General features: G+C 68.4%; 212 protein-coding genes, 4 tRNA genes and 1 pseudogene (2 of these 217 only partly in view). 142 read left to right on the top strand and 75 right to left on the bottom strand.

The features are described 5' to 3' along the window. From ACY466_RS12190 to ACY466_RS12175, 4 genes are all read left to right on the top strand, one after another. Window positions 1–664, top strand: partial view of a phosphoenolpyruvate--protein phosphotransferase gene (locus tag ACY466_RS12190; RefSeq protein ID WP_463245643.1) — the end only. The gene continues 1,028 nt to the left of window position 1, outside the view; 664 of the gene's 1,692 nt are visible here — the last part of the coding sequence; its start codon lies beyond the left edge, outside the window; its stop codon occupies window positions 662–664. 84 nt (window positions 665–748) lie between these two features. Further along, complete coding sequence (locus ACY466_RS12185) at window positions 749–2,062, top strand: uracil-xanthine permease family protein (RefSeq protein ID WP_463245642.1); 1,314 nt, start codon at window positions 749–751, stop codon at window positions 2,060–2,062. 25 nt (window positions 2,063–2,087) lie between these two features. Beyond that, complete coding sequence (locus tag ACY466_RS12180) at window positions 2,088–2,717, top strand: IMPACT family protein (RefSeq protein WP_463245641.1); 630 nt, start codon at window positions 2,088–2,090, stop codon at window positions 2,715–2,717. Between the two features lie 99 nt (window positions 2,718–2,816). Next, window positions 2,817–3,959, top strand: coding sequence for an acyl-CoA dehydrogenase family protein (locus ACY466_RS12175; protein ID WP_463245640.1), 1,143 nt, complete (start codon window positions 2,817–2,819; stop codon window positions 3,957–3,959). Between the two features lie 72 nt (window positions 3,960–4,031). On the opposite strand, the gene lexA is transcribed toward ACY466_RS12175, so the two are convergent. After that, window positions 4,032–4,835, bottom strand: coding sequence for a transcriptional repressor LexA (gene lexA, locus ACY466_RS12170; RefSeq protein WP_463245639.1), 804 nt, complete (start codon window positions 4,833–4,835; stop codon window positions 4,032–4,034). A gap of 312 nt (window positions 4,836–5,147) precedes the next feature. Between lexA and ACY466_RS12165 the strand changes: the two genes are divergently transcribed. After that, window positions 5,148–5,582 (top strand): hypothetical protein, encoded by a 435-nt coding sequence (locus ACY466_RS12165; RefSeq protein WP_463245638.1) that lies wholly within the window; start codon window positions 5,148–5,150, stop codon window positions 5,580–5,582. Between the two features lie 116 nt (window positions 5,583–5,698). Beyond that, the gene (gene nrdR, locus ACY466_RS12160; RefSeq protein WP_463245637.1) at window positions 5,699–6,166 is read left to right on the top strand and encodes a transcriptional regulator NrdR; all 468 of its coding nucleotides are present in this window, start codon (window positions 5,699–5,701) and stop codon (window positions 6,164–6,166) included. On the opposite strand, the gene hrpA is transcribed toward nrdR, so the two are convergent. Both hrpA and ACY466_RS12150 read right to left on the bottom strand, forming a co-directional pair. After that, window positions 6,140–10,078, bottom strand: a complete 3,939-nt coding sequence (gene hrpA / locus ACY466_RS12155; RefSeq protein ID WP_463245636.1) for an ATP-dependent RNA helicase HrpA — start codon at window positions 10,076–10,078, stop codon at window positions 6,140–6,142. The two genes, nrdR and hrpA, sit on opposite strands and share 27 nt — an antisense overlap. A 107-nt stretch (window positions 10,079–10,185) precedes the next feature. Then, window positions 10,186–11,115 carry an alpha/beta fold hydrolase gene (locus ACY466_RS12150; protein WP_463245635.1) on the bottom strand — a complete coding sequence of 310 codons (930 nt, stop codon included), beginning with the start codon at window positions 11,113–11,115 and terminating at the stop codon, window positions 10,186–10,188. 69 nt (window positions 11,116–11,184) lie between these two features. Between ACY466_RS12150 and ACY466_RS12145 the strand changes: the two genes are divergently transcribed. After that, window positions 11,185–11,769 (top strand): TetR/AcrR family transcriptional regulator, encoded by a 585-nt coding sequence (locus ACY466_RS12145; protein WP_463245634.1) that lies wholly within the window; start codon window positions 11,185–11,187, stop codon window positions 11,767–11,769. 165 nt (window positions 11,770–11,934) lie between these two features. Then, on the top strand, window positions 11,935–13,140 hold the full coding sequence (locus ACY466_RS12140) for an aminotransferase family protein (RefSeq protein WP_463252260.1): 1,206 nt from the start codon (window positions 11,935–11,937) through the stop codon (window positions 13,138–13,140). Between the two features lie 46 nt (window positions 13,141–13,186). Here the strand turns inward: ACY466_RS12140 and ACY466_RS12135 are convergent, their stop codons facing one another. Next, complete coding sequence (locus tag ACY466_RS12135; protein WP_463245633.1) at window positions 13,187–13,651, bottom strand: MarR family winged helix-turn-helix transcriptional regulator; 465 nt, start codon at window positions 13,649–13,651, stop codon at window positions 13,187–13,189. A 59-nt stretch (window positions 13,652–13,710) separates the two neighbouring features. On the opposite strand from ACY466_RS12135, the gene ACY466_RS12130 reads away from it, so the two are divergent. From ACY466_RS12130 to ACY466_RS12115, 4 genes are all read left to right on the top strand, one after another. Further along, the gene (locus ACY466_RS12130) at window positions 13,711–14,595 is read left to right on the top strand and encodes an alpha/beta fold hydrolase (protein WP_463245632.1); all 885 of its coding nucleotides are present in this window, start codon (window positions 13,711–13,713) and stop codon (window positions 14,593–14,595) included. Window positions 14,596–14,771: 176 nt separating this feature from the next. Further along, the gene (locus tag ACY466_RS12125) at window positions 14,772–15,320 is read left to right on the top strand and encodes a DNA-binding protein (protein ID WP_463252259.1); all 549 of its coding nucleotides are present in this window, start codon (window positions 14,772–14,774) and stop codon (window positions 15,318–15,320) included. Further along, a complete protein-coding gene (locus ACY466_RS12120; protein WP_463252258.1) occupies window positions 15,305–15,970 on the top strand; it encodes an RES family NAD+ phosphorylase in 666 nt (221 codons plus the stop codon). Before ACY466_RS12125 ends, ACY466_RS12120 begins: the two co-directional genes overlap by 16 nt. Before the next feature lie 127 nt (window positions 15,971–16,097). Then, a complete protein-coding gene (locus ACY466_RS12115; RefSeq protein WP_463245631.1) occupies window positions 16,098–16,670 on the top strand; it encodes a hypothetical protein in 573 nt (190 codons plus the stop codon). 35 nt (window positions 16,671–16,705) lie between these two features. On the opposite strand, the gene ACY466_RS12110 is transcribed toward ACY466_RS12115, so the two are convergent. Beyond that, window positions 16,706–16,918, bottom strand: coding sequence for a hypothetical protein (locus ACY466_RS12110; RefSeq protein ID WP_463245630.1), 213 nt, complete (start codon window positions 16,916–16,918; stop codon window positions 16,706–16,708). Continuing rightward, entirely contained in the window at window positions 16,915–17,118 is a 204-nt protein-coding gene (locus ACY466_RS12105) for a hypothetical protein (protein WP_463245629.1), read from the bottom strand. Before ACY466_RS12105 ends, ACY466_RS12110 begins: the two co-directional genes overlap by 4 nt. A gap of 31 nt (window positions 17,119–17,149) precedes the next feature. On the opposite strand from ACY466_RS12105, the gene ACY466_RS12100 reads away from it, so the two are divergent. Next, window positions 17,150–17,854 (top strand): hypothetical protein, encoded by a 705-nt coding sequence (locus ACY466_RS12100; RefSeq protein ID WP_463245628.1) that lies wholly within the window; start codon window positions 17,150–17,152, stop codon window positions 17,852–17,854. Window positions 17,855–17,870: 16 nt separating this feature from the next. On the opposite strand, the gene ACY466_RS12095 is transcribed toward ACY466_RS12100, so the two are convergent. From ACY466_RS12095 to ACY466_RS12080, 4 genes are all read right to left on the bottom strand, one after another. Beyond that, on the bottom strand, window positions 17,871–18,557 hold the full coding sequence (locus ACY466_RS12095) for a PhzF family phenazine biosynthesis protein (protein ID WP_463245627.1): 687 nt from the start codon (window positions 18,555–18,557) through the stop codon (window positions 17,871–17,873). Window positions 18,558–18,572: 15 nt separating this feature from the next. After that, a complete protein-coding gene (locus ACY466_RS12090; protein WP_463245626.1) occupies window positions 18,573–21,086 on the bottom strand; it encodes a DEAD/DEAH box helicase in 2,514 nt (837 codons plus the stop codon). A gap of 9 nt (window positions 21,087–21,095) precedes the next feature. Continuing rightward, entirely contained in the window at window positions 21,096–22,133 is a 1,038-nt protein-coding gene (locus tag ACY466_RS12085; RefSeq protein WP_463245625.1) for an alpha/beta fold hydrolase, read from the bottom strand. Window positions 22,134–22,279: 146 nt separating this feature from the next. Further along, window positions 22,280–23,245, bottom strand: a complete 966-nt coding sequence (locus ACY466_RS12080) for a proteasome assembly chaperone family protein (RefSeq protein WP_463245624.1) — start codon at window positions 23,243–23,245, stop codon at window positions 22,280–22,282. Window positions 23,246–23,568: 323 nt separating this feature from the next. Between ACY466_RS12080 and ACY466_RS12075 the strand changes: the two genes are divergently transcribed. From ACY466_RS12075 to ACY466_RS12060, 4 genes are all read left to right on the top strand, one after another. Next, window positions 23,569–24,654: an S-(hydroxymethyl)mycothiol dehydrogenase gene (locus tag ACY466_RS12075; RefSeq protein WP_463245623.1), complete on the top strand. Its 1,086-nt coding sequence runs from the start codon at window positions 23,569–23,571 to the stop codon at window positions 24,652–24,654. Further along, the gene (locus ACY466_RS12070) at window positions 24,651–25,283 is read left to right on the top strand and encodes an MBL fold metallo-hydrolase (protein WP_463245622.1); all 633 of its coding nucleotides are present in this window, start codon (window positions 24,651–24,653) and stop codon (window positions 25,281–25,283) included. Before ACY466_RS12075 ends, ACY466_RS12070 begins: the two co-directional genes overlap by 4 nt. A gap of 171 nt (window positions 25,284–25,454) precedes the next feature. Further along, the gene (locus ACY466_RS12065; protein ID WP_463245621.1) at window positions 25,455–26,213 is read left to right on the top strand and encodes a sensor domain-containing protein; all 759 of its coding nucleotides are present in this window, start codon (window positions 25,455–25,457) and stop codon (window positions 26,211–26,213) included. A 221-nt stretch (window positions 26,214–26,434) separates the two neighbouring features. Further along, on the top strand, window positions 26,435–27,139 hold the full coding sequence (locus ACY466_RS12060; RefSeq protein WP_463245620.1) for a trimeric intracellular cation channel family protein: 705 nt from the start codon (window positions 26,435–26,437) through the stop codon (window positions 27,137–27,139). 10 nt (window positions 27,140–27,149) lie between these two features. Here the strand turns inward: ACY466_RS12060 and dtd are convergent, their stop codons facing one another. The 3 genes from dtd to ACY466_RS12045 are packed head-to-tail and all read right to left on the bottom strand — an operon-like array spanning window position 27,150 to window position 30,175. Then, entirely contained in the window at window positions 27,150–27,581 is a 432-nt protein-coding gene (dtd, locus tag ACY466_RS12055; RefSeq protein ID WP_463245619.1) for a D-aminoacyl-tRNA deacylase, read from the bottom strand. A 39-nt stretch (window positions 27,582–27,620) separates the two neighbouring features. After that, the gene (locus tag ACY466_RS12050) at window positions 27,621–28,970 is read right to left on the bottom strand and encodes a hypothetical protein (protein WP_463245618.1); all 1,350 of its coding nucleotides are present in this window, start codon (window positions 28,968–28,970) and stop codon (window positions 27,621–27,623) included. An 8-nt stretch (window positions 28,971–28,978) separates the two neighbouring features. Then, the gene (locus ACY466_RS12045; RefSeq protein WP_463245617.1) at window positions 28,979–30,175 is read right to left on the bottom strand and encodes a glycosyl hydrolase family 28-related protein; all 1,197 of its coding nucleotides are present in this window, start codon (window positions 30,173–30,175) and stop codon (window positions 28,979–28,981) included. A gap of 310 nt (window positions 30,176–30,485) precedes the next feature. Between ACY466_RS12045 and ACY466_RS12040 the strand changes: the two genes are divergently transcribed. Then, complete coding sequence (locus tag ACY466_RS12040; protein WP_463245616.1) at window positions 30,486–31,562, top strand: DUF4192 domain-containing protein; 1,077 nt, start codon at window positions 30,486–30,488, stop codon at window positions 31,560–31,562. Window positions 31,563–31,577: 15 nt separating this feature from the next. On the opposite strand, the gene galE is transcribed toward ACY466_RS12040, so the two are convergent. After that, the gene (gene galE, locus ACY466_RS12035) at window positions 31,578–32,564 is read right to left on the bottom strand and encodes a UDP-glucose 4-epimerase GalE (protein ID WP_463245615.1); all 987 of its coding nucleotides are present in this window, start codon (window positions 32,562–32,564) and stop codon (window positions 31,578–31,580) included. A gap of 69 nt (window positions 32,565–32,633) precedes the next feature. Beyond that, window positions 32,634–33,320, bottom strand: coding sequence for a metal-dependent transcriptional regulator (locus ACY466_RS12030; RefSeq protein WP_463245614.1), 687 nt, complete (start codon window positions 33,318–33,320; stop codon window positions 32,634–32,636). 164 nt (window positions 33,321–33,484) lie between these two features. Here ACY466_RS12030 and ACY466_RS12025 point away from each other — a divergent pair, with 164 nt between their 5' ends. Together ACY466_RS12025 and ACY466_RS12020 are read left to right on the top strand one after the other, a co-directional pair. After that, window positions 33,485–34,732, top strand: coding sequence for an acetoin utilization protein AcuC (locus tag ACY466_RS12025; protein ID WP_463245613.1), 1,248 nt, complete (start codon window positions 33,485–33,487; stop codon window positions 34,730–34,732). Beyond that, window positions 34,725–37,490 (top strand): bifunctional acetate--CoA ligase family protein/GNAT family N-acetyltransferase, encoded by a 2,766-nt coding sequence (locus ACY466_RS12020; protein ID WP_463245612.1) that lies wholly within the window; start codon window positions 34,725–34,727, stop codon window positions 37,488–37,490. Before ACY466_RS12025 ends, ACY466_RS12020 begins: the two co-directional genes overlap by 8 nt. A gap of 70 nt (window positions 37,491–37,560) precedes the next feature. On the opposite strand, the gene ACY466_RS12015 is transcribed toward ACY466_RS12020, so the two are convergent. From ACY466_RS12015 to ACY466_RS12005, 3 genes are all read right to left on the bottom strand, one after another. Continuing rightward, entirely contained in the window at window positions 37,561–38,529 is a 969-nt protein-coding gene (locus tag ACY466_RS12015) for a sigma-70 family RNA polymerase sigma factor (protein WP_463245611.1), read from the bottom strand. Between the two features lie 136 nt (window positions 38,530–38,665). Next, a complete protein-coding gene (locus tag ACY466_RS12010; RefSeq protein ID WP_463245610.1) occupies window positions 38,666–40,234 on the bottom strand; it encodes a DUF7782 domain-containing protein in 1,569 nt (522 codons plus the stop codon). A 51-nt stretch (window positions 40,235–40,285) separates the two neighbouring features. Then, complete coding sequence (locus tag ACY466_RS12005; protein WP_463245609.1) at window positions 40,286–40,735, bottom strand: DUF3099 domain-containing protein; 450 nt, start codon at window positions 40,733–40,735, stop codon at window positions 40,286–40,288. 127 nt (window positions 40,736–40,862) lie between these two features. Between ACY466_RS12005 and ACY466_RS12000 the strand changes: the two genes are divergently transcribed. Next, on the top strand, window positions 40,863–41,099 hold the full coding sequence (locus ACY466_RS12000) for a DUF3039 domain-containing protein (protein ID WP_463245608.1): 237 nt from the start codon (window positions 40,863–40,865) through the stop codon (window positions 41,097–41,099). On the opposite strand, the gene ACY466_RS11995 is transcribed toward ACY466_RS12000, so the two are convergent. Further along, window positions 41,072–42,220, bottom strand: coding sequence for a YihY/virulence factor BrkB family protein (locus ACY466_RS11995; protein ID WP_463245607.1), 1,149 nt, complete (start codon window positions 42,218–42,220; stop codon window positions 41,072–41,074). The genes ACY466_RS12000 and ACY466_RS11995 overlap by 28 nt on opposite strands. 178 nt (window positions 42,221–42,398) lie before the next feature. On the opposite strand from ACY466_RS11995, the gene ACY466_RS11990 reads away from it, so the two are divergent. Beyond that, window positions 42,399–44,180 (top strand): DEAD/DEAH box helicase, encoded by a 1,782-nt coding sequence (locus tag ACY466_RS11990; RefSeq protein ID WP_463245606.1) that lies wholly within the window; start codon window positions 42,399–42,401, stop codon window positions 44,178–44,180. A gap of 121 nt (window positions 44,181–44,301) precedes the next feature. Here the strand turns inward: ACY466_RS11990 and ACY466_RS11985 are convergent, their stop codons facing one another. Then, window positions 44,302–44,502, bottom strand: coding sequence for a DUF7455 domain-containing protein (locus ACY466_RS11985; RefSeq protein ID WP_463245605.1), 201 nt, complete (start codon window positions 44,500–44,502; stop codon window positions 44,302–44,304). Window positions 44,503–44,758: 256 nt separating this feature from the next. Here ACY466_RS11985 and ACY466_RS11980 point away from each other — a divergent pair, with 256 nt between their 5' ends. Beyond that, window positions 44,759–45,748 (top strand): EamA family transporter, encoded by a 990-nt coding sequence (locus tag ACY466_RS11980; RefSeq protein ID WP_463245604.1) that lies wholly within the window; start codon window positions 44,759–44,761, stop codon window positions 45,746–45,748. 13 nt (window positions 45,749–45,761) lie between these two features. Further along, a complete protein-coding gene (locus tag ACY466_RS11975) occupies window positions 45,762–46,100 on the top strand; it encodes a DUF952 domain-containing protein (RefSeq protein WP_463252257.1) in 339 nt (112 codons plus the stop codon). A gap of 34 nt (window positions 46,101–46,134) precedes the next feature. Here the strand turns inward: ACY466_RS11975 and ACY466_RS11970 are convergent, their stop codons facing one another. Together ACY466_RS11970 and ppgK are read right to left on the bottom strand one after the other, a co-directional pair. Beyond that, complete coding sequence (locus ACY466_RS11970; RefSeq protein ID WP_463245603.1) at window positions 46,135–47,523, bottom strand: RNA polymerase sigma factor; 1,389 nt, start codon at window positions 47,521–47,523, stop codon at window positions 46,135–46,137. 183 nt (window positions 47,524–47,706) lie between these two features. Beyond that, on the bottom strand, window positions 47,707–48,519 hold the full coding sequence (gene ppgK, locus ACY466_RS11965) for a polyphosphate--glucose phosphotransferase (protein ID WP_463245602.1): 813 nt from the start codon (window positions 48,517–48,519) through the stop codon (window positions 47,707–47,709). Window positions 48,520–48,658: 139 nt separating this feature from the next. On the opposite strand from ppgK, the gene ACY466_RS11960 reads away from it, so the two are divergent. Further along, the gene (locus ACY466_RS11960; RefSeq protein WP_463245601.1) at window positions 48,659–49,570 is read left to right on the top strand and encodes an inositol monophosphatase family protein; all 912 of its coding nucleotides are present in this window, start codon (window positions 48,659–48,661) and stop codon (window positions 49,568–49,570) included. A 17-nt stretch (window positions 49,571–49,587) separates the two neighbouring features. On the opposite strand, the gene cei is transcribed toward ACY466_RS11960, so the two are convergent. After that, entirely contained in the window at window positions 49,588–50,265 is a 678-nt protein-coding gene (gene cei / locus ACY466_RS11955) for an envelope integrity protein Cei (RefSeq protein ID WP_463245600.1), read from the bottom strand. Between the two features lie 732 nt (window positions 50,266–50,997). Here cei and ACY466_RS11950 point away from each other — a divergent pair. Beyond that, window positions 50,998–51,300, top strand: coding sequence for a DUF4193 domain-containing protein (locus ACY466_RS11950; RefSeq protein WP_463245599.1), 303 nt, complete (start codon window positions 50,998–51,000; stop codon window positions 51,298–51,300). Between the two features lie 37 nt (window positions 51,301–51,337). Here ACY466_RS11950 and ACY466_RS11945 read toward each other — a convergent pair whose 3' ends face one another. Further along, window positions 51,338–51,847, bottom strand: coding sequence for a DUF3093 domain-containing protein (locus tag ACY466_RS11945; protein WP_463252256.1), 510 nt, complete (start codon window positions 51,845–51,847; stop codon window positions 51,338–51,340). 197 nt (window positions 51,848–52,044) lie between these two features. Between ACY466_RS11945 and dut the strand changes: the two genes are divergently transcribed. Both dut and ACY466_RS11935 read left to right on the top strand, forming a co-directional pair. Then, window positions 52,045–52,515, top strand: a complete 471-nt coding sequence (gene dut / locus ACY466_RS11940) for a dUTP diphosphatase (RefSeq protein ID WP_463252255.1) — start codon at window positions 52,045–52,047, stop codon at window positions 52,513–52,515. Window position 52,516: 1 nt separating this feature from the next. Continuing rightward, a complete protein-coding gene (locus ACY466_RS11935) occupies window positions 52,517–53,449 on the top strand; it encodes a DUF3710 domain-containing protein (RefSeq protein ID WP_463245598.1) in 933 nt (310 codons plus the stop codon). Between the two features lie 5 nt (window positions 53,450–53,454). On the opposite strand, the gene ACY466_RS11930 is transcribed toward ACY466_RS11935, so the two are convergent. Then, the gene (locus ACY466_RS11930) at window positions 53,455–54,222 is read right to left on the bottom strand and encodes an alpha/beta fold hydrolase (protein WP_463245597.1); all 768 of its coding nucleotides are present in this window, start codon (window positions 54,220–54,222) and stop codon (window positions 53,455–53,457) included. A 142-nt stretch (window positions 54,223–54,364) separates the two neighbouring features. On the opposite strand from ACY466_RS11930, the gene ACY466_RS11925 reads away from it, so the two are divergent. Together ACY466_RS11925 and ACY466_RS11920 are read left to right on the top strand one after the other, a co-directional pair. Beyond that, window positions 54,365–54,751, top strand: coding sequence for an OB-fold nucleic acid binding domain-containing protein (locus ACY466_RS11925; protein ID WP_463245596.1), 387 nt, complete (start codon window positions 54,365–54,367; stop codon window positions 54,749–54,751). A 154-nt stretch (window positions 54,752–54,905) separates the two neighbouring features. Beyond that, window positions 54,906–55,565: a DUF3159 domain-containing protein gene (locus tag ACY466_RS11920; RefSeq protein ID WP_463252254.1), complete on the top strand. Its 660-nt coding sequence runs from the start codon at window positions 54,906–54,908 to the stop codon at window positions 55,563–55,565. On the opposite strand, the gene ACY466_RS11915 is transcribed toward ACY466_RS11920, so the two are convergent. After that, window positions 55,507–56,172 carry a potassium channel family protein gene (locus tag ACY466_RS11915; protein ID WP_463245595.1) on the bottom strand — a complete coding sequence of 222 codons (666 nt, stop codon included), beginning with the start codon at window positions 56,170–56,172 and terminating at the stop codon, window positions 55,507–55,509. The genes ACY466_RS11920 and ACY466_RS11915 overlap by 59 nt on opposite strands. Before the next feature lie 31 nt (window positions 56,173–56,203). Beyond that, a complete protein-coding gene (locus ACY466_RS11910; protein ID WP_463252253.1) occupies window positions 56,204–56,866 on the bottom strand; it encodes a potassium channel family protein in 663 nt (220 codons plus the stop codon). A 105-nt stretch (window positions 56,867–56,971) separates the two neighbouring features. Between ACY466_RS11910 and ACY466_RS11905 the strand changes: the two genes are divergently transcribed. The 4 genes from ACY466_RS11905 (at window position 56,972) to ACY466_RS11890 (ending at window position 61,924) form a co-directional block, all read left to right on the top strand. Next, the gene (locus ACY466_RS11905; protein WP_463245594.1) at window positions 56,972–58,969 is read left to right on the top strand and encodes an APC family permease; all 1,998 of its coding nucleotides are present in this window, start codon (window positions 56,972–56,974) and stop codon (window positions 58,967–58,969) included. Further along, window positions 58,966–60,219, top strand: a complete 1,254-nt coding sequence (locus tag ACY466_RS11900) for a class I SAM-dependent RNA methyltransferase (RefSeq protein WP_463245593.1) — start codon at window positions 58,966–58,968, stop codon at window positions 60,217–60,219. Before ACY466_RS11905 ends, ACY466_RS11900 begins: the two co-directional genes overlap by 4 nt. 213 nt (window positions 60,220–60,432) lie before the next feature. Next, window positions 60,433–61,104 carry an ECF RNA polymerase sigma factor SigK gene (sigK, locus tag ACY466_RS11895; RefSeq protein WP_463245592.1) on the top strand — a complete coding sequence of 224 codons (672 nt, stop codon included), beginning with the start codon at window positions 60,433–60,435 and terminating at the stop codon, window positions 61,102–61,104. Then, on the top strand, window positions 61,097–61,924 hold the full coding sequence (locus ACY466_RS11890) for an anti-sigma factor (protein ID WP_463245591.1): 828 nt from the start codon (window positions 61,097–61,099) through the stop codon (window positions 61,922–61,924). Before sigK ends, ACY466_RS11890 begins: the two co-directional genes overlap by 8 nt. 24 nt (window positions 61,925–61,948) lie before the next feature. Here ACY466_RS11890 and glsA read toward each other — a convergent pair whose 3' ends face one another. Further along, window positions 61,949–63,802: a glutaminase A gene (gene glsA / locus ACY466_RS11885; RefSeq protein ID WP_463252252.1), complete on the bottom strand. Its 1,854-nt coding sequence runs from the start codon at window positions 63,800–63,802 to the stop codon at window positions 61,949–61,951. A 181-nt stretch (window positions 63,803–63,983) separates the two neighbouring features. Between glsA and dxs the strand changes: the two genes are divergently transcribed. Continuing rightward, window positions 63,984–65,876 (top strand): 1-deoxy-D-xylulose-5-phosphate synthase, encoded by a 1,893-nt coding sequence (gene dxs / locus ACY466_RS11880; RefSeq protein ID WP_463245590.1) that lies wholly within the window; start codon window positions 63,984–63,986, stop codon window positions 65,874–65,876. A gap of 66 nt (window positions 65,877–65,942) precedes the next feature. Here the strand turns inward: dxs and ACY466_RS11875 are convergent, their stop codons facing one another. The 5 genes from ACY466_RS11875 to ACY466_RS11855 form a co-directional block, all read right to left on the bottom strand. Then, window positions 65,943–66,953, bottom strand: a complete 1,011-nt coding sequence (locus tag ACY466_RS11875) for an iron-siderophore ABC transporter substrate-binding protein (protein ID WP_463245589.1) — start codon at window positions 66,951–66,953, stop codon at window positions 65,943–65,945. 78 nt (window positions 66,954–67,031) lie between these two features. Next, window positions 67,032–69,131 (bottom strand): 3-hydroxyacyl-CoA dehydrogenase NAD-binding domain-containing protein, encoded by a 2,100-nt coding sequence (locus ACY466_RS11870; protein ID WP_463245588.1) that lies wholly within the window; start codon window positions 69,129–69,131, stop codon window positions 67,032–67,034. 5 nt (window positions 69,132–69,136) lie between these two features. Next, window positions 69,137–70,360 (bottom strand): thiolase family protein, encoded by a 1,224-nt coding sequence (locus ACY466_RS11865; RefSeq protein ID WP_463245587.1) that lies wholly within the window; start codon window positions 70,358–70,360, stop codon window positions 69,137–69,139. Window positions 70,361–70,417: 57 nt separating this feature from the next. Further along, window positions 70,418–71,743, bottom strand: coding sequence for an HRDC domain-containing protein (locus ACY466_RS11860; protein ID WP_463245586.1), 1,326 nt, complete (start codon window positions 71,741–71,743; stop codon window positions 70,418–70,420). 10 nt (window positions 71,744–71,753) lie between these two features. Then, window positions 71,754–72,305 carry a DUF3000 domain-containing protein gene (locus ACY466_RS11855; protein WP_463252251.1) on the bottom strand — a complete coding sequence of 184 codons (552 nt, stop codon included), beginning with the start codon at window positions 72,303–72,305 and terminating at the stop codon, window positions 71,754–71,756. Window positions 72,306–72,505: 200 nt separating this feature from the next. Here ACY466_RS11855 and ACY466_RS11850 point away from each other — a divergent pair, with 200 nt between their 5' ends. The 6 genes from ACY466_RS11850 to ACY466_RS11825 are packed head-to-tail and all read left to right on the top strand — an operon-like array spanning window position 72,506 to window position 79,013. Next, window positions 72,506–72,715, top strand: a complete 210-nt coding sequence (locus ACY466_RS11850; RefSeq protein ID WP_463245585.1) for a hypothetical protein — start codon at window positions 72,506–72,508, stop codon at window positions 72,713–72,715. A gap of 57 nt (window positions 72,716–72,772) precedes the next feature. After that, window positions 72,773–73,843 (top strand): uroporphyrinogen decarboxylase, encoded by a 1,071-nt coding sequence (hemE, locus tag ACY466_RS11845; RefSeq protein WP_463245584.1) that lies wholly within the window; start codon window positions 72,773–72,775, stop codon window positions 73,841–73,843. Window positions 73,844–73,856: 13 nt separating this feature from the next. Then, on the top strand, window positions 73,857–75,227 hold the full coding sequence (locus tag ACY466_RS11840; protein ID WP_463245583.1) for a protoporphyrinogen oxidase: 1,371 nt from the start codon (window positions 73,857–73,859) through the stop codon (window positions 75,225–75,227). A 51-nt stretch (window positions 75,228–75,278) separates the two neighbouring features. Continuing rightward, a complete protein-coding gene (hemQ, locus tag ACY466_RS11835) occupies window positions 75,279–75,974 on the top strand; it encodes a hydrogen peroxide-dependent heme synthase (RefSeq protein WP_463245582.1) in 696 nt (231 codons plus the stop codon). Beyond that, window positions 75,971–76,669 carry an HAD family hydrolase gene (locus ACY466_RS11830; RefSeq protein WP_463245581.1) on the top strand — a complete coding sequence of 233 codons (699 nt, stop codon included), beginning with the start codon at window positions 75,971–75,973 and terminating at the stop codon, window positions 76,667–76,669. Before hemQ ends, ACY466_RS11830 begins: the two co-directional genes overlap by 4 nt. 25 nt (window positions 76,670–76,694) lie before the next feature. Next, complete coding sequence (locus tag ACY466_RS11825) at window positions 76,695–79,013, top strand: molybdopterin-dependent oxidoreductase (protein ID WP_463252250.1); 2,319 nt, start codon at window positions 76,695–76,697, stop codon at window positions 79,011–79,013. On the opposite strand, the gene ACY466_RS11820 is transcribed toward ACY466_RS11825, so the two are convergent. Beyond that, a complete protein-coding gene (locus tag ACY466_RS11820; RefSeq protein WP_463245580.1) occupies window positions 78,994–79,452 on the bottom strand; it encodes a MaoC family dehydratase in 459 nt (152 codons plus the stop codon). The two genes, ACY466_RS11825 and ACY466_RS11820, sit on opposite strands and share 20 nt — an antisense overlap. A gap of 31 nt (window positions 79,453–79,483) precedes the next feature. Beyond that, complete coding sequence (gene map, locus ACY466_RS11815; protein ID WP_463245579.1) at window positions 79,484–80,254, bottom strand: type I methionyl aminopeptidase; 771 nt, start codon at window positions 80,252–80,254, stop codon at window positions 79,484–79,486. An 87-nt stretch (window positions 80,255–80,341) separates the two neighbouring features. On the opposite strand from map, the gene ACY466_RS11810 reads away from it, so the two are divergent. Further along, window positions 80,342–80,608 carry a helix-turn-helix domain-containing protein gene (locus ACY466_RS11810; protein WP_463245578.1) on the top strand — a complete coding sequence of 89 codons (267 nt, stop codon included), beginning with the start codon at window positions 80,342–80,344 and terminating at the stop codon, window positions 80,606–80,608. A 103-nt stretch (window positions 80,609–80,711) separates the two neighbouring features. Beyond that, the gene (locus tag ACY466_RS11805; RefSeq protein ID WP_463245577.1) at window positions 80,712–81,989 is read left to right on the top strand and encodes an HNH endonuclease; all 1,278 of its coding nucleotides are present in this window, start codon (window positions 80,712–80,714) and stop codon (window positions 81,987–81,989) included. Between the two features lie 7 nt (window positions 81,990–81,996). On the opposite strand, the gene msrB is transcribed toward ACY466_RS11805, so the two are convergent. The 4 genes from msrB to ACY466_RS11785 are packed head-to-tail and all read right to left on the bottom strand — an operon-like array spanning window position 81,997 to window position 86,093. Beyond that, window positions 81,997–82,419, bottom strand: a complete 423-nt coding sequence (gene msrB, locus ACY466_RS11800; RefSeq protein ID WP_463245576.1) for a peptide-methionine (R)-S-oxide reductase MsrB — start codon at window positions 82,417–82,419, stop codon at window positions 81,997–81,999. 9 nt (window positions 82,420–82,428) lie between these two features. Continuing rightward, the gene (locus ACY466_RS11795; protein ID WP_463245575.1) at window positions 82,429–83,700 is read right to left on the bottom strand and encodes a glycosyltransferase family 87 protein; all 1,272 of its coding nucleotides are present in this window, start codon (window positions 83,698–83,700) and stop codon (window positions 82,429–82,431) included. Window positions 83,701–83,721: 21 nt separating this feature from the next. After that, window positions 83,722–85,320, bottom strand: coding sequence for an alpha/beta hydrolase (locus tag ACY466_RS11790; RefSeq protein WP_463245574.1), 1,599 nt, complete (start codon window positions 85,318–85,320; stop codon window positions 83,722–83,724). A gap of 53 nt (window positions 85,321–85,373) precedes the next feature. Continuing rightward, window positions 85,374–86,093, bottom strand: coding sequence for a pyrimidine reductase family protein (locus ACY466_RS11785; protein WP_463245573.1), 720 nt, complete (start codon window positions 86,091–86,093; stop codon window positions 85,374–85,376). 68 nt (window positions 86,094–86,161) lie between these two features. On the opposite strand from ACY466_RS11785, the gene zapE reads away from it, so the two are divergent. Continuing rightward, complete coding sequence (gene zapE / locus ACY466_RS11780) at window positions 86,162–87,172, top strand: cell division protein ZapE (RefSeq protein WP_463245572.1); 1,011 nt, start codon at window positions 86,162–86,164, stop codon at window positions 87,170–87,172. A 20-nt stretch (window positions 87,173–87,192) separates the two neighbouring features. Here zapE and ACY466_RS11775 read toward each other — a convergent pair whose 3' ends face one another. Then, entirely contained in the window at window positions 87,193–87,723 is a 531-nt protein-coding gene (locus ACY466_RS11775) for an N-acetyltransferase family protein (protein ID WP_463245571.1), read from the bottom strand. Between the two features lies 1 nt (window position 87,724). Next, window positions 87,725–88,054: a hypothetical protein gene (locus ACY466_RS11770; protein ID WP_463245570.1), complete on the bottom strand. Its 330-nt coding sequence runs from the start codon at window positions 88,052–88,054 to the stop codon at window positions 87,725–87,727. Window positions 88,055–88,222: 168 nt separating this feature from the next. Between ACY466_RS11770 and ACY466_RS11765 the strand changes: the two genes are divergently transcribed. Continuing rightward, window positions 88,223–88,468 (top strand): hypothetical protein, encoded by a 246-nt coding sequence (locus tag ACY466_RS11765; protein WP_463245569.1) that lies wholly within the window; start codon window positions 88,223–88,225, stop codon window positions 88,466–88,468. Between the two features lie 88 nt (window positions 88,469–88,556). Here ACY466_RS11765 and ACY466_RS11760 read toward each other — a convergent pair. The 3 genes from ACY466_RS11760 to ACY466_RS11750 all read right to left on the bottom strand — a co-directional run bounded on the left by ACY466_RS11760 (window position 88,557) and on the right by ACY466_RS11750 (window position 88,852). After that, window positions 88,557–88,631 (bottom strand) — tRNA-Val (locus tag ACY466_RS11760). Between the two features lie 29 nt (window positions 88,632–88,660). Further along, a tRNA-Cys gene (locus ACY466_RS11755) sits at window positions 88,661–88,731 on the bottom strand. Window positions 88,732–88,779: 48 nt separating this feature from the next. Next, a tRNA-Gly gene (locus ACY466_RS11750) sits at window positions 88,780–88,852 on the bottom strand. Window positions 88,853–89,099: 247 nt separating this feature from the next. Between ACY466_RS11750 and ACY466_RS11745 the strand changes: the two genes are divergently transcribed. The 10 genes from ACY466_RS11745 to pdxS all read left to right on the top strand — a co-directional run bounded on the left by ACY466_RS11745 (window position 89,100) and on the right by pdxS (window position 98,138). After that, window positions 89,100–89,171 (top strand) — tRNA-Val (locus tag ACY466_RS11745). Between the two features lie 47 nt (window positions 89,172–89,218). Continuing rightward, window positions 89,219–89,701 carry a TIGR02611 family protein gene (locus ACY466_RS11740; protein WP_463245568.1) on the top strand — a complete coding sequence of 161 codons (483 nt, stop codon included), beginning with the start codon at window positions 89,219–89,221 and terminating at the stop codon, window positions 89,699–89,701. Beyond that, window positions 89,674–90,432, top strand: a complete 759-nt coding sequence (locus tag ACY466_RS11735) for a hypothetical protein (RefSeq protein ID WP_463245567.1) — start codon at window positions 89,674–89,676, stop codon at window positions 90,430–90,432. Before ACY466_RS11740 ends, ACY466_RS11735 begins: the two co-directional genes overlap by 28 nt. 208 nt (window positions 90,433–90,640) lie before the next feature. Next, the gene (gene thrS, locus ACY466_RS11730; RefSeq protein WP_463252249.1) at window positions 90,641–92,701 is read left to right on the top strand and encodes a threonine--tRNA ligase; all 2,061 of its coding nucleotides are present in this window, start codon (window positions 90,641–90,643) and stop codon (window positions 92,699–92,701) included. Continuing rightward, on the top strand, window positions 92,698–93,264 hold the full coding sequence (locus tag ACY466_RS11725) for an ATP adenylyltransferase (protein ID WP_463245566.1): 567 nt from the start codon (window positions 92,698–92,700) through the stop codon (window positions 93,262–93,264). The genes thrS and ACY466_RS11725 overlap by 4 nt, the downstream gene beginning before the upstream one ends. Window position 93,265: 1 nt before the next feature. Next, a complete protein-coding gene (gene pgsA / locus ACY466_RS11720; protein ID WP_463245565.1) occupies window positions 93,266–93,964 on the top strand; it encodes a phosphatidylinositol phosphate synthase in 699 nt (232 codons plus the stop codon). Then, window positions 93,961–94,896, top strand: coding sequence for a phosphatidylinositol mannoside acyltransferase (locus ACY466_RS11715; protein ID WP_463245564.1), 936 nt, complete (start codon window positions 93,961–93,963; stop codon window positions 94,894–94,896). The genes pgsA and ACY466_RS11715 overlap by 4 nt, the downstream gene beginning before the upstream one ends. After that, on the top strand, window positions 94,893–96,020 hold the full coding sequence (locus ACY466_RS11710) for a glycosyltransferase family 4 protein (protein ID WP_463245563.1): 1,128 nt from the start codon (window positions 94,893–94,895) through the stop codon (window positions 96,018–96,020). The genes ACY466_RS11715 and ACY466_RS11710 overlap by 4 nt, the downstream gene beginning before the upstream one ends. After that, a complete protein-coding gene (locus ACY466_RS11705; protein ID WP_463245562.1) occupies window positions 96,017–97,042 on the top strand; it encodes an NUDIX hydrolase in 1,026 nt (341 codons plus the stop codon). Before ACY466_RS11710 ends, ACY466_RS11705 begins: the two co-directional genes overlap by 4 nt. A gap of 163 nt (window positions 97,043–97,205) precedes the next feature. Continuing rightward, entirely contained in the window at window positions 97,206–98,138 is a 933-nt protein-coding gene (gene pdxS / locus ACY466_RS11700) for a pyridoxal 5'-phosphate synthase lyase subunit PdxS (protein WP_463245561.1), read from the top strand. 10 nt (window positions 98,139–98,148) lie between these two features. Here the strand turns inward: pdxS and ACY466_RS11695 are convergent, their stop codons facing one another. After that, a complete protein-coding gene (locus tag ACY466_RS11695) occupies window positions 98,149–98,760 on the bottom strand; it encodes a nucleoside/nucleotide kinase family protein (RefSeq protein WP_463245560.1) in 612 nt (203 codons plus the stop codon). Window positions 98,761–98,841: 81 nt separating this feature from the next. Between ACY466_RS11695 and ACY466_RS11690 the strand changes: the two genes are divergently transcribed. The 12 genes from ACY466_RS11690 to ACY466_RS11635 all read left to right on the top strand — a co-directional run bounded on the left by ACY466_RS11690 (window position 98,842) and on the right by ACY466_RS11635 (window position 112,088). Beyond that, window positions 98,842–99,696 carry an acyl-CoA thioesterase gene (locus ACY466_RS11690; RefSeq protein ID WP_463245559.1) on the top strand — a complete coding sequence of 285 codons (855 nt, stop codon included), beginning with the start codon at window positions 98,842–98,844 and terminating at the stop codon, window positions 99,694–99,696. Continuing rightward, a complete protein-coding gene (gene pdxT / locus ACY466_RS11685) occupies window positions 99,693–100,316 on the top strand; it encodes a pyridoxal 5'-phosphate synthase glutaminase subunit PdxT (RefSeq protein ID WP_463245558.1) in 624 nt (207 codons plus the stop codon). The genes ACY466_RS11690 and pdxT overlap by 4 nt, the downstream gene beginning before the upstream one ends. A 41-nt stretch (window positions 100,317–100,357) precedes the next feature. Further along, window positions 100,358–101,113, top strand: coding sequence for a YebC/PmpR family DNA-binding transcriptional regulator (locus tag ACY466_RS11680; protein ID WP_463245557.1), 756 nt, complete (start codon window positions 100,358–100,360; stop codon window positions 101,111–101,113). A 98-nt stretch (window positions 101,114–101,211) separates the two neighbouring features. Next, window positions 101,212–101,850, top strand: a complete 639-nt coding sequence (ruvC, locus tag ACY466_RS11675; RefSeq protein WP_463245556.1) for a crossover junction endodeoxyribonuclease RuvC — start codon at window positions 101,212–101,214, stop codon at window positions 101,848–101,850. Further along, on the top strand, window positions 101,847–102,449 hold the full coding sequence (gene ruvA, locus ACY466_RS11670; protein WP_463245555.1) for a Holliday junction branch migration protein RuvA: 603 nt from the start codon (window positions 101,847–101,849) through the stop codon (window positions 102,447–102,449). The genes ruvC and ruvA overlap by 4 nt, the downstream gene beginning before the upstream one ends. Then, window positions 102,446–103,537, top strand: a complete 1,092-nt coding sequence (ruvB, locus tag ACY466_RS11665; RefSeq protein WP_463245554.1) for a Holliday junction branch migration DNA helicase RuvB — start codon at window positions 102,446–102,448, stop codon at window positions 103,535–103,537. The genes ruvA and ruvB overlap by 4 nt, the downstream gene beginning before the upstream one ends. A gap of 151 nt (window positions 103,538–103,688) precedes the next feature. Next, window positions 103,689–104,078, top strand: coding sequence for a preprotein translocase subunit YajC (yajC, locus tag ACY466_RS11660; protein WP_463245553.1), 390 nt, complete (start codon window positions 103,689–103,691; stop codon window positions 104,076–104,078). Between the two features lie 157 nt (window positions 104,079–104,235). Next, window positions 104,236–106,074, top strand: coding sequence for a protein translocase subunit SecD (gene secD, locus ACY466_RS11655; RefSeq protein WP_463245552.1), 1,839 nt, complete (start codon window positions 104,236–104,238; stop codon window positions 106,072–106,074). Window positions 106,075–106,078: 4 nt separating this feature from the next. Next, on the top strand, window positions 106,079–107,338 hold the full coding sequence (secF, locus tag ACY466_RS11650) for a protein translocase subunit SecF (protein ID WP_463245551.1): 1,260 nt from the start codon (window positions 106,079–106,081) through the stop codon (window positions 107,336–107,338). Between the two features lie 52 nt (window positions 107,339–107,390). Further along, complete coding sequence (locus tag ACY466_RS11645; protein ID WP_463252248.1) at window positions 107,391–109,043, top strand: ABC transporter substrate-binding protein; 1,653 nt, start codon at window positions 107,391–107,393, stop codon at window positions 109,041–109,043. Beyond that, the gene (locus ACY466_RS11640) at window positions 109,025–109,576 is read left to right on the top strand and encodes an adenine phosphoribosyltransferase (protein ID WP_463245550.1); all 552 of its coding nucleotides are present in this window, start codon (window positions 109,025–109,027) and stop codon (window positions 109,574–109,576) included. The genes ACY466_RS11645 and ACY466_RS11640 overlap by 19 nt, the downstream gene beginning before the upstream one ends. Before the next feature lie 127 nt (window positions 109,577–109,703). Then, the gene (locus ACY466_RS11635; RefSeq protein WP_463252247.1) at window positions 109,704–112,088 is read left to right on the top strand and encodes a RelA/SpoT family protein; all 2,385 of its coding nucleotides are present in this window, start codon (window positions 109,704–109,706) and stop codon (window positions 112,086–112,088) included. Between the two features lie 89 nt (window positions 112,089–112,177). On the opposite strand, the gene ACY466_RS11630 is transcribed toward ACY466_RS11635, so the two are convergent. Next, window positions 112,178–113,047: a peptidylprolyl isomerase gene (locus ACY466_RS11630; RefSeq protein WP_463245549.1), complete on the bottom strand. Its 870-nt coding sequence runs from the start codon at window positions 113,045–113,047 to the stop codon at window positions 112,178–112,180. A 154-nt stretch (window positions 113,048–113,201) separates the two neighbouring features. Between ACY466_RS11630 and ACY466_RS11625 the strand changes: the two genes are divergently transcribed. Genes ACY466_RS11625 through ACY466_RS11615 form a run of 3 tightly spaced genes read left to right on the top strand, consistent with a single transcriptional unit; the run spans window position 113,202 to window position 115,794 of the window. Further along, complete coding sequence (locus ACY466_RS11625) at window positions 113,202–113,882, top strand: MBL fold metallo-hydrolase (RefSeq protein ID WP_463252246.1); 681 nt, start codon at window positions 113,202–113,204, stop codon at window positions 113,880–113,882. A gap of 15 nt (window positions 113,883–113,897) precedes the next feature. After that, the gene (gene hisS / locus ACY466_RS11620; protein ID WP_463245548.1) at window positions 113,898–115,175 is read left to right on the top strand and encodes a histidine--tRNA ligase; all 1,278 of its coding nucleotides are present in this window, start codon (window positions 113,898–113,900) and stop codon (window positions 115,173–115,175) included. Next, a complete protein-coding gene (locus ACY466_RS11615; protein ID WP_463245547.1) occupies window positions 115,168–115,794 on the top strand; it encodes a hypothetical protein in 627 nt (208 codons plus the stop codon). The genes hisS and ACY466_RS11615 overlap by 8 nt, the downstream gene beginning before the upstream one ends. Before the next feature lie 6 nt (window positions 115,795–115,800). Here the strand turns inward: ACY466_RS11615 and ACY466_RS11610 are convergent, their stop codons facing one another. Both ACY466_RS11610 and ACY466_RS11605 read right to left on the bottom strand, forming a co-directional pair. Beyond that, complete coding sequence (locus ACY466_RS11610; RefSeq protein WP_463245546.1) at window positions 115,801–116,313, bottom strand: DUF3237 family protein; 513 nt, start codon at window positions 116,311–116,313, stop codon at window positions 115,801–115,803. A gap of 51 nt (window positions 116,314–116,364) precedes the next feature. After that, window positions 116,365–117,600 carry an FAD-binding domain-containing protein gene (locus tag ACY466_RS11605; RefSeq protein WP_463245545.1) on the bottom strand — a complete coding sequence of 412 codons (1,236 nt, stop codon included), beginning with the start codon at window positions 117,598–117,600 and terminating at the stop codon, window positions 116,365–116,367. Window positions 117,601–117,719: 119 nt separating this feature from the next. On the opposite strand from ACY466_RS11605, the gene ACY466_RS11600 reads away from it, so the two are divergent. Continuing rightward, the gene (locus ACY466_RS11600) at window positions 117,720–118,754 is read left to right on the top strand and encodes an Rv2578c family radical SAM protein (protein WP_463245544.1); all 1,035 of its coding nucleotides are present in this window, start codon (window positions 117,720–117,722) and stop codon (window positions 118,752–118,754) included. A 43-nt stretch (window positions 118,755–118,797) separates the two neighbouring features. On the opposite strand, the gene ACY466_RS11595 is transcribed toward ACY466_RS11600, so the two are convergent. Then, window positions 118,798–119,607 (bottom strand): MBL fold metallo-hydrolase, encoded by an 810-nt coding sequence (locus ACY466_RS11595; RefSeq protein WP_463245543.1) that lies wholly within the window; start codon window positions 119,605–119,607, stop codon window positions 118,798–118,800. Window positions 119,608–119,618: 11 nt separating this feature from the next. Next, window positions 119,619–120,530, bottom strand: a complete 912-nt coding sequence (ypfJ, locus tag ACY466_RS11590; RefSeq protein WP_463245542.1) for a KPN_02809 family neutral zinc metallopeptidase — start codon at window positions 120,528–120,530, stop codon at window positions 119,619–119,621. A 134-nt stretch (window positions 120,531–120,664) separates the two neighbouring features. Between ypfJ and aspS the strand changes: the two genes are divergently transcribed. From aspS to aroB, 13 genes and pseudogenes are all read left to right on the top strand, one after another. Beyond that, complete coding sequence (gene aspS / locus ACY466_RS11585) at window positions 120,665–122,476, top strand: aspartate--tRNA ligase (RefSeq protein ID WP_463245541.1); 1,812 nt, start codon at window positions 120,665–120,667, stop codon at window positions 122,474–122,476. 34 nt (window positions 122,477–122,510) lie between these two features. Then, window positions 122,511–125,006: a circularly permuted type 2 ATP-grasp protein gene (locus tag ACY466_RS11580; RefSeq protein WP_463245540.1), complete on the top strand. Its 2,496-nt coding sequence runs from the start codon at window positions 122,511–122,513 to the stop codon at window positions 125,004–125,006. Further along, window positions 125,003–125,935, top strand: a complete 933-nt coding sequence (locus tag ACY466_RS11575) for a transglutaminase family protein (RefSeq protein WP_463245539.1) — start codon at window positions 125,003–125,005, stop codon at window positions 125,933–125,935. Before ACY466_RS11580 ends, ACY466_RS11575 begins: the two co-directional genes overlap by 4 nt. A gap of 189 nt (window positions 125,936–126,124) precedes the next feature. Further along, a complete protein-coding gene (locus tag ACY466_RS11570) occupies window positions 126,125–127,315 on the top strand; it encodes a kinase (protein WP_463245538.1) in 1,191 nt (396 codons plus the stop codon). Between the two features lie 22 nt (window positions 127,316–127,337). Then, window positions 127,338–128,756, top strand: coding sequence for a replication-associated recombination protein A (locus ACY466_RS11565; protein WP_463245537.1), 1,419 nt, complete (start codon window positions 127,338–127,340; stop codon window positions 128,754–128,756). A 9-nt stretch (window positions 128,757–128,765) separates the two neighbouring features. Further along, window positions 128,766–131,438: an alanine--tRNA ligase gene (gene alaS / locus ACY466_RS11560; protein ID WP_463245536.1), complete on the top strand. Its 2,673-nt coding sequence runs from the start codon at window positions 128,766–128,768 to the stop codon at window positions 131,436–131,438. 2 nt (window positions 131,439–131,440) lie between these two features. After that, a complete protein-coding gene (gene ruvX / locus ACY466_RS11555; protein WP_463245535.1) occupies window positions 131,441–132,040 on the top strand; it encodes a Holliday junction resolvase RuvX in 600 nt (199 codons plus the stop codon). Next, window positions 132,037–133,488 (top strand): endolytic transglycosylase MltG, encoded by a 1,452-nt coding sequence (locus tag ACY466_RS11550; RefSeq protein WP_463245534.1) that lies wholly within the window; start codon window positions 132,037–132,039, stop codon window positions 133,486–133,488. The genes ruvX and ACY466_RS11550 overlap by 4 nt, the downstream gene beginning before the upstream one ends. Then, window positions 133,485–134,318, top strand: coding sequence for a shikimate dehydrogenase (locus ACY466_RS11545; protein ID WP_463245533.1), 834 nt, complete (start codon window positions 133,485–133,487; stop codon window positions 134,316–134,318). Before ACY466_RS11550 ends, ACY466_RS11545 begins: the two co-directional genes overlap by 4 nt. A gap of 106 nt (window positions 134,319–134,424) precedes the next feature. After that, window positions 134,425–135,042, top strand: coding sequence for a prepilin peptidase (locus ACY466_RS11540; RefSeq protein WP_463245532.1), 618 nt, complete (start codon window positions 134,425–134,427; stop codon window positions 135,040–135,042). A 13-nt stretch (window positions 135,043–135,055) separates the two neighbouring features. Further along, a complete protein-coding gene (gene aroC, locus ACY466_RS11535; protein ID WP_463245531.1) occupies window positions 135,056–136,243 on the top strand; it encodes a chorismate synthase in 1,188 nt (395 codons plus the stop codon). Beyond that, window positions 136,240–136,815, top strand: a pseudogene (locus ACY466_RS11530) (shikimate kinase); the annotation flags it as partial. The gene aroC and the pseudogene ACY466_RS11530, both read left to right, overlap by 4 nt. Window positions 136,816–137,132: 317 nt before the next feature. Then, complete coding sequence (gene aroB / locus ACY466_RS11525) at window positions 137,133–138,242, top strand: 3-dehydroquinate synthase (RefSeq protein WP_463245530.1); 1,110 nt, start codon at window positions 137,133–137,135, stop codon at window positions 138,240–138,242. Between the two features lie 15 nt (window positions 138,243–138,257). On the opposite strand, the gene ACY466_RS11520 is transcribed toward aroB, so the two are convergent. Beyond that, complete coding sequence (locus tag ACY466_RS11520; RefSeq protein WP_463252245.1) at window positions 138,258–138,938, bottom strand: B-4DMT family transporter; 681 nt, start codon at window positions 138,936–138,938, stop codon at window positions 138,258–138,260. An 87-nt stretch (window positions 138,939–139,025) separates the two neighbouring features. On the opposite strand from ACY466_RS11520, the gene ACY466_RS11515 reads away from it, so the two are divergent. The 25 genes from ACY466_RS11515 (at window position 139,026) to ACY466_RS11395 (ending at window position 164,593) form a co-directional block, all read left to right on the top strand. Next, on the top strand, window positions 139,026–140,177 hold the full coding sequence (locus tag ACY466_RS11515) for a M24 family metallopeptidase (RefSeq protein WP_463245529.1): 1,152 nt from the start codon (window positions 139,026–139,028) through the stop codon (window positions 140,175–140,177). Between the two features lie 102 nt (window positions 140,178–140,279). Beyond that, entirely contained in the window at window positions 140,280–140,843 is a 564-nt protein-coding gene (gene efp / locus ACY466_RS11510; RefSeq protein ID WP_463245528.1) for an elongation factor P, read from the top strand. A gap of 1 nt (window position 140,844) precedes the next feature. Further along, window positions 140,845–141,414 carry a transcription antitermination factor NusB gene (nusB, locus tag ACY466_RS11505; protein ID WP_463245527.1) on the top strand — a complete coding sequence of 190 codons (570 nt, stop codon included), beginning with the start codon at window positions 140,845–140,847 and terminating at the stop codon, window positions 141,412–141,414. A 102-nt stretch (window positions 141,415–141,516) separates the two neighbouring features. Beyond that, the gene (gene pyrR / locus ACY466_RS11500) at window positions 141,517–142,089 is read left to right on the top strand and encodes a bifunctional pyr operon transcriptional regulator/uracil phosphoribosyltransferase PyrR (RefSeq protein ID WP_463252244.1); all 573 of its coding nucleotides are present in this window, start codon (window positions 141,517–141,519) and stop codon (window positions 142,087–142,089) included. Then, window positions 142,086–143,039, top strand: coding sequence for an aspartate carbamoyltransferase catalytic subunit (locus ACY466_RS11495; protein WP_463245526.1), 954 nt, complete (start codon window positions 142,086–142,088; stop codon window positions 143,037–143,039). The genes pyrR and ACY466_RS11495 overlap by 4 nt, the downstream gene beginning before the upstream one ends. Then, window positions 143,036–144,388 carry a dihydroorotase gene (locus ACY466_RS11490; RefSeq protein WP_463245525.1) on the top strand — a complete coding sequence of 451 codons (1,353 nt, stop codon included), beginning with the start codon at window positions 143,036–143,038 and terminating at the stop codon, window positions 144,386–144,388. The genes ACY466_RS11495 and ACY466_RS11490 overlap by 4 nt, the downstream gene beginning before the upstream one ends. Before the next feature lie 5 nt (window positions 144,389–144,393). Next, window positions 144,394–144,939, top strand: coding sequence for a PH-like domain-containing protein (locus ACY466_RS11485; RefSeq protein WP_463245524.1), 546 nt, complete (start codon window positions 144,394–144,396; stop codon window positions 144,937–144,939). Then, window positions 144,936–146,108, top strand: coding sequence for a glutamine-hydrolyzing carbamoyl-phosphate synthase small subunit (gene carA, locus ACY466_RS11480; protein ID WP_463245523.1), 1,173 nt, complete (start codon window positions 144,936–144,938; stop codon window positions 146,106–146,108). The genes ACY466_RS11485 and carA overlap by 4 nt, the downstream gene beginning before the upstream one ends. Next, entirely contained in the window at window positions 146,108–149,491 is a 3,384-nt protein-coding gene (gene carB, locus ACY466_RS11475; protein WP_463245522.1) for a carbamoyl-phosphate synthase large subunit, read from the top strand. The genes carA and carB overlap by 1 nt, the downstream gene beginning before the upstream one ends. Further along, window positions 149,488–150,339 carry an orotidine-5'-phosphate decarboxylase gene (pyrF, locus tag ACY466_RS11470; RefSeq protein WP_463245521.1) on the top strand — a complete coding sequence of 284 codons (852 nt, stop codon included), beginning with the start codon at window positions 149,488–149,490 and terminating at the stop codon, window positions 150,337–150,339. Before carB ends, pyrF begins: the two co-directional genes overlap by 4 nt. A gap of 193 nt (window positions 150,340–150,532) precedes the next feature. Further along, window positions 150,533–150,856: an integration host factor, actinobacterial type gene (mihF, locus tag ACY466_RS11465; protein ID WP_463245520.1), complete on the top strand. Its 324-nt coding sequence runs from the start codon at window positions 150,533–150,535 to the stop codon at window positions 150,854–150,856. An 84-nt stretch (window positions 150,857–150,940) separates the two neighbouring features. Next, window positions 150,941–151,519 carry a guanylate kinase gene (gene gmk / locus ACY466_RS11460; protein WP_463252243.1) on the top strand — a complete coding sequence of 193 codons (579 nt, stop codon included), beginning with the start codon at window positions 150,941–150,943 and terminating at the stop codon, window positions 151,517–151,519. A 70-nt stretch (window positions 151,520–151,589) separates the two neighbouring features. Further along, on the top strand, window positions 151,590–151,874 hold the full coding sequence (gene rpoZ / locus ACY466_RS11455) for a DNA-directed RNA polymerase subunit omega (protein ID WP_463245519.1): 285 nt from the start codon (window positions 151,590–151,592) through the stop codon (window positions 151,872–151,874). Then, the gene (gene coaBC, locus ACY466_RS11450) at window positions 151,871–153,157 is read left to right on the top strand and encodes a bifunctional phosphopantothenoylcysteine decarboxylase/phosphopantothenate--cysteine ligase CoaBC (protein ID WP_463245518.1); all 1,287 of its coding nucleotides are present in this window, start codon (window positions 151,871–151,873) and stop codon (window positions 153,155–153,157) included. The genes rpoZ and coaBC overlap by 4 nt, the downstream gene beginning before the upstream one ends. Window positions 153,158–153,259: 102 nt before the next feature. Then, window positions 153,260–154,474, top strand: a complete 1,215-nt coding sequence (metK, locus tag ACY466_RS11445; RefSeq protein ID WP_463245517.1) for a methionine adenosyltransferase — start codon at window positions 153,260–153,262, stop codon at window positions 154,472–154,474. An 83-nt stretch (window positions 154,475–154,557) separates the two neighbouring features. Next, window positions 154,558–156,537: a primosomal protein N' gene (locus ACY466_RS11440; RefSeq protein WP_463252242.1), complete on the top strand. Its 1,980-nt coding sequence runs from the start codon at window positions 154,558–154,560 to the stop codon at window positions 156,535–156,537. Window positions 156,538–156,583: 46 nt separating this feature from the next. Next, window positions 156,584–157,507 carry a methionyl-tRNA formyltransferase gene (gene fmt / locus ACY466_RS11435; RefSeq protein ID WP_463245516.1) on the top strand — a complete coding sequence of 308 codons (924 nt, stop codon included), beginning with the start codon at window positions 156,584–156,586 and terminating at the stop codon, window positions 157,505–157,507. Continuing rightward, entirely contained in the window at window positions 157,504–159,039 is a 1,536-nt protein-coding gene (locus tag ACY466_RS11430; protein WP_463245515.1) for an RsmB/NOP family class I SAM-dependent RNA methyltransferase, read from the top strand. The genes fmt and ACY466_RS11430 overlap by 4 nt, the downstream gene beginning before the upstream one ends. A gap of 57 nt (window positions 159,040–159,096) precedes the next feature. Further along, entirely contained in the window at window positions 159,097–159,774 is a 678-nt protein-coding gene (locus ACY466_RS11425; protein WP_463245514.1) for an SGNH/GDSL hydrolase family protein, read from the top strand. 63 nt (window positions 159,775–159,837) lie between these two features. Next, window positions 159,838–160,506 carry a ribulose-phosphate 3-epimerase gene (gene rpe / locus ACY466_RS11420; protein ID WP_463252241.1) on the top strand — a complete coding sequence of 223 codons (669 nt, stop codon included), beginning with the start codon at window positions 159,838–159,840 and terminating at the stop codon, window positions 160,504–160,506. A 55-nt stretch (window positions 160,507–160,561) separates the two neighbouring features. Further along, window positions 160,562–161,554, top strand: coding sequence for a bifunctional diaminohydroxyphosphoribosylaminopyrimidine deaminase/5-amino-6-(5-phosphoribosylamino)uracil reductase RibD (gene ribD / locus ACY466_RS11415; RefSeq protein ID WP_463252240.1), 993 nt, complete (start codon window positions 160,562–160,564; stop codon window positions 161,552–161,554). An 80-nt stretch (window positions 161,555–161,634) separates the two neighbouring features. Then, window positions 161,635–162,240, top strand: a complete 606-nt coding sequence (locus tag ACY466_RS11410; RefSeq protein WP_463245513.1) for a riboflavin synthase — start codon at window positions 161,635–161,637, stop codon at window positions 162,238–162,240. A 120-nt stretch (window positions 162,241–162,360) separates the two neighbouring features. Beyond that, window positions 162,361–163,629 (top strand): bifunctional 3,4-dihydroxy-2-butanone-4-phosphate synthase/GTP cyclohydrolase II, encoded by a 1,269-nt coding sequence (locus ACY466_RS11405; protein WP_463245512.1) that lies wholly within the window; start codon window positions 162,361–162,363, stop codon window positions 163,627–163,629. Next, entirely contained in the window at window positions 163,629–164,114 is a 486-nt protein-coding gene (gene ribH, locus ACY466_RS11400) for a 6,7-dimethyl-8-ribityllumazine synthase (protein ID WP_463245511.1), read from the top strand. Before ACY466_RS11405 ends, ribH begins: the two co-directional genes overlap by 1 nt. Further along, the gene (locus ACY466_RS11395) at window positions 164,111–164,593 is read left to right on the top strand and encodes a PH domain-containing protein (RefSeq protein WP_463245510.1); all 483 of its coding nucleotides are present in this window, start codon (window positions 164,111–164,113) and stop codon (window positions 164,591–164,593) included. Before ribH ends, ACY466_RS11395 begins: the two co-directional genes overlap by 4 nt. 4 nt (window positions 164,594–164,597) lie before the next feature. Here ACY466_RS11395 and ACY466_RS11390 read toward each other — a convergent pair whose 3' ends face one another. Then, complete coding sequence (locus ACY466_RS11390) at window positions 164,598–166,559, bottom strand: gamma-glutamyltransferase family protein (RefSeq protein WP_463245509.1); 1,962 nt, start codon at window positions 166,557–166,559, stop codon at window positions 164,598–164,600. A 181-nt stretch (window positions 166,560–166,740) separates the two neighbouring features. Here ACY466_RS11390 and uvrC point away from each other — a divergent pair, with 181 nt between their 5' ends. The 9 genes from uvrC (at window position 166,741) to ppc (ending at window position 178,268) form a co-directional block, all read left to right on the top strand. Then, window positions 166,741–168,873 (top strand): excinuclease ABC subunit UvrC, encoded by a 2,133-nt coding sequence (gene uvrC / locus ACY466_RS11385; RefSeq protein ID WP_463245508.1) that lies wholly within the window; start codon window positions 166,741–166,743, stop codon window positions 168,871–168,873. Between the two features lie 92 nt (window positions 168,874–168,965). Then, complete coding sequence (gene rapZ, locus ACY466_RS11380) at window positions 168,966–169,832, top strand: RNase adapter RapZ (protein ID WP_463252239.1); 867 nt, start codon at window positions 168,966–168,968, stop codon at window positions 169,830–169,832. Beyond that, entirely contained in the window at window positions 169,829–170,824 is a 996-nt protein-coding gene (locus ACY466_RS11375; RefSeq protein ID WP_463245507.1) for a gluconeogenesis factor YvcK family protein, read from the top strand. The genes rapZ and ACY466_RS11375 overlap by 4 nt, the downstream gene beginning before the upstream one ends. Window positions 170,825–170,902: 78 nt before the next feature. Beyond that, complete coding sequence (whiA, locus tag ACY466_RS11370) at window positions 170,903–171,886, top strand: DNA-binding protein WhiA (RefSeq protein ID WP_463245506.1); 984 nt, start codon at window positions 170,903–170,905, stop codon at window positions 171,884–171,886. A 158-nt stretch (window positions 171,887–172,044) separates the two neighbouring features. Then, window positions 172,045–173,064: a type I glyceraldehyde-3-phosphate dehydrogenase gene (gap, locus tag ACY466_RS11365; RefSeq protein WP_463245505.1), complete on the top strand. Its 1,020-nt coding sequence runs from the start codon at window positions 172,045–172,047 to the stop codon at window positions 173,062–173,064. Window positions 173,065–173,069: 5 nt separating this feature from the next. Continuing rightward, window positions 173,070–174,281 carry a phosphoglycerate kinase gene (locus ACY466_RS11360; RefSeq protein ID WP_463245504.1) on the top strand — a complete coding sequence of 404 codons (1,212 nt, stop codon included), beginning with the start codon at window positions 173,070–173,072 and terminating at the stop codon, window positions 174,279–174,281. A gap of 5 nt (window positions 174,282–174,286) precedes the next feature. After that, the gene (gene tpiA / locus ACY466_RS11355) at window positions 174,287–175,072 is read left to right on the top strand and encodes a triose-phosphate isomerase (protein ID WP_463245503.1); all 786 of its coding nucleotides are present in this window, start codon (window positions 174,287–174,289) and stop codon (window positions 175,070–175,072) included. Between the two features lie 109 nt (window positions 175,073–175,181). Beyond that, window positions 175,182–175,415 carry a preprotein translocase subunit SecG gene (gene secG / locus ACY466_RS11350; protein ID WP_463245502.1) on the top strand — a complete coding sequence of 78 codons (234 nt, stop codon included), beginning with the start codon at window positions 175,182–175,184 and terminating at the stop codon, window positions 175,413–175,415. Window positions 175,416–175,505: 90 nt separating this feature from the next. Continuing rightward, window positions 175,506–178,268 carry a phosphoenolpyruvate carboxylase gene (gene ppc / locus ACY466_RS11345; protein WP_463245501.1) on the top strand — a complete coding sequence of 921 codons (2,763 nt, stop codon included), beginning with the start codon at window positions 175,506–175,508 and terminating at the stop codon, window positions 178,266–178,268. Between the two features lie 369 nt (window positions 178,269–178,637). Here the strand turns inward: ppc and pgl are convergent, their stop codons facing one another. Genes pgl through tkt form a run of 5 tightly spaced genes read right to left on the bottom strand, consistent with a single transcriptional unit; the run spans window position 178,638 to window position 185,043 of the window. Beyond that, window positions 178,638–179,375, bottom strand: coding sequence for a 6-phosphogluconolactonase (pgl, locus tag ACY466_RS11340; RefSeq protein ID WP_463245500.1), 738 nt, complete (start codon window positions 179,373–179,375; stop codon window positions 178,638–178,640). Further along, a complete protein-coding gene (gene opcA, locus ACY466_RS11335) occupies window positions 179,368–180,273 on the bottom strand; it encodes a glucose-6-phosphate dehydrogenase assembly protein OpcA (RefSeq protein WP_463252238.1) in 906 nt (301 codons plus the stop codon). Before opcA ends, pgl begins: the two co-directional genes overlap by 8 nt. Continuing rightward, the gene (gene zwf / locus ACY466_RS11330) at window positions 180,270–181,811 is read right to left on the bottom strand and encodes a glucose-6-phosphate dehydrogenase (RefSeq protein ID WP_463245499.1); all 1,542 of its coding nucleotides are present in this window, start codon (window positions 181,809–181,811) and stop codon (window positions 180,270–180,272) included. The genes opcA and zwf overlap by 4 nt, the downstream gene beginning before the upstream one ends. Window positions 181,812–181,814: 3 nt before the next feature. Then, window positions 181,815–182,939, bottom strand: a complete 1,125-nt coding sequence (gene tal, locus ACY466_RS11325; protein WP_463245498.1) for a transaldolase — start codon at window positions 182,937–182,939, stop codon at window positions 181,815–181,817. Window positions 182,940–182,943: 4 nt separating this feature from the next. Next, on the bottom strand, window positions 182,944–185,043 hold the full coding sequence (gene tkt / locus ACY466_RS11320) for a transketolase (RefSeq protein WP_463245497.1): 2,100 nt from the start codon (window positions 185,041–185,043) through the stop codon (window positions 182,944–182,946). Window positions 185,044–185,314: 271 nt separating this feature from the next. Between tkt and ACY466_RS11315 the strand changes: the two genes are divergently transcribed. Then, entirely contained in the window at window positions 185,315–186,298 is a 984-nt protein-coding gene (locus ACY466_RS11315) for a heme o synthase (RefSeq protein WP_463245496.1), read from the top strand. 15 nt (window positions 186,299–186,313) lie between these two features. On the opposite strand, the gene ACY466_RS11310 is transcribed toward ACY466_RS11315, so the two are convergent. Further along, window positions 186,314–187,279 carry a quinone oxidoreductase family protein gene (locus ACY466_RS11310; RefSeq protein ID WP_463245495.1) on the bottom strand — a complete coding sequence of 322 codons (966 nt, stop codon included), beginning with the start codon at window positions 187,277–187,279 and terminating at the stop codon, window positions 186,314–186,316. 104 nt (window positions 187,280–187,383) lie between these two features. Between ACY466_RS11310 and ACY466_RS11305 the strand changes: the two genes are divergently transcribed. Then, a complete protein-coding gene (locus tag ACY466_RS11305) occupies window positions 187,384–187,764 on the top strand; it encodes a hypothetical protein (RefSeq protein ID WP_463245494.1) in 381 nt (126 codons plus the stop codon). Here ACY466_RS11305 and ACY466_RS11300 read toward each other — a convergent pair. From ACY466_RS11300 to mptB, 4 genes are all read right to left on the bottom strand, one after another. Next, complete coding sequence (locus ACY466_RS11300) at window positions 187,761–188,735, bottom strand: COX15/CtaA family protein (RefSeq protein WP_463252237.1); 975 nt, start codon at window positions 188,733–188,735, stop codon at window positions 187,761–187,763. The two genes, ACY466_RS11305 and ACY466_RS11300, sit on opposite strands and share 4 nt — an antisense overlap. 75 nt (window positions 188,736–188,810) lie before the next feature. Beyond that, on the bottom strand, window positions 188,811–189,602 hold the full coding sequence (locus ACY466_RS11295; RefSeq protein WP_463245493.1) for an ABC transporter permease: 792 nt from the start codon (window positions 189,600–189,602) through the stop codon (window positions 188,811–188,813). 2 nt (window positions 189,603–189,604) lie between these two features. Next, window positions 189,605–190,567, bottom strand: a complete 963-nt coding sequence (locus ACY466_RS11290; protein WP_463252236.1) for an ABC transporter ATP-binding protein — start codon at window positions 190,565–190,567, stop codon at window positions 189,605–189,607. Continuing rightward, window positions 190,561–192,216, bottom strand: coding sequence for a polyprenol phosphomannose-dependent alpha 1,6 mannosyltransferase MptB (mptB, locus tag ACY466_RS11285; RefSeq protein WP_463252235.1), 1,656 nt, complete (start codon window positions 192,214–192,216; stop codon window positions 190,561–190,563). The genes ACY466_RS11290 and mptB overlap by 7 nt, the downstream gene beginning before the upstream one ends. A 231-nt stretch (window positions 192,217–192,447) precedes the next feature. Between mptB and ACY466_RS11280 the strand changes: the two genes are divergently transcribed. The 7 genes from ACY466_RS11280 (at window position 192,448) to ACY466_RS11250 (ending at window position 198,883) form a co-directional block, all read left to right on the top strand. Beyond that, window positions 192,448–193,278 (top strand): helix-turn-helix transcriptional regulator, encoded by an 831-nt coding sequence (locus tag ACY466_RS11280; protein ID WP_463252234.1) that lies wholly within the window; start codon window positions 192,448–192,450, stop codon window positions 193,276–193,278. Further along, window positions 193,275–194,726: a Fe-S cluster assembly protein SufB gene (gene sufB / locus ACY466_RS11275; RefSeq protein ID WP_463245492.1), complete on the top strand. Its 1,452-nt coding sequence runs from the start codon at window positions 193,275–193,277 to the stop codon at window positions 194,724–194,726. Before ACY466_RS11280 ends, sufB begins: the two co-directional genes overlap by 4 nt. Then, on the top strand, window positions 194,723–195,934 hold the full coding sequence (sufD, locus tag ACY466_RS11270; protein WP_463245491.1) for a Fe-S cluster assembly protein SufD: 1,212 nt from the start codon (window positions 194,723–194,725) through the stop codon (window positions 195,932–195,934). The genes sufB and sufD overlap by 4 nt, the downstream gene beginning before the upstream one ends. Before the next feature lie 63 nt (window positions 195,935–195,997). After that, entirely contained in the window at window positions 195,998–196,792 is a 795-nt protein-coding gene (sufC, locus tag ACY466_RS11265; RefSeq protein ID WP_463245490.1) for a Fe-S cluster assembly ATPase SufC, read from the top strand. Continuing rightward, the gene (locus ACY466_RS11260; protein WP_463245489.1) at window positions 196,789–198,051 is read left to right on the top strand and encodes a cysteine desulfurase; all 1,263 of its coding nucleotides are present in this window, start codon (window positions 196,789–196,791) and stop codon (window positions 198,049–198,051) included. The genes sufC and ACY466_RS11260 overlap by 4 nt, the downstream gene beginning before the upstream one ends. Continuing rightward, window positions 198,048–198,512, top strand: a complete 465-nt coding sequence (gene sufU / locus ACY466_RS11255) for a Fe-S cluster assembly sulfur transfer protein SufU (RefSeq protein WP_463245488.1) — start codon at window positions 198,048–198,050, stop codon at window positions 198,510–198,512. Before ACY466_RS11260 ends, sufU begins: the two co-directional genes overlap by 4 nt. 23 nt (window positions 198,513–198,535) lie before the next feature. Then, window positions 198,536–198,883, top strand: a complete 348-nt coding sequence (locus ACY466_RS11250) for a metal-sulfur cluster assembly factor (protein WP_463252233.1) — start codon at window positions 198,536–198,538, stop codon at window positions 198,881–198,883. 16 nt (window positions 198,884–198,899) lie between these two features. On the opposite strand, the gene ACY466_RS11245 is transcribed toward ACY466_RS11250, so the two are convergent. The 7 genes from ACY466_RS11245 to ACY466_RS11215 all read right to left on the bottom strand — a co-directional run bounded on the left by ACY466_RS11245 (window position 198,900) and on the right by ACY466_RS11215 (window position 205,553). After that, on the bottom strand, window positions 198,900–200,108 hold the full coding sequence (locus tag ACY466_RS11245) for an N-acetyltransferase family protein (RefSeq protein ID WP_463245487.1): 1,209 nt from the start codon (window positions 200,106–200,108) through the stop codon (window positions 198,900–198,902). Then, window positions 200,105–200,809: a phosphatidylserine decarboxylase gene (locus ACY466_RS11240; RefSeq protein WP_463245486.1), complete on the bottom strand. Its 705-nt coding sequence runs from the start codon at window positions 200,807–200,809 to the stop codon at window positions 200,105–200,107. Before ACY466_RS11240 ends, ACY466_RS11245 begins: the two co-directional genes overlap by 4 nt. Beyond that, window positions 200,806–201,069, bottom strand: a complete 264-nt coding sequence (locus ACY466_RS11235) for a hypothetical protein (protein ID WP_463245485.1) — start codon at window positions 201,067–201,069, stop codon at window positions 200,806–200,808. The genes ACY466_RS11240 and ACY466_RS11235 overlap by 4 nt, the downstream gene beginning before the upstream one ends. Next, window positions 201,066–202,253: an SDR family oxidoreductase gene (locus ACY466_RS11230; RefSeq protein ID WP_463245484.1), complete on the bottom strand. Its 1,188-nt coding sequence runs from the start codon at window positions 202,251–202,253 to the stop codon at window positions 201,066–201,068. The genes ACY466_RS11235 and ACY466_RS11230 overlap by 4 nt, the downstream gene beginning before the upstream one ends. A 289-nt stretch (window positions 202,254–202,542) precedes the next feature. Next, window positions 202,543–203,565, bottom strand: a complete 1,023-nt coding sequence (gene ku, locus ACY466_RS11225; protein ID WP_463245483.1) for a non-homologous end joining protein Ku — start codon at window positions 203,563–203,565, stop codon at window positions 202,543–202,545. Window positions 203,566–203,610: 45 nt separating this feature from the next. Then, window positions 203,611–204,765, bottom strand: coding sequence for a lycopene cyclase family protein (locus ACY466_RS11220; RefSeq protein WP_463245482.1), 1,155 nt, complete (start codon window positions 204,763–204,765; stop codon window positions 203,611–203,613). Between the two features lie 17 nt (window positions 204,766–204,782). Continuing rightward, window positions 204,783–205,553, bottom strand: a complete 771-nt coding sequence (locus ACY466_RS11215; RefSeq protein ID WP_463245481.1) for an SDR family oxidoreductase — start codon at window positions 205,551–205,553, stop codon at window positions 204,783–204,785. Between the two features lie 139 nt (window positions 205,554–205,692). On the opposite strand from ACY466_RS11215, the gene ACY466_RS11210 reads away from it, so the two are divergent. Further along, a complete protein-coding gene (locus ACY466_RS11210; RefSeq protein ID WP_463245480.1) occupies window positions 205,693–207,324 on the top strand; it encodes an ABC-F family ATP-binding cassette domain-containing protein in 1,632 nt (543 codons plus the stop codon). On the opposite strand, the gene ACY466_RS11205 is transcribed toward ACY466_RS11210, so the two are convergent. Both ACY466_RS11205 and ACY466_RS11200 read right to left on the bottom strand, forming a co-directional pair. After that, window positions 207,308–207,901: a TetR/AcrR family transcriptional regulator gene (locus ACY466_RS11205; RefSeq protein WP_463245479.1), complete on the bottom strand. Its 594-nt coding sequence runs from the start codon at window positions 207,899–207,901 to the stop codon at window positions 207,308–207,310. The genes ACY466_RS11210 and ACY466_RS11205 overlap by 17 nt on opposite strands. 100 nt (window positions 207,902–208,001) lie before the next feature. Then, window positions 208,002–210,806 (bottom strand): aconitate hydratase, encoded by a 2,805-nt coding sequence (locus ACY466_RS11200; protein ID WP_463245478.1) that lies wholly within the window; start codon window positions 210,804–210,806, stop codon window positions 208,002–208,004. A gap of 419 nt (window positions 210,807–211,225) precedes the next feature. Here ACY466_RS11200 and ACY466_RS11195 point away from each other — a divergent pair, with 419 nt between their 5' ends. From ACY466_RS11195 to ACY466_RS11160, 8 genes are all read left to right on the top strand, one after another. Further along, the gene (locus ACY466_RS11195; protein WP_463245477.1) at window positions 211,226–211,825 is read left to right on the top strand and encodes an Rv1476 family membrane protein; all 600 of its coding nucleotides are present in this window, start codon (window positions 211,226–211,228) and stop codon (window positions 211,823–211,825) included. 426 nt (window positions 211,826–212,251) lie between these two features. Continuing rightward, entirely contained in the window at window positions 212,252–213,844 is a 1,593-nt protein-coding gene (locus tag ACY466_RS11190; protein WP_463252232.1) for an NlpC/P60 family protein, read from the top strand. A gap of 135 nt (window positions 213,845–213,979) precedes the next feature. Beyond that, window positions 213,980–215,338 carry an AAA family ATPase gene (locus ACY466_RS11185; protein ID WP_463245476.1) on the top strand — a complete coding sequence of 453 codons (1,359 nt, stop codon included), beginning with the start codon at window positions 213,980–213,982 and terminating at the stop codon, window positions 215,336–215,338. 44 nt (window positions 215,339–215,382) lie between these two features. After that, window positions 215,383–216,300, top strand: a complete 918-nt coding sequence (locus ACY466_RS11180; protein WP_463245475.1) for a DUF58 domain-containing protein — start codon at window positions 215,383–215,385, stop codon at window positions 216,298–216,300. Then, window positions 216,297–217,292: a VWA domain-containing protein gene (locus ACY466_RS11175; RefSeq protein ID WP_463245474.1), complete on the top strand. Its 996-nt coding sequence runs from the start codon at window positions 216,297–216,299 to the stop codon at window positions 217,290–217,292. The genes ACY466_RS11180 and ACY466_RS11175 overlap by 4 nt, the downstream gene beginning before the upstream one ends. An 85-nt stretch (window positions 217,293–217,377) precedes the next feature. Beyond that, window positions 217,378–218,130 carry a 3-oxoacyl-ACP reductase FabG1 gene (gene fabG1 / locus ACY466_RS11170; RefSeq protein WP_463245473.1) on the top strand — a complete coding sequence of 251 codons (753 nt, stop codon included), beginning with the start codon at window positions 217,378–217,380 and terminating at the stop codon, window positions 218,128–218,130. 62 nt (window positions 218,131–218,192) lie between these two features. Continuing rightward, window positions 218,193–219,017, top strand: coding sequence for an NADH-dependent enoyl-ACP reductase InhA (inhA, locus tag ACY466_RS11165; RefSeq protein WP_463245472.1), 825 nt, complete (start codon window positions 218,193–218,195; stop codon window positions 219,015–219,017). A 52-nt stretch (window positions 219,018–219,069) separates the two neighbouring features. Continuing rightward, a complete protein-coding gene (locus ACY466_RS11160; RefSeq protein ID WP_463245471.1) occupies window positions 219,070–220,128 on the top strand; it encodes a ferrochelatase in 1,059 nt (352 codons plus the stop codon). Window positions 220,129–220,165: 37 nt separating this feature from the next. Here the strand turns inward: ACY466_RS11160 and ACY466_RS11155 are convergent, their stop codons facing one another. Next, the gene (locus ACY466_RS11155) at window positions 220,166–220,984 is read right to left on the bottom strand and encodes a hypothetical protein (protein WP_463245469.1); all 819 of its coding nucleotides are present in this window, start codon (window positions 220,982–220,984) and stop codon (window positions 220,166–220,168) included. Window positions 220,985–221,109: 125 nt separating this feature from the next. Between ACY466_RS11155 and ACY466_RS11150 the strand changes: the two genes are divergently transcribed. From ACY466_RS11150 to ACY466_RS11140, 3 genes are all read left to right on the top strand, one after another. Beyond that, entirely contained in the window at window positions 221,110–221,946 is an 837-nt protein-coding gene (locus ACY466_RS11150) for a DUF3097 domain-containing protein (protein WP_463245468.1), read from the top strand. Between the two features lie 63 nt (window positions 221,947–222,009). Beyond that, window positions 222,010–222,441, top strand: a complete 432-nt coding sequence (locus ACY466_RS11145) for an NfeD family protein (RefSeq protein WP_463245467.1) — start codon at window positions 222,010–222,012, stop codon at window positions 222,439–222,441. Between the two features lie 8 nt (window positions 222,442–222,449). Next, window positions 222,450–223,658: an SPFH domain-containing protein gene (locus ACY466_RS11140; protein ID WP_463252231.1), complete on the top strand. Its 1,209-nt coding sequence runs from the start codon at window positions 222,450–222,452 to the stop codon at window positions 223,656–223,658. On the opposite strand, the gene ACY466_RS11135 is transcribed toward ACY466_RS11140, so the two are convergent. From ACY466_RS11135 to ACY466_RS11125, 3 genes are read right to left on the bottom strand one after another with little or no spacing between them, the layout of a single operon-like run. Beyond that, window positions 223,659–224,249, bottom strand: coding sequence for a hypothetical protein (locus tag ACY466_RS11135; RefSeq protein ID WP_463245466.1), 591 nt, complete (start codon window positions 224,247–224,249; stop codon window positions 223,659–223,661). Next, window positions 224,246–224,845 (bottom strand): hypothetical protein, encoded by a 600-nt coding sequence (locus ACY466_RS11130; RefSeq protein ID WP_463245465.1) that lies wholly within the window; start codon window positions 224,843–224,845, stop codon window positions 224,246–224,248. Before ACY466_RS11130 ends, ACY466_RS11135 begins: the two co-directional genes overlap by 4 nt. Before the next feature lie 60 nt (window positions 224,846–224,905). Then, window positions 224,906–225,637, bottom strand: a complete 732-nt coding sequence (locus ACY466_RS11125; RefSeq protein WP_463245464.1) for a TVP38/TMEM64 family protein — start codon at window positions 225,635–225,637, stop codon at window positions 224,906–224,908. A gap of 173 nt (window positions 225,638–225,810) precedes the next feature. On the opposite strand from ACY466_RS11125, the gene ACY466_RS11120 reads away from it, so the two are divergent. The 3 genes in view from ACY466_RS11120 to meaB are tightly spaced (at most 2 nt apart) and all read left to right on the top strand, a layout consistent with a single transcriptional unit that may run on beyond the window. Next, entirely contained in the window at window positions 225,811–227,718 is a 1,908-nt protein-coding gene (locus ACY466_RS11120; RefSeq protein WP_463245463.1) for a methylmalonyl-CoA mutase family protein, read from the top strand. Continuing rightward, on the top strand, window positions 227,715–229,958 hold the full coding sequence (scpA, locus tag ACY466_RS11115; protein ID WP_463245462.1) for a methylmalonyl-CoA mutase: 2,244 nt from the start codon (window positions 227,715–227,717) through the stop codon (window positions 229,956–229,958). Before ACY466_RS11120 ends, scpA begins: the two co-directional genes overlap by 4 nt. Before the next feature lie 2 nt (window positions 229,959–229,960). Further along, window positions 229,961–230,686, top strand: partial view of a methylmalonyl Co-A mutase-associated GTPase MeaB gene (meaB, locus tag ACY466_RS11110; RefSeq protein WP_463245461.1) — the 5' portion only. 264 nt of this gene lie beyond the right edge of the window; 726 of the gene's 990 nt are visible here — the first part of the coding sequence; the start codon lies at window positions 229,961–229,963; the stop codon falls past the right edge of the window.

Below are 230,686 nucleotides of genomic sequence, written 5' to 3'. Positions count from 1 at the left end.
CAAGCCGCTCCGGTTCGCCAATCACGCCGACGAGGCCAACCCGGCCCTGGGCGTGCGCGGCATCCGTATCGCGGAGGGCAATCGCGGCATCCTTCACCGTCAGCTCGACGCCGTCGCGGCCGCCGCGAAGAACACCGGTTCGGCGCCCTGGGTGATGGCGCCCATGATCGCCACCAGCGCCGAGGCGAAGGCGTTCGCCGACGACGTGCGCGAACGGGGACTGACTCCCGGAGTCATGATCGAGGTTCCGGCCGCGGCTCTGCTCGCCGACCGCATCCTCGACCACGTTGACTTCCTGTCCATCGGAACCAACGACCTCGCGCAGTACACGATGGCCGCGGACCGCATGTCCGCCGATCTCGCCGCCCTCACCGATCCCTGGCAGCCGGCGGTGCTGGCACTCGTCGCGCACACGGCGAACGCCGGTGCGGCCGTGGACAAGCCGGTCGGTGTGTGTGGTGAGGCCGCGGCCGATCCGCTGCTCGCCTGTGTGCTCGTCGGCTTCGGTGTGACGTCGCTGTCCGCCGCGTCCGCCGCGGTCGCCGGAGTCGGCGCGAAGCTGCAGACGGTCACCGTGGATCAGTGCCGCCACGCCGCAGACGCGGTGCTGCGGACCTCGTCTCCGGCCGAGGCGCGGGCCGCCGCCACCGCCGTTCTGGGGTGACCGAACGGGCGGCGGGCGTGATGCGCGTCGCCCGACCGACGCGAGCGGCAGCCGAGGCCGCGTCGTCGTGAGAACATCTCACCCGTGACTTCTCGATCTCGACCGTCGTTCCTGCCCCGGTGGACCGTGCACGGTGACGGCAAGACCGTCGGCGACGATGCCGTGGTCGCCCCGGACGAGAGGTTGTCGTGGCCCCGCACGGCCGGCATCGGCATGCAGCACGTGGTGGCCATGTTCGGCGCCACCCTCCTCGTTCCCACCATCACCGGTTTCCCGGTCACCACCACCCTGTTCTTCTCGGGTGTCGGGACCATCCTGTTCCTGCTCATCACGCGGGGACGGGTGCCGAGCTACCTGGGATCGTCGTTCGCGTTCATCGCGCCTCTCGCCGCGACCAGTGGGGACGGCCCCGCCGCTCAGCTCGGTGCCGTGTTGGTGGTGGGTGTCGCCCTCGCACTGGTGGGTGTGGTGGTCAAGCTGGCGGGTGCCGCGGCACTCGACGCGGTGATGCCGCCGTTGGTGACCGGCGCGATCGTGGCGCTCATCGGTCTCAATCTCGCGCCCACGGCGGTGGATTCGTACGAGATGCAGCCGCTCGTGGCGACGGTGACCTTGGTGGCGGTGCTCCTGGTGACCGTGGCCGGGCCCGGTCTGATCGGGCGGCTCGGCATCCTCTTCGGTCTGGTGATCGGGTGGGTCTTCGCGGCGATCATCGGCGAGGTCGACGCGGCGCGTGTCGACGCGCTCCGCGACGCTCCGTGGATCGGCATCCCGGAATTCACGGGCCCGACGTTCCAGTTGTCCGCCATCCTGGTGGCGCTCCCCGTCGTGGTGGTGCTGGTGGCGGAGAACGTCGGCCACGTGAAGGCCGTCGCGGCGATGACGGGTCGGTCGCTCGACGACGTCGCGGGCGATGCGCTGATCGCCGACGGTGTCGCGACCGCGTTGGCCGGCGCCGGCGGTGGGTCGGGAACCACCACCTATGCGGAGAACATCGGCGTGATGGCGGCGACGCGCGTCTACTCGACGGCGGCGTACTGGGTGGCCGCGGCCACGGCTCTGGTGCTGGCGTTCTCGCCCAAGTTCGGTGCGCTCATCTTCACGGTCCCCAGCGGGGTCATCGGGGGCGCGACCCTGGTGCTCTACGGGTTGATCGGACTGCTCGGCGTGCGGATCTGGCAGAACGCCGGCGTCGACTTCACCGACCCCGTGAATCTCATGGTCGCGGCGGCCGCGGTGGTGGCCGGCGTCGGCGATCTGACGTTGACCCTCGGATCGGTCGAGCTCGGCGGCATCGTGTGGGGATCCGTCGGCATCCTCCTGGTGTACCCCCTGCTGCGGTGGATGTCCGGATCACGCGGTCGCTCGCGGGAGGGCTCGGTGCAGAAGTCGGTGTGACCGACGACTGCGTCGAGGAATCTCCGTGCCCGTCACCCTCGTCTCGTCGCGCGCCGTCGTGGCGGAAACCGTCATCGATCGCAGCCGGTTCCTCGCGCGCCTCGTGCGCGTTCGCAGCGAATCGGAAGCGGCGACGGTGATCGCTGCGGTGAGAACCGAGTTCCCGGACGCCGGGCACCACTGCTGGGCGTTCGTCGTCGGCCCCGATTCCGAGAGTCGGCGGCAACGATCCTCCGACGACGGCGAGCCCGGCGGCACGGCGGGGATCCCGATGCTGGGTGTACTCGCCGGACACGATCTCGTCGACGTGGTCGCCGTGGTGAGCCGGTGGTTCGGCGGAGTGAAGTTGGGTGCGGGTGGGTTGGTGCGTGCCTACTCGGGAGCGGTGAGCGCGGCACTCGACCGTGCCGCGGTGGGGGAGTTGGTCCGCCGGGACGTCCTCGAGGTCGCACTGCCCCACGCCGACGCCGGACGCGTCGAGTCCCTGGTCCGCTCGGAGGGCTTCGTCGTCGACGATACGGCGTACGCGGAGGACGTTCGGTTCCGCCTCGTCGGTGACGAGGCTCGACTACGGGCGACGCTGGCCGCGGCGACCGGAGGGCGTGCGCGGGCGGACCTCGTCGGTCATCGCTGGGTTCTCGCGACACCAGCGTGACCCACCTGGTCACCTAATGCGCTCGCGCTGGTCATCGACGCTGATGGTGATGGGTCCTAGTCTCGAACGAGATACGCCGTACGCCCGATGAGGAGAGTCATGAAGCGCACGATTTTCGAGCCCGAGCACGATCTGTTCCGCAGCTCGTACAAGAAGTTCCTCGAGCAGCACGTCGCTCCGCACCACGCCCAGTGGGAAGAGCAGAACATCGTCGACCGCGGCGTGTGGATCGAAGCCGGCAAGCAGGGCTTCCTCGGTATGGCAGCTCCGGAGGAGTTCGGTGGCGGCGGAGTCGAGGATTTTCGGTACAACGCCATCGTGACCGAGGAGACCACCGCCGGTGGGTACAGCGGAATCGGCTTCACCTTGCACAACGATGTCACCGCCCCGTACTTCATCAACCTCACGAACGACGAGCAGAAGGGCCGCTGGCTTCCCGGTTTCTGCTCCGGCGAACTGATCTCGGCGATCGCCATGACCGAGCCCGGAACCGGTAGCGACCTGCAGGGCATCAAGACTCGTGCGGTCAAGGACGGCGACGACTGGGTCCTCAACGGCTCCAAGACGTTCATCACCAACGGCATCAACGCCGACCTGATCGTCGTCGTCGCGTGCACGGACCCGGACAAGGGTGCCCAGGGCTTCAGCCTGTTCGTCGTCGAGCGCGACATGCCCGGATTCGAGCGTGGGCGCAACCTCGACAAGATCGGCATGAAGGCCCAGGACACCGCGGAGCTCAGCTTCACCGATGTGCGGGTCCCCGCAGCCAACCTGCTCGGTGAAGAGGGCATGGGGTTCATCTACCTCATGCAGAACCTGCCGCAGGAGCGTCTGTCCATCGCCGTGGTCGCCGCGGCCGCGATGGAATCGGCGCTGAACATGACCATTCAGTACTGCAAGGATCGCAAGGCGTTCGGCAAGCCGATCGGCAAGTTCCAGAACACTCGTTTCGTGTTGGCCGAGCTGGCCACCGAGACCACTGCCGTGCGGATCATGGTGGACAAGTACATCGAGCAGCTCAACGCCGGCGACCTGAGTGTGCAGGAAGCCGCCATGGCCAAGTGGTGGACCACCGAGAACCAGGTCAAGCTCATCGACCGGTGCCTGCAGCTGCACGGTGGCTACGGCTACATGAAGGAGTACCCGATCGCCAAGGCGTACATGGACTCCCGCGTGCAGACCATCTACGGCGGCACGACCGAGATCATGAAGGAGATCATCGGTCGCGGTCTCGATCTGTAGGTCCGCACCCGAAACCACGAAACGCCGGCTCCCCGTTCGTGGGGAGCCGGCGTTTCGTCGTCGCAGAGAGTCTCAGAGCTTGCGCATGACCGTGACGACCTTGCCGAGGACCACGGCGTCGTTGCCGTCGATCGGTTCGAACAGCGGATTGTGGGGGAGCAGCCACACCTGACCGCCGGTCCGCTTGAACGTCTTGACCGTGGCCTCGCCGTCGATCATCGCGGCGACGATGTCGCCGTTGTCCGCCACGTTCTGTTGGCGAACGACCACCCAGTCACCGTCGCAGATCGCCGCGTCGATCATCGACTCGCCCACGACGCGGAGCAGGAACAGCGAACCCGAGCCGACGAGTTCACGCGGCAACGGGAAGACGTCCTCGACGGCCTGCTCGGCGAGGATGGGACCACCGGCGGCGATCCGGCCGAGGACCGGGACGAACGTGGGGGCGGGGAGCCGGTCGTCGGTCGACTCCTCCGGGGCATCGTCGACGACGGTGCCCGCAGCGGGCACGGGATCGCCGGTGGTGCTGGCGACCGTCTCGGCCGGACGCCCGTTCTCTCCCGGCATGCGCACATCGACGGCGCGGGGGCGGTTGGGATCCCGACGAAGAAAGCCCTTGCGTTCGAGCGTGCGCAACTGGTGAGCGACGGACGACGTGGAGTTCAGCCCCACCGCGTCACCGATCTCGCGGATGCTCGGCGGATATCCACGCTCGTCGACCGATGCGCGGATGACCTCCAGAACGCGACGCTGGCGTTCGGTGAGGGCACCGTCGATGTCGGTGACACCGTTCGCATCCGTCGGCTTGGTGGAACCGGGAGGCCGTCCGGCCTTGGCCCGTCCTCCCGACGAAGCGGGAGAGCTGTCGTCTTTCATCTGCGGCTACCTCCAAGGGTTCGAACGCTCTGCGGTGAAAACGCGGTGTGGGTGAAACGCGGGATGGTGAGTCGGGTGGTGTTGGTGCGACTGGTGTTGCACCCGTCTGCTCTGATGTCGAACCTAAACCGAAACGTGCTCGTGATCAAACACCTGTTCGATTCGTGTCGCGCGTTTCGTGGACCTTGTCGGACCCTCCTGGTATAAATCGAACATGCGTTCATTCGAACGCGTGAGCGAGGCGATGTTCGAACACCGACGGTGTTCGCCCAGCGTGCAGCTCACCGGCTTTCGAACAAGGAGTGGCTCGCGATGACTCGATCTGACCTGCTGACTGCCCGTACTGCCCGCACCGCAGGTGCCGAGACCGTCGCGGTGCGCCCTCTCACCTGGGCGAACGGGTCGAACATGCGAACGAGTTCCGGGCCGGCGTCGTCGGTTGCGGTACTCGATGCCCCGGCGCGGGAGTTGCGTCGTCGCAACGGTCGTCGCGAACCCGTGCGTCCCGACGCCGGTGCGGTCGAGTACGTGCGTCGCTCGCCGGGCGTGTCCCAGGCTCCGCACGAGGAGCGGGAAGGCTTCGGAATCGCCAAGGGCGTGGGTGTGGCGCTGATCACAGCAGTATCCGCGCTCGGCCTCGTCGGCCTCGCCAACGTCAGTGCCGGTGAGGTGCCCGCCCCGGCAGCGGTGTCGGTGCAGATGGACAACGTGCAGGCCGAGTACCCCGGTTTCGGCACCGGTCGCTGATCCCGCGGGAGGCGTCACCGGTACGGGCGTGCCCCACCGCGCGTGTCCCGGGTAGTGTTCTGCGCGAGCGGCAGTCCTCGACTGCCCCGCACGTCGCACTATCGAGGGGTGTCCCGATGCATTGCCCGTTCTGCCGACACCCGGATTCTCGCGTGGTCGATTCCCGCGAGGCCGACGAGGGTCAGGCGATTCGCCGTCGCCGATCGTGCCCCGAGTGCGGTCGACGGTTCACCACCGTGGAGACCGCGGTGCTCTCGGTGGTCAAGCGCAGCGGGGTCAGTGAGCCCTTCAGCCGCGAGAAGGTCATCCGCGGAGTTCGCCGCGCATGTCAGGGCCGTGACGTCGACAACGACGCCCTGGGTCTCCTCGCCCAGCAGGTCGAGGACACGGTGCGTGCGTCCGGTTCCGCCGAGATCCCCAGCAACGAGGTCGGCCTTGCCATCCTCGGGCCACTACGCGACCTCGACGAGGTCGCGTACCTCCGGTTCGCTTCCGTCTACCGCTCCTTCAGCAGTGCCGCCGACTTCGAGCGGGAGATCGACGACATGCGCGCACGGTCAGCGGGAAGTGCCGACGCGCCGTAGATCGTCGATAGCTTTGCGCACGCGCTTCTCCGAGATCGGATACGGCGTACCGAGAGCCTGAGCGAACAGATTGACGCGAAGTTCCTCGATCATCCAGGCGACGTCCCGCACTGCAGCCGTGTTCCGCTTCGGTTCGGGAATCGACGTCAACAGCCGTTGATAATCGTCGTACACCCGATCCAACACGTCCATGCCGGCCTGATCCCGGTTCGCACTCGACGGGAACGCCTCCAATCGGCGCGTCGCTGCCGTGAGGTACCGCGGCAGGTGGGGCAGTTGTGTCTCGCCCGTCTCGAACACGAACCCGGGGAACACGAGGTTGTCGAGTTGGTCCTGCACGTCGTCCGCCGCATCGCCGCGGGCACCGTCCAATACCAGGCGCAGGCGCGTCGTGGCCGCGAGGACGGGTTCCACCAGGCGCAGAATGGACGCCGTGCGGTTCGCCAACTGCGCTCGGACGGCCTTCTCCAGTTCTGCGAAGGCGTCGGGCGACGTCACGGGCCCACCGTTCACCATCATCAACTCGTCCGCGGCGAGGGTGCGGCAATCGTCGATCAGCGCTTCGAGGGTGCCGTGGGGAGTCTGCCCCAGGGCGAGCCGCTGAGCGGGTGTGCGGCCCGCGAGGAGCGGTCTCGGCGCCACCGGGATCGCGTCGAGAAGCAGCCGGCGAGTGCCTTCGCGCATCGACGCTCGTTGCGCAGCAGCCGATCCCAGCACGCGGACGGCGACGCCGTTCTTCTCCGGGACCAGCGCGGGATAACCGGTGACCGTCTGCTGATTCACCGTGCGGGTGACCGTGGCGGGCAACGTCCCGATCGTCTCGGATGTCCACCGCGTGGCGGGTCCCTTCTCGCTGTCGGCCGCGGCGGCCGACACGGCTTTCGCGGCCGCCGCACCGAGTGATCGGCGCAACGCCGACAGGGAGGTATCGCGCCCCAGCGGCTTTCCCGACGCGTCGACGGCGAGGAACGTCATCTTCAGGTGCCGCGGCAGGGACTGGGGAGCGAAGTCCGTCGGTGCGATGGGCACCGCCCCCATGCGGGTCAGCTCCCGAGAGAGTGCGAACACCAGGGGTTCGGTGCGCGGTTTCATCGCCGCGACCGCCGCTGCCGCGTGGTCCGGCGCGGGAACGACGTTGCGGCGCAGTTCCTTCGGGAGCGTCTTGATCAACGCGGTCACCAGCTCCTGGCGCATTCCGGGCACCAGCCAGTCGAACCCGACGTCGGAGACCTGCGACAGCAGCGCGATGGGGACGACGATGGTGACACCGTCGTCCTCGGTGCCCGGTTCGAATTGATAGCGGAGCGAGAACTGCAGTTCTCCCTGCCGCCACGCATCGGGATAGGCACCGCCGAGTACGTCGGCGGCGTCCGGATTGACCACGGTGGTGCGGTCGAAGTCGAGCTGGTGGGGCGCGGTGCGCGAGGCTTTCTTCCACCAGCGGTCGAAGTGGCGCGCCGAGACGACCGTGTCCGGTACTCGCTCGTCGTAGAAGTCGAAGAGGGTGTCGTCGTCGACCACGATGTCGCGGCGTCGGGCCCGATTCTCCAATTCCTCGGCGTCGCTGCGCAATTCCTGGTTGCGGTGGAAGAACGCATGGTGTGTCTTCCATTCCCCCTGTACCAGGGCATGGCGAAGGAACAGATCCCGCGATACCTCCGCGTCGATGGTGCTGTAGGTGACGGGGCGTTTCGCGACGAGGGGAAGTCCGTACAGCGTGACCCGCTCGTACGCCATGGCCACCTCACGCTTGGTGGACCAGTGCGGCTCGGAGTGGATCCGCTTGATGAGGTGAGGTGCCAGCTTCTCGGCCCACTCGGGCTCGATCCGGGCGCCCATGCGAGCCCAGAGCCGACTGGTCTCCACGAGCTCGGCCGCCATGATCCATTGCGGCGGTTTGCGAAACAGTGACGAACCGGGGAACACCGCGAACTTGCTGCTCCGGGCACCGGTGAATTCCTTCTTGTCGCCGTCTCGCAGTCCGATGTGCGAGAGGAGGCCGGACAGCAGGGCCTGGTGGATGGTGTTCCGATCGGCCGCGGTGTCGGTGGCGTCGGGAACGGTCCACCTCAGTCCGCGGGTGATCTGGCGCAGCTGGCCGTGGAGGTCCTGCCATTCCCGGATGCGGAGGTAGTGCAGGAACTCCGACTTGCACAGACGACGGAACTGGTTGGAGGACAGCTCCGATCGCTTGTCACCGAGGTACGACCAGAGTTCGAGGTAGGCCAGGAAGTCCGACCCCTCGACGGTGAAGCGCTTGTGCATCTCGTCGGAGGCCTGCTGGTGCTCGGACGGGCGTTCGCGCACGTCCTGAATGGACAGCGCGGCCACGATCACCAGAACCTCGCGCAGGCACCCGGTGCGGTTGGCCTCGACCAACATTCGGGCCATGCGGGGGTCGACGGGCAGGCCGGCGAGTTCACGTCCGAGCGCGGTCAGGACCGGACCGTCGTCGGACGCCTTCTCGGTACCCGGGCGGGCGATGGCGCCGAGTTCGTCGAGCAGGCCGAGCCCGTCGCGGATGCTGCGTGGATCGGGTGCCTCGACGAACGGGAAGTCGTCGATCCGTCCCAATCCGAGCGAAGTCATCTGCAGGATGACCGAGGCGAGGTTCGTGCGCAGGATCTCCGGATCGGTGTATTCCGGTCGGGCGTCGAAGTCCTCCTCCGAATACAGGCGAATGCATATGCCGTCGGCGACGCGGCCACACCGACCGGCGCGCTGACGGGCCGAGGCCTGCGAGATCGGTTCGATGGGGAGGCGCTGAACCTTCGTGCGCACGGAGTAGCGGGAGATGCGTGCGGTGCCGGGATCGACGACGTAGCGGATTCCCGGCACGGTCAGCGACGTCTCGGCGACGTTGGTGGACAACACGACTCGCCGGCCGGTGTGACCGGTGAACACGCGGTGCTGATCTGCGGCGGACAGCCGTGCGTACAGCGGGAGGACCTCGACGTTTCGCAGACGGCGATCCTTCAATGCATCGGCGGTGTCGCGGATCTCGCGCTCTCCCGAGAGGAAGACGAGGACATCGCCCTCGGGTTCACGGAGCAACTCCTCGACGGCGACGCACGTGGCGTCCACCGGATCTCGGTCGATCGTTTCCTCGCCGTCCTCGGCGTCGACCGTGAGGGGTCGGTACCGCATCTCGACGGGGAACGTGCGGCCCGAGACCTCCACGATGGGAGCGTCCACCCCGTCGACGGCGAAGTGTTTCGCGAATCTCTGCGGATCGATCGTGGCGGACGTGACGATGACCTTGAGGTCGGGGCGCCGAGGAAGGAGCTGCGCGAGGTAACCGAGGATGAAGTCGATGTTGAGGCTTCGTTCGTGGGCCTCGTCGATGATGATCGTGTCGTAGCTGCGCAGCATCCGGTCGCGCTGGATCTCCGCGAGCAGAATGCCGTCGGTCATGAGCTTGACCAGCGTGTCGTCCGAGGACCGGTCGGTGAACCGCACCTTGTAGCCGACAGCGTTGCCGATCTCCTGCCCGAGCTCCTCCGCGATGCGCTCGGCCACCGTGCGGGCCGCCAGCCGGCGGGGCTGGGTGTGGCCGATCACGCCCTTCACCCCGCGTCCGAGTTCGAGACAGATCTTGGGGATCTGTGTCGTCTTGCCGGACCCGGTCTCCCCGGCGACCACCACCACCTGATGTGCCTCGATGGCCGCCGCGATGTCGTCCTTGCGCGCGGAGACCGGCAGCGTCGGCGGATACGACACGGGTGGAACCGTGGTGCGCCGGGCGGTCACCGTGGCCTCGGCGCGATCGATGTCGGCTCCGACCTTCACGAGGGATTGCTCGTCGCGCGCACGGTCGAGGTTGCGTCGAATGCGGTGGGCGTCGCGGATCGTGAGGTCGGAGAGGCGAGACGTGAGGTCGCGGCGGCGGAGTGGGGGAGCAGGTGTCGGCATGGCTCGTTCCAGCTTATCCGCACCGGGAAGCACGCGTTCTCGGGCGCGGTAGGGACGGGAAGGGTTTCGGTCGCAGGTAGCGCGGGCGCATCGGGATCATGTCCGGTCTAGGTCGCGAGAAAACTCTCGACGCGCCGGGCGATGCGCTCGGGGAACTCGCCGTTGATGGCGTGCGTGGCGTCGGGCCAGATCTCCACCTGGCCTCGGGGGAGGAGGCGACGCGCGCGCTCGGCAGCGATGGACGCGTCGTACACGATGCTGCGTCCCGCGATCAGCGCGAGAACCGGGCACTCGATCGCCGCGAGTTCGGCGTCGGTGGGGCGGACGGGCGCGGGAAATCGAGAGACGAAATCCCGCATTCCCGACGCCACCAGTTCGCCTTCCGCTTCGGCCGAGGCGTCGGCCCCGCCGGAGATCCAGCTCAGCAAACGAAAGCGGAGTCGCTGCGGCATCAACGGAACAACGCTCCCGAGGGAGACCGCGACCATCTTCCAGTTCAACGGCGCGAAGGTGTTCGCCGGATCCAGGGCGATCACGGACGCGATGCGATGCGGGCGGTGCAGCGCGGTCCGTACGGCCAGCCACCCACCGATGGATACGCCGAGCAGATGGGCACGGTCGATGCTCAACCCCGCAAGGGTCTCGTCGACGTACTGCGCCTGATCCGCTGCGGTCACGAATGCGCGAGTCTGTCTGCTCAGTCCCGGCTCTCCGAGTCCGTCGAGGGATACGACGGTCCGATTGCGCGCGAGGAGCTCGACGTTCGCCCGCCACAGAGGTGTGCTCGACCCGCGCCCCGGCATCAAGACGAGCGGCGTCGGATCGTTGCCGTCGGACGAGAATCGGAAGGCCCGCACCCGACCGAACGATGTGTCGACGGAGACCACGTCGTCGGGAGGAGGAAGAAGCGCCGCCGCGGCTGCGTACGTCTGCGCGAAGCGACGAACTCGGTGGTCGCTGGGGAAGTACCCGACCGCTCGACGTCGCCACCGGCTGCCGACGTTGATGTCGTCGAACTCGTAGAAGCCTTCGCTCACGATACGATCGTATCGTGAAGGCCGGACTATTTCTCATGAGCGCCCATCCGGATGCCGGGCAGGGTGTGTATGCCTGAGCCGACGGCGAATCACGAACGACGACGCGATGCGATCGCCGACGCGGTCCTGGCGCTCGCGGCGCGAGAGGGCATGGGAGCGACCACGGTCGGTCGGGTGGCCGCCGAGGCGAGCGTGTCCAAAGGTCTCGTTCAGCACTACTTTCCGGCCAAGGACGACCTACTCGACAGTGCGTTGGTGCGGTTGCGCGCACGCATCGATGCACGTGTGGCGATCGGCTACGAGGCCGGCGGCGATCCTGTCTCCCGAGTCAGGGGTGTGCTGTCCGCGCTGCTACCGCTGACGGAGCCGGCGCGGGAGGATTCTGCGGCGACCCGAGCACTGATGCCCCGCATCATCGCCTCCGGTCGAACGCGCCGTCGGTACCGAGGGGGAATGGCCGACATTCGAGACTTTCTCGGCTCCCTGCTGGCCGACGTTCCCGAAAGCGATGCACGCGACGTCGAGCACACGGTATGGATGCTGCTCGGTTCGGTGCAGGCTCTCGGTGATGCGATTCTGACCGGTGACGTCTCGACGGACGCCGCGCGTTCGATGCTGGACCGCATCGTCGACACGTTGCTCGTGAGTCGGTAGTCCGAACGACGGTGTGGAACGAACCCGTCGTAGGCCGAACAGCGACGTGGCGGTGCCCTAGGCTGATCCCCCGTGACCACAGTCGAGCACGGTTCCGCCTCCGGCGCCCAGTCCGCCCACGCCTCCGAAGCGCACACCTCTGCCTTCTGGCACGGTTTCGCCGACATGCACACCGTCGAATCGGGCGGCCGATTCGTCGTCGCTCGCGGTGACGGTGCTTCGATCTGGGATGCCGACGGCAACCGATACCTCGACGGAACCGCCGGCCTGTGGTTCACGAACGTGGGACACGGCCGGACCGCGATCGCCGACGCCGTCGCTCGTCAGTTGTCCACCCTCGCGCACTACTCGACCTTCGGCGACGTGGTTCCCGACGTGACACTCGAACTCGCCGATCGGTTGGGTGCGATCGCGCCGGTGCCCGGTAGCAAGATCTTCTTCACCTCGGGCGGCTCCGATTCGATCGACACCGCAGCCAAACTCGCTCGTCGGTACTGGCATCAGGTGGGTAAACCGGGCAAGACGATCGTGATCGGTCGGCAGAAGGCGTATCACGGGATGCACGTCGCCGGTACGGCGTTGTCGGGGCTCCCGCTCAATCGCGAGAACTACGGCGAACTGATGTCCGACGCTCGCACGGTGGCGTGGGACGACGCCAAGGAACTGCTGAAGCTGATCGAGAAGGAAGGTGCGGACACCATCGCGGCCTTCTTCGCGGAGCCGATCATCGGCGCCGGTGGTGTCTACCTTCCTCCGGCGGGCTACCTGCACGAGGTGCGCCAGATCTGCCGCGATCACGACATCCTGTTCGTCGCCGACGAGGTGGTCACCGGGTTCGGACGCATCGGAGGCGCGTGGTTCGCGTCGAGCAAGTTCGACCTGCAACCCGACATGATGTGCACGGCAAAGGGATTGACGTCGGGATACGTCCCGATGGGTGCGGTGTTCATCGCCCCACACATCGCCGAGCCGTTCTACGAGGGCGGCGCCTGGTGGCGGCACGGTTACACCTACGGCGGGCACCCCGGTGCCGCGGCGGCGGCGATGGCCAATCTCGACATCATCGAGAACGAGGATCTCCTGACGCATGCCTCGCGACTGGAGAAGTCGCTGCACGCTCATCTGTCGCCGATCGCGAAGCACGATCTCGTCAGCGAGGTTCGCAGCGGAATGGGCGTCGTCGCCGCGGTGCAGTTCGCCGACCCGTCCTACGCGATGCCGTTCGTGAAGACTCTGCGACGTGAGGGCGTCTCGGCGCGCGCGGCCGGTAACGGGGCAATCCAGTTCTCGCCGGCGTTCGTCATGACCGACGACGAGGTCGAGCAGATGGCGGCAGCCACCCAGCGGGCGTTGGACGCGACAGCGAGCTGACCGCGACATCTCGGCGCCACCGACGGCGAAACGGCCGTGGGCCGGACTACGGCGTCTCGATCGCGGAGGTGATCGCGTCGAGGAACTCCTGAACGGACCGGCGGGAGGCGGGAGACATCGCGTCGATCGACGCGACCGCCCGGCCGATGGCAGGTCCGAAGAACGTGTTTCCCAGTTCGCGCGCGTGGTCCGACACCTCGAGGATGACCCGTCGGCGATCGCGGGTGTCGCGGCGTCTGGTGACGAGCCCACGTGCCTCCATCCGGTCGACCAGCGCGGTGGTCGACGCAGAATTCAGGGCCAGGGCAGCGCCGAGCGAACCGGGTGTGGATTGCTCGTCGGCGCGCTCTGCGTCGAGGAGTGCGATGAGTGCCCGGACGTCGGTGGGGTGCAGATCGTGTGTTCGCGCGAAGCCGGCCCCGAGCAGATCGAGTCGGACGACGACCTCCCGGAGATGGTGAATCAGACGAAGTGGTTCCGGGGCGGCGTCGGTTCGCTGAGAGTCCTCCACTCGACAAATATATCTCGTGTACCTAGTCTCTCGACTATCGAGATAATGAGGCGGTGGGTATGCGCACAGCAGCGATCCGGGATTTCGCGGAGACAGACGCCGGACTCGAGTTCCGGCGACTGTACGACGCGGTACTGACGCGATGGCCCGACGTGGTGTCTCGGGATGTGGCCACCCGTTTCGGTACCACCCGTGTCAACGCGTCCGGCGCGGCCGACGGGCGCCCGGTGGTCCTGCTCCCGGGCGCCGGTGCCACCTCGACCGTATTCGCCTCCATCGCGGCGGAACTCGGTCGGCGCCATCGGGTACACGCCATCGATCTGATGGGAGACGTCGGGTGCAGCGTTCCGGATGTTCGCCGCCTGGCGTCGGTCGACGATCTCGACGACTGGTTGGACGACGTGCTGGCGGCGCTGGGGTTGGACTCGGTGGACGTCGTCGCGCACTCCTACGGAGCGATGATCGCGACGGGTTACGCACTCCGTCGGAAGGGTCGTGTCGTGCGTCTGCTGTTGCTCGATCCCAACGCGCTGTTCTCCCGCATGAGCGCTCGGTACCTTCTGCGAGCGCTACCGACCCTCGTGCGTCCCACGGACGAGCGGCAGCGCTCGTTCCTGCACTGGGAGACCGAGGGTATGGCTCTCGATACATCGTGGGTGGATCTGAATGCTCTCGGCGCGCAAAGCTTTCCCACGCACAGACCCGTGGTTCCGAGGCGACCGTCGGCCGCGCGACTTCGAACGCTGTCCGCCGACGTGACCGTGATTCTCGCTGGCAGGAGCAAGGTCCACGACACCGAGGCCGTAGCGCGTGCCGTGCCCTCCTATCTGCCCGAGGCGCGCGTTGTGGTCCTCGATCGGGCTACCCACCACAGCCTGCCGCTGTTTCCGGCCGATGAGCTCGCACACGTTCTGAGTCACGCGCTGGCCCGGAATCCCCACTAGCGCTGGTCACTCGACCTCGACTCGTCCGATTCGCCCGAGCCGACCGATGAAGGTGATCGGTGGGCGACTGGGAGAGCTAACGGGTATACACTTGCGTTAATCAACGTTAGTCGATGGGGAGGTGTGAAGTGACTGCGGTTGACGACCTCGACCAGCTTCTCCGGGACCGGTTCGACATGGATCGGGCAGCGCTCGTCTCGGCGCTGCGTTCGCTGCCCTCTCAGCGGGCGGGGGCCACGAGGCTCACTGTCGAGGAGGCGAGCCTGCTCGATGCCGCGGGCTTGACCGAGGATCGAGCTTCTTTCGAGGAGAACGTCGCCGATGTCAGTGCACGGATGGGACGTCTCTTCAGCACGGCCTATTCCGCCGCGAACGCCGCCACCGGGTTGGGAGTCACCGATTCGCGGTTGCGGCAACGTCGCTCGAAGCGCACCGTCTGGGCACTCGACGACGGTGGTTCATGGGTGTATCCCGCGATCCAGTTCGAGGCGGTGCACGACGTGGACGGCGCGCGACTGCAGCACGTTCGCGGACTCGACCGAGTGCTGCCCCACGTGCTGAGTCGAGAGGTACACCCTGTCGCTGTGGAGGGTTTTCTCGTCGCCCCGCAAACGGAACTGTCTGTCGACGGGCGACCGCTGTCCGTCCGGCAATGGCTTCTGTCCGGCGGGTCGGCCGATCGGGTTCTCCAACTAGTCGACATCAGCGACTGGGCAGGTTCGTGACGGCAGATTCGACTCTGCCCGATCCGCCCCCTCCCGACGAATTGCGGGGTCTCGGCATTCGTGAACGGGAGTTGCGCGTGATCTCCGGTGACGCTCTCTGGTGGCGGGTCCACAGGACGGCCGGCGAACACGTGCTGCCGTGGAATGCTCTGCGCACTTTCGGGCCACTTCTTCGATTCGATCCGCACACGCCGCCTCTCGGCCATGATGCGGACGGAAGAGGCGTCTGGTACGGCGCGTCGTCTCCGGATGTTGCACTGGCGGAGGCATTTCAGGTCGAGCGGACCATCGATCGCACAACGAATCGTCCTTATCTGACCGGCATGTCCTTCGTCCGAGATCTGACGGTGCTCGACGTTGCTACCGACAGCGACGGCGCCTGGGCGACCCGAGCCGGTGGCAACTTCGCCCTGTCCACCGGCAGTCACGACGTCACTCGACGCTGGGCCCGCCACATCGTCTCCGCGTTCCCGAATCTCGACGGGCTGCGGTACAACAGTCGTTTTGCCGGAGGACCCTGTCTCGCGCTCTTCGGACCTGCGGTGACCGCGATACCCGCTCGGCCGAGGCTCTCCCTGTCGCTCGACCATCCTGACCTCGCGACTCGTCTGGCCGGTGCCGCGCAACGCCTCGGCTACGTCGTCGTCTGACGTCAGGTCAGGCTCACCACCGCGACCGTCGCCGAACCTGGTGCGAGCAGACCCCACGCACAAGGCCCGGTATCGGATTCGATATGGATTTCTGGCCGAATCTTCTCGCACGCAACGGGAGTCGAACGTGGAACAATCCGGTGACGGCACGAGCACCGTGTCGGTGGACACCCTTCTTTTCGGGGCGGTCGACCTGACGTATCGCGACGGCGTCGTGACTGGGCGGTACGTCGACGCACCGAACACTGTCGTGACGATTCGTCGATCCGGTGGTCGAACCCACACCACCGCACCGATCGGATCTCGAACACCCGCCGACATCACGGCAACCATCGATGGCCGAAGTGTGACGCTCGAGCCGGGACGAGCGAAGTTCGTCAAGAAGTCTTTCCGGGTGCGGATCGAGTTCGACGAACGGGTCCTGACACTCGCCGCGAAGAATCTCGAGGACAGCCGGCTGTCGGTCGGAGATCAGGACAGAGGGGACAACGAACTGGGTGCCCTGACTCGGGTGTTCGGCGGGGGAGTCGAGGTCCTCTGGTCCACGCCGTTCACCGCCATGGGACGACAGATCGATCCGCCCGTACCGTCACGGAACGACGCTCTCGTGGGGATCGTGGTCGCGGCAGCATTCGGAACGGGGGGTCTGTCCGCATCATCGATCGTGATGGGCGCCGTCCAGTCGATTTTCCCATCCTGACGCGGCCGGCACCGGGCCCCGAAATGTCTCCCGGCTCAGCGCGACCACTCGCGGCGACCCCGCCAGATCATCGTCGAGAAGGCGACGACGAGCGCCACGACCACCACGACCATGACGACGTTTCCGGCCGAGGTGTCGCGATACGCGTCGGAGAGGACGAGCGGCCCGACCACGAACACCAGGCAGGCCAGGCACACCGCCCGAACGACCAGAAGAGTTCTCGTGCTTCGTCTGCCGTCCACCATCATCGACCTGCCCGCTCGTCGGAGCGCTTCGCCGTGGCCACCGCAAGACGACGGTGCAACCGTTCCCGAATCTCGTCCGGTTCGTACTGTCGTCGTCGACGTTCGGAACGAGCGACCACGACCCCGGTGGCCGCCACGCCGACCGCGCCGGCGAGCCCGGCGATCTTCAGCCATGTACCGCGGGACCGCGCGCGTCCTGTCATGCCCGCGACAATAGCCACTATGCTGCCGTCGATGAACGTCGACGGTGTGTCCTCGCTGCAGCTGAGCGCTGCGGTCGACACGACGCGCACCGGGGATCTGTGGATCTTCCGGGGACGCTCGGTCGCGGACCGAGCCATTCAGACCCTCACCAACAGCCCGGTCAATCACGTCGGGATGGCGGTGGTGCTGGACGATCTGCCACCGCTGATGTGGCACGCGGAACTCGGACAGTCGTTGCCGGACATGTGGACCGGGCGTCATCAGCGCGGTGTGCAGTTGCACGACCTGTCGGACGCTGTCACGCACTGGGGCATCAGGTACGACCAACGATGCTGGTTCAGGCAACTGCGGGCCGACATCACCGCCGCCCGGGAAGACGAGTTGATGCGCACCATCGCTCGACTCGACGGCACCGCCTTTCCCACCACGGCGCGGCTCGCGGGTCGATGGTTCGCGGGTCGGCTGCCGTCGGCGCCGTGGCGGCGCGGCGACGACGCGGTGCGGCTGGACACCGCGTACTGCGCCGAGGTCGTCGCGCTCACGTACGAGGCCATGGGGCTGCTGCACCCGCGCGAATCCGCCACGCCGCTGAAGCCGTTCGACCGGTTGGGGCTCAAACCTCCGCGGCGCCGGGCCAACTGGTACGACCCCGGTCGATTCTGGAGCGGTGATCACCTGCCGTTGTCCGACGGCGTCGAACTCGGTCGCGAGATCGCAGTGCTTCTGCCGGAGTGACTGTGCGGGCGATCCGCTACTCGGTGACGGTGCGAGGTGAATCCGCCACGACGCGACCGCCGAGTTCGATCCACCCGTCACGCAGGGCGGTGGTGGTCAGCCGCGAACCACGCCCCTGCTCGATCGACAGATCACGACCGAGTATCTCGGTGATGCGAACAGCGGCAGCCCCGGTCGCCTCGTCCTCGGGCACGCCGAGGCCGGGAGCGAACATGCGCGACCGAATGTGCCCGCGCTCGCGGTCGGTCCACGCCCAGAAGTACAGGTGCCCCTCGGAGTGGTCCGCAGCGTTCTGCGCGAGTACGTCCGCTGCGGAGGGCAACTCACGGAAGTCGAATCGAGGTGCCCACTCCGCGCGCGCCCGGATCCACGCGACGCCGTCCTCGACTCGGACCAGGACCTCACCCGCAGGAACCTGCAGAGATCGGACCGGGGTTCCGCGGGCGGCGAGCCAGACGGCGGTACCCACCGAGGGGTGGCCGGCGAACGGCAGTTCCGTAGCCGGCGTGAAAATCTGCACGTCGACCGTGTCCCGCGGCCCGTCGGGAGGGTCGAGGAACACCGTCTCGCTGAAGTTCAGTGCTGTCGCGACGGCTTGACGGCGATTCTCCGGCACGCGTCGTGCATCGACGATGCCCAGCGGATTGCCCCACTGGCCGACCTCGTCGGTGAACACGCGGACGACCTGCACGTCGAGAGTCATGAGACGCAGTCTAGGTCAGCCCGCCGTGACGGTGATGTCCTCGAACACGATCTCGGCGAGCGCATCGGACTCCTCGACGTCGACGGTCGCATCGAACGACCATCCGTGGTCACCGTCGGGGTCGTCGAGAACCTGACGTGCCGTGGTCTCGTCCTTCCCGGCGACGAACGAGAACAGCTGTGGACCACGGGCCGCCGGTGTCATGCCGATCTCGCCGTACTCGTCGAAGTACGGTGCCAACTCCTCTTCCCAATCGACCTCGTCACCGAGTTCCTCCAGGGCGTCCCAGCGACGCAGCGACGCGAGTTCGACGCGTCGGAACAGGGCGTTGCGCACCATGATTCGAAATGCTCGGGCGTTGGCGGAGATGGGCTTCGGGGTGTCGGCCCCGTACGCGACCACGGGGGTGCCGTCCGGCTGGAACGTCGGATCGGTGAGGTTCTCCCACTCGTCCAGCAGGCTGGAGTCGACCTGGCGTACGGTCTCGCCGAGCCACTCGGTGATGTCCTTGACGTCCTCGGTGCGCGCTTCGGGCGGAACCGTCTGCCGGAGCGCGCGATACGCATCGGCGAGATACCGCAGTACCGAGCCTTCCGACCGGGAGAGCCCGTACTGGCTGATCAGTTCGGTGAACGTCATCGAGCGTTCGATCATGTCGCGCACCACGGACTTCGGAGACAACCCGAACTCGGAGATCCAGGGATGACCGCCGCGGTAGATCTCGAACGCCGGCCGCAGCAGCTCGTCGAGCGGCTTGGGCCAGGTGACCTCCTCGAGCAGCTCCATTCGCTCCTCGTACTCGAGCCCGTCCGCCTTCATCTGCGCGACCGCCTCTCCGCGCGCGGCATGCTGTTGCGCCATTAGGATCTGTCGAGGATCGTCGAGCGTGGCCTCGATCACGGAGACCACATCCAATGCGTACGAGGGTGATTCGACGTCGAGGAGCTCGAACGAGGCGAGCGCGAAAGTGGAGAGCGGCTGGTTCAGAGCGAAATCGCGCTGCAGATCGACGGTGAGGCGCGCCGTGCGGCCCAGCTCGTCGGGTTCGGGCAACTGTTCGACGATCCCGGCGTCCCGAAGTCCGCGATAGAGCCTCACCGCCTGCAGGATGTGGCGTCGTTGCTGCGCCCGCGTCTCGTGGTTGTCCTCGAGCAGATGGCGCATGGCGGTGAAGCAGTTCCCGGGGCGCGCGACGACGTTGAGCAGCATCGAGTTGTTCACCGTGAAGCGCGATGTCAGCGGTTCCGGACTCGCCGCGACCAGCCGCTCGAAGCTCGGCTTGCCCCACGAGACGAATCCCTCGGGTGCCTTCTTGCGCTGAATCTTCTTGAGCTTCTTCGGATCGTCGCCGGCCTTGGCCACCAGCCGAGCGTTCTCCACCTCGTGTTCGGGGGCCTGCACCATCACGGTGCCGAGGGTGTCGTAGCCCGCACGCCCGGCGCGACCCGCGATCTGATGGAACTCGCGCGCCCGAAGTTGCCGCGTGCGCACACCGTCGTACTTCGTGAGGCCGGTCAGCAGCACGGTGCGAATGGGGACGTTGATGCCGACGCCGAGAGTATCGGTGCCGCAGATGACGGCGAGCAGTCCTTCCTGGGCGAGCTTCTCCACCAACCGTCGGTACCGGGGGAGCATCCCGGCGTGGTGCACACCGATTCCGTGACGAACCAAGCGCGAGAGGGTCTTTCCGAAGCCGGTGGTGAAGCGGAAGCCGCCGATGGCGTCGGCGATGGCGGCCTTGGTCTCCTTGGACGCGACCGTGATGCTGGTCAGCGCCTGGGCGCGTTCGAGCGCCGACGCCTGGGTGAAGTGCACGACGTAGACCGGAGCGAGATGTGTCTGAACCAGCTCCTCGATGGTCTCGACCACCGGGGTCAACCGGTAGGAGAACATCAGCGGCACCGGACGTTCGAAGCCTTCGACGACGGTGGTGGTGCGCCCGGTACGTCGCGCGAGATCGTCCCGGAAGAACGTGACGTCACCGAGGGTGGCCGACATCAGAAGGAACTGCGCGTTCGGAAGTTCGAGAAGCGGGACCTGCCAGGCCCATCCGCGATCAGGCTCGGAGTAGTAGTGGAACTCGTCCATGATCACCTGGCCGATGAGCGAATCCGGACCCTCGCGCAGCGCCATGTTGGCAACGATCTCGGCGGTCGCGCAGATGATCGGTGCCGTCGCGTTGACGGACGCGTCGCCGGTCACCATGCCCACGTTGTCGGCGCCGAAGATGTCGCACAGCGCGAAGAACTTCTCGCTGACCAGTGCCTTGATCGGCGCGGTGTAGTACGAGCGAATTCCGGCCGCGTACGCCGCGAAGTGGGCGGCGACGGCGACCATCGACTTTCCCGAACCGGTGGGCGTGGCCAGGATGACGTTGTTGCCCGAGACGAGTTCGATCACCGCCTCGTCCTGCAGTGGGTACAGCGCGAGTCCGCGATCGTCGACCCAGGTGGTGAAGGCGTCGTACAGATCGTCGGGGGAAGGAGCGGTGCCGCCGGGTTCCGACGGCACCATCTCGGAGAGGAGCATCCCTACAGGTTACGTAGCCGACCGCTCGTCGGAACCCATGGCGCCCAGCACGGCCTGTCGAGTCGAGGGACTGCCGGTGATGGTGTCCTCACCGACTCCGGAGATCAGCATCTGCCGCCACCGCGATTCGTCGTACCGCAGTGGGGGAGTGTCCGAGAGGAACGTCTCGAGGACCTGGAGGAACCGCATCGGATCGTCTCGGAACGGAAAGTGCCCGGCGCCGCGGAAGATCTCGAGCCGAGACCCCGGCATGGCCGCATGGGCCAACGCCGCGTGGGTGACCGGGATGACGGCGTCGTCGTCGCCCCAGACGAGTTGTACGGGCAGGTTCTCGGTGAGGTAGCAGCGGTCGAGCATCGTGACCACCTGCCCCCGCCAGTCGACGACGGCACGCAACGTCCGCAGGTACGCGTCGTACGCGGTGGAGTCGAGCATGTTGCCCAGAACTCGCACCAGATCCGGCGTGTCGTGCAGGACGGCGCCGGGATGGAACGGGGTGCCGTCCAGGTGCGAGATCGCGGATCCGACGATGCGCACCAGTGGCATCGCTCCGGGCATGCGCAGGAACTTGAACGCTTCGTTGAGAACGGGCACCGACATCAACCGCAGGGCCGGGTGCACGTCCTTGGTGACGCCACCGGCCGAGACGAGCGCGAGACGTTCGACCATCTGCGGGAACTGGTACGCGAACTGCATCGCCACACCACCGCCGAGGGAATGGCCGACCACGGTCACGGACTCGATGTCGAGGCAGGACAACAGATCTCGCATACCGTTCGCGTACGCGGCCACCGAGTAATCCGCGCGAGGTTTGTCGCTGAGGCCGTGGCCGAGAAGGTCCGGCGCGATAGCCGTGTGATGGCGGGCGAGGTGCGGCAGAATTTCGTGCCATGTCTCGGAGTTGTCGCCGATGCCGTGGATCAACAGCACCACCGGGCCCTCGCCGGCCATGCGGAAAGCACGCCGGTAGCCGTGGATGGTGCGGAAGTGCAACCGCGGTTCGGCATCCGGCACCGGCCGCAGCGCTCTGATTCGCTTGTCCGACACCGGCTGTACTCCCGCTCTCTCCGAAGTGGGCCGCGCGGCGGTCGCGTACGCAGCGGTCCCACCGTAGACCGGGGAGGAGTCGGCGCACACCGACGCCGGGTTACGACTGCGTTAGCAGTTGCTCACCGGCGTCGGCGAAACAGCGATCACGGACGGTCGGTGCCATCCGAATCGGTGTCGGTGGCCGGATCGTCGGGCGTACCGGTCTGCTCGGCGAGGAACTTCTCGAACTCCGCGCCGATCTCGTCGCCGCTGGGAAGCTCCTCGTCCGTCGCCAGCAGGGTGGACTGCTGCTCCTGAGCCGTGACGAAGGTGTCGTATTGCCGCTCGAGGGCGTGGACCACGGACTGCACCTCGGCGTTGCCCTCGACATGCTGATCGACCTGCTCACGGACCCGCGCCGCCGCCTCGGCCAACGCCGACAGAGGCAAATTCAGATCGGCCGATTCCGCGACCAATTCCAGCAGCGTCTCCGCGGCGCCGGGGTAGGCGGTCTGCGCGAGGTAATGGGGAACGTGCACCGAGAAGCCCATCGACTCGTGGCCGTGCTGCGCCATCCGGTACTCGAAAAGCGACGACGCGCTGCCGGGAACCTGCAGTTCTCCGGCCCACCGCTGGTTGTCGCGAACCAGGTCGCGATCCGACGAGTGCGCCGTGACGCCCAGCGGACGCGTGTGGGGAACGGCCATCGGGATGGAATTGAGCCCGATGGTGCGGCGCACGCCGAGCTGCTCCGCGAGGAGGCGGACAGCGGTGGTGAAGCGCTCCCACTTCAGATCCGGCTCCAGCCCGGCCAAAAGCAGGAAGGGCGTTCCCGACGCGTCCTGCACGGCGTACAGGTTCAGGGAGGGCTCGTCGTAGTCCGCGAAATGGTCCGACTTGAACGTCATCATCGGTCGCCGCGACCGGTAGTCCAGCAACGCGTCGACGTCGAACGATGCGACCAGTTCGGTCTCCAGGCTCTCCCGTAGGTGCGTCGTGGCCAGCTTGACGGCGTGACCCGCATCGGAGAAACCTTCCAGACCGTGCACCAGCACGGGACCGAGGCCGTCCTCGGAGGAGACCTTGGGCGCCGGGAACTCCAGCTCGTACATTCTCGACTTCTCGTCCATGCCGATACTTCCTTTCTCGTCGCCGTCGTCGGTTGCGCACGTTCGACGAACGTGTACCCATTCTCCCACGATGGCTCGCATCGCGGCCCGACGTGGCGAACACCTGCTCGGAAGAACAGTCGATGCCGCACGGACATTCCCGAGGCCGCCCTCCTCGGGATCTGCCGGACGACGGACTGCCGCAGATGCGTTCAGCGAACCTACCGGCCGGTAGGGGTCGGTCATGCGCATCCGTGCATTCCGGGTCGATAAGGTTGTTCGAGCGCGGCGCGAACCCGACCGGGCCGTTGCCGGCAACGCGACGAACGTCAACGGAGGTATGCATGCCACAGCAGGTCCGCGCAGTGATCGCCCGAAGCAAGGGCGAGGCGGTAGCCATCGAGACCATCACGATTCCCGATCCCGCGGCCACGGACGTGGTGGTGAGGATCCAGGCGTGCGGGGTGTGCCACACCGACCTGCACTACCGCGAGGGCGGCATCAACGACGAGTTCCCGTTCCTGCTCGGCCACGAAGCCGCGGGCATCGTCGAATCGATCGGTGACGCCGTCACCCACGTCGAGGTCGGCGATTTCGTCGTCCTCAACTGGCGTGCGATCTGCGGCCAGTGCCGCGCATGCAAGCGCGGTGAGCCGTGGTACTGCTTCGACACCCACAACGCCGCGTCCAAGATGACGCTCGAGGACGGCACGGAGCTGACCCCGGCCCTGGGCATCGGCGCATTCGCCGAGAAGACCCTGGTCCACGAGGGCCAGTGCACGAAGGTCGATCCCGACGCCGATCCGGCCGTCGTGGGACTGCTGGGCTGCGGTGTGATGGCCGGCATCGGTGCGGCCATCAACACGGGCAACGTCGGTCGCGGCGACACCGTCGCCGTCATCGGGTGCGGCGGTGTCGGTGACGCAGCGATCGCGGGCGCGCGCCTGGCGGGAGCGAGCACGATCATCGCGGTGGACCGCGACGCGAAGAAGCTGCAGTGGGCCGTCGAGCTCGGCGCGACCCACACCGTCGACGGATCCAGCGTCGACGCGGTCGAGGCCATCCAGGAACTGACCGGCGGCTTCGGGGCCGACGTCGTGATCGACGCCGTCGGTCGACCGGAGACCTGGAAGCAAGCGTTCTACGCACGCGATCTCGCGGGCACCGTCGTGCTGGTCGGCGTGCCGACGCCGGACATGACGATCGAGATGCCGATGATCGACTTCTTCAGCCGCGGTGGGTCGCTCAAGTCCTCCTGGTACGGAGACTGCCTACCCGAGAGAGACTTCCCGATGCTCGTGGACCTCTTCCAGCAGGGACGGCTTCCGCTGGACAAGTTCGTCACCGAGCGCATCGGTCTCGACGACGTCGAGAAGGCCTTCGAGTCCATGCACAACGGTGAGGTCCTGCGTTCGGTCGTGATCCTGTGAGCGGGTCGTTGCGCATCGACAAGGTCGTCACCTCGGGGAAGTTCGAACTCGACGGCGGTTCGTGGGACGTCGACAACAACATCTGGATCGTCGGCAACGACTCCGAGGTGGTCATCATCGACGCCGCGCACTCCGCGGACCCGATCGTCGACGCCGTGGCGGGCCGCACCGTCGTGGCCGTGGTCTGCACCCACGGGCACAACGATCACGTCACCGTGGCGCCGGAACTCTCCGAGCGTCTCGACGCCCCGATTCTGTTGCACCCGGCGGACGACGTGCTGTGGGAGCAGACGCACTCCGGCGTGAGTCACCGCCCCCTGTCCGACGGCGATACGATCAGCGTCGCGGGCACGGGCATCCAGGTGCTGCACACGCCGGGCCACTCACCGGGTTCCACCTGCCTGTACGTGCCCGAGGCCGGCCAGCTGTTCAGCGGTGACACCCTGTTCTCGGGCGGGCCGGGGGCAACCGGCCGCTCGTACTCCGACTTCCCGACCATCATCGGCAGCATTCGGGAGCGACTGTTCGCTCTCCCCGCCGAGACCGTCGTCAACACCGGTCACGGAGACGGCACGTCGATCGAGGACGAGTCGCCCCACCTGGAGGAATGGATCAAGCGCGGATCGTGAGGAGTCGTACATAACGAGTCGGACACCGCGCGGAGTGGCCACCGTGCATCCGTCCCTCGGTGTGCGACTGTCGGACCACAGGCCGTCCGGGGCGTCCGGCGGCCGTGGTTCAACGGGAGCGTTATGTTGCGGCAGAAGACGAGTACCGGTGCGGTCACGGCGATCGGCAGGGTGAGTTCGCTCCGGACGGCCGGGCTCGTCGTGCTCACTGCGGCCGCGCTGACGGGCTGTGGCGGCACCACCGTCACCGGAACGCCGGAGGCCGGCGGATCGCCTCCCACCCCCTCGAACTCGGAGTCGCAGCCGGACACCTCGTCTCCCGACAGTGCGGTGCCCGAAACCACGCCGAACACGCCGGAAGGCGACGATCTGTCGGCGTTGCTGATCGATCCGTCCATGTTCCCGCCGGCGTATCAGGCCGTGGTGCTTCCGCCGCAGGCCGTGGCGCAGGCGGCACAGGACCTGGAGGGGATCGCCGTCGGCGCAACGGTCGAGCCGCCCGTGTGTGTACCGGAGCCTCGGTCGGCCGATCCGAGCGCAACCGCCCTGATGGTGGCCACGCAGCCCGAGGACCGGGCGACCATCTCCATCGAACTCTCTCGCGTCGACACCACGCTCGCCGAGCGCGAGGATCTGTGGCAGGAGTGCGCCGAGGTTGAGGCGACGTCGGCGGGAGTGACGTCGACGGTGCGCACCGAGGTGGTACCGCCGCCGCCGCTCGGTGTCGACGAGACCCTTGCCCTCCGCCGCGAGGTCAGCTCGGGCGGCCAGGCGGGTGAGATCACGCAGTCGATGCTGTCCTTGCTCGCGCAGGTCGACGACGTGCGCATCACCGCGACGTACATGTCGTTCGGCGCACTGCAGCCCGACACCGCCACGTTGGACCGGGTGTTCACCGACGCGGTGCAGAAGGTGAAGGCGGAGGCGTAGTCGCGATCGGCGGGCCGGTCTGCATCAGCTGCACACAACCGGGGCCGGGCGGTCACATCCGGCCATCCGGAGCGTGGTTGTGTGCAATCCGTGCAGCACCGCGGTATCGACGCGCACCGTGACCGAACCGGTAGCGACATGAGGTCGGTCGACGAGCATCGCACCTCGGCTATGGTTCGACCGATTCCTCCCATCTCACCGTTTTCGAAGGGGCGTGCGACGTGGTGTCCGCGGCTGTTCCGGATCTGTTCCAGGTCCTCGACCTCACCGGCGTGTTCGCCAACGCATTGCTCGGTGGCGCGGTGGCGCGGGCGTACCGGTTCGACCTCGTGGGGTTCTCGGTCCTGGCCGTCGTGTCCGGGTTGGGCGGAGGCATCATTCGCGACACCCTCCTGCAGGCCGGACCTCCGGTGGCGCTGACCGACTATCGCTACCTCACGGTCGCGCTCGTCGGGGCGCTGGTGGCGTTCGCGGTCAAGTTCGAGGGCCCCGGATGGGATCGGGTGTTCCCCTACGTCGACGCTCTGGCTCTGGGATGTTGGGCGGCGGCGGGTGCCCAGAAGACGCTGGGCGTCGGGCTCGGGTGGTTGCCCGCGATCGGTCTCGGCGCGGTGACCGCGGTGGGGGGCGGTGCGGTGAGAGACGTTGCGGTGGGACGTATTCCGGCTATCTTCGGCGGAAACACCCTGTACGCGACGTGCGCACTGTTCGCCAGCGGAACGCTGGTCGCGGTGCAGTACGCGGGCTTCCCCAACGCGGCACTGGTGGCCGCGACCGTGGTCGGCGCCGTCTCCTGCCTCCTCGCTCGCCACCGAGGTTGGATGTTGCCCGAGGAGGTGGCGTGGCGACGACCCACCCTGCCCAAACGGCCTACCCTGCCCAGACGCCCGTCCTTCCCCAAACGGCAGCGGAAGCCGCGGCCCTGACGACCGTGGATCAGGGAGAATCGACGATGACGGTGACCGGCCCGTCGTTCACCGACTCGACCTGCATGTGTGCGCCGAAGACGCCCGTGGCCACTGTGATGCCGCGAGCGCGCAGAGCCGCCACGACGTCGTTCAGCAGTGGTTCCGCGACGTCGCCCCGCGCCGCACCGTTCCACGACGGCCGACGGCCCTTGCGCGTGTCTCCGTACAGCGTGAACTGAGAGACCACGAGCACCTGAGCGGAGGAGGGGTCGTCGGACACGGATCGTTCGCCGTCGAGGATGCGAAGCTCTGCGATCTTGCGAGCCGCGACCTCGACCTCGGCCGGCCCGTCCATCGGCGCCACACCGAGGAGAACGAGGAGTCCGGGCCCGATCTCGCCGACCACGGCTCCGTTCACGCGGACGCGCGCATCCGTCACCCGTTGGATCACCGCCCGCATGCGTCGATTCTCGATGCCTCCGACGCACGACGCAATCCGTCAGCCCGGGGAACGACCGGGCGAGACGCTCGGCGCGATCGCCTGCGATCCGGTGACTGCTGTCGGGAGGTACCGACCGCTCGACGGTTGGCCGACCGTCGTCCGGCGGCCATGCGGGTCGCGCCGCGGTTGCGCGTGACGCGGCGTGTACTCGGTCGTTGCCACCCGCCCGGCGAGAATTCCCGCGGCGATGCACACGAGCGAGGTGAGCCAGGAGACGCCCTCCCAGTACTCCAGGATCTGCAGGGGATTCTCGGCGGCCACGATGCTCGACACCAGACTCAGCGCGGACAGCGGGACGAGGAATGCCGCGCAGTACGCGAGCACACCCAGCGCGAGGGGCAACCGCACGGCGATCGAGACGAGCACGACCGAGACGAGAACCAGCAGGGCGCCGTACAGCAATCCGGAGTCTCCCAGCCCGAGCATGCCGGAGAACTTGTGGAAGATGTGGAACGGGCCGTCCATCACCATGCGCGTCGGGTCGTAGAGGTAGAAGCCGAGGAAGATCGCCACGCTCGCGCCCCCGGCCAGTGCGCCGTACCCCACGGTCCGCCGCGTCGTGGCCGGTGTGGACCGATCGATGGCGAGAACGGCGGGAAGTACGACGAACGGCACCCGGAACTGGGAGACCAGGATCGAGAGCGTCACCGCGAGTCCGCGCACCCAGCGTCGAGGTGAGTGCGTCATCGTCACGAGCGCGACGACGAGGATGCCGAAGGTCGCGAAGTCGTTGCCGTTGGCGTAGGCCAGCCAGAAGCCGGGGGACAACCCCACGAGCGTCAGGAACACCGTTGCCCGACGGCGGCCCTCGATCAGACCGACCACGACGGCACTCAGCGTCAGCAGGAGGGCCATCGTCGCCGGGTACCCGATGACGACCGCGGGGAGATGTGCGACGAGCCATCCCGGGCCGCAGCTCATGGGGTTGTCGCTCCACATGAAAGACGAGTCGTAGGGCCACTCGCCGGACACCACGCGATCGAGTCCGATGCTCACGCAATCGCCCTGGTCGGTCCCGCGCCCACGGGCGTGCAGTTCTCGCAGAAGCACCGGTTGAACGACCACGGCCGTGATCCACACCCCGGCCAGCACCAGTGGACCCAGCACGTCTGCGTGGCGCACGAATCGTCGATAGAACAGCGGCAGAGCCGTGATCAGGAGAAGGACGAGCACCACCGCCGCGTGGGGCACCGGGACCACGCTGGACACGATGCCGGACTTGGCGAGAACGGCCAGTCCGGTCAGAATTGCCGTGACCACGTACAACCGTTCGACGACGGTCCGCGATGGCTCGACCGCCCGTCGTGCCCGCCATCGGCCCAGAACTTTGTCCGCACTCAGCGCCATGTCGTCGTTCACTCTCCTTCGAGGGCGGTCGTGGTGAGCGCACCGGTGTCGCCGACCTCGATGCGCCATCGCCGGCCGTTGGGAGAGGTGACGACGGGTCCGTCGGCCAACGTCGCGCGGCCGCGGCCGAGGACGTGCCACCCCGGTGGAAACACCGACAGCGGGAAATCCGGCTCGAGGCCGTTGATCAGATTGATGGCGGTGCCTTCCGGGGCGGTGGCGGGGGCGATGCGAAGCGGGATGGGGGTGAATCCGGGGTCCGCGTCCGTGATGACGTTGGCGAGGTACGCCTGGCGGCAGTGCTGGATGTCGATGACGACCTGCGTTGCGGAGATCTTGCAGTTCGTCATGCCGAACTGGGACGGACCACCGACTCCGGCTTCGCCGACCAGAACACCGGTCTGCGCGCCCTCGAACCACACGTTGGTGAGCCACCAGTCGTTCGAGGCACCGTCGATGCGAATGTGCTGCGCGGCGAAGACCGGGTCGGACACGAACTCCGAGTTGGTGATGGCGAGCCCCGCCGCGAAGTTGTTGCCCGTGCCGAGGACGCCGATGTTGTTCGTCGCGAATTTGCTCTGGGTGATGTAGTTCTGGATCGCGGAGGTGACGAGGCCGCGACCGAGATTGTTGAAGTCGCAATTGACGAACGACGTGCCGCCGGAATTGTCGGACAGAACGACGCCCGTCTGTTCGAGGTGCGTCGTGCTGGTCGTCGTGCCGAACTCGCCTCGGAACACGACCGTGTCGAACGAACACCGGAAGCAGTTCGACAGCTCGATGATCGTCCCAGACGGCCCGGTGACCCAGAAACCCAGTTTCTCGAACGAGACCCGCTGTGCGTCGAGAGTCAGAAGTGTGTCGTCGCCCTCGTAGAGCAGGGTCGTCAGGTCCGCGCCGGCACCGGCGATGGTGGTGTAGTCCGCGAACGACGGCAGCGACGACACCCGGTACGTGCCGGGTGGGAAGAACAGGGGCTGCCGCGACGATTCCGCCGCGCGGTACGCAGCGGCGATCGCGTCGGTGTCGTCGGCGACTCCGTCCGCGGCGGCCTCGAACGGGGCTGCGGTGACGTCGATGTGATGTGCGAGCGCCGACCCGACCAGCATAGGCGCCGGATCGGATGGATCGTCGCGGTTCCGCGACCCGACGACGCCGCCGATGGCGGCCACGGACCCGACTCCGAGAGCTGCTCCGCCGGTCAACAGGCTCCTGCGTGCGAACCGACCGGGGTTCGACACCTCTCGACTCACTGTTCGCCTCGTTGCTTCTGGATCGGACTCGGATACCGATCGTTCCGAAACATGAGTGAATCACGATCGAAGGCTGTTTTTCACATCGAAGGTCGGGTTCGGGGGCCAAAACATACCGATTGAATGACACCGGCGAGGCACGGGGCCGGGGTGACACGCATTCATCCCCGGGCGCCGCGGGAATCGCCCGTTATCCCCGGGGCAGTGTTCGTCCCAGGTCGGATCCACGGTCCGATCGGAGCCGGGCGGCACCGTTGCCGCCATGACAACTCATCGATCTCCGCATCAGCCGCCCGCCGAACACCCGCACCATCTGTCGGTCGACGGCCCGGGTGACCTCATCGCCGCCATACCCGCGCTTCTCGGTTTCGTCCCCGAGAACTCGTTGGTCCTCGTGTGCCTCGTCGACGGAACGGTGGAGGCCGTGATGCGTCACGATCTCCTCGACCACGCCGACGGACATCGCGTCCATCCGGACATGTTCGGCATTCTCGAACGCTTCGCCGACGTGTGCGAGCGCGAGGGTGTCGGCGACACCGTGGCGGTGGTGATCGGCGCCGACACCGAGCCCGGAGACCACTGGTCTCTGGTCGACACACTGGACGACGAATTGGCCGTTCGCAACGTTCGCCTGGCCGACGCGCACTTCGTCGAGCGCATCGAACCGGGGGAGCGGTGGACGTCCCTGAGGCCGTTCGTTGCGGGAGGCCCACTCGAGAAAGGAATTCTTCCGGATCCCTACTCCTCGTCCGTCACGGCTGCACACGTGCTGCGAGGGCGGCAGATCCACCGATCCCGAGACGAGTTGGCGAGGTTGCTGGCTCCGGCCGGTCCGGAGGCGCAGGCTGCGCTCGCTCAGGCTCGCGAGCGCGCCGCGTACGCCGACAACCGGTCCGACGCCGACGCGTTGTCGGACGTCCTGACCTACCTCGCGGAAGCGTCCGGTTCGGGTGACGTTCCCGTGGTGGCCGCAGCCGACGTGTCCGTATGCCTCGAGCGCATCGATGTCCGCGACGTCGCTCTGGCGTTTTCGCTGACCGAGTTGGCGCCGGGCGCGGAGCTGATGTGGGAGTACCTCACCCGCACGCTGACCGGGGCGGCGGTCGCCGATCCGGCCACCCTGCTCGCCTATGGTGCCTACCTGCACGGAGAGGGACCCCTCGCCGGTGTAGCGCTGGACATCGCTCGGTCGGCGGACCCGAGCCACCGCCTCTCCGCGCTGCTCGACACGTCGCTGCAGAGCGGAATGCGTCCGTCGACGGTGCGCGAACTGACGGACGCGTCCGTGGACATCGCGCGTCGCTTGAAGGTTCCGCTGCCGCCCCGTGACCGCGGCTGAGCCGTGACGACCGAATCAGGCCCGATGCGCCGAGTGCGCGCGGTCGCCCAGGGACTGCAGGAATTCCCAGGCATCGGCGACGATGACGTCGAGATCGGTGAACTTCGGCGACCAACCGAGTTCGGCCATCGCCTTCTCGCTGGATGCCACGAGCACGGCGGGATCACCGGCCCGGCGCGGGGCATCCTTCGCGTCGATGGTGCGGCCGGTGACGCGGCGGCAGGACTCGATCACCTCGCGGACCGAGAAACCCGTACCGCTACCGAGATTGAAGATCCGGTGGCTGCCCGGGACGCTCGACGACAGTGCTCGCAGGTGGGCGTCCGCCAGGTCTCGGACGTGGATGTAGTCGCGAACGGCCGTGCCGTCCGGTGTGGGCCAATCGGTACCGAACACAGAGATGGCCTCGCGCTGACCGGCAGCGACCTGCAACACCAACGGAATGAGGTGGGTCTCGACCACGCGGTTCTCGCCGAGACCGGCGTGTGCACCCGCCACGTTGAAGTACCGCAAGCTGGTCGCCCCGAACCCGTGGGCGGCGCTGTACCCGGTGATCGCACCGTCGATGGCCAGCTTGCTCGCGCCGTACGGGTTGGTGGGCGCAGTGGGAAAGTCTTCGGTGATGGGCGAGCTCGCGGGCTCGCCGTACGTGGCGGCGGTCGACGAGAACACAAGGCGCGGAACGCCGTTGGCGACGATCGCGTCGAGCAGTTCGAGTGCGGCCCCCAAATTTCCACGCCAGTACTTCTCCGGCTTCTCGACGGATTCGCCGACCAGCGACTGTGCGGCGAAATGGAGTACGCCGTCGAACTTCTCGGTCGACAGCACCGAGAAGACGATGTCCGCGACGCCACCTTCCACGAACGTCGCCCCGGGGGGCACGCCGTCCCGGTTTCCGGTGCTCAGATCGTCGACGACGGTCACCTCGTGCCCGTCCTCGATCAGAACGGCAGCACAGATACTGCCGACGTATCCGGCACCGCCGGTGACGACGTACTTCACATCTCTCCTCGAGGTGTCACGACACGAGCTGTCTGTGGAAGGGGTCTCACGCACGCGTGAGGCGTCGACTCAGATCGTCTTGACCTGAACCGCGTGCGCCATTTCCTCGGGCAGATCGAAATCGTCGTGACCGGGCACGGTGATGGTGACCGCTCCGGGCTTGATCTCGACCGTCACACGCGCATCCGGCACCACTCCCGCTTCGCGCAGTCGGCCGATGGTGTCCGGGTCGGACTGCACGTACTCGGCCAGCCGACGCACCACGACCGCGGTGGGCGCACCCGCCGGAATGTCGGTGAGTCGCACCAGATCCTCGGCCGTGTCGGGGATTCGCATCGATCCCAACTGGGCGAGCCCGGGAATAGGGTTTCCGTAGGGCGAGGTGGTGGGGTTGTCGAGCACCTCGACCAGACGGCGCTCCACCTCCTCGCTCATCACGTGCTCCCAGCGGCAGGCCTCGGCGTGCACGTCCTCCCAGCGGAGTCCGATGATGTCCACGAGCAACCGCTCGGCGAGGCGGTGCTTGCGCATCACCGAGACCGCGAGCTCGCGGCCCTTGTCCGTCAACTGGAGGTGGCGGTCTCCCGCCACCAGCAACAGGCCGTCACGTTCCATCCGCGCGACGGTCTGGCTCACCGTCGGTCCGCTCTGCTCGAGTCGCTCGGCGATGCGGGCGCGGAGAGGAACCACGCCTTCCTCTTCCAAGTCGTAGATGGTCCGGAGATACATCTCCGTCGTATCGACCAAGTCCTTCACAATCACACCCTTCGTCTCAGCGGGATCTTACCGTCACGGCCACCCGTCCCGGGTGCTGCGCCACCACCGCGTTCACGGACCCGACGCCCTCGTGCCGGTGCTGTCGGCGACGGAGGTGGACGGAACTCGGCGCGAACCGGATTCGGACACGTAGTTTGTGACACATGAGCACCGAATCGTATTCCCGGTCTCCGACCCTCGTGTGGAGCGAGGAGTATCTCTCGTACCGGTGGAGTGAGGACCACCCGATGAATCCGACGCGACTCGCGTTGACCATGGACCTCGCACGCGGCATCGGTCTTCTCGACGGAGCCGAGCTCGTTCCGCCGGTCAGCGCGACGGACGACGAGCTTCTGCGCATCCACACCCCGGCCTACGTGCAGGCGGTCAAACGGGCGCCACTCGATCTGCCCCTGGGATGGCGGGCGGACGAGCCGGTCCACGGGCTCGGCTCCGAGGACAACCCCGTGTTCGCGGACATGCACGCCGCGAGTGCAGTGGTGGCGGGCGGAACCCTGACCGCGGCACGGGCGATCGCGTCGGGTCGCTCACGGCGAGCGGTGAGCATCGGCGGCGGCATGCATCACGCGATGCCGGACTGGGCGTCCGGATTCTGCGTCTACAACGACGCGGCGGTCGCCATCTCCTGGTTGCTCGACAACGGGTACGACCGCATCGCCTACATCGACGTGGACGCCCACCACGGTGACGGCGTCCAGGCCGCGTTTCTCGGTGACCCGCGGGTCATGACCGTGTCGGTGCACCAGCACCCGGCCACGCTGTGGCCCAACACGGGCTGGTCCACCGAGGTGGGAGCCGAGGCGGCCGAGGGCACGGCGGTGAACGTCCCGATCATGCCCGGAACCGCGGATCGACTGTGGCTGAGAGCCTTTCACGCCGTGGTGCCCGGAGCCGTGGCGGCGTTCCGGCCACAGATCATCATCAGTCAGTGCGGCGTCGACAGTCATCGCGAGGATCCGTTGGCCGATCTGGGGCTCACCGTCGACGGCCAGCGGGCGGCGTTCATCGCGATGCGCGAACTCGCCGACCAGGTCTGCGAAGGGCGCTGGCTCGCCGTCGGCGGCGGTGGGTACGGGCTCGTCCGGGTGGTTCCCCGAGCGTGGACCCACCTTCTCGCGGCCGTTCTGGACAAGGACCTGGACCCGCTCACCCACATTCCGGACGCCTGGCACGAGAAGGTGCGCACGGCCGCTCCCAGTGTCGATCTGCCGTCCACGATGAGCGACGACGGCGACGTCGACTACCCGCCCTGGGACGGACCGGGCGGATCACCCGAATCGGGAATCGCGCACGCCGACCGGGCCATCCAGCGCATCGACACCGCGATCATCGCGACCCGGCGCGCGGTGTTCCCCCTGCTCGGACTCGACCCGGAGGATCCGCGTGACTGATTCCGATCCCACCGACAGCAGCACCCCCGACACCGAGACTCCCGACTCGGCCGAGACCACGGACAGCGCCACCACCCCCGACACCCCGGCCGACCCCAAGGAAGCCGAGCGCAGCCGCGCCGAGAACTACCCCCGGCACTGGGCCGCGGACGTTCTGGCCTCCGACGGCCGCGTGGTTCACCTTCGCCCGATCGTGCCCAGCGACGGTGAGGCGCTGGTGCTGTTCCACTCGAAGCTGTCCGAGCGCACGCGGTATCTCCGGTACTTCGGTCCCTATCCGTCGATGCCGCAGCGAGACGTGTTGAACTTCACCACCGTCGACCATTCCTCACGCGTGGCACTCGTCGCGACGCTCGGGGACGAGATCATCGCCGTGGGTCGGTACGAGCGGCTGCCGCAGGGGGACGGCAACTCCGCCGAGGTGGCCTTCGTGGTGGCCGATGCGCACCAGGGGCGGGGGCTCGGACCGATCCTCCTCGAGCACCTCGCCGGCGCGGCCGCGGAGAACGGTGTCCGCCGTTTCGTCGCGGAGGTTCTGTCCGAGAACCGCAACATGGTGACCGTGTTCCGTCAGGCCGGTTACCAGGTGAGCCGGACGTTCGACGGGGGAGTGCTCAGCCTGGACTTCGACATCGACCCCAGCGACGCGCTGGTGCAGGTCCGCAACTCTCGCGAGCGCGCCGCCGAGGCCCGCAGCGTGCGCAACGTGCTCGGACCCCGGTCCGTCGCCGTCATCGGCGCGTCGACCGACCCGGAGAAGGTGGGCAACGCCGTTCTGACGAATCTGCTGCGCGCGTCGTTCACCGGCCCGGTGTACCCGGTCAACGCCGAGCACACGTCGGTGCGCGGCGTTCGGGCGTACCCGACGGTGCGCGACATCCCCGACGAGGTGGATCTGGCGATCGCGGCGGTTCCGTCCGACCAGATCGACGCCGTTCTCGACGACTGCCTCGCCAAGGGCGTCAAGGCGCTCGTGGTCGTGTCTTCGGGCTTCGGTGAGACCGGTGAGGAGGGCCGAGCGAACGAACGGCGGTTGGTGCTCGGCGCTCGCGCCCACGGCATGCGCCTCGTCGGCCCCAACGCCCTCGGCGTCGCCAACCTCGATCCGGCGGTGTCGCTCAACGCCACGCTGGCGACCGATCTCCCCGGCCGCGGCCGCGTCGGATTCTTCTGCCAGTCCGGTGCCCTGGGAATCGCGATTCTGGCTCAGGCGTCCAAGCGACTGCTGGGTCTGTCGACGTTCGTCTCCGCGGGCAACCGCGCCGACCTCTCGGGCAACGACCTTCTCCAGTACTGGGATCAGGACGAGAACACCGAGGTGGTGTTGCTCTACCTGGAGAGCTTCGGCAACGCCCGCAAGTTCTGGCGCATCGCACGGCGTGTGGCGCGCAGCAAGCCCATCGTGGCGGTCAAGAGCGGCCGCGGCGCGGTCCCGCCCGCACTGGCGACGGGTGCCGAGATCGACGATCCGATCGTGCGCGCTCTGTTCGAGCAGGCCGGGGTCATCCAGGTCGATTCCATCGCCGAGCTGTTCGACTGCGCGATCCTGCTGGGGTATCAACCGCTACCGGCGGGCCCACGGATCGCCGTGGTCGGCAACTCCACGGCGCTGGGCGTCCTCGCCGTCGACGCCGCTCGGGATCGAGGTCTGCAGTCCGGTCCGCCGGTGGACGTGGGCGCGCAGGCCACGCCGGATCAGTTCGCCGACGCGGTCACCGCCGCGCTGGAAAACGATGACGTCGACGCCGTGATCGCCGTGTTCGTCCCGCCCGTGGCCGTGCGCGTGACCTCGTTCGCGGAGGCTCTCGGCGCCGCCGTCCGCGGGGCGAGCAAACCGGTTCTGACCACGTTCCTCGCCGCCGAGGGCATCCCCGACGTCCTCGCCGTGCGCGACGAGAGCGGCAGTCCGATCCGAGGGTCCGTCCCGTCCTATCCGGATCCGGAACGAGCGGTGTTCGCGCTCCACAAGGCGTGGCGCTACGCATCGTGGGTGAACCGACCGGAGGACAAGGTGACCCGCCCGTCGAACGTCGACGTGGACGCGGCCCGCACCCTGCTGGACGGTTGGACGGCCGCGTCGCCCGACGGAAGGTGGCTCTCCGACGTCGAGTCGGCCGAGTTGCTGGGGTGCTACGGACTCGCCCTTCCGCAGTTCCGGACCGTGACCGACGAGGCCGACGCGGTGGCGGCGGCGGAGGAGCTCGGCGGACCGGTGGCGGTCAAGGCCACGAACGATCAGTGGCGGCACCGACCGGACCTCGGCGGGGTACGGCTGGACGTGGTGGGTGCCGACGCGGTCGCGCGGGCCTACCGTGACCTCTTCGCCGCGTCGGGAACGCCGGTGATGCAGATCCAGCAGATGGCGACGAAGGGCATCGGATGCCTGATCCGTGTTCAGGACGATCCGTCGTTCGGATCGCTGATCTCGTTCGGCCTGTCCGGCGTCATGTCCGATCTGCTCGGGGACCGTGCGTACCGGGTGTTGCCGCTGACCGAGCAGGAGGCTGCGCAGTTGATCGACGCTCCACGTTCGGCGCCGATGCTGTCCGGCTACCGCAACGCCGAGCCGGTGAACAAGAGTGCGCTGGTCGACGTCATCTCGCGGGTATCGACGCTCGCGGACGATCTGAGCGAGGTGCGTGAGATCGCGTGCGATCCGGTGCTGGCGTCGCCGAGCGGGGCCGAGATCACCGACGCCCGGATCCGGATCGGACCGGAGCCGAGTCGCATCGACATGGGACCTCGTCGACTCCGCTGACCGGCGACCGGTGAACGCGAAGAAGGGCCCGACACGAGTGTCGGGCCCTTCTTCGGCTGTGGCGGGTGGATCAGCTGGCGTAGGAACGCAGCCGCTCGGCGCGGTCGCCCTGACGCAACTTGCCCATGACCTCACGCTCTATCTGGCGCACCCGCTCGCGCGAGAGGCCGAACAGTTTGCCGATCTGGTCGAGAGTGCGCGGCTGGCCGTCGTCGAGGCCGTAGCGCAACCGGATGACCTGCTGCTCCCGCTCGTCGAGGGTGGCGAGCACGCTGCGCACGTCCGAGTGCAGCAGTCCGGCGATGACGGCGTTCTCGGCCGATGTGGCCTCGGAGTCCTCGATGAAGTCGCCCAGCGGCGCTTCCTCGTCACTTCCGACCGGCATGTCCAGGCTCACCGGGTCCCGGCTGTGATCGAGGAGATCTGCGATCTTCTCCACCGGGATGCCCGACTCCTCGGCCAGCTCGTCGTCCGTGGCCTCGCGGCCGAGTTGCTGGTGCAGCTCTCGCTTGATGCGGGCCAGCTTGTTGACCTGCTCGACGAGGTGGACCGGAAGCCGGATGGTGCGGCTCTGGTCGGCCATGCCGCGTGTGATCGCCTGACGGATCCACCAGGTGGCGTAGGTGGAGAACTTGAATCCCTTGGCGTAGTCGAACTTCTCCATGGCCCGGATCAGTCCGAGGTTGCCCTCCTGGATCAGGTCGAGGAGGGGCATACCGCGGCCCGTGTAGCGCTTGGCCAGGGAGACCACGAGGCGCAGATTCGCTTCGAGCAGGTGCGCCCGAGCCGACTGTCCCTCTCGGACGATGAGCGCGAGGTCGCGCTTCTTCGCCGGCGTCAGTCGCTTGGTGGTCGCCAGAACATGGGTCGCGAACAGCCCGACTTCGATCTTCTTGGCAAGATCGACCTCTTCCGCGGCCGTCAGCAGAGCGGTGCGGCCGATGCCGTTGAGGTAGACGCGCACGAGGTCGGCGGCCGGGCTCTGCGCATCGAGATCGGCATCGCTCGGTCGCGGACGAACGGTGGTGGGGCTGGTCATGACGTGCCTCCTGCATCGGTGGTGTCTCACTGAGTACAACGCGAGCACACCGAATAAAAGTTCCCGGTGACACCGGCCGCCAAACCTTCTGAGCAGGGCTTTCAGGGCTCGAGCCCTGAGAAGTTGCTGAGAGAAATCAGCTCTCGGTGCGGATGTGGGAATCCGAGGTCGGTACGACGGGTAACACCAACCCGTGCACCACGAGCCCCGCGATCAGCTGCACGGCCGACGAAGCGACGTCGTCCGGAACGAGCCCACGCGACGCCGCCAGCAGCTCGACGACCTCGCCGAGCGGCAATCCGTCCGCGCGCAGTCCGGCGAGCAACGCGACGCCCTCCTCGTCGATCTCGTGTTGCCACACGGGGCCGTCGCCGCGGTGCACCCGCCGCACGACGGTGTCCCAACCGAAAGCGTCCGCATCGCGTGACGCCGCGGGCAGCGAGACCTCCTCGAGAGCCGTGGCGGCGGCGACGACGAAGCGTTCGATGAGCGGATCGTGGGTCCGCAGCCACTCCAGCCGGTCGAGGACCTCGGGCGCCTCGTTGCCGAGGGGGTCGTCGAACCCGTGTCGCAGGTCCTCCGCCAGCACGCTGGTGGGCCGATCGGTGCGCCGCAGGTAGACGAAGCCGAAGCCGATGCCCGTGACGTTCGCGCGATCGAGGTGATCCAGCCACGCCGACGCGGTGGTGTCGGTCGCCGGGTCGCGAAGGTCCATCCCACCGTCCCGCAACCACGTGCCCACGTACAGCGCCGGGTCCGCCACGTCGCGCTGGACCACCCAGGCGTCGATTCCGTGGGCAGGCAACCACGAGGACACCCGGGAACGCCAGTCCTCTCCCTCCACGTGCACCCAGGACGCCAACAAGGATGCGGTGCCGCCGGGAGCGAGGTACTCGGGCGCGGAGCCGACCACGAGGCGGCTGGCGCCGTCCAGGTCGAGACCGGAGTCGCGGTAGGTGTGGGCGACCGCGCCGGAACCGACGACGAAGGGCGGGTTCGCCACGATCCGGTCGAACGTGCGGCCGGCCACGGGCTCGAACCACGATCCCGCGAGAACCTCGACCGGAAGATCGTTGAGAGCCGCCGTGGTTCGGGTGAGCGCGACGGCTCGCTCGCTGACGTCGGTGGCGGTGATGTGGTGCGAGTAGGCGGCGGCGTGCACTGCCTGGATGCCGCAGCCGGTGCCGAGGTCGAGAACCGTCGTCTCGTCGCTCGCGGTGACGGTGGGGGTTCCTCGGACCAGGGAGAGCGATGCGTGGCCCACACCGAGGACGTGATCGTGGCCGATGTCGACGCGGCGGGTGCTGCCGTCGATGTCCGAGACGATCCACCGGTTGCCGATTCCCAGATCGATCGGCCGCACGTCGAGCAGGGCGCGCACGGTATCGGTATCCCGCGCCAGCAGTCCGGCGGCGACTGCCGCCTCGATGTCCACGCCGACCAGAGCGTCCGCAGCCGAGCGGTGAGGAACGTCGTCGGCCAACAGGAAGAGACGGATCAACACGCCGAGTGCGCCGAGATCGGCGCAGCGACGGCGGACCGGGGTGGGCTCGGCGCGCCCGAGGGCGGCGTGGACGTCGGTGCCGAGCGCCGCGAGCGTGCCGTCGGCCGTGAAGTCGGCGTGACGAAACGCTTCCCGCAGGCCTGGAGCCAGAGCCACGAGTCGATCGGCGTGGACGGGGGTGGAGAGCGGTGTGGTCACCACGCCAGTCTCCGTCGCCGATCCTGGCAGCTCACGCCGGGGTCGGCCAGAGCGTCAGGTACTGCGCTGCGGAAGCGGATGACCCGTCGTGGGGTCGTACGCGAACTTGTCCTGACGGCCGGGTTCGGACCCCTCGCCGCTGTCGTCGTCGAGGTCGACGACGGGGTGCGAACGCGTTTCGAGCGCCGACGAGTCGACGGCCGACCAGCCGTAGCGCGACGGCTCGTCCGCCGTGCGCGGCGGACGGTCGTTGGCGATCAGGACGGCCATCCACGGCAGCGGGATGGAGATCGCGATGATGCCCATCGAGATCCACGGGTTCTCCCACACCGTGTACGCCAGAGCGGCGAGGATCAGTGCCGGGAGTCGGACGGACATGATGAGCAGGTATTTGCGCACGCGCGCACGGTGCTGTTCTTCGACCGACGTGCGTGCCTCGGTGATGAGAACCGCTTCTACAGCGGCCTCGCTGTCGGACCTACGTCCGGTGCCGTTGCGTGCCATGACTCCACAATGTCACTCGATGCGTCGGACCGCATCGATCCTGGTCAGTGACGTGCGTGACTCTCCTGTGATCTCGATCCGGAATCTCGGTGTGGGCAAGGTCGGCCGGGGGCTCCATAATCGACTCATGAGCACCCAGACCAAGGACCGTCCCGACGTCAGCACCGAGGAGACGACGGACGACGACACCCCGAAGTTCTTCCATTACGTCAAGAAGAACAAGATCGCCGAGAGCGCCGTCATGGGCACCCACGTGGTCGCGCTGTGCGGCGAGGTCTTCCCCGTGACGAAGTCGGCCAAGCCCGGCTCGCCCGTGTGCCCGGACTGCAAGAAGGTCTACGAGGGTCTGCGCAAGGGCGAGTGAGGCGGTGACTCGGTGCCGGTCGACTCCGTGCCGGTCGAGTCCGTGCCGTCCGGATTGGGAGTCGAACCCTCTCGCTTGATCGGCCCGATGCTGATCGGCCCGGTGGCCAGTCGGCTGATCGTTCCGATCGCGGTGGACGCCTCGGGATCGGCTGCCTTGTCGATCATCCAGCCCTTGACCTGCGAGAGCCGCGTCGCGCGGGCGGGCCAGAACTCTTCGATGGTGGCGTTGAACTCGGCGCCCAGGACCACCGCGAAGCCCAGGAAGAACGCGAAGAGCAGGAATGCGATGGGTGCGGCGAGTGCGCCGTAGGTGTATCCGGTGCCGGTGACCCACGACAGGTAGGTGCGCAGTCCCGCGCTGGTGATCACGAAGAACACGCCCGCGAGCAAAGCGCCGAAGAGCAGTCGGTGCCACGGTAGGGACTTGTGCAACGCCACCTTGTAGAGCGCGGTGAGTCCCAGGATCATGAGCAGCCCCACGCCGGGGTAGTAGAAGACGTCGATGATCTGCGACCCCACCCCGGACCACGCCTCGGGCAGGGCGCCGCCGACGATCGCCGGTCCGAGCGCCACCAGGGGCAGCACGAACACCGCGACCACCAGGAACACCACGTACAGGAGCAGGGCGAAGACCCGCTGCCAGATCGGGTTCCGCGCATCCTGTTGCCCGTGTGCTTCGACGATGGAATCGACGAAGGTCGCGATGGCGGACGATCCCGCCCACAACGACAGAACGAAACCGAGCGAGATGACGGGAGCGTGTCCACTCGCCAGCACTTCGTCGAGCGTCGGGGAGATGATCGTGTCGACGACGTTGTCGCTGAAAGTGGTTTCGGCGAAGCTGACGATCCGGGCCTCGATGATGTCGAGAGTGTCGGGTCCGAACCATCCGGCGATGTAGTTCAAGCTGCCGAGCAGGGCCAGTACGAGCGGCGGCAGGGAGAGCGTCTGCCAGAAGGCGGCGGTGGCCGACTTGGCGAAGATGGTGTCGGCCCACGCCTTGCTCGCCGTTCGTGTGGCAACGCGCCAGGCGTTGCGAAACGGGCGGCCGGGAACGGCTCTCGGGGCGTCCTCGGTCCGCGCCGAAGTCGGCTCCGGGGTCTCGCCGATGTCGCTCATGGTTGCACCAGCATGACCCGGGGGCCGGGGTGTCGCCGGGTTGGAGGGGGCGTGTCGTGGACGATTCGGTGCGCCGTCCCGCCGCGCGCTACGCTTTCGGACGGATGTGCACTGAACGAGAGAGCCGACGGGTCGATGTCGCAGCAGGGGTGGATCTCGATCCGGAGGAGGTGTGTCCATGAGCGCTGACATCGGCGAGAAATACAGTGGGTCAAGCGCTTCCGGGGTGGAAGCGAACTCCGGTCCGCCGGCGCCGCAGCTACGCGCCTGGCAGCGACGGGCCCTCACGAAGTACCTGACCACCGGCCCGCGGGACTTCCTGGCGGTCGCGACCCCGGGCGCCGGCAAGACCACCTTCGCACTGCGTGTGGCGGCCGAACTCCTGAGCGATCGCACCGTCGACCAGGTCACCGTCGTCGCCCCCACCGAACATCTGAAGCACCAGTGGGCCGAAGCCGCCGCGCGGGTGGGGCTGGCGTTCGATTCCCGGTTCTCGAACAGCACGGGTCAGACCTCCAGTGACTTCCACGGCATCGTCGTCACCTACGCCCAGGTGGCCTCGCACCCCGCTCGTCACCGCGTGCGCACCGACGCACGTCGGACGCTCGTCATCCTCGACGAGATCCACCACGGCGGGGACGCGAAGAGTTGGGGCGAGGGCATTCGGGAGGCGTACGGCGACGCGACCCGGCGCCTCGCGCTCACCGGAACCCCGTTCCGAAGTGACGACAGCCCCATCCCGTTCGTCAACTACGAGCCCGACGAGGAGGGGCTTCCGCGTTCGCGTCCGGACCACAGCTACGGGTACGCCGACGCCCTCGCCGACGGCGTGGTGCGTCCGGTGGTCTTCCTGGCCTACTCCGGGGAGGCGAGATGGCGGAACAGCGCCGGTGAGGAGTTCGCGGCGAGACTGGGGGAGCCGCTGAGCGCCGAACAGACCGCTCGGGCCTGGCGCACCGCCCTGGATCCCGCCGGCGAATGGGTGCCCTCGGTTCTCACCGCCGCCAACACTCGGTTGCACCAGTTGCGCGCCGCCGGCATTCCCGACGCCGGTGGATTGGTGATCGCGTCGGACCAGACCACCGCCCGCGCATACGCGAAGATTCTGGAGACGTTGACGGGGGACACCCCGACGTTGGTGTTGTCGGACGACCCCACGTCGTCGTCGCGCATCGCCGAGTTCGGTGGGGGCACATCGAAGTGGATGGTCGCCGTACGCATGGTGTCCGAGGGTGTGGACGTTCCGCGTCTGGCCGTCGGCGTCTACGCCACGAGCGCGTCGACGCCGCTGTACTTCGCGCAGGCGGTCGGCCGATTCGTGCGGTCGCGGCGCAAGGGCGAGACCGCGAGCGTGTTCCTGCCGTCCGTCCCGGTGCTGCTGGATCTCGCGAGTCAACTCGAGGCGCAACGCGACCACGTCATCGGGAAGCCGCACCGCGAGAAGGACGGCCTCGACGACGATCTGCTGATCGACGCCAACAAGCAGAAGGACGAGGCGGGCGAGGAGGAGAAGGCGTTCACCTCGCTCGGAGCGGACGCCGAACTGGACCAGGTCATCTACGACGGCTCGTCCTTCGGCACGGCCACGTTCTCCGGCAGCGACGCCGAGGCGGACTACCTCGGACTTCCGGGCCTGCTCGACGGTGACCAGATGCGAGCTCTGTTGCGCAAGCGGCAGGAGACTCAGCTCGACACCCCGACTCCGACGGCATCACCGACGCCGACGGCGGCGCCGGGCACGCCCGTGGTGCTGCCCCCGTCCGGACGATCGGCCGACGCGGCGAAGTTGGCCGATCTTCGCAAGCAGCTCAACGGACTCGTCGCGATGCACCATCACCGGACCGGCAAGGCGCACGGAATCATCCACGGCGAACTACGGCGCTCCTGCGGTGGCCCACCGACGGCCATCGCGACGGCGGAGCAGCTGACCGAGCGAATCGCAGCCCTGCGCGCCATGTGATCGGCGCACGAGAAAGGGACGACCACCGATGGTGGTCGTCCCTTCTCGTCGATCGTCGTTCATGGACCGGAGTGACCGGTGATCCTCGCACGACCCCCCTCGTGCGCACCGGAGGGTGGTATCACGCCATGGCGTTGCGATCCGCATCGGCGACGATGGTCGCGTTCACCTCACGCAGGCGCTCCTGGTGCGCTTTCGCGTGATGGCCGCAGAACAACAGTTCGCCGCCACTGGCGAGTACGGCACGTACCCGTGCAGCAGCTCCGCAACGATCGCACCTGTCTGCAGCAGTCAGGGTGGTGTCGGTCAGCAAATCGGGCATGACTCCTCCGTACTGATCGTGTCTCTCACACGATCCTGGGGCCGGTCCGCCACGTCGGTCCGACGCGGTTCCTTCACTCTTACAGACGTATGGGAGTCATGCGTTGTTCCCGCGCCGGTAACCGTGTGTCGTCACCGACACGAAACATGCTGCTCACCTGGTCGCAGCCACGCGTCCGTTCGCTCTGGGCGTAACGCCGGTGAGCGGTTGCACACCGGCGTTCGAGCGGGCGTGTACCCGTCGTTACGGTGCTGAGGTGACAGGTGGAAGCAGCGGCGTGAGCGAGGTGGTGTCCCGATCGGAGCGACGCCTGCCGTCGTGGTCGGTACCGATGGTGTTCGTGGTCGGCGGCATCTGCCAGTACCTCGGTGCCGCGATCGGGGTGTTCCTCTTCGACACCGTCTCGCCGGCCGCCGTGGCCTGGCTGCGCGCCGCCGGCGCAGCCGTGGTCCTGCTGGCCTGGCGTCGTCCCTGGCGCACGAAGTTCACCCGACGGTCCATCCTCGCGGCCGGGGGCTTCGGAATCGTCACGGTCGCGATGAACCTGTCGTTCTACGAAGCGATCGCCCGCATTCCTCTGGGCACCGCGGTGGCGATCGAGTTCCTGGGGCCGGTGGCCGTCGCGGCGTTCGGATCGCGGCGTGGACGAGACGTCGCGTCGCTGATGCTGGTGATCGCCGGGGTCGCGCTGGTCGCGGGTGCCCGACTCGACGTCGGTCTCGTGGGCGTGGGATTCGCGCTGTTGTCCGCCGCGTTGTGGGCCGGGTACGTGCTGCTGGGCAAATGGGTGGCGGACACCGGTGACGGTCTCGACTCCCTGGCCGTCGGCATGGCGGTGGCCTCGGTGGTTCTCGCACCGGTGGCGTTGACGGGACAGATCGTCGACGACCCGAGCGTCTTCGCGCTGCCGTCCACGTGGGTGCTGGGCGTCGGGGTGGGCGTGATGGCGAGCGTGGTGCCCTACGCCTTGGACCAGGTGGTGCTGCGCAGCGTCGGACGGGCCCGCTTCGCGCTCCTGCTGGCCCTGCTGCCCACCACGGCCACCGTGGTGGGGGTGGTGGTGTTGGCCCAGTTGCCGTCGCCTGCCGAACTCGTGGGAATCGCCTGCGTGGTGATTGCGGTCGCGCTGGGTGGCACCAGCAGCCGGGACCGCATACTGGCCCGATCCATACCGGGCACCGCCGACGAATCTCCACACGACCCGCCGACCGACGCGCGAGCCGACGACAGGAGAACCGGTGCCTGAGATCCTGCTGCACATGTGTCCACGAAGGGAGTGGGAGCGCAGTGTCGCGGCCGGGGTGCACGCGCCCGCGTCTCTCGCGGAACAGGGTTTCGTGCACCTGTCCTCCCCGGACCAGGTCCACCTGCCGGCCAATCGGCTCTACGCCGGACGAGACGACATCCTGCTGCTCGAGATCGACGCGGCGCGCGTGGGCGCGACCGTCCGGTGGGAGCCCGGCGTACCCGGCGATCCCGAGTCGATGAGGTTCCCGCACCTGTACGGGCCCCTCCCGATCGACGCGGTGGTGCGGACACGAAAATACCTGCCCGGCGAAGACGGGGTCTTCGCACGGGCAGGCAGTGTCGGCGACTGACGCCGTCGAGGGCGGCGCGAGGCGGGGCCTCGGGTCAGTCGAGGTAGTCGCGCAGGACCTGGGACCGGCTCGGGTGCCGCAGCTTCGACATCGTCTTGGATTCGATCTGACGAATCCGCTCGCGGGTCACGCCGTAGACCTGGCCGATCTCGTCGAGCGTGCGGGGCTGTCCGTCGGTGAGACCGAAGCGGAGGCGCACGACACCCGCCTCGCGCTCGGACAGCGTCTCGAGGACCGACTGCAACTGATCCTGCAGCAGGGTGAACGACACGGCATCCACGGCCACGACGGCCTCGGAGTCCTCGATGAAGTCACCGAGCTGACTGTCGCCCTCGTCGCCGATGGTCTGGTCGAGCGAGATGGGCTCACGCGCGTACTGCTGGATCTCCAGCACCTTCTCCGGCGTGATGTCCATTTCCTTCGCGAGCTCCTCCGGGGTGGGCTCGCGGCCCAGATCCTGCAGCAGTTCACGCTGAATGCGACCGAGCTTGTTGATGACCTCGACCATGTGCACCGGGATGCGGATGGTGCGGGCCTGGTCCGCCATGGCGCGTGTGATGGCCTGACGAATCCACCACGTGGCGTAGGTGGAGAACTTGTAGCCCTTGGTGTAGTCGAACTTCTCGACCGCGCGGATCAGACCCAGGTTGCCTTCCTGGATGAGGTCCAGGAAGGCCATGCCGCGGCCGGTGTAGCGCTTGGCCAGCGAGACGACCAGTCGGAGGTTGGCTTCGAGAAGGTGGTTCTTCGCGCGATTGCCGTCGCGGCAGATCCAGTTCATGTCGCGACGCTGAGCGACCGGGAGCTTCTCGCCCTTCTCGGCGGACTCGGCCATCAGCTGGGTGGCGTAGAGACCGGCCTCGATGCGCTTGGCCAGCTCGACCTCCTCCTCGGCGTTGAGGAGAGCGACCTTGCCGATCTGCTTCAGGTAGGCGCGGACGGAGTCCGCGGAGGCGGTGAGTTCCGCGTCCTTGCGGGCCTGGCGAAGAGCCTCGGACTCCTCCTCGTCCCACACGAAATCCCCGGAGGCCTTGTCTTCCGGAGTGGGATCGGTCGTCGCGTCCTCTTCGACCTCGGCGCCGACGGTGACGACCTCGACCACGTCGGACTCGGCGGAGAGCTCGCCCTCGGGAACATCGAGGTCGGCGATGTCCGTGGACTCCTCGACCTCGTCGGTGGGGGCGTCACCCGCAGCGGCCTTCTTGGCCGGAGCCTTCTTCGCGGCGGCCTTGCGGGGTGCGGTCTTCTTGGCCGCGGCCTTGCGCGGTGCTGCCTTCTTGGCCACCTTGGCCGGTGCGGCGGCGGGGGCGTCGTCGGAAGCGACGGCGTCGGTGGAGACTGCGGTGCCGTCGGTCGACGCGGGTACCGGCGCGGAGTCGGTGGTCGCGGACTCGACGGTCTGACGAATATCGGTGGCTGCCACGTACGCCCTTTCGTGACGATGTCGTGCGGCGTCACGCCAGAGTGTTGTTCCGGCGGAGAGGTCTGTCGGTTTTCCCGCTCTTCGGGTCGGGACCTGAACCATTGTAACGACCGTCGAGACAGTACAAGACCAACGCGCGGGACTGCTACCGGAGCACTCCCGCGCGTCGGCGGAGCCGATCCGTCAGGGCGCCACGTGGGATTGAGAGGCCAGCGCGGCGCCCACGATGCCGGCGGTGTTCCGCAACGTGGCCGCCTGGACCGGGGTGTCGTTGGTCAGCAACGGAACCCACTTCTCGGCTTTGCGGCTGATGCCGCCACCGGCGATGAAGAGATCGGGCCAGAACAGCGCCTCGATGGTGCTCAGCACCCGGGAGACCTCTTTCGCCCACTGCTTGTAGGAGAGGTCCTCGCGTTCCTTGACCGACGAGGCCGCGCGGTGCTCGGCTTCCATGCCGTCGACCTCGAGGTGCCCGAGCTCCGTGTTGGGGAGCAGCACGCCGTTCTGCATCACGGCGGATCCGATTCCGGTGCCGAAGGTCAGGAGGATGACGACTCCCTCGGCGTCCTTGCCGCCGCCGAACTTGTCCTCCGCGAGCCCGGCCGCGTCCGCATCGTTCAGAACGGTGATCTCGCGGTCGCCGAGATGGGTGCGGAACAGCGCGCGAGCGTCCGTTCCGATCCACGCCTTGTCCACGTTCGCCGCCGTACGAGCCACCCCGTCGGTGACCACGCAGGGAAGGGTGATGCCGATCTCCCCGTCCCACTCGAAGTGTTCGACGATCTTGGCGACCGTTTCGGCCACGGCTTCGGGGGTGGACGGCTGCGGCGTGTCCAGCTTGAAGCGCTCGCCGATCAGCTCACCCGTCGTGAGGTCCACGAGGCCGCCCTTGACTCCGCTGCCGCCGACGTCGACGCCGAATCCGCGGTTGCCCGGGGCCGCGCCGGTTCGTCCGGAGATCTCGACGGGACCTGGGTCGCGGGGTTCGTTCGTCATGTTCGTGACCTCCTGTAACGGGCGTCGGAACCGGGTTCGGGTGCCGCCGCCGCGATCGCGCCGTTCGTCGCTCGACCGTCACAGTAGTGCCAGACACCGTGGGTGGGCGCGCCGTGTGGCGGTGTGTTCGGATGGACCGGTGACGCGACCGCCCGAACCGCAGGCCCAGCCCGATTCCACCGCCACGTCGACCGATCCCGCTGTCCTGCAGCGGGTCGCGGTGCACGTGGCCCGCGCGGCGGGACGGCACGTGGCCCGACGTCGTCCCGAGGTGTTCGGGCACGGCGGCGCCGTGGGAATCGACGCCGCCGATGCCGTGCGATCCAAGTCCACGCCCACCGATCCGGTGACCGTCGTCGATACCGAGACCGAGACCGTGCTGCGTGATCTGCTGGCGCGGTTGCGTCCGGACGACGACGTGTTGGGCGAGGAGGGCGGAGGCGACGCAGTGGCGCCCGACGGTGTCCGATGGGTGCTCGACCCGATCGACGGCACCGTCAACTTCCTGTACGGCGTCCCGGCCTACTCCGTGTCGGTCGCGGCACAGATCGGCGGGCGATCGGTGGCCGGTGCCGTGCAGGACGTGGTCGGTGACCGCACCTACGCGGCCGCCTCGGGGCTGGGCGCACGGGTCAGCGACGCGGAGGGGGAGTGGACGCAGTTACGGGCGAACGTCGTCGACGATCTCTCGATGTCGTTGGTGGCCACCGGGTTCGGCTACGGAACGGACCGGCGACGGCGGCAGGCCGCAATCCTGGCGGACGTGCTGCCCGCGGTGCGGGACATCCGGCGCATCGGGTCGGCCGCGCTCGATCTGTGCATGGTCGCAGCGGGTCGCGTGGACGCACATTTCGAGCACGGCCTGAGTCCGTGGGACTGGGCGGCGGGTGCTCTGATCGCTGCCGAGGCCGGAGCCGTCGTTCGAACACCCTCACCGCACTCCCGGAGCGCCGACGGTGAGATCACCACCGCGGCCGCTCCCGGAGTGGCGGGGCAGTTCGACGAGCTCCTGAGCGCGTGCGGTGCGCTGGAGCCGGTTCCGGAGGCCTGACCCGCCGGTCGCCCCGATCAGCAGTTGCTGACGCGCGCGGCCTCGAGCAGGCCCAGGTCGAGTGCCGGTGCCGCAGTTCCGGGTGCGACGTCGGAGAGAGATCGAAGCACCTCTTCGGCGTCGGGGTTGGGCTGCAGGTTGCGGAAGAGCGTGCCGAGCGCGAGATCCACCGTGTCGTCCGCCCGCTCGTCTCGCACGAACTCCGCGCACGGGGCGACCAGAGCGACCGTTCCCGCTGCGGCGACTCCACCGGGGCCGAAACGGATCTGGGCCTGGCACTGCATGTTCTGATCGACGTAGACGGGATCGTTGCCCACCTGAACGTCGGGCGCGCTCGCGAATCCGTATTCGCTGAGGTCGGCGGCGATCTCGGCGGCCTGCCCGCCTTGACCGTTCGCGTTGAAGACGCGAACACGGGTGTCGCCCAACGGCGCGGGCTGGGTGTCCTCGACCACGGAGGGCTCGACGACGGTGCCCGGGGCGGCCGCCGGAGCCGCCGCGTCCGTCTCCGACTGCGGGGCGTTGCACGCGACCGCATCGGTTCCGGTGTCCGTTTCGGTCAGCAGACGCACCCACACCGCAGCGCCGGCGAGGGCGAGCACGATCAGGACGATCAGGATCGGGGCCATCCGTCGACGGTGGAACGGTCGGCCCTTGTCGTCGACGGAACTGCCTTCGGTGATGAGTGAAACCACGGTGACGCGGACCCTTCCGATCGCGGAGCATGCGGACGACTCGGCGGTGAGCACCCGCACGTTCGTCGTTCGTCGGTAACTGTAAACGGCCCACGGACGAGGCGACCGCAGAGCGCCGCGGAGCGTGGGAACGTTTCGCACTCGGTCGGCGTTGGGGCGAATGAACGAGCGATTCACCTCGATCGTTCACGACTCGGCGGACTTCACCCCGGCCGGTTTCCGGAACGGTCGTGGCGTGGGCTATGGTCTGCCCCGCTCGACCCGGTCGGACCCACGGCCGGGCGGAAAGTCGGCGGCCGGCGATCGCCCATTCGAGCCATTCGGCAACGAATGTCATCGGAGCACGATCTCGGAAACGACGGCGCGAGCGAACACGCTCTCATCCGAGAACGGGTCGGCTGCGAATAGGGGTAACGACGGGAGTCGAGGAGACGGTTCCACAGCCTCGACGGCGCGGACACATCGCGTCGGCTTCCGACGGCCCTGCGTTCGTTGTCACCCGAGGCGACCTCGTGGTCGCGTGCGAGATGTACGACACAGCAAAAACGTATCGCCGAGCGCCATCGGCGATGCGACACCATCGATCCACAGCGGGACCCCCGGCTCCAGCCGGAGGGCGAAACGAACTCGTCGAACAAAAAGCGGTCGACGTCGAACGGATCCCCGACAAGACGATCGAACGAGGTCGACACAGGTCGACCCTCACCAGCACAAGGTAAGGGGAAGAGAGCAATGGCAACCGATTACGATGCGCCACGCCGTACCGAGTCCGACGACGTGTCCGAGGACTCGCTCGAGGAGCTGAAGGCGCGCCGGAACGAGGCCCAGTCCGCGGTCGTCGACATCGACGAGACCGACACGGCCGAGTCCTTCGAGCTGCCGGGTGCGGACCTGTCGGGAGAAGAACTCTCCGTACGGGTCGTGCCCAAGCAGGCCGACGAGTTCACGTGCTCGAGCTGCTTCCTGGTTCACCACCGGTCGCGGTTGGCCACCGACAGCGGCGGCGTGTTCGTCTGCCGCGATTGCGCCGCCTAGCAGCACCTGCTCGCGTTGTGAGCGAACGCCCGATCGGTCAGGACCGGTCGGGCGTTTCCGACGGCGTCAGCTCGGCCACCAACGCCTCCGGCTTCCGGGTGCTCACCAGCCAGTACGGGGTGGGGTCGTTCTCGTCGTCGAGGACGACCAGCACCATGGGGCCCACCCAGGAGCGATGTCGAACGAACGCCGCCGGATCGAGCTGTCGACCCAATGCGGCACTCTTGGCCGACGCGGGCACGATGGCGACCCGAGAGATGACCGACACCGGCAGATGCGCGTCGCCGGCGTGGAAGACGCGACCATCGGGCGTGTCCTCCACTCGTACCCGCATGCGTCCGAGGTACAGCACGACCCAGACGGCCACCGGGATCAGGATCACGTAGGGCAGCCACGCCTGAACTCCGGGTGATCCCATGTGGACTTCGGCGGAGAGAATCGACGCCACGCCGATTCCCGCGGCCCAGTACCAGACGGGAACGGTCAGACGCTCGGAGAAGACCTCGATCGGCTCGGGCGGAAGCGCGGACGAACGGCCGGAGGACACGGAGGAAGAACTGTCGGACACCCTCTCGACAGTAGAGCACGCGGGGCCGCCCGGCCGAGACCGTCGTCGCCCGCCCCCAGCGTCAGGAGTCGGCCGGAGGGCGGGGAGTAATCTCGTCTAACGTGACCGACCCAGCAACCGACGCCGTGTCCACCGGTTCTCCGACGGCCGCCCACCGGATCGCGCCGACCTGCGTGATGGTGCCGCTGCGCCGCCTCGACGACGGAATCGAGGTTCCGCGGCGCGCGCACCCCGGTGATGCCGGGGTCGACCTCTGCACGACCGTGGATGTCACGCTCGAACCGGGTGAGCGTGCGTTGGTCGGAACCGGGATCTCCGTCGCCATTCCCATGGGAATGGTCGGCCTGATCCACCCCCGGTCCGGCCTCGCCGCGAAGGTCGGTCTCTCCGTGGTGAACACACCCGGGACCGTGGATGCGGGATACCGGGGCGAGCTCAAGGTCTGCCTCATCAACCACGACCCGCGCGAGAGCATCGTGCTGCGGCGCGGAGATCGAGTCGCTCAGCTGGTGGTGCAGCGCGTCGAACTGGTCGATTTCGTGGAAGTCGACCGCCTGGACGACACCGCCCGTGGTATCGGTGGGTACGGATCGAGCGGCGGACATGCCGCTCTCGGTGCGGATCTCCGCACGAACAAGGAGTACTGAGATGTTCGGACGCAAGAAGAAGACGCACGACGAACCGGCCGAAGCAGTCGACGACGTGGTCGCCGACGACCCGAGCCTCGACGCGGACGACGCCGCAGAACCGGACGGCACCGCCGATCCCGAGAGCGGTCCGTGGTCCCTCGACGACCTCGACGGCGAACGGGACGCCCACCTCAAGGGCCGCTTGGATCTGGGATCGATTCTGCTCGCGCTTCCGCCGGGCGGTCAGCTGCAGGTGGAGATGAACCCGGCCGGTGCGGCCCAGGCCGTGCACATCGTGACCCCGCACGGTCGCATCACGGTCGCCGCGTTCGCCGCGCCGAAGTCCCCTGGTCAATGGCGAGAGGTCGCCGGCGAACTGTCGGACACCCTGCGGCGGGACAACGCGTCGGTGTCCGTCGAATCCGGTCCGTGGGGCCGCGAGGTGGTGGGGTCCACTGCGAACGCCGACCTGCGATTCATCGGTGTCGACGGGTACCGGTGGATGATCCGCGGCGTCGCGACCGGTCCGGCCGGTGCCGTGGCGCAGGGTTCGGCGCTGGTGCAGCAGGCCCGTGCGGTGGTGGCCGGGACGATCGTCGACCGCGGCACCGATCCACACCCGGTGCGCACGCCGCTGCCGATCACGCTGCCGAAGCAGCTCGTTCTCCAGCTCGAAGCGGCGCAGAAGCAACAGGCGGCTCAGCAGGTCGCGCAACAAGCGGCCGGTCAGCAGGGGGCGACCCAGCAGGGGGTGGCTCAGCAGGGCTCGGGCGTTTCGGCCGGCCCGCCCGCCACCGGCGCCGGTGCGCCCACCGCCGACACACCGGCGACCTCGGCGCCGACGAGTGGTGGGCCCGACGGAACGGCACCCGACGGTGCGGGCTCCGCATCCGACGGCGAGCAGCCCCGGCGTCGGGGCCCGTCGGGATCGGCGATGCAGCAGCTTCGCTGAGCGATCTAGGCGGGCGGAGTGGGCCGTTCGTTCGTCGCCGCGACGAGGGCTTCCATCGACCGGTCACCCAGTTCGGAGAGGTCACGGGCCATCGCATCCAGCGGGAAGGTCCGTAGCTCGGACCGGGGCGCCGCCGCGTGCCATTCCTCGGCGACCGCCAGGGGATGGACGGGGTCGTCCAGTGCCGCCGCGATCGCGAACGGGACCGTCGACGCCCGCAGGTCGGCGAGGTCGGGTCCACGGTGAGTCGCTGCGGTCTCCATCGCCCCGGCGAGATCGGGCCACTGTCCGCGCCAGGAGCGGGTGAGTGTCGTCGCCAACCACGGCGGGCTCGACGCCTGCATCGCCGAGACGGTGGCGTCCAGCCCCACTCGTCGTAATTGCGCAGCTGCGAACCGGGCGCTCACCGCCGCAGCCGATCCACGTGGACTCCCGGTCCACGCCGGCATCGCCGCCAGTACGGCCACCAGCCGCGACGACGCTTCACGGAGAGGCCGGTCCGCCCGCCCCGGCGCTGCGTGGTGCGACGCCCACTGGGTCGCGACGGCGGCTCCGATCGAGATGCCCCCCACCACCAGCGCGTCTTCCGTCTGCAGGGCCCGATCGAGAGCGCCGCGATATCCGCCGATCAGATCTCGCGGATTCGGCTCCACCGCGATCAGACGAGCGCCGACTCGAGACACCGCGGCCCCGAACGCGTCGACGACGAACTCGGCGTCCGATCCGGTGCCCGGGAGCAGGACGACCGCGACCCCGGACAGTGATCTGTTCATGCCCGCAGATCTTTCCGTCGTATTCGCTCGATCGTCACACCCGGGGTGTGGGTGAGGCAGTGCGAAGAGGTCTACAGTGGCGCAGACACACCGATCCACACCCGTCGCGGAAGGCCCGCGCGAACCCGCTCCAGGAGCAGACATGGCACCCGCTGCCGCAGGATATTTCCGCCGGATGGCGCGCAAGTTGACCGAGGACATCGAACAGCTCGACGCCGAGGAGATGGAGTCGACGTCGCAGGCGTCGGGCGCTCAGCGGGCCTGCGACTGCAGTCGCGGCGAAGAGGTCACCTTCGTCGGCCGGCTCCGCAGTGTCGAGGCGTGCAGCAAGGCCGCCACCGCGAACATCGAGGCCGAGTTCTTCGACGGAACCGACACCGTCTCCTTGGTGTGGATAGGCCGCCGCCGGATCCCCGGGATCGAACCGGGCAAGCAGCTACTGGTCCGTGGACGCGTCGGGGAGCGCGCGGGTAAGAAGATCATCTACAACCCGTACTACGAACTGCGCGACGACAGCGAACCCGCCTGATCGCCCCCGCGGGTCCGGACTCGGCCGTCTTTCTGGCACCCTTGGTCGCATGAGCGATCGCAGCGACCGCACCGAGTCGGAATCAGCGCCGGAACCGTCCCCCGAGACCGTGAAGCAGGCTGCTCCCGAGACCGTTCTGACGCAGCTCGGCGGTATGACCGGGCTCGTCTACTCCACCCTCCCGGTGCTGATCTTCGTGCCGGTGAACGGCGTCGCCGGACTCACGGTCGCCATCTGGTCGGCCCTCGGTCTGGCCACGGCCATCCTGGGGTGGCGCCTCGTTCGGCGCGAGCCCATCCAGCCGGCGATCTCCGGCTTCTTCGGCGTCGGGATCTGCGCGTTCATCGCCTACCGAACCGGAGACGCCAAGGGATACTTCCTCTTCGGTATCTACACCTCGCTCGCCTACGGCGCGGTATTCCTGGCGTCGATCCTGGTGCGGCGCCCGCTCGTCGGCATCGTGTGGGGGTTCCTGAACGGCGGCTCGGGCGCCTGGCGTTCTCATCGAGCCGCGATCAGGGCGTACGACCTCGCCACCTTCGCCTGGGTCCTGGTGTTCGCGGCCCGGTACCTGGTGCAATCCGAGCTCTACGACACCGATCAGACCGGCTGGCTCGCGGTCGCCCGCATCGGGATGGGGTGGCCGTTGGCCGCCCTCGCGTTCGGCATCACGGTGTGGGCCGTGCGTCGCGCCGACGGCGTGGTGAGGGCAGCGGAAGATACGTCGACGGCGGCCGCCGCCACCCCGGATTCGATCAGTGCCGGTCCAGACCCAGAGCCGAACGAAGCTCGTCCTCCACGTCGACCGTCGTGACGAACAGCAGTTCGTCTCCACCCTCGAGCGGGTCGTCCTTCTCCGGGACGATCACTCGTCCTCCGCGAAGAATGGTCACCAGAGCGGCGTCACGAGGAAAGGTGATCTTGCGGATCGGTTTTCCCGCCAGCGGCGTGTTGCTCGGCAGCGTGATCTCCACGAGGTTCGCCTGACCCTGGCGCAGGGTCATGAGGCGGACCAGGTCACCGACGGACACCGCTTCCTCGACCAGCGATGCGAGTATCCGTGGCGTCGACACCGCGACGTCCACTCCCCACGAGGCGTCGAACAGCCACTCGTTGCGTGGGTCGTTGACGCGGGCGACCACACGGTCCACCCCGAATTCGGTCTTGGCGAGCAGGCTCAGGACCAGGTTGGTCTTGTCGTCACCCGTCGCGGCGATCACCACGTCGTAGGTCTCGATGCGGGCGTCCTCGAGTGTCTGCAGCTCGCATGCGTCCGCGTGGACCCATTCGGCCGCCTCGACGGCGGACGGGTCGATGTGACCGACCTTGCGCTCCATCAACAGAACGTGGTGTTCGGACCGGATCAGCTCGCGAGCGATGGACCGGCCGACCGCACCGGCGCCGGCGATAGCGACTCTCATCTTGTGTGCCTCTCTGGACTGCGGCGGACGCTCACTCGGCGGGCGGGGGGTTACCGGCGAGCGCCACGGCCTCGGCAACCGTGCCTGCCACCGCAGCGACCCACACCTCGTCGCCCGCCTGCAGGACGGTCTTGCGGTCGGGAAGCAGGCCGGCACCGAACCGGATGACGAACGCGACGCGAGATTTGGTCGCCGATTCGAGTGCGGCCACGTTCTTGCCCACCCAGTCCTCGTGGATGTCGATACGCGCGACGGCGACGCTGCCGGACGGATCGCGCCACTTCGTCGGTTCGGTGTCGTGAATGAGAGTGTGGAGGAACCGATCCGTCGTCCAGGGGACGGTGGCAACGGTCGGAATGCCCAGCCGCTCGTACACGGCGGCACGTTTCGCGTCGTAGATCCGGGCGACGACCCGCTCGACGCCGAACGTCTCGCGGGCCACCCGAGCCGAGATGATGTTGGAGTTGTCTCCGGACGAGACCGCGGCGAACGCGTCGGCCTGTTCGATACCGGCATCGACGAGCACGGACCGGTCGAATCCCATTCCGAGAACCTGCCGGCCGGTGAAGGAAGCACCGAGCCGGTGGAAGGCGGTGGGGTCGCGGTCGATGACCGCGACCTCGTGTCCGATGCGCGACAGCGATCCGGCGAGGGCGGAACCGACCCGGCCACAGCCCATGACGACGACGTACAACTCGGCTCCCATCGGGCGGACGAACACGGACGGGACGACCCGCTCTCGCCACGCTATCGTCACCCTGCCCCTCGGTCGAGGCCGGTACGGCCTACGCTCTCCGATGTGTCCAAGCTTTCGACGGCCACCAAGAGGCTGCTTCTGGGTAAGCCGTTCCGAAGCGATCGGCTCGGACACACGCTTCTTCCCAAACGCATCGCGCTCCCGGTGTTCGCTTCCGACGCCATGTCGTCCGTGGCCTACGCGCCCGAGGAGATCTTCCTCGTGCTCGCCGTGGCGGGGATCTCGGCGTACTCCTTCAGCATCTGGGTGGGGCTCGCCGTCGCCGTCGTCATGACCGTCGTCGTGGCGAGCTACCGGCAGAACGTGCACGCCTACCCGTCCGGCGGAGGTGACTACGAGGTCGCCACCAAGAACCTCGGGCCCACCGCGGGGCTCACCGTCGGCAGTGCCCTGATGGTCGACTACACGCTCACCGTGGCGGTCTCGATCTCGGCGGCGGCGTCCAACATCGGTTCCGCGGTCCCGTTCATCGCCGAGCACAAGGTGTTGTTCGCGGTCGCGGCGATCGTGCTGATCACCTCGATGAACCTGCGCGGCGTGCGCGAGTCGGGCACCGCGTTCGCCCTGCCCACCTACGCCTTCATGGTGGGCATGCTCGTGATGCTCGGGTGGGGGCTGATCCAGGTGTACGTGCTGGACTCGGACATCGCCGCCGAATCGTCCGCCTTCGAGCTCCGGGCCGACGACAGTCAGCTGTACGGGATCGCGTTCGCCTTCCTTCTCGCCCGCGCGTTCTCCTCGGGATGTGCCGCCCTGACGGGCGTCGAAGCCATCTCCAACGGGGTGCCGGCCTTCCGAAAGCCCAAGTCGCGCAACGCGGCCACCACGCTGCTTCTGCTCGGCACGATCGGTATCACCCTTCTGATGGGCATCATCGTCCTCGCCGAACAGATCGGGGTGAAGTACGCGGCGGACCCGGCGAGGCAACTGATCGGCGCACCGGAGGGCTATCAGCAGAAGACCCTGATCGCCCAGCTCGCCGAGGCGGTGTTCTCGGACTTCCCGCCCGGCTTCTACTTCATCACGGTCGCGACCGCGCTCATCCTCGTCCTGGCCGCGAACACCGCCTTCAACGGATTCCCGGTGCTCGGGTCCATCCTCGCGCAGGACCGCTTCCTGCCCCGTCAGTTCCACACGCGCGGTGACCGTCTCGCGTTCAGCAACGGCATCGTCTTCCTCTCCGGCGCGGCGATCGCCTTCGTGGTCCTGTTCGGTGCCGAGGTGACAGCCCTCATCCAGCTCTACATCGTCGGTGTGTTCGTCTCGTTCACGCTCAGTCAGACCGGGATGGTGTTGCACTGGACGCGACTGCTGCGCACCGAAACGGACACGAGCGTCCGCCGATCGATGATGCGCTCACGAATCATCAACGGGATCGGTCTCGCCATGACCGGCGTGGTTCTGGTCATCGTGCTGGTGACCAAGTTCCTGGCCGGGGCATGGATCGCGATCATCGCGATGGCGTCGATCTTCGGCATGATGAAGTTGATCCGCAAGCACTACGACTCGGTGGCGACCGAACTCGCCGACGTGGAATGGGACGGCGTGCTGCCGAGTCGCACGCACTCGATCGTTCTGGTGTCCAAGCTGCACAACCCCACGTTGCGGGCTCTCGCGTACGCCCGGGTCGGTCGACCGGACACGCTCGAGGCGATCACGGTCAACGTCGACGACGCCGATACCCGCACCCTGGTGCGCGAGTGGGAGAAGAGTGACGTGAGCGTTCCGCTGAAGGTGGTCGAATCGCCGTACCGCGAGATCACCAAGCCCGTCCTCGACTACGTCAAGCGCGTACGACGCGACTCGCCGCGAGACGTGGTCACCGTGTTCATTCCCGAGTACGTCGTGGGGCACTGGTGGGAGCAGGTGCTGCACAACCAGAGCGCTCTGCGTCTGAAGAGTCGCCTGCTGTTCCAGCCGGGGGTGATGGTCACCAGCGTCCCATGGCAGCTGAGCTCGTCCGAACGAGCCAAACGGGAAAGCCTGCAGAACGCGCCGGGATCGTCACGGCGCGGATACGAAGAGGGGCCGCGGCGGTGAGCATCTCCTGGCTGGGACGGACCGTCGAGGTCGAGGTCGGCAAGCCCGGGCACGGTGGATTCTGTGTGGCGAGGCACGAGGGCCGGGTCGTCTTCGTCCGGCACAGCCTGCCCGGTGAGCGCGTGCGCGCGCTGATCACCGAGGACGGCGGGAAGTCCTTCTGCCGCGCCGATGCCGTCGAGATCCTCGAGGCGTCGGCGGACCGCATCGAACCGCTGTGCCCGATCTCGGGTCCCGGCGGGTCCGGATGTTGCGACCACTCCCACGTCTCCGCCGGGGGGAGCCGGACCATCAAGGCGGCGGTGGTGTCCGAACAACTCGAGCGCGTCGCGTCGATCGAGCACTCGGTGACGGTGGAGGCCCTCGGCGAGCAGACGGGGTGGCGTACCCGCATCAGGCTCGGAGTCGACGACGACGGTCGGCCGGGGTTCCGGCGCCTGCGCAGCTCCGAGATCGTCACCGATCTCGCCTGCCCTCAGGCCGTGCCGGGCATGTACGACGGGTTGGCGGACCGAGCGTGGAAGCCCGGATCGGATCTGGTGGTGGCCCTCGACGCCGACGGTGCCCGACACGTCGTGGAGATCGGTCCACCCGCGAACGCGCCGGCCCGGCACTCGGGTGGTCGACGAGGAGCGTCGTCTCGGCGAGCTGCCTCGGGTCATCGACCCCACCGCGTGGTCGAGGGATCGGGGCGCGCGGCCGAGCAGGTGGGTTCGCGGCGGTGGACGGTGGACGCCGCGGGGTTCTGGCAGGCGCATCGCCACGCGGCCGGCACCTACGCCGAGGTGGTGCGGGAGTGGTCCGGGTTGTCGACCGGGGAGACGGCATGGGACCTCTACGCCGGGGTGGGGGTGTTCGCGGCCGCCATGGCGGCCGACGTCGGTTCCACCGGGTCCGTGGCCGGCGTCGAGTACTCGCACCGCGCCGTTCTCGACGGTCGGGCCGCGCTCGACGATCTGCCGCAGGTGCGGTTGCAGGCATCGAGCGTCGAGAAGGCGGTCGCGTCTCTTCCCGCGTCTCCGGCGACGGTCGTTCTGGATCCTCCGCGATCGGGTGCGGGCAAGGTCGTGGTGGCTGCTGTTACGGCTGCAGACCCCCGCCGGATCGTCCACGTCGGCTGCGATCCCGCATCGTTCGCTCGGGACGCCGGCCTTTATCTCGCTCACGGGTATCGCCTCGAGGAGGTGCGAGCGTTCGACGCGTTCCCGATGACCAGTCACGTCGAGTGCATCGGGCTTTTCGTGCGCTGAGCGCCCGCCGTTTCGGTGAGCCGGTCGATCCCGACCGATCCGGTTCGGCCACTGCGCCGAAGCACCCATGACAGGTCCGATGAGAAGGCCCCCGGGGAGGTCGACGCGGGAGACGGCGTAACGGCGCGGCGAGGTGGTGACGTGGTGACGATGGGCACTAGTCTCATGGTCGATGAACGCGATCATGAGCAATTCACCGCGGTGGTACGCCGGATGAGTGCCGAGGAATCCCGCCCGAGCGGCGCCCGGCACCTGCGCAGCACCGACGCTCCGCCCGCCGATCCGGCGTGCCCGGTCCCGGCGACAGACGTGCGATCGCGCCGATTCGCGGAGGCGGACGAGCTGCGGACACTGCTGTACGCCGTCGCCGACCGCGACCAGGCCGCGTTCGCTCGCCTGTACGACCTGACGTCCGCGCGGGTCTACGGCATGGTGCTGCGGGTCCTGCGCGACGCCGGTTTCAGCGAGGAGACCACGCAGGAAGTGTTTCTGCAGGTCTGGAAGACCGCCGACCGATACGACGCGAATCAGGGGTCGCCCCTGGCGTGGATGATGACGCTGGCTCATCGTCGCGCGGTGGATCGCGTGCGCAGCGAACAGTCCGGCACCGATCGCGAAGCTCTGTACGGATCCTCGACGCACAGCCCCGCGCACGACGAAGTGCTCGAATCCGTGACACAGACCCTCGAGTCCGAGTCGGTCGTCCGTTGCCTGGAGACCCTGACCGCGACGCAACGCGAGTCCGTGCGCATGGCCTACTACAACGGCTGGACGTATCGCGAGGTCGCCGAGCGGCTCGACGTCGCCGTTCCCACCGTGAAATCGCGGATCCGCGACGGGCTGATCAAGCTCAAGACCTGTCTGGGGGTCGACCGCGGTGAGTGAGTACGACAGCGGTCGACATCGTCGCGACGACGCGGTCGATCCGCAGGTTCGCGACGATGCGTACGCCTACGCCCTCGACGCCGTGGACCCGCAGGAACGGTTCACCATCGAGCAGCGGGTGTCGGCGTCCGACGCCGTGACCCGCGAGTACTTCGAGGACGTCGTGGCCTCCGTGCGAGAGGCCGTCGCCCTGACCGCCTCTCTCGACGCGACACCGCCTCCGGAGTGGCTGCGAGCGGCGGTTCTCGACGAGGTCGGCGCGGCGGCCGCCGACGAGTCGGGCCCCGGAGCGTCGCCGTCCGACGGCACCGCCTCCCTGTCCGAGACGGCCGCTCCGGCTCCCGTCGCGTCCCTGGACGATCGCCGGAAGCGGCGGTGGCGAATGGCATCGGTTGCGGCGGCCGCCGTGCTGGTGGTGGGTATCGGCGGCGTCGTGGTCTCCCAGCAGCTCGGTGACGGACCCATCGGGACGACGACGTCCGCGGTGCTCGCCGCCGACGACGTTCGCACCAGCTCCGTCGACGTCACCGGCGGCGGGACGGCCACCGTGCGCTGGTCCCGATCGCAGGACGCGGCGGTGGTCACCCTGAGCGGTCTCGCCGTGCCCGCTCCGGACCGGGTGTTCGAGATGTGGTTGATCGGAGAGGATCCCGCGCCGAGGCCGGTGGGGCTGGTCGATCCCGACGAGGCCGCGGCCGGATCCGAGTTCGTCCTGACCGAGCTGAGCGACGCCACGACCTTCGCGGTGTCGATCGAGCCGGAAACCGGTTCCCCGGCGCCCACCACCGATCCGATCGCAGCCGTCACTCTCGACGCGTGATTCCCCGGGGGTCGCCCCACCGGGTCACTGCATCACCGACCGCCTCAGTGCCCCGATGATCGTCTCGGCCTGCTGGTAGGCGCCGTCGAGCAGCGCCTCGAGCAGGTCGAGTTTGGCGTCGGGATGCGTCGTCCCGAGATCGCGGAATCGGTCCGGGGGCAGCACCGCGACGGTGGTGGGTTCCACCGCCCGGATCGCCACGGCGAACTCGGAACGGCGAATCAACGGCATCTCCCCGAAGGTCATGCCGGCCGACAACGTGGCCAACGCCCGTTCGCGTCCATCGGGTGCGCTGTAATCCATCGCGACGCGTCCGGACAACACCAGCGCGAGGCCCAACGGAGGGTCGCCGAAGGTGGCGACCACGTCACCGGGCTCGAACGTGCGACGCTCCGTCGCGTCCGCGACGATGCGACGATGGTCGGGTGCCAGCGCTGCGATCACCGGGTGTTCGTCGAGACCGACCGTGGTCGGCTGCCGCGCGCCGCTGCACCACCGTTCGAGGACGGTGCCTTCCGCCCACTGCAGAGCCGAGTCGAGATCGGTGAACACCCGGCCGGTGCCGCCGCGGTCCGTGAGCGAGGAGACCGTGTGGGCCATCACGGAGTTCGGATCGACGAACGCGGCGGCGCAGCCGTCCGCCCGCAGGCCCTCGGCGAGGCGGTCGAGCATGGACCGGGCCACGTCCCCGACGTCGTCGACCCGCCGCATGTCCAGGACCACGGCGTCGAGGCGGTGTCCGGTGTCCGGTGTCGCGGCGACACGGGCGGTCGCGTTTCCGACGGCGCGCACGACGCTCTCGGCTGCGGAGAAGAGAAGGTCGCCGTGCAGTTCGAACACCCGAACGCGGTTGCCCTCGGCGGCGAGGGTCTCCTGTTCGTCCCCGGTGCGCCGACGTCGGGAGGGGGAGTCGGCGATCGAGTACTGCGCGCGGACGGCACTGCGGGCTGCGCGCCCGACGTGGAGGAAGTGCAGTTCGAGCCGGCGGGAGAGCTCCCGGCACGCCGCGACCCCGCGAACACTGTTGCCGTGCTCGTCCAGCCGGGGGGAGAAGACCGAGATGCCGAGTTGCCCCGGAAGAACGGCGAGCACGGCACCCCCGACGCCGCTCTTGGCGGGAAGGCCGACCCGGTTGACCCAATCGCCCGCACCGTTGTACATCCCGCACGTCGTCATCACCGACAGCACCCGCTCGACGAGGATCGGGTCCAGTGCGCGCTCCTGCGTGCACGGGTTGACGCCGTTGTCGGCCAGAGTCGCGGCCATCGCCGCGATGTCCTTGCCGGTGACCTCGATCGAGCACTGCCGGAAGTACAGATCGACCACGGCGTCGGGATCGGAGTCGATGATGTCGAACGAGCGCAACATGTGCCCGATGGCGCGATTACGGTGCCCGGTACGCGATTCCGACGCGTGTACGGCCGTGTTCATGGACAGTTCGCGACCTGCGTAGACGGAGTACGCGGCGCGGATGCGTTCGAAACGATGTGCGTGGTCGTCGCCGTCGATCAGCGATGCGGACGTGATGGCTCCGGCGTTGATCATGGGATTACGGGGGCGCTCGGTGATCGGATCCAGGCTGATCTCGTTGAACGGCTCGCCCGAGGGTTCGACGTCGATCTTCTTGCCCACCGTCGCCTCGCCGTGGTCGGTGAGCGCGAGGGCGTAGGTGAACGGTTTCGACACCGACTGGATGGTGAAGGGCACCCTCGTGTCGCCGACCTCGTAGACGTGGCCGTCCGCGGTGGTGAGACAGATTCCGAACGATTCCGGATCGACGGCGGCCAATTCCGGGATGTAGTCCGCCACGGCTCCCGAACGATCGGGCAGGCACAGTCGGTAGACGTCCTCCAAGATCTCCTGCACGACGTCCGTCATGTCACCTCTCCCGGCCGGTTCGACGTGAGCGGAAGCGCTCACGCGGCGAATGTTCGCGCAATCACGCGCTCGTACGGTAACCCGTCATCTGACCGCCAAGTAGACTCGGGAGAACTCGCTCGACGCCGACGTCCTTCGTGACCGTCGGCCGGGCTCGGCGTTTTCGAAGGGAGAGATCTCGTTGGGTGTTCTATCGCGTGTGCACGAGCCCAGCGATCTCCGTGGTCTGACCCCGGCCGAGCTCGCGGAGCTCTCGGAGGAAATTCGCGCGTTCCTCGTGGAGAAGGTCTCGGCGACCGGCGGCCACCTCGGTCCCAACCTCGGTGTCGTGGAACTGACGCTGGCCATCCATCGGGTCTTCGATTCGCCCTCCGATCCGGTGATCTTCGACACGGGTCACCAGGCGTACGTGCACAAGATGGTGACCGGTCGCACGGAGCAGTTCGATTCCCTCCGCAAGGAAGGCGGCCTGTCGGGCTACCCGGCGCGCGGTGAGAGCGAACACGATTGGGTCGAGTCCTCGCACGCGTCCGCGTCCCTCTCGTACGCCGACGGTCTGGCCAAGGCGTTCGCCCTCACCGGACAGCTCGATCGGCACGTCGTCGCGGTGGTCGGCGACGGCGCCCTCACCGGCGGCATGTGTTGGGAGGCGTTGAACAACATCGCGGCGGGCGTCGATCGCTCCGTCGTCATCGTCGTCAACGACAACGGACGCTCGTACTCGCCCACCATCGGCGGGCTCGCGGACCACCTCGCCACGCTCCGGCTGCAGCCCGGCTACGAACGAGCGCTCGACACGGGCCGTCGCGTGGTGCGCAAGGTGCCCGTGGTGGGAAAACCGGCCTACAAGATGCTGCACGGGATGAAGGCGGGCCTCAAGGACGCGGTGAGCCCTCAGGTGATGTTCACCGACCTCGGGATCAAGTACCTGGGCCCCGTGGACGGACACGATCAGGCGGCGTTGGAGTCGGCACTGCGTCGGGCCAAGGCTTTCGGCGGGCCCGTCATCGTGCACGCCGTTACCCGTAAGGGAATGGGCTACGCCCACGCGGAGAACCACGTCGCGGACCAGATGCACTCGACCGGCGTGATCGATCCGCTCACCGGCCTGGCCAAGTCCATCGCGGCACCGGACTGGACCTCGGAGTTCTCGCGCGAGCTCATCGCGCGGGCCGAGCACCGTGACGACATCGTCGCGATCACCGCCGCGATGGCCGGCCCCACCGGACTCGCTGCGTTCGGTCTCCGGTTCCCGGACCGCATGTTCGACGTCGGCATCGCCGAGCAGCACGCGATGACGTCGGCGGCCGGTCTGGCTCTGGGCGGTCTGCACCCCGTGGTCGCCATCTACTCGACGTTCCTCAACCGGGCGTTCGACCAGTTGCTGATGGACGTCGCGTTGTTGAAACTGCCGGTGACGATCGTCCTGGATCGCGCGGGGGTCACGGGCTCCGACGGTGCGAGCCACAACGGCATGTGGGACATGTCCGTTCTGGGCATCGTCCCCGGGATGCGCGTGGCCGCCCCTCGCGACGGAGCGACGTTGCGCGAAGAACTCGGCGAAGCGCTCGCGGTGTCCGACGGTCCTACCGCCGTGCGGTTCCCGAAGGGCGCGATTCCCGCCGATCTCGACGCCGTGCGCCGCCTGGACGACGCGGTGGACGTGCTGTTCGAACCCGAGGGTCAGGCGGACGTGTTGCTGGTCGCGGTCGGGCCGTTCGCGTCGCTCGCGCTCGACACGGCCGCCGAACTGGCCGACGCCGGTGTGAGCGCCACCGTCGTCGACCCTCGCTGGGTGCTGCCGGTTCCGGACTCGCTGCCGAAACTGGCGGCGGACTTCCGGCTCGTGGTCACCATCGAGGACTCGGGCCTGCACGGCGGTATCGGCGCGTCCGTCTCGGCCGCCCTCCGAGCGTCGGGTGTGGATGTTCCGTGTCGCGATCTCGGTGTCCCGCAACGGTTCCTGGACCACGCGTCGCGAGAGAGCATTCACATCGACCTCGGTCTCACCGCGACCGACATCGCGGGGCGTGTGTGCGGGTGGCTCGGCCACCATCCGGGGGACACTCGCTGAATCGGGCCCCGCACCCGGTGCACCTCGACCGCCGTCCGTGGACGCGGTCGAGGTGCACCGCGAGGGTCACGCCGCCGCTGCGGCGACTTTCAGATCCGGCAGGATACGGTCGAGCACCCACGGGGTGCTGACCGGGTTGACGTTACTCAGTCCCGCGACCACCTGCTCGTCCGTCAGGGCGACGGCCGAACCCGTGGACACCGCGCGGAGAGACGCGAGTGCCGGGACCGCAGCGAAGTCGAAGCCTTCCGGAGTGAAGGCGATGACGACGTCGGCGTCGAAGCTCTGCACGTTCTCGAACGAGACGGTCGAGTAGAAGGAGTCGGCGGTGTCGGCCTCGTCCAGTGCGACGACACCCGGTGCGTTCACGAAGCCCATCTCCGTCAACACCTGAACCCGTGGGTCGGCCGGCAGGTAGACGTCGGCCTGGCCGGCATCGGTGTCGAGGTTCACCACGGCGACGGTCTTCCCCGCGAACTCCGGGTTGGCCTCGGCCTCGGCGGCCAGTCGCTGGCCCATTCCGTCGATGAGATCCTGCGCCTCGTCGGGCTTGCCGACGGCCTCGCCGATGATCGTGGTCTGGTCCTGCCAGGTGGTCTGCCATGCACCGCCGGGATACGCGACGACGGGTGCCACACCGGAGAGAGTGTCGTAGTAGGACTCCGAGAAGCCTTCGTAGGGTGCGAGCACCAGATCGGGGCCGAGGGCGGCGATCGCCTCGACGCTCGGTTCACCGGCCGCGGGATCGTCGTAGAGGGTGGTGGCGTCGGCGTCGTAGAACTCCTGCGCCCACGGCATCACGCCGTTCTCGTCCGCGCCGTAGGTGTAGCGCGGTTGACCGATCGGGGTGATGTCGAGCGCGCCGAGGATGTCCTGCGCGTTCCACCCCATCGTGACGATGCGTTCCGGCGCGGATTCCACCGTGGTGGATCCGAAGGCGTTGGCGAGGGTGACCGGGTATGCGCCGTCGGTCGCACCGGAGTCGGTGGCGGCGGTATCGGAATCGGACGAGCATCCGGCCACGAGGGCCAGGACGGCCGTGGCGGCGACCACGGGAGCGAGGCGAAGGCGTTTCATGTGGGTAGCCTAACCTACATCGCCGGGGACGGGGCGACGCCCCTCGGACGCATCCGTGGATGCGCCCGAGGACGACGGTCAGTGGTGGAAGCGCCGACCCGTGACGGCCTCCGACGTACCCGTGCGATCCAGGTACGGGGTGATGCCGCCGTTCCAGAAGCCGAACCCCCCGCCGAGGATGAGGCAGAGGTCGATGTCCTCCGCCGCCGCGACGACGCCCTCGTCGAGCATGATCGCGATCTCCTCGGCGAACGCACGGCGAGTGCGATCGAGGACCTGCTCACTCGTCGAGGGTGCATCGCCTCGGGGCCAGAGGTCGGCCACCTCCGGGTCGACCGTCATCGCACCGTCGGCCCCGTAGGTCCACACCGCGGACTTCTTCGCCTCGACCATGGCCTGCAGGCCGGGGGAATCGTGGAACCGGTCGGGGTAGGCCGCGTGCAACGTCTCACCCGTGTGCAGCGCGACCGCGGGACCGACCAGCGACAGCAGCGTCAGCGGACTCATCGGCATCCCCAGCTCGCCGATCGCGTTGTCCGCGACGTCGAAGGGCGTGCCCTCGTCGATCGAGTTCATGACCTCACCCAGAGCGCGTGTGAGCAGCCGGTTGAATACGAATCCGGCCTTGTCCGCGATGAGCACGGCCGACTTCTTCAGCGACTTGGCGGTCGCGAACGCCGTGGCGAGCGACGCATCGTCGGTCTTCTCGCCTCGGATGATCTCCAGCAGCGGCAGCACGGCGACCGGGTTGAAGAAATGGAAACCCACCACTCGCTCCGGGTGTCGAAGGTCCGACGCCATCTCGGTGATCGACAGGGACGACGTGTTGGTGGCGAGAATCGTCTCGGGGCCGACGAACTGCTCGAGTTCGGCGAACACCTTCTTCTTCACGTCCATGTTCTCGAACACGGCCTCGATGACCCAGTCCGTGTTCGCGAACGCACTCTTGTCCAGCGACCCGGACACCAACGCCTTGAGGCGATTCGCCGCGTCGGGGGAGAGGCGCTTCTTTCCCTGCAGCTTGTCGATCTCGGCGTGCACGTAGCCGACACCCTTGTCGATGCGCTCCTGATCGATGTCCGTGAGGATCACGGGCACCTTCAGTTGTCGCACGAAGAGCAGCGCGAGCTGACTGGCCATCAAACCGGCGCCGACGATGCCGACTCCGGTGACCTTGCGGGCGAGCGACCGGTCCGGGGCGCCGGCCGGCCGCTTGGCCCGCTTCTGCACCAGGTCGAACGCGTAGAGACCTGCTCGCAACTCGTCGGCCATGAGGAGGTCGGCCAGGGCGTCGTCCTCCGCGGCGAACGCCGCATCGAGCGACGTCGAGTCGGTGATGTCGGTGGATTTCGCGAGCTTCAGCAACTCGACGGCGCGCACCGGACCGGGCGCGTGCCCACGAGTCTTGCCCTCCACGATGGCCTCGGCACGGCTCATCGCGTCGTCCCAGGCCTGGCCGCGGTCGATCTCGGGTCGAGCGGGCACGACGTCACCGGCGACGACCTTCGCCGCCCACGCGAGCGACTGCTCGATGAAGTCGGCGCTACCGAGAACCTCGTCGACGATGCCGAGCTTCGCCGCGTCCGTCGGCTTCAGCATGCGGTTCTGGTTGAGTGCGTTCTCGAGCACCACGGTCACCGCGCCGTCCGCGCCGATGATGTTGGGCAGCAACTGAGTTCCGCCCCAGCCGGGGACGAGTCCCAGGAAGGTCTCCGGAAGCCCCAGTGCGGCAGCGTTCCCCGCGACGGTGCGGTAGTGACAGTGCAGGGCGATCTCGAGGCCGCCACCCAGTGCGGCGCCGTTCACGAAGGCGAAGGTGGGGACCGACGATTCGCGTAGTCGCCGAAAGACGTTGTGCCCCAACGTACCGATCTCGTGGGCGACGGCCCGATCGGTGATGTTCGGAACGCCGTTGAGGTCCGCCCCCACGGCGAAGATGAACGGCTTTCCCGTCACCGCGACAGCGGCGGGTTCGGCCGCGAAGGCCTCGTCCAGCGCGGTGTTCAGCGACTCGAGCCCGGCGGGCCCGAACGTGGAGGGCTTCGTGTAGTCGTGTCCGTTGTCGAGGGTGATCAGGGCCACGGGCCCGTCGATTCCGGGAACGCGGACGATCCTGGTGTGCGCGTGGGTCACCACCTCGTCCGAGAACGCGGACGTACCGGTCGATGCAGAAGTCATGGCAATCACTTGCTTCCGTCGTAGGTGGGATTTTCCCAGATGACGCTGCCGCCCATGCCGAGGCCGATGCACATGGTGGTGAGGCCGTAGCGCACGTCGGGGCGAGTGGCGAACTGGCGGCTGAGTTGTGTCATCAGTCGGACGCCGGACGAGGCGAGCGGGTGCCCGCAGGCGATCGCGCCGCCCCACTGGTTGACGCGCGCATCGTCGTCGGCGATACCGAAGTGCTCCAGGAAGGCGAGCACCTGAACGGCGAACGCCTCGTTGATCTCGAACAGTCCGATGTCGTCGATGGACAGTCCGGTGCGGCCGAGCAGTTTCTCCGTGGCGGGGACGGGTCCGATCCCCATGACGGCGGGATCGACACCGGCGAAGGAGAAGCCGACCATCCGCATGCCGACCTTCAGCCCGAGTTCGGCGGCGGTGTCCTCACCGGCGAGCAGAGCCGCGGTGGCGCCGTCGTTCAGGCCGGCGGCGTTGCCCGCGGTGACCCGCCCGGCGGGCCGGAACGGCGTCTTGAGCTTCGCCAGGTCCTCGACCGTCGTACCGGGGCGAGGGGGCTCGTCCTCGGTGGCCAGACCCCATCCGGCGGAGGACTTCGTGGCGACGGGAACCAGCGTCTCGCCGATCAGGCCCGACTTCTTCGCGGCGTCGTACTTGTCCTGGCTGGCGACGGCATACGCGTCGGTGCGGTCCTTGGTGATGGACGGGTACCGATCGTGCAGGTTCTCCGCGGTGTTGCCCATGACCAGCGCGCTGGGGTCGACGAGCTTGTCGGCGAGGAAGCGCGGGTTCGGGTCGACGCCCTCGCCCATCGGGTGCCGTCCCATGTGCTCGACGCCGCCGGCGAGGACCACGTCGTACTGGCCGAACCCGATGCCGGACGCGGTGGTGGTGACCGAGGTCATCGCACCGGCGCACATGCGGTCGACGGCGAAACCCGGCACGCTGCGGGGCAGTCCCGCGAGCATCGCGGCGGTGCGGCCGATCGTCAGCCCCTGATCACCGGTCTGCGTGGTCGCGGCGACGGCGACCTCGTCGATGCGGTCGGCGGGCAGTTCGGGGTTGCGCCGAAGCAGTTCGCGCATCGCCTTGACCACGAGGTCGTCGGCGCGCGTGTCGGCGTACATCCCCTTGGGCCCGGCCTTGCCGAACGGGGTGCGAACACCGTCGACGAAGACGACTTTTCGTGGCGACGTGGGGGTGGGGGAATCGGAGGTCGGAGACATGGTTCCTTCCGGGAGGCAGGCGGACGGTCGGTCCGGCGGCCTCATCCTAACCCTGTGCTACTCGCCGGTAACTTCGGGTTCGGCCGACTCCGGGGCCGCTATCAGGGCAGCGGTGAGAACGGCTCCGGTGAGCGCACGTTGCCACGGCCGTGCTCCGTTGACCAGCAAGAACTGTTCGACGACGGTGCTCGGATCGGTCGCGGCTCCGGTGTCGTCGGTCAGGTCGGGGAAGTCCCAGCACAAGCGGCGCACGGTGTCGGGCGTCAGCAGGTTCTCCACCGGCACCGCCACCTCTGCGCTCAGAGCGGCCATCGCCTCGCGCACCGAGGCCAGCCGCGCGGCCGCCTCGGGACTGCGTCGCGACCACCGGCTCACCGGCGGTGGTCCGACGAACGGTGCGGTCACGGGGGGAAGGTCCGCGTCGGTGAGACGCCGGGCCCGCTCGACGGCGCCGAGCCACGTCGCCGCCTGCCGCCGCTGACGGTGTCCCCCGAAGACGGGCAGAGCGGTCAGTTCGGCCGTGGTCGTCGGATTCGCCTGCGCCGCGGCGACGATGGCGGAGTCCGGAAGGATCCGACTCGGCGCGATGTCCCGGCGCCGCGCCGTCTCGTCCCGGGTGGTCCACAGTTCGCGGATCGTCGCCAGTGTGCGGGCGTTCTTCACCGAGTGGATACCCGAGGTGCGACGCCACCGGTCGGGCTTGGGCGGAGCGGGAGGCGCGGTGCGAATGTGCTCGAATTCCTGTGCGGCCCAGTCGGTCTTGCCCTGGGACTCGAGCTCTGCGGCCATCGCGTCGCGCAGTTCGACGAGCACCTCGACGTCGAGGGCCGCGTAGTTCAGCCAGGTGTCGGGCAACGGCCGGGTGGACCAGTCCGCCGCACCGTGGCCCTTCTGCAGCGCCAATCCCAGCGTGCGCTCGACGATGGCCGCGAGCCCCACCCGCTCGAAGCCGGCGAGGCGGCCGGCCAGTTCGGTGTCGTACAGCGCCGCGGGCGTCATCCCTAGCTCCACCAGTCCCGGTAGATCCTGATCCGCCGAATGCAGGACCCACTCGAGGTCGTTGATCACCGCGGCGAACGGGGCGAGAGCCTCGAGGCCCCCGTCCCGCACCACCGGGATGGGATCGAGGAGAACCGTGCCGGACCCGCGGCGACGGAACTGGAGCAGGTACGCGCGTGCGGAGTAGCGGAACCCGGAGGCCCGTTCGGCGTCCACGGCGAGCGGCCCGGAACCCGCGGCGATCCGATCCGCGGCCTCGCGCACCGCATGCGCAGTGTCGGTGAGCGGCGGGACGCCGTCGGCCGGAGCGAGGAGGGGAGTGGCGACGGGACCGGGATCGGTCTCCTCGATCGCCGAGGCGTCGTCGGTGGGCGTGTCGGACATTGCTCCGAGTCTAGGCGTCCGAGGTTCCCGAGTCGGACCGCGCTCCGAGCGCGGTGACCCCGGCCGGCGGCAATCCGGCGGCGTAGGCGAGAACCTCGCCGAAGGCCTCGACGTGAACGGACAGGTCCTCCGTGAGGGCGGTCCAGGACGCGCGCAATTCGAGCTGGTGCGCCCGCGGCGGACCGGCGATGTCGCCGTACCGCACGGAACTGGTCGACGTCACGGTGCCGCCGAGAGCGGTCAGCGGCTCGGACCGCGTCGAGAACGCCTCGACCAGCCAACTCCAGGCGACTTCCGGCAACAGGGGGTCCGAGGCGAGGGACGCGTCGACGTCGGCCTGGATGTACGCGACCAGCCGCATCGTGCCGTTCCAGGCTTCGTCGCCGTCCGGGTCGTGGAGCAGGATCAGGCGCCCGAACGCGTCGCCGTCGCTCTGTTCCGCGACGTCGTCGCTGTCGTTGTGCTTGACCTCGGCGCCCAGCGCGTAACTGAACGGAGCGAGGCGCTGCGGCGGACGAATCGGTCCGACCTCGATGCTGGGGTGCACGACGGCCCGGTGCATCGCGTCGATGGCGGCGCGGAAGGGCGCAGGCTGCGAGGCGGTCTCGGACGTGGTCACGACTGCGGACGTTATCCCCGTCACGCGTCGCGGCGAGGGAGGCGCGCCGTGATCGGACGCGGAGGAGTGCGCCGGTGCACGCCCGGGCGGCGGGGATCGATCGGGTGTGGACACCCGCGGACGTCGCCCCTACCGTCGAGGGCATGCTTCGATCTCTCGACCGACTGGCGCGCGAGTACTTCGGTGGCCCCGGAATCGGCACGATGATCGTGCTCGGCCTCGCCCTGGCGGCGGTGCAGATCGCGGGGCGGGCGGCGGGGCTCGACGTTCTCGGGGTCGCGCTCGTGATGGCCGCGGTCGGAGTGGTGATCGTGGTCGTCGGACGAATGCGTCGGCGAACGTCCTCTCGGTAGACCGGCCACAGCCCTGCGGCGACGGGGAGCACCGTCTCTCTGGCAGCATGGACGCCGATGAACACCACCACTGACCCCACCTCGCCGCGACGCTCACTGCCCGACGCGCCCTTCCTGGCCGCGGCGACGGGACGCCGACCGTCGCGAAGGCCGGTGTGGTTCATGCGGCAGGCGGGTCGGTCGCTCCCCGAGTACCGCAAGCTTCGCGAGGGCACGACCATGCTGGGGTCGTGTTTCGACCCGGAGATGGTCTGCGAGATCACGATGCAGCCCGTTCGCCGACACGGCGTCGACGCGGCCATCCTGTTCTCCGACATCGTCGTTCCGCTCAAGGCCGCGGGCGTGGACCTCGAGATCGTCGCCGGGACCGGACCCGTCGTGGCGAATCCCATTCGCAGCGTCGCCGACGTCGCCGCTCTGCCGCGGCTGACCGACGAACAGATCGCACCCGTGGCGCAGGCGATCTCCCTGCTGCTCGGCGAACTGGGCGAGGTACCGCTGATCGGATTCGCCGGCGCCCCCTTCACCCTGGCCTCGTACCTGGTGGAGGGCGGCCCGAGCCGTAACCACGAGCGCACCAAGGCTCTCATGCACTCCGACCCCGAGACGTGGCATTCATTGCTGTCCTCGCTCGCGGACATGACGTCGGCGTTCCTGCAGGCTCAGATCGCCGCGGGGGTCGACGCCGTGCAACTCTTCGACTCGTGGGCCGGGGCACTCTCGCTCGCGGAGTACCGCGAGTTCGTCATGCCGCACTCGACGCGGGTGTTCGAGGAAGTGGCGTCGGCCGGGATACCGCGGATCCACTTCGGAGTCGGTACGGGCGAGCTCCTGGGCGCCATGGGTGAGGCGGGGGCCGACGTCGTGGGGGTCGACTGGCGCATCCCGCTCGACGTCGCCGCGCGACGCGTCGGGCCGGGAAAGGCGTTGCAGGGAAACCTGGACCCGGCTGTGTTGTTCGCCGGTCCCGACGCGATCCGACGCCATGTCGAGCGCATCGTCGGCGAGGCCGACGCGGCCCTCGAGGCCGGCGCGATCGGGCACGTGTTCAACCTCGGTCACGGCGTACTTCCCGCCACGGATCCCGGGGTCGTCACCTCGGTGGTGGAGTCGGTGCACGCGCTGTGACGCGAGTCGCGCCGTGACCGCGCCGACCGTCGCCGTACTCGGCGGCGGGATCAGCGGTCTCGTCGCGGCGTATCGATTACGCGGGTTGCTGGGAGCGAAGGCGCGCATCGTCGTCGTCGATCCCGACGACCGCCTCGGCGGCAAGCTGCGCACCGTCGATCTTCTCGGTGGACCCGTCGACGTGGGAGCCGAGGCGTTCGTCGCGCGGCGCCCCGAGATCCCCGCTCTGCTGGCGGAACTGGGGCTGTCGGACGAACTCGTCCGGCCGTCGACGACGGCGCGCCCGCTGATCCGGTCGGCCGGGACGCTGCACCCGCTTCCGGTGGGCACCCTGATGGGCATCCCGGCGACGTCGGAGTCGGTCCGTTCCCTCGTCGACGACGAGACCTGCCGCCGGATCGACGCCGAACGCACGATCGCGTTGCGGTGGACCGTCGGCGGTGACGGGTCCGTGGGAGACCTGGTGTCCGAGCGATTCGGGCCGCAGGTCACCGCACGGAGCGTCGATCCGCTGCTCGGCGGGGTCTACTCGGGACTGTCCGAGACGACGAGCATCCGTGCCGCGCTTCCCACACTCGCCGCGGCACTGGACGCGGGTGCGACGAGTCTCGGTGCGGCGGTCGAGCGCGCCCGTCCCACCGCCGCGCCCGGGCCGGTGTTCGGCGGTCTTCGCCGCGGCTACGGGGTGCTGCTCGACGAACTCCGTCGCGCGTCCGGCGCCGAGATCGTGCGCGCATCGGCCGCGGTGCGGCCCGCTTCGGGGGGACGCTGGGACGTGGACGCCGTGGGCACTGTCGACGGGGTGGTGCTGGCGACGCCGGCGCCGGTGGCGAGTGCCCTGCTGGAGCCGGTGGCGCGGGAAGCGGCGCGGCTGATCGGCACCATCGACGTGGCGTCGTCCGCGGTGGTGGTGCTGGGATTCGGAGCGGTGGAGCTGCCGGACAATTCGGGGGTGCTGGTCGCGACCGACGACACCGCTGCCGACGGACATCGATTGCGCGCGAAGGCGTTCACCCTGTCCACCCGAAAGTGGCCACACCTCGCCGAGCGCGAGGGCCACCTGGTTCGGGTGTCGTTCGGCCGGTTCGGTGACGCCGCGGTGGTGGATCTGCCGGACGAGGACCTGGTCGCCGCGGCCCGAGCCGATCTGGCGACGGTGTTCGGAGTGTCCGAGGCGCCGTCCTTGCATCACGTGCAGCGGTGGCACGGCGGTCTGCCGCAGTATCGGCCCGGTCACACCGCGTTGTCGGCGGCCGTCCTCGACGCCGTCGCCGCGGTGCCACGGTTGGACGTGGCCGGCGCCTACGTGAACGGGGTGGGGGTTCCGGCCTGTGTCGCGGCCGCCACCGCGGCGGCGACTCGGTTGGCCGCCGACCTGGTCTGACCCCGCCCTCCTGACGTCCCGTCCCCGGAACATCGGTGGCACGATGGGGGTATGGCACGTCTCGATTTCGAAGCACTCAATTCCACGTTGCGGTACACGATGTTCTCCGTGTTCACCGTCCGGCCCGGCGAACTCGGCGAGGATCGAACGGCGGCGCTCGCGGATGCTCGCGCCTTCTTCGACTCGCTCGACGGCACCGACGTCGTGGTCCGCGGCATCTACGACGTCGCCGGTCTGCGCGCGGACGCCGACTTCATGATCTGGTGGCACGCCGAGCGCATCGAGGACCTGCAGGCCGCGTACTCCCGCTTCCGCCGCACCACGACGGTCGGCCGCGCGTCGACGGCTTTCTGGTCCAACGCCGCGCTGCACCGTCCGGCCGAGTTCAACAAGTCCCACGTGCCCGCCTTCATCGCGGGCGAGGATCCGGGCGACTACATCTGCGTGTACCCCTTCGTACGGTCACTCGACTGGTACCTCCTGCCCGACGAGGAACGGCGCACCATGCTGGCCGATCACGGCAAGGCGGCTCGCGGATACAAGGACGTGCGCGCCAACACGGTTCCGTCCTTCGCGCTCGGCGACTACGAGTGGATCCTGGCGTTCGAGGCACCGGCGCTCGACCGCATCGTGGATCTGATGCGTGACCTTCGGGCCACCGAAGCCCGACGCCATGTGCGCGAGGAGATTCCGTTCTTCTCCGGACCGCGCATCACCGTCGACACCCTCGTCAAGTCGCTCCCGTGACGGCGGCCCCGGACGGCGTTCTGTTCGACTTCTCCGGCACCCTCTTCCGTCTGGAAGAGGACGAGTCGTGGTTCACCGACATGCGCATCGGGGACGACGAGGAGATCGACGGACACTTCCAGGCCGAGCTGATGCGACGGATGACGCAGCCGGTGGGTTCGGTGGTCACCCTCGACGACGACGGCAAACATGCCTGGGAGCGACGAGATCTCGATCCGGCCATGCATCGGGCCGCCTATCTCGCGGTCCTCGCCGCGTCGGGTGTGCATCGGCGTGAGCACGCGGAGATGCTGTACGACAAGGTGATCGACGCCTCGGCGTGGACGCCGTACCCGGACACCGCGCAGGTGGTGCGGGCTCTCGCCGATCGCGACATCCCGGTCGGCATCGTCAGCAACATCGCTTTCGACCTCCGGCCGGCCTTCGCGAGCCTGGGAATCGAGGACCTGGTGTCCTCGTTCGTCCTGTCCTACGAGGTGGGGTTCACCAAGCCCGATCCCGGCATCTTCCGGGTCGCTCTCGATCGCGTCGGAACGGCGGCCGAGCGCACTCTGATGGTCGGTGACAGCGAGGAGGCGGACGGTGGGGCCCGCGCGCTGGGTATGTCGTTCGGTCTCGTGGAACCGCTGCCGACGGATCGACGACCGAACGGGCTGTCGGATGTGTTGGCAGCCAACGGGATCGTGATCGGCTGACACGGTGACGGTGCGGGCGCAACACATGGCGCACTACGGGATGTTCAGCGCCGAGGCGAAGGACGGCGAGGTGATCGCCGTGCATCCCGAGCGCGGAGACGTCGATCCGTCCGCGGTGATCGGGAACGTTCCCGGTTCCGTGCGGCACCGCTCGCGGGTGCGTCGGCCCGCCGTGCGGCGAGGATGGTTGGTGGACGGTCCCGGCCCCTCCGCGGATCGAGGCAACGATTCGTTCGTCGAGGTCGAGTGGGACGAGTTCGTGGAACTTCTCGCCGGTGAGTTGCGACGGGTGATCGACCGGTACGGCAACACCGCGGTGTTCGGCGGCTCGTACGGCTGGGGGAGCGCCGGACGATTCCATCACGCGCAGAGCCAGGTTCACCGATTTCTCAACACCCTGGGCGGCTACACGAAATCGGTGGGCAGCTACTCCCTGGGCGCCACCGGTGTGATCATGCCGCGTGTGATGGGGACGCACTGGAAACTGTTCTCGCGCTCCACGTCCTGGGACGTGATCGCCGAGCACACCGATCTCCTCGTCGCGTTCGGCGGTGTTCCCCGCAAGAACACCTCGGTCAATCACGGTGGAACCAGCAATCATCCGACGCGGGACGCACTGAACGCTCTGCGCGCCCGCGGGGGATCCGTGGTCTCGGTGAGTCCACTGCGCGACGACGTGGACGGTACGGCGGAATGGATCGCGCCCCGGCCGGGGACGGACGTCGCCCTCATGTTGGGCCTCGCGCACGTCCTCGCCTCGGAATCGTTGCACGACAGAGCATTCCTCGACCGCTACACCACCGGATACGACGTCTTCGAGCGGTACCTGCTCGGCACCTCGGACGGAACCCCCAAGGACCCCGGGTGGGCAGCGGCCATCACCGGTGTCGACGCGGGGGTCATCACCGCGCTGGCGCGACGGATGGCGCGGAACACGACCATGATCACGGTGACCTGGTCGCTGCAACGCATCGAACACGGGGAGCAGGCGCCGTGGATGGGGATCACGCTCGCGGCGATGCTCGGTGGAATCGGCATTCCCGGAGCGGGATTCGGGCACGGATACGGGTCGATGAACGAGCCCGGACTCGCACCGGTGCCGTACCCGCTCCCGACGTTGCCGCAGGGCCTCAACGGTGCGGGCACGTCGATTCCGGTCGCGGCCATCTCGGATCTGTTGTTGCACCCCGGTGAGGAGTACGACTTCGACGGTGCTCGCCACACCTACCCCGACATCAGGCTCGTGCACTGGGCCGGTGGCAACCCGTTCCACCACCACCAGGACCTCGGGCGGTTGCGTCGGGCCCTGGCCCGGCCGGACACGGTGGTGGTGCACGATCCGTACTGGACACCGATGGCGCGTCACGCGGACTTCGTGGTTCCCTCGACCACCAGCCTCGAGCGGGACGACCTCAGCTGCACCCGCAACGATCCGTTGCTGGTGGCGATGCAGCGCGCCGTCCCTCGATTCGCCGACGCCCGAGACGATTACGACACCTTCGCCGCTCTCGCATCGATCCTGGGGGTGGGGGCGGAGTTCACGGAGGGGCGTTCGTCGGCGGACTGGCTACGGCACCTGTACGAGCCGTGGCGCCGCTTCGTCGCCGATGCAGGCGAGCAACCGCCGTCGTTCGACGATTTCTGGGCCGACGGGTCCTACCGGATGCGCACGGAGGGAGATCTCGTCCTGCTGTCGGATTTCCGGGCGGACCCCGAGAGGTACCCGCTGCGCACCCCGAGCGGCAGGATCGAGATCTTCTCGGCCGACATCGACGGTTTCGGTTACGAGGACTGCGTCGGGCATCCGGCGTGGTTCGAACCCCGGGAATGGTTGGGCGGTACGCGGGCCGAGCGATTCCCGCTACACCTGATCGCCAATCAGCCGAGGTCTCGCCTGCACAGTCAGCTCGATCACGGCGCGACCAGCCGCGCGTCGAAAGTGCAGGAGCGCGAACCGATTCGGATGCACCCCACCGAGGCGGCCGCGCGCGGAGTCGAGGAGGGGGACGTGGTGCGGGTGTTCAACGATCGCGGAGCCTGTCTCGCCGGCGTGGTGCTCGACGACGAGATGCTGCCGCGGGTGGTGCAGTTGTCCACCGGGGCCTGGTACGACCCGCTCGACCCGAGCGATCCGCAGTCACTGTGTGTGCACGGCAGCGTCAACGTTCTGACTGCGGACATGCGGACGTCGTCATTGGCGCAGGGGTGCACGGGGCAGCACGTGTTGGTACAGATCGAGAAGTTCATCGGCGAGCTGCCGCCGATCCGGGCCTTCGATCAGCCCCGGTTCGGCGAGCGGCCCGAACGGGTCGGTGCGACGTCGGTCAGAAGTACAGGCGGCTGATGACCTGGGCGGCCAGAGCGGGTTTGTCGGCGCCCTCGATCTCGATGGTGGAGTCGACGACCATCTGAAGTGCGTCGTTCGGCAACGGTTCCGCGGCCGCAAGCACCGCGGTGAGGCGAACGCGGGAGCCCACGAGGACGGGATTGACGAAGCGGACCTTGTTCGATCCGTAGTTCACACCCATCTTCGTGTTCTCGACGGTGTAGGTCTGCCAGGACAGAGCGGGAAGCAGCGAGAGCGTCAGGTAACCGTGAGCGACGGGCCCGCCGAAGGGACTCTCCTTCTTCGCCCGCTCCACGTCGACGTGGATCCACTGGTGATCACCCGTGGCCTCGGCGAATTGGTTCACCCGCTCCTGGGTGACCTCGAGCCAGTCACTGGTACCGATGGTCTCGCCGACTGCGGCGACGATGTCGTCTGCGGAAGTGAAAGTGCGCATGCCGCCGACACTACCCGGGCAACCGCCTCGATCAGGCGGGTTCGGCCGTCAACACCACAGGCCCGTCGTCGGTGACGGCAATGGTGTGTTCGCTGTGCGCGGTCCGAGAGCCGTCGGCGGAGCGGATCGTCCATCCGTCGGGGTCGTACACGATTCTGTCGGTGGTGCGGGCCGACCAGGGTTCGAGCGCGAGAGTGAGGCCCGGCCGCAGCGTGAGCCCACGGCCCGGACGACCGGTGTTGGCCACGTGCGGATCTTCGTGCATCGTGCGGCCGAGACCGTGCCCCCCGAATTCCGTGTTGACCGGATAGCCGTACTCGGCGGTGACGCCACCGATAGCGGCGGAGATGTCGCCCAACCGACTGCCCGCACGGGCGGCTTCGATGCCGGCCACCAGAGCCCGTTCGGTCGCCTCGACGAGGCGTACGTCCTCCGGTCGGGGTTCGCCCGCGATCACGCTGCGCGCGGAATCGGCGACCCATCCGTCGATGGACACGGCGATGTCCATGCTGAGCAGGTCACCATCCGTCAACGTGTAGTCGTGGGGAAGACCGTGCAGCACTGCATCGTTGACGGACAGGCAGATCACGTTGCGAAACGGGCCGCGTCCGAACGACGGAGAGTAGTCCCAGTAGCACGACTCGGCGCCGCGGTCGGAGATCAGCCGACGGGCACGTGCTTCGAGGTCGAGGAGATTGACCCCCGGCTCGATGCGCGCGGTGAGATCGTCGAGCAGGGAGCAGATGAACCTGCCGGTCACCCGCATCGATTCGATCTCGCGAGGTGTCTTCGGTTCGACCACGGAATTCGCTTTCGTCGGGAGCGGTATACAAATACCACCCTACGGCGTCCGGCGGTATTTTCATACCGGAGTCGGTATGCTGCGGCCATGGTTCGCCTTCCTCTGACCCCGGATCAGGTCGCCATCGGCCGGCGATTGGGTTCGCACCTTCGCCGAGCGCGTGGTGGGCGGACGATTCTCGATGTCGCACACGCCGCCGGCATCTCTCCGGAAACGCTGCGCAAGATCGAGACCGGGCGAGTGTCGACGCCTGCGTTCACCACCATCGCGGCCCTGGCGGAAGTGCTCGATGTGCCGTTGGACGACTTGGCACGGTTGTGCCGAAGCGAACCCGACCTGGACCAGGTCGGATGACGGAAGGCGCCGGCGCTCAGCGCGACCGATCCCTTGTCAGGGACTCGTATGTTCGATAGTATCGAACATACGTTCGAGGGGGGTCGAATTGCTGGGTACATCCATGATCGCGGGCTTCGCAGAACAGCTGCGCGAGCCCGAGGAGGACATGGCCAACGCCGATCGAATCGATCGGTTGACTGCGTTGGAGAACGCAAAATCCGCCATCGCGGCTGCGCAGGCAGTGCTCACCGCTCAGTTCGAGGCGGCGGTACGCGCAGAGCGCCGTGAGGCAGGGGTGCCGCGAGAGAAGTGGTCGGCAGGCGTCAGCGCTCAGGTGGCCCTGGCTCGAAAAGATTCTCCGCATCGCGGCCAGATGCACACCGGCCACGCTCGGACGCTGTTCGAGGACATGCCCTGCGCGCTCGAGTTGTTGCGGTCCGGGGTGCTGAACGAGTGGCGATCCGGGCTGATCGTGAAGGAGATAGTGTGCCTCGATCGCGAGGATCGCCGGTACGTCGACCGTGCGCTCTGTTCTGATCCGGCAACGCTGTCGGGGCTGAGCAACAAGGCGGTGACCGCGAAAGCCCATGCGTTGGCGGCAGAAAGGGACCCAGCCGCGCTGGTCGCACGAGCACGAAAGGCACCGGGGGATCGGCACGTGTCCACTCGACCGGCTCCGGACGTGATGGCCTACCTGACGGCGCTCCTGCCGGTGAAAGAGGCGGTGTGCGTGCAGGCGACGCTGGGTCGCGATGCGGATGCGATCGTCGGTAGCGGTGACCCCGGAGGTCGATCTCGCGCTCAGATCATGGCGGATCTTCTGGTGCAGCGCGTCACCGGTGTCGCGTCGCCGGCACAGGTGCCGGTAGCCGTGAACGTCGTGATCTCCGACGAGGCGTTGTCGAACGCGGGTGACGACGCAGCCGTGATGGAGGGCCACGGCCCCATCCCCGCGGCGCTCGCGCGCGAGATCATCGCGAACGCGGTGGACGCCGAGGCCGTGGTGACGCTCCGAAAGCTCTACGCGCGCCCCGCTACCGGAGCGCTGACCGCCATGGAGTCGGCTGCGCGCCTCTTTCCGGCCGGGCTGCGTCGTTTCGTGGACACGCGTGACCGTTGGTGCCGAATGCCGTGGTGTGGAGCCCCGATTCGACACCACGATCACGTCGTCGCCCACAGTCGGGGAGGGCCGACGTCGGCGCACAACGGTGCCGGGTTGTGCGCCGCGTGCAATCAGGCAAAGGAAGCGCCGGGGTGGAGCGCCCGAACGGTGAGCGCGCCGGGGGATCTGCACACCGTCGAAACCCGGACCCCGACGGGGCACACCTATCGATCCACCGCCCCGGCGATGCCCGGAACGATGCGCCCGCAGGATGACGCCCTCCGGCGCGCGAGCTGAGAGCGTGTTACTCGCCGGCGGGGGTGAACGTCATCGAGATCGAGTTGATGCAGTAGCGCTGATCGGTGGGCGTGGGATACCCCTCACCCTCGAAGACGTGACCGAGGTGACTGTGGCAGTTCTTGCAGACGACCTCGATGCGCTTCATGCCCATCGACCGGTCTTCCTTGAGGATCACCGCGTCGGAATCGGCCGGGTCGTAGAAGGACGGCCAACCGCAGTGCGATTCGAACTTCTCGGTGCTGCGGAACAGTTCTTCGCCGCAGGCGCGGCAGGTGTAGACGCCCTCGGCGGTGGTGTCGGTGTATTCACCGACGTACGGGCGCTCGGTGCCCGCCTTGCGCAGAACCGCGTATTCGGCCGCGGTGAGCTTCTGGCGCCATTCGTCGTCGGTGAGTTCGTAGCTGGGCTTCTGGGGTGTGACACTCATGCTTACACGCTAATCCGTCGACGGGGACTTCGCCGTTTTGCCTGCTCCTGGTGCCGTAGCGGGGGTACCGCGGACCACGAAGTCCGGGTCGATCCCGCCGGCGAGTCGACCCTCGCGCCGGGCCGTGAGGTAGCGGTTGACGAGAACAGCGAAGATCACGATGAGCAGAAGCGACCAGCCCCACGTGCTCCGGAGATATTCGATGGCCCGTCCGAACTCCGGGAATCGCCCCACCAGCCAGCTGTCGTAGCTCATGAAGCCGTAGACGGCCAACCACGCCGGCCAGTTCCTCATGACCGAGTTGCGCAGTACCACCGTCATGAGGAGAGGGAACAGCATCATCGAGTAGTACATCTGGCCGAGGGACGTCAGCAGGAACGACGCGGTGAGCAGGACTCCGCCCGCGGTGGCCATGAAGAACAGCTCGTCGTCGCGGTAGTACTTCCACAGCAACCAGAGCGACACCAACACCATGACGGTCAGCACGATCCGCATGAACAGGACCAGCGCGGTGGGCAGTCCGAAGTACAGCCCGTTGCCCACGATCGAGCTGTTGAAGTAATCCCTGGTCTCGAGAAGGTAGGGAACGGTGCGAGTGATGAAGGCACCGGCGTCGACGGAGAACGGAAGCGCCAGCAGGGTCAGCACCACGGGGAGGCCGATCGCGGTGACGAACACGCGCCACTCCTTGCGCACGAACGGCAGCAGGAGCAGGGGCGCCAAGGTGGGTTTCACCGCGATGGTCAGACCGATCGCGGCGCCCGCCCAGTACTGCTTGCGACGCAACATCAACATCATGAACAGCACCTGTCCGAGCAGGAGCAGTCCGTTGATGTTGGTGAAGACCAGAGTGTTGGTGACCGTCTCGGTGGAGAACGCCGCGAAGAGGACGATGGGCGCTGCGATGGAGGACAGCGTGTAGTCGAACAGTCGCAGCAGCAGGAACAGCGCCACGATGACGCCGATCGCGTTGATGCCGATGTAGAACCACCGTGACCGCTCGGGGTCGAGGATCGCCAGCGGCGCGATCAGCAGGGTGCCGCTGGGCGGATACAGATAATGCGGGTCGACCGAATCGAAATTCGCGGTGTAGACGTCGCGGCGGTTCAGGAACGCGAGTGCGGCCTGATAGATCGGGACGAAATCGTCCGTGACGTTGCCGTTGACCGCTTTCACGATGATCCGGTTGACGACCGTCAGGATGGCGATCGGCCACATCACGTAGCGGATCACCTGGGCGGTGGTTTCACCGGTTCTCGGTTCGAGGGGACGCAACGACACCGGGTGACGGTACCGCGCAATTCAGGCAGGGCATGCATTGCCGCCGACCGGCAAGTCGCCGGTGTCGAGGTAACCCGCGACCGCGGTCCGGCCGCATGCGGAGCCGAGGGTGACGGCATGGCCGATTCCGGCCCACGTGACGGTGGTCGTCGACGAGCCGGCGGCGCCGACGGCTCCGGTGACAGCGGGGAGGGCGCTGTTCCCGGTAACGGGATCGGCGTCCCCACTGAGAACGAGGACGGGCACGTCGAGTGTGGACGGCAGCGGCGGAGGGGCAGTCGCGGGCCACGCCGCGCACGCCAGCAGACCGACCGCCGCCGAGGCGCCGAACGCCGGGTACTGACCGGCCCACTGCTCCTGCAGTTCTCGTACCCGGTCCGGTCCCGGCCACTGTTGACCGTCGGTGCACCGGCTCACGAACACCCCGTCGGTGTCGACGATCGACGCGGCCGAGGCAGCGATGCCGTCGAGTGCCGCGGTGTCGCCGTCGGCGGCGGTGGACAGTGCGGTGGACAGTGCGTCGGTCCGCTGGGCCGGGTCTCCGGGCGCCGGGTACCCGAGAGCGAAGGTGACCGCTCGGCGGAACGTCGCACCCGAGAGCGGTGCGAACTCGCCCGCGTCCGCGCGGGCGAAGAGATCGACGACGGCGGCACGCGGATCCGCCCCGAGCGAACACGCGGCGGCGGCGCACCGCGTCGCGAACTCGGTCAGAGCTGCTTCGCGACCCTCGACCGCGTGCTGTTCGGTGGACACCGCGTCGGTCACGACGGAGGTGGGGGAGTCGAGCACCATGCGAGCGAGGTGATCGCCGTGAGCGCCCGCGTACGCGAGGGCCACCAGCGCACCGTTTCCGGAGCCGATGAGCGACAACGCGCGCACTCCCCAGGCGACCCGCAGTGCCTCGATGTCGTCGGCGCTGTTCGTCACCTCGAAGGACAGCGCGTCCTGCCCCATGAAGTCGGTGCACGCGACCGTCGCGTTCCGGCCGAGCTCGGCCGTCGCCTCGATGGGGTCGCCCCCGGCGGAGAACTGCCCCAGGTCGGCCAGTGCGTTGCGGGTGGAGGTCAGCCCCCCGTAGCAGTCGAACGGTGCCGAATTACCGGTCCCTCGCCGGTCGACCCCGACCACGGGCCGAGCGTCGAGGAACGTCGTGTCCGGGCTCGCCGCCATCGCGGCGATGTCGGCGGTCGACGGTCGATCCGTTCCCGAGGTGTACACGACCGGAGCCGCGTCGGCCGGGGTCGTCGACGTGCGAACCCGTGTCGCGGCCAGCTCGAAGGTGGGCGACGACGGTTCGGAGGCGTCGATCGGGGCAGGGTAGGTGGCGCAGTCGACGACGGTGCCCGGCGACGCGGTGACGCCGAACTGCGCGGTGATCCGCGCGGTGCAGTCGGACCACGCCAGATCGGTGACGGGCGGCTCGAGGGGCAACGCTTCCGTCTCCGGCTCCTCGGGTTCGGCAGGGGAGGGTGCATCGACGACGCCGCGATCGACGGCGACGTCGGGACGAACGGACGGACCCGCCGCGCACGACGCGAGGACGACCGCCAGTGTGCCGACCGCCAGGGCGCGCAGAACCCGTGTCCGGCCGTGGGTTCCGCTCGGGGTCCGGGTCTGCATGTTCCCAGAGTGCCATCCCGGTCCGACTGCACCGGTTCCCCGTCGAGTAGCGATCATTCCGCGCGGCGGCGAACCCAGCGGACGAGGACGGTGCCGTCCGTATCCAGGAGGATGTGCCCCGGAGTCATCTCACGCGGCGCTGCGTCGTCCGACACCGCGATGCGGCCGGCGCGTCCGGCGGCGGCCAACGGTGAGGTGGTGACGCAGAGTTCGTCGACGACATCGTCCTCGAGCAGGGTGCCGAACAGTCCGGGACCGCCCTCGCACAGGATGCGCCGCAGTCCCAACTCCTCGAGCAGACCGACCACCACGCGTCCGGTCAGCGTGTCGGTGGGCGACCGGACGACGGTCGCACCCGCGTCTCGTATCGCGTTCACCCGATCGTCCGGGGCCGTCGCGGAGGTGAGGAACACGGGCGGGACCTGCGCATCGACGATCAGTGTCGCGTCGGGCTCGACGCTCATGGAACCCGTCACCACCACGATGGGGGGAACTGCGGACTGACCGCGGTTCACGCGCGCTACGCGGACGTCGTCGCTCACATTCGCGCCGCCGTAGTTCTCCGCGTTCACGGTGCCCGATCCGACCAGGACGGCGTCGGCGAGATTCCGCAACTCGTCGAACACCGCCTTGTCCGCCGGCGTTCCCAGGCCGCCGCTCCTACCGTCGACGGACACCGCGCCGTCGATACTGGCGACGAAGTTGACGCGAATCCACGGAGACCCGAGGACGTCCGGATAGGCGTAGAGGTCGGTGAGGTCGGACGCCGTCACTGTGAGGTAGGTCCCATTATCGATACGCTGCACGAAGACCATCACACCACGTCGTTAACCTCGTCCCCATGCCCGAACGTCTGGTCGATCGAAATCCGGTGGTCCCCGCCGATCAACTGATCGCGCACATGGTGCCGCCCGCCATGTTCGACGACGTCAGCTTCGCCTCCTACATCCCGGACCCCAACGAGCCGACCCAGGCCGAGGCCGTCCAGAAGGCCGAGGAGTTCGCGGGCAAGGTCGCGAAGATCAGGTCCGGCGGCAAGCGCGGATTGTTCGGCAAGAAGGCGGCACCGTCCGGTGCCGGTCTGTATCTCGACGGTGGATTCGGTGTGGGCAAGACTCACCTTCTCGCATCGATCTACCACGCGTCGCCGGGCCCCAAGGCGTTCGGAACGTTCGTCGAACTCACCCATGTCGTGGGCGCACTCGGGTTCAACAAGGCCCTGGAGGAGCTGTCCGGTCACAGCGTCCTGTGCATCGACGAATTCGAGCTCGACGATCCGGGCGACACCATGTTGGTGTCGCGGTTGCTGACCGAACTCGCCGCCAAGAGCGTGTCCATCGTGGCGACCTCCAACACCCTGCCGGGACAACTCGGTGAGGGGCGTTTCGCCGCCCAGGACTTCCTGCGCGAGATCAAGAAACTCGGCTCGATCTTCGAGTCCATTCGTGTCGACGGACCCGACTACCGGCATCGCGACCTCCCGCCGGCCCCGGACCCGACGCCACAGGCGGAGCTGGCCGAGGCCGCGAGCGCGATCGACGGTGCGACGCTCGACGACTTCGACGATCTGGTGAAGCACCTCAGTACGCTGCATCCGTCGCGGTACGGCAAGTTGATCGAAGGCGTGTCTGCGGTGTTCCTGTCCAACGTCCACGCGGCGCCGGATCAGGCAGTCGCGCTGCGTTTGGTCGTGCTGGCGGACCGCCTCTACGACGCGGGCACGCCGGTCACGGTCTCGGGCGTCAAGCTCGACGAGATCTTCACCGAGGAGATGCTGCAGGGCGGTTACCGCAAGAAGTACCTGCGTGCGACCTCGCGCCTGTTGGCGCTCTCTCGCTTCGCTTCTGTCTGACCGCCTCCGGACGTCAGGCGTCAGAGTTCGCGCTGCATGACGAAATCATCGTGCAGGACGTCCCCGAGAGCGAACTGCCTCGTGCCGACGCGGTGAAAGCCCGTCCTGGAGTAGAACGCCTGCGCTCGGGCGTTCTGCTGATTGACTCCCAGCCACAGCGCGGATCGTCCCAGTTCCCGCGCCTGGTCGGCCGCGGCGTCCATGAGGGCCCCGGCCACACCTGCCCCGTGCGAACGGGGGTCGACGTACATCTTGTTGACCTCGACCGAGGGCGCGACGGTCAGCGCGGACGCGATGACCGAGTCGGTCGGCGGCGAGAGAACCAACATCGCGTACCCCACCAGGGCGTCGGCATCGTCGGCCACGAGGACCACGCGCTGCGGATCGGCGACGTACGTCTCGAACGCACTCACGGAGAAGACGGTCGCGACGAAGTCGGCGATGTCCTCCTCGGAGGTACCCGGCGGGCAGGCCAAGGGGAAGGTGCGTGCCGCCAGGGTGGCCAACTCGATCGCGTCGGAGGGTGTGGCGCGGCGGATGTGGGGCGTCACGTCAGTGCGCGTTGCCCGCGCCCTGATGATGGGCGTCACGGTCGATGCGGAGCAGGGCCGATCGGTCCGCCGCGCACCCGGCGTCCACGGCGTCCTTGGCTTCGCGCAACGACATTCCGGAACGCTCCCGGAGCAGGGCGATGGCCTGAGTGGTCTTGCGGCTCTTGACCAGTCGGCACACCTCGGCGTCCGTCTCCGCGTCGATGGGACGCACGGTGGGAGTCGAGTCGCCGCGGGGGGAGGCGGTCCGGCGGCGGAACGCGAACCACGCGATCACGACAGCGATGTCGATGACGATCAGCGCGAGCACGAACCAACCCCAGGTAGGCATGCCGTCAGTACATCACCTCGGTGTGTGCGACTCGAGCAGGACCGGCATTTCGGTCGAGATCCGGCGCACGGTGGCGTGGGCGAAATCCGAACGCCGCGTCCGGCCACGCGACGGGGCCACAGCGAGCAGTATGAGGGCACATCCGACAGCACGAGCGGGGAGCAGACGATGACCGAACACATGACGCAGGACTACTTCATCGGCCGGGCCGATCGCGTGAAGGCCGCCGTACAGAGGGCAGTGGACGAAGCGGGTGCGTATCACGGGGACCAGTTGGTCGCCGATTACGAGTGGATCCAGTACGTGCACGATCACGTCCACGTGACCGAGCGGGACGGCGTCGCCTACGTCGACGATCAGCAGGCGACTCGGCATCTGGACGAGCTGTTCGAGCGCTACCGAGTCGGCCACTGAGGCAGGCGGCCGCCGACGCCGACAACGAGAAGACGCCGACAACGAGAACAGGCCCCCTCGAAAGGGAGCCTGTTCTCGTATCTTCTGCTGGTGCGCGATACTGGGATTGAACCAGTGACCTCTTCCGTGTCAGGGAAGCGCTCTCCCGCTGAGCTAATCGCGCGGAAACGCATCGAATCGATGCGTCGTGTGAGGTGGAGACGGGAATCGAACCCGTGTGCACGGCTTTGCAGGCCGTTGCCTCACCACTCGGCCACTCCACCATAATGTGCAACACCGAAGGGTTTCGACTTCGTGCCTCGACACCCTCGAGCGGACGACGGGATTCGAACCCGCGACCCCAACCTTGGCAAGGTTGTGCGCTACCAGCTGCGCCACGTCCGCACGCTCCGCATCGGCGACGAACGCCTCTGTGGTGCGGTTCGAAACATTAGCCCACTGTCGGCGCGATCGACAAATCCGCTGTTCACACCACGTTTCCCTCACGTCACACTCGTATCGCGCGACACACGCGTCGTCACGGGGACGTGCGCTCTTCCCCGTCGACGCCGCGGGAGGGACCACGGTTGGAACCGACGGCGCGGCGTGTTAACGTTCCACCTCGTTCGAGCGCACTGCTTCGTGTGCGTCCGGTCCCGTGGCTCAGTGGAAGAGCGTCCCGTTCACACCGGGAAGGTCGCTGGTTCGAACCCAGCCGGGACCACCCTCGTGAATGCGCGTGTTTCTCCGCGCATTCGTTACCCTGGCTCGGTGACCACCGACAATTCCGGATCTTCTGAGAGCGCGGCTTCCTCGTCACTGACGGACACCGCACCGCGCGACGAACGCCGCCACGAGCCCAGCCGGTACCGCACCTGGCGCAACGGACTGTCGAGCCGGCCCTCTGTCGAGCGGTCGTACCGCATCCTGGTTGCCGTGGTCGGCACGCTCGTGCTCATCGGCGGGATCATCGCCATTCCCTACCCGGGGCCGGGATGGCTGATCGTGTTCACCGGGCTCGGGATCCTGGCGTCGGAGTTCGCCTGGGCGCAGCGCGTTCTCAAGTGGGTGCGCGCCCGGTACGACACCTTCATGGAGTGGTTCAACCAACAGTCGATCGTCGTCAAGGCCATCGGCGTCCTGTTCACGACGGTCGTCGTCCTGCTCACCCTCTGGCTCTTCGGCGCCATCGGCCTGGTCGCCGGGTGGATCGGGTTGGACTGGCCGTGGCTGGCGAGCCCGATCGGCGGTTGATCACCGAACGCACCGCCGCCGCTCTGCCCTGGGCCGCGGGGCTGTTCGCCACGGGCGACGACGCGGTCACCGGTCTTCGACTGACCGGCCCCGACGGCGTCCGGGACGTCCTCGCGCGCGCGGCCGTTCGCTGGCCGGACGTCACGCCCAAGGTGGCCGCGACTCTCTGGTGGTACGGATCGAGTTCCACCCTTGCCCTCGTCGCGGCGTCGCACCTCCTGGTCACCGGAGCCGGCCCCGATCTCTCGCCCGCTCGGGTGCGCGTGACGGTAGGAGAACTCGGCACCCTCTCCGCCGCGGCGTCCGACCGGATCGTGGACGCAACCGAGGTGGCCGTCGGCTTCGCTCGGCTCGTCGAGGCCGTCGTCGACGCCGTGGTTCTCGCGGTGCCGACGGCGTCGGCTCCGAGCCTCTGGGCGATCGCCTCGGACTCCGCTGCGAACCGCGCACTCGACGTCGCCGCGGCGCTCGACCGTCTCGACGACGGGGTCCCGACGGCCCGGCTTCTGACGTCGCGCTCGCCACGGTTCCCGTCCCCACGATTCGTCGATGTCGATCGTGGTGGGGCGGTCGTCCGGGCCGGTCCGGCCGCGCCGGCGAACGATCGGCGCCGCTTCGTGCAGCGCAGCTCGTGCTGCCTGGTGTTCGAGGCGGGTGAATCGTCGTGCGTGAGCTGTCCGCGTCAGACTCCCGACGCGCGAGCCCGGCGCTGGGCCGCTCTGATCGAGTGACGGAACCCGCGCCGTGTCATACCCGACCGGCCTCCGGCCTACCCGAGCCCCCACGACCGGCCTCCGGCCTACCCGAGCCCCCACGACCGGCCTCCGGCCTACCCGCGCCCCTCTCCCGATACGCTGTCCCCGAGACACACCCCGATCCACCCCACCCGATCGCGGTCACAGTCCACCGATCCGACCTCAGGAGAGCATCACCGTGAGCATGCCCGATTCCGCAGTTCTCGCATCCCGCATTCGCGTGGCCGCGGGGACCACCGCCGGAGCGGCGCTTCGCGAGACCGGCCACCCCAACAAGGGTGTCGACGCGATCGTGGTGGTTCGCGACTCCGACGGACAGCTTCGCGACCTGTCCTGGGCTCCGACCGACGACGCCGAGGTCGAGGTGGTCCGCGCCGACAGCGAGGACGGGCGCAGCGTCATCCGTCACTCCGCGGCTCACGTTCTCGCTCAGGCCGTTCAGGAGCTCTTTCCCGACGCCAAGCTCGGTATCGGTCCGCCCATCGAGAACGGCTTCTACTACGACTTCGATGTCCGGGCTCCGTTCACTCCGGACGATCTGGTCAAGCTCGAGAAGAAGATGAAGCAGATCATCAAGGGCGGCCAACGATTCTCGCGTCGGGTGTACGACTCGCTCGACGCCGCGAAGTCGGAGTTGGCGAACGAGCCGTACAAGCTCGAACTGGTCGACGACAAGGGCTCCGCCGACGATCCCGAGGTGATGGAGGTCGGCGGCGGCGAACTCACCGCCTACGACAACCTGAATCCCCGCACCGGCGAACGCGAGTGGGGCGACCTGTGCCGCGGCCCGCACGTTCCCACCACCAAGTACATCCCCGCGTTCAAGTTGACCCGGAGTTCCGCGGCCTACTGGCGCGGCAACCAGGACAACGCGGACCTGCAGCGGATCTACGGCACCGCATGGGAGTCGCAGGAAGCGCTCGACGCGTACCTCGAGCTGCTCGCGGAAGCCGAACGGCGCGATCACCGCAAGCTGGGCTCCGAGCTGGATCTGTTCAGCTTCCCGGACGAGTTGGGATCCGGCCTGCCGGTCTTCCACCCCAAGGGCGGCATCATCCGCAACGAGCTCGAGAACTACTCCCGCCAACGTCACATCGAGGCCGGGTACTCGTTCGTCAACACCCCGCACATCACCAAGGGGCACCTGTACGAGGTGTCCGGTCACCTCGACTTCTACGCCGACGGCATGTTCCCGCCGATGCACGTCGACGAGGAGCTCAACCCCGACGGCACCGTGCGCAAACCGGGCCAGGACTACTACCTCAAGCCGATGAACTGCCCGATGCACAACCTCATCGTGCGCTCACGCGGTCGCTCGTACCGTGAACTCCCGCTGCGCCTGTTCGAGTTCGGATCGGTGTACCGCTACGAGAAGTCCGGCGTCGTCCACGGACTGACCCGAGTGCGCGGCATGACGCAGGACGACGCGCACATCTACTGCACGCGCGATCAGATGCGGGACGAGCTGGCGTCGTTGCTGCGCTTCGTCCTGGGCCTGCTGAAGGACTACGGACTCGACGACTTCTACCTCGAACTCTCGACCCGTAACCCGCAGAAGTCGGTGGGTTCGGACGAGGTCTGGGAGGAGGCAACCGAGACGCTGCGATCGGTCGCCGAGGAATCCGGACTGGATCTGGTCCCCGACCCCGGCGGTGCTGCCTTCTACGGTCCCAAGATCTCCGTGCAGGTGAAGGACGCCCTCGGCCGCAACTGGCAGATGTCCACCATCCAGCTCGATTTCAACCAACCCGAGCGATTCGAACTCGAATACACCGCGACCGACGGGTCCAAGCAGCGCCCGGTCATGATCCACCGCGCGCTCTTCGGCTCCATCGAACGATTCTTCGGTGTGCTCACCGAGCACTACGCCGGGGCGTTCCCCGCCTGGCTCGCACCGGTTCAGGTGGTCGGCATTCCGGTCGCCGCAGCGTACGACGAGCACTTGTTCGGCGTCGTGTCGTCGTTGTCGAAGCTCGGCATCCGTGCCGAGGTCGACGCGAGCGACGACCGGATGCAGAAGAAGATTCGCAACCACACCACCCAGAAGGTGCCGTTCATGCTCCTCGCGGGAGAGCGCGACGTCGAGGCCGACGCCGTGAGCTTCCGGTTCCGGGACGGGACGCAGATCAACGGGGTCCCGGTGGCCGAGGCGGTCGACGCCATCGGACGCTGGATCACCGCACGGAGCAATGTCTCTCCCTCCGCCGAGACCTTCACGGCGAACTCGGAAAGCGACGGCCGATGAGCGAGAACGACCGGTCGGCGGACGACGCCGGTTCGATCAGGGATACGGGAGTCGGTGACGAGGACCGTCTGCAGCGGCTGTGGTCGCCCCACCGCATGACGTACATCGCGACGGCGCCCAAGGTCGACGACAAGATGTCGTCCGAACCGTTCACCGAGATTCCCAAGCTCGACGACGCGGACGGTCTGGTGGTCGCGCGCGGCGACGCCGTGTACGCGGTGCTGAACCTGTACCCCTACAACCCCGGCCACCTCATGGTGGTGCCGTACCGCAAGGTCGCGGACCTCGAGGCGCTCACTGCGGAGGAGAGCCTCGAGCTGATGCAGTTCACGCAGCGAGCGATCCGCACCATCAAACGGGTGTCCCGCCCGCACGGTTTCAACGTCGGCCTCAACCTCGGGGCCCCGGCCGGCGGTTCGCTGGCCGAGCACCTGCACCAGCACGTGGTGCCGCGGTGGGGCGGCGACGCCAACTTCATCACGGTGATCGGCGGGGCGAAGATCATGCCGCAGCTGCTGCGCGACACGCGAGCACTGCTCGCGGACGCGTGGAAGGACAGCTGACGTGCTGTCCGTCTTCGGGCGCGCGTCCGCATCCAAGGTCACGGCTCCGCTGGGCCGGGCGCTCAACAGCACCGGACTGACCCCGGACTCGGTGACGATCATCGGCACCGTGGCCAGTGTGACCGCGGCCGTGACCCTCTTCCCCACGGATCACCTGTTCATCGGTGCTCTCGTGATCTGGCTGTTCGTCATGTTCGACATGCTCGACGGGGCCATGGCCCGCGCCCGCGGCGGCGGCACCAGGTACGGAGCCGTTCTCGACGCGACGTGCGACCGCGTCGCCGACGGAGCGATCTTCGCCGGGTTGGCCTGGTGGGCGGTCTACCACCAGAACGACCGTCCGCTGCTGATCGCCACCCTCGTCGTTCTGGTGACCTCGCAGGTCATCTCCTACGCCAAGGCGCGCGCCGAGGCCAGCGGACTCTCGGCCGACGGCGGCCTCATCGAGCGACCCGATCGGCTGGTGATCGTCCTCGTCGGATCCGGTCTGACCGGTTTGGCTCAGCTCCTCGACATCGACTGGTTGACCTACGCGCTCCCGGTCGCGATGTATTTCCTGGCGGTCGCGAGCATCGTCACGGTGTTCCAGCGGGTGCTGGCCGTGCGCAACTCGGCCGGTGCGCGCGACATCATTCCCATGACCTCCGGATCCGTCGACACCAGTACGCGTCCCGTCGACGATTCCGGCTCCGCCACGTGAGTCTGTCCGAGCGGCTGAGCGCCGCGGGCTACGTGGCCGGGTGGCGGGTGGTGCGGGCACTTCCCGAGACCGTGGCCACCACCGCGTTCGACCGCGCCGCGGACGTCGCCGCTCGGCGAGGGGGTGGGCCGCAGCAGTTGCGGCGCAATCTCGCCCGAGTTCTGAGCACCACACCCGAGCAGGTTCCCGACGAGTTGATCCGGGCCAGCGTGCGCTCGTACGCGCGGTACTGGCGAGAGGCGTTCCGGCTTCCGTCGATGAACCTCGCTCGCCAGGGCGCTGCTCTGGACGAGCTCATCGAGGGCAAGGAGCACATCGCCGACGCCCTCGCTGCGGGCCGCGGGGTGGTTCTCGCGCTGCCGCACAGCGGGAACTGGGACATGGCCGGTGTGTGGGCGGTGCACGCGCACGGTGGACTGACGACGGTGGCGGAGCGACTGAAGCCGGAATCTCTCTACCGTCGATTCGTGGCCTATCGGGAGTCGCTGGGTTTCACGATCTTTCCGCTCACCGGAGGTGAGCAGCCGCCGTTTCCCCAGCTGGCCGAACGGTTGCGCGCCAACGAGATCGTGTGCTTGTTGGGAGAACGCGACCTCGCGAGGCACGGTGTCCCGGTCACGTTCTTCGGGGAACCGACGCGGATGCCGGCGGGCCCGGCGCGGTTGGCCATCGACACGGGGGCAGCGCTGCTCCCGGTGCACTGCTGGTTCACCGAAGGCGGGTGGGGATTCAGCGTCGAGCCGCCGATCGACGTGTCCGGGGGAGTGGAACCGGCGACGCAGGCGCTCGCGGACCGGTTCGCCGCGAACATCGCGGCGCACCCGGCGGACTGGCACATGTTGCAGCCGCTCTGGTGGGACGACCTGTCGCAGAGTCGTCGGGACAGGATGACGGGTGCGGGCAGGCCGGAGGCCGGCCGGGGGGAAACGTGAGGATCGGGATCGTCTGTCCATACTCGTTCGATGTTCCGGGAGGGGTGCAGGCGCACGTTGCCGAGCTGGCCGAGGTACTCATCCAGCGTGGCCACAAGGTGAGTGTTCTCGCCCCGGCCAGCGACGAGACCGAACTCCCGGAGTTCGTGGTGTCCACGGGTAAGGCGCTGAGCTTTCCCTACAACGGGTCGGTGGCGCGGCTGGCGTTCGGTCCTGTGACCTACTCGCGGATCAAGAGCTGGATCGAGAAGGGCGAGTTCGACGTCCTGCACATCCACGAGCCGAACGCGCCGTCGTTGTCGATGCTGTCCCTGAAGATCGCGGACGGGCCCATCGTCGCCACGTTCCATGCGGCGACCACGAAATCGTTGTTGCTGAGCACGTTTCAGGGTGTGCTGCGTCCGTACCACGAGAAGATCGCAGGTCGTATCGCCGTGTCCGAACTCGCACGGCGGTGGCAGGTGGAAGCACTGGGGTCCGATGCGGTCGAGATTCCCAACGGGGTCCACGTGCCCGCGTTCGCCACGGCCGAGGCGCTGCCCGGCTATCCCCGAGCGGGCCGGACGCTGCTGTTCCTCGGTCGGTACGACGAACCGCGGAAGGGTATGGCCACGCTCGTGGCCGCATTGCCTCGAATCGCCGACGAGTTCCCCGACATCGAGATTCTGGTGGTGGGTCGCGGCGACGAGCAGAAATTGCTCCGCGACGCCGGTGATCTCGCCGATCGATTCCGCTTCCTCGGTCAGGTGTCGGACGCGGAGAAGGCGTCCGCCCTGCGCGGCGTAGACGTCTACTGCGCACCGAACACCGGTGGCGAGAGCTTCGGCATCGTTCTGGTGGAGGCGATGGCAGCCGGTACGCCCGTGGTCGCGAGCAACCTCGACGCTTTCCGGCGAGTGCTCCGCGACGGTACGGCCGGATCGCTGTTCCCGGTGGGGGACTCCGAGGGCCTGGCCGACGCGGTGATCGACGTGCTCGGTGACGATGCCGTCCGCGACCGCGTCGTGGCGGAGGCATCGCGTGCGGTGATGGCGTACGACTGGCCCGTGGTGGCCGAGCAGATAGTGCGCGTGTACGAGGCGGTGACCGTGAAGGGTCGGACAGTGCAGGCGATCGACCGATGACATTCTCCGCGCTGACCATCCTGGTGATCGGTCTGATCGCCACGACCGTTCTTCTGGCCGTGCTGTGGGCCTACTCCACGGCGAATCGGCTGGACCGCCTCCATGTGCGCACCGACCGAGCCTGGCTGTCGCTCGAATCGGCGCTCGCCCGCCGGTCCGTCGTCACCCGCGCCGTCGCCGCGGCTCTGTGGGCTCCGGGGTCGGAGGAGAGTCGCAACCTCACCTCGCTCGCCGACCGCGCCGAGCGCGCGGAACGGCGTGAGCGCGAGGCGGCGGAGAACGCCCTGTCGGTCGCGCTGGCCCGAGTGGACCTGGCGCGACTGAACCCGCAACTGGTGGCCGAAATCGCCGATGCGGACGCTCGGGTGCAGATCTCACGCCGGTTCCACAACGACGCGGTGCGGGACACGGTGGCCTTGCGGTCGCGCAGGCCGGTCCGGCTGTTGCGCCTCGGCGGCACCGCATCGATGCCGGAGTATTTCGAGATTTCCGAGCGCGACGATCCGACGGACCTGGCGCTGGACGTCACGGCCACCCGCACGTCGGCGCGCATCGTGTTGCTCGATCAGCGCGGTCGGGTGCTCATGATGCGCGGACACGATCCGAAGCGTCCGGACGTGCACTTCTGGTTCACCCTCGGCGGTGCGGTCGAAGCGGGCGAGACGCTCAAGGACGCAGCCGTACGCGAACTGCAGGAGGAAACGGGGCTGCAGGCCTCACCCGAGGACCTGCGGGGGCCGATGTGGCGCCGCACCGCGACCTTTCCGTTCGACGGTGCCGTCATCAAGTCCGAGGAGCTGTTCTTCGCGCTGCGGACCGAGCAATTCGAACCGGTGAGTACGGGTTTCACCGCGCTCGAGCGACGGGTGATCGTGGGCCACAAGTGGTGTGGCGCCGAAGATCTGCGCATTCTGGCGGCATCAGGGGAAGCCGTCTACCCGCGGGCGATGGCGGAACTGCTGGACGAGGCGGACACCGTCCTCGCCCTTCGAACCGATCCGGACGTGCGGGCCATCGTCTGATCTGTCGTGCCGTCCGACCTGTCGTGCGCATCACAGGCGGGGCAGTCCAGAGGTGACCGAGTGGTTATGACGATTCGCGGTCGGCGCTCCTACCCTCGCAGGTAGCGGCAGTCGTCCCGAGGACGCTGCCGAGTTGCTTTCACCGACAGTCGAGGAGTTCGCCGTGACCACCGCCGCCACCGCCCAGAACAACGGGTCCGCCGATGCCCCCGCCCCCGGAACGGGTACCGCTCGCGTGAAGCGCGGCATGGCGGAGATGCTCAAGGGCGGCGTGATCATGGACGTGGTCACCGCCGAGCAGGCCAAGATCGCCGAGGACGCCGGTGCCGTCGCTGTGATGGCCCTCGAGCGGGTCCCCGCCGACATTCGCGCCCAGGGCGGCGTCTCCCGGATGAGCGACCCGGACATGATCGACAGCATCAAAGCGCAGGTCGGCATTCCGGTGATGGCCAAGGCCCGGATCGGTCATTTCGTCGAGGCGCAGGTTCTGCAGAGCCTCGGCGTCGACTACATCGACGAGTCCGAGGTTCTCACGCCCGCCGACTACGCCAATCACATCGACAAGTGGAAGTTCACGGCGCCCTTCGTCTGCGGCGCCACCAACCTGGGTGAGGCCCTGCGTCGCATCACCGAGGGTGCGGCCATGATTCGCTCGAAGGGTGAAGCCGGTACCGGCGACGTCAGCAACGCCACCACGCACATGCGCACCCTGCGCGATCAGATCCGCCACCTCACCTCGCTTCCCGAGGACGAGCTCTACGTCGCCGCCAAGGAACTGCAGGCTCCGTACGATCTGGTGGTCGAGGTCGCGCGCACGGGCAAGCTTCCCGTCACGTTGTTCACCGCCGGCGGCATCGCCACCCCCGCCGACGCCGCGATGATGATGCAGCTCGGGGCCGAGGGCGTCTTCGTGGGATCCGGAATCTTCAAGTCCGGGAACCCCGAACAGCGTGCATCCGCCATCGTCAAGGCCACCACTTTCCACGACGACCCGGACGTGATCGCCAAGGTCTCCCGCGGACTCGGCGAGGCCATGGTGGGCATCAACGTCGACGACATTCCGCAGCCGCACCGTCTCGCCGAGCGAGGCTGGTGACCCGACTCGGCTAGCGCCGAATCAGCAGCGCAGGGCGGTCGGGGTGGTCCCAGCGGACCACCACGTCCGCCCTGTCGTCGTTCTGCGCCGCCGCGAGCAGGGCCGGCACGGTCCAGGCGCGGTCCGCCGGTGTCCTTCGGAGCAGAGCTGCCTCCGACATCCGCAGGGTCGCGGTCAGATCGAAGGTGAGCCCGGGATCGAGCAGCATGGGTCCGGCGACGACGATGACGTGGTTCTCCTCGGCGGTCCGCATCGGCTCGCGCGCCGAGCGGTCCGTGACCTCGTTCCAGATCGCGGGAAGCCACCGGCCCTCCCGACGCAGCGCATCGAGCACCTCCCGCTGCAGACCGTCGTGATCGAACCACAGTGTGCGATAGGACAACTCGTCGTCACGGCCGTACTCGAGGCGCAGCGACGCCGGCCTGACCCAATCGCGCATCACCACCACGTCGGCGGCCCGACCGGATGTGCGCAACACCTCGGCCACCTGCACCGCCACGTCCTCGGGTCGCGCGGCGTCCGACCCGTCGACGGCGAGGACGCGCCGTCCGTTCATCGGTTCGACGAGCGCCGTGAGGTGGTCGACGAGCCCGGGGAGGCTGGTCGGGGCGAACTGGGGCACGCAGGTGATCATGCCCGCCCGCCTGTTCCGAGCGACACCACGGCCGTTGTTAGCCTGATGCCCACCGTCGGAAGGGTGAGCATGGCCGGAATCGAAGAGATCCTCGAACTCGAACGTATCGAGAACGACGTATACCGGGGAAGCGTCATCCCCAGCACACTCATGAGGACCTTCGGGGGACAGGTCGCGGGCCAGGCTCTGGTGTCCGCGGCGAAGACCGTCGGGGACGAGTTCGTGGTGCACTCGCTGCACGGTTACTTCCTCCGCCCCGGCAAGCCCACCGAGCCCACCGTGTTTCTCGTCGACCGCATCCGCGACGGCCGCTCCTTCGCCACCCGTCGGGTGACGGGAGTGCAGGACGGCAAGGCCATCTTCACCATGTCCGCGTCGTTCCACGTCGAGGACGAGGGGATCGAGCACCAGGACTCGATGCCGACGGTCCCGGATCCGGAGTCGCTCGTCGACCCCGCGACCGATCCCGAGATGTCGAGCGAATTGTTCTTCAAGGAATGGAGCCGCTGGGACGTCCGGTTGGTTCCGGCGTCGCAGTTGCAGCGCCACCGGGGTCTCGCCGCGCAGCAACAGGTCTGGATCCGGTATCGCGATCCGCTGCCGGACGACCAGGTCTTCCACGTCTGCGCTCTCGCCTACATGTCGGACATGACGCTGCTCGGGTCGGCCCGCGTGCCGCATCCCGACGTCGCCACGCAGACGGCGTCCCTCGATCACGCGCTGTGGTTCCTGCGTCCGTTCCGGGCGGACGAATGGCTGCTCTACGACCAGACGTCACCGTCGGCCGGACTCGGTCGAGCGCTCACCCAGGGGCGGATCTTCGATCGCGGCGGCCGGATGGTGGCCGCGGTGACCCAGGAAGGTCTCATGCGCTACGAGCGTGATCCCCACAAGGACACGCCCGGTCTGCAGACGAAGGGGTGAGCGCACCGACCATCGGTGTTCTCGCACTGCAGGGAGACGTGCGCGAGCACCTGGAGGCGCTCACGGGTGCGGGCGCCCGGGCGGTGACGGTCCGGCGTCCGGCCGAGCTGGCGGCGGTGGGCGGCCTGGTGATCCCCGGCGGCGAGTCCACGACCATGAGCAGGTTGCTCACCGTGTTCGACCTCCTCGATCCGGTGCGTCGGCGTCTCGAGGACGGCATGCCCGCCTTCGGTTCGTGCGCCGGCATGATTCTGCTCGCGAGCGAGATCCTCGACACCCGTCCGGACGCGGCCCACCTGGACGGACTCGACATCACGGTGCGCCGCAACGCCTTCGGTCGACAGGTCGATTCGTTCGAGACCGATCTCGCCGTCGAGGGCATCGACGGGGATCCGGTGCGCGCGGTGTTCATCCGGGCACCGTGGGTCGAACGCGTCGGTCCGGACGTCGAGGTTCTCGCGACCGTGCCGGAGGGACCGGCGCAGGGCCGCATCGTCGCCGTTCGGCAGAACGACGTGCTCGCGACGTCGTTCCACCCAGAGGTGTCCGGGGACGGTCGTGTGCACGCGATGTTCGTCGACATGGTGCGGTCTGCTCGGTCGCGCTCCACCCACGCGTAAGCTGTGTCCGTTGTCCGACGGTACGAAAGGGGCTCGAGCGCATGAGCGGCCACTCAAAATGGGCTACCACGAAGCACAAGAAGGCCGTCATCGACGCCCGCCGTGGAAAGTCCTTCGCCAAGCTGATCAAGAACATCGAGGTCGCCGCACGCACGGGTGGTGGTGACCCCGTCGGTAATCCGACCTTGTTCGATGCCATCCAGAAGGCGAAGAAGACGTCGGTGCCCAACGACAACATCGAGCGAGCGCGCAAGCGCGGCGCCGGTGAAGAGGCGGGTGGCGCCGACTGGCAGACCATCATGTACGAGGGATACGGACCCAACGGGGTCGCCGTGCTGATCGAGTGCCTCACCGACAACCGCAACCGCGCCGCGGGCGAGGTTCGGGTGGCGATGACGCGCAACGGCGGCAACATGGCCGATCCCGGCTCCGTGTCGTACCTGTTCTCTCGCAAGGGTCTGGTGACGCTGGAGAAGAACGGTCAGTCCGAGGACGACGTCCTCATGGCCGTGCTCGACGCCGGCGCAGAAGAGGTCAACGACCTGGGCGACACCTTCGAGGTGGTCAGCGAGCCGACCGATCTGGTCGCCGTCCGATCCGCACTGCAGGAGGCGGGAATCGACTACGACTCCGCCGAGGCCAGCTTCCAGGCATCGGTCAACGTCGAGGTCGACGCCGAGGGTGCACGCAAGGTGTTCAAGCTCATCGACGCGCTCGAGGACAGCGACGACGTGCAGAATGTGTGGTCCAACGTCGACGTTCCCGACGAGGTGCTCGCCGAGCTCGACGCCGACTGACCGGTCCCGACGCGCACCCCGCGCCTCACCGGAACGGCGCTCTCGCGGCGATAGGGTGTCGAACAACAGTTCGGTTCTCGGTGCGAGGAGTGCGGTCGGTGCGTGTCATGGGAGTCGATCCGGGGTTGACCCGGTGCGGCCTGAGTCTGGTCGAATCGGGCGCGGGCAGGAAGGTCACCGCCCTCGACGTCGACGTCGTGCGCACGCCTGCGGACATGGAACTCGCGCAGCGACTCCTCCTGATCTCCGAGGCCGCCGAGTACTGGTTGGACACCCACCAGCCGTCGGTGGTGGCCATCGAACGCGTGTTCTCGCAGAACAACGTGCGGACGGCGATGGGCACCGCTCAGGCCGGCGGCGTCGTCGCCCTGGCGGCCGCGCGGCGCGGCATCACCGTTGCGTTCCACACGCCCAGTGAGGTGAAGGCCGCCGTCACGGGCAACGGAACCGCGGACAAGGCTCAGGTCACCGCCATGATCACCCGAATTCTCGGGATGCAGCAGGCGCCGAAGCCGGCCGACGCCGCGGACGCTCTCGCGCTCGCGATCTGTCATTGCTGGCGCGCACCGATGATGGCGCGCATGGCGGCGGCCCAAGCGCAGGCCGCCGAGGCCAAGGCGGCCTACGAACGCAAGCTGAAACAGCAACGTGCCGCGGTGCGCGCGTCGACCACCCGATCCGGCCCGACTCGATCCACCCCGACCACACCCACGACGAAAGGGGCACCGCTGCGATGATCGCGTCCATCCGCGGAGACGTGCTCGAGATCGCACTGGACCACGCCGTGGTCGAGGCCGGAGGTCTCGGCTATCGCGTCAACGCGACGCCGTCGACGCTCGCGGCCCTGACCCGGGGGAGCGAGGCCCGTCTGGTGACCGCGATGATCGTGCGCGAGGACTCCATGACGCTCTACGGCTTTCCCGACTCGACGCAGCGCGATCTGTTCGGTCTCCTGCAGACCGTGTCCGGGGTCGGACCCCGGCTGGCGATGGCCGTGCTGGCGGTACTGGAGCCGGACGCGCTGCGCTCGGCGTTGGCGGACAGCAACACCGCCGCGCTCATGCGGGTGCCCGGTATCGGGAAGCGTGGAGCGGAGCGTCTGGTGGTCGAGCTGCGCGACAAGGTCGACGCCGTGGTGTCCGCGGCTCCCGGTGCCGGCGCGGCGGGCGTCACCGGCGATCCGGTGCGCGACCAGGTCGTCGAAGCCCTCGTCGGCCTCGGGTTTCCGGCCAAGCAGGCCGAAGCCGCGGTCGACTCCGTTCTCGCCGCCGATCCGGCGGTGTCCACCTCCACGGCCCTGCGTGCGGCCCTGGCCGGTTTGGGCCGGGCGCGGTGACCGACGAGTTCGATGCGGTCGGCTCGGACGAGTCGGCACTGTCCGCGGAGGTGGTCCCCGACGACGGTGACCTCGATGCGAGCCTGCGCCCGAAGTCGTTGTCCGACTTCATCGGTCAACCGCGGGTGCGGGAACAGCTCGAGCTGGTACTCACCGGCGCGACGCGGCGCGGGGGCACGCCCGATCACATTCTGCTGTCCGGACCGCCCGGGCTCGGCAAGACCAGCATGGCCATGATCATCGCGGGGGAGCTGGGCTCCGCGCTGCGGCTGACCTCGGGTCCGGCACTCGAACGCGCGGGGGACCTCGCGGCGATGCTCAGCAATCTCGTCGAGGGCGACGTGCTGTTCATCGACGAGATACACCGGATCGCTCGCCCGGCCGAGGAAATGCTCTACCTCGCCATGGAGGACTTCCGGGTGGACGTCGTGGTGGGCAAGGGCCCCGGCGCCACCTCGATTCCCCTCGACGTCGCCCCGTTCACGCTCGTTGGGGCGACCACCCGATCCGGAGCTCTCACCGGCCCGTTGCGCGACCGATTCGGCTTCACCGCGCACATGGACTTCTACGACCCCTCCGAGCTCGAACGCATCCTGATGCGATCGGCGGGAATCCTCGGCGTGCAGATCCGTCCCGACGCGGCGGCGGAGATCGCCGGACGCTCTCGCGGAACGCCGCGTATCGCCAACCGGCTGCTGCGTCGGGTGCGGGACTACGCCGAGGTCAGAGCCGACGGAGTGGTCACCGTCGAGGTCGCCCGCGCCGCCCTGACCGTCTACGACGTCGACGAACTCGGGCTCGATCGGCTGGACCGCGCCGTGCTCGGCGCCCTGGTGCGTAGCTTCGGCGGTGGACCGGTGGGAGTGTCGACCCTCGCCGTTGCCGTCGGCGAGGAACCGGCCACCGTGGAGGAAGTGTGCGAGCCGTACCTGGTGCGTGCCGGCATGATCGCCCGTACTCCCCGTGGTCGCGTCGCGACCGCAGCGGCGTGGACACGGATGGGACTGACTCCGCCCCCGGACGTGGCCGTCGGCGGCATCTCCGTGCGAGCGAACGAACCGGCTCGAACGCTGTTCGACGAACCCTGAGATGGACATCGTCCACACTTTTCGCGTTCCGGCTGTCCGTTTTCGTCCCGGACCGTGGCACACTGAGGTACTGCACGTGGGCGCAACCTGCGCCCGAACGCCGCACCGGCAACGTAGACGTTGCCCTTCGACTCGAGGATTGACGTAACTGATGGAACTGCTGTTTCCGCTACTCGTGCTCGCCCTTCTCGTCCCGATGTTCCTGGGCATCCGACGCCAGAAGAAGGAGATGGCCAAGACCGTCGAGCTGCAGGACTCGCTCGCCGTCGGTGACCGTGTCATCACCACCTCCGGCCTGCACGGTCTGATCGACGACCTGAGCGAGGACACCGTCGATCTGGAGATCGCGCCCGGCATCATCACCACCTGGTCCCGCGTCGTCGTGCGCGAGGTCCTCACCGACGACGAGGACGACGACACCGAGTCCGACTCCTCGGAGTACTCCGACGCCGGCACCCGTGTCGACAGCCTCGAGAACGGAAGCAGCATCGCCGGCGACACCGACACCGATCGATCGCAGGCACGCCTCACCAAGGATTGAGACAAAGCGGAAAGCACCGCCCTCGAGGGCAATCCTCGGGGGCGGTGTCGTGTCGTGGAGAGGGTACGGTCGGTCAGGCTGTCGCCGACCCGCCTCTCGCTTCGCCGGGGTCGCCGGCTGCGCTCGTACCCGAATAACGTCAGGAGAAGCACCTACCGTGGCACCTTCCAGCGGAACGTCGTCCCCGGTGAGATACCTCGCCGTGTTCGGCGCGTTCCTCGCAGCCGTGTTCGTACTGGTCTTCTTCACCGGTGATCGGTCGCCGACCCCCAAGCTGGGAATCGACCTCCAGGGTGGAACGCGCGTGACGCTGACCGCACGCACCCCGGACGGAAGCGCACCGACGCAGGACAGCCTGCAGCAGGCTCAGCAGATCATCGAGACCCGCGTCAACGGCCTCGGCGTCTCCGGCTCCGAGGTGGTCATCGACGGCCAGAACCTCGTCATCACCGTTCCCGGCGACGACAGCTCGCAGGCCCGCACACTGGGGCAGACCGCTCGGCTGTACATCCGCCCGGTCGTCACCTCGCAGGCTCCGTCCGCGGCAGGCGTGACCGATCCCGCCGCCGGTGTCGGGACCGGCGAGACCCCCACTCCCGGCGGCGCGGCACCCGGTGTCGAAACGCCCGCGGTGCCCGGTGCCGACGCACCCCCGGCGGATCCGGCTCCGGCCGGCGACCCGGCCCCGCAGAATCGGCCCTTCCCGGCACAGGATCCCGTCGATCCCGAGGGTGCCGCCGATCCGGACGTCGCGAACGACACCGCGGCCGAGCCCGGGCCCGCACCGGTCGAGGCCACCACGGAGGAGACGGCCGCGGCCATCACCGAAGCCCGTGAGCTGCGCCAGAGCGAGGACCCCACCGTCCAGCAGGAGGCGTTGTCCACCATCGACTGCGCTTCCCCGGATCCCCTCCAGGGCAACGACGATCCGGCTCTTCCCCTCGTCGCGTGTTCTACGGACAACACGGCCGTCTACCTGCTGGGGCCGTCGATCATCGACGGTCAGCAGATCACCGACGCCACGGCGCAGTTCGACACCCAGCAGTCGCAGCAGGTGGTCTCGCTCTCGTTCGACACCACCGGCGGTGACACCTGGGCGCAGTTCACCTCGGCCAACATCGGTCAGCAAGCCGCGTTCACCCTGGACTCCCAGGTGGTCAGCGCGCCGGTCATCCAGGGTGCGACGCCGTCGGGAAGTGCCACGCAGATCACCGGTAACTTCACCGCGGACAGTGCGCGTGAACTGGCGAACACTCTGCGGTACGGCTCGCTCCCGCTGTCGTTCGCGGCCTCCGAAGCCGAGACGGTCTCCGCGACCCTCGGGCTGGCGTCTTTGGAAGCCGGAATCATCGCCGGAGCCATCGGTCTGGTCCTGGTGTTGCTCTACTGCCTGCTCTACTACCGAATGCTCGGCATCCTGACCGCGCTGTCGCTGGTCCTGTCGGGCCTCGCGACCTACGGAATCCTCGTGTTGCTCGGGCGGTGGATCAACTTCACCCTGGACCTCGCGGGCATCGCCGGTCTGATCATCGGCATCGGCATGACGGCCGACTCCTTCGTGGTGTTCTTCGAGCGCATCAAAGACGAGATCCGCGAGGGGCGCAGTTTCCGATCCGCGGTTCCGCGCGGTTGGGCGCGAGCCCGACGCACGATCCTCTCGGGCAACGCGGTCAGCTTCATCGCCGCCGCCGTCCTCTACGTCCTCGCGGTCGGTCAGGTTCGCGGTTTCGCGTTCACCCTCGGACTGTCGACGTTGCTCGACATCGTGGTCGTGTTCCTCGTGACGTGGCCACTCGTCAACCTCGCGTCTCGGAGCGCGTTCTGGTCGCGACCCGCCGTCAACGGTCTGGGCGCGGTGCAGGAGATCGCGAAGGCGCGCAAGCGCGCCGCCGCATCGAAGTCGAAGGTCACCGCCGGCGCGAGCGCGTCGGGTTCGAGTACCTCGGGTGCGGGCACCTCGGGTGTCGGCACATCCGGCCAGAACAAGGAGGCGTGACCTCATGGTCGAGAACGCAACGACGACATTCGAACCGATCTCCGACACCGCGCCGGAGGTGGCGGACCGCAACCGCGGCCTGTTCTCCCGGTTGTACACCGGCACCGGAGCGTTCGACATCATCGGGCGTCGCCGGATGTGGTTCATCGTCACGGCCGTGTTCGTCGCCGTGTCCCTGCTGTCGATCGCGGTGCGCGGATTCACGCTGGGAATCGACTTCGAGGGCGGCACGCGAGTTCAGCTGCCCGCGGCCGACAACGTCGAGATCTCTCAGGTCGAACAGATCTACGCGGACACGCTCGGCTCCGATCCCGTGGCCGTCCAGACCGTCGGCACCGGCAGCGGCGCCACGGTCCAGATTCGGTCGGAGGCCCTGGACCCCCAACAGGCCGCCACTCTGCAGTCCGCGTTGTTCGACGCGTTCGAACCCACCAACGCCGAGGGTGTCGCCACCCCGGACGCGGTGAGCTTCACCGACGTCAGCGAGACCTGGGGATCGCAGATCACCGAGAGGGCGTTGATCGCTCTGCTCGTGTTCATCGTGCTCGTCAGTCTCTACATCGCCCTGCGCTACGAGCGGGACATGGCGATCGCCGGTATCGCGGCGCTGTTCTTCGACATCCTGATCACGGCCGGCATCTATTCACTGGTGGGCTTCGAGGTCACGCCGGCCACCGTCATCGGTCTGCTCACCATTCTCGGTTTCTCGCTCTACGACTCGGTGGTGGTGTTCGACAAGGTCGAGGAGAACACCCGCGGAATCATGCACCTCAACCGCCGGACCTACGCCGAGCAGACCAACCTCGCCGTCAATCAGACCCTGATGAGATCCATCAACACCACGGTCATCGGCGTCCTTCCGGTGCTGGCGCTGATGGTGGTCGCGGTGTGGCTCCTCGGCGTCGGCACGCTGAAGGACCTGGCCCTCGTGCAGCTGGTCGGCATCATCATCGGTGCCTACTCCTCGATCTTCTTCGCGACGCCCCTGCTGGTGGCGCTCAAGGAGAAGTACGGCCCGGTCGCCGCCCACACCAGGAAGGTCCATGCCAAGCGTGACGAAGCGCGGCAGCGGGCGGCGGGCGCAGAGCTCGGTGACGCGTCGGGCTCGGCTGTGTCCGGCTCTGCGGTGTCGGGCTCTGCGGTGTCGACGACGAAAACTGTGTCGACGACGAAGACTGCGCCGACCACCCGCACCGCGTCGGCCGATCGCACCCAGCGGGGGACTGCGCGCCCGACGGGTAAGCGCGGTAAGCGGAGGAGTTGACGTGACCCGGCTCGGTGCCCTTCGGCGGTTCGCTCCGGTCTCGGCGGCACTGATGCTGGCCGGAACCCTGGTGGCGTGCAGCACGGAGGAAGAGCAGATCCCGTCGATCGGTTACGCGATCGACAACACCCTGAGCACGTACAACGCCGGTACCACCGAGGGGTCTTTCTCCGGTGCGGTACAGGCCTTTTCGCGGGTCCTGCCGGGGTTCTCGCTGACGGCACCGAGCGGCGGCGCGGTGGCGGACACCGACATCGGTACCGCCGTCGAGGTTCCCGGTCAGCAGCGGGTGATCACCTACACCCTCGCTCCGCAGGCGGTGTGGTCCGACGGTGTACCCATCACCTGCGACGACATCGTCCTGGCCTGGGCCGCCCGCAGCGACCGGTTCGTCGATCCGCAAGGGGCGCCCGTCTTCGATCCCGCGTCGACCGCCGGGTACGCCGACATCGAACGAGTCGACTGCGCGCCGGGAGAGAAGGCGGCGACCGTGGTGTTCCGAGCCGACCGGCCGTACGTGGAGTGGCGTGCCCTCTTCGGCGCCACGACGATGCTGCCCGCGCACGTCGCGGCGCGCACCGCAGGCGTTCCCGACATCACCTCCGCGGTGGCCGATGCGGAACCGGAGACCATGGCTCGCATCGGCGACGCCTGGAACACCGCGTGGACTCTGACTCCCGGCGCCGTCGATCCCGCCACCTTCCCGTCCGCGGGGCCGCTGCGGATCGAGTCGTTCAGCGCCGAGGACGGACTGGTGCTGGTTCCCAACGAACGATGGTGGGGCGTGCCGGCCGCCACCGATCGCATCGTCGTGTGGCCCAAGGGCGTGGACATCGCCGCTCGGGCGGCGTCCGGTGACATCGAGGTGATCGAGACCGGCGCACCGGTGGCGGCGCTCGACGGTTTCACCTCGACCGCGGACCCCGGCTTCGGTGTCGAACAACTCGTCCTGGCCACCGCGGGTGTCTTCGAGAATCCGGCGGCGCGTCGGGCGTTCGCCGCGTGTGTTCCCCGGGCGGCTCTGTTCGACGAGTACGGGCACCCCGGCTTCGACGCCGACACCGGCCGTGGGTCCGGAGTGGTCGACAGCCGCACCACCCTCCCCTCGACACTGCCGTATCGGGCGGTGGCCGCCACTGCGGCCGAGCGGTATCGCACTCCGGACGTCGCGGCCGTCACATCCGGTCTCGAGGAGGCCGGCCTCGCCGATCCGGTGGTGCGCATCGGCTACCTCGCCCCGGACGATCGGCGACGCGGCATCGTCGAGGCCATCGCCGAATCGTGTGGTGCGCTGGGAATCGAGGTGGTGGACGCGTCGTCGCCCACCTTCGTCCCGACCGCGCTCCGGGAGGGCACCGTCGACGCCGTGCTGACCGGCACCGCGGGGGTTGCCGGGGCATCGGGTTCCGCGTCACCGGAGCCGGGCCGATTCGCTCTGCGCTCCGGTCAGGGCATCAACCTCGGTGGCTACTCGAACCCGCAGATCGACGGCATCGTCGACCGGTTGGCCGTCGACGACTCCGACGCGACCGTACTGTCCGCGGCCGTCGAGGCCGAGGGCGTGCTGTGGACCGATGTACCGACTCTCCCGCTCTACAACGCGCCCCGGATCACCGTCGTCGACGACGGCATGCAGTCGGTGCAGCCCAATCCGACGGTTGCGGGCGCAGGATGGAACATGGACACATGGACGTTCGTACGATGACCGATGCGGCCGAGACCGCGCCCGACGTGGTCGCGCGACTGACGCGATGGGCCGACGACTTCCCCGTTCCGGGGGTGCGGTTCGCCGACCTGACGCCCGTCTTCGCCGACGCGGAAGGACTGCGGACCGTCGTGGACCGCATCGCCGCCGTGGGGGAGGGCGTGGATATGGTCGCGGGTATCGATGCTCGGGGATTCCTTCTGGGAGCCGGGGTCGCTCTGGCCCTGGGTACGGGCGTGGTGGCGGTGCGCAAGGCAGGCAAGCTGCCTCCTCCCGTACACGCGCAGGCCTACGAACTGGAATACGGCACCGCGCAACTCGAGATCCCGGCCGACAAGATCGACCTCGTGGGACGCCGGGTGCTGGTGGTGGACGACGTGCTCGCGACCGGGGGCACTCTCGCCGCTGCGGGCGAGCTGTTGTCGCGGTGCGGCGCGATCGTCGTCGGGGCCGCGGTGGTGCTCGAGGTCGAGGCGCTGGGCGGCCGGAAGCGGTGGACTAACGGGGCGCTGACCGCACTTTCGACGGTGTAGCTCCGCCGCGCGCGGTGGGCCGTCGGAACTGGGGTTACAGTGGGCCGCACAGGTGATCCGCTCGTGTCCAGAGGGATCGCGGTTGGACACTCGATGACGTCGGAGGTGTTGTGTCGTGACTCGCTACATGGGTCGCTCCGAGGACATCGGTGACGAGGAGCAGATCGTCGGCGCACCCGCGCCCGATTCGGCCGTCCCGGAACCCGCCGATCCGGATTCGCACGCCCCGGACCCCGAGAAGGCCACCACGCCGACGGCGCCCACCTCGGCGTCTCGGCGAGTACGAGCCCGGTTGGCCCGACGCATCACCGCGCAGCGCAACACCGCGGTCAAACCGGTGTTGGAACCGTTGGCGGGTACTCACCGCGCGCTCTATCCGAAGGCCGATCTCGTGCTGTTGCAGCGGGCCTACGACGTGGCGGACGATCGCCACTCGACCCAGATGCGCAAGTCCGGCGATCCGTACATCACCCACCCGCTGGCCGTGGCGAACATCCTGGCGGAACTGGGGATGGACACCACCACGCTCGTTGCGGCGCTGTTGCACGACACCGTCGAGGACACCGGGTACTCCCTGGATCAACTGCGCACCGAGTTCGGTGACGAAGTCGCGCATCTGGTCGACGGGGTGACCAAGCTCGACAAGGTCGCGCTCGGCACGGCCGCGGAGGGCGAGACCATCCGCAAGATGATCATCGCGATGGCGCGGGACCCCCGCGTGCTGGTCATCAAGGTCGCCGACCGCCTGCACAACATGCGCACCATGCGGTTCCTGCCACCCGAGAAGCAGGCCCGCAAGGCGAAGGAAACACTGGAAGTGATTGCGCCGCTGGCGCACCGGCTGGGCATGGCGACGGTCAAGTGGGAACTCGAAGACCTGGCCTTCGCCATCCTGCACCCCAAGAAGTACGACGAGATCGTGCGCCTGGTCGCCGACCGTGCCCCGTCGCGGGACACCTATCTGGCGAAGGTGCGCGCCGAGATCAACTCGACGTTGTCGGGGTCACGGATCAACGCCGCGGTCGAGGGACGGCCGAAGCACTACTGGTCGATCTACCAGAAGATGATCGTCAAGGGCCGCGACTTCGACGACATCCACGACCTGGTGGGTGTGCGCATCCTCTGCGAGAACATCCGGGACTGCTACGCGGCCGTTGGCGTCGTCCACTCGCTGTGGCAGCCGATGGCGGGACGGTTCAAGGACTACATCGCCCAGCCCCGGTACGGGGTCTACCAGTCGCTGCACACCACGGTCGTCGGCCCCGAGGGCAAGCCCCTCGAGGTGCAGATCCGCACCCGCGACATGCACCGGACGGCCGAGTTCGGCATCGCGGCCCACTGGCGGTACAAGGAGACCAAGGGGCGCCACTCCGGAGACGCGACCGAACTCGACGACATGGCGTGGATGCGGCAACTGCTCGACTGGCAGCGCGAGGCCGCGGATCCGGGCGAGTTCCTGGAATCGCTGCGCTACGACCTCGCCGTCAAGGAGATCTTCGTCTTCACCCCGAAGGGTGACGTCGTCACGCTTCCGGCAGGTTCGTGTCCGGTGGACTTCGCCTACGCGGTGCACACCGAGGTGGGGCACCGCTGCATCGGCGCTCGGGTCAACGGCCGGTTGGTGGCGCTCGAACGGACGTTGGACAACGGCGAGGTCGTCGAGGTGTTCACCTCGAAGGCGGCGACCGCGGGGCCGAGCCGCGACTGGCAGACCTTCGTCGCCTCACCGCGAGCGAAGACCAAGATCCGGCAGTGGTTCGCCAAGGAACGCCGTGAGGAAGCCCTCGAGGCGGGCAAGGACGCGATCGCCAAGGAGGTACGTCGCGGCGGACTTCCGTTGCAGCGCTTGATGAACGCCGAATCCATGTCGACCATCGCACACGAGCTCCGGTACGTCGACGTGTCCGCGCTCTACACGGCGGTGGGGGAGAACCACGTCTCCGCGCAGCACGTGGTGCAGCGGCTGGTCGCTCACCTCGGCGGGGTGGGCGACGTCGAGGAAGAGCTGGCGGAGCGGTCGACCCCGTCCACCATTCCCACCCGTCCCCGACGCGTCGGGGACGCGGGAGTCATGGTCTCCGGCGCGGAGGGTGTGGTGGCGAAGCTCGCGAAGTGCTGTACTCCGGTCCCCGGCGACGAGATCATGGGGTTCGTCACGCGCGGCGGTTCGGTCAGCGTGCACCGCACCGACTGCACGAACGCCGGCTCGTTGCAGCAGCAGTCCGAGCGACTCATCGAGGTCGAATGGGCGCCGTCACCGTCGTCGGTGTTCCTCGTGGCCATCCAGATCGAAGCGCTCGATCGGCACCGGCTGCTCTCCGACGTGACCAAGGCGCTCGCCGACGAGAAGGTCAACATCCTGTCGGCGTCGGTCACCACGTCGGGAGACCGGGTCGCGGTCAGCAAGTTCACGTTCGAGATGGGTGATCCGAAGCATCTCGGCCACGTGCTCAACGTGGTGCGCAACGTCGAGGGCGTCTACGACGTCTACCGATTGACGTCCGCGGCCTGACCGTCGGCGCACAGCAACACACGTTCGAACGAAAAAACCGGTGCGGTGCGGCTCGTGAGCCGCACCGCACCGGTCAGTCGGTCGGTGGGTCAGACTCCGTCGAGCTGCACGGTCTCCAGGGTGGTCGGCAGAGCCGGGGGACCGTCGGAGCCGCCGCCCTCGGCACCGGCCGCCGCGATGGTGTCCAGCGTGGCCAGGCCGACCTCGTCGATCGTGCCGAACACGGTGTAGTCCGGCGGCAGCTGCGAATCGCCGTAGACCAGGAAGAACTGGCTTCCGTTGGTGTCCGGACCGGCGTTCGCCATCGCCACGGTGCCGCGGGGGTAGAGCACCGGGGAACCCGCGGTCGGATCGTCACCGTACTGATCGGTGGGGAACTCGTTGCCGTACTGGTAGCCGGGGCCACCCGTTCCCTGACCCGTCGGATCACCGCACTGCAGGACCTGCAGGCTGTCACCGGTGGTCAAGCGGTGGCAGGGGGTGTCGTCGTAGTAGTTCTGGAACGCGAGCGACGCGAAACTGTTGACGGTGCACGGCGCGTTCGCGGCGTTCAGCTGCAGACCGATGTTGCCCTGGTTCGTCGTCATGCTGACGCTGACCGAATCGTCGACGGCCGGAACGTTCTCGGTCTGCGGGGGCTCGACCGGACGCGCGGCCTCACCACCGGCGGGGTAGGAGCAGGTCACCGTCTCGGGGAGGGGCTCGGACCGGCCTGCGGGGAGTTCGCCGCTCGCGGCCGGTGCAGCGCTGGTGTCGGAGCTCGCGACGGCGTCGGTCGGCTCGTCCTCACCGCGAGTGAGAGAGAACAGGAAGAACCCGGCGCCCAGCACCACGACGGCCGCCACGGCGATTCCCGCGATCGTGGTCTGTTTACGGCGCTTCTCGCGTGCCGCGCGGTTCTCGAGCTGGCGGTCCAACTTGCGCTTGGCGGCCTCGCGTCGCTGTTCGTTCGTGGGCACTGCGGCATTCCTCCATCGGCTGGCACTGTCGTGGTCTGGCGGTCAGCAGCAGAAGTCTGCCAGGCTCACCTGAGAGGTGGCTCAACCGGCCGCGTTCGGCGGGCCTAAGGTGGAGCCGATCACCCACGTCACCTACGCCGAGGAGTCCACCACCGTGCTCGTCACCGGATTCCCCGCGGGAATGTTCCAGACGAACTGTTACATCCTCGCCCGTGACGGCGCCCGCGAGTGCGTGGTGGTCGATCCCGGTCAGGATGCCGCCGCTCCGCTGCTGTCCTTCCTCTCCGAGTCGGACCTCACGCCGTCGGCCGTCCTGCTCACCCACGGTCACCTGGACCACATGTGGGACGCCCGGCCGGTGTGCGAGAAGTTCGACGTCCCGCTCTACGTGCACCCCGCCGATCGATTCATGCTGACCGATCCTGCGGCCGGTATCGGGCCCACGCTGGCCCCGTTCATCGCCGGCACCACCTTCACCGAACCGCGCAGCGTCGTCGAACTGGGGCACGAGGACGTGCTCGATCTCGCCGGGATCACGCTCACCGTCGCGCACACTCCGGGACACACGCGCGGGTCGGTGGTCTTCTCCGTCGCACTCGACGCGGACGCCGACGCGCCGGGCATCGTGCTCTCCGGGGACACGCTGTTCGCCGGTTCCATCGGCCGTTCCGATCTTCCCGGTGGCGATCACGATCAGCTGGTGGCCTCCATCGGGGCGCATCTGATGTGCATGGCCGACGAGATGGTGGTGCTGCCCGGACACGGCGAGGCCACGACCATCGGTGCCGAGCGCGCCGCCAACCCGTTTCTGGTTGGACTACGCGGAACCCGGTAGGGAACAGTGGCGTCCGTGAACACGCAACACGTCTCGTCCTTCGCCGCGCCCAAGGGCGTGCCCGATTACCTTCCTCCCGACTCGGCACAGTTCGTGGCGGTCCGCGACGGATTGACCCGGGCCGCCGCGCTCGCCGGGTACGGGCACATCGAGCTTCCGATCTTCGAGGACACCGCGTTGTTCGCCCGCGGCGTCGGGGAATCGACCGACGTGGTCAGCAAGGAGATGTACACCTTCGCGGACAAGGGGGACCGCAGCGTCACCCTGCGCCCCGAGGGCACGGCCGGGGTCATGCGTGCGGTCATCGAGCACGGACTCGATCGCGGCGCCCTGCCGGTCAAGGTGCGGTACTCCGGCCCGTTCTTCCGCTACGAGCGCCCGCAGGCCGGGCGTTATCGCCAGCTGCAGCAAGTGGGCGTCGAAGCGATCGGTGTCGACGATCCCGCCCTCGACGCGGAGGTCATCGCCGTCGCCGACGCCGGCTTTCGCAGCGTGGGGTTGACGGGCTTCCGTCTCGAGCTCACCTCGCTCGGTGACGACACCTGCCGACCCGAGTACCGGAGATTGCTCCAGGAATTCCTGTTCGATCTGCCGCTGGACGAGGACACGCGCCGCCGCGCCGAGATCAACCCGCTGCGGGTGCTCGACGACAAGCGTCCGCACGTGCGCGAGATGACGGCGGACGCCCCGCTGATGATGGATCACCTCTCCGACGACGCTCGCACTCACTTCGACACCGTGCTCGCGCACCTGGACGCCGTGAACGTGCCGTACGTACTCAACCCGCGCATGGTCCGGGGGTTGGACTACTACACCAAGACCACGTTCGAATTCGTCCACGACGGTCTCGGTGCGCAATCGGGTATCGGCGGCGGCGGCCGGTACGACGGGCTGATGGCGCAGCTCGGGGGACAGCCGTTGTCGGGCATCGGATTCGGGCTCGGGGTGGACCGCACGGTGCTGGCGCTCGCCGCCGAGAACGCCGCGCCGGCCGGGGCGGCGCGGTGCGAGGTGTACGGCGTTCCCCTGGGAGCGGCCGCCAAGGTGCGCCTGGCCGCGATCGGCGCCGAACTGCGGGCGTCGGGCGTGCGGGTCGATCTCTCCTACGGTGATCGCGGAATGAAGGGTGCGATGAAGGGGGCGGACCGCTCCGGCGCCCGCGTCGCGCTGGTGCTCGGTGACCGGGATCTCGACACCGGGGAGATCGGGCTCAAGGATCTGTCGACGGGTGAGCAGATCTCGGTTCCGCTCGACGACGTCGTGGCGCGGGTGGGTGCGGTGCTCGGTGCCTGAACCGCGGGTCGTCCCACTCGATCTGGTTCCGCCCGAGGTGCTGGCGCCGCGACTTCGGGTGGCGTCGGCCCTGTTCGCACTGGTCGGCGTCGTGCTGGGTTGTGCCGTGGGACTGCTGCTCACCCCGTTCAGCGGTGTCGTGGTCGCCGTGGCGGCCGTCGTCGCCGCAGTGTTCACGGCCGTCTCCGGGTCGCGGTCGCGAGTGTGGATGGAAGGGTCGGTGCTGTGCCGACGCGGCGCGTTCGGCGTCCGGCGCATCCGGATGTCGGAGCTGAAACGCGTCGAGATCGTGGTGCGAGCGGCTCGCGTCGCGCAGGTTCTGCTGCGCGTCGGCGACGATGCGCGGATCGGAACCGTCGCGGTGGCGATGTACACCGACAACGGTGGGCGGGAACTGCCCGCGGTGGCGCTGCGTTCGCTCGCCGACGCTCTCGCGTCGTCGGATCTGGCCTCGGGCCTGTCCGTGTCGTCCGTTCTGATCACCCAGCTACGGGCCGAGGCCCGCGACGCCGGTCTGAACGAGCGCCCGCTCTACCGGGCCGTGGTGTCGGCGCGGGAGTCCGGACGTACTCCATCGACGGTGTTGTCGGACTCCGAGGTCGCCCGGCTCGAGGATTGAGCCGTCTCAGGTGACGAGGAACGCGTCGAAGACCAGTTCGCCCGCCTTCTGCGCCCCGGACGTCACCAGCACCGCACGATTGAGGTACGCGAACGAGCGCACCGACGTGCTGACGACCGCGGTGCCCCGGAAGTAGTAGATCGAGGGGTCGACGTCCTCGCCGTTGTCGAGGGCCGCGGTCACCTCGGCCGAGGCGAACCGAAAACCGCTGAGCCGCAAACGAATCGAACCCCCATCGGCGTCGCCGTCGGGATCGGTCTCGTCGATCTGCGCGATCAGGTCCAGCTCGTAGGTGCTCGAACCGTCCGCACGGACGACCCTCACGTCGGCTCCGATGGGCCGCACGAGTGCCTCGATTCCCGGACCGCTCAGGATGCCGCCGGCCACCGGAGCGACGGATTGCGTCCCGCCGGGAGTGTCACCGAGCAGTACGGGATCCGACGTGCGGAGGACGACGCGGAAGATGGGCTCGATCGTGGGGGCAACGGGGTCGGCCGCCCACGGCGTGGATTCGCTCACTCGCCCGACGGTAGTCGACCGGGCCGCCCCGCTCGCCCGACGACCCTGTCGTCAGTGACTGCGTCGCCACGCGCTGAACGAGCGCACCGACGACGGGACCGGACGCACCAGCCACGGCCACGGATGGATCTCGACGGGTGCGAGACGCCGAGAGATGCGTGCCCAACCGGGAACCGGGGCGTGCGTCGTGGCGAGACTGCGTCCGGCCAGCTCGTCGGTCACCGTTCCCCGACGCACCTCGAGCTCGCGGGTGGCGGCGAGCTCACCGAGCGTCTCGGCGAGGAACGTCAGGCGCTTGCCCGAGAGCGTCAGGCGGCGCAGCAGGGGCTCGTCGAACACGAAGACGGCGGGGCGATCGGCATCGGCGGCGAGGGCCGGATCGTCGACTCCCAGCGATTCCGCGGTCAGCCACACCTGATCGGCGCCGCCGCCGTCGGGTTCGGTCGGGCCGCCGGGGATCGGTGCCTTGTTCAGATCCGGGCCGTCGACGGAGGGTCCGAGCTCGTCGGACGGCCATTCCTGGATGGGGCAGGCACTCGACAGGGCACACGACCGGCACATCGACGGCGCGCGCTTCTCCACCTGCCACCGGCTGAACCCGTAGACCTTGCCGCTGCCGGTTCCGATGGTCCATTGCCAGCCGAGACGATTGGCCGCGCGCGAGCCGTCGAGCAGGTGGGTGAACATCTCGTCCTCGCCGTCGCGCCACGAGGCCCCGGCGCGTACCGCCCACTGCGAGGCGAGCCACATCCGGGTCTGGTTCACCAGCCAGCCGTCCTCGTGCAGTTCCTCGACGACCGTCTCCATGCACTTCATCCGCTCCGGCCAGGGGGAGTCGGACCATTCGTCGTGTCGCGAGACGGTCGGCCGCGTCTGCTCGCGGCGCAGCGAGGTCCCGAGATCGGTGCCGACGCGGGCGTACAGATGCCGGGCGTACTCCTGCCACATCAACTCGTCGCGGTACTTCGAACGGTCACGCGCGGGTGCCTCGGCCACGCCGTCCCACACCTGCCGCAGCGAGAGCAGACCGTGTCGGATGTACGGCGACATCCGGCTCGCGCCGCGCCGGGCCACGGGCTCGACGGTGCTGCGCGCCCGCGCGTAGGCGGTGATGTCCAGGGTGGCCAGCGCGGCGTCGGCCGCGGACTGGCCGCCGCGAAGTCCGCCGGGGCGGATCTCGTCGGGTCCCTCCAGCGTGAGATCACCGAGATGCTCGGCGACCCAGGCGGCCACGTCGCGCGGCTCGGCGCCGTCGGCGATGGAGGGAGGAGTGGGGAGGAGAGCCATGTTTCGACTGTACTGAGACGACGGCACCGGGGTTGACTTTTTACTAGAACACGTGTTCGACTCGGCTCACGAGCGACGAAACACGTCGTCGCAGAGCACGTTCGGACCGGGGGTGAGCGATGAGGTGGGACGGCCAGACGCTCGACGCCCCGGAGGGAACACTGCCGGGCCTCGAACGCACCGGTCTGGTGAAGGCCGGGTTGATCAGGACGGTCGAGACCCCGGAGTTCGAGGGGATCACGTTCCACGAGGTCCTGTGCAAGAGCGCGTTGAACCGCATTCCGGACTCGTCGACGCTGCCGTTCAAGTGGACCATCAATCCGGCACGCGGATGTTCGCATGCGTGCCGCTACTGCTTCGCTCGACCGACTCACGAGTACCTCGATCTCGACGCGGGCCGCGACTTCGACTCGCAGATCGTCGTCAAGACCAACGTGGTCGCGGTTCTGCGGAAGGAACTCGCCCGGGCCTCGTGGAAGCGGGAGCCGGTCGCACTGGGGACCAACACCGATCCGTACCAACGTGCGGAGGGTCGATATCGGTTGATGCCCGGAATCATTCGCGCGCTGACCGAATCGGGAACGCCGTTCTCCATCCTCACGAAGGGCACTCTGCTGCGCCGCGATCTTCCGCTGCTGACGCTCGCCGCGCAGAAGGTGGACGTCAAGGTCAGTGTCAGCCTGGCGTTCCACGACGCGGACCTGCAGAAGGCGCTGGAACCGGGAGCGCCGTCGCCGCGCGCTCGCCTCGACCTCATCCGAGCGATCACCGATGCGGGTCTTCCGTGCCACGTGTTGATCGCGCCGGTCATCCCGTTTCTGACCGACTCGCCCAAGCATCTCGCTGCCCTCATGGCGGATCTGGAGGAGGCCGGCGCCACGGGTGTGTCGGTGATGCCGATGTATCTGCGGTCGAGTACCAAGGACTGGTTCATGACCTGGCTGGCGGAGCATCATCCGGCCCTCGTGCGCCGCTACCGCACGTTGTACGGCCGCGGCACGCACGTCAGCGCCGAGTACACGTCGTGGCTCGAGTCGAAGGTCGCACCGCTGCGGGCCGAGCACGGGCTCGAGAACCTGGATCCGATTGCCCCGCATCGACTTCCGACGCCACCGGCACCGGCCCGGCCGGAGCCGACGTTGACTCTGTTCTAGGCCTCTCGCGCGGGTTCCAGGCCCGTCGCGGGTACCCGACGCGTCAGAAATCGGGGGCGATACCCAGGTGGTCGAGATAGCGCCGGGCGGACCGCAGGACCACCGTGCGCGCGTCCGCGTCGACCACCTTGCCCCACCACGCTCCGTAGATCCGCTCGAAATCGAGCCCGCCCAGCAGGGCGACGGTGCGGCGGATCGCGTCGGGGTGCTCCGGAATCAGGTTGGGGTAGCTGTACATGAAGGACACCCAACGCGGATCCGCGACCACCTGGACGATGTCACCGGTGCACAGGGCGCCGCGGCCGTCGACGCCCGGCCAGTGCACCACGGTCCCTCCCGCGAAGTGCACTCGCGTGTTGATCAGGGTGCGCCCCGGGAGGATCTCCAGGGAGTCGCCGGCCCACGTGCGGACGTTGCCCGCGCGCGGGATCCATTCCCGGTCCGAGCGGTGGACGTAGATCGGAATGCCGCCGAACGCCTCGCTCCACTCGACCATCGCGCTGTAGTAGTGCGGGTGCGACACCGCGATGGCCCTCAGGCCACCGAGTTCGTGAACCCGTGCGACCGCGGCGTCGTCGATGGTGGAGACGCAGTCCCACAGCAGGTTTCCGCCGTCGCCCGGCACCACGAGTGCCCGCTGCCCGATCGCGAAACGCGGCTCGGTGCCGATTCCCCAGAGCCCCGGGACCTCCTCGCGAACCACGGTCCGATGCTCGGCCGAGACCGCCTCGACGGTGGTCCACCGTTGGCCTTCCGGACCGAGATACTGCCGCTCGTCGGTGCACACCGGACATTCGTCCATCGCGGTCTCGTACTGGACACCGCACATCGTGCACACGGGGAACGACGCCATGGACACCATTCCTAGCGGATCGAGGCGGGATTCGACACGTCGGCCGCGCGGTAGGTGTCGCACGCCGCGATCTGCCCGGTGGCGTATCCCGCGGAGAACCACGCCTGCCGCTGTTCCGACGATCCGTGCGTCCAGCCCTCGGGATCCACTCGACCGGTGGACGCCTGCTGAATACGGTCGTCGCCCACGGACGACGCGGCCGAGAGTGCGTCGGCGATGTCCCGGTCCGTGAGTGGTTCGAGCAACGGTTCGGTGCTGCCCGGGGCCGCGAGGTCGTCCGCGACGTTCGCCCAGACGCCCGCGTAGCAGTCGGCCTGCAGTTCGGTGCGGACCGCGCCGGATTCGGCACCGGCGGGGTCCGCCTGCGCGCGGCCGATGTCGCCGAGCAGGTTCTGCAGGTGGTGTCCGAACTCGTGGGCCACCACGTACTCCTGGGCGAGCGGCCCTGCGCTGGAACCGAATCGGTCCACGAGAACCTGGAAGAACTCGGTGTCGACATACGCGGTGGAGTCGGCGGGGCAGTAGAACGGACCCACCGCACTGGTCGCGTCACCGCACCCGGTGCCGACCGCGCTCGTGAAGAGTTCGACGCCCGGCCGGACGTAGGCGACGCCGGTCTGCGGCGCGAACTGCGATTCCCAGACCTGGTTCAGGCTGTTGACCGTGGCGACGACGCGGCAGTCGACGTCCGCGTTCGCATCGGCGCCCGTCTCGCAGTTCTCCACGGCCCCACCGGGCTCGGTGGAGGAGGACTCTCCCGTCCCGAGCTGCCCGATGACCGTGGACGGGTCCCCGCCCAGGAGAAGGGCGACCACCACGAGAACGATGCCACCCAGACCACCCCCGACGGCGATTCCTCGGCCGCGGCCCCCGGAGCGTCGTACCTGCGAGGAGTCGATTCCGGCGTTGTCCCGAAACGTCATTGCCGACCGCTTTCTGCCGTGACGGATTGTGTCGAGAGCACAGCTTCGCACGCCGAACGCGGCCGCCTGGCTCGGTTGCGGCGGAAGGTCCGTAGGATCACCGCCTGTATCGACCAATGTCTGGAAGGACCACAGTGCTGCGCACGCACCTCGCCGGATCGCTCCGAGCCGACCACGCCGACCACACGGTCACACTCACCGGGTGGGTCGCCCGTCGACGTGATCACGGTGGGGTCATCTTCATCGACCTCCGCGACGCGTCCGGCGTGGTTCAGGCCGTGTTCCGAGACGGTCCGGCCGCCGAGCAGTCCCACCGCCTGCGCTCGGAGTTCTGCGTCAAGATCACCGGCACGGTCGAGGTTCGCCCCGACGGCAACCGCAACTACGAGATCCCCACCGGCGCCATCGAGGTGAACGTCTCCGACCTCGAGGTGCTCGGCGAGTCGGCACCGCTGCCGTTCCAGCTCGACGAGAACCCGGGCGAGGAAGCGCGGCTGAAGTACCGCTACCTCGATCTGCGTCGCGCGGGCCCGGGCCACGCGATCCGGTTGCGCTCCAAGGTCAACGCCGCGGCGCGCGAGGTGCTCGCACATCACAGCTTCGTCGAGGTCGAGACGCCGACGCTGACGCGATCCACGCCCGAGGGTGCACGAGATTTCCTGGTTCCCGCCCGCCTGCAGCCCGGCAGCTTCTACGCGCTGCCGCAGAGTCCGCAGCTGTTCAAGCAGCTGCTCATGGTGGGCGGCATCGAGCGGTACTACCAGATCGCACGGTGCTACCGAGACGAGGATTTCCGCGCCGATCGCCAGCCCGAGTTCACGCAGCTCGACGTCGAGATGAGCTTCGTCACCCAGGACGATGTGATCCTGCTGGCCGAAGAGGTGCTGACCGCGCTCTGGAACCTCGTCGGGCACGACATCGCGACGCCCATTCCGCGCATGACCTACGCCGACGCCATGCGCCGCTACGGTTCCGACAAGCCGGACCTGCGGTTCGGCGTCGAGCTGGTCGAATGCACCGACTACTTCGCGAACACGCCGTTCCGAGTGTTCCAGGCCGAGTACGTCGGCGCCGTCGTGATGCCGGGTGGAGCGTCGCAGCCGCGGCGCCAGCTCGACGCCTGGCAGGACTGGGCCAAGCAGCGCGGCGCCAAGGGCCTCGCCTACGTGCTGGTCCAGGAGGACGGGACGCTGGGCGGACCCGTCGCGAAGAACCTCTCGGACGCCGAGCGCGACGGCCTCGCCGCGCACGTCGGCGCCCGGCCCGGGGACTGCGTCTTCTTCGCCGCCGGTTCCACCAAGGCGCAGCGCGCACTGCTCGGCGCCGCTCGCGGCGAGATCGCCAAGAAGCAGGGTCTCATCGACGAGAACGCCTGGGCTTTCGTGTGGATCGTCGACGCTCCGCTGTTCGAGCCCACGTCCGACGCGACGGCGAGCGGCGACGTGGCCGTCGGGTCCGGATCCTGGACCGCGGTGCATCACGCGTTCACCTCGCCGAAGCCCGAGTCGATGGACACCTTCGACACCGACCCCGGTAGCGCACTCGCCTACGCGTACGACATCGTCTGCAACGGCAACGAGATCGGTGGTGGATCGATCCGTATCCATCGCAAGGACATCCAGGAACGCGTCTTCGCGATGATGGGGATCGACGCCGAGCAGGCGCAGGAGAAGTTCGGGTTCCTGCTCGACGCCTTCGCCTTCGGTGCGCCCCCGCACGGCGGAATCGCTTTCGGGTGGGATCGCATCACGGCGCTGCTCGCCGGCGTCGATTCCATCCGTGAGGTCATCGCGTTCCCCAAGTCCGGAGGTGGCGTGGATCCGCTCACCGATGCGCCGGCCGCGATCACCGCAGCGCAGCGCAAGGAATCCGGGATCGACGCCAAGCCCGTCAAGCGCGGCGAGGCCGGTGCGGAGAAATCTCCCGGAGTCGATCCGACTCGATAGGGGGAGCGACAGTGGGAACGGTGCGGTGCGAGCCGTGACGCGCACCGGCGACCCGGTCGACGCGGTGCTCGCGGCCGCGGACGTCGCGGCCGCCCAACAGCGGGTCGCGCGTCTGGTCGACGATCACGGGGTCACCTACAACGTGGCCGACGGACCGGGTGCCGAACCGGTCGCGGTCGGCTGGGAAGTCGACGTCGTACCGCTGATCGTCCCCGCCGCCGAGTTCGACCGCCTCGAAGACGGGATGGTGCAGCGATCCCGCGTGCTCGACGCCGTCCTGACGGACCTCTACGGGGAGCGCACGCTGCTGCGCCGGGGTCTGATCCCGCCCGCGGTGGTCTTCCGGGACCGCGGGTATCACCGTGCGGCACACGGGATCACGATTCCCGGAGCGCATCGGTTGTTCTTCCACGCCGCCGATGTCGCACGGTGCGCGGACGGGGAGTACCGCGTCTCGGCCGACCGAACCCAGGCGCCGTCCGGCGTGGGGTACGCCCTCGCGGATCGCTCCGTCGTGGCCCGCGCGGTCCCCGCGGCGTTCCAGCGCAGCGCGCCCCGACCGGTCTCGACCTTCGTCACCGCGATGCGGCTCGCCCTGGTCGAGGCGGCACCGGCGTCCGCCGAGAATCCCCTCGTGGTGGTGCTCAGTCCCGGAGTCTGGTCGGAGACGGCGTTCGATCAGGCGCACCTCGCATCGGTGCTCGGCTTCCCGCTCGTGGAATCCGCGGATCTGGTGGTGCGAGACGGCGCACTGTGGATGCGCGCTCTCGGCACGTTGCGGCGCGTCGACGTGGTGCTGCGCCGGGTGGACGACGACTACGTCGATCCGCTCGATCTGCGGTCGGATTCTCGCCTGGGTGTGGTGGGGCTCGTCGAGGTCGCCCGACGTGGCGCGGTCACCGTCGTCAACCCGATCGGCAGCGGTGTCCTCGAGAACGTCGCGCTGTTCGGTCTGATGCCGGATCTGTGCCGCGCGCTCCTGGGCGAGGAGCCGATCCTGCAGTCCGTTCCCGCGTTCTGGGCGGGCGACGACGCAGCGCGCTCGCACATTCGTGCCCGGACGGATGCGCTGGTACTGCATCACCTCACCACCGGACACTCGACGGTCGGGGCGACCCTCTCGGCTGCGGAACGCGAGGCCGTGCTGCGCCGCGTCGAGGCCGATCCGACGGCGTGGGCGGCGCGGCAGGTGCCGGAGCCGGCCACGGCCCCAGTGGGACCGGCCGGACACCGCGAGCCCGGTCACGCCGTGCTTCCGCGGCCGGTCGCTCTCCGACTGTTCGACGTCGCTGGACGGCTCGGGTACACGGTCATGGCCGGGGGACTGGCTCAGGTCGTGGTGACCGATCCCCCCACGGAACCGATGGCCAGCACCGCGGCCAAGGACGTGTGGGTCGATGCGGCCGACCGTGACGACCGCAGTCGGGCGGCGAGCCCCGTGCGCGTCGAGGAGCAGGACCTCACCTTCGGCCGCGGCGGCCCGCGCGTCATCGAATCGGTCAGTGCTCCGCGCGTGCTCGCCGACCTGTTCTGGATGGGCCGCTACAGCGAGCGCGCGGAATCGACGGCGCGCATGCTCGTCGCGACCAACTCGTGCTTCCGTGGCCACGGCTACCGGTCCGTCCCCGCCGACTCGGGTGATGGACCCGCCGCGCTCGAGGTGATGCTCGGCGCGCTCACCGAGGTCACCGCGACGGCCCCGGGATTCGCCGGGGTCTCCGATCGTGCCACTGCGTTGGGAGAGTTCCGGTCGCTGACCGTCGACGCCCGTCGCTCCGGATCTCTCGCCCACGCGATCGCCGCGACGCAGACCTGTGCGCGGGCGGTGCGGGACCAACTCGGCGAGGACACCTGGGCGGTGTTCGGCCGCCTCGACGCGGTACTGGGCGATCTGCGGAACGCCCCGGAGTCCGACGAGGCCACGCTCTGGTCGACGCAGAGCCGCGCGGTGGGGTCGCTGCTCGCCGTCGCGGGACTGTTCGCCGAGTCGATGGTGCGCGATCCGGGCTGGTACCTCATGGACATCGGCAAGCGCATGGAGCGGGCTCTCCACGTCACGGCCCTGCTGGCCGCGACGGTGGGAGCCGCCCGGACGCCGGGCGTCGAGGAAGTGGTGCTCGAGGCGGTGCTGGGTGCCGCCGATTCGTCGGTGACCTACCGACGTCGCTACCGAGGGGCTCCGCGGGTCGGGGCCGTGGCCGATCTGGTGCTGTTCGACGCGGGGAATCCACGGTCGGTGATCCATCAGCTGGACCGCATCGCCACCGATCTGGGCGCGCTCCCCGGCGCCCTGGGGACCTCCCGACCTGCTCAGGCCATCGATCAGATCATCGCCACCGTGCGCCGGGTCGACCCGGACGACCTGGAGAACGTCGATGCCACCGCGACGCGCGCGGAGTTCGACGATCTTCTGCGTACCGTGCACCAGGACCTGCGACGACTGTCCGAGCTGGTGACCACCGCACACCTCACCGGACCGGGATCCGTGCAACCGCTGTGGGGCAGCGGAGAGGTCCGGGTGCTCTCGTGACGGCGGGGAGTGCGACCCGGTGGTACCGGATCACGCACCGGACCGAATACACCTACGGCGCCGAGGTCACCTCGTCCTACGGGCGCGGGCATCTCTTTCCACGCGAGACCGGGGATCAGCGCGTTCTCGACGCATCGGTGACGGTGACGCCCACCCCGTCCGACAGTTCGACCGGCGTCGACCTGTTCGGTAACGAGGACCTCTACTTCCACGTCACGACCGCACACGATCGGCTGTGCGTGACCGCCCGCGCACTGGTGGCCGTGGATCCTCCCGATCCGGAGGCGCGCACCACGGGCCGAGCCGTGGAGCCGTGGGAAGCCGCACGGCCCTCGGGGGAGGACGGCGCTCTGGCGACCGACTTCGTCCTGGACCTGCAGCCGCCGGAGATCACCGACGAGGTGATCGAGTACGCAGCGCTGTCGTTGACCCCGTCACGCGGGTTGGCCGACGCGGTCCTCGACCTCACCCATCGCATCCACACCGACTTCGCCTACTCGTCGGGATCGACGACCGTCTCGACGACGGTGGCCGACGTGTTCGCCGACCGCCGCGGCGTCTGTCAGGACTTCGCGCGGGTAGCCGTGGCGTGCCTGCGCTCGCACGGTCTGGCGGCCCGCTACGTCTCCGGTTACCTGTCGACGTCGCCGCCCCCCGGCCGGGAGCGGATGGTGGGCGTGGACGCCACGCACGCGTGGGCCGCGGTTCGGCTGCCGGGCGGACGGTGGCTCGCATTCGATCCGACCAACGATCAGTGGGTCGACGAGCGCTACGTGACCGTCGCGTGGGGACGCGACTACGACGACGTTCCGCCGCTGCGCGGCATCATCTACACGGAGTCGTCGAGCAGTCGGATCTCGGTGTCGGTCGACGTCGAACCGATTCGACCGGAGGGGCCGAAAACCTCGTGGTCACCGGGTACGGTGTAAGAATTCGGTCTGAGCGGTCTGTTTCACGACGCGGGGCGCAGCCGGATTCGTCCCGTATTTCCTCGGGGGAGTCGTGAGCAGAAGTGCAGCGTACAGCCGTATTCGGACACGTCGTGGCCCCCACCGAGAACGCCCCCGGACACCGAGAAAAGAGGGTAGGACCTTCCCGCGAGGGTAGGTTGGAGACCGATGACGGCAATGTTGGCAGATCCGATAACCGGTGCCGTGGCAGCGGCACGGGACCTCCTCACCAAGCGAACCGGGGCGGCGGTCTCGCTGGTCGACCCGGTGGACCTGGGCGGCAGCGGTCGGGCCGTGGTGGTGCGGGTCCGGGTCGCGGGCAATCCTTTCCAGCTCCCGCGGTCCCTCGTGATCAAGCAGGTTCGGGACGCGAACGTGGACGCCGGTACGCGCACCGGGCTCGGCGGCGGAGACGACACCTCGTTCCTCCGGGAAGCCGCGTCGTACCAGTTTTCGACCGCCCTGGCGGTCACCACCCGGCCGGGTCCCTCGTTGATCGCCTACGACCTCTCCGCTCGCCTGCTGGTGCTGAGCGACCTCGGCGACGCCACCCCCTTCGCCACCCTCGTCGCGAACGCCGATCCCCATCGGCCACTGGCCGACGGGTCGGTCACCAACTCGCTGATGGCCATGGCGCAGGCGCTCGGCCGCATGCACGCCGCGACGTTCGGACGGGAGGACGATTTCGACGCGCTGCTCGCGCGGGCCGGAGTCGCACACACCACGGACCGCCTCGTCGATCAGACCGACGAGGCGCTGACCCGGGTCCCCGACATGTTGGCGGACGAACTGGACCTGCCCGTTCCGCCCGTGGTCGCCACCGCCGTCGCACGAGCCGGAAAGCTGTTCGGTGCCGGCGGACTGCGCGCGTTCAGCCAGTCGGACCTGTGTCCGGACAACATCCTGGTCAACGACGAGGGTGTGCGGTTCCTCGACTACGAGTGGGGCGGTTTCCGCGACGCCACGCTGGACGTCGCCTACACGTTGCTGTCGTACCCCGGTTGCCTGTGCTGCCTCGAGCTCACCCCGGAGCGGGCCGAGGCCATGGTCGACGCCTGGCGTGCCGAGGTGGTCGGCATCTGGCCTCAACTCGCCGACGACAGGACCCTGCGAAGCAAATTGCTCGACGCCCAGCTCGTGTGGGCGTGGCTGACGACGTACTGGTTCCTCCCCGACGACGACACCCGGCACGCCTCGATGCGTCGCCATCAGTTGTCCGTCCCGCGCTCGAAGGCCCTCGTCACGCGATGGGCGACCCTGTCCGCCTACGCGGCGTCGGTCGGCGCCGCCGAGATCGCAGACTTCGCGACGGCCGTGGGCGGCGCGCTCTCGGCCCGGTGGCCCGAACCGCTACGCTGACCGGCCCCGTACCCTGACCGGAATGACGGACCACGGCGACGGCACCGACGCGTCGACGACCGGTGAGGACGCGGCGGACACGCTGTTCGACGCGGCGGGCGACGAACGCGACGCCCCGATCGACGAACCCCCGCGGCGCCCGGCCGCCGCGGCAACCGGGGCGCCCCTGGCCGTCCGCATGCGTCCGCGCTCGCTCGACGAAGTCGTCGGCCAGTCGCATCTGTTGACCCCGGGCGCGCCGCTGCGCCGTCTCGTCGAGGGATCGGGTGCCGCGTCGGTGATGCTCTACGGTCCGCCCGGAACCGGGAAGACCACGCTCGCCTCCCTCGTCTCCGGGGCCACCGGCCGCCGCTTCGAGGCGCTCTCGGCGCTCAGTGCCGGGGTGAAGGACGTCCGCGCGGTGATCGAGCTCGCCCGGCGCCGACTGTTGCACAACGAGCAGACGGTGCTGTTCATCGACGAGGTCCATCGCTTCTCCAAGACCCAGCAGGACGCGTTGTTGGCGGCCGTGGAGAACAGGATCGTTCTTCTCGTCGGCGCGACCACAGAGAATCCGTCCTTCTCGGTGGTGTCTCCGCTGCTCTCCCGCTCGCTCGTCCTGCAACTGCGACCCCTGACCGATGCGGACATCGCCGCGGTGCTGAGCCGCGCACTGGAGGACGACCGCGGGCTCGCCGGGACGGTCTCGGTCACGGACGACGCCCTCGCCCACCTCGTGCGGCTGGCCGGCGGTGACGCGCGGCGCGGACTGACGGCCCTCGAAGCCGCCGCGGACACCGCCGGATCGGGTGGAACCATCGACCTCGAGACCGTCGAGAAGAGCGTCGATCGCGCGGCGGTGCGGTACGACCGCGACGGCGATCAGCACTACGACGTGATCAGTGCCTTCATCAAATCGATCCGTGGGTCCGACGTCGACGCCGCACTGCACTACCTCGCCCGCATGATCACCGCGGGCGAGGATCCGCGGTTCATCACCCGACGCCTCGTGGTGCACGCCAGCGAGGACATCGGGATGGCGGATCCCACCGCGATGCTCTCCGCGACCGCGGCGGCGCAGGCCGTCCAGCTCATCGGCATGCCGGAGGCGCGACTGGCCCTGGCGCAGGCCACGATTCACCTCGCCACGGCACCCAAGTCCGGAGCGGTGACCTCGGCGCTGTCCGCGGCCATGGCGGACGTCGCCGCCGGCCGAGCCGGACCGGTACCCGCCCATCTGCGCGACGGTCACTACGCGGGGGCCGCGGCGCTCGGCAACGCGGTCGGTTACCGCTTCCCCCACGACGATCCCGGCGGGGTGCTCGCCCAGCAGTACGCGCCGGACGACCTGGTCGGAACCGACTACTACACACCGACCGACCACGGCGCCGAGCGCGAGATCGCCTCGCGGGTGGGCAAGCTGCGACGCATCGTGCGGGGACAGCGCCGACCGTCGCGGTAATCTGTCGCGGTGCAGACACACGAGATTCGCCGTCGATTCCTGGACCATTTCGAACGCGCGGGCCACACCCCGGTTCCCAGCGCCTCCCTGATCCTCGACGATCCGAACCTCCTGTTCATCAACGCCGGCATGGTGCAGTTCGTGCCCCTCTTCCTGGGCCAGCAGACCCCGCCGTACGCGCGGGCGACGAGCGTGCAGAAATGCGTGCGTACCGGTGACATCGAGAACGTCGGCGTCACCACCCGCCACAACACCTTCTTCCAGATGGCGGGCAACTTCTCCTTCGGTGACTACTTCAAGCGCGAGGCCATCGGGTTCGCGTGGTCGCTGCTGACCTCGTCCGTCGAGGACGGGGGCTACGGATTCGACCCGGAGCGGATCTGGGCCACCGCCTACCTCGACGACGACGAGGCGATCGCCCTGTGGAAAGAGGTCGCCGGACTGCCCGACGAGCGGATCCAGCGCCGCGGCATGGCGGACAACTACTGGTCCATGGGCATCCCGGGTCCGTGTGGTCCGTGCTCGGAGATCTATTACGACCGCGGACCGGAGTTCGGTGTCGACGGCGGACCCGAGGCGGACGAGGATCGCTACATCGAGATCTGGAATCTCGTGTTCATGCAGAACGAGCGCGGTCGAGGCACCTCGAAGGACGACTTCGAGATCCTCGGACCGCTGCCGCGGCAGAACATCGACACCGGCATGGGCGTCGAGCGGGTCGCGTTCTTGCTCCAGGGCGTCGACAACGTGTACGAGACCGATCTCGTCCGTCCCGTGATCACCGAGGCCGAGACCCTGTCCGGTCGGCGCTACGGGGACGATCACGACGCCGACGTCCGGTTCCGCGTCATCGCCGATCACGCCCGCACGTCCGTCATGCTGATCGCCGACGGCGTCACCCCCGGCAACGACGGCCGCGGATACGTGCTGCGTCGCCTGCTGCGGCGCATCGTGCGCAGCGCCCGCCTCCTCGGGGCCGACGGCCCGACGATGGCGCGCTTCGTCACCGTCGTGCGCGACACCATGGCGGAGTCGTATCCGGAACTGGTCACCGATTTCGATCGCATCCTCGGCGTGGCCGTCGGCGAGGAGACGGCGTTCCGATCGACGCTGGCGTCGGGTTCGCGGTTGTTCGAGAACGCGGCCGAGGCCGTGACGAAGTCGGGGGGCGACCGCATCGGCGGCGACGAGGCGTTCGTTCTGCACGACACCTACGGCTTCCCCATCGATCTGACGTTGGAGATGGCCGCCGAGGCAGGCCTGCACGTGGACGAGGCCGGGTTCCGAACCCTGATGGCCGAACAGCGCAACCGGGCGAAAGCCGACGCACAGTCCCGCAAGCACGCCCACACGGACCTGTCCGTCTACAAGGAACTGCTCGACCGGGGCGCCACCGAGTTCACCGGATTCGACGAACTCGACAGCGAGGCCACGATTCTCGCCATCCTCTCCGGCGGGGTCCGGGTGCCGACCGCCGCGGCGGGCGAGAAGGTGGAGGTGGTTCTCGATCGCAGCCCGCTCTACGCCGAGGCCGGCGGACAGCTCGCGGACATCGGATCGTTGAACGCGCCCGGACTGACCGCCACCGTGACCGACGTGCAGAAGATCGCGAAGATGCTCTTCGTCCATGCGGTGACCGTGGAGTCCGGCGGTCTCACCGAGGGAGACGTGGTCAGCGCACGGGTCGACCGGAACTGGCGCCGCGGAGCGACGCAGGGGCACTCGGGCACCCACCTGGTGGGCGGCGCGCTGCGGCAGATCCTCGGACCGAACGCGGTCCAGGCCGGATCGCTGAACAAGCCGGGGTATCTCCGATTCGACTTCACGTATCAGGGAGGGTTGTCGGAGTCCCAGCGCGAGGACATCGAAGCGGTGACCAACGATGCGGTGTCCTCGGACTTCGCCGTCAACACCTTCGTCACCGAACTCGACAAGGCCAAGGCCATGGGAGCGCAGGCGTTGTTCGGCGAGAACTACGGCGACGAGGTTCGCGTGGTGGAGATCGGTGGTCCGTTCTCGCTCGAGCTGTGCGGCGGCACGCACGTCGAGCACTCGTCGCAGATCGGGCCCGTGACGGTTCTCGGAGAATCGTCCGTGGGGTCGGGAGTGCGTCGCATCGAAGCGTTCGTGGGTCTCGACTCCTACAAGTACCTGGCCAAGGAACGGGCCCTGCTCGCCGGAGTCGCCGCGTCGCTGAAGGTGCCGAGCGAGGAGGTCCCCGCCCGCGTGGAGAACCTCGTCGAGCGGCTCAAGGCGGCCGAGAAGGAACTCGATGCGGCCCGCGCCGCCGCGGTCCTGTCGTCGGCCTCGACCTTCGTGGACAAGGCGCGGCGCATCGGCGCCGTGCTGCTGGTCGCGGAGCCGGCCCCGGCCGGCGTCGGTGCCGGGGATCTGCGCACCCTGGTCGGCGACATCCGCGGCCGCTTCGGTACCGAGCCTGCCGTCGTCGCGCTGTTCGCGGACGCGGACGGCAAGGTTCCGTTCGTCGTGTCCACCACCAAGGCGGCTCAGCAGCACGGGCTCGAAGCAGGCAAGCTCGTCGCCTCCTTCGGTCCGGCCATCGGTGGCCGCGGCGGCGGCAAGGCGGACACCGCGCAGGGCGCGGGATCGGACGCGGCGGGTATTCCGGCGGCCATCGACGCCCTCGTCGCGCGGGTGACCGAGATCGCCGGCGACTCCTGACCATGGACACCGGGGCAGCGCGGTCGCCGCAGGTGGAGCCGGACCGGCCGGGGGCCGACGATCCCGGCCGGGGTCGGCGACTCGGTATCGACGTCGGAAGCGTCCGCGTCGGGGTCGCGTCCTGCGACCCCGACGGCATCATGGCCACCCCCGTCGAGACCGTGCCCCGCTCGTCCAAGACGCGATCCGATTCCGACGACGTTCGGCGCATCGTCGATCTGGTCGAGGAGTACGAGGCGGTCGAGGTGATCGTCGGGTTGCCGCGCACATTGCGCGGTGAACGGGGAGCTGCGGCGAACTTGGCTGTCCGGTTCGCCCGAGTTCTGACGAGAGCGCTTCCCGCGGTGCCGGTTCGACTCGCGGACGAGAGGTTGACTACCGTGAGTGCCGTGCGCGGCCTTCGGGAGAGTGGGGTCCGGGCCAAGGATCAGCGATCGATCATCGATCAGGCTGCCGCTGTGGCGATTCTGCAGGGGTGGCTCGACGAACGGCAACGGGGACGGCCGGCCGACAACGCGGAGGGGGCAACGGTGCCCGAGGAACAACTGCTCGACGTCGACCGGGAGATCTCGAACGACCATCGACCGGAGTCGACGCGATGACCGACGATTCCGACGACGGCCGTTACCGACCCCGATCCAGCGGATACGACCGTTACGGTCGCGACAACGGTGGCCGGGACGACCGGTACGGCCGCGAATCCGGCTACGGCCGCGACTCCGGGTACGGCCGCGATTCCGGATACGGCCGGGGTTCGGCTCGGGACGAGGAGCCCGCTTTCGTGGAGGACGCCCCCACCGAGGTGTTCGCTACCTCCGCGGGACAGATGGACCCCGGTGGCTCGCGCCGTCGGGACGCCCCCGGGTCGCGTGCCGACCAGCGGCGCGACCGCGCGGCCGAGGCCCGCAAGAAGCGCGGCAAGCTCGTCGCGATTCTGGCCGGTGTGGTCGTACTGGCCCTCGTCGTTGCGGTCGGTCTCTACGGAGGATCCAGATTGTTCGGTGGTGGCGTGGAGCAGGCGGCAGATTACCCCGGTCCGGGCGGCGACGCCGTCGTCGTCCGGGTTCAGCCCGGCGACACCGCGCAGGAGATCGCCACGGAGATGGTGGAGAAGGACGTGACCGCGAGCAGCGGCGCGTTCTACGAGGCCGCGGTGCAGAACTCGGCGATGAGCGCCGTTCAGCCCGGGTACTACCGCATGCAGTCCCAGATGTCCGGGGTCGGCGCCGTGACGGCACTCGTCGCTCCCGAGTCGAGGGTGGGACAGATTCTGATCTCGGAGGGTCGCCAACTCCACGACACGACGGACGTCAACACCGGAGCGGTGCGCCGCGGAATCTACAGTCTGATCTCCGAGGCGAGTTGCGCCGCGGGCGAGGGCATTCCGTGCGTCAGCTACGAGGATCTGGACATCGCGGGCGCCGGAGACGATCCCGCCGCGCTCGGCGTGGCCGAGTGGGCGCGAGACGCGGTGAGCCGGGTGCCGGACCGCGATCGTCAGCTCGAGGGCTTGATCGCCGCGGGAACCTGGAACTTCGACCCGAGCGCGAGTCCTACCGAGATCCTGCGCACGCTGGTCTCGGAGAGCGCGGCTCTGTACGAGAGCACCGGGTTGCTCGAGGCGGGTGCGACCTCCGGCCTCGGCCCCTACGAGGTTCTCGTGGCGGCGTCGCTGATCGAACGCGAAGCGCTCCCACAGGACTTCGCGAAGGTCGCTCGCGTGATCTTCAATCGCCTGGAGATCGGTCAGCAGCTCGAGTTCGATTCCACCGTGAACTACGCACTCGACACCACCGAGGTGGCCACGACCGACGCGGACCGCGCGCGGGTCACGCCGTGGAACACCTACGCGTCACCGGGTCTGCCGGCCACTCCCATCTGCTCGCCGGGCATCCCGGCGGTCGAGGCGGCCGAGGAACCGGAGCCCGGTAACTGGCTGTTCTTCGTCACCATCAACGATCAGGGCGAGACTCTGTTCACCGACACCTACGAACAGCACCTGGCGAACATCCAGCTGGTCGAGGGCGGATTCCTCGACAGCGGACGGTGACGGATCGGTCGGCGGCCGCGGGCGGTCGCCGGGCCGCCGTGCTGGGGTCGCCGGTGAGTCATTCGAAGTCGCCGCAGCTGCATCTCGCGGCGTACCGCGAACTCGGTCTTCTGGACTGGACGTACGAGCGGATCGAGTGCACGGCCGAGGGCCTGCCTGCGTTGCTGGACGGATTCGGACCGGAATGGGTCGGGGTATCGGTGACGATGCCCGGTAAGTTCGCCGCCCTCGAGTACGCGACCGATCGCACCGAGCGTGCCGCGGCGGTCGGATCCGCGAACACCCTGGTGCGGACGGCGTCCGGTTGGCGGGCCGACTGCACCGACGTCGACGGCGTGACCGGGGCGTTGGCGACGGTGGGGGTCCGGTCTCTCGCGGGTGCCTCGGCGGTGGTGGTGGGCGCGGGCGGAACGTCCCGACCCGCCCTGGTCGCGCTGCGCGACCTCGGCGCTCGGACGGTCACCGTGGTCTCGCGCAGCGAGGAACGGGCGTCGGGTGCGCTGGCCTGCGGCCGCTCCGCGGGGCTCACCGTGCGGTGGTGCGGGGTGGGCGACGAGGCGCTGGGTGACGCCGTGCTCGACGCGGCCGTGGTGGTGTCGACCGTGCCCGCCGACGCGGGCGCGGTACTCGTTCCCGCCGTGCGACATGCTCGGGTTCTGCTCGATGCGATCTATCACCCCTGGCCCACTCCACTGGCGACCGCGGTGGGTGCCGAGGGCGGTGCCGTGGCCGGAGGGTTGCAGATGTTGCTCGCCCAGGCGTACGGACAGGTGGAGCAGTTCACGGGCAGGTCGGCGCCGCGTGAGGCGATGGCGGCCGCACTGACCTGACCCGGGGCCCCGCCCGGTTGTCCACAGGCGAACCGACAATCGGTGTCGATCCCCACCCCACCGTCGCGGGCACCGGGCGATCCGCGCCGCGTGCGACCGTCGCACGATGGACACCGCACCTCTGGACACCGCACCTCTGGACGCCGCCGCGGCGCTCGCCGTCGCCGGCGCGCTCGCGGCTCCGATCGCGCTCCGAGCGGTGCGCCGGTGGGTACGTCCCACGCCGGCCGAGATCGCGGCGGCGTCGATCACCGGAGCGCTCGCGTCGGGTCTGATCGCTCTCCTCGCGGTCGGAGCGACAGCCGTCGCCCTGTCGGCGTTCACGATCTGGGCGATCGCGGTGTCCGCCGTCGATCTGGCTCGCCTCCGTCTGCCCGACGCGCTGACCCTCCCGGCCGCCGTCGCGGTTCTGGTCACCGCGGCGCACACGCACACCCTCGTCGCCGCGGTGGTCGGAGCGGTGATGCTGGCCGTCGTCCATCTGGTCGCGGCGGTGACGAGCCCCGGCGGAATCGGCGGTGGCGACGTGAAACTGGCCCTCGCGGTCGGCGGGTTCGCGGCGATGGGAGGCGGACAGGTGTGGCTGGCGGCGGCGGTCACGGCGCCGGTGCTCACCGCCGCCCTCGGGTTGCCGTACCGGCGCGGCGGTCTCGGGACCGCGATCGCGCACGGTCCGTCCCTGTGCGCGGCGACCCTGGTGGCGTGGGTGGCCCTCGGGACGTGAAAAGATGTGATGCGTGTTGCGATGGATCACTGCCGGAGAGTCCCACGGCCCCGCCCTTGTCTCGATCATCGAGGGCATGGTGGCCGGCGTCGAGGTGACGACGGAGGACATCGGCGCTCAGCTGGCCCGGCGCCGCCTCGGGTACGGCCGCGGCGCCCGGATGAAATTCGAGGCCGACAAGGTCACGATCATCGGCGGTGTGCGGCACGGGCGCTCGCTCGGCGGACCGGTGGCCATCGAGGTGGCCAACACCGAGTGGCCCAAGTGGGAAGCGGTCATGTCCGCGGATCCGGTGGATCCGAGCGTGCTCGACCAACTCGCACGCAACGCGCCGCTGACGCGTCCGCGTCCGGGACACGCCGACTACTCGGGCATGCTCAAGTACGGCTTCGACGACGCCCGACCGGTGCTCGAACGTGCCAGCGCTCGGGAGACCGCGGCACGCGTCGCCGTCGGCACCGTCGCGCGGCATTTCCTCCGTCAGGTCCTCGGCGTCGACGTCATCTCGCACGTGATCTCTATCGGAGCGTCGGACCCGTACACCGGACCGGTGCCCGAACCCGCGGACCTCGAGGCCATCGACGCCAGCCCCGTCCGCGCCCACGACGCACAGGCCGAGAAGTCCATGATCGCGGAGATCGAGGCGGCCAAGAAGGACGGCGACACTCTCGGTGGCATCGTCGAGGTCGTGGTCCACGGGCTTCCGGTGGGACTGGGCACCTTCGTCACCGGCGACGGCAAACTCGACTCGCAGCTCGCGGCGGCCCTCATGGGTATCCAGGCGATCAAGGGCGTCGAGGTCGGCGACGGGTTCGAGACCGCACGGCGCCGCGGCAGCGTCGCCCACGACGAGATCCGGCCCGGCCCCGACGGCATCGAGCGCAGCACCAACCGTGCGGGCGGCATCGAGGGCGGTATGACCAACGGGGCTCCGTTGCGGGTGCGAGCGGCGATGAAGCCGATCTCCACGGTCCCGCGCGCCCTGGCCACGGTGGACATGTCCACCGGTGAGGAAGCGGTCGCCATCCACCAGCGGAGCGACGTGTGCGCCGTGCCCGCCGCCGGTGTGGTGGCCGAGACGATGGTCGCGCTGGTCCTGGCCCGAGCAACGCTCGAGAAGTTCGGCGGGGACTCGGTGGCGGAGACGGCGAGCAACGTCCGCCGCTACCTCGAGGACGCGGCAGTACGTCCACCGCGATGAGCGACGGCGCCGGACGCCCGACGGCCGCCGTTCCGCGCGCGGTTCTCATCGGTCCGCCCGGAGCCGGGAAATCGACGATCGGTCGACGGCTCGCCCGCGCGCTCGACGTCGAGGTGCTCGACACCGATGCCGCCATCGAAGAGGACACCGGCCGCACCATTCCGGAGATCTTCGCCGAGGACGGTGAGCCGACGTTTCGGCAGATCGAGGAGCGCGTGGTACTCGCCGCGCTCGCCGGCCACCCCGGCATCGTCTCGCTCGGCGGAGGTGCCGTGCTCTCGCCGACCACTCGCGCCGCACTCACCGGTCACGTCGTGGTCTACCTCGAGATCAGCATCGGAGAGGGGTTGCGGCGCACGGGCGTCCACAACGCCTCACGTAGGCGAGGTGACGACGCGCACGGGGATCGTGCCCCGTCGGGTCGGCCCCTGCTCGCCGGTGACGATGCGAAGGCCAAGTACCGCGAGCTGATGCGCGCCCGCAGACCGCTCTATCGCGGTGTGGCCACCATCCGGATCCGCACCGACGGTCGGAGCCCGGCGCGGGTGGTGGAGACGATCCTCGACCGGATGGGAGTGCCGCGACCGGAGGCGGTACCGGTGACTCGCCGTGGCGCGAGCGCCGCACCGCCGACCGGGAGTTCCGAGCGGCCGTCCGCGGGTGCCGAACGATCGGCCGATCCCGGACGTGTCCCCACCCCGGCCGACGCGGCCGCCACGTCGCGACGAGGTCGCACCGGGCACCGACGCGGCCGACGGTCCCATCGATCGCGGTCGGCACCCGTCGACGCTCAGCCGAAGCCCCAGCCACACACCCCGACCGACGCGGAGTCGCGACCCCGACCGCACCCGACCCCACCCCAGCTCGACCGAACACAGGAGAAGCCCTCGTGACCGAACCCGTGCGCATCGACGTGAAGACGGCGAACCCCTACCCGGTGATCATCGGTCGAGGTCTGTTGAACGACCTCGTCGAGCAACTGATCGACACCCGAACCGTCGCGATCTTTCATCAGCCGCCGCTGGCGGAGACCGCGGAAGCCGTACGCGCCGCCCTCGCCGAGCGGGGTATCGACGCCCACCGCATCGAGATCCCGGACGCCGAGGACGGGAAGGACCTGGCCGTCGCGGGATTCTGCTGGGAGGTCCTCGGCCGTATCGGGCTGACGCGCAGTGACGCCGTCGTCGGTCTCGGCGGGGGAGCAGCGACCGATCTCGCCGGGTTCGTCGCGGCCACCTGGATGCGCGGCGTGAAGGTGGTGCACGTCCCCACGACGCTTCTCGCCATGGTCGACGCGGCGATCGGCGGCAAGACGGGCATCAACACCGAGGCGGGAAAGAACCTGGTGGGCTCGTTCCACGAGCCCTCCGCCGTCTTCATCGATCTGGCCACCCTCGAAACGGTGCCGCAGAACGAGATCGTCGCCGGTCTGGCCGAGGTGGTGAAGACGGGTTTCATCGCCGATCCGGTGATTCTCGACCTCATCGAAGCCGATCCCGCGGCCGCCGTCGACGCGACCGGCAGCGTGCTGCCGGAGCTCGTTCGCCGGTCCGTGGAGGTGAAGGCGAGAGTGGTGGCCGCCGACCTACGGGAGTCGGATCTGCGCGAGATCCTGAACTACGGTCACACGCTCGGACACGCGATCGAGCGGCGGGAGAAGTACAAGTGGCGGCACGGTGCGGCCGTGTCGGTCGGCCTCATGTTCGCGGCCGAACTCGGCCGCCTGGGCGGCCGCCTGTCGGACGAGGTGGCCGACCGGCATCGCTCGATCCTCGAGTCCATCGGTCTGCCGACCAGTTACGACGCGGACGCATTCACCCAGTTGCTCGCCGGCATGCAGACCGACAAGAAGAACCGCAACGGTGTGCTGCGGTTCGTGATTCTCGACGATCTCGCGAAGCCCGGTCGGCTCGAGGGACCGGATCCCTCGCTCCTGGCCGCCGCCTTCTCCGCGATCGCCAAGGACGAGCCGAGCGCGGGCCAGTCGATCTTCCTGTGATCGCCGGCGCGGCGGTCAGCGTGGTTCCTGCCACGCCGATCGTCGCGCGTCGTCCGTGGCCGGGGTCTGCGAGCCTGCGGCGTCGTACGCGGTCCGTGACGACTCGTCGGATCGCACCGGCGCGAAGACCTCGGTGTCCGCCTCGGTGTCGTACGCCCGGGTGTTCGCCGTCGTACCGGCGTTGTCGGTCGCGGTGCCCGAGTCGGAGCTTCCCGATCCGACTCGCGCGGGTTCGCGGTCCTTCGAGACCTTGCCCGGACGCGGGTTCTCGTCCTTGCGGTCGTCGCGTCGAGCCAGGAACTTCCCGACCGCCACGGCGATGGTCGCCGGGACGAACACCAGGAGGATGGTGAACGCGGCGCCGGAGGTGACCTCGAAGAACAGCGAGTTGGTGCTGACGGCGACCCCCGAGACCGCGGTGAAGAGCCAGCTCGCGAGACCGCCGAGGACGCCGGCGACCAGCGAGGCCTTCAGCCACACCATCGTCAGATCCACCGGCGAGTCCGACGTCCGGCGGTGCGCGTTGATGCCGTCGATGCCGCCCCAGACGACGGCGACGAGGAGCACCGCGATCAGCGTGATCGTCCGCAACACCGATCCCTGGGCCGGCGAGGCCGCCGTGGCCAGCGCGAGCACCAACCGAGCTCCGAAGTGAACGAGAGCCATGCCCACACCACGCACCAACCAGCCAGTCATGTCGCTCACAGTAATCACCTCGGAACCGCGATGTGTCCGCGCCCACAGAATTGGACCTGATCACCCCCGCCGGTAGTTTTGTCTTCCATGACCCCAGCGCCCCTCGATTCCGCGCCCGTCACCGGCTCGACCGGCACCCACGCTCCCGCAGCCGATCACGGGCGGCGCCGCGAAGCCCTGCGAGAACTCGCGCGCGAAGCCGGTGTGGAGGCCCTCCTGATCACCGACCTCCTGAACGTTCGCTACCTCAGCGGGTTCACCGGCTCGAACGCGTCCATGCTGCTGTCCGCGAGCGACTCGCGGAACGACGAGGATTCCACGCTGCTGTGCACCGACGGTCGGTACGTCACGCAGATCGCGAACCAGGTCCCCGATCTGCGCGCGGTCATCGACCGCGCCGGACCGTCGCGACTGCTGCGGGACACCGCGGCGGCATCCGTGGGGTTCGAATCCCACGTGGTGTCCGTCGACGAGCATCGGGCGTGGGCGACCGCGGCACCGACGGTGGATCTGCGCCGCACGCCGAAGTTCGTCGAGCAATTGCGCATGGTCAAGGACGATTCCGAGGTCGCCGCGTTGCGTTCGGCCTGTGCCGTGGCCGACGCGGCCCTGGCCGCGTTGATCGACCGGGGCGGAATCGCCGTCGGGCGGACCGAGAAGAAGGTCGCCGTCGACCTCGAGTTCCTGATGCTCGAACTCGGCGCGGAGGCGATCTCGTTCGAGACCATCGTGGCCGCGGGAGCGAACTCGGCCGTGCCGCACCACCGACCCACCGCAGCGGTGCTCGCAGCCGGCGATCTGGTGAAGTTCGACTTCGGCGCGACGGTGGGTGGCTACCACTCCGACATGACCCGGACCTACGTCCTCGGGGAGCCGGCGAGCTGGCAGCGTGAGCTCTACGAGTTGGTTGCGCAGGCCCAGGCGGCCGGTCGGGCGGCGCTCCACCCGGGTGCGGACGTGCGCGAGGTGGACGCCGCGGCCCGTCGAGTGATCGTCGACGCCGGACACGGTGACAACTTCCTGCACGGCCTCGGACACGGAGTGGGACTCGAGATCCACGAAGCGCCGGGAATCGGCGCCACCGCCAGCGGTACACTTCTCTGCGGCGCAGCGGTGACCGTGGAGCCCGGCGTGTACCTCGCCGGTCGCGGGGGAGTGCGTATCGAGGACACGCTCGTCGTCCGAGAGGGCGAACCGGAGCTCCTCACGCTCACCGACAAAGAGTTCACCGTTCTGTAGACGAGTTCGGCGCGACCCGCGTCGGACGAGTTCGGCGCGACCCGCGTCGGTGCGATGCGCGCCGACCGCGACCCGACAGCGATACGAGGAGATTCCAAGCACGTGGCTTCCACCAGCGATTTCAAGAACGGTCTCGTTCTCAAGCTCGAGAACCAACTGTGGTCCATCATCGAGTTCCAGCACGTCAAGCCGGGCAAGGGCCCCGCCTTCGTGCGCACGAAGCTCAAGAACGTGCTCTCCGGCAAGGTCGTCGACAAGACGTTCAACGCCGGCGTGAAGGTGGAGATCGCCACGGTCGACCGCCGCGACATGACCTACCTCTACCACGACGGCAGCGACTACGTGTTCATGGACGGCGACACGTACGACCAGATCGCGATTCCCGAGGCCACCGTCGGCGACGGCCACCGATTCCTGCTCGAGAACCTGCGGGTGCAGGTCGCGATGCACGAGGGGTCGCCGCTGTACGTCGAGCTGCCCGTCACGGTCGAGCTCGAGGTCAAGCACACCGACCCGGGCCTGCAGGGTGACCGGTCGACGGGCGGGACCAAGCCCGCCACCCTCGAGACCGGCGCCGAGATCAACGTGCCGCTGTTCGTCAACACCGGCGACAAGCTCAAGATCGACTCGCGCGACGGCAACTACCTCGGGCGCGTGAACTCCTAGCGTGAGCGAACCCACCACCCCCGCGGCGAAGACGTCCGCCGGGAACTCCGGCCGGGGACCGACGCCCAAGAAGCTCGGTGCCCGGCACAAGGCACGCAAGCGAGCCGTCGACTTCCTGTTCGAGGCCGAGGCCCGCGATCTGGATCCGGTGACACTGGCGACCGAGCGTGGCGAGATGTCGACGGAGGAGGAGACGGTCGCTCCGGTCAGTGCCTACACCGCGACGCTGGTGGCGGGGGTGGCCGAGAACCTCGACCGGGTCGACTCGGTCATCGGTGATCACCTGCACGAGTGGACTCTCGATCGGCTCCCCGCGGTGGATCGGGCGATCCTCCGCGTCGCGGTGTGGGAGTTGCTGCATGCTCCGGACGTGCCGCCGGTCGTTGCCGTCGACGAAGCCGTCGAGTTGGCGAAGCAGCTGTCCACGGACGATTCGCCGTCGTTCGTCAACGGTGTGCTGGGCCAGATCGTGACGGTGGCGCCTCAGGTTCGCGCCGCGGCCGCGGCGACGTCGTCGCGCCCGACGGCGGCCGACGCCGACGGCGATGCGGGCGCCGACGACGCGGGCTGATCCACCCGTGTCGCGATTGCTACAGTGATCGCGTCCGATTTCCTTTAACGATCCGTCCCGTGAGGCGGAGAAGGAGGTCATAGAACTGTGCCCTCGGAACCTGTGCCCGTCCGCGAACTGTTGACCAGCGCGGACGTCGGCCGCACCATCGCGCGCATGGCGCATCAGCTGATCGAGAAGACCGCGATCGGCTCGCCCGACGCCCCCGCGGTGGTGCTCATCGGCATTCCCACGCGCGGCACGACGCTGGCCGCGCGGCTCGCCGAACGCATCGAGGAGTTCGCCGGGGTGCGGCCCGCGGTCGGATCTCTCGACATCACCCTGTACCGCGACGACCTGCGGAGCAAGCCGCATCGTGCGTTGGAGCGGACCTCCGTGCCGGACGACGGCATCGACGGCGCCCTGGTGGTCATCGTCGACGACGTGCTGTTCTCGGGTCGCTCGGTTCGGGCCGCCCTGGACGCGCTGCGTGACCTCGGACGTCCCCGCGCGGTGCAACTCGCCGTGCTCATCGACCGCGGACACCGGGAGTTGCCTCTGCGCGCCGACTACGTCGGCAAGAACGTCCCCACCGCGCGCAGCGAGGACGTCGCCGTGCTGCTGGCCGAGCACGACGGCCGAGACGGAGTCGAACTCTCGTCCGGTCCCACCGACACCGCGGACGTCGACCGATGAGCGCCAAGCACCTTCTCACCACGGCCGATCTCGATCGGGACGCGGCCACCGACATCCTCGACGAAGCCGAGCGGTTCGAGCAGGCGCTGCTCGGCCGGGACGTCCGCAAGTTGCCCACCCTGCGCGGCAAGACCGTGATGACCGTCTTCTACGAGAACTCCACCCGCACCCGGGTCTCGTTCGAGGTCGCGGGCAAGTGGATGAGCGCGGACGTCATCAACGTGAGCGCGAGCAGTTCCTCGGCCTCCAAGGGCGAATCGTTGCGGGACACCGCGCTGACGCTGCGCGCGGCCGGCGCGGACGCCCTCGTCGTCCGGCATCCGGCCTCGGGTGCCGCCCACCGCATCGCGCAGTGGACGGCCGATCCGGTGACGGGTGCGGGTCCGGCCGTGATCAACGCCGGCGACGGCACGCACGAGCACCCGACCCAGGCTCTCCTCGACGCGCTCACGTTGCGGCAGCGGCTCGGGGGAATCGAGGGTCGACGCATCGCGATCGTGGGGGACGTCCTGCACAGTCGCGTGGCCCGATCCAACGCCGTCCTTCTCGCCACCCTCGGCGCCGAGGTGGTGATCGTCGCTCCGCGCACGCTGTTGCCGGTGGGTATCGACACCTGGCCGGTGACCGTGGCGCAGTCGCTCGACGCCGAACTGCCCGCTCTCGACGCGGTCATGATGTTGCGCGTCCAGGCCGAGCGCATGAACGGCGGATTCTTCCCGTCGGCACGCGAGTACTCCGTCGGCTACGGCCTGTCCCAGAAGCGGTTCGACCTCCTGCCCGAGCACGCCGTGGTCCTGCACCCCGGCCCGATGCTGCGCGGCATGGAGATCGGTTTCTCCGTGGCCGACGCCCCTCGCACCGCGGTGCTGCAACAAGTCCAGAACGGAGTCCACGTACGCATGGCCGTACTGTTCCGCGCCCTGATCGGCGCCGAGGAAGGCACCCGATGAACGCGCCGAAGTATCGGTCGGAGATCGTCCTGCGAGGAGTTCGCCCGTACGGCGAGGGTGAGCCCGTCGACGTCCGCATCGTCGACGGCGAGATCGCCGCGATCGACCCGGCGTCGGGCGGCTCGGCCGCACCGGCGGACGGGGTGACGGTGATCGAGGCCGGGGGACAGGTGCTGCTTCCCGGTTTCGTGGATCTGCACACCCACGTTCGCGAACCGGGTCGCGAAGACACGGAGACCATCGAAACCGGTTCCGCCGCGGCGTCTCTCGGTGGTTACACCGCCATCTTCGCCATGGCCAACACCTCGCCCGTCGCGGACTCCGTCGTGGTGACCGACCACGTGTGGCGGCGTGGGCAGGAGGTCGGCCTGGTCGACGTCCACCCCGTCGGCGCGGTGACCGTCGGGTTGAAGGGCACCGCGCTCGCCGAGATGGGCACCATGAACGCCGGCGTGGGCGGCGTGCGCATGTTCTCCGACGACGGGCACTGCGTCGCGGATCCCCTGCTCATGCGCCGGGCGCTGGAGTACTCCGCCGGACTCGGCGTGCTCATCGCTCAGCACGCGGAGGAGCCGCGCCTCACCGAGGGCGCCGTCGCACACGAGGGCCCCACCGCCGCGCGGCTCGGTCTGACCGGATGGCCGCGGTCGGCCGAGGAGTCCATCGTGGCGCGCGACGCGATCCTGGCGCGCGACGCGGGAGCGCGGGTGCACATCTGCCACGCCTCGACCGCCGGGACCGTCGCGCTGCTCGACTGGGCGAAGGGACAGGGCATCTCCATCACGGCGGAGGTGACCCCGCACCACCTGTTCCTCGACGACTCCCGCCTCGAGACGTACGACGCGGTGAACAAGGTGAACCCGCCGCTGCGCGAGGCCTCCGACGCGGCGGCGCTGCGGGCCGCCCTGGCGTCGGGCATCGTCGACTGCGTCGCCACCGACCACGCTCCACACGCGGAACAGGACAAGTGCTGCGAGTTCGCGCAGGCCCGGCCGGGGATGCTCGGTCTCGAGACGGCCCTGTCGATCGTGGTGAAGACGATGGTCGAACCGGGTCTGCTCGACTGGCGCGGCGTGGCTCGGGTCATGAGCGAGCGGCCCGCGGAGATCGTCGGACTGACCGATCAGGGTCGGCCGATCGCCGTCGGAGAGCCCGCGAATCTGACCCTCGTCGATCCCGACGCCGTGTGGACGGTCGATGCGCGCAGTCTCGCGAGCCTGTCCGAGAACACCCCGTACGACACCCTCGAACTGCCCGCCCGCGTCACCGCCACGGTGCTGCGCGGCCGGATCACCAGCCGGGACGGCGTCAGTGCCGCTCCCGGCGAGAACGACCCCCGAGGAAAGTGATCTCCATGGACAGACTTCTACTCGTCATCGGCTTCCTGGTCTTCTGGATGCTGATGATCGGCCTGATCATCCTCGGTTGGAAGAACCGTCAGAAGCGTCAGGGAGACGCCGTCGGCGCGCTGCCCGACGTCCCGGCGGAGCTGGGTGAGCTCACCGTGCTTCCCGTCACGGGGCTCTACGTCGGCTCGACAATCGCCCCCAGCTGGCAGAACCGCATCGCGGTCGGTGACATCGGACACCGGGCCACCGGCACTCTCTCGGGTCACACCACCGGGATTCTGCTGGACCGCAACGGGGAGTCCCCGATCTGGATTCCGGCGGCGTCGATTCGCGCCGTGCGCACCGAGCGGGGCCTCGCGGGCAAGGTCATGAGCAAGGACGGACTGCTGGTCGTCCGATGGGAGTTGCCCACGGGCACCGAGATCGACACGGGATTCCGCTCCGACGACAAGTCGGTCTACCCCGCGTGGGTGGACCACTACGCCGAGACCACTCGAACCCACACCACCACCGACACACCCGATACGAACGACGAGAAGGAGACGGCGTGAGCCTCGACGACGACGCCGCGGTCCTGGTACTGGAAGACGGTCGACTCTTCCGCGGCACCGCATTCGGCGCACCGGGATCCACCCTGGGCGAAGCCGTGTTCTGCACCGGGATGACCGGTTACCAGGAGACGCTGACGGACCCCAGCTACCACCGGCAGATCGTGGTGGCCACGGCCCCGCAGATCGGCAACACCGGGTGGAACACCGAGGACAGCGAATCGGTCGGTCCGGACGGCTCGGCCGACGATTCGGCCATGTGGGTCGCCGGCTTCGCGATCCGGGACGCGAGCCGCCGGAGCTCGAGCTGGCGCGCGACCGGAACCCTCGACGAGGAGATGCGGCGTCAGAACGTCGTGGGCATCGCCGACCTCGACACGCGCGCGGTGGTGCGTCACCTGCGCACGCGCGGGTCCATGCGCGCCGGAATCTTCTCGGGTGCCTCGGTCACGGACACCGACTCGATGATCGAGCAGGTCCGGCAACAGCCCAGCATGAAGGGCGCCGACCTGGCGGGGGAGGTGAGCACGAAGTCCGGGTACGTCGTCGAGCCCGAGGGCGATCCGCGCTTCTCGGTGGTCGCGGTCGACCTGGGCATCAAGAGCAACACTCCGAGGATGTTCGCGCAGCGGGGCATTCGCGTGCACGTGGTGCCGTCCGATACCACCATCGAGCACATCCGCGAGATCGCGCCGGACGGTGTGTTCCTGTCCAACGGTCCCGGCGACCCCGCCGTGGCGAACTCCGTCGTCTCGCTCACCGAGCAGGTGCTGGGCGACCGCATCCCGCTGTTCGGCATCTGCTTCGGCAACCAGATCCTGGGCCGCGCGCTCGGTCGTGACACCTACAAGATGACCTTCGGTCACCGCGGCATGAACATCCCGGTCATCGAACACGAGACCGGCCGCATCTCCATCACCGCGCAGAACCACGGGTTCGCGCTCGAGGGCGAGGCCGGCGAGGAGTTCGACACCCCGTTCGGTCGCGCCGTCGTCAGCCACACCTGCGCCAACGACGGAACCGTCGAAGGCGTTCGCCTGCTGGACGATTCGGCGTTCTCGGTGCAGTACCACCCGGAAGCGGCGGCCGGTCCTCACGACGCGGAGTATCTCTTCGACCGCTTCCTGAACCGTCTCGCCGACAACACCTCGACCAAGAAAGCCGGACTGTAATGCCACGGCGCACAGATCTACAGAACATCCTGGTGATCGGCTCGGGTCCGATCGTGATCGGCCAGGCCTGCGAGTTCGACTACTCCGGCACGCAGGCCTGCCGCGTCCTGCGGGAGGAGGGCCTGCGCGTGAGCCTGGTCAACTCCAACCCGGCGACCATCATGACCGACCCCGAGTTCGCCGACGCCACGTACGTCGAGCCGATCAACGCCGAGTACGTCGAGAAGGTCATCGCCGCGGAGGCCGCGGCCGGCCACCCCATCGACGCCGTACTCGCCACCCTCGGTGGTCAGACCGCGCTGAACTGTGCCGTGGCTCTGCACGAGCAGGGAATCCTGGCCAAGTACGACATCGAGCTCATCGGGGCCGACTTCGACGCCATCCAGCGCGGTGAGGATCGGCAGAAGTTCAAGGACATCGTGGGCTCCGTCGGCGGCGAGAGCGCCCGCTCGCGGGTCTGCTACACCATGGACGAGGTGCACGACACCGTCGCCGAACTGGGTCTTCCGGTGGTCATCCGTCCCAGCTTCACCATGGGCGGTCTGGGGTCCGGCATGGCCTACACCACCGAGGATCTCGAACGCCTGGCCGGCGGCGGGCTCGCCGCGTCGCCGTCGGCGAACGTGCTCATCGAGGAGTCCATCTACGGATGGAAGGAGTACGAACTCGAACTCATGCGCGACAACAAGGACAACGTCGTCGTCGTGTGCTCGATCGAGAACGTGGACCCGATGGGCGTGCACACCGGCGACTCGATGACCGTCGCCCCGGCGATGACGTTGACCGACCGCGAGTACCAGAAGATGCGCGACCTCGGTATCGCGATCCTGCGCGAGGTGGGGGTGGCCACCGGCGGCTGCAACATCCAGTTCGCGATCGACCCGAAGGACGGGCGACTGATCACGATCGAGATGAACCCGCGCGTGTCCAGGTCCAGCGCGCTGGCGTCGAAGGCGACCGGATTCCCCATCGCCAAGATCGCCGCGAAGCTCGCCATCGGGTACAGCCTCGACGAGATCGTCAACGACATCACCAAGGAGACGCCCGCCTGCTTCGAGCCGACCCTCGACTACGTCGTGGTGAAGGCGCCGCGGTTCGCGTTCGAGAAGTTCCCCGGCGCCGACGACACTCTCACCACCACGATGAAGAGTGTCGGTGAGGCGATGTCGTTGGGCCGCAACTTCTCCGAGGCTCTCGGCAAGGTCCTTCGCTCGCTCGAGACGAAGGCGGCCGGATTCTGGACGGTGTCCGACGAGGTGCTCGCCGGAGACCGCGCGACCGATCTCGAGGCGGTTCTGGCCGATCTGCGCGTTCCCACCGAGGGACGCATCTACGACGTCGACCTGGCTCTGCGCCTCGGCGGCACCGTCGAGGAGGTCGCGAAGGCCTCCGGCATCGACCCCTGGTTCGTCGACGAGATCGCCGGTCTCGGGGAGCTGCGCACCCGGTTGCTGGACGCTCCGGTGCTCGACCGCACGCTGCTGCGTCGGGCCAAGCACGCGGGGTTGTCGGACGGACAGATCGCCGCGCTGCGGCCGGAACTGGCCGGCGAGGACGGTGTGCGCTCTCTGCGCCACCGGCTGGGGGTGACGCCGGTGTTCAAGACCGTCGACACCTGCGCCGCCGAGTTCGAGGCCACGACGCCGTACCACTACTCGACCTACGAACTCGACCCCGACGCCGAGACCGAGGTGGCGCCGCAGACCGAACGCGGCAAGGTGCTGATCCTGGGTTCGGGTCCGAACCGCATCGGTCAGGGCATCGAGTTCGACTACTCGTGTGTCCATGCCGCGACGACGCTGTCGGAGGCCGGCTACGAGACGGTCATGATCAACTGCAACCCCGAGACCGTCTCCACCGACTACGACACCGCCGACCGTCTCTACTTCGAGCCGCTGACCTTCGAGGACGTCCTCGAGGTGTACATGGCCGAGGTCGAATCGGGCCGCGGTGGACCGGGTGTGGTCGGAGTGATCGTCCAGCTCGGCGGACAGACCCCGCTGGGGCTGGCGCAGCGCCTCGCCGACGCGGGCGTTCCCATCGTCGGTACCTCGCCCGAGGCGATCGATCTCGCCGAGGACCGCAAGGAGTTCGGGGAGGTCCTCGTGGCCGCGGGGCTGCCGGCGCCGAAGTTCGGCACGGCCACCACGTTCGACGGAGCCAAGCGCATCGCCGGCGAGATCGGCTACCCGGTTCTCGTGCGGCCGTCGTACGTTCTCGGAGGCCGCGGCATGGAGATCGTCTACGACGAGGCCTCCCTCGACGACTACATCTCTCGCGCCACCGAACTCACCCCCGATCACCCGGTCCTCGTGGACCGGTTCCTCGAGGACGCCATCGAGATCGACGTCGACGCTCTGTGCGACGGCACGGAGGTCTATCTCGGCGGCGTGATGGAACACATCGAGGAGGCCGGGATCCACTCCGGCGACTCCGCGTGCGCGTTGCCGCCCATCACTCTCGGCCGTACGGACATCGAAGCGGTGCGGCGATCCACGGAGGCGTTGGCCTTCGGCATCGGCGTGCGCGGTCTGCTCAACGTGCAGTACGCGCTCAAAGACGACGTCCTCTACGTCCTCGAGGCGAACCCGCGCGCGTCGCGGACGGTTCCGTTCGTGTCCAAGGCCACGGCCGTTCCGCTGGCGAAGGCCGCGGCCCGGATCGCGCTCGGAGCCACGATCGCGGAACTGCGGGCCGACGGTCTGCTGCCGGCCACCGGGGACGGTGGACACGCCTCCCCGGACGCTCCCGTGGCGGTGAAGGAGGCCGTGTTGCCGTTCAACCGCTTCCGCAAGTCCGACGGCTCCGGCGTCGACAGCCTCCTGAGCCCGGAGATGAAGTCGACCGGCGAGGTCATGGGGATCGACGCCGATTTCGGCACCGCGTTCGCCAAGAGTCAGACGGCGGCCTACGGATCGCTCCCGATGGCCGGAACGGTGTTCGTCTCCATCGCCAACCGGGACAAGCGCTCGATGGTCTTTCCCGTCAAACGGCTGGCCGACCTCGGATTCCGCATCCTGGCCACCGAGGGTACGGCGGAGATGCTGCGCCGTAACGGCATCGCCAGCGACGTGGTGCGCAAGCACTCCGACGTCCTCGGCGAGGGCGAGTCGACCATCGTCGACCTGATCCGGGACGGTGAGGTCGACATGGTCTTCAACACCCCGTTCGGCAATTCCGGACCTCGTGTCGACGGGTACGAGATCCGCAGTGCCGCGGTGGCGCGCAACATCCCGTGCATCACCACCGTGCAGGGCGCGGCGGCGGCCGTGCAGGGCATCGAGGCGTGCATGCGCGGCAACATCGGGGTGCGTTCGCTGCAGGATCTGCACAGCACGCTGCGGACCGCGCCGGACTCGACGCAGCCGACCCCCGTGTCGTGACGCCTGCCGGCAGTACACCGGGTTCCGGCGCGTGGCGTGATCGCCTCACGGCGGCGGTACGGGCTCGCGGACGCCTGTGTGTGGGGATCGACCCGCACGCCGAGATGCTGCGGGCGTGGGGTCTCGACGACTCCGTCGACGGGCTGGCCGCATTCGCCGCGAACTGTGTCGCGGCGTTCGCGGACGACGTCGCCGTGGTCAAGCCGCAGGTCGCGTTCTTCGAGCGCTTCGGGTCCGCAGGTCTCGTGGTGCTCGAGCGCACCATCGCGGATCTGCGGGCGGCGGGTGTCCTGGTGATCGCCGACGCGAAGCGCGGCGACATCGGGAGTACCTCTGCGGCCTACGCCGACGCCTGGCTCGCGCCCGGCTCATCGTTGGCCTGCGACGCCGTCACGGTCTCGCCCTACCTCGGGGTCGGGGCGCTCGATCCGTTCGTCCGGGTGGCCGCAGACGGCGGACACGGCCTGTTCGTCCTCGCCCGCACGTCGAATCCGGAGGGAACCGACCTCCAGCAGGCGCGCGTGGCGGGGGACCGCACGGTGGCGCAATCGGTGGTCGACGAGTCGGCGGCGATCAACGAGCGCACGTCGGACGCCACGATGGGGCTCGTCGTGGGTGCGACACGCGGGCACGGGCTGAATCTGGAGAATTTTTCCGGCCCGATCCTGGCGCCTGGACTCGGAGCTCAGGGCGCCACCGCGGCCGACCTGGCGTCGATCTTCCCGGATTCGCGAGAACTGTTGTTGCCCAACAGCTCCCGTGATGTCCTACGCAGCGGTCCGTCCGTGTCGGAATTGCGCGACGCCGCGTCTCGCGTGCGCGAGAGCGTCGAGAGTGCGCTCGCATAGCCGACGCCGATGGGCCGGACACGGCGGGGGGCGGGTTCGCAATCGCTCGTCCACCCGGGTACGGTCGCTATCGCCGCTGGTCAATGCCAGTGGCTACGTTCCCGAGGACCCATCGACGGGCTGTGCTCCACCGAGCCCGCCCGCGCGATGCGAGTCGAGGGATACGTTCGAGAACCGATGAGACGGAGGAACCGTGGCCCTTCCCCAGTTGACCGACGAGCAGCGCGCTGCTGCTTTGCAGAAGGCGGCTGCTGCGCGTCGTGCCAGGGCTGAGCTCAAGGAGCGCCTCAAGCGTGGCGGCACCGACCTGAAGCAGGTCCTCAAGGACGCCGAGGAAGACGAAATCCTCGGAAAGATGAAGGTCTCCGCCCTGCTCGAGGCGCTGCCGAAGGTGGGCAAGGTCAAGGCGCAGGAAATCATGACCGAGCTCGAGATCGCGCCGACGCGTCGTCTGCGTGGACTCGGGGATCGGCAGCGCAAGGCACTTCTTGCCAGGTTCGATTTCGACTCCGAGTAAGACCGTGGATCGATCGATCATCTCGTTCGCTTCGCCGTCACCGGAACTGTGACTGCGGAGAAGACGACCGCGAGGGGCCGGCTGGTGGTACTGGCCGGCCCCTCCGCCGTCGGCAAGTCCAGCGTCGTCGCCCGCGTGCGTCAGGTTCTGCCCGATCTGCACTTCAGCGTCTCGGCCACCACTCGGGACCCCCGTCCCGGTGAGGTGGACGGTCGTGATTACCACTTCGTCGACCGCGCCGAGTTCGACCGCATGATCGACGCGGACGAACTGCTCGAGTGGGCCGACATCCACAAGGGACTGCAGCGCAGCGGAACGCCCGCGGCACCGGTCCGCCGTTCACTCGAGGCCGGACGACCGGTGTTGCTCGAGGTCGACCTGCAGGGCGCGCGAGCGGTACGCGCGGCCGAGCCGGACGCGCTGCTGGTGTTTCTCGCGCCGCCCGACTGGGAGACCCTGGTCTCTCGGCTGACCGGTCGCGGCACCGAGCCGGAGGACGTGATCGAGCGTCGGCTCGACACCGCCCGCGAGGAACTGGCCGCCCAGAGCGAGTTCGACACCGTGATCGTCAACGTCGATGTCGAACATGCTTGCGCCGACTTGGTATCCTTGTTGGTCGGTGGCGCGCCGGACGGCTCGTCCGCGCCCGGCACCGAATCGTAAAACGCGGGAAGACAGTCCTTCCCGGTGAATCTTTGTAGGAGACAAGACGTTGACCAGTCCCGTAGCGAACGTGTCCGATTCCCTCTCTCGTTCCGAGGTGGCGGCGTACGACACCCCGCTGGGCATCACCAACCCGCCGATCGACGAACTCCTCTCGCGCACGTCCTCGAAGTACGCACTGGTGATCTACGCGGCCAAGCGCGCCCGTCAGATCAACGACTACTACAACCAGCTCGGTGACGGCATCCTCGAGTACGTCGGCCCGCTGGTCGAGCCGGGTCTGCAGGAGAAGCCGCTGTCCATCGCACTGCGCGAGATCCACTCCGATCTTCTCGAGCACGTCGAAGGCGAGTGAACTCACCGACCGTGGCGGCGCGTCGCAACGTCGTCGTCGGAGTCGGCGGCGGTATCGCGGCCTACAAGGCCTGCGGGCTGATCCGCCACTTCACCGAACGAGGAGACGACGTCCGGGTCGTACCGACGGAGTCGGCACTCGAATTCGTGGGACGGGCCACCTTCGAGGCCCTGTCCGGTAACCCGGTGCACACCGGCGTGTTCGCCGACGTGCCCGAGGTTCCGCACGTGCGCCTCGGGCAGAACGCCGATCTGGTGGTCGTGGCCCCGGCCACGGCCGATCTGCTGGCGCGGGCCGCGGCCGGTCGCGCCGACGATCTGCTCACCGCCACGCTTCTCACCGCCCGCTGCCCGGTGGTGTTCGCTCCGGCCATGCACACCGAGATGTGGCAGCACCCCGCCACCGTCGACAACGTGGCTCTCCTCCGTTCGCGCGGGGTGACCGTGATCGAGCCGGCGTCGGGCCGACTGACCGGCGCCGACACCGGCCCCGGGCGCCTGCCCGAGCCCGACGAGATCGCGGGCCTCGCCGAACTGCTGCTCGAGCGACCCGACGCGCTTCCTCGCGACCTCGACGGTCGCCGGATCGTCGTCTCCGCCGGTGGCACCCGTGAACCCCTGGACCCGGTGCGCTTCCTCGGTAATCGAAGCTCGGGCAAGCAGGGCTACGCCCTGGCACGGGTCGCCGCCCAGCGCGGCGCCGACGTCCTGCTCGTCTCGGGATACACCGCCGCGCTCGCACCCCCCGCGGGAGTCGACGTGGTCGAGGTGCGCACCGCCGAGGACATGCGTATCGCGGTCGACAAGGCAGCGGTCGGAGCCGACGCGGTGATCATGGCCGCCGCGGTCGCCGACTTCCGACCCACGACCCTGGCGGTCAGCAAGATCAAGAAGGGCGCCGACGAACCCGACGTCATCGCGTTGACGAAGAACGCCGACATCCTGGCCGGACTCGTCGAATCGCGTCGCGACGGGGCGATCGCTGCCGCCACCGCCATCGTGGGCTTCGCCGCCGAGACCGGTGACGAGAACGGCGACGTGCTGACCTACGCGCGGGCCAAGATGGAACGCAAGAAATGCGACCTGCTGATCGTCAACGCGGTGGGCGACGGCAAAGCCTTCGAGATGGACAGCAACGACGGCTGGATCCTGTCCTCCGACGGTGCCGAGATCGCCCTCGAACACGGTTCCAAGGCGCTGATGTCCTCCCGTGTGCTCGACGCGTTGATCCCGGTGCTCGCCGCTCGATCCGAAGAGTGTCCGAGCTCACACGCTCCGTCGTGACGTTCGGGTAACCCGTCGTCGAAGACCCACCAGCGACATCCCACCACCGATAACTCCACGCGCCGGTTGCGACCACCGGTGCGGGTACGAGAGGAAACATCTGTGAGCACGTCCGCCCGTCGACTCTTCACCAGCGAATCGGTCACCGAGGGCCATCCGGACAAGATCTGCGATGCGATCAGTGACTCGATCCTCGACGCACTGCTCACCGACGACCCTCGGGCCCGCGTGGCCGTCGAGACGCTCGTCACCACCGGGCAGGTCCACGTCGCCGGTGAGGTCAACACCACCGCGTACGCCGACATCCCGCACATCGTCCGCGAGAAGGTCCTCGAGATCGGCTACGACTCGTCGGCCAAGGGCTTCGACGGAAACTCCTGCGGCGTCAACGTCGCGATCGGTGCTCAGTCTCCCGAGATCGCCCAGGGTGTCGACAACTCGCACGAGTCGCGGGTCGAGGGCCTCTCCGACGACGAGATCGATCGTCAGGGCGCGGGCGATCAGGGGCTGATGTTCGGTTACGCCATCAAGGACACTCCCGAACTGATGCCGCTGCCGATCGCCCTGGCGCACCGGCTCTCGCGTCGGCTGACCGAGGTGCGCAAGACCGAGGTGCTGCCGTACCTGCGTCCCGACGGCAAGACCCAGGTCACCATCGAGTACGACGGGAACAAGGCCGTCCGGCTCGACACCGTCGTGATCTCGACCCAGCACGCGGCGGACATCGATCTGGACAACATGCTCACCCCCGATATCCGCCAGCACGTGCTCGAGGCCGTTCTGGCCGAACTCGCCCACGATCAGCTCGACACCTCCTCGGTACGGCTGCTGGTCAACCCGACGGGCAAGTTCGTCCTCGGCGGCCCCATGGGTGACGCAGGTCTGACCGGCCGCAAGATCATCGTCGACACCTACGGCGGGTGGGCCCGCCACGGCGGAGGCGCGTTCTCCGGCAAGGATCCCTCCAAGGTCGACCGCAGCGCCGCCTACGCGATGCGCTGGGTGGCGAAGAACGTCGTCGCCGCGGATCTCGCCGAGCGGGTCGAGGTCCAGGTGGCCTACGCCATCGGCAAGGCCGCTCCGGTGGGACTGTTCGTCGAGACCTTCGGTACCGAGAACGTCGACCCGGCGAAGATCCAGTCCGCGATCACCGAGGTCTTCGACCTGCGTCCGGGCGCGATCATCCGTGATCTGGACCTGCTGCGTCCGATATATGCGCAGACCGCCGCGTACGGGCACTTCGGTCGCACCGACATCGACCTGCCGTGGGAGAACGTCGACCGCGCGGACAAGCTGCGCTCGGCCGCCGGACTCTGAGCCGAGCCCGGGGGCCATCGGTGGCCGCGGACCGCGCCGCCCGCACGGGCGCGGCGACGCGACCGGTCGCCCGCGTGCTGCCGATGCTCGCGCTCGCGCACCTGGATCGTGACTTCGACTACCTGGTGCCGGCCGAGCTCGACGAGGTCGCGCAGCCCGGCGTGCGAGTGCGGGTGCGTTTCGCCGGCCGCCTGGTCGACGGGTTCCTGCTCGAGCGACTGGACGCGTCCGATCACCCGGGCAAGCTCGGTTGGCTCGACAAGGTCGTCTCGCCGGAAGCGGTGGTGGGACCGGAACTGCTCGGCCTCGTCGACGCGGTCGCCGCCCGGTACGCCGGGACGCGGGCCGACGTGTTGCGTCTCGCGGTACCGCCCCGGCACGCGCGCGTCGAGGCCGAGCCGACGACCTCCGGAGTGCACGACTCGCACATCGACCGATCCTCGGTGGACCGCGCCTGGGACCGATACGTACACGGCGTCGACTTCGTCGCGGCGTTGGCGGACGGCCGGGCTCCGCGCGCGGTGTGGCAGTCCGCACCGGGAGAGGACTGGCCCCGTCGCCTCGCCGAACTGGCCGCCGTGGCGGTCGAATCCGCGACGTCGGCGCTGCTGATCGTGCCGGACCAGCGTGATCTGGACCGAGTCGCCGCGGCGTGCCGCGACGTTCTCGATCCCGGGGCGGTGGTGGCGCTCGCCGCCGGTCTCGGCCCGGCGGAACGGTACCGGCGCTGGCTGGCCGTCGCCCGTGGGTCCGCGCGCGTGGTCGTCGGGACCCGCAGCGCCGTGTTCGCTCCGCTGCACGACCCCGGCCTGTTCGTCGTGTGGGACGACGGCGACGATTCCCTGTCCGAACCGCGCGCTCCCTATCCGCACGCGCGAGAGGTGACCCTGCTGCGTGCCCATAGAGCCGGTTGCGCGGCCGTGGTGGGCGGTATCTCCCGGACGGCGGAGGCGCAGGCACTGGTGGAGACCGGGTGGGCCCACGATCTCGTGGCCTCGCGGGACGTGGTGCGGGCGTCGGCACCCAAGATCACCGCACTCGCGGACAGCGATCACGCCCTCGCGCGCGATCCGGGAGCCCGCGCCGCCCGATTGCCCGCGATCGCGTTCGCGGCCGCCCGATCCGCGTTGGCCGCGAATCTGCCCGTGCTGGTACAGGTTCCACGACGCGGTTACGTGCCGTCCCTGGCCTGCGGCAAGTGCCGGACACCGGCCCGGTGTCGGCGCTGCCACGGACCGTTGGCCCTGCCCTCGGCTCCGGACGCATCGGGAGCGGGGAGTCCGACGTGCAAGTGGTGCGGCGTCGCGGACGCGGGCTACAAGTGCCCCACCTGCGGATCGCGCGCGTTGCGGGCGGTGGTGGTCGGAGCCGGACGGACCGCGGAGGAACTCGGTCGTGCGTTCACCGGGGTGCCCGTCCGACTGTCCGGCGGATCCGCGGTGCTCGACCGCGTCGAGACCGGTCCGGCCCTGGTCGTGGCGACCGTCGGGGCCGAACCCGTGGCGAGCGGCGGGTACGGCGCGGCGCTGCTCCTGGACGGCTGGGCGTTGCTGGGGCGCGCCGATCTGCGGGCGACCGAACAGGCGATGCGCCGGTGGATGTCCGCCGCCGCGCTGGTCAGGCCCCTCGGGGACGGGGGAGAGGTGGTGGTCGTCGCGGACTCCTCGCTCCCCACCGTGCAGGCGCTGGTTCGCTGGGACCCGGTGGGACACGCCCGGACCGAGCTCGCCGAACGCACCGAGGTCGGGTTTCCGCCGGCCGTTCACATCGCCGCCATCGACGGGACGACGGCGTCTTTGGACACGCTTCTCGAGAACGCCCGGTTGCCCGATGACGCCGTGATCCTCGGTCCGGTCGAGCTGCCTCCGGGCGAGCGACTCCCGTTCACCTCCGAGGCCGGAACCGCCGCCGAACCGGAGACGGTCGAACGGATGCTCGTTCGCGTCCCTCGGGCGTCGGGCAGCGCGCTGTCGAAGGCCCTCGCGGACGCTCGCGCGGTGGTCGGAGCAAAGAAGTCGACGTCGGCGCTGCGCATCCAGGTGGACCCCCTGCGAATAGGCTGAGGGCCTTCGCCGCCCCCCACACACCGAAAGAGGTCATCGAACGCTCGTGCGCATCGTTTTCGCCGGAACTCCCGACCCCGCGGTCCCGTCGTTGCAGCGGCTGCTCGACTCGCCCCGCCACGACGTCGTCGCCGTGGTGACCCGACCCGATTCCGTGGCCGGCCGTGGCCGCACGGCCGTGCGCTCTCCCGTCGCCCGGCTCGCCGACGAGCACGGCATCGAGGTACTTCAGCCGGACCGGCCGTCGGATCCCGCGTTCGTCGCCGCGCTCACCGATCTCGCCCCGGACTGCTGCCCGATCGTGGCGTACGGCGCCCTGGTGCCGCGGCCGGTTCTCGACATCCCGCGTTTCGGTTGGATCAACCTGCACTTCTCGCTGCTGCCGGCGTGGCGCGGTGCGGCGCCCGTACAGGCGGCGCTGGCCGCGGGTGACGAGATGACCGGAGCCTCGACGTTTCTGCTCGAGGAAGGCCTCGACACGGGCCCGGTCCTGGGTGTCGTCACCGAACGCGTGCGTGAGAGCGATACGACCGGCGATCTGCTGGCGCGCTTGGCGGACAGTGGCAGCACCCTGCTCGAGGCCACCCTCGACGCACTCGAGGAGGGGCGGGCCGCCGCCGTTCCACAGCCGACGCACGGAATCTCCCACGCCCCCAAGGTGACCGTGGACAGCGCCCGCATCGACTGGACCCGGCCCGCGCACCTGATCGATCGGCACGTTCGCAGCGTCACCCCTGCGCCCGGTGCCTGGACGGAGATCGGGGCACTGCGCGTGAAGGTCGGTCCCGTCGGGCACACCGAGGACACCGTGGCGCCCGGCGTGATCGTGGTTCGCAAGAAGGAGGTCCTCGTGGGGACCGGGAGCACCGCCGTGCGATTGGGGTCGATCCAACCGCACGGAAAGAAGCAGATGGCAGCGACCGACTGGGCGCGCGGCGCCCGCGACGTGGACGGAGCGACAGCGCGATGAGCGAGGCAGGCACACCGTCCGGCGGAGACGGATCCGAGGGATCGCGAGGGCGTCGCCCCGGCGGGGGTTCCGGAGGAGCGCGCCGCGGCGGCGGCCGATCCGGGGGTAAGCGCACCGACAACCAGGGACCGCGGGTGGCCGGTAAGGGCGCTCCCTCGCGTCCCCGTCAGCCCGGTCGTCCCGCGTCGAGCGACGCGGGACTCGATCCGGCCCGGCTCGCGGCACGCGACGTGCTGCGAGCGGTGCGCGAACGCGAGGCCTACGCGAACCTGGTTCTTCCGGGCCTGTTGCGCGAACGCTCGCTCGACCAGCGCGACGCCGCCCTGGCCACCGAACTGGCCTACGGGGCGTCTCGCGCGCGCGGCGTGCTCGACGCGGTGATCGAGCACGCCGCGTCCCGCCCGGTGGCGGAGATCGACGGTGTCGTGCTGGACGTGCTGCGGCTGGGTGCCTACCAACTGTTGCGCACCCGCGTCGCCCCGCACGCCGCCGTCGCGACGTCGGTCGATCTGGTGCGCGGTGAATCCGGGCCCGGGGCAGCAGGATTCGTCAACGCGGTACTTCGCCGGGTATCCGAGCGGACCGCCGCACAGTGGGTGGAACTGCTCGCGCCGCCGGCGGATCGGAATCCGGTGGGACATCTCGCGTTCGAACACGCCCACCCCGCGTGGATCGCACAGGCGTTCGCGGATGCGCTCGGTGCGGACGCGGCGGAACTCGACGAGGCGCTCGCCGCCGACGATGCGCGTCCGATGGTGCATCTGGTCGCCCGGCCGGGGGAGATCTCGGCCGAGGAACTGGCCGGGATCACCGGAGGCGAGGTCGGTGCGTTCTCGCCCTACGCGGTGTACCTCGACGGCGGCGATCCCGGCCGACTCGACGCGGTCCGCGACGGCCTCGCCGCAGTGCAGGACGAGGGCAGTCAACTCGTCGCCCGTGCGCTCGTCCGCGCCGAGGTGACCGGTGAGGACACGGGCCGCTGGCTCGACCTGTGCGCCGGGCCCGGGGGCAAGGCCGCGCTCCTGGGAGCGATCGCCGCCATCGACGGAGCCACCGTCGACGCGGTCGAGCCGTCGGAGCACCGTGCCGACCTGGTGCGCAAGACGGTGCGCGATCTGCCGGTCACGGTGCACCGTGTCGACGGTCGGGAGAGCGGGCTCGAGCCCGGATACGATCGAATCCTGGTGGACGCGCCCTGCACCGGCCTCGGGGCGTTGCGTCGGCGCCCGGAAGCGCGGTGGCGCCGCGAACCCACCGACGTCGCCGAACTGGTCACCCTGCAGCGCTCGCTGCTCGCGGCGGCCGCCGCGCTGGTGCGTCCCGGAGGCGTGATCGTCTACTCGACCTGCTCGCCGCACCTGTCGGAAACGGTCGGTGTCGTCGCGGACGGGATCAGGCGTCACGGGCTCACTGCGATGGACACCCGCGAACTGCTGCCGGGGGTGCCGCGCCTCGGCGACGGTCCCGGGGTGCAACTGTGGCCGCATCGCCACGGCACCGACGCTATGTTCCTGGCGGCGTTGAGGGCGTAGCAACCGTCACGTCGCGGCGGAGGGCATCGTCGGCGGCGGTGGGGTAGAAACGAGCGCGTGGGCAGCCGCCGAGCAGCATTCGTTCTGACGTGCACGAGCGTCGGAGTGTGGCTGAGCGCGGGGTGCGCATCGCCGGCCGCCGTGTCCACCGCCGTGACGTCGGCCGCGTCGAGCGAGGAGCTCCGGCTGTCGGTCATCGGGGACTCGTTCACCGCCGGGTCCGACAACGACATCGTGTGGCCCGAGATCCTGGCGGACCGCCACGCGGCGTCGTTGCAGAACGCGGGCGCCGGCGGTGCCGGGTACGTGGCCGGTGCTGATCTCGCGGGGACCTTCGCCGACCAGATTCCCGACGCGGTGTCGACGAACCCGGACGTCGTGCTCGTCGTCGGCAGCGAGAACGACGTCGACGAGGACCCCGCCGAGGTCGCCGACGAAGCGGATGCCCTGTTCGCGACCCTGGCCGACGAGGCTCCCACCGCCCGCGTGGTGGTGATCGGGCCGATCTGGTCCGGGGACGACCTTCCGGCGGAGTTGTACGACGTGGATGCCGCGCTCGCCGATGCGGCGGCGTCGGCCGGGCTCGCGTACGTCGGCACCCTCGACGACGGGTGGCTCGCCGATCCGGATCTGCTGCAGGACGACGGCGATCACCCCACCGACGACGGTCAGTACGTCCTCGCGGACGCCGTGGAGGCGGCCCTCGACCGCGTCGACAGGCATCTGCTGGGGTGAGAGATACCGGCCCGTCCGGCCGTTAGGGTGAGTGCCGTGGCTACCGAGACCCCGTCCCACCCGATGATCGCCCCGTCCATCCTGTCCGCGGATTTCGCGCGCCTCGCCGACGAGGCGAATGCCGTGCGGGGGAGCGACTGGCTGCACGTCGACGTGATGGACGCGCACTTCGTCCCCAACCTGACCCTCGGGTTGCCGATCGTGAAGAGCCTGCTCGCGGCCACCGACATTCCGCTCGACTGCCACCTCATGATCGAGGACCCGGGGCGATGGGCACCGCCCTACGCCGAGGCGGGTGCGCACAACGTCACCTTCCACGCCGAGGCCACGGACGATCCCCGCGCCGTCGCCCGCGACATCAGGGCCGCCGGGGCCAAGGCGGGACTGTCCGTCAAGCCGAACACCCCGATCGAGCCCTACCTCGAGATCCTGAAGGACTTCGACACCCTGTTGATCATGAGCGTCGAACCGGGCTTCGGTGGCCAGAGTTTCATCGCCTCCGTCCTGGACAAGGCACGCACGGTCCGCACCCTGGTCGACTCCGGTGAACTGCGCCTGCTCGTGGAGATCGACGGCGGTATCAACGCCGACACCGTCGAGCAGGCCGCCGAAGCCGGCATCGACTGTTTCGTCGCCGGATCCGCGGTCTACGGCACCGAGGACCCCGCGGCCGCCGTCGCGTCGTTGCGCGCGTCCGCCGCCGCGGTCTCCCCGCACCTCGGTCGCCGGTGATCATCCGCGAGGCGATCCGGTCGTGACCGCACCCGCGGCTCCGTTCGCGTCGGCGATGGTGCGGGCGATCGAGGAATCGACGCGAGCGCGGGGAATCAGCACCCCCAACCCACCCGTCGGTGCGGTGATCGTCGGCGACGACGGCGTCGTGGTGGGAGTCGGAGCCACCGAGGCCCCCGGCGGCCCCCACGCGGAGGTGGTCGCGCTCGCCGCAGCCGGCGACCGCGCCCGCGGTGCCACCGCGGTGGTCACCCTCGAGCCGTGCAATCACACCGGGCGCACCGGACCCTGCACTCGGGCGCTCCTCGAGGCCGGTGTCGCCCGGGTCGTCTTCGCGGTCTCGGATCCGAACCCCCTGGCGTCCGGCGGCGCGGACTACCTGGCCGAGCACGGCGTGGAGGTGCACCGCGGCGTCCACACCGAGCTCGCCGAGGCCGGACCCCTGCGGGCCTGGTTGCATCGGCAGCGCACGGGCAGGGCCCTGGTGACCTGGAAATACGCCGCGACGCTGGACGGCCGCGTCGCGGCACCCGACGCCACCAGCAAGTGGATCACCGGACCGCAGGCGCGGGCCCACGTGCACGCCGAACGCGCGCGGATCGATGCGATCGTCGTGGGGACGGGGACCATCCTGGTCGACGATCCCGCGCTCACCGCCCGCACACCGGATGGTTCGCTCGCGGACCATCAGCCCGTTCGCGTCGTCGTCGGCACGCGGGAGATTCCGCCCGGCTCCCGGGTTCTCGACGCGTCCGCACCTACTCGAATCGTCCGCACCCGCGACCCTCTCGAGGTGATGGAGGCGCTGTCCGATCTCTCCGACGTTCTCGTCGAGGGTGGACCGTCGCTGGCCGGAGCGTTTCTCGCGGCCGGGCTCGTGGATCGCGTCACCGCCTACGTGGCGCCGATGGTGCTCGGCGCCGGAACCGCCGCGGTCGTGGGCACCGGGGTCGGAACAATCGCCGACGCTCTGCGGTTCCGACGAGAGTCGGTGCACGTACTGGGCCCCGACCTCGTGATGAACCTCGTCGCGGACCCGCCGTCCTGACCTCGCTGTACCGAACCCCGACTCACCGAACCCCGACTCACCGAACCCCGACTCACCGAACCCCAGGGAGACCGACCGACATGTTCACCGGAATCGTCGAGGAACTCGGCACCGTCACCGCCAAGGAAGATCTCGCGGACGCGGCGCGATTCACCGTCCGCGGACCGGTGGTGACCTCGGATGCGTCGCACGGGGACTCTATCGCCGTCAACGGTGTCTGTCTGACGGTCGTGGCCGTGGCCGACGGCGCGTTCACCGCCGACGTCATGCAGGAGACGCTGACTCGATCGAGCCTGCGGGCGCTGGGAGTCGGAAGTGCGGTGAATCTGGAGCGAGCGGCGTCGTTGTCGTCCCGGCTCGGCGGACATCTGGTGCAGGGACACGTCGACGGTACGGGCGAGGTGATCTCCCGCACGCCGTCCGACAACTGGACCGTGGTGCGCATCTCGTTGCCCCGGTCCATCGCCCGGTACGTCGTGGAGAAGGGGTCGATCACCGTGGACGGCGTCTCGCTCACGGTCTCGGCGTTGGGCGGCGCGGGAGACGATCAGTACTTCGAGATCTCGCTCATCCCGACCACGTTGTCACTGACGACCCTGGGGTCGGCCGAGCCCGGAACCCCCGTCAACCTCGAGGTCGACGTCATCGCGAAGTACGTGGAGCGGTTGCGCACCGCCGACTCCTGAAGTCGTACCCTGGAGTAGCCAGAGATACGACCAGCACGACCTTGGAACCAGCAGGACCTCGGAACCAGCAGGAATCGATCCGCCCGAGAATGCGGGCGGCAGAAGTGGGGAGCGCACGGCGTGACCAGGTTCGACACCATCGAGCGCGCAGTCGCCGACATCGCTGCGGGCAAAGCCGTCGTCGTGGTCGACGACGAGGACCGCGAGAACGAAGGCGATCTGATCTTCGCCGCCGAGAAGGCAACCCCGGAGCTGGTGGCCTTCATGGTGCGCTACACCTCCGGTTATCTCTGCGTTCCCCTGTCCGGTGAGGACTGCGATCGACTCGGACTCCCGCCGATGTTCGCGACGAACCAGGACAAGCACGGCACCGCGTACACCGTGACGGTCGACGCACGCGTCGGCATCGGAACCGGAATCTCCGCCTCCGACCGCGCCGCGACGATGCGGCTGCTGGCCGACCCCGCCACCGGGGCCAACGACTTCACCCGCCCCGGTCACGTCGTCCCGCTGCGCGCGAAGGAAGGCGGCGTGCTGCGCCGTCCGGGCCACACCGAGGCCGCCGTCGACCTGACCCGGATGGCGGATCTGCATCCGGCCGGGGTCATCTGCGAGATCGTCAGCCAGAAGGACGAGGGAGCGATGGCGCAGACGGAGGAGCTCCGCGTCTTCGCCGACGACCACGATCTGGCTCTGATCTCGATCGCCGACCTCATCGCCTGGCGGCGCAAGCACGAGAAGCACGTGGTGAGGATCGCCGAGGCGCGGATTCCCACGGCGCACGGCGAGTTCCGGGCGGTGGGCTACCAGAGTGTGTACGAGGACGTCGAGCACGTGGCACTGGTCAAGGGCGACATCGCCGGACCGGACGCGGACGGAAGCGACGTACTGGTGCGCGTGCACTCGGAGTGCCTGACCGGCGACGTCTTCGGATCCATGCGCTGCGACTGCGGCCCGCAGCTCGACGCGGCGCTCGAGATGGTCGCCGCCGAGGGCCGCGGAGTGGTCCTCTACATGCGCGGCCACGAGGGTCGCGGCATCGGACTCCTGCACAAACTGCAGGCGTACCAGCTGCAGGACGCCGGCTCGGACACCGTGGACGCGAACCTGCAGCTCGGACTGCCTGCCGACGCCAGGGACTACGGTCTGGGCGCGCAGATCCTCGTCGACCTCGGTATCTCCTCGATGCGCCTGCTCACCAACAACCCGGCCAAGCGCGTCGGACTCGACGGGTACGGGTTGCACATCACGGAACGAGTGCCGATGCCGCTGCGAGCGAACGCCGAGAACCTGACCTACCTGCGCACCAAGCGCGACCGTATGGGACACGATCTCGCCGGTCTCGACGCGTACGACCGTCCTATCGCACCGGACGCCGGAGGGCTGTGATGAGCGGCGAGGGAGAACCCGTACTGCAGCTCGGCGGCGCCGAACTGCTCAAGGTGGCCATCGTCGCCGGTCAGTGGCACGAGAAGGTCAGCACCGCGTTGATCGAGGGGGCACAGCGACGGGCCGCGGAAGCCGGTCTGCGGGACGTCACCCTGGTGCGCGTGGCCGGAGCCATCGAGATCCCGGTGGTGGCGCAGCAGCTCGCGCGCACCCACGACGCCGTGGTCGCTCTGGGTGTGGTGATTCGCGGGGGCACCCCGCACTTCGAGTACGTGTGCGACGCCGTCACCGCCGGGTTGACCCGCGTCTCGCTCGACGAGTCGACCCCGGTCACCAACGGGGTACTGACGGTGAACGACGAGCAGCAGGCGTTGGACCGCGCCGGTCTGCCGGGTTCCAAGGAAGACAAGGGCGCGCAGGCCGTGGCCGCCGCCATCGACACCGCGCTCACCCTCAAGGGGCTCAGAACGGGCGGGGCATCATGACCGACGCGGCGGACTCGACGAGCGCGCGGACGACCTCCGGCAGCGATACCGAGTGGGAGCTCGAGGCGCGCCCGCGGAAGAGCGCCCGATGGGCCGCCGGTATCGCCGCCGTCATCTTCCTCGTGCACGCCACACTCGCCGTTCTGCTGCGGAGCGCCAACACGGGCGTCTACTTCCAGGTCGTCGACCAGTTCGCGATGATCGGTATCGGCGCCGCCATGGCGGGCGGGGTCCTGCTGCTGGCCCGGCCCCGCGTGCGGGCGAACGCGGACGGGGTCGAGGTGCGCAACCTGATCAACCAGCGACTGGTGCCCTGGCACGAGGTTCAGGGGTTGACGTTCACGCCGAATTCCAGCTGGGCGCGGATCGAATTGCCGTTCGACGAATATCTGCCGGTCATGGCCATCCAGGCGAACGACCGGGAGTACGCGGTGCACGCGGCTCGCACGTTCCGCGCGCTCGAGCAGAAGTACACCTGACCGTTCACTCGACGGTGTCGCCCATCACCACGCCCTCGCGTCGTGGATCGGCGCCGCCGATCCACCCCTCGTCCGTGCGGACGAGTGCGCTGGATCCGCTCGACTGATCCGCGACGGACACCTGGTGTCCCTTCGACCGCAGTTCGGTGACGAGCAGGTCCGACGCGCCGTCGGCGGTCGCGTCGATATCGGGGTGCTCGCCGCCGACGTTGGTGGTCGGGGTGTTCGCGGCGCCCACGTTCACCAACGACACCGCCTGCTGCGGGTCCAGGTCCCAATCGAGCACGGCAACCAGGTTCTTGACGACGAACTGGATGATCGCGGACCCGCCCGGAGAACCGGTGACCGCGCGGACCTCGCCGCGGCTGCCGTCGTCGGCGCGGTCGAACACCACCGTCGGCGCCATGGAACTGCGGGGGCGCTTGCCCGGTTCGACGCGATTGGCCACCGGGCTGCCGTCGTCGCCCACCGGCGTTGCGGAGAAGTCGGTCAGCTGGTTGTTGAGTAGGAAACCCTCGGTCATGTGAAACGAGCCGAAGGCCGATTCGACCGTCGTCGTCATGCTCGCGACGTTTCCGTCGCGGTCCACGATGCTGATGTGGCTGGTTCCGGACTCGGGCCCGGAGTAGCTGCTCAGCGGAACGGGCCCGAAGTCGCCGGGTTCCGCCGTGCCCATGCTGCGATCGAGGTCGATGGTGTCGGCGCGTTCGGCGAGGTACTCGGGATCGAGCAGTGCGTCGGGACTTCCGCCGGGCAAGGCGATGTAATCGGGATCGGCGATGTACTTGTCGCGGTCCGCGTAGGCCAGCCGCTCGGCCTCGGCGATGAGATGCACTGCCTGCGCGTCCGGGACTCCTCCGTCGACCCCCACTTCGGTCGGCGGGAACTGCGCCATGTCGAAGTTCGACAGAATGCCCAGGACCGAGGCCACGGCAATGCCGCCCGACGACGGACCCGGCATTCCGCACACGTCGTGCTCCCGGTACTCGGTACAGACGGCATCGCGCTGCTTCACCTCGTACGAGGCCAGATCGTCCAGGCTCAGGCGGCCCGGCGTGCGTCCACCCGTCGGGTCCGCGGTCGCGTCGACGACGGACTGCGCGATGGCGCCGGTGTAGAACGCGTCGGCACCGTCCGTGGCGATCGCGCCCAGTGTCTTGGCCATGCCGGGGTTGGTGAGTACCGTGCCGGCGGGCTTCGGCGAGCCGTCGGGCAGGAGGAAGTACTCGGCGGACGCGGGATCGAGCGCGAGCTCCTCGGCCGATCCCGCGATCGACGTCGCCATGCGGGGACCGATCTCGAAGCCGTTGTCCGACAGCGCGATGGCCGGGTCGAAGAGCGATCGCCACTCCTGGTTGCCGTGGTCGGTGTGGACCGCCTCGAGAAGTCGCACCGCACCGGGGACGCCGATGGATCGTCCGCTGCTGCGGGCGTCGGGCATGGGGGCGGACAGATCGGCAGGAGCCCCGGGTGCGGCCGTGTCGTCCACGAAGCGAAGGTAGTTCTCGGTCGCGGAGGCCGGAGCCGTCTCGCGGCCGTCGTACGCCTGGAGGTCACCGGATTCGGCGTCGTAGTAGAGCAGGAACGCGCCGGCGCCGATACCGGAGCTCTGCGGTTCGACCAGACCCAGCACCGTCTGCGCCGCGACCAACGCGTCGGCGGCCGAACCTCCGTCGCGCAGGACCTCGCACGCCGCCTCCGTCGACAGCGGGTTGGCAGTGGAAACCGCGTACGACGCCGTGCGTACGGCCGTCATCCCGCTGCGATATCCGGTCGCGACCTCGGGCGCGCCGTCGGCACCCGTGCCCGGGGCCTCCGACACCGGCGTTCCGCCGCCGCCGATCACGCAGGACGGGGCGTCGGCGTCGGTGCTCGCGTCGGACGAGCACGCGGTGGCCGCGAGAGCAAGGGTGGCGGTGACGGCCACCAGGCGGAGGAGTGCAGGTCGAGGAGTCACGGGAAACATCAGACAACGGGAAAGCGAACTTCGCAGCACGAACGGCGCAATCGGTCCGGATGGTCGGGAAAAGTCGTGTTTCCGGCCGCGCGGACCGTCGACGCACTGGCCGTGGAGTGGTTCGCGCCGCTGCTCGGCACCCCGATCACCCCGGATCGGAGTGTCGCACCCGGCGACTAACCTGGACGGCGTGCCCGATCCCGCTACGTACCGCCCGGCCACCGGCACCATTCCGGTGGAGCCCGGCGTGTACAAGTTTCGCGACCCCCACGGGCGAGTGATCTACGTCGGCAAGGCGAAGAGCCTGCGGAGCCGACTCAATTCGTACTTCGCCGACATCGCGGGACTCCATCCGCGCACCCGGCAGATGGTCTCGACGGCGGCGAGCGTCGAGTGGACGGTGGTCACCACCGAGGTGGAGGCACTCCAACTCGAGTACAACTGGATCAAGGAGTTCGATCCGCGATTCAACGTTCGCTACCGCGACGACAAGAGCTATCCGATGCTCGCGGTCACGCTGAACGAGGAGTACCCGCGGCTGTTCGTCTACCGCGGTCCGCGCCGCAAGGGCGTGCGGTACTTCGGTCCGTACGCACACGCGTGGGCCATCCGCGAGACCCTCGATCTGCTGCTGCGCGTGTTCCCGGCCCGAACCTGTTCCGCCGGGGTGTTCAAGCGACACGATCAGATCGGCCGTCCCTGCCTGCTCGGATACATCGACAAGTGTTCCGCGCCGTGCGTCGGCAGGGTCTCCGCCGCCGAGCACCGCCGCACCGTCGAGAACTTCTGCGACTTCCTCTCGGGCAAGACCGATCGGTTGGTGCGCGAACTCGAAGGGCGCATGCAGACCGCGGCGGAGGACCTCGACTTCGAGACCGCAGCACGGTTGCGCGACGACGTCGGCGCGCTCAAGCGGGCCTTGGAGAAGCAGGCCGTGGTACTCGGCGACGGCACCGACGCCGATCTGGTGGCATTCGCGAGCGACGATCTCGAAGCCGCCGTCCAGGTTTTCCACGTCCGCGGCGGGCGTGTCCGCGGGCAGCGCGGATGGGTGGTCGAGAAGGCCGGGGACGTGCTCGACGCCGCCCCTGCCTCCGGTACGGCCACCGAGACCACGTCGGAGACAGCGCCGGAGGCAGCTTCCGACCTGCCTGCACTGGTGGAGCAGTTCCTGACCCAGTTCTACGGTGAGCAGGCGTCGCTGTCCGCCGGCGCCGACGACGCCACCACCAACGCGGTACCTCGCGAGGTGTTGGTCCCGGTGCTTCCGCCCAACGCGGACGAGGTCCAGTCGTGGCTCAGCTCGCTGCGCGGCTCGGCCGTTCGGCTGCGCGTTCCGCAGCGCGGGGACAAGCGTGCGCTCGCCGAGACCGTGCATCGCAACGCGGTCGAATCGCTGCAGCAACACAAGCTTCGGCGGGCCGGTGACTTCACGTCGCGCTCGGCGGCGTTGCAGGGGATCCAGGAGGCTCTGGATCTCGACAGCGCCCCGCTGCGCATCGAGTGCATCGACATCTCGCACGTCCAGGGGACCGACGTGGTGGCGTCGTTGGTGGTGTTCGAGGACGGGTTGCCCCGCAAGAGCGACTATCGGCACTACGCGATCAAGGAAGCCGCCGGGGACGGTCACTCGGACGATGTCGCGAGCATCGCCGAGGTCACCCGCCGACGGTTCCTGCGCCACGGCAAGGACACCGGCGGCGACCTCGCACCCGACGCGTCCCTCGATCCGGCCACCGGACGACCGCGTCGATTCGCGTACCCGCCCAACCTGTTCGTGGTCGACGGCGGCGCTCCCCAGGTCGCCGCGGCGGCGGAGGTGCTCGACGAACTCGGCGTGACGGACGTGGCGGTGGTGGGCCTGGCGAAACGCCTCGAGGAGGTGTGGGTGCCGGGGGAGACCGACCCGGTGATTCTGCCGCGAACCAGCGAGTCGCTGTTCCTGCTGCAACGAGTGCGCGACGAGGCGCACCGCTTCGCCATCACCTTCCACCGCAGCAAGCGGTCCAAGCGGATGACGGCATCGGCCCTCGACTCGGTGCGTGGTCTCGGCGAAGCTCGCCGCACTGCCCTGGTCACGCACTTCGGTTCGGTGGCCAAGCTCAAGCAGGCGACGGTGTCCGAGATCGTTCAGGTGCCCGGCATCGGTGACGCCACGGCGCGGTCGGTTCTCGAGGCGCTCGGCGTTCCGGCGAGCGAGGTGCCGGTCCCGGCGAACGATCACGGTGACGGCGCGAAGACCGCTTCGGTGCGCAATGATGACGAAGAGAAGTTTGCACCCGAGCACGCGAGTCACCGAGGAACAGGACAGTCGGCCGAGTGAACGCTCCGAGAGATTCCACGAGAGCCGTGGCGACCCACGCGGTCGCCCCCGTTCGTAGGTCCGAAGCACGGCGGGGGACCGGGCGCCCGGACATCGAGGTGGCGCTGGTCACCGGGCTGTCCGGAGCCGGACTCGGCACCGCGGCCAAGGTGTTGGAAGACCTCGGCTGGTACGTCGCGGACAACATGCCACCGGAACTGATCTCACGCATGATCGACATCGGTCGCACCTCCGATCCGGCGATCGACCGCCTGGCGCTCGTGGTGGACGTCCGCAGTCGTCTGTTCAACGGCGACGTGACCACTCTGCTGGCCGACCTCACGGCGGACGACGTGCACCCGCGCGTGCTGTTTCTCGACGCGTCCGACGACGTCCTGATCCGACGCTTCGAATCGGTCCGGCGTAGCCACCCGTTGCAGAACTACGGTGTCGACGGCACCCTGCTCGAGGGCATCGCCGACGAGCGCGCACAGCTCGCCGAGGCCAAGGAAGCCGCGGACGTGGTGATCGACACCTCGTTGCTGTCCGTTCACGGCCTGCGCGATCGGATCGCGTCGACGTTCGGAGACGAGACGGTGGGAACCATCGCGGTCACCGTGGAGTCCTTCGGCTTCAAGTACGGCCTCCCGCTCGACGCGGACGTGTTGTGCGACATGCGTTTCCTGCCGAATCCGCACTGGGTGCCCGAGTTACGGGCGCTCACCGGCCGCGACAGCGGAGTTCGTGACTACGTGCTCGGTCAGCCCGGTGCGGCCGAGTACCTCGACCTCTACCACCGACTCCTGACGTTGACGCTCGGCGGATACCGGCACGAGGGCAAGCGGTACATGACCGTCGCGGTCGGGTGCACCGGCGGCAAACATCGCAGTGTGGCCACCACCGAGGCGTTGGCCGAACTGCTGCGGGCAGATCCGGACACCACCGTTCGAGTCGTCCATCGCGATCTGGGGCGCGAGTGAGCGAGACGGACGACGCCGATCTACCTCACCCGCCGGCGGAGGGCGCCGATATCGTCGCCCTGGGCGGTGGACACGGTCTGCACGCGACCCTGTCCGCGGTCCGGCGATTGTCCACCCGGATCACGGCGGTGGTGACCGTCGCCGACGACGGCGGGTCCTCGGGCCGCTTGCGCGCGGAACTCGGCATGATTCCGCCCGGCGATCTCCGCATGGCGCTGGCCGCGCTGGCCGGAACCGACCCGCGCAGCCGCATGTGGGCCGACGTCCTGCAACACCGGTTCGGGGGCAGCGGTGCGCTGGCCGGTCACTCGGTGGGAAATCTGGTGCTCGCCGGGCTCGCCGAGGTGCTCGGCGATCCGGTCACCGCCCTGGACGAAGCCGCGCGCCTGCTGAACGTCGACGGCCGAGTGCTGCCGATGTCGCCGATGGCGTTGGACATCGAGGCGGACGTGTCGGGGCTGGAGGCCGATCCTCGGGTCAGTCGCGTCATCCGCGGCCAGGTCGCGGTGGCGACGACCCCGGGAAAGGTGCGACGAGTGCGGCTGCGTCCCGCCGATCCGCCGGCCACCGATCAGGCTCTGCGCGCCGTCGATCGTGCCGACCTGGTGGTGCTCGGTCCCGGATCCTGGTTCTCGTCCGTGCTGCCCCACGTGCTGGTGCCGGATTTGTCGGCCGCGCTGCGTTCGACCGACGCGACCAAGGTCCTGGTGCTCAACCTGGCGCCGGAACCGGGGGAGACCACGGGCTTCTCCGCGGAGCGGCACCTGCACGTATTGTCCCAACACGCGCCGGGCTTCACGGTCCACCACGTGGTGGTGGACTCGATGTCGGTTCCGGAGGGCTCCGAACGGGAACACCTCGCACGAGCGGCCGCGCTCTTCGGTGCGGACGTCGTCTACGCGGACGTCGCGGGAGCCACACCCAACGCACACGACGTGCCGAAACTGGCGGCGGTTCTCGCGGGGCTGCTACCCGCGTCGTCCCGCCCCTGAGACACGTCCGCCGCGCCGAACACGGCTCGCCGACACGACGAGCAGTAGAACGAACAGAAGAGGGAAGGAATCGATTTCGTGGCCATGACAGCCGATGTCAAGGACGAACTGAGCCGGCTCACGGTCACCCAGGTGAGTTGCCGGAAGGCCGAGGTGTCGGCACTCCTGCGCTTCGCCGGCGGTCTGCACATCGTGGCCGGCCGGGTGGTCGTGGAGGCGGAGGTCGATCTCGGATCCATCGCGCGCCGGCTCCGCCGCGAGATCTTCGAGCTGTTCGGCTACGGCGCCGACGTCCACGTCATCAGTGCGGGTGGTCTGCGCAAGACCTCGCGCTACGTGGTGCGGGTGGCCAAGGACGGCGAGGCCCTCGCCCGTCAGACGGGCCTGCTGGACATGCGTGGTCGACCGGTGCGCGGGCTGCCCGCCCAGGTCGTGGGAGGCACCGTCGCCGACGCCGAGGCCGCGTGGCGTGGCGCATTCCTGGCGCACGGATCGCTCACCGAACCCGGCCGTTCGTCGGCCCTCGAGGTCAGTTGCCCCGGTCCGGAGGCCGCCCTGGCCCTCGTCGGTGCGGCGCGCCGGCTCGGGGTGGCCGCCAAGGCGCGTGAGGTTCGCGGAGCCGATCGCGTCGTCGTACGCGACGGTGAGGCCATCGGGGCCCTGTTGACCCGAATGGGCGCGCAGGACACCCGGCTGACCTGGGAGGAGCGGCGCATGCGACGCGAGGTTCGTGCCACGGCGAATCGCCTGGCGAATTTCGACGACGCCAATCTTCGCCGCTCCGCCCGCGCTGCGGTGGCGGCGGCCGCCCGCGTCGAACGGGCGCTGGCCATCCTGGGTGACGAGGTGCCCGATCATCTCTCGGCCGCCGGACATCTCCGGGTGCAGCATCGCCAGGCGTCCCTGGAGGAACTCGGCCAGTTGGCCGACCCGCCGATGACCAAGGACGCCGTGGCCGGACGCATCCGACGGTTGCTCTCCATGGCGGATCGCAAGGCCAAGGAAGACGGCGTACCGGACACCGAGTCCGCGGTGACGGCCGAGTTGCTCGACGACGCCTGAACTTCACGACGGCGAGCGCCGAGCACTAGGGTGGACCACGCGCACGGGGACGGACAGTCGTCCTCTGCCGCGAACACCTCTTGCACGACACGTGCACACAGAAGGACTCCGGTGCGCGACCCGCGCACCGACGATGCAGTACAGCAAAGGAGCGAACAGTGACGGTTCGGGTTGGCGTGAACGGCTTCGGTCGTATCGGACGCAATTTCTTCCGGGCGATCGACGCGCAGAGGGCGCTCGGTACCACCGACATCGAGATCGTGGCGGTCAACGACCTCACGGACAACGCAGCGCTCGCTCACCTCCTCAAGTACGACTCCATCCTCGGCCGCCTGCCCCACGAGGTGTCGCTCGAGGGTGACGACACCATCGTCGTCGGCGATCGCAAGATCAAGGCGCTCTCGCTCCGCGAGGGACCGTCGGCTCTGCCCTGGGGTGACCTGGGCGTCGACGTCGTCGTCGAGAGCACGGGCATCTTCACCGACGCGTCGAAGGCACAGGGCCACATCGACGCCGGCGCCAAGAAGGTCATCATCTCGGCGCCCGCCAAGGGCGAGGACATCACCATCGTGATGGGCGTCAACGACGACAAGTACGACGGCAGCCAGAACATCATCTCCAACGCCTCGTGCACCACCAACTGCCTCGGCCCCATCGCCAAGGTCCTCGACGACGAGTTCGGCATCGTCAAGGGACTCATGACGACGATCCACGCGTACACCCAGGACCAGAACCTCCAGGACGGCCCGCACTCGGACCTGCGTCGCGCGCGCGCCGCCGCTCTGAACGTCGTCCCCACCGGCACCGGTGCGGCCAAGGCCATCGGCCTGGTGCTCCCGCAGCTGCTGGGCAAGCTCGACGGCTACGCGCTGCGCGTGCCCATTCCCACCGGCTCGGTCACCGACCTCACCGCCAACCTGAAGAAGTCGGCGTCGGTCGAGGACATCAACGCGGCGATGAAGGCTGCGGCCGAGGGCCCCCTGAAGGGGATCCTGAAGTACAGCACCGCACCCATCGTGTCGTCGGACATCGTCACCGACCCGCACTCGTCGATCTTCGACGCGCCGCTCACCAAGGTGATCGACGACCAGGTCAAGATCGTCTCCTGGTACGACAACGAGTGGGGCTACTCCAACCGCCTCGTCGACCTCATCGGTCTCGTCGGCAAGTCGCTCTGACGCCGATGGCTGTCAAGACTCTGCAAGATCTGCTCGACACCGGTGTCTCCGGTCGCGGCGTACTCGTGCGCTCGGACTTCAACGTCCCGCTGGACGACGGCGTCATCACGGATGCCGGCCGCATCGAGGCCTCGTTGCCGACCCTGCGCACTCTGGTCGACGCCGGCGCCAAGGTCATCGTCATGGCGCACCTCGGTCGTCCCGACGGAACCCCGGACGCCAAGTACTCGTTGGCGCCGGTCGCGGCGAAGCTGGGCGAGATGCTCGGTCGGCACGTGCAACTCGCGGGCGACGTCGTCGGTCAGGATGCCGAGGCGCGTGCCGAGGGTCTGACCGACGGAGACGTCCTGCTTCTCGAGAACATCCGCTTCGATCCGCGCGAGACCAGCAAGGACGAGTCCGAGCGGCTCGCCCTCGCACGCGAACTCGTCACCCTCGCCGGTGACGACGCCGCGTTCGTGTCCGACGGTTTCGGCGTCGTCCACCGCAAGCAGGCGTCGGTGTACGACGTCGCGACGCTGGTGCCGCACTACGCGGGGACGCTCGTCGACGCCGAGGTCAAGGTGCTGGCCACCCTCACCGAGAACGCTCCCCGGCCCTACGCCGTGGTGCTCGGTGGGTCGAAGGTCTCGGACAAGCTCGGCGTGATCGAGGCCCTCGCCCCCAAGGTGGACACCCTCGTGATCGGCGGCGGTATGGCGTACACCTTCCTCGCCGCTCAGGGGCTCTCCGTGGGCACCTCCTTGCTGCAGGAGGACCAGATCGAGGTCTGCCGCAACCTCCTCGAGCGTTTCGGCGACGTCATCCACCTCCCGGTCGACATCGTGGTCGCGGATCGGTTCGCCCCCGACGCCGACTCGTCGGTGGTCGCGGCCGACGCGATCCCCGGCGACTGGATGGGGCTCGACATCGGACCCGAGTCGATCGATCGCTTCGAGGCCGTGCTGAGCAACGCGAAGACGATCTTCTGGAACGGTCCCGCGGGCGTCTTCGAGTTCGAGAAGTTCGCCGCCGGCACCGAGGGCATCGCGAAGGCCATCGTCGCGGCCACCGGCAAGGGCGCGTTCAGCGTCGTCGGCGGCGGTGACTCGGCCGCAGCGGTGCGTGCTCTCGGTCTGCCCGACGACGGTTTCTCGCACATCTCCACCGGTGGTGGGGCGTCGCTCGAATACCTGGAGGGCAAGAAGCTCCCCGGCCTGTCGATCCTGGAGGACTGAAACCGATGGCACGAACCCCGCTCATCGCCGGCAACTGGAAGATGAATCTGAACCATCTCGAAGCCATCGCGCTGGTTCAGAAGATCGCGTTCTCGTTGCCCACCAAGTACTTCGAGAAGGTCGACGTCGCGGTGCTGCCGCCGTTCACCGACATCCGCAGCGTGCAGACCCTCATCGAGGGCGACAAGCTGCTTCTGAAGTACGGCGGACAGGACATCTCGCCCGAGGACTCCGGTGCGTTCACCGGTGACATCAGCGGAGCGTTCCTGGCCAAGCTGGGGTGCTCGTTCGTGGTGGTGGGCCACTCCGAGCGTCGGGCCGGGCACGGGGAGAGCAACGAGACGGTGCTGGCCAAGACCAAGGCCGCGCTGAAGTACGAGTTGACTCCCATCGTCTGCATCGGTGAGGGCCTCGACGTGCGCGAGGCGGGCGAGCACGTGGCCTACAACGTCGAGCAGTTGCGTGGATCTCTCTCCGGCCTGAGCGCCGAGGAGATCGGCTCGATCGTGGTGGCCTACGAGCCCGTCTGGGCCATCGGTACCGGCCGGGTCGCCAGCGCCGCCGACGCGCAGGAGGTGTGCGGGGCGATCCGTCAGGAGCTGGCGTCCCTCACCGATGTCGACACCGCCGCGGCGGTGCGTGTGCTCTACGGCGGAAGCGTCAGCTCCAAGAACGTGGGGGAGATCGTCGGCCAGACCGACGTCGACGGGGCTCTCGTCGGCGGAGCGTCGCTCAAGGCGGACGAGTTCGCCACGCTGTGCGCGATCGCCGCCGGCGGACCGCTGCCCTGATTCGACCGGTTCCGTTCTGCCCGTCGCCCGTGTCGCATCGTCGGCACGGGCGACGCGCGTCGGTACGGGTGCGGCGAGGCCCCACCCGTCTTCTGTAGGATGACTGATCATGCGCACGTTCCTGGACATCCTGCTGGTCATCACCAGCATCGGTCTTCTCGTCTTCGTCCTGCTGCACCGCGGCAAGGGTGGCGGTCTGTCGAGCCTGTTCGGCGGCGGCGTCCAGTCGTCCCTGTCCGGGTCCAGCGTCGTCGAGAAGAACCTCGACCGGGTCACCGTGTTCACCGCGATCGTCTGGTTGATCTGCATCCTGGGCATCGGCCTGGAGATCAAGTTCTCCTGATTCACCCCCTGTCGCTGCTCCGCACCACCACCCGCGTGACGGTGTCGTCCCGATGTGCGTTCGCGGACGGGTGCCGCGATACTTGACCGCATGACAGTCGTCGATCCCGGTCTGCCCGCCACCGAACCTCTGCGCGAAGACATTCGGCTTCTCGGCGCCATGCTGGGATCCATCGTTCGGGACCACGAGGGCGAGGCCGTCTTCGACCTCGTCGAGCGCGCTCGGGTCGAGTCGTTCCGCGTCCGCCGCTCGGAGATCGACCGCGCCGAGCTGGCCGACCTCTTCGACGGCATCGACATCGGCACGGCCGTTCCCGTCATCCGGGCCTTCAGCCACTTCTCCCTGCTGGCCAACCTCGCCGAGGACATCCACCGCGAACGGCGTCGGGCCGTCCACGTGCGAGCGGGGGAGCCGCCACAGGACAGCACCCTCGCCGCCACCTACGCCAAACTCGATGCCGCCGAACTCGATTCGAGCACGGTCGAAGAACTTCTCCGCGACGCGCTGGTCTCCCCGGTGATCACCGCGCACCCCACCGAGACCCGTCGCCGCACGGTGTTCGACACGCAGGCCCGCATCACCGAGCTCATGCGGTTCCGCGAGCGCACCGAACTCGACAAGGCGGAACTCGCCGCAGTCGACGCCGACATCAACCGACAGATCCTCACGCTCTGGCAGACAGCACTGATTCGCCTGTCCCGCTTGCGAATCCAGGACGAGATCGAGGTGGGCCTGCGGTACTACAGCATGTCGCTCCTCGACGTCATTCCCGCCGTGAACGCCGAACTGCGAGCCGCGCTGCGCAGCCGGTGGCCGGACGCGAACCTGCTCCCCACTCCCATGCTGCGGCCGGGGTCGTGGATCGGCGGCGACCGCGACGGGAATCCGTTCGTCACCGGCGAGGTGGTACGGACGGCCGGTCAGCGCGCCGCGTTCACGGCGTTCGAACACTACTTCGCCGAGCTGATCGAACTCGAGCGCGAACTGTCGATGTCGGCGCGTCTGGTGCGCGTGACCGACGCGCTCTCCGGCCTGGCCGACGCCTCGCACGACGAGTCCGTCTTCCGCGCCGACGAGCCGTATCGGCGCGCACTGCGAGGTGTTCGGGCGCGGTTGAGCGTGACCGCGAGGGCCGTTCTCGACGAACTCCCGGACGGGACCCTGGACAGCGACCTCGAGCCCTACGGCGTCGCTCAGCACTTCCTGGACGATCTGGACACGGTCGACGCGTCGTTGCGCGAGTTCGCCGACGACGCGCTCGCAGACCACCGACTGCAGACTCTGCGGTGGTCCGTCGAGACCTTCGGGTTCCACCTCTCCGGCCTCGACCTGCGGCAGAATTCCGACGTCCACGAGACCGTGGTGGCGGAACTCCTGGCGTGGGCGGGGGTGCACGCCGATTACGCCTCGTTGCCGGAGGACGAGCGGGTCGCCATCCTGTCCGCCGAACTGCAGACACGGCGGCCGCTGGTCGGCGCGCAGGCCACCTTCAGCGAACTCACCACCAAGGAACTGGCCATCACGGCCGCGGCCGCGGATGCGGTGCGCACCTTCGGCGGAGCCGCCGTTCCGAACTACATCATCAGCATGTGCACCTCGGTCAGCGACATGCTCGAGGCCGCGGTTCTGCTCAAGGTGGCCGGCATCCTCGACCCCGGCACCGGTGACGGGCCGACGTCCGCGGTGGGCGTGGTTCCGCTGTTCGAGACGATCGAGGATCTTCAGCAGGGCGCCGCCACGTTGACGGCGACCCTCGAGATCCCGGTGTACCGCGCGCTCGTCGCATCGCGCGGCGACAACCAGGAAGTGATGCTGGGGTACTCCGACTCCAACAAGGACGGCGGCTACCTCGCCGCGAACTGGGCCCTCTACCGCGCAGAACTCGACCTCGTCGATGCTGCCCGCGCCGCCGGGATCCGACTGCGTCTGTTCCACGGACGAGGCGGCACCGTGGGGCGCGGCGGGGGCCCCAGCTACGACGCCATCCTGGCCCAGCCTCGGGGCGCCGTCACCGGATCGCTGCGCATCACGGAGCAGGGCGAGGTCATCGCCGCCAAGTACGCCGAGCCGCGGCTGGCCCGGCGCAACCTCGAGACCCTGTTGGCCGCGACGCTCGAATCGACTCTGTTGGATGTCGAGGGTCTCGGCGACGACGCCGAGGACGCCTACGCGGTGCTCGACGACCTCGCTGCGAAAGCGCGCGCGGCCTACGGCGAGCTGGTCCACGAGACGGACGGCTTCGTCGAGTACTTCCGCACGTCCACGCCGGTTGCGGAGATCGGCGAGCTGAACATCGGCAGTCGGCCGGCCTCCCGCAAACCCACGGAATCGGTGTACGACCTCCGGGCGATCCCGTGGGTCATGTCCTGGAGTCAGTGCCGCGTGATGCTTCCGGGGTGGTACGGCGTCGGTTCCGCCGTCGAGCAGTGGATCGACGGCGACGACGACCGACTGCAGACCCTGAGGAACCTCTATAAGACCTGGCCGTTCTTCCGTACCGTGCTCTCGAACATGGCGCAGGTGATGGCCAAGGCCGATCTGGGCCTCGCCGCGCGGTACGCGGATCTGGTCCCGGACCGGGAACTGCGGGACCTGGTGTTCGGCAAGATCAGCGCCGAGTACGAGCGCACGGTGCAGGTCTACCTCTCGATCACCGGGTACGAGGGTCTGCTGGACGACAATCCGGCGCTCGCCCGCTCCGTCTTCAACCGTTTTCCGTACCTCGAGCCCCTGAACCACCTCCAGGTGGAACTGTTGCGGCAATACCGCGGCGGCGACGATCGCGACGCCGTCAAGCGCGGCATTCTGCTGACCATGAACGGACTCGCGACGGCGCTGCGCAACAGCGGCTAGCGGCCGGGGTACCGGCGACCAGCCGCCGCGGGCCACCCGGTCGTGAGGTTCCGTTCGGTGCGCGCCGGACGGAACCGGACGCGAACTCTCCACGTCGAACCCTGGTGGGGCGGGTCGAGAGTCGATCTGCCGACAGTGGTCCGGGGGAGCACGTGAGGTATTGCGGCGCAACAGAAATGACGGGGTCGACCGGGAGCGGTGCGGCGTGGCGATCGGGGGTGCCACGTCGTCGATCGCGCGGCGGTCCCGTCGGCGACGATCGGCACCGTGCCTCGGACGAGTCGAGCGCCGACGACGCGTCGCGCCGATCCGACTCCGAGTAAGCGTCGAACGTGGGAAACGTACCCATCGCCCGGCGGCCGGGAAGGCCTAGATCTTCGAGGCGGCCGCGTCGTCGAGATAGAACACGGTGGACACCAGGCCTCGTGCACCCGCAGCCGGGGCCGTGACCGGATCGGCACCACCGAGTACGGTCGCGACCGCGTCGGCCTTTCCCTCACCTGCGACCAGCAGCCAGACGTGGCGAGACCGCGCCACCGCGGGAAGGGTCAACGTGATCCGCCGCGGCGGAGGTTTCGGCGAATCGGTCACCGCCACCACCAACCGTGATCGCTCGCTCACCGCGTCGCTGTCGGGGAACAGTGAGTTGATGTGCATGTCCGGTCCCATACCGAGGAGGTGCACGTCGAACACCGGACCGTCACCGGGACCGGCGAAGGCCGCGACGGCCTGGTGGTATTCCACCGCACCGGCGTCCGGGTCGTCGCCCAGTGGCCCGTCGGACGGCGCCATCACGTGCACGCGATCGGCGTTCACGGGGACGTGATCGAGCAACGCGTCGCGGGCCTGGACGTAGTTTCGCTCGCCGTCTCCCTCGGGGAGGAAGCGCTCGTCGCCGAAGAAGACGTCGATCGACGACCAGTCGAGTTCCGCGGCGCGGTCCCTCAGCGCCGAGAGGACCGCGATGCCGGTGCCCCCTCCCGTCACCACCAACGATGCGGTGCCGCGGTCGCGCTGAGCGTCACCGAGCACGCGGACGACGTCGTCCGCGACTCCGGTCGCCACCGCGTCGGGATCGGGGAATCGTTTGATCTCGCGCTCACTCATAGGTCACCTTGTCCAGTCCGGCCAGTGCTTCTTCGTAGATCTCGTCTCGGTCGAGACGGCGCAGTTCCTCGGCGAGACAGTCGCGGGTCTCGCGTCGGGCCAGGGACACCAGCGCGTCCGGCTGTCCGGTCCGGGTGAGGGTCGCGGTCGTTCCGGTCTGCGGTCGACTGATCGACACGGCACCGGAATCGAACTCCAACTCGACCACCAGAGGACCGACCCGGCGTACGACGGACACGTTCAGTCGTCCGGCCAACCATCCCGCCAGGACATCCAGCGCCGGCTCCTCCTCGAGCCCGGAGACCACCACCGATCGCACGGGCTCGGCCACCGCGTCGAGCGCCGTGGTCAACAGTGCGCGCCAGTAGGTGATCCGCGACCAGGCGAGATCGCTGTCGCCCTCGGCGTAGGACGCGAGCCGACCGCTGATGGCGTTCCGCGGGTTCGCCGAGTTCGTGGCGTCGGTGATACGGCGGATGGCGAGCTTGCCCACCTTGTCCTTCGACGGAACCGCCGGCGCCGCATCCGGCCACCAGGCCACCACGGGGGTGTCCGGGAGCAGGAACGGTACGACGACGCTGTCCTCGTGGTCGGCCAGATCGCCGTGCAGATGCAGCACCACGACCTCCGAAGCGCCGGCGTCGCCGCCGACACGGATCTGCGCGTCCAGGCGTGGCTCGGTACCGCGATGGTCCGGGGCGAGCACGATCACCCGGCAGGGGTGCTCTCGGCTCGCCTCGTTCGCGGCCTCGATGGCGGCCTCGGCACCCTCCGCGCTGCCGGTGAGAACGACCAGCGTGAGCACCCGTCCCAGGGTGACGGCGCCGCCGGACTCCCGGATCTCGACCAGCTTCTTGGACACCTCACCGGTGGTGGTGGCCGGTAGATCGACGATCACGGTCTTCTCCATTCACGGCCGGTGCGTTCCATCATCTCGTTGGCCGAATCGGGTCCCCAGGTGCCGGCCTCGTACGGGTCCGCGGATCCTCCGGACGCCCAGAAATCCAGGATCGGGTCGAGGATCTTCCAGGACAGTTCGACCTCCTCGTTGACGGGGAACAGGGAGGGTTCGCCGAGCAGGACGTCGAGGATCAGGCGTTCGTACGCTTCGGGCGACGATTCGGTGAACGCCTGTCCGTAGCTGAAGTCCATGCTGACGTCGCGAACCTGCATCGACGATCCCGGTACCTTCGACCCGAAGCGCATCGTGACACCCTCGTCGGGCTGCACTCGAATCACCAGCGCGTTCTGCCCCAGTTCCTCGGTCATGGTGGCGTCGAACGGCAGGTGTGGGGCGCGCTTGAAGATCACGGCGATCTCCGTGACCCGACGCCCCAAGGACTTACCGGTCCGCAGGTAGAACGGCACGCCGCCCCAGCGACGCGTCGCGACCTCGAGGGTGATGGCGGCGAACGTCTCGGTGTTCGACTCCTCGTCGAACCCCTCCTCCTCCTTGAGGCCCTTGACTCGCTGGCTACCCTGCCAGCCCGCGGTGTACTGGCCGCGCGCGGCCGTCTCCGCGAACGGTTCCGCCAGCCGGGTCGCCGACAGCACCTTGATCTTCTCGATCTGCAGTTCCGAGGGGCTGAAGCTCACCGGCTCCTCCATGGCGGTGATGGCCATGAGTTGGAGCAGGTGGTTCTGGATGACGTCGCGGGCAGCGCCGATACCGTCGTAGTAGCCCGCGCGCCCACCGAGACCGATGTCCTCGGCCATGGTGATCTGCACATGGTCGACGTAGTGCGCGTTCCAGATCGGATCGAACAACTGGTTGGCGAACCGCAGCGCCAGGATGTTCTGGACCGTCTCCTTGCCCAGGTAGTGGTCGATGCGGAAGACCTTGTCCTCCGGAAAGACGCGGTTGACGACGGCGTTGAGTTCCTGGGCGCTGGCGAGGTCGTGACCGAACGGCTTCTCGATGACCACTCGTCGCCATCGACCGTTGTCGCTGGTGGCAAGACCCGACGCGGAGAGCTGTTCGCAGACCGTCGGGAAGGCGCCGGGCGGGATGGACAGGTAGAAGGCGTGGTTTCCGCCGGTTCCCCGTTCGACGTCGAGGGTGGCGAGCGTGTCCTTCAAGCGCTCGAAAGCCGCCGGATCGTCGAAGGTGCCCTCGACGAACCGAATGCCCTCGGACAGGCGCTCCCAGACGTCCTCACGGAACTCGGTGCGCGAGTGCGCTCGGACGGCATCGTGGACGATCTCGCCGAAGTCCTGATCGGACCAGTCACGCCGAGCGAATCCGACGAGCGCGAAGCCCGGCGGCAACAGCCCGCGATTGGCGAGGTCGTAGACGGCGGGCAGAAGCTTCTTGCGGGCGAGATCGCCCGTGACCCCGAAGATCACCAGGCTGCAGGGCCCGGCGATCCTCGGGAGCCGCTTGTCGCGGCTGTCACGGAGCGGATTCACCCATGCGGTGGGGGAGTCCGGTGCCATGGATCAGCTCTTGCCGGACGCGGACTTCATCTGGTCGGCCGTGGTCTCGAGCAGCTCGTTCCAGGCGTCCTCGAACTTCTTCACACCCTCGTTCTCGAGAGTGAGGAACACGTCGGTCAGATCGATACCCAGCGCGCTGACGGCGTCGAATACTTCCTGCGACTCCGGGCCCTTGCCGCTGATGGTGTCGCCGGAGACCTCACCGTGGTCGGCGAAGGCGTCCATCGTCTTCTCGGGCATCGTGTTGACGGTGTTGGGGGCGACCAGCTCGGACACGTACAGCGTGTCCGGCAGGGTCGGGTCCTTCACACCGGTCGAGGCCCACAGGGCGCGCTGTGGTCGAGCGCCGTCGCCGAGCAGTTCCTGGAATCGCGGCGCGACCTCGAAGACCTGCTGATACGCGACGTACGCGAGACGGGCGTTGGCCAGGGCGGCCTTCCCCTTGAGCTCGGTGGCATCGGGAGTACCGATGGCGTCGAGCCGGGAGTCGATCTCGGTGTCCACGCGGGAGACGAAGAACGAGGCGACCGAATGGATGGTCGACAGGTCGTGGCCCGCAGCCTTCGCCTTCTCGAGTCCCTCGAGGTACGCGTCCATGACCAGCTCGTAGCGCTCGACCGAGAAGATCAGCGTCACGTTGACACTGATGCCCTCACCGACCACCTTCGCGATGGCCGGGATACCCGGCTCGGTCGCGGGGATCTTGATGAGCAGGTTCGGACGGTCGACGATCTTCCACAGCTCGATGGCCTGCGCCACGGTCTTGTCGGCGTCACGGGCGATACGAGGATCGACCTCGATCGACACTCGACCGTCGACGCCGTGGGACTCCTCGTAGATCGGGGCGAGAACGTCGCACGCGTTGCGCACGTCGTCGGTGGTCACGGTGCGAATGACCGTCTCCACGTCCGCGCCGCCGGCGGCCAGCTCGTTCACCTGATCGTCGTAGGACGTGCCCTTGCTGAGCGCGGCCTGGAAGATCGACGGGTTGGTGGTGACGCCGACGACGGACTTGGTGTCGAGGAGGTCCTTCAGATTGCCGGACGAGATGCGCTCGCGGGAGAGGTCGTCCAGCCACACCGAGACTCCGGCGGCGGACAGGTCTGCGAGATTCTGATTCTGGGCCATGTTCTTATCCCTTCACGTTGGTGATGGAGCGCTGCGCGGCGGCGACGACGGCCTCGGCCGTGAATCCGTACGTGCGGAACAGCGTGGCGGCGTCGGCGGACTCTCCGTAGTGCTCGAGCGAGACGATCTCGCCGTAGCCGCCGACGACCTTGTACCAGGGCATTCCGATACCGGCCTCGACGGAGACACGGGCCTTGACGGTGGGGGGAATGATCTGGTCGCGGTAGTTCTGATCCTGGCTGAAGAACCACTCGACACACGGCATGGAGACGACGCGTGCGGCGATGCCGTCCGCCTCGAGCAGCTTCTGCGCCTCGACGGCGTACTGCAGCTCGGATCCGGTGCCGATGAGGACGACGTCGGGGGAGGCCTTGGAGGACTCCACCAGGATGTAGCCGCCCTTCGACACGCCCTCGTACGAGGTGCCCTCCAGGATGGGGATGCCCTGACGGGTCAGCGCGAGACCGACGGGCCCGCTGCTCGAGGACCGGGCGAGCACCGACTGCCACGCGAACGCGGTCTCGTTGGCGTCACCGGGCCGAACGACGGACAGGTTCGGGATGGCGCGCAGCGCGGCGAGGTGCTCGACGGGCTGATGGGTCGGACCGTCCTCACCGAGACCGACCGAATCGTGGGTCCACACGTAGATCGGATCGATGTCCATGAGCGACGCGAGCCGAACCGCGGGCCGCATGTAGTCGCTGAACTGCATGAACGTGCCACCGTAGGCGCGGGTCGGGCCGTGCATGACGATGCCCGAGAGGATCGCACCCATGGCGTGCTCGCGGATGCCGAAATGTAGGGTGCGGCCGTACGGTTCCGCGTCCCAGTCGTCGGTGGAGATCGACGTCGGGCCGAAGGACTTGGCGCCCTCGATGGTGGTGTTGTTGCTGCCGGCGAGGTCCGCCGAGCCGCCCCACAGCTCCGGGAGAACCGGGCCGACGGCGCCGAGAACCTTGCCCGACGCGGCGCGCGTGGCGACGGCCTTGGATCCGGGCTCCCAGGTGGGAAGCACGTCCGTCCATCCCTCGGGAAGATCACCTGCGGTCAGGCGGTCGAGCAGGGCCTTGCGTTCGGGTTCGCGAGCAGCCCAGGCTTCGAAGTCCTCGGACCACGCGGTGTGAGCCTCGCGGCCGCGCTTCTGGAGAGCGCGGGTGTGCGCGATGACCTCGTCGGAGACCTCGAACGTCTTCTCCGGATCGAAGCCCAGGGCTTTCTTGACGGCCGCGACCTCGTCGTCGCCGAGCGCGGCACCATGGACGGCGCCGGTGTTCATCATCGTCGGCGCGGGGAAGCCGATGATCGTGCGCAGGATGACGATCGACGGCTTGTCGGTGACACTCTTGGCGGCGTCGATGGCCTCCTCGATGGCGGTCACGTTCTCGCCGCCCTCGACGACCTGGACGTGCCAGCCGTACGCCTCGTAACGCTTCGCGACGTCCTCGGACAGCGCGATATCGGTGGAGTGCTCGATGGAGATCTTGTTGTCGTCGTAGAACAGGATCAGGTTGCCCAGCTGCTGCGTACCGGCGAGCGACGATGCCTCGCTGGTGATGCCTTCCTGGATGTCGCCGTCGGACGCGACGACGTAGATGTGGTGATCGAAGGGGCTCGTCCCGAGGGCGGGTTCGGGATCGAACAGACCGCGTTCGCGACGCGCCGCCATCGCCATGCCCACCGCGGAGGCCAGACCCTGACCGAGCGGCCCGGTGGTGATCTCGACGCCGTCGGTGTGGCGGAATTCGGGGTGGCCCGGGGTCTTCGACCCGTACGTCCGCAGTGCCTGGATGTCGGACAGCTCGAGTCCGAAGCCGCCCAGGTAGAGCTGGATGTAGAGGGTGAGGCTCGAGTGCCCGCAGGAGAGCACGAATCGGTCGCGCCCGATCCAGGTCGTGTCGGTGGGATCGTGACGCATGGTGCGCTGGAAGAGGGTGTAGGCCAGGGGTGCGAGGCTCATCGCGGTGCCGGGGTGACCGTTGCCGACCTTCTGCACGGCGTCGGCGGCCAGCACGCGCACGGTGTCGACCGCTCGCGTGTCGAGATCGGTCCAGTCGCTCGGATGGTGCGCACTGGTGAGAACGGTGATGTCGTCTGTGATCGACACGGGCTGAGGTCTCCTGACACGTCGTGGGGTGGGTTGCCAGTCGTTCGCGAGCGAAGAGAACACCGTCTTCGGGCCCTCGGTCGCGGAGTCAAGCCTAGTTGTTCGGAGCAGCGTAGTTCCGGTTCGGTCTCGGCGTCGGATCGTCGTCGCTGCCACCGCTCCGTCCCGTGGGGTACCCGCCGATTGGGGAAGCAACCACCGCGGCGTCTACCATCGCTTGTAGTAGCACCGCCCGTTCGGACGGTGACACGCCAGTACGAGGGAGAAGCGAGTGCGGATTCGGCAGAGCCCGAGCGGACACGGGTTGGCCGACAGTCCGGCCGGCGGCGCAGTCGCCTCCCCGACGTCTCCGCCTCGTCGGGCGCTGGCGAAGGTGTCGGCCTACATCGCGTTGACCAAGCCGCGAGTCATCGAGCTCCTCCTGGTCGCCACCATTCCCACCATGCTTCTCGCCGACCGCGGCACGGTGAATCTTCCGCTGCTCTTCGCGACACTGTTCGGTGGCTGGATGGGTGCCGCCAGTGCGAACACGCTCAACTGTGTCGCCGACGCGGACATCGACAAGCTGATGAAGCGCACCGAGCGGCGCCCGTTGGCCCGCGCGGCGGTACCGACGTTCCACGCATTCCTCTTCGGAACCGCGCTGGGCGTGGCGTCGTTCCTGTGGCTGTGGTGGGCGGCGAACCTGCTCAGCGGCCTTCTCGTCGTGGCGACGATCCTGTTCTACGTCTTCGTCTACACCCTCGGCCTCAAGCGCCGGACCTCGCAGAACGTGGTCTGGGGCGGTGCCGCCGGATGCATGCCGGTGCTGGTGGGGTGGTCCGCGGTCACCGGGACCATCGGATGGCAGGCCATCGTGCTGTTCCTGGTGATCTTCTTCTGGACACCCCCGCACACCTGGGCTCTCGCCATGCGGTACAAGGACGACTACGAGGCCGCCGGGGTTCCGATGCTCCCGGTCGTCGCGACCGAGCAGGTCGTGACCAAACAGATCGTGCTCTACACCTGGGCCACGGTCGCGGCGACGGCCGCGTTGATTCCCGCTGCCGGGCCGGTCTACGCCGTCGTCGCGCTCGCTGCCGGCGCGTGGTTCCTGCTGATGGCCCACCAGCTGTACGCCGGAGTTCGTCGCGGTGAGCCGGTGAAGCCACTCCGACTGTTCCTGCAGTCGAACAACTATCTCGCCGTGGTCTTCATCGGTCTGGCGGTGGATTCCGTCCTCGGACTGACCACGGTCACCCAGTTCTTCGCCTGACCCCCCGCGAACCGCTCAGGGCTCGAGAACCAGCGACCCCGTGGTCGCCCGCGACTCGAGGTCACGGTGAGCGGTCTGCGCTTCGGACAACGGGTAGCGATGCTCGACACGCACGGTGAGACTTCCGTTCGCGACGAGCGCGAGAACGTCCCCGCCTCGCCACGCGAGTTCCCTCCGGTCGCGCACATGGTGCGCGAGGGTGGGGCGGGTGAGGAAGACCGAGCCCGCCGCGTTCAGTCGCTGCGGGTCCACCGGCGGCACCGGGCCACTCGCCGCACCGAACAGAGCGAGCGTGCCGCGCACGGCCAGGCTCTGCAGACTGGCGTCGAACGTGCTCGCCCCGACGCCGTCGTAGACCGCCGCCACGCCCGCCCCGTCGGTCAGATCGCGGACCCGCGCTGCGATGTCGTCGTCGTACCGGAGAACGTGGTCCGCCCCCGCTTCCCGCGAGAGGGTTTCCTTCTCGTCGGTCGACACGGTGGTGATGACGGTGGCCCCTTTGCGCGCCGCCAACTGGGTGAGCAGCAGGCCGACCCCGCCCGCCCCGGCGTGGATCAGCAGCGTGTCGCCGTCGACCACGGGGTAGGTGGATTCGCACAGGTAGTGCGCCGTCATGCCCTGCAGCAACACCGACGCCGCTCGCGGCGGATCCACCTCGTCGGGGACCGAGAGGGCGACGGCGGCGGGAACGGCCACGAGCTCGGCGTAACTGCCCGGGGCGGACGCCCAGGCGACGCGGTCCCCGTTCGCGAAGTCGGTCACCTCCGAACCCACCTGTTCGACGACGCCGGAAGCCTCGTCGCCGACCACGTACGGCAGCGTTCTCGGGTACGCGCCGCTGCGGAAGTAGGTGTCGATGAAGTTGATTCCGGTGGCCTGCACGCGCACCAGGAGATCCGTGGGACCGGGCTCGGGATCGGGGACGTCGGTGTATTCGAGGACGTCGGGGCCGCCGGTGCGGCGAACGAGAACAGCGCGCATGGCTGCAGATTCTCGCACCCCGAGCGGCGTGCGGCGTGCGTTTCCCGACAAGCCGAGGTTACCGACCGGTAGCACCTGCGATCGACTCGAGTAGTGTCACGAAGATGACTACCGAGAACATCGAGAACGCACCCAAGGGCGCCTCGGGTACCACCACCGAGACCGCGGCGCCTCCCGCGAAACTGGTCGAGTCCATCAGTTCGTTCGTCTCGGCGCACGGCGGATCGGCGACCGTCGTTCTGCAGCCCATGGGTCGTGCGGGGGTCCGGATGACCCTCGTCGGCGCCGACGGCATTCTCGGGGACCGCGTGGCGGCCGATCTCGCCACCGCGCATCACGTGGTCGATGCGCTGGACACGCTCGAGATCGGTGAATGGGACCGCGAACTCACCTCCCGTGTGACACCTCGCAAGGGTCACTTCCAGCAGATGGCGGGGTGGGTGGCGGGCCAGACCCGGTTCCCGAAGGCGAAGAACGGGCTCTAGCGACCCGCGGCCGCGGCCTCGTCGGTGCGAGTCGGCGCAGGGACGAGTTCTCGTTCCTGACCGGCCGCCCACACGGCGGCGGTCGCGGCCGTACATGCCGCCGCGCCCGCGACGTGGATCGCCACGAGAGCGGCGGGCACGTCGGTGAAGTACTGCACGATGCCCACGGCGGACTGGGCCACGACCAGCGCGATGAGAACGTGCAGGCGGGACTTGAGCTGCGACGCTCCGGACCGCGACACGGCGTACACGCCGAAGGTCAGGCCCACGAGCAGCGCCAGATAGCCGACCAGCAATTCTGCGTGCAGGTGCACGAGGGTCACGATCTCGACCTCGAGGCGGGCGACGTCGGCGTCACCGGCGTGCGGACCCGCGCCCGTGACCATGGTGCCGGCCACCAGGACGCCGGCCAGAAGTACGGCGGACAGTGCGGTGAGCCACCGCAACGGCGACGGGATCGTGGCCACGGACACGGCGTCGTCCGGTTCGCCGATCTTGTGCCAGAGCAGCACCGCGAGCCAGACCATGAACATCGAGATCAGCAGGTGCACCGCGACCGTCCACCACAACAGACCGGTGAGCACCGTGATGCCGCCGACCACGGCCTGCAGAACGGTTCCGGCGGGCATCAGCCACGCCAAGACCGTGATCTCGCGGCGTCGACGTGCGCGGACGACGGCAATGACGACGGCCGCTGCGGTGAGCACCACCAGAAAGGTCAGAAGTCGGTTCCCGAATTCGACGGCCTGGTGGAGCACCGGCACCTCGGACACACCCACCGGGGTGAAGCTGCCGGGGAAGCACTGCGGCCACGTCGGGCACCCGAGACCCGATCCGGTCACCCGCACGACGGCGCCGGTGACCGAGATGCCGCCCTGGGTCAGGACGACGAGGACGGCAATGATCCGCTGCGCTCGGACCGACGGCATCGGGAAGCGGTCGACGAGCGAGAGAAAGATTCGAGAGACCAGCACAGTTCGATGGTAGACGCCGAGTCCTACGCGGCGTAGTTGCCCGGCGCGGGTGTGACGAACGGCGCCGACGGATCAGGTGAAGGAGAACTTGCGGGTGGCCCACCAACCGCACACGGTCGCCCACACCACGAGAACCGCCACCGCGAACAGATCGACCCGACCCGCGACGGCCTGCACCAGACCCTCGGCCATCGCACCGGACGGAATCAACCGGGCCGCGGTGCGCACACCGTCGGGGAGGGTGTCGGTCGCGAACACGACGCTGCCGATGCCGAGCATCACGAACCACGCGATGTTGGCCAGGGCCAACACGATCTCGGCGCGAAGAGTCCCGCCGAGCAGCAGGCCCATGGATGCGAACGTGACCGTTCCCACCGCGATCAGGGCCGCACCCAGGGCCAGACCGGACGCCTCCGGACGCCACCCCAGGACAGCGCCGATCACGCCGAGGACCGTCGACTGGATCACCACGACCACCACCACCGCGATGGACTTGCCGACGATGATTCCCCACTTCGGCAATGCGGTGGCGCCGATGCGCTTGAGTGCCCCGTACCGCCGATCGAATCCCACGGCGATGGCCTGTCCGGTGAACGCGGTCGACATCACGGCGACCGTCATCACCGCGGGGACCACGGTGCCCACCCGTTCGGTGCCGAAGTCACCGAACGGAAGCAGCGTGAGTCCGATCAACAGCGTGACGGGGATGAAGAGCGTCAGCAGGAGTTGTTCGCCGTTACGGAGCAACAGGGTCAGCTCGAGGCGGGACTGCGCGAGAAGCATTCGCGCTCGCGGAGCGGCCCGAGGATCGGGTGCGAACGTACCCGGCTCGAAGCGGCTCACCTGTTCGGAACGTCGTGTCACGCTCACCCTCTCAATTCCCGCCCGGTGAGTTCGAGGAACACGTCCTCGAGGCTGCGCTGCTCGACGCGAAGATCGGTGGCCAGCACGTTCATGCGGGCACACCACGATGTGACGGTGGCCAGTACCTGGGGATCGATGGTGCCCTCGAGAAGGTACGACCCGGGTGAGCTCTCGACCGGATCGAAGCCCTCGGGGAGCACCATCTGCAGCAGGGCCAGGTCCAGCCCCGACGGCGCCGAGAACCGAAGTTGCCCCTCGGCTCCACGCCGAGTCAGTTCGGTCGGTGTACCGGAGGCGACGACCTTGCCGTGGTCGATGATCACCAGATCGTCGGCGAGTTGTTCGGCTTCGTCCATGAGATGGGTGGTGAGCAGGATCGTCACTCCGTCTCGGCGCAGTGCCTCGATCAGGTCCCACACCAGCAGGCGTGCCTGGGCGTCGAGTCCGGCGGTCGGTTCGTCGAGAAACATAAGTTCGGGTCGGCCCACGAGTGCACAGGCGAGCGACAGGCGTTGTTGTTGGCCACCGGACAGTCGCCGATACGGGGTACGCACCGCGTCGGACAGTCCGAGCTGCGCCAGGAGCCACGCCGGTTCCAGGGGCCGAGCGGAGTACGCGGCCACGAGGTCGAGCATCTCACCGGCCTTGGAGCCGGGGTACGCGCCGCCGCCCTGCAACATCACGCCGATGCGTGGTCGCAGGAGATGGGACTCGGCGATGGGATCGAGTCCCAGAACTCGGACGGTTCCCGAATCGGGTGTCAGAAAGCCCTCGCACATCTCCACAGTCGTCGTCTTGCCCGCCCCGTTGGGGCCGAGCAGCGCGAGAATGCGGCCACGGCCGAGCTCGAAGTCGAGTCCGTCCACTGCCGCCGTCGATCCGAAGTGTTTCCTCGCTCCGGACACCGACACGGCTGCGGTCGAACGCGAAGCCTCGGGCGTCGGGACGGGTGGTGCGCTCACGATGGTCCAGCGTAGGCGTCGCGCGCGCGCTCTGACGCCACCGCCCCGTCGGCCGAGCGCCAGGGCAGCGAGTTCGCCGTGAACAGGTACACGACGGCGAGTACTCCGACGGTCGCCAGCGCGGCCTGAACGATCACGAACGGTTCCAGCTCGCCGCCCGTGGGCATGACGATCAGGCTCACCACCGCCGAGAAGCAGATCACCGGCACGCGGAACGCGGGCCGGGTGGCCCAGGCGGCCAGCGGGGTGACCGCCCACAGCAGATACCAGGGCTGCACCACGGGGAACAGCAGAACGAGAGCACCCAGCGAGACCCCCAGAGCGCCGATCGGGTGGAGTCGGTCGCGGAGAACGGCGACGAGCATCCGCACGACGATGACGGCCGCGACCAGCGAGGCGATCGGTCGCGTGACCGACAGCACCGCGGTGGTGTGATCACCGATCCCGAGAAGAACCCCGGCGCCGCCCGTGGCCAAGCCGAGAAGAGTGGGAATCGACATCCAGCTGCGCACCGCGCTTGCAGTGTTCAGCGTGGCCAGCCAGCCGAAGCCGAGACCGCTGCCGAAACTGACGCCGAGCACCACGACGGCCGTGACCACCGCGAGCAGCGCCGCCGACGCCACCACGGAGCGAGCCGTGGCCCCCCACCGGCGCGCCAGCGCCATGCCCACGAAACCCATGGCCAGCAGCGACGGGATCTTGATGGTGGCCGACAGTGCGACGAGTGCGGCTCCGGCGACGAGAATCCCGGCGGTGCGCCCCCGGAGGGGCCCCGGCGATTCGATCGCGCGCATCGCCAGTTCCAGACCCGCCAACATCAGACCGAGCATGATGGCCTCGTTGTGCACCCCGGCGACGAGGTGGAAGAGCAGGAGCGGGTTCGCCGCACCGAGCCACAGAGCCGCGACGCTCGAGACCCCGCATCGTGCGGCGAGGCGGGGCAGTGCCCACACGATCAACACGACGCCGACGAGAGCGAACAGTCGATGGACGAAGATCCCGGCCACGATGTTCTCACCCGTCAGGGCGGTGATACCCCGTCCGACCCACAGGAAGAGCGGTCCGTACGGAGCCGGGGTGTCCCGCCAGATGTTGGGGACCGTGCGGGTCAACACGTTGTCGACGCCCAGTGCCGCCTGTGGACCGATCGCGTACGGATCGAGACCGCGCGCCGCGATCTCGCTCTGCGCCAGGTAGGAGTAGACATCCTTGCTGAACATCGGGGGAGCGACACACAAGGGAACGATCCACAGCGCGAGAGTCCGATCGAGCTGGGACCGACTCAAGCGGCGGGGGGACGCGTCGGGTTTCGGGGACCCCAGAGCGAAGCGGCCGAGCATCAGCCACGCGACGACCACGACGACGGAACCGAGCAGCGTGACCGTCAACGCCGCCGGGAGGGCTCGCGAGAACAGGCTGATGACACGCACGCCCTGAACCGGGTTCTGAATGACCGGTTGTGCGCCGGCTCCCAGTGCGCCGAGCGCCATCATGATCGCGCCGATCGCGCCGAACCGCCGAACCCGGCTCAGCTGACGCAGCTCGTTCCGGTCCAGCCCCGGGCGTTCCGGTTCGTTGTCGTGCAAGAAGGCGACACGGGTGTGCACCGGGCCGTCGCCCAATCCGATCGACCTCTTTGCCGCTCGGGACATCGACGCCAGCGCGGTGGAGACGGCGGCCCCGGCGCGCGCGGTGGTCGACGAAGAGGCGTCGTCGTCGACGGTCCGGAGGCGGGGCACGGTCGCAGCGTATCGAGGAGCGTGCCGTGCACGGTCGGCGGCGCGGTGACCCGAGCGGGCGGCGAGCGTAGGGCACCCTTGCTGGAAGCCGCCCGGTAATTCGGTCACACTGGTGTTGTGAAAAATACCGAAACCGCATCCACCGTGCGTGGAGACGCACGCGAGGAGCCCGGGTCGGTTGCCGTCACACCCGACGGTGGCACCCGAGCGTCCGTCGTCACGTTGCTTCTGGAAGAGGGTCCGATCACCGCGTCCGAGGTGGGCTCGCGCCTCGGGATCAGCGCGGCAGGCGTTCGTCGGCACCTCGAGGCGCTCATCGATCTCGGTGACGCCCGCGTGTCGATGGCGGCGGGGCACCGGTCGCGTGGACGCGGACGCCCCGCGAAGATGTTCTCCCTGACCGCCCGTGGACGGTCCAGGCTGGGTCACTCGTACGACGATCTCGCGGGCGCCGCGATGCGGCATCTGCGCGAGATCGGTGGGGACACGGCCATCGCCACCTTCGCGCGGCGGCGAATCCAGTCCATCGTGTCCGATGTCACACCGGCCGACGTGCAGTCGGCGGAGTCGGTGGCGGAGACCGCCGACGACATCGCGAGAGCGCTGACGGAATCCGGGTTCGCCGCGTCCACGCGTCCCGTGGGCAACGGTGTGCAGATCTGCCAGCACCACTGCCCGGTGTCCCACGTCGCGTCGGAGTTCCCGGAACTGTGCACCGCCGAGCGCGAGGTGTTCGCCGAACTTCTGGGTACACACGTCCAGCGGCTGGCGACGATCGCCAACGGCGACTGCGCGTGCACGACGCACGTTCCACTCGGCGCAACGACACCTGTGCCTCTCGGCACACCCGAATATCCCGACAACGGCAATACCGACGCACCTTCTCGTGTTGCACGAGAAATACCGGCTGATCGAACACCGACAGCCGTCACGAATTTCCCCGCGCACGACCGCCTCCGGAAGGAGCCCGCATGACCGTCACACCAGACCAGGTGGCACCCACGGCGCCCGTCGCCCTCACCCAGGACGAGACGATCGCCTCGCTCGGCACGTACGGCTACGGCTGGTCCGACTCGGACGTCGCGGGCGCCAGCGCGAAGCGCGGTCTGTCCGAGGCCGTCGTTCGCGACATCTCGGAGAAGAAGAGCGAATCCGAGTGGATGCTCGAGACTCGGTTGAAGGCACTCAAGACCTTCGACCGCAAGCCCATGCCCAACTGGGGTTCGAACCTCGACGGCATCGACTTCGACAACATCAAGTACTTCGTGCGGTCCTCCGAGAAGCAGGCCGCCACGTGGGACGATCTGCCGGCCGACATCAAGAACACCTACGACCGGCTCGGTATCCCCGAGGCGGAGAAGCAGCGCCTGGTCTCCGGCGTGGCCGCGCAGTACGAGTCCGAGGTCGTCTACCACTCGATCCGCGAGGACCTCGAGCAGCAGGGCGTCATCTTCATGGACACCGACACGGGCCTGCGCGAGCACCCGGAGATCTTCAAGGAGTACTTCGGCTCGGTGATCCCGGCCGGCGACAACAAGTTCTCCGCGCTCAACACCGCGGTGTGGTCCGGCGGATCCTTCATCTACGTGCCGCCGGGCGTGCACGTGGACATCCCGCTGCAGGCGTACTTCCGCATCAACACCGAGAACATGGGCCAGTTCGAGCGAACCCTGATCATCGTCGACGAGGGTGCCTACGTGCACTACGTCGAGGGCTGCACGGCGCCGATCTACAAGTCGGACTCCCTGCACTCCGCCGTGGTCGAGATCATCGTGAAGAAGGGTGGTCGCTGCCGCTACACGACCATCCAGAACTGGTCGAACAACGTCTACAACCTGGTGACCAAGCGCGCCAAGGCCGAGGCCGGCGCAACCATGGAGTGGATCGACGGCAACATCGGATCCAAGGTCACCATGAAGTACCCGGCCGTGTGGATGACCGGCGAGCACGCCAAGGGCGAGGTTCTGTCCGTGGCGTTCGCCGGCGAGGGACAGCACCAGGACACCGGGTCGAAGATGCTGCACCTCGCGCCCAACACGTCGTCGAACATCGTCAGCAAGTCGGTGGCCCGTGGTGGCGGCCGTGCCTCGTACCGCGGACTGATCCAGATCAACAAGGGCGCGCACGGGTCGAAGTCGACCGTCAAGTGCGACGCACTGCTGGTCGATCAGATCAGCCGCAGTGACACCTACCCGTACGTCGACATCCGTGAGGACGACGTGACGATGGGTCACGAGGCAACCGTGTCGAAGGTGAGCGACGATCAGCTGTTCTACCTCATGAGCCGCGGCCTGACCGAGGACGAGGCCATGGCCATGGTGGTGCGCGGATTCGTGGAGCCCATCGCCAAGGAACTGCCCATGGAGTACGCACTCGAGCTCAACCGGCTCATCGAACTGCAGATGGAGGGTTCGGTCGGATGACCCTGCCGCAGACCGGAGTACAGAACGCCGTCGTGGGAGAGAACCCCGTCGGCGAGAACAAGCGCGCGATCGTCGCCAACAAGGGTGCGCAGTTCTCGTCGTACGACGTCCAGGCGTTCGAGATCCCCTCGGGCCGTGACGAGATCTGGCGGTTCACCCCGCTGCGTCGACTGCGCGGCCTGCACGACGGGTCCGCCGTGGCCGACGGTACGGCCGCGGTGTCGGTGGCGGGTGCCACCGACGCGGTCACCGTGGAGACGGTGGGCCGCGGCGATGCGCGACTCGGTGCCGCGGGCGAGCCTGCGGACCGCGTCGCCGCTCAGGCGTACTCGTCCTTCGAGACCGCCACCGTGGTGACCGTGGGCAAGGAAGCCGAACTCGCCGAGCCGTTGACGATCACCGTCGACGGTCCGGGCGTCGGTGCCGTGGCCTACGGCCACATCCAGATTCGAGTCGAGCAGTTCGCCTCGGCGACGATCGTGCTCGAACAGCGCGGCGGCGGCACCTACGCCGAGAACGTCGAGTTCGTGATCGCGGACGGCGCGAAGCTGACCGTCGTGGCCCTGCAGGAGTGGGACGACGACGCTGTGCACGTCGCCGCGCACCATGCCTCGGTCGGCCGTGACGCCACGCTGCGCTACTTCTCCGTCAGTCTGGGCGGCGATCTCGTTCGCCTGACCCCGGTGGTGAAGTTCCGCGGACCCGGCGGCGACGCCGAGCTTCTCGGACTGTACTTCGCGGACGACGGCCAGCATCTCGAGCAGCGCCTGCTGGTCCACCACAGCGCGCCGAACTGCCGGTCCAACGTCATGTACAAGGGTGCCCTCCAGGGCGATCCGTCCTCGAAGAAGCCGGACACGCACACGGTGTGGATCGGTGACGTGGTCATCGGTGCAGAGGCCGAGAACACCGACACGTTCGAGCTGAACCGGAACCTGATTCTCACCGACGGTGCCCGAGCGGACTCGGTGCCCAACCTCGAGATCGAGACCGGCGAGATCCTGGGAGCCGGCCACGCCAGCGCCACCGGGCGCTTCGACGACGAGCAGCTGTTCTACCTGCGCTCACGCGGCATTCCCGAGGACCAGGCGCGTCGTCTGGTGGTGCGCGGATTCTTCCAGGAGATCATCACCAAGATTCCGGTCGAATCGATTCGCGAGCGCCTCACGGACGCGGTCGAAGCCGAACTCGCACTCACCGAGACGTGACCGACGGTCGAGTCCCGGCGCAGTAGCGCCACCCATTCACACACCACAGGCAAGGAATCACCAATGTCCACCCTCGAAATCCGAGACCTGCACGTCGACGTCGCCAACACCGACGACGCGTCCGCGCCGATCGAGATCCTCAAGGGCGTCGACCTCACGGTGTCGTCCGGCGAAACCCACGCCATCATGGGCCCCAACGGCTCGGGCAAGTCCACGCTCTCCTACGCGATCGCCGGTCATCCCAAGTACCGCGTCACGTCCGGTAGCATCACGCTCGACGGCGAGAACGTTCTCGAGATGTCCGTCGACGAGCGCGCCCGCGCGGGCCTCTTCCTGGCCATGCAGTACCCCGTCGAGGTCCCCGGGGTCTCGATGTCGAACTTCCTGCGCACCGCCGCCACCGCCGTTCGCGGCGAGGCACCCAAGCTGCGGCACTGGGTCAAGGAAGCCAAGGAAGCGATGAACGAGCTCGAGATCAAGCCCGAGTTCGCGGAACGCAGCGTGAACGAGGGTTTCTCCGGTGGCGAGAAGAAGCGACTGGAAATCCTGCAGCTCGGACTGCTGAAGCCGAAGATCGCCATCCTCGACGAGACCGACTCCGGCCTCGACGTCGACGCGTTGCGCGTCGTGTCCGAAGGGGTCAACCGGTACAAGGAGCGCGGCTGGACCGACGCGGCCGACAAGCCCGTCGCCGGTGGAGTTCTGCTGATCACGCACTACACGCGCATCCTCCGGTACATCACCCCGGATTTCGTGCACGTGTTCTCCGACGGTCGCATCGTCCAGTCCGGCGGTGCCGAGCTGGCCGACGAGCTCGAGGCGAACGGGTACGAGCGGTTCGCGAAGACCAGCGCATGACCGTGTCCGCCCCGACGGCCTCGTTGGACGTGTCCCGGATCCGGGCGGACTTTCCCATCCTGGCGCGCACGGTGCGAGACGATAAGCCGCTGGTCTATCTCGACTCGGGAGCGACCTCGCAGCGTCCGGTTCAGGTGCTGGACGCCGAGCGGGACTTCCTCACCACGTGCAATGCCGCGGTACACCGAGGCGCACATCAGCTGGCGGAGGAAGCGACGGACGCCTACGAGGGTGCTCGTGAGAAGATCGCGGGCTTCGTTGGAGCGGATGTCGACGAGATCGTGTTCACCAAGAACGCGACGGAGTCGCTGAACCTGGTGACCTATGCGCTCGCCGACCCACGGTTCGACCGCGCGCTTCGCCCGGGTGACGAGATCGTGATCACCGAGCTCGAACACCACGCGAACCTCGTGCCCTGGCAGGAACTGGCGCGGCGGACGGGCGCGACACTTCGGTGGTACGGCGTCACCGACGAGGGTCGGATCGATCTCGATTCCCTGGAGCTCTCCGACCGCACTCGGGTGGTGTCCTTCACACATCAGTCCAACGTGACCGGTGCGATCGCGCCGGTCGCCGAGATCGTGCGACGCGCGCAGGCCGTGGGTGCGCTGGTGGTGCTCGATGCCTGCCAGTCGGTTCCCCACATGCCGGTGAACCTCCACGAGCTCGGTGTGGACTTCGCGGCGTTCTCGGGCCACAAGATGCTCGGGCCGTCGGGGGTCGGGGTGCTGTACGGACGCGCGGCACTGCTGGAGTCGATGCCTCCGGTCATCACGGGTGGCTCGATGATCGAGACCGTGACCATGGAGAAAACCACCTTCGCGGCGCCCCCGCAGCGTTTCGAAGCCGGTGTGCCCATGACGTCACAGGTCGTCGGACTCGGTGCCGCGGTGGACTACCTGCAGAGCCTGGGAATGGACGCGGTGGCCGCGCACGAGCACCGGCTGACCTCCGCGGCCCTGCGGGTCCTGGGAGCCATCGACGGTGTACGCATCGTGGGTCCGACCGACACCACTCTGCGCGGGGGAGCGGTGTCCTTCGTCGTCGACGGTGTGCACGCGCACGATCTCGGACAGATTCTGGACGACGAGGGTGTCGCGATTCGCGTCGGACACCACTGCGCCTGGCCGCTTCACCGCCGTTTCGGTCTGGCGGCGACGGCGCGCGCGTCGTTCGCGGTCTACAACACCGTCGACGAGGTCGACGTTCTCGGCGCGGCCGTGGTTCGCGCGCAGCGGTTCTTCGGAGCGGCATCGTGAGAATGGAACAGATGTACCAGGAAGTGATCCTCGATCACTACAAGCATCCGCACGGGCGTGGGCTGCGGGACCCGTTCGACGCCGAGGTTCATCACGTGAACCCCACGTGCGGCGACGAGGTGACGTTGCGGGTGCACCTCGACGGCGGCGCGGTGGCCGACGTCTCCTACGACGGACAGGGATGCTCCATCAGTCAGGCGGCGACCTCGGTACTCACCGATCAGGTGGTGGGGCAGTCCGTCGAAGATGCTCTGCGCACGGTCGATGCGTTCGCGGAGATGGTGGGCAGTCGCGGCAAGGTCGAGGGCGACGCCGACGTCATCGGCGACGGAATCGCGTTCGCCGGCGTGTCGCGGTACCCCGCTCGCGTCAAGTGCGCGTTGCTGGGATGGATGGCATTCAAGGATGCCGTTGTTCGTAGTGTGGATCGACTCGAAGCAGAACCGACCGGAGGATCATGATGAGTGAGACAGAAGACGTGACCATGAGCGGTGCCCCCGTCGTGAACCCGGAGAACGACGCGGTGATCGCCGATCTCGAAGAAGCGATGCGCGATGTCGTGGATCCCGAACTGGGCATCAACGTCGTCGATCTCGGTCTGGTCTACGGGATCTCGATCGACGACACGGCAACCGTGACCCTCGACATGACGCTGACGTCCGCGGCCTGCCCGCTGACCGACGTCATCGAGGATCAGTCGCGTTCGGCTCTGGTCCGCAGTGGACTGGCCGAGGAACTGAAGATCAACTGGGTGTGGATGCCGCCGTGGGGTCCGGACAAGATCACCGACGACGGCCGCGAGCAGCTGCGCGCTCTCGGATTCACCGTCTGACCCGTCGCATCGCGCGTCACGGTCCGACGAGATCCTTTCGGTAGATCCGATACGTCCGTTTCGGGTCCACCGGGTAGGACGATCGGAAGGACTGGAACCACCCACCGTCCACTGCGAGGGGGGCCGCTTCCACGGAGGCGTACCCCCGGTTGTGGATGCGTTCGAACAGCTCGAAGATGAGCATCGCCGAGGTTCCCCGATCGGGGCAGTCCGGATCGACGAACATCATGTCGAGGCGTACGTGATCACGGAATCGTGCTCCTCTCGGCCCGCGCCATCGGATCAGCGTGTGCAGGTCGCGAACCACCCCGAACCGCGACCGCACCGCTCCGGCGGCCGCCCTGTTCACATCGGGTATCCCCATGACGAACCCGACGATCTTGCCGTCGAGTTCGGCGAAGAGCACGATCTCGGGATCGAGAATCGGCTTCATCGTCTTCGCGAGTGCCGCCAGTTCGTCCGGTTCGACCGGAGTGAAACCCCAGTACGACCGGAAGGCCGTGTTGTACAGCTCGCGGACACTCTCGATCTCGTCGTCGAATCGGGCCATGTCCAACGAGCGAATGGTCACCGCCGAGCGCTGCCGCCATCGCGCAGCCAGCGTGCGCTTGCGTTCGAACTGCGGCGACTGCACCAGCGTGTGCGGGTCGTCGTGATAGAAGCTGTGGAAGTCCTTGATTCCGGTCAGTCCGAAGGATTTTAGGTGATCCCGGTACCACGCCGGATTGTGCGGCATCCCCACCAGTGGCGCGAAGTCGTTGCCGTGCACCAGAAGTCCCGCGCTCCACAGCAGGGACGGGCTCATCGGTCCGACCAGGGAGGTGAGTGAACGACTGCGTGCCCAGTCGGACGCCGCGGACAACAGAGCGTGCGCGGCCTCGGGGTCGTCGATGCACTCGTAGTAGCCGAAGTATGCGGTCGGTTCGTCGTAGTGGTCGATGAAGACCAGGTCTGCGATGGCCGCGATGCGCCCGACCAGCCGGGTCCCCCGGTAGGCCAGGAATGCCTGCGAGGCCATCCGGCGCCGTGTGTTCGCCGAGGGTCGACGGAGCATGTCGTCGGGGTCGGCGGCGTCGCCCGGAATCCAGTGTGGATCGGACCGGTAGACCACGAAGGGGACGCGGTCGAACGCCGACCAGTCCCGACGTGTGCGGACCGGGCGGACGGTCACGGCATCGGAGTCGCGGCGTGATGTACGGCGTCGGAACTCCACGTTGAGGGTCATCGGGCTCCTCGGGTGCGGGCGAGCACTGATTCGCCGGCCCAGACGTACTGGCCGGGGCGGACGTCGACGGTGTCGACCAGCTCATCGGGCAGGAACACATCGCACTGCGATCCGAATCGGATCAATCCGTACTGCTCGCCCCGGCGAAGACGGTCACCGATGTCGGTTCGGGCGACGATCCGGTCGACCCACAGGTCGGCGATCTGGGTGACGAAGACGACGGCACCGCTGTCGTGCCGCAGTCCGATGGTCAGGCGCTCGTTGGTCAACAGGTAGTCGCACCCCTCGTCGAACGGGGTGCGGCGCAGGAAGAGATTGGCCGTCATGCGCGCCATCGAGCGGTTGAACGGGGCGGCGCCGCGGTGCCGGCGCACGATCACCTCGCCGTCGACCGGGGCACGATTTCGGTGGACCGAGTACTCCGTCATGTACGTGCCCACGAGCCACCCGCTCGACACATCTCCGGCTCCGGTGTACTCCGACAGCGGAATGTGTCTCCGCTTCTTCACCGCCACCGGAACCCGACCGTCGTCGACGCGCTTGACGTAGGTGACGAATCCGTCGGCTGCAGCGACCACGGTGCGCGGATCCGCCGGGGGAGTGCGAGCAGGATCTCGGAGGAACGCCGCCGTGCGCCAGTAGGAATACCCAGCGACGAGACCGGCCGCCGACAACACTGCCGAGGTGGACGCGGCTCTCATCGACCGTCGGTGACGCGGACCGGGTCCGGCTTCCCGTGATCGATCCGCTCGACCACCGTCATGAACGCGTCGAACGACCGTGTGCGCAGAACCGAGTCCACCGCGGTCGCCGCCAGCCCCAGCGTGGCGAGTGCGAGGTAGTAGACGAGCGTCGACACGAACTGCACGAAGTCGAGGGCGAACACGCGCATCCGGTAGCGCCCCGAGTCCTCGAGGAAGACGGGCTCGGGCGCCAGCGTGGGGGTGAGGCCGCCGCTCACGCGGTGACCAGGGGACGCCGGGCCGGGAGAGGTCGGAAGTCGACCTTCGACAGGTAGAGCGTGAACAGCGATCGATGATCCCACCACGATGTGTCGAAGTCGGCCGGCAGGCGGGACGGCGCGTTCGAGCGTCTGATGAGATCGTTGACGTCCGAGCCGAGCAGCGATGCGGTCTTCGCCGCGGGGATGCGGCTGTTCACGAGGGCGAGGAACTCGCTCCACGGCACCACGTCGATTCCCAGGATGTTCGCGATGACGGTGTTGCTGTAGGGCTCGGGATTCGACGGCACGAGATGGTTCGACGGCGTCTCCTGCAGCGCGTTGTCCACCAACACCCGCGACAGGACGTCCACGGGCGCGTAGTTCATCCCGGGGCCGTCCCAGATGGCCCCCACGCCCTTGGCGATCTCGATCGCGCGCCAGAAGCTGTAGACGCGGCCCGGGTCCTTGCCGACCGTCGTCGAGCCCAGCACGTACGGAGATTCGCACAGCGTCACCGAGGCGACGCCGTCACGGGCGAGCCAGCGGAGAAGGCGGCCGTTGATCCACTTCATCTGGCAGTACCCGGAGTACCACCAGGAATCGGGGCGCAGGAAGTCCTCGGGACTGGTGTAGATGAAGGCGCCGATGCTGCCCATGTACGTCAGATGCTTGCGGCGGTCCTCCAGGGTGAACTGCACGACGCGGAGCAGGGACTCGAACCAATCGGAGCGCAGTGCGAGGTAGGTGGAGTCGTAATCCGTGGAGCTCGCGGAGTTGAACACCTGGTCGACGGTGCGGCGAAGGTGCAGGTAGGTCTCCTCGTCGAGACCGAAGTGGGTGCGCGTGGGGACGGCCTCGACGACGACGATCTTGGACCGGTCGATGTCGCCGATCGAGTACTGGCTCACGGTTGCTTCGAAACGGTCCGACGCCGACTCCGATTCCGTCGATCGCACCCCGGCATAGACGACGTCGGTCTCCGGACGCACCGACAGCTCGGCGACCAGGTGCGCGCCCACGAAGCCGTTGGCGCCGAACACCAGCGACACCCGGTGAGCCGGCGCGTCCATGGCGGCGACCAGTTCGGCGGTGTTCTCGTCGATGACAGGCCTCAGCAGATCTGCGTCACCCGCGCTCAGTGCGGCCAGATCCGCATATTTGCGACCGAACAGAATCGACGGTGAATCCGATGTCAGTGCCATTACCGAACTGACCAGATGGGCGTCGTTGGCCGTGGTGGTGAAAACGTAATCGTCGTGCATTGGTGAACCCCCCCGAGGTCGTGACCGAGATGTTGCGGCGAATTCACGCGACCGATCGAGATCCGCACGAACGGCGGCGGCCCGAGAATCGAATGGGCGACGCGCAACCCAACGGAATCAGACTAAGGGGTGTTTGCGTATCCGAAACCTCAACGGAATTGTGAGACATCCGAACAGAACGCAACCGGATTTGTGAGCGATCCGATGGGGTCCGCGGCGGCGTCGGTCCTCAACTCGCCCGCTTCTTGGCTGCGGTCTTCTTCGCGGCGGTCTTCTTGGCGGGCGCCTTCTTCGCTGCGCCGCCTTTACCCGAACCACCCTCGCCCCCAGACGTTTTCGTGGCAGCGGCTTTGCTGCCGCCCTTTTCGGAGGATGCTGCGTCGTCGGCCCCCCGTCGTTTCGAGTCGGATTTTCCTCCGCCGCCGTCGGACTCGGCCGACGTTCGAGTCGACGTCGTCGCGACCCGTGCGCCCGCGGCCTCGACACTGCGCTGCAACGCCGCCACCAGATCGACGACCTCGGCGTCCTCTCCCGAGTCGTCGCCGTCCGGTTCGGCGCGCACCACTTTCTCACCACCGTTCTCGATGGATTCTTCGAGCATCTTGCGCAATTCGATCTGGTAGTCGTCGGTGTATTCGGTCGGATCGAAATCGCTCGACATGGACTCGACGAGAGCACCGGCCATGGTGAGTTCTCGTGCGGCCGGTGACGACGCGTCGTCCAGTGACGAGAACTGGGCCGCCCGCACCTCGTCCGGCCACAGCAGGGTCTGCACGACCAACACGTTCTCGCGCACTCGCAGTGCCGCGAGACGCGTCTTCTGGCGGAGCGTGAAGTGTACGAGCGCGGTGCGCTCGGTCGACTCGAGCGTCTCGCGCAACAACACGTAGGCCTTGGGGGACGTCGAGTCCGGTTCGAGGAAGTAGCTCTTGTCGTAGAGAATCGGGTCGATCTGATCGGTGGGCACGAACTCGAGGACCGGAATCTCGTGCTTCTCGGCCGCGGGCAGATTCGAGAAGTCCTGGTCGGTGAGGATGACGCGATCACCGTCGGGCGACTCGTAGGCCTTGTCGATGTCGGCGAACTGCACGGACTCTCCGCACACCGAGCACTTGCGGTCGTATTTGATCCGGCCACCGTCCTTGCCGTGGACCTGATGGAACTTGATGTCGTGATCCTCGGTCGCGGTGTACACCTTGACCGGCACGTTCACCAGCCCGAAGGCAATGGCGCCTTTCCAGATCGATCGCATGCGTCAATCTTGGAGGACCGCAGGTCACATTGCCAGCCGTCGACCTCAGCGGCGACGAATCCGGCCGCCCACCGCAGCGGTCGCGGAGTCGCGCACGGCCCGCAGGATGACCGTCCGGATGCCGTTGTCGATCCGACCGAAGAGGTCGAGCATCGCGCCCGACGTCGCGCGGACGTCCTCGTCGGCGGACAGGTACGCCCGCTGACGTTCGATCGGCAACGAGAAGAAGTCGTCGAAGAAGTGCACCAGCTTCTCGCTCGGCATCGTCAGCAGCGCGTCACCTCCCACCGACCGCAGGGCCGCCACGGACTCCAGGGCAGCGGTACGTCGAAGTCGGTCGCGGCGGTTTCCGGCGCCCGTGATGCGCGCGGTGATCACGTCGGCACGCCGCAGAGACGCGGCCACGCTGTATCCGGTGGCCGGATGCATGGCCGAACTGCGAGCGCCGGTGACCTCGACACGACGGTGAGCTCGCGGCGGGGGCCTCATCGCGAACCGAACGCGCTCGACGTCCTCGTCGCCGGAGACGGACACTCCGCGGACGGCGAGTCGGTGTCGCAGTCGGTCGGCCAGCACGTCGAAGCTCAGACCCGGCCGACCGACGAGGCAGGTCTCCTCGAGCAGAACGCGGTCGTCGTCGAGCGGGACGGCGTAGAGGAACGACGGGGTCTCGTTCGCCCGAGCGCCGTTGTCGCGGCGCCAATCCATGATGTAGGCCTCGGCCGCGCCGAGAGCCGGCGCGGCGGCATCTCGGGAGAAGACCAGGCCGTATGCGGTCTGTTCCGGGATCCCGGCACCCACGGCCGAGCCGCGAGCGTCCACCACGGCGTCGGCTCGAATCCTCGATCCGTCCGACAGGGACACCCGGTGTCCGTCGACGTTCGTCGCCGAGGCATGCACGTCCCGCACCGTGTCGACGGTGAGGAAATCCTGCAGGCGGCCCGTGTCGAGCACCACGTACGGCCGCGCGACCACGTGGCCGGCGATCGCGTGGACACCGGGAGCGGCCACCTCGGCCGCGCGCACGTCGCGGTCGAGCCACGACGGTAGTTCGTCCGCCCACATTCCGTAGGTGTTGCGCCAGCGTCGCCGCGGATGCGGGTCGACCACGGCGACCGTCGCGCCCGCCGCCGCCGCTCGGAAGGCGGCCGCGCGACCCGACGGCCCGGCTCCGAGGACGACGACGTCGGGATCGGACACCGTGCCGTCGTGACGGCTCAGAGGGAGCCGGTGGCCAACAGGCCACCGTCGACGCGAACGGTCTCACCGGTGATCCACGAGGCCTGGTCCGACGCGAGGAACCCGACGAGGCGTGCGATGTCCTCGGGGGTACCGAGACGCTTCATCGGGTAGCCCTGCGATGCGTTGTCCTCACCGCCGGCGACGAGCGCCTCGGCGAACTTGGTCTTCACCACGCCGGGGGCCACCCCGTTGACGCGGATCTTCGGGCCGAGTTGCCACGCCAGTTCCTCGGTGAGCCGGATGAGTGCGGCCTTGGACGCGCCGTACGCGGCGATCACGCCCGTCGAACGCATGCCGGCCACGCTGGCGACGTTGACCACGGCGCCGCCGTGCTCGCCGAGCCAGGCCCGGTAGGCCTCCTGGATGTAGCCGAGGGTGGCGACGACGTTGACGTCGAAGATCTTGCGAACACCGTCGAGGTCGGCGTCCATCAAGGAGCCGTAGACCGGGTTGATGCCCGTGTTGTTGACGAGGATGTCGAGGGATCCCAGTTCGGAAACAGTGCGATCGACGGTGTCGCGACGCGACTGCGCGTCTCCGGCGTTCCCTGCTATGGCCAGGACCTGCGCGCCGGGAGCGGCGGACCGCAGTTCGTCGGCCGCCGCGTTCAGCTGCTCTTCCTTGCGGGCGGTGATGGTGACGGAGGCTCCGCGCGCGAGAAGATCCGCAGCGATGGCCTTCCCGATACCGCGACTCGCGCCCGTGATCAGTGCGACTTTTCCCTGGAGTTCCGGTTGAGGGTTCATGCCCCGACGTTAGCGGAGTCACTCTCACGTGGGTGATGGGGTTGCCCGGGCAGGTTAAAATGAGGGTTTGACGTCCGCAGTCGTTCGACACCGCGAGACGACCCGAACTTGCCGCCTCGACAGTAGGAGCCGATAACACGTGATAACCGCCACCGATCTGGAGGTTCGCGCCGGCGTGCGCACCCTCCTGTCCGCTCCCGGCCCCGCACTGCGCGTGCAGGCCGGAGACCGAATCGGTCTGGTGGGTCGCAACGGCGCCGGTAAGACCACGACGATGCGAATTCTCGCGGGCGAGGGTGAGCCGTACGCGGGATCCGTGGCGCGCACCGGTGAGCTCGGGTACCTCCCACAGGACCCCAAGGAGGGAAACCTCGAGCAGCTGGCGAAGGACCGAGTGCTCTCGGCCCGCGGTCTCGACACCCTGCTGAACAAGATGGAGAAGCAGCAGGCGCTGATGGCCGAGGTGGCGGACGAGGCCCTGCTCGACAAGGCGGTCCGCAAGTACGGCGAACTCGAGGAGCAGTTCGCGTCCCTCGGCGGATACGTCGCCGAGAGCGAGGCCGCGCGGATCTGCAACAGCCTCGGTCTGCCCGATCGCATCCTCGGCCAGGCGATGCGCACGCTCTCCGGTGGTCAGCGTCGTCGCGTCGAGCTCGCTCGCATCCTGTTCGCCGCCTCCGACGGCAGCGGTGGTCGATCGGGAACGACGCTGTTGCTCGACGAACCCACCAACCACCTCGACGCGGATTCCATCACCTGGTTACGAGGCTTCCTGCAGAGCCACGAGGGCGGGCTGATCGTGATCAGCCACGACGTGGAGTTGCTGGCGGACGTGGTCAACCGAGTGTGGTTCCTCGACGCCGTGCGCGGCGAGCCCGACGTCTACAACATGGGGTGGAAGAAGTACCTCGACGCCCGCTCCACGGACGAGCAACGGCGCCGTCGCGAGCGAGCGAACGCCGAGAAGAAGGCCGGAGCGCTGCGGGTTCAGGCAGCGAAGATGGGTGCGAAGGCCACCAAGGCCGTGGCCGCGCAGAACATGGCCAAGCGAGCCGACAAACTCATGGCGAACCTCGACGAGGAGCGCGTGTCGGACCGGGTCGCTCATATTCGGTTCCCCGAGCCCGCCGCCTGCGGCAAGACCCCGCTCATGGCCACCAATCTGACCAAGATGTACGGATCCCTCGAGATCTTCGCGGGTGTGGATCTGGCCATCGACCGCGGATCCCGCGTGGTGGTGCTCGGGCTCAACGGTGCCGGCAAGACGACGCTGTTGCGGATCCTCGCCGGTACCGAGAAGAGCGATTCCGGGTCCATCGATCCGGGACACGGTCTGCGCGTCGGGTACTTCGCTCAGGAGCACGACACGCTGGACGACATGGCGAGCGTGTGGGAGAACGTGCGGCACGCCGCGCCGGACACCCCCGAGCAGGAACTGCGATCGTTGCTGGGCGCCTTCATGTTCACCGGTCCCCAGCTCGAGCAACCCGCGGGCACACTGTCCGGCGGAGAGAAGACCCGCCTGGCGCTGGCCGGTCTCGTGTCGTCCGCCGCCAACGTGCTACTGCTCGACGAGCCCACCAACAACCTCGACCCCATCTCGCGCGAACAGGTGCTCGAGGCGCTCCGCAGCTACAAGGGTGCGGTGGTGCTGGTGACGCACGATCCGGGTGCCGCCGAGGCGCTGTCTCCCGAGCGGGTCATTCTGCTGCCCGACGGGACCGAGGATCACTGGTCGCAGGAGTACCTGGAGCTCATTCAGCTGGCGTAGTCGCCGCGCCCGCGTTGTGGCGCCGCACCGACTCCTCGACCAGATCGAGCACGGCCGGGAGGTTCTCGCTTCCCTGTCCCGACGCGATGCGGGCGACGAGTCCGTCCATCACGAGGTCGAGGTAACCGAGAAGGACCGTGGTCGGGACGTCGTCCCGCAGCCGGCCCGCGGACTTCTGCCGTTCCAGGCGTGAGAGAACCGCGTCCTGAAGCTCTGCCGACCGCTCGGACCAGCTCGCCCGGAAGTCGGCGTCGGTGCGCAGGCGGCGGGCGATCTCGAGGCGGGTGCCGAGCCAGTCGAACTGCTCCGGCGACGCGAGCATGTCTCGCATCACCTGGACGAGACCCTGTTCGGCGGCCACATCGGCCATACGGCGAGCGTCGTCTCGGGCGAGCGCCAGGAACAGCCCGTCCTTGTCCTTGAAGTGATGAAAGATGGCGCCGCGGGACAGACCACTGGTCTCCTCGAGTCGACGGACCGTGGCGCCCTCGTATCCGTACTCCGCGAAGCATCGTCGGGCGCCGTCCAGGATCTGACCGCGGCGGGCGGCCAGGTGGTCCTCACTGACCTTGGGCATGAGCGCGACCGACTTTCGAGACGGAGTTCGGGTGGGCCGACAGCGGGCCCGGCAGCAGGAGCTGCCGGGCCCGCGTCGAAAGATCGGGCCGAGAGAGAAATCAGCCGATCATGTTGCGCAGTACGTACTGCAGGATGCCGCCGTTGCGGTAGTACTCCGCCTCGCCGGGCGTGTCGATGCGCACCACGGCGTCGAACTCGATGGTCGAACCGTCCTCCTTGGTCGCGGTGACCTTCATGGTCGAGGGCGTGCGGCCCTCGTTCAGTTCGGTGATGCCCGTGATGTCGAAGGTCTCGGTGCCGTCCAGCTTCAGCGACGAGGCCGATTCGCCTGCGGGGAACTGCAGCGGGACGACGCCCATTCCGATGAGGTTGGAGCGGTGGATGCGCTCGAACGACTCGGTGATGACGGCCTTGACGCCGAGGAGGCGGGTGCCCTTCGCCGCCCAGTCGCGTGAGGACCCGGAACCGTATTCCTTGCCACCCAGGATGACCAGCGGGATGCCCGCCTCCTGGTAGTTCTGCGACGCGTCGTAGATGAAGGCCTGCGGGCCACCGTCCTGCGTGAAGTCGCGGGTGTAGCCACCCGAGACATCGTCGAGGAGTTGGTTGCGCAGTCGAATGTTCGCGAACGTTCCGCGAATCATCACCTCGTGGTTGCCTCGACGCGAGCCGAAGGAGTTGTAGTCCTTGCGCTCGACGCCGTGGTCGTCGAGGTACTGCGCAGCCGGCGTCCCGGCCTTGATGTTGCCGGCGGGGGAGATGTGGTCGGTGGTCACCGAATCGCCCAGGTACGCCAGCACTCGTGCGCCGGAGATGTCCGTGACGGGCTCCGGCTCCTTCGGCATGCCGTCGAAGTACGGAGGCTTGCGCACGTAGGTGGACTCGGCGTCCCACTCGAACGTCTTGCCGTCCGGGGTGGGCAATCCGCGCCAGCGCTCGTCGCCCTTGAAGACGTCGGCGTAGCCCTTGACGTACATCTCCTGCGTGATGGAGGAGGTGATCGTCTCCTGGATCTCCTTCTGGCTGGGCCAGATGTCCTTCAGGAACACGTCGTTACCGTCGTGGTCCTGACCCAACGCGTCGTTCTCGAAGTCGAAGTCCATGGTTCCGGCCAGGGCGTACGCGATGACCAGCGGCGGCGACGCCAGGTAGTTCATCTTCACGTCGGGGGAGATGCGACCCTCGAAGTTGCGGTTGCCGGACAGGACGGCGGTGACCGTGAGGTCGTTGTCCTGGATGGCCTCGGAGATCTTCGGATCCAGCGGGCCCGAGTTGCCGATGCAGGTGGCGCAGCCGTAACCGACCAGGAAGAAGCCCAGCTTCTCCAGGTACGGCCACATGCCGGCCTTGTCGTAGTAGTCCGTGACGACCTGCGACCCGGGTGCCATGGAGGTCTTGACCCACGGCTTGCTGGTGAGGCCCTTGTCGACGGCCTTCTTGGCCAGGAGAGCTGCGCCGAGCATGACCGACGGATTCGAGGTGTTGGTGCACGACGTGATCGACGCGATCGCGACGGCGCCGTGATCGAGCACGAACGAACCCTGTGCGTCGGAGTTGACGCGGATCGGGTTGGTCGGACGTCCCTCGGCGTTGCTGGCCGCGGAGTGCAGCGGCTCCGCACCGTCGTCGGCGAAAGTCAGTGTGGCCGGGTCGGAGCCGGGGAAGGTGCTGTCGAGGGCGTCGTCCAGTTGCGAGGGGGTCGCGTCGACCTCTTCACCACCGACGTAGTTGTGGATGTCCTTGCGGAACGCGATCTTGGACTCCGACAGCAGGATTCGGTCCTGCGGGCGCTTCGGTCCGGCGATCGAGGGCACCACGTCTCCGAGGTCGAGTTCGAGGTACTCGGAGTACGTCGCCTCGTTCGACGGGTCGTGCCACATGCCCTGCTCCTTGGCGTACGCCTCGACCAGCGCGAGCTGGTCCTCGGAGCGGCCGGTCAGGCGCAGGTAGTCGACGGTCTCGGAGTCGATCGGGAAGATCGCTGCCGTGGAACCGAACTCGGGGCTCATGTTGCCGAGCGTCGCGCGGTTCGCCAGCGGGACCTCGGCGACACCCTCGCCGTAGAACTCGACGAACTTGCCGACGACGCCGTGCTTGCGCAGCATGTCGGTCACCGTGAGAACCACGTCCGTCGCGGTCACGCCCGGCTTGATGCCACCGCTGAGCTTGAAGCCGACGACGCGGGGGATGAGCATGGAGACGGGCTGACCGAGCATGGCCGCCTCGGCCTCGATGCCGCCGACGCCCCAGCCGAGCACGCCGAGTCCGTTGACCATCGTGGTGTGGGAGTCGGTGCCGACGCAGGTGTCCGGGTACGCCTGACCGTTCCGGACCATGACGGTACGGGCGAGGTGCTCGATGTTGACCTGGTGCACGATGCCGGTGCCCGGCGGGACGACCTTGAAGTCGTCGAACGCGCCCTGGCCCCACCGCAGGAACTGGTAACGCTCTCCGTTGCGCTGGTACTCGATGTCGACGTTGCGCTCGAAAGCGTCGGCGCGGCCGAAGACGTCGATGACCACCGAGTGGTCGATGACCATCTCGGCGGGCGCGAGCGGGTTGACCTTCTCCGGGTCTCCGCCGAGGGCCGTGACGGCTTCGCGCATGGTGGCGAGGTCGACGATGCACGGCACGCCGGTGAAGTCCTGCATGAGCACGCGCGCGGGCGTGAACTGGATTTCGATGCTGGGATCCGCGGACGGGTCCCAGGCGGCGATCGCCTCGATGTGATCCTTGGTGATGTTCGACCCGTCCTCGGTGCGAAGGAGGTTCTCCGCGAGGACTTTCAGGGCATAGGGCAACTTGTCGGTGCCGGGAACGGACTTCAGTCGGAAGATCTCGTAGGAGTTCTCACCGACCTCCAGGGTTCCCTTTGCGCCGAACGAATCGATACTTGCGGTCACGTCAGCTCCACTCGTCTTTGTCTTTGCTCGCCGGCGACAGGGCTGTGTCGACGGCGCTGAGCGAGAGTCGGCATCTCGGTCGTGCGCGCGGGGCTGCGAACGCGTGTCCACGGTTCGCGGCGTGCATCGTGGCCTCGATCCCGCCTTACTCTCTCGTGGTTCAAGTCTAACAGTACGCTTGTCCTGTGAGATTCTCGGCAGAATCGCCGTACCGGCGAGCCGTCGATGTTTCACAGTCCACGACCATCGTCGTGCACACGATGACCTCGCGCAACGATCACGGTGGCCCGGCGCGCGGACGATGCGAGACGACACGGTGCGGTGCGGTTCGTACCGTATGGTCGAGCCGCGCGCACGTACCCCGGCCACCTTCCCGACCTCGGACCCTCGGGCCCACCCACTCTCGACGCGGACGGACGATGTCTCTTTCTCTTCACTCCCTGCCGCTGCTCACGCTGCCGGCCGCGACCGACGTTCCCGGACTCGACGTGCCGTCGATCCTGCTGGACGTGGCCGACGATTCGGTGTCCGCGCCCGGGGCCGACGCGGAGGCCCTGCGGTCCGTCGTCGATCGGGCTCGCGACGACGCGGTCGACCTGAAGGTCGTGGTGCTCGGGGGCCGGCTCGACCGAGATTCCGAGCTCCGCGATCTGGCGACGACGATCGGCACCGACGAAGGCGGCACGGTTCTGGTGCTCGCACCGGGACAGGTCGGTTCGTTCAGTACCTCCGTCGACAGGGTCACCCTCGAGGCCGGACAGGACCGCGCGTACGACGCCGACGTCGTCGTGTCCGCTCAGAACTTCGTGGACGAGGTCACCCAACCGGGTCCGCCCTACACGCTGATCACCGTTGCCCTGATTCTCCTCGTCGCCGCGGTCGCGGCGGCTACGTGGCTGGCGAACGTGCGCCGAGCCCGGCGGACCGTCGCCACTGCTCCTGTCGCCCACGCGGATCGGGCGTCCACCGGGAGGCGCCCGGACCCTCCTCGTGACGCGGGGTCCCCCTCCGACCGGTGATCGAGATGCTTTCGGGTCTCGTCACAAAAAAAGTCGAAAAATTCTTTTCTTCGCGAACGCCCTGATCAGCGGCGATGGCACTCGTCGAATCACACGAGTGGCATTTGTGACTGAAGTTTCCTATGCGTAGCAAGTGTCGTACGGTTCGCATGGCACTGCTTGGGGAAGAAGTGTCGCAGAGGGACTCGTTTCGGCTCTCGGGGTTCGTGGTGGGTCACGCGGACCGTGGGAGGCGTCTGGCTGCGTCGTCCTCCCCGTGCGCGTGAACGCGGCGGCGCCGCGTAGCGGACGTGAGGGAGACACAGCTTGAAGTACCACTTCGTCGATCGGTCCCGTCGGGACCGATCGAGCACAACGCCTGCGTCCGTTCCCTCGCGCGGACGTACCCGTCGGACCGTCGGGGGAGCAGCCCTGGCCTTCGCTCTGGTGGTCGGCTCCACCGGCTTTCTCGGCGCCGGCATCGCAGCAGCCGTACCCCCGCCTCCGCCGAACCCCTCCGACTCCGACCTCGCCGCGGCGGACTCGAGGGTCGGTGATTCGCTCGGCCGCGTGGGCGAACTGATCGACCGTGTCGCCGCGGCGAACGAGCAACTCGCCGCGATCGATGCGCGCGTCGCGATCAAGCGTGAGGACGTCAACAAGGCCCTCGTCGATCTTCAGAACGCCCGTACCGCCGCCGACGCCGCCGCCGCCATGGTCGGCGTGGCCCAACAGGCCCTTCGAGACGCAGGCGCCATGATCTCCGACGCCCAGCAGAAGTTCGACGCGTTCGCTGTCAACGACTATGTCCGCGGAACCGGCTCGGCCCGAGTGTCCTCCTTGCTCGATGCCGACGGACCCCGCGATGTGATCGATCGTGCTCAGATCCTGCGTCTGCTCTCCGACAAGCAGAACGCGGTATTGGACGGACTTCAGCGGGCACGCACGGAACAAGCCAACCGCGACTCCACCGCGCGGGCCAGCAAGATCGAAGCCGACCGCGCCTCCGCCGAGGCCGACGCCAAGAAGGTGCAGGCGGAACAGGCCATTGCCGCGGCCCTGACCGCTCAGCAGGAGCAAGCCGCTCAGAAGGCCGTCGTGGAGGCGCAGCGGGACAGCGCCGGGGCCGAACTGGACCGCGCGCGCAGCGAAGTGGTCGGCCTCCAGGGACAGCGGCAGGCGTACCGGACGTGGGACGAGCAACGGCAGGCCGAAGAAGCGGCCGAGGAAGCCGCCGCCGAGGCCGCGCGTGCCGCTGCCGTACAGGCCGCGGCTCGGGTGGCCGCGGACCAGGCCGCCGCCGATCGAGCCGCCGAGCTGGTTGCCGGACAGCGCGAACACACCGACCTCGAGGGCACGGCGGTCGCCGAATCCGACGTCACGACACTCCCGGCCCCGTCCACACAGGCCCCGTCCACACAGGCCCCGCCCACACGACTCCCGTCCACTTCCACACCCGGCACCTCGGACACCCCGTCGTCGTCCGACACCCTGGTCGGCGCCGTCACGCCCGGAACCTCGCCGTCGGTGACCGCACCCGGAACCACGCCGTCCGGAACGTCCGGCTCACCCTCCGGTCCGCGGGGAAGCACCGGCAAGAATCCGAACCTCACCGGCAGCGCGGCGATCGAGCTGGTGATCGACCGGGGTATGTCGATGATCGGAACGCCGTACTCGTGGGGCGGCGGGAACGAGAACGGCCCCACCAAGGGCATCCGTGACGGCGGCGTGGCCGACAGTTACGGCGACTTCGACAAGGTCGGTTTCGACTGCTCCGGCCTCATGATGTACGCATTCGGCGGCCTCGGTATCTCCTTGCCGCACTACACGGGATATCAGTACACCGCCGGCAAGCAGGTGCCGTCCTCGCAGATCAAGCGCGGCGACATGGTCTTCTACGGGCCCGGCGCCAGCCAGCACGTCGCGCTGTACCTCGGCGACGGGCAGATGCTCGAAGCGCCGCAGTCGGGGAGCTTCGTGAAGGTGTCACCGTTGCGGACGGCCGGCATGACGCCCTATGCCGTTCGATTGGTCGAGTGACCCGCGTGAACTGCTGAGACTCCACGTGTCGCGGGCACCTGCCATAGTGGTGTGCGAAACGTGGTCGACGTCGCCGGTTCGCATCGTCGGTCGTCGGGGCACACGAAGCGACCTGTCGGTCCGGGCAAGAAAGCGGTGGTTTCACAGGTGACGTCACGAGAGAACGACGCGACCGATCTTCAGCGGGACGTGCAGACCCTCGAGAAGGCCGTCTACGAGGTCAAGCGTGTCATCGTCGGGCAGGACCGGTTGGTCGAACGGATCCTCGTGGGGCTGCTCGCTCGCGGCCACGTTCTCCTCGAAGGCGTACCGGGTGTCGCCAAGACCCTCGCGGTCGAGACGTTCGCGACGGTCGTGGGGGGAACATTCTCCCGTGTGCAGTTCACTCCGGACCTCGTTCCCACCGACCTCATCGGTACGCGCATCTACCGACAGGGCAAAGAGGAGTTCGACACCGAACTCGGTCCCGTCGTGGCCAACTTCGTGCTGGCCGACGAGATCAACCGCGCCCCGGCCAAGGTGCAGTCCGCGCTGCTCGAGGTGATGGCCGAGCGCCACGTCTCCATCGGCGGACACACCTACCCGATGCCCGATCCGTTCCTGGTGATGGCGACGCAGAACCCCATCGAGAACGAGGGCGTCTACCCGCTCCCCGAGGCGCAGCGAGACCGCTTCCTGTTCAAGATCGTCGTCGACTACCCGTCGGTCGAGGAAGAGCGAGAGATCGTCTACCGGATGGGTGTCACGGCGCCGGTTCCGAAGCAGATTCTCGGCCCCGAGGAACTCGTGCGCCTGCAGAAGGTGGCGGCATCGGTGTTCGTGCACCACGCGTTGGTCGACTACGTCGTGCGAGTCATCGCAGCGACACGGACCCCGCGTGAGGTCGGACTCGACGACGTCGCGGGATGGATCGCCTACGGAGCCTCGCCTCGCGCCACCCTCGGCATCATCAGCGCCAGTCGTGCGCTGGCTTTTCTGCGGGGACGCGACTACGTCGTGCCGCAGGACGTGCTCGAGGTGGTTCCCGACGTCCTGCGTCATCGGCTGGTCCTGTCCTACGACGCGCTGGCGGACGAGGTCACCCCGGAGCAGGTGATCACCCGCATTCTCCAGACGGTCGGTCTTCCGCAGGTGGGCGCACAGGCCGTCCCTCAGCAGCAGTTCCCCTCGCAGCAGGATCCCCGGCACCAGGGTGCACCGCAACAGGCTGCGCCGCAGCAGTTTCCGCAGCAGCAGGGTCCGCGACCGCAGTTCCCACCGCAGCAGGGACCTGCGCCGCAAGGTCCGCAGCAGGGTCCGGTCCAGCCGCAGGGCCCCCAACAGCAGGGCCCCCAGCCACAGGGCCCCCAGCCACAGGGCCCCCAGCCACAGGGCCCCCAACAGCAGGGCCCTCGGCAGCCCGATGAGGCGCAGCCGGGATCGAACGGATCGGCCGGGAACGGACCGGCGCCCTGGTTGCAGAAGCAGGCACCCGCGACCGACCCGACGCGGTGACGGAGCCCTCGACGCCGGCACGTCCACACGGGGCGCCGCCGTCCATGCGATCCGGCACCCTCGAAGACCCACGGCTGTCGGCCGCCCTGCGCACCCTCGAGTTGTCCGTCCGACGACGCCTCGACGGCGTCCTGCACGGCGATCACCTGGGTCTGATCCCCGGCCCGGGATCGGAACCGGGCGACGCCCGCGAGTATCAACCCGGTGACGACGTACGCCAGATGGACTGGTCGGTCACGGCTCGCACCACACACGCCCACGTACGGCAGACCGTCGCCGATCGGGAACTCGAGACCTGGATGGCGATCGATCTCTCGGCGAGCCTCGACTTCGGCACCATCGGATGCGAGAAGCGCGATCTGGCCGTCGCGGCGGCCGCCGCCATCGCGCACCTGACCAGCGGTGGCGGCAACCGCATAGGCGCCGTCGTCGCCAACGGTGAGCGTCTCGTGCGTATTCCCGCGCGCGGGGGTCGCGCGCACATCCAATCGATGCTGCGCGCGATCGCCACGACACCGTCGGCGGCGGACGGGGTACGAGGCGATTTCGTCGGCGCCCTCGAATCGTTGCGTCGGCCCGAACGTCGTCGGGGCATGGTAGTGGTCGTCAGCGATTTTCTCGGTGGCACCGAATGGGAGCGCCCGTTGCGTGCGCTGGCGGCACGACACGAGGTCCTGGCCGTCGAGGTGCTCGATCCCCGCGATCTGGATCTGCCCGACGTCGGTGACATCGTGCTGCACGATCCGGAGTCCGGTCGGACCCGAGAGTTCTCGGTGACACCGCAGCTGCGGGCGGACTTCGCGCGAGCCGCCGCCGACCATCGGTCCGACGTCGAGAAGATCCTTCGTCGGTGCAGCGCACCGCGAATGACACTGCGGACCGACGGTGATTGGATCGCGGACGTGGTGCGCTTCGTGTCCCGGCGTCGCCACGGTGCGAGCGCGGGAGCGATGCTGCGGTGAGCCTCTCCGAATTCTCGTCACCCTGGTGGCTGCTGTTCCTGCTCGTGGTCGTCGGATTGGCCGTCGGATACGTCGCCGCGCAGCGACGGCGGCAGCGAAACACCATGCGGTTCGCGAACATGGAGCTGCTCGAGCGGGTGGCGCCGGCGCGCCCCGGCCGCATCCGACACCTTCCCACTGCGTTGGTGCTCGTCGGTCTGATGTTCCTGACCGTCGCCCTGGCCGGCCCCACGTCGGATCAGCGGGTCCCGCGCAACCGGGCCACCGTCATGCTCGTCGTCGACGTGTCTCTGTCGATGGAGGCGACCGACGTGGAGCCCTCCCGGCTCGCGGCGGCGCAGGAGGCGGGCAAGAACTTCGCCGACGGGTTGACCCCGGGCATCAACCTGGGCCTCGTTGCCTTCGCCGGCACCGCGTCGGTCCTGGTGTCGCCGACCCCCGACCGCGAAGCGACCAAGACCGCCATCGACAACCTGAGGCTCGCCGAGCGCACCGCCACCGGCGAGGCGATCTTCACGTCCATGCAGTCGATCGAGACGCTCGGGGCAGTGTTGGGCGGCGGCGAGTCCGCGCCTCCCGCGCGCATCGTGTTGCTCTCCGACGGCAAGCAGACCGTGCCCGAGAGCGAGGACGATCCTCGCGGCGCGTACACCGCGGCGCGAGAAGCGGAGTCGAAGGGAATTCCCATCTCCACCATCTCGTTCGGCACGGGCTTCGGAACCGTCGACATCACGGACGAATCCGGTGGCACCCAACGGGTCGCGGTGCCGGTGGACGATCCGTCGCTCGAGGAGATCGCGAACCTCTCGGGCGGCAGTTTCTTCAGCGCGTCGAGTCTCGAGGAACTGACCGAGGTCTACGAGACCCTCGAGGAGCAGATCGGTTTCGAGATCACGCGCGGTGACGCCAGCCGCCCCTGGTCCATCGCCGGAGTTCTGTTCATCGCGGCGGGACTTGTCACAGCTTTGGCGTTGCGCCAGCGGCTGCCCTGAGGCTCATCGGTACCATTCGTCGAGCCGGAACGGCCTCCCGTGCGGACGAACCCCGTGCGGTCCCTCGAGAAGAACAGGTCCACGCATGTCCTCTGCGTCCGAAGCGTCACCGTCCACTCCCGCCGAAGCGTTCGTCTCGCGCTCGGTCCTGGTGACCGGCGGGAACCGTGGGATCGGACTGGCCGTGGCGCGTCGACTCGCGGCGGACGGTCACAAGGTGGCGGTCACCCATCGCAGTTCCGGTGCGCCGGACGGTCTGTTCGGTGTGCAGTGCGACGTGACGGACTCGGCATCGGTCGATGCAGCATTCACCGCGGTGGAGGAGCACCAGGGCCCGGTCGAGGTTCTCGTGGCCAACGCCGGCATCACCGACGACACCCTTCTCATGCGGATGACCGAGGAGCAGTTCACCTCGGTCATCGACGCGAATCTCACGGGGGCGTTCCGTGTGGCCAAGCGCGCATCCCGGTCGATGCTGCGCGCTCGGTTCGGGCGGTTCGTGTTCCTGGGCTCGGTCGTCGGTCAGGCCGGCGGCCCCGGCCAGATCAACTACGCCTCCTCCAAGGCCGGTGTGGTCGGCATGGCGCGGTCGCTGACCCGTGAACTGGGGTCCCGGTCGATCACCGCCAACGTGGTCGCACCCGGGTTCATCGAGACGGACATGACCGCGGAGTTGGACGACAAGCTGCGCGATCAGGCCCGCGAGTACATCCCCCTCAAGCGGCTCGGAAAGCCCGAGGACGTCGCGGCGGTCGTGAGCTTCCTCGCCTCTCCGGACTCGAGTTACGTCTCCGGCGCGATCATCCCGGTCGACGGCGGCATGGGCATGGGTCACTGACCGACGGAACCCGTCCACCCGACGCGACGCGTCCACTTGTTCTCTCACCGAAAGGCACACGCATGAGCGGCTTGCTCGAAGGAAAGACCATCCTGATCACGGGGATCATCACCGACGCCTCGATCGCCTTCCACGCGGCGAAGATGGCGCAGGAACAGGGCGCCAAGGTCGTCATCACCGGGTTCGACCGTCTTCGGCTGATCGATCGCATCGCCCAGCGGCTTCCGAAGGAGGTGCCGCCGGCGATCGAACTCGACGCCACGAACGAGGAGCACCTCGCCGCGCTGGCCGGCCGGATCCAGGAGGTCGCTCCGGAGGGCATCGACGGAGTCCTGCACTCCATCGCGTTCGCGCCGCGGTCCCTCATGGGACCGGGCTCGTTGCCGTTCCTCGAGGGTCCCGGTCCCGATGCGGCCGCGGCGTTCCAGATCTCGGCGTGGAGTTACGCCTCCCTCGCTCGCGCGGTCCTGCCCGTCATGAACCGTGGCGGTTCGATCGTCGGTATGGACTTCGACCCCCGCACGTCGATGCCGTTCTACAACTGGATGGGTGTGGCGAAAGCCGCGCTGGAATCGGTGAACCGGTACGTCGCTCGCGAGGTCGGCGAGGCGAAGGGCATTCGATCCAATCTCGTTGCGGCCGGACCGATCAAGACCCTGGCAGCCAAGGCCATCGCCGGTACGGCCACCGGGGACGCGTCGAAGATGGAGCAGCTCAACGAGTACTGGGACGGGGCGTCCCCGATCGGATGGGACGTCAACGACCCCACCGCGGTGGCCAAGTCGATCTGTGCGTTGCTCTCGGACTGGCTGCCGGCCACGACCGGGTCCATCGTCTACGTCGACGGAGGTGCGAGCCACAACACCTGGTTCCCCGAGAACATGTAGTTCGGGGTCCACCGCTCGGCGAGGCACGATCGCGGCGGGGCACAATGGGGACATGACGTTCGATGCTCTCCTGCTCCTGTCCTTCGGCGGTCCGGAAGGACCGGACGAGGTGCGTCCCTTCCTCGAGAATGTCACCCGCGGTCGGGGTGTCCCTCCCGAGCGGCTGGACGAAGTGGCCGAGCACTACCACCACTTCGGAGGGGTCTCGCCGATCAATCGGCTCAACCGCGAGATCATCGCGGCGGTCGAAGCCGAATTCGCGCTCACCGGAATCGATCTGCCGGTCTACTTCGGTAACCGCAACTGGCACCCCATGATCGAGGACACCGTCGCCACGATGCGCGACGACGGTGTTCGCTCCGCCCTGGTCTTTCCCACCTCTGCCTGGGGCGGGTACTCGGGATGCCGCCAGTACCACGAGGACATCGCGCGGGCGAGAGACGCGGTATCGGGGGCTCCCGAACTGCAGAAGATCCGCCAGTACTACGACCATCCTCTGATGGTCGAGGCGTTCGCCGACGCCATCGTGTCCGCGCGGACCGGTCTGCCCGCCGAGCGCCGAGACACGGCTCGACTGGTGTTCACGGCCCACTCGGTTCCGGTCTCGGCCGACGAGGCCGCCGGTCCGCCGTTCGCCGGGGGCAATCTGTACAGCCGCCAGGTCGCGGAAGCGGCGAGGCTGTGTGCTGCGGCGGCGGGGTTCGACGAGTTCGACGTGGTGTGGCAGTCCCGGTCCGGTCCGCCGCAGATCCCGTGGCTCGACCCGGATATCTGCGATCACCTCGAAACACTGTCCGAGCGAGGGGTGGACGCGGTGATCGTGTGCCCGGTGGGGTTCGTGTCCGACCACCTCGAGGTGGTGTGGGATCTGGACACCGAGGCGACGGAGAAAGCCGACGAGCTCGGAATGTCGTTGGTGCGCGCGGGAACTCCCGGCGCCGATCCCCGTTTCGCCACCCTGGTCCGAACGTTGGTGCAGGAACAGACGGTCGGAACCGAGGCGCTGCGACTGGGCCGCGAGCCGGCTTTCGGCAGCACACGCGACGGCTCGCCGTGCAACCCGAACTGCTGTGAACCTCCCGTACGGCGCAGGCCCGCCCCGACGTCCTGACCCCGACCGGCGTCTCGATCCGGTCGAGTGCCCGGCCTCAGCGGCGTGGACCGAGGAACTCGTCGATCGCGGCGCCGACGGCCACGCGGCGAGCGGTTCGCACGGACGCCAGCAAGGGTCGGAGAAGGTCCTCGCGAGCCGCGGCGGCGGTGCTCGTCGCCGCGTCGGACGGCGAGGTCGTCCGCGCCGCCTCCAGAATCGCCGCGACGCGGTCCGCGGTGTCCAGCACGCGCGTGGTGCGCTGGGGCAGTGGGGGATAGCGGTGCCGTTGCGTACCGGCGAGGCGCTCGGCGATCAACGTGTGCGGGTCACCCACGACGCGGCTGTTCGCGACGGTGTGTTGCGCGGCCAGCGCGTCGGCCGCGTCTCGCACCGTGTCGCGCAACGAGAACTCGACGTCACCGAGGGACAGATCGCGTCGCGGCCGCGGTACGCGCACCGAGAACACGGTCCAGCGCAACACGTCCGGTCCCTCCGGGGTGGGGACGAACCCGACGCCGTTTCCGTCGGGAGGGCCGACCAGGACTCCCTCGCCGGCCATCACCGCCGCGGTCGCGAAGTCCGTGCCGACGGGTAGTCCGGCGACGTCGCCGGGCGCGGGGAGTACCAGGTCGATTCCCGGGTTGCCGCCGTCGGCCGGAGTCGCGTCCCGGACGGCGCGCAACAGGTCGGTGAGACCGGACTCCCGAGGGGTGGGCCAGGGCAGATCGAGGCGCTCGGCGGTGGCGGGGTCGGCGGCCACCAGCAGATGCATCGGCGACCATTCCGCGAGAGCATCGAGAACGTCGTCGGGTGCTACGGCCCCGGCGAGCCAGGCGCCGGACCAGATCGCGAGACTGGCTGAGGGAGTGGACACGAGAATCCAGTCTAGGTCGGCGTGGCGGCGAGTGCTCGAGGCGACGTTCTCGCTAGCGTTGCCCGTCGACGGTCGGCCCTCGCGCCGACCGACGGCGAGAACTCGAACGACGACGAGAGTGAGACATGGCGGGCGACAGCAGATACGGCGGAGACATCTTCGCCGGGCACCCGCGGCGAGCGCAGCGAACGGTGCCGTCGATCCCTGCGGACCGGGATCTCGTGGTCGAGGACGCGGAAACCGGGTTCTGCGGTGCGGTGGTCGGATTCGAGAAGTCCTACGACGGCGACTTCGTCCGCCTCGAGGACGGGCGGGGCCGCACCCGCATCTTCGCGATGAGGCCCGCGTCGTTTCTCGTCGACGGTGCGCCCGTCACGTTGACCAAACCGGTGTCTCGACCCGTCACTGCGCCGGAGCGCTCGGCCTCGGGTTCGACCAGGGTCGCCGACGTTCGTGCGAAAGTGGCTCTGCCGAGCCGCATCTGGGTCGAGGGCATTCACGACGCGGCCATCGTCGAGCGGGTGTGGGGGCACGATCTCCGCGTGGAGGGCGTCGTGGTCGAACACCTCGAGGGCCTCGACAATCTCGCCGAGCGGCTGCAGGCGTTTCGACCCGGCACGGGTCGGCGCGTCGGAGTGCTCGTCGACCACCTGGTCGAAGGCTCCAAGGAAGAGCACCTGACGCGATCGCTGGGGCCGCACGTGAGTGTGACCGGTCACCCGTACATCGATGTGTGGGAAGCAGTTCGGCCGTCGTCCGTCGGGATCTCCGCCTGGCCCCGTATTCCGCGCGGCGAGGACTGGAAGACCGGAGTCTGCCGCGAATTGGGTTGGGGAACACCGCGCGACGGCTGGCGGCGCGTCTACGCCGCGGTGACGTCGTTCCGCGACCTCGAGGCCCCGCTCATCGGGGCGGTCGAACGGCTGGTCGATTTCGTGACCGAGCCCGAAACGTCTGGATAACAATCGTCGGCCCCGGGCATTCGCGACCCCCCGGCCGGTCCGCGTCAACGTACTGTGGAGTTCGTGGTTGCACTTCTTTGGCTCGTAGGCGCGGTACTTCTCGCTGCCGGTGAGGCGTTGTCGGGAGATTTCTTCTTGCTGATGCTGGCCGGTGGTGCACTCGGCACGGCCGGAGTGTCGGCGCTCGTCGACGGTCCGGTATGGATCGACGCCATCGTGTTCGCGGCGTTGTCGGCGGGCCTGATCCTCGGTGTCCGTCCGATGTTGACGCGGCGTTTTCGTAATCCTCCCGCTGTTCCCATGGGAGTCGAGGCATTGACGGGTAAGTCCGCCGTCGTGGTCGCCGAGATCGCCGAGCATTCGGGAACGGTGAACCTGGACGGTGACGTCTGGACCGCACGCCCGCTCGATCCCACCGAGGTGTACACGGCCGGAACCACCGTGACCGTGATGAAGATCGACGGCGCCACAGCCGTCGTGTGGAAAGGACCGTGACCACTTCTATGGTTGCACTCATAGTTCTCGCCGTCGTCGTGTTCCTGGTGGCGGTGGTCGTTGCCAAGTCCGTCACGCTGGTCCCGCAGGCCGAGGCCGCCGTGATCGAGCGGCTGGGCCGCTACTCGAAGACGGTGTCCGGTCAACTCGCGTTCCTGGTCCCGTTCGTCGACCGGGTGCGCGCCAAGGTCGACCTTCGCGAGCGTGTGGTGTCGTTCCCGCCGCAGCCCGTGATCACCCAGGACAACCTGACGGTGTCGATCGACACCGTCGTCTACTTCCAGGTGACTACGCCGCAGGCGGCCGTCTACGAGATCAGCAACTACATCGTCGGTGTCGAGCAGCTCACCACGACCACGCTGCGCAACGTGGTCGGCGGCATGACACTGGAGGAGACGCTGACCTCGCGTGACTCGATCAACGGTCAGCTCCGCGGTGTGTTGGACGAGGCGACCGGGCGGTGGGGCCTGCGCGTCGCGCGAGTCGAGCTCAAGAGCATCGATCCGCCCCCCTCCATCCAGGAGTCGATGGAGAAGCAGATGAAGGCCGACCGCGAGAAGCGCGCGACCATTCTGACGGCCGAGGGTCACCGGGAGTCGTCGATCAAGACGGCCGAGGGTGACAAGCAGAGCCAGATTCTTTCCGCCGAGGGTGCCAAGCAGGCATCCATCCTGTCGGCGGAAGGCGAGCGGCAGTCGCGCATTCTGCGGGCGCAGGGTGAGCGGGCCGCGAAGTACCTGAACGCGCAGGGTGAAGCCAAGGCTATCGAGAAGGTCTTCGAGGCGATCAAGGCCGGAAAGCCGACCCCCGAGCTGCTCGCATACCAGTACCTGCAGACCCTGCCCAAGATGGCGCAGGGCGACGCCAACAAGATGTGGGTCGTCCCCTCCGATTTCGGCGACGCGCTGAAGGGGTTCGCCAAGAATCTCGGCGCTCCCGGCGAGGACGGCGTGTTCCGTTTCGAGCCCAGCGATCAGGGCGAGACCCACAGCAAGCCGGAGGACGACACGGCCGAGGTTGCCGACTGGTTCGACACCAAGACCGATCCGGCGATCGCTCGTGCGGTCGCGGACGCGGAAGCGGTCGCTCGCAAGCCGGTCGACACCTCGCTCGGAGCGAGCGCCAAGGACATCGCGACTCCTGCAGTACCCGCGCCCGCGACGTCCGCTCCCGATGCCGTGACCGCTCCCGAGCCGCAGCGCGAGATCGACAACTGATCAGTTCGTCAGTCCCACACCCACACCACCGGCTGCGAGTGCCCACAGCACGCTGGTGAAGGTGCCGATGATGAAGTACTCGGACGCGTGGGCATCGCGTACCTCGGGGTAGCGGGCGAGTCCCTTCACCGCGAGCACCACGGCGATTCCCTCCGGCCAACCGGTCAGAACGGACGTCGCGACGGCCACGCGTTCGAGAACACCGATCGTCAACCCACCGCGCAGATCTTCGCGCGGTGGGTTCGTCGTGTCCGGGGCGCCGTGATGTCCCCGATTCGCCTCCCGGCTCACCTCGGTCTCGCGGCGAGCGAGGAGGAAGACGGCCGGCGCGACGACGGCGCCACCGGTGGCGGCCGCGAGCACCGTGAGCACGGATCCGACGACCACGGGAATGCCCGTCACCGGTTCCGGTATGGCCACCGCCGCGATACCCGCGACGGCCAGGGCCGCGACGGCGACCACGATGGTCGACCACCAGGGAGCGGGAATCCGGATCGGCGAGCGTGTCGACGCAGTACCGGGCAGGTCGCGGACCGGCACGAGCGGCACCACGGCGGCCAGAGCCAGTGCGACGAGTGCGAGGGCGGTCATCGCGGCGATCCTGCGCGGCGATCGGCCTCGGCCAGAAGTCGCGCGAGGGTGGGACGAGCGGCCGTCTCGGCGTGCCAGCCCGCCACGGTCAACCGTTGCGAGACGGCCTGGCGGCTGATGCCGAGTTCGGTGGCGGCGTCGCCCTGGGTCTCGGATCGGCGCATGGTGGCGACGGCCGCTCGACCGGCGTCGCTCCGGCGGATCACGAGCAGGGCCAGCAGGGTCAGAACGGCGTCGGCATCGGCAGCACTGATCTGGTCGACTCCCCGAACCGCGATGCGAGCCACCGCCCCCTTGGCCTCCGTGACCGCGGTTCGAGCGGCTTCGAATGCGGGACCCCGGCCGGCCCTGGTGCTGTCGGGAAGGGGAAGTTCGACGACGCCGACCCCGATGCCCACACTCCAGTCGCCGTCGTCGACGAGGTCCAGGGCCGTATCGACGACCAGTTCGGGATCGTCGGTGACGGCCTGGATCTCGTCACCGGCGGTGCGCTCGAACGGTCGGAGGAGACCGCGTTCGGCGTACCGCGCCACCGCGTCGGGAACCCGGTCGGTCCCGCGTCGGCTGCGCCGTTGGTCCACTGTCATGACGTACACAACGTCAAGCCTAGAAGCTTGTTCATGTGCAATCAAGCCTGCAGGCTTTACTAGACCCGATCAGGTCTCGGGGCTTGCGTCTCCCGGCACCGGCGCCGAGTCTTCGCGAGGCCGGGACGGCACCTTGGCGTCCAGGACGAGACCGGTCACGCCGACGGCGATACAGACCGCCGAAATCGTCAGCAGCACGGGATTCGCATTGCCGGCCAGAGCGTCGCCCACCAGCACGATGCCCACGGTGCCGGGGATCACGCCGCCGAGAGTGGCGAAGAAGAACGGCGTCAACCGAACCGAGGACAGCGCCGCGCTGTAGTTGACCACCGCGAACGGGACCGGTGCGATCAGGCGCAGGCTGCCGACGGCGAGCCATCCGCGCCGAGCGAGCCGCTCGTCGACGACGTCGATCATGGGGTGGCGCCAGCGTGCGGCGACCCAGTCCCGGCCGATGGTCCGCACGAGCAGCAACGCCAGTACCGCGCTGAGCGTCGTCGCACCCACCGACACGGCGATGCCGACGACGGGACCGAAGAGCACACCCGCCGACACGGTGAACAGGGTGCGCGGAATCGGAGCGATCGTCACCACGGCGTGCACCGCGAAGAACACCGCGGGGAACGCCGGACCCACCGATTCGGACCACAGTCGGATCTGCTCGACCGACGGAAGCGGCAGCACGGCGGCGATCACCACGACCACGACCGCTACGCCGACGGCGAGAATCCAGCGCACGACAACGGTGCGTCGGGACGCCGAGGACGTCGCCGGATCGGAGTTGTCCTTCGTGTCGGGCATCGCGGGCAACCGTACCCGGCGCGTCACGGGCTCCCACAGAACTTGGACGCCCGATGCTTTGACGCCCGAGTGTGTGAGGATTGTCTCGGTGCCGGCTCTCCCGAGCAGCGATGCGGCGGGGGCAGTGCGGTTAACATCACATCGAACGTCGAACGGTGCGAAGGGAAACGATGGTGACCAGGAATCCGGGCGAGGAGCCCCCCGCACCGGACGCCGAACGTCGACGGCGGCACGAGAGTTGGCAGAAGGCAGTGGCGGGCGTCCTGGCCAAGGCTCGCCGGGTCGATGCGTCCGACCTGCCCGCCGACCCCGAGACACTGCTGGACGCCACGACCTACGACGGACTCACCGTCCGCCCCCTCTACGGTCCGCTGGATCACCGGCCCGAGTCGCCACTACCGGGCACCTTCCCCTTCACCCGCGGATCCGACGCCGAGCGCGACGTCACCGTCGGGTGGTTGGTGTCCGCCCGCTTCGGCCGCCTCGACACCGATCCCGATGCGGTGAATCGAGCGATTCTGGACGGACTGCAGAACGGGGTCAGCTCGGTCTGGCTGGACACCTCGGGCATCGGCGCCGAGGCGATCGCGGCGGCTCTCGTCGGGGTCTACCTCGAGTTGGCCCCCCTCACGCTCGCGTCCGGTCCGGACACTCCGGCTGCCGCGGCGGCACTGTTCGCCGAACTCGATTCACGCGGAACCGACGCCGACGTTCGTCTCGGCGCCTCGCCGTTCACGGATTCGTTCGCCGGAATTCCCGGAGCGAACGAAGAGCAGACCGTCGCCCTGGCGCTCACCTCCGCGGCCCGCACCGAGACGGTGCGCGCGGTGACGGTCGACGGCACGGTCTTCCACGAGGCGGGCGCCGCGGACGCCCAGGAGATCGGCCTGGCGGCCGCGGCCGCGCTGGACTACCTGCGGGTCCTCACCGACGCGGGCCTGTCCGCCGCGGACGCGCTCGACCAGCTCGAGTTCCGGTTCGCCGCGACGGACGAACAGTTCGAGACCATCGCCAAGTTCCGCGCCGCGAGACGAGTCTGGGCTCGGGTGGCCGAGGTCGTGGGCGAACCCGATCACGGCAGCGCTCCCGCGCACGCGGTCACGTCCGCCGCGATGATGTCCCAGCGCGATCCGTGGGTGAACATGCTGCGGACGACGCTGGCGGCGTTCGGCGCCGGGGTCGGCGGTGCGGACGCCGTCACCGTCCTGCCGTTCGACGTCGCGATCGACGGCGGCGCACCGGATGTGTCGCGGAACTTCGCGGCCCGCATCGCGCGCAACACCTCGCTGCTGCTGCTCGAGGAAGCCCACCTCGGGCGGGTCCTGGATCCCGCCGGAGGGTCCTGGTACGTCGAGTCGCTCACCGCCGACATGGCGGCCGCCGCCTGGGCCGTGCTGCAGACCGTGGAGGCCGCGGGCGGCTACCGGGCGGCGCTCGCCGACGGCTCGCTTCGACGCGACGTCGAGGCCACTCGCCGTCGTCGCGCCGAGGACATCGCCCACCGACGCACCGCGGTCACCGGGGTCAACGAGTACCCCGACCTGCAGGAGAAGCCTCTCGTCGCCGGCAGCGCGTCGTCGACCGTCCTGGGTCGACCCGTCGCACGGTACGCGGCGCAGTTCGAGGCCCTGCGCGACCGCAGCGACGCCGTGGTCGCCGCGCGGGGGAGTCGTCCGGTGGTGCTGCTCGCCCCGTTGGGCACGGTGGCCGAACACAACGGCCGAACGTCCTTCGCGGCGAACCTCCTCGCGTCCGGGGGAATCGAGGCGCTGAACCCGGGGCCGAACGCCGACCTGTCCGTCGTCGCGCAGGAGGTCGGTTCGCCGATCGCCGTGCTGTGCGGCACGGACAAGCGCTACGCGAGCGAGGGGCCCGACGCCGTTGCCGCGCTGCGGGCCGCGGGCGCGACCACCGTGCTTCTCGCCGGGCCCAGCACCGCGTTCCCCGACGCGCCCGACGACCGCACCCCCGACGGCTTCCTCACCGCCACCATCGACGCCGTCACCGAACTGTCCGAGCTGCTCGATCTGCTGGACGACCACCGGCGCGACGCCCCGATCTCCGAAGCGAGCCAGGCATGAGTTCCATCCCCGATTTCGCCGACGTTCCCCTGGTCTCGGACGCGCCCGCCGGGTCCGCGCCCACCCCCGAAGACGCCACCGCGCACATCGCGGCGGGCGCAGCCGCTCACGGTTACGACTCGGAACAGGTCACCTGGTCGACTCCCGAGGGAATCGACGTGCGACCGGTCTACACCGGGGCCGATCGTGACGCACTCGAAGCGGCGGGATACCCGGTCGACTCGTATCCCGGCGCGGCGCCGTTCCTGCGCGGTCCGTACCCCACGATGTACGTCAACCAACCCTGGACGATTCGGCAGTACGCCGGGTTCTCCACGGCGTCGGAATCCAACGCGTTCTATCGCCGTAACCTCGCGGCCGGGCAGAAGGGTCTCTCGGTCGCCTTCGACCTGGCCACCCACCGCGGGTACGACTCGGATCATCCCCGTGTGCAGGGCGACGTCGGAATGGCCGGCGTGGCCATCGACTCCATCTACGACATGCGCGAGCTCTTCGACGGCATCGACCTGGGTTCGGTGTCGGTGTCGATGACGATGAACGGTGCGGTGCTGCCGATTCTCGCGCTCTACGTCGTCGCGGCGGAGGAGCAGGGCGTCGGGCCGGAGCAGCTCGCGGGCACCATCCAGAACGACATTCTCAAAGAGTTCATGGTGCGCAACACCTACATCTATCCACCCGATCCGTCGATGCGCATCATCTCCAACATCTTCGAGTACAGCTCGACGCACATGCCCAAGTTCAACTCCATCTCCATCTCCGGCTATCACATCCAGGAGGCCGGAGCGACGGCCGATCTGGAGCTCGCGTACACCCTCGCGGACGGTGTCGAGTACATCCGGGCCGGACTCGACGCGGGAATGGACATCGACGCGTTCGCACCGCGTCTGTCCTTCTTCTGGGCGATCGGGATGAACTTCTTCATGGAGGTGGCGAAGCTGCGGGCCGGCCGTCTGCTGTGGGCGGAACTCGTCGCGAAGTTCGACCCGAAGAGTCAGAAGTCGTTGTCGTTGCGCACGCACTCCCAGACCTCCGGGTGGTCCCTGACGGCGCAGGACGTGTTCAACAACGCCGCGCGCACCTGTATCGAGGCGATGGCGGCGACGCAGGGCCACACCCAGTCCCTGCACACCAACGCGCTGGACGAGGCGCTGGCCCTGCCGACCGACTTCTCCGCGCGCATCGCCCGCAACACCCAGCTGTTGCTGCAGCAGGAATCCGGCACCACGCGTCCGATCGACCCGTGGGGCGGGTCGTACTACGTCGAATGGCTCACTCACCAGCTGGCCGAGCGTGCCCGCGCCCACATCGCGGAGGTCGAGGACGCGGGCGGGATGGCCAAGGCGATCGGCGAGGGCATCCCCAAACTTCGCATCGAGGAGGCCGCGGCTCGGACGCAGGCCCGCATCGACTCGGGCCGCCAGCCCCTCGTCGGCGTCAACAAGTACGTGCCCGACGAGCTCGATAGCATCGAGGTGCTCAAGGTCGAGAACTCTCGGGTGCGCACCGAGCAGATCGAGAAGCTCGAACGCCTCCGGCAGGAACGGGACCCGGGTCGGGTGGAGGCCGCGCTGTCCGCGCTGACCGCTGCGGCCGCGTCCGACGAGGGCGGCATGGAGAACAACCTGCTCGCGCTGGCCGTCGACGCCGCTCGGGCCATGGCCACGGTGGGCGAGATCTCCGATGCCCTCGAGAAGGTCTACGGCCGGCATCGCGCCGAGATCCGCACGATCAGCGGCGTCTACCGCGACGAGGCAGGAAAGGCGACGAACATGGTGCGTGCGGGAGAACTCGTCGACGCGTTCGCCGAGGCCGAGGGCCGTCGGCCACGCATCCTGGTCGCCAAGATGGGACAGGACGGCCACGACCGAGGGCAGAAGGTGATCGCCACCGCGTTCGCCGACATCGGCTTCGACGTCGACGTGGGCCCGCTGTTCCAGACGCCGGACGAGGTCGCGAATCAGGCCGCCGACAACGACGTCCACGTCATCGGGGTGTCGTCGCTGGCTGCCGGCCACCTCACGCTCGTGCCGGCGCTGCGCGACGCCCTCGCCGAGGTGGGCCGTCCGGACATCATGGTGGTGGTGGGCGGGGTCATTCCGCCCGGCGACTTCGACGCGCTCCGCGAGGCCGGAGCCGCCGCGATCTTCCCGCCCGGAACGGTCATCGCCGACGCCGCGGTCGACCTCATCGAAACGCTGGGCCGCGCGCTGGGCCACGACAGTCTCGAGGCGAACGTCTGATCATGGCGGACCCCCGATCCATCGATCTGCCCGCCCTGACCGAAGCCGTACGACAGAACCAGCGCGCCGGTCTCGCCCGGGCCATCACCCTCGTGGAGTCCACGCGGTCCGATCATCGCGATCTCGCCCAGCGGTTGCTTCTCGACCTACTGCCCGAAGCCGGGGGAGCGCACCGTGTCGGCGTCACGGGGGTTCCGGGCGTCGGCAAGTCGACGTTCATCGACGCCCTCGGTATGTACCTCATCGGCAAGGGCCACCGGGTCGCGGTCCTCGCCGTCGATCCGTCGTCCTCGCGTACCGGAGGCTCGATTCTCGGCGACAAGACGCGGATGGCGAGGCTCACGGTGGCCCCCGAGGCCTACATTCGCCCCTCGCCCACGTCGGGGACCCTCGGTGGCGTGGCCAAGGCGACACGCGAGACCATCGTGCTCCTCGAAGCCGCCGGGTACGACGTGATCCTCGTCGAGACCGTGGGGGTGGGACAGTCCGAGATCACCGTCGCCGGAATGGTCGACTGCTTCTGTTTCCTGACCCTCGCACGGACCGGGGATCAGCTGCAGGGCATCAAGAAGGGGGTCCTCGAACTCGCCGACGTGGTGGCGGTGAACAAAGCGGACGGCAACCATCTGCGGGACGCGAAGAACGCCGCACGGGAACTCGCGGGGGCCCTTCGTCTCATCCATCCGCACGACGCGCTGTGGACGCCGTCGGTACTGACGATGAGTGCG

This window comes from Rhodococcus sp. K11/5 (assembly GCF_055193735.1).
The sequence above is the reverse complement of the archived record's forward strand: the minus strand, read 5'-3'. Positions and strand labels throughout refer to the sequence as shown.

Coding starts and splice junctions, on each gene's coding strand:
- ACY466_RS12040 (WP_463245616.1), top strand. CDS start 30,486: ATGACAACTCATCGATCTCCGCATCAGCCGCCCGCCGAACACCCGCAC.
- ribH (WP_463245511.1), top strand. CDS start 163,629: ATGAGCGGCGAGGGAGAACCCGTACTGCAGCTCGGCGGCGCCGAACTG.
- ACY466_RS11770 (WP_463245570.1), bottom strand. CDS start 88,054: ATGCCTACCTGGGGTTGGTTCGTGCTCGCGCTGATCGTCATCGACATC.
- dtd (WP_463245619.1), bottom strand. CDS start 27,581: ATGCGGGCGGTGATCCAACGGGTGACGGATGCGCGCGTCCGCGTGAAC.
- ACY466_RS12105 (WP_463245629.1), bottom strand. CDS start 17,118: ATGACAGGACGCGCGCGGTCCCGCGGTACATGGCTGAAGATCGCCGGG.
- ACY466_RS11950 (WP_463245599.1), top strand. CDS start 50,998: ATGGCAACCGATTACGATGCGCCACGCCGTACCGAGTCCGACGACGTG.
- ACY466_RS12130 (WP_463245632.1), top strand. CDS start 13,711: ATGCGCACAGCAGCGATCCGGGATTTCGCGGAGACAGACGCCGGACTC.
- ACY466_RS11230 (WP_463245484.1), bottom strand. CDS start 202,253: ATGGCACTGACATCGGATTCACCGTCGATTCTGTTCGGTCGCAAATAT.
- ribD (WP_463252240.1), top strand. CDS start 160,562: ATGGTGCGGGCGATCGAGGAATCGACGCGAGCGCGGGGAATCAGCACC.
- sufC (WP_463245490.1), top strand. CDS start 195,998: ATGTCCACCCTCGAAATCCGAGACCTGCACGTCGACGTCGCCAACACC.
- ACY466_RS11195 (WP_463245477.1), top strand. CDS start 211,226: ATGTCTCTTTCTCTTCACTCCCTGCCGCTGCTCACGCTGCCGGCCGCG.
- ruvA (WP_463245555.1), top strand. CDS start 101,847: ATGATCGCGTCCATCCGCGGAGACGTGCTCGAGATCGCACTGGACCAC.
- ACY466_RS12090 (WP_463245626.1), bottom strand. CDS start 21,086: ATGCTCCTCTCCGAGATGGTGCCGTCGGAACCCGGCGGCACCGCTCCT.
- ACY466_RS11410 (WP_463245513.1), top strand. CDS start 161,635: ATGTTCACCGGAATCGTCGAGGAACTCGGCACCGTCACCGCCAAGGAA.
- secF (WP_463245551.1), top strand. CDS start 106,079: ATGGTCGAGAACGCAACGACGACATTCGAACCGATCTCCGACACCGCG.
- ACY466_RS11850 (WP_463245585.1), top strand. CDS start 72,506: ATGCTTCGATCTCTCGACCGACTGGCGCGCGAGTACTTCGGTGGCCCC.
- ACY466_RS11985 (WP_463245605.1), bottom strand. CDS start 44,502: ATGCCCGATTTGCTGACCGACACCACCCTGACTGCTGCAGACAGGTGC.
- ACY466_RS11725 (WP_463245566.1), top strand. CDS start 92,698: ATGAGCGAGAACGACCGGTCGGCGGACGACGCCGGTTCGATCAGGGAT.
- ACY466_RS11705 (WP_463245562.1), top strand. CDS start 96,017: ATGACATTCTCCGCGCTGACCATCCTGGTGATCGGTCTGATCGCCACG.
- ACY466_RS11125 (WP_463245464.1), bottom strand. CDS start 225,637: ATGCCCGACACGAAGGACAACTCCGATCCGGCGACGTCCTCGGCGTCC.
- mptB (WP_463252235.1), bottom strand. CDS start 192,216: ATGTCCCGAGCGGCAAAGAGGTCGATCGGATTGGGCGACGGCCCGGTG.
- scpA (WP_463245462.1), top strand. CDS start 227,715: ATGAGTTCCATCCCCGATTTCGCCGACGTTCCCCTGGTCTCGGACGCG.
- fabG1 (WP_463245473.1), top strand. CDS start 217,378: ATGTCCTCTGCGTCCGAAGCGTCACCGTCCACTCCCGCCGAAGCGTTC.
- ACY466_RS12095 (WP_463245627.1), bottom strand. CDS start 18,557: ATGACTCTCGACGTGCAGGTCGTCCGCGTGTTCACCGACGAGGTCGGC.
- ACY466_RS11810 (WP_463245578.1), top strand. CDS start 80,342: ATGGTTCGCCTTCCTCTGACCCCGGATCAGGTCGCCATCGGCCGGCGA.
- ACY466_RS11935 (WP_463245598.1), top strand. CDS start 52,517: ATGTTCGGACGCAAGAAGAAGACGCACGACGAACCGGCCGAAGCAGTC.
- ACY466_RS12025 (WP_463245613.1), top strand. CDS start 33,485: ATGAGCACCGAATCGTATTCCCGGTCTCCGACCCTCGTGTGGAGCGAG.
- ACY466_RS11600 (WP_463245544.1), top strand. CDS start 117,720: ATGAGGTGGGACGGCCAGACGCTCGACGCCCCGGAGGGAACACTGCCG.
- ACY466_RS11180 (WP_463245475.1), top strand. CDS start 215,383: ATGCGATCCGGCACCCTCGAAGACCCACGGCTGTCGGCCGCCCTGCGC.
- ACY466_RS11875 (WP_463245589.1), bottom strand. CDS start 66,953: ATGAAACGCCTTCGCCTCGCTCCCGTGGTCGCCGCCACGGCCGTCCTG.
- msrB (WP_463245576.1), bottom strand. CDS start 82,419: ATGAGTGTCACACCCCAGAAGCCCAGCTACGAACTCACCGACGACGAA.
- ACY466_RS11515 (WP_463245529.1), top strand. CDS start 139,026: ATGACCCCAGCGCCCCTCGATTCCGCGCCCGTCACCGGCTCGACCGGC.
- ACY466_RS12050 (WP_463245618.1), bottom strand. CDS start 28,970: ATGGCGCTGAGTGCGGACAAAGTTCTGGGCCGATGGCGGGCACGACGG.
- ACY466_RS11595 (WP_463245543.1), bottom strand. CDS start 119,607: ATGGCGTCGTTCCCCGTGTGCACGATGTGCGGTGTCCAGTACGAGACC.
- ACY466_RS11160 (WP_463245471.1), top strand. CDS start 219,070: ATGACGTTCGATGCTCTCCTGCTCCTGTCCTTCGGCGGTCCGGAAGGA.
- zwf (WP_463245499.1), bottom strand. CDS start 181,811: ATGGCACCGGACTCCCCCACCGCATGGGTGAATCCGCTCCGTGACAGC.
- ACY466_RS11390 (WP_463245509.1), bottom strand. CDS start 166,559: ATGTTTCCCGTGACTCCTCGACCTGCACTCCTCCGCCTGGTGGCCGTC.
- ACY466_RS11635 (WP_463252247.1), top strand. CDS start 109,704: ATGGGTCGCTCCGAGGACATCGGTGACGAGGAGCAGATCGTCGGCGCA.
- ACY466_RS12080 (WP_463245624.1), bottom strand. CDS start 23,245: ATGGACGAGAAGTCGAGAATGTACGAGCTGGAGTTCCCGGCGCCCAAG.
- ACY466_RS12015 (WP_463245611.1), bottom strand. CDS start 38,529: ATGACCAGCCCCACCACCGTTCGTCCGCGACCGAGCGATGCCGATCTC.
- ACY466_RS11550 (WP_463245534.1), top strand. CDS start 132,037: ATGACCGACGATTCCGACGACGGCCGTTACCGACCCCGATCCAGCGGA.
- sufB (WP_463245492.1), top strand. CDS start 193,275: ATGACCGTCACACCAGACCAGGTGGCACCCACGGCGCCCGTCGCCCTC.
- ppc (WP_463245501.1), top strand. CDS start 175,506: ATGACAGTCGTCGATCCCGGTCTGCCCGCCACCGAACCTCTGCGCGAA.
- tpiA (WP_463245503.1), top strand. CDS start 174,287: ATGGCACGAACCCCGCTCATCGCCGGCAACTGGAAGATGAATCTGAAC.
- ACY466_RS12165 (WP_463245638.1), top strand. CDS start 5,148: ATGACTCGATCTGACCTGCTGACTGCCCGTACTGCCCGCACCGCAGGT.
- ACY466_RS11765 (WP_463245569.1), top strand. CDS start 88,223: ATGACCGAACACATGACGCAGGACTACTTCATCGGCCGGGCCGATCGC.
- ACY466_RS11565 (WP_463245537.1), top strand. CDS start 127,338: ATGACGGACCACGGCGACGGCACCGACGCGTCGACGACCGGTGAGGAC.
- yajC (WP_463245553.1), top strand. CDS start 103,689: ATGGAACTGCTGTTTCCGCTACTCGTGCTCGCCCTTCTCGTCCCGATG.
- carB (WP_463245522.1), top strand. CDS start 146,108: ATGCCACGGCGCACAGATCTACAGAACATCCTGGTGATCGGCTCGGGT.
- ACY466_RS11215 (WP_463245481.1), bottom strand. CDS start 205,553: ATGAACCCTCAACCGGAACTCCAGGGAAAAGTCGCACTGATCACGGGC.
- hemQ (WP_463245582.1), top strand. CDS start 75,279: ATGGCACGTCTCGATTTCGAAGCACTCAATTCCACGTTGCGGTACACG.
- ACY466_RS11205 (WP_463245479.1), bottom strand. CDS start 207,901: ATGCCCAAGGTCAGTGAGGACCACCTGGCCGCCCGCCGCGGTCAGATC.
- ACY466_RS12125 (WP_463252259.1), top strand. CDS start 14,772: ATGGATCGGGCAGCGCTCGTCTCGGCGCTGCGTTCGCTGCCCTCTCAG.
- ACY466_RS12175 (WP_463245640.1), top strand. CDS start 2,817: ATGAAGCGCACGATTTTCGAGCCCGAGCACGATCTGTTCCGCAGCTCG.
- inhA (WP_463245472.1), top strand. CDS start 218,193: ATGAGCGGCTTGCTCGAAGGAAAGACCATCCTGATCACGGGGATCATC.
- ACY466_RS12140 (WP_463252260.1), top strand. CDS start 11,935: ATGCACACCGTCGAATCGGGCGGCCGATTCGTCGTCGCTCGCGGTGAC.
- sufD (WP_463245491.1), top strand. CDS start 194,723: ATGACCCTGCCGCAGACCGGAGTACAGAACGCCGTCGTGGGAGAGAAC.
- ACY466_RS11790 (WP_463245574.1), bottom strand. CDS start 85,320: ATGCAGACCCGGACCCCGAGCGGAACCCACGGCCGGACACGGGTTCTG.
- ACY466_RS11395 (WP_463245510.1), top strand. CDS start 164,111: ATGACCGACGCGGCGGACTCGACGAGCGCGCGGACGACCTCCGGCAGC.
- ku (WP_463245483.1), bottom strand. CDS start 203,565: ATGCGATCGATCTGGAAAGGCGCCATTGCCTTCGGGCTGGTGAACGTG.
- ACY466_RS11860 (WP_463245586.1), bottom strand. CDS start 71,743: ATGTCCGACACGCCCACCGACGACGCCTCGGCGATCGAGGAGACCGAT.
- ACY466_RS11825 (WP_463252250.1), top strand. CDS start 76,695: ATGGCGCACTACGGGATGTTCAGCGCCGAGGCGAAGGACGGCGAGGTG.
- ACY466_RS11690 (WP_463245559.1), top strand. CDS start 98,842: ATGGCCGGAATCGAAGAGATCCTCGAACTCGAACGTATCGAGAACGAC.
- ACY466_RS11820 (WP_463245580.1), bottom strand. CDS start 79,452: ATGCGCACTTTCACTTCCGCAGACGACATCGTCGCCGCAGTCGGCGAG.
- ACY466_RS11920 (WP_463252254.1), top strand. CDS start 54,906: ATGACCGGGCTCGTCTACTCCACCCTCCCGGTGCTGATCTTCGTGCCG.
- ACY466_RS11640 (WP_463245550.1), top strand. CDS start 109,025: ATGGACGTTCGTACGATGACCGATGCGGCCGAGACCGCGCCCGACGTG.
- ACY466_RS11150 (WP_463245468.1), top strand. CDS start 221,110: ATGGCGGGCGACAGCAGATACGGCGGAGACATCTTCGCCGGGCACCCG.
- ACY466_RS11995 (WP_463245607.1), bottom strand. CDS start 42,220: ATGAGCGACATCGGCGAGACCCCGGAGCCGACTTCGGCGCGGACCGAG.
- rpe (WP_463252241.1), top strand. CDS start 159,838: ATGATCGCCCCGTCCATCCTGTCCGCGGATTTCGCGCGCCTCGCCGAC.
- ACY466_RS12005 (WP_463245609.1), bottom strand. CDS start 40,735: ATGGCACGCAACGGCACCGGACGTAGGTCCGACAGCGAGGCCGCTGTA.
- ACY466_RS11250 (WP_463252233.1), top strand. CDS start 198,536: ATGAGCGGTGCCCCCGTCGTGAACCCGGAGAACGACGCGGTGATCGCC.
- ACY466_RS11605 (WP_463245545.1), bottom strand. CDS start 117,600: ATGGCTCTCCTCCCCACTCCTCCCTCCATCGCCGACGGCGCCGAGCCG.
- ACY466_RS11570 (WP_463245538.1), top strand. CDS start 126,125: ATGACGGCAATGTTGGCAGATCCGATAACCGGTGCCGTGGCAGCGGCA.
- ACY466_RS11520 (WP_463252245.1), bottom strand. CDS start 138,938: ATGACTGGCTGGTTGGTGCGTGGTGTGGGCATGGCTCTCGTTCACTTC.
- ACY466_RS11360 (WP_463245504.1), top strand. CDS start 173,070: ATGGCTGTCAAGACTCTGCAAGATCTGCTCGACACCGGTGTCTCCGGT.
- ACY466_RS11495 (WP_463245526.1), top strand. CDS start 142,086: ATGAGCGCCAAGCACCTTCTCACCACGGCCGATCTCGATCGGGACGCG.
- ACY466_RS12145 (WP_463245634.1), top strand. CDS start 11,185: ATGCCTGAGCCGACGGCGAATCACGAACGACGACGCGATGCGATCGCC.
- ACY466_RS11975 (WP_463252257.1), top strand. CDS start 45,762: ATGTGTCCACGAAGGGAGTGGGAGCGCAGTGTCGCGGCCGGGGTGCAC.
- hemE (WP_463245584.1), top strand. CDS start 72,773: ATGAACACCACCACTGACCCCACCTCGCCGCGACGCTCACTGCCCGAC.
- ACY466_RS11430 (WP_463245515.1), top strand. CDS start 157,504: ATGAGCGAGGCAGGCACACCGTCCGGCGGAGACGGATCCGAGGGATCG.
- ACY466_RS11680 (WP_463245557.1), top strand. CDS start 100,358: ATGAGCGGCCACTCAAAATGGGCTACCACGAAGCACAAGAAGGCCGTC.
- thrS (WP_463252249.1), top strand. CDS start 90,641: ATGCCCGATTCCGCAGTTCTCGCATCCCGCATTCGCGTGGCCGCGGGG.
- ACY466_RS11990 (WP_463245606.1), top strand. CDS start 42,399: ATGAGCGCTGACATCGGCGAGAAATACAGTGGGTCAAGCGCTTCCGGG.
- tal (WP_463245498.1), bottom strand. CDS start 182,939: ATGGCCCAGAATCAGAATCTCGCAGACCTGTCCGCCGCCGGAGTCTCG.
- ACY466_RS11485 (WP_463245524.1), top strand. CDS start 144,394: ATGGACAGACTTCTACTCGTCATCGGCTTCCTGGTCTTCTGGATGCTG.
- dut (WP_463252255.1), top strand. CDS start 52,045: ATGGTGCCGCTGCGCCGCCTCGACGACGGAATCGAGGTTCCGCGGCGC.
- nrdR (WP_463245637.1), top strand. CDS start 5,699: ATGCATTGCCCGTTCTGCCGACACCCGGATTCTCGCGTGGTCGATTCC.
- ACY466_RS12000 (WP_463245608.1), top strand. CDS start 40,863: ATGAGCACCCAGACCAAGGACCGTCCCGACGTCAGCACCGAGGAGACG.
- ppgK (WP_463245602.1), bottom strand. CDS start 48,519: ATGACGAACGAACCCCGCGACCCAGGTCCCGTCGAGATCTCCGGACGA.
- pgl (WP_463245500.1), bottom strand. CDS start 179,375: ATGAGTGAGCGCGAGATCAAACGATTCCCCGATCCCGACGCGGTGGCG.
- zapE (WP_463245572.1), top strand. CDS start 86,162: ATGCCCGAACGTCTGGTCGATCGAAATCCGGTGGTCCCCGCCGATCAA.
- ACY466_RS11865 (WP_463245587.1), bottom strand. CDS start 70,360: ATGTCTCCGACCTCCGATTCCCCCACCCCCACGTCGCCACGAAAAGTC.
- ACY466_RS12075 (WP_463245623.1), top strand. CDS start 23,569: ATGCCACAGCAGGTCCGCGCAGTGATCGCCCGAAGCAAGGGCGAGGCG.
- sigK (WP_463245592.1), top strand. CDS start 60,433: ATGAGTGCCGAGGAATCCCGCCCGAGCGGCGCCCGGCACCTGCGCAGC.
- ypfJ (WP_463245542.1), bottom strand. CDS start 120,530: ATGACGTTTCGGGACAACGCCGGAATCGACTCCTCGCAGGTACGACGC.
- ACY466_RS11245 (WP_463245487.1), bottom strand. CDS start 200,108: ATGACCCTCAACGTGGAGTTCCGACGCCGTACATCACGCCGCGACTCC.
- ACY466_RS11930 (WP_463245597.1), bottom strand. CDS start 54,222: ATGAACAGATCACTGTCCGGGGTCGCGGTCGTCCTGCTCCCGGGCACC.
- ACY466_RS11140 (WP_463252231.1), top strand. CDS start 222,450: ATGGTTGCACTCATAGTTCTCGCCGTCGTCGTGTTCCTGGTGGCGGTG.
- secG (WP_463245502.1), top strand. CDS start 175,182: ATGCGCACGTTCCTGGACATCCTGCTGGTCATCACCAGCATCGGTCTT.
- ACY466_RS11305 (WP_463245494.1), top strand. CDS start 187,384: ATGACTACCGAGAACATCGAGAACGCACCCAAGGGCGCCTCGGGTACC.
- ACY466_RS11240 (WP_463245486.1), bottom strand. CDS start 200,809: ATGAGAGCCGCGTCCACCTCGGCAGTGTTGTCGGCGGCCGGTCTCGTC.
- glsA (WP_463252252.1), bottom strand. CDS start 63,802: ATGACGGACGTCGTGCAGGAGATCTTGGAGGACGTCTACCGACTGTGC.
- ACY466_RS11310 (WP_463245495.1), bottom strand. CDS start 187,279: ATGCGCGCTGTTCTCGTTCGCCGCACCGGCGGCCCCGACGTCCTCGAA.
- ACY466_RS11260 (WP_463245489.1), top strand. CDS start 196,789: ATGACCGTGTCCGCCCCGACGGCCTCGTTGGACGTGTCCCGGATCCGG.
- ACY466_RS11855 (WP_463252251.1), bottom strand. CDS start 72,305: ATGCACCGGGCCGTCGTGCACCCCAGCATCGAGGTCGGACCGATTCGT.
- ACY466_RS11925 (WP_463245596.1), top strand. CDS start 54,365: ATGGCACCCGCTGCCGCAGGATATTTCCGCCGGATGGCGCGCAAGTTG.
- ACY466_RS11540 (WP_463245532.1), top strand. CDS start 134,425: ATGGACACCGCACCTCTGGACACCGCACCTCTGGACGCCGCCGCGGCG.
- ACY466_RS11135 (WP_463245466.1), bottom strand. CDS start 224,249: ATGACCGCCCTCGCACTCGTCGCACTGGCTCTGGCCGCCGTGGTGCCG.
- ACY466_RS11805 (WP_463245577.1), top strand. CDS start 80,712: ATGATCGCGGGCTTCGCAGAACAGCTGCGCGAGCCCGAGGAGGACATG.
- ACY466_RS11440 (WP_463252242.1), top strand. CDS start 154,558: ATGCTCGCGCTCGCGCACCTGGATCGTGACTTCGACTACCTGGTGCCG.
- ACY466_RS11915 (WP_463245595.1), bottom strand. CDS start 56,172: ATGAGAGTCGCTATCGCCGGCGCCGGTGCGGTCGGCCGGTCCATCGCT.
- ACY466_RS11870 (WP_463245588.1), bottom strand. CDS start 69,131: ATGACTTCTGCATCGACCGGTACGTCCGCGTTCTCGGACGAGGTGGTG.
- ACY466_RS12110 (WP_463245630.1), bottom strand. CDS start 16,918: ATGATGGTGGACGGCAGACGAAGCACGAGAACTCTTCTGGTCGTTCGG.
- lexA (WP_463245639.1), bottom strand. CDS start 4,835: ATGAAAGACGACAGCTCTCCCGCTTCGTCGGGAGGACGGGCCAAGGCC.
- ACY466_RS11645 (WP_463252248.1), top strand. CDS start 107,391: ATGCTGGCCGGAACCCTGGTGGCGTGCAGCACGGAGGAAGAGCAGATC.
- ACY466_RS12100 (WP_463245628.1), top strand. CDS start 17,150: ATGAACGTCGACGGTGTGTCCTCGCTGCAGCTGAGCGCTGCGGTCGAC.
- ruvX (WP_463245535.1), top strand. CDS start 131,441: ATGGACACCGGGGCAGCGCGGTCGCCGCAGGTGGAGCCGGACCGGCCG.
- hrpA (WP_463245636.1), bottom strand. CDS start 10,078: ATGCCGACACCTGCTCCCCCACTCCGCCGCCGCGACCTCACGTCTCGC.
- ACY466_RS11490 (WP_463245525.1), top strand. CDS start 143,036: ATGAACGCGCCGAAGTATCGGTCGGAGATCGTCCTGCGAGGAGTTCGC.